Raw genomic sequence first — 228,987 nt, forward strand, 5'->3', positions numbered from 1 at the left:
GAACTCCTGCAGGTCGATGCCATGGGCGGCGGCAGCGCTGGCCTCGGCCGGCCCGCCGCGCGACTGGCCCAGCAGGTCCTGCAGGCTCGACTCACTGGCGGCCACGATCCGCCCGGGTCGGTGGCCCGCATCAAGCAAACGCTTGAGCAGACGCAGACGCTGCACCTGCTCGGGCGGGTAGACCCGTTCGCCCTGCGCGTCGCGCGAGGGCTGAGGAAACCCGTAGCGACGCTCCCAGATGCGCAAGGTATCTTTGCTGATGCCGGTGTCGCGCTCCACCGCGGCAATGCCGGGCCAAGCCGAAGGGGCCGGCGTCAAAGCAGCCGCGACCTCGTCGGGCACAGCGCCGGCATGCAAGTCGGCACTCGGCGGCGCCTCAACCATAGTGGGGCTCCAGGCTCATGCAATCACCGCAAACTTTGTATTGGACAAACATAGGACAAAAATCTCTAGATGGCCTAATATAGTGAAAGAACAAAGTTTTGACTAGGACAAACTATGGACACTCGCTCCTGCAATCGCCCACAGCACCGCCCCGGCCTGCTCGGTGCCTGTGCCTTGGTCGGCACCCTCTCCGCCGCTCTGCTGGGTGCGCCAGCCCAAGCAGCGCCAGCCCCAGCCAGCCCGACCGCATCTGCCGCCGCAGCTTGTCCTGAGCTGCTGCAGCGCGAATTCCCGCGGCTGCAAGACGAGAAGCCCCAGGCCCTGTGTCAATACAGCGGCAAGGTCCTGCTGGTGGTGAACACGGCCAGCTTCTGCGGCTTCACCTCGCAGTACAAGGCGCTGGAGACCCTGTCCAACCGTTACGCGGCACGCGGCCTCGTGGTGCTGGGCTTCCCCTCGAACGACTTCGGCGGCCAGGAACCCGGCAGCAACAAGGAAATCGCCGAGTTCTGCGAGAACACCTTCAATGTGAAGTTCCCGATGTTTTCGAAATCGGTGGTCAAGGCCGGCCAGAGCGGACTGAACCCGCTCTACGCCGATCTGGGCAAGCGCACCGGACAGACGCCGAAGTGGAATTTCCACAAATATCTGATCGCGCGGGACGGTAGCGAGATCAAAAGCTTCGGCTCCATGAGCGACCCGCTGGGCAATTCCTTCACCCAGGAGCTGGAACGCCTGCTCGCCAAACCCTGACGTTCAACTGACTATTTGCCTTTTTTGTCGCAGCGCCATGTCCCACTCTGTTGCCTACAACCCGCAAACTGTCCCTTTTTCAGGCGACAGCAATACGGGGCTTTTTACCCAAACTACAGAGCTCCTGAGTCGTTTGCCCCAGGGTGGGCGCTACGTTTGTAAAGCTTTGCAAACGGCGGTCTTGGCTTCCTCGCCGGCAAATACTTCGGTACGATGCAACCGATTCCAGTCGCAAGATCTCCCCTGTGTAGGGGCTGAAATCTCGGAGCCGTTTTCCTCCTCCTCCCTCCCTCCCTCGTTGGCTTCGAGGCATCTTGCGACTTCTTTTATTCCTGGGGCTTCCGGCACGGCCGGAAGCCCTCTTCTTTTGCGCCAAGCTACGGGCTCGGCCGACGGTCACGCCGCTGACTTGCTGCCATGGTTGCGCCAACTCGGCGCACCGCAATTCCCCGAAGCCCTACCCCCGAACGCGCGCCGCGTGGCCGTGGTCGGCTCCGGCATCGCTGGCCTCTCGGCCGCCTGGGCGCTGAGCTCGCAGGCCCGGGTTACGCTGTTCGAGGCCAATGACTACTTCGGCGGCCACACCCACACCGTCGATGTCGAACTGCAAGGCCAGCGCCACGGCGTCGACACCGGCTTCCTGGTCTTCAACGAGCGCACCTATCCGCTGCTGATCCAGCTCTTCGAGCAGCTGGGTGTGGATGTGGCCGCCAGCGATATGTCCTTCTCGGTGCAGGCGCCGGGCAGCGATCTCGAGTGGAGCGGCAGCAATCTCAACACCGTGTTTGCCCAGCGCCGCAATCTGCTGCGGCCGGACTTCTGGCGCATGCTCAGCGACCTGACCCGCTTCAACCGCCTGTGCACCGAGCTGGCCCGCAGCGGCCAGGAGCGCGCCCTGGCCCAGCCCATCGGCGACTTCCTCGACGAGCAGCGCTTCAGCGCCGCCTTCCGCGACTGGTACCTGCTGCCCATGGTCGCCTGCATCTGGTCCTGCCCCACCGCGCAGATGCTGAGCTTCCCCATCAGCACCTTGATCCGCTTCTGCCACAACCACGGCCTGCTGCAGGTGACGAACCGGCCGCAGTGGTTCACCGTGCGCGGCGGCGCCCGCCACTACGTCGACAAGCTGCTGCCCCGCATTGCCGACACGCGCCTGAACTGCCCCGTGCAAGCCGTCAGCCGCCAGGCCGACGGCAGCGTGCTGGTGCATTCCAAGGCCGGCAGCGAGCGCTTTGACGCGGTGGTGATGGCCAGCCACAGCGACCAATCGCTGCGCCTGCTGGATCAGCCCAGTGCGCTGGAACGCCAGGTGCTGGGTGCCATCGCCTACCACCGCAACCGCGCCGTGCTGCACACCGACGCCGGCCTGCTGCCGCAACGCCAGCGCGCCTGGGCGGCCTGGAACTACGAACACGGCGGCAGCCGCCCCGGCTCCGAGCAAAGCACCGTTTGCCTGCACTACCTGCTCAACCGCCTGCAGCCCCTGCCCTGGCAACAGCCGGTCGTCGTGTCGCTCAACCCGGTGCGCGAGCCCAAGGCCAGCCAGGTGCTCGGTGAATTCGACTATGCACATCCGGTGTTCGACCGCGCCGCCGTGGCCGCGCAAGGCCGCGTGGCGCAGATGCAGGGCGACGGCCAGGTCTGGTTCTGCGGCGCCTGGACGCGCTACGGCTTCCACGAAGACGGCCTGCTCTCCGGCCTGGGCGTGGCGCGGGCACTGACGCAGCGCTGGGCGGAGCAGAAGGCATGAGCGCAGGGGCTGCTGGCACCCAGGCTTGGCCGCAGCAGGCCCTGATCGGCCGTGGCGTCGTGCGCCACAGCCGCTTGCGCCCCAGCCGCCATGCTTTCGCCTACCGCAGCTATTTCCTGATGCTGCCGATGCGCCAGCTGCGCGCCGCGCCCTGCCCGGCCCTGCACCGCAATGGCTTTGGCTGGCTCAGCTTCCACGACGCCGATCACGGCGAAGGCGGCTCCGACGCGCTCGCCTGGCTGGACGAGCTGCTGGCGCGCGAGGGCGTGAGCGATGCCGACGGCGAGGTCTGGCTGCACTGCATCCCGCGCGTGCTGGGCTACGCCTTCAAGCCGGTGAGCTTCTGGTACTGCCAGCGCCACGACGGCAGCCTGGCCGCCATCGTCGTCGAGGTGAACAACACCTTTGGCGAGCGCCACTGCTATTTGCTGCAAGGCGAGGGCCTGGCCTACGGACGCGAGCTGCAGGCGCGCAAGGTTTTCCATGTCTCGCCGTTTTGCCGTGTCGCCGGCGGCTATCGCTTTCGCTTCATGCACAGCAGCCAAGGCGGCGCGCGCACCGTGGCCCGCATCGACCATGAAGATGAAACCGGGCCCTTGCTGCAGACCAGTGTCAGCGGCCAGCTGCAGCCGCTCAGCGAGGCCAGCGCCCGGGCCGCCTTCTTTGCCATGCCGGCACTGAGCCTGATGCTGGTCTGGCGCATCCACTGGCAAGCCCTGCGCCTGGCGCTCAAACGCGTGCCCTTCTTCGGCAAACCCGCCGCCCCTGAAACTCTGGTGACCCGCTGAAGGTTGCCTTGCTCACGATGAACTCAACCACGCTCCCGCAAAGAATCACCCTGCCCAGCGACGCGCCAGCCGCCGCGCGCACCGTGTTCCGCCTGCTCGGACATCTGCGCCAGGGCAGCCTCGATGTGCAATTGCCCGACGGCAGCAGCGCTCACTTCGGCGGCAGTGAAGGGCCGCGCGCGGCCCTGCGCATCCGCGACTGGGCCGTCTGCAGCGCCGCCCTGCGCTCTGGCGACATCGGCTTTGCCGAGAGCTTTGTGGCCGGCCACTGGAGCACGCCCGACCTGCGCGCCTTGCTCGAACTCTTCGTTCGCAACCGCGAAGCACTCGACGAAGTGATCTTCGGCTCTTGGTGGGGCGCCCTGCTGCACCGGGTGAAGCATCTGCTCAACCGCAACAGCCGCGCCGGCAGCCGCAAGAACATCCACGCGCACTACGACCTGGGCAATGCCTTCTACCGGCTCTGGCTGGACGAGAGCATGAATTACAGCAGCGCCTGGTTCGGCGGCGAAAGGCAGGGCAGCCTGGCCGAAGCGCAAGCCGCCAAGATGAGGCGCGCGCTGGAGGAATGCCAGGTCGGCGCCGGCAGCCGCGTGCTGGAAATCGGCTGCGGCTGGGGCGCCGTGGCCGAGACCGCCGTGCGCGACTTCGGCGCCCATTTGACCGGTGTGACCCTGTCCAGCGAACAGCTGGCCTGGGCGCAGGAACGCCTGGCCCGCGCTGGGCTCGCCGACGGTGCAGACCTGAGATTCCAGGACTACCGCGACATCACCGACCCGGCCTTCGACGCCGTGGTGTCCATCGAGATGTTCGAGGCCGTGGGTCGTGAATACTGGGACGGCTACTTCCAAACCGTGGCCGCCAAGCTCAAGCCCGGCGGCCGCGCCTGCATCCAGACCATCACCATCCGTGACGATCTGTTCGAGCGTTATGCCCGCTCGAGCGATTTCATTCAGCAGTACATCTTCCCCGGTGGCATGCTGCCCAGCCCGACTCAGTTCCGCGCCCACGCGGCCAAAGCCGGTCTGCGCGTGGTCAATGAACTGGCCTTCGGGCAGGACTACGCCCGCACCCTGCACCAGTGGCGCGAAGCCTTTTTGCGCCAGGAGGGCCCGGTCCGCGAGCTGGGTTTCGACACCCGCTTCATGCGGCTCTGGGAGTTCTACCTGGCCTACTGCGAAGCGGCCTTCGCCGCCGACAACACCGATGTGATGCAGTTCACCCTGCAGCGCGAGGGCTGAGACCATGCAGCGCCGCCACCTGCTTCTTGCGATGCCCGGGCTGCTGGTCCTGCCGGCCCAGGCCCAGCGCAAACGTCCGGCCGAAGTGCCGGAGGCGCTGCGCCTGCAAGCCGAGGCGCAGATGCGTTTCTTCGGCCTGCGCATCTACGACATCCGGCTTTGGGTGTCGGAGCACGTGAACGCGGACAACTGGGCGCGCCAGACCCTGGCGCTGGAACTGGAGTACGCCCGCAGCCTGAGTGGGCGCGAGATCGCCAAACGCTCGCTGGTGGAGATGCGGCGCCAAGCCGAGATCAGCGAGGACAAGGCCCAGCGCTGGCTGGGCGAGATGGAAGCTGCCTTCCCCGACGTCAAAGCCGGCGACCGCATCAGCGGCCTGTTCGAGCCGGTGCGCGGCGTGCAGTTCTTCATCAACAGCCAGCCGCGCCGGCAAATCGCCGACAGCGAATTCGCGCGCCTGTTCAGCGGCATCTGGCTGGCACCACAAAGCTCAGAGCCCGGCATGCGCGAGCAACTCCTGAAACGCCCGGCCGACAGCAACCAGGCGCGTGGCGAACACCGTGGCCCACGCAGCGAAGGCTGAAACCCTGAGCGCCGGCCTGGGCCGCGGCCGCGCGGCCGGCCTGCGCTACGGCGGCCTGGGTTTCCCGCTCGCCTTTGTCGCCCTGCCGCTCTACGTCAGCCTGCCGGCCCACTATGCCCAAAACTACGGCATGCCGCTGGCTTGGCTGGGCGCCCTGCTGCTGGCAGCACGCCTGCTCGATGCCTTGGTCGACCCCTGGATCGGCCGCCTCTGTGACCGCTGGCTGAACGAGCACCCGCGCCGCGTGCTGCCACTGATGGCCGGGGCCGCAGCGGCCCTGGGCGGCGGTTTCTACGCCCTGTTCTTCCCGCCGCTGCGCGAGCCGCAGGGCTTGCTGCTGTGGTGCGGCGCTTTTCTGCTGGTCTGCTACGCGGGCTACAGCCTGCTCAGCGTCATGCACCAGACCTGGGGCGCGCGCCTGGGCGGCAGCCCGGCCCAGCAAACCCGGGTGGTGGCCTGGCGTGAAGGCCTGGCTCTCGCCGGCGTGATCGCCGCCAGCCTGCTGCCCGCCTGGATCGGCCTGGCCGGCACCGCAGGCGTGCTGGCGCTCTGCCTCGCCCTGAGCCTGCTCTTGCTGCGCATCGCACCCAGGGCCAGCCCAGGCGGCCGAGCGAGCCAGGCCCGCCCTGTGCAGGTCTGGGCCTACCGTGGCTTTCGCCGCCTGCTGGCGGTGTTCCTGCTCAATGGGGTCGCGGCAGCGATTCCGGCCACGCTGCTGCTGTTCTTTGTGCGTGACCGGCTGCAAACGCCGCAAGCCGAAGGCCTGTACTTGGCCTGCTACTTTCTGGCCGCAGCCTTGTCTCTGCCGCTCTGGCTGCGCCTGGTGGCGCGCTGGGGCCAGGCGCGCAGCTGGGGTCTGGGCATGGTGTTGGCCGTGGCGGCGTTCGCCTGGGCGGCGGCGCTGGGCGCAGGCGATCAGGCCGGCTTTGTGGCGGTCTGCCTGGCCAGCGGGGCCGCCCTGGGCGCGGACCTGGCCATTCCCGGCGCCATGCTGGCCGGAGTGATCCAGCGTGCCGGTTTGCATGCACGCGCTGAGGGCAGCTTTTTCGGTTGGTGGAACGCCGCCAACAAGCTCAATCTGGCCTTGGCCGCTGGCCTGGCTCTGCCACTGCTGCAAGTACTGGGCTACACGCCCGGCGCCCGCGACGCCCAGGCACTCAACGCCTTGACTCTGTCTTACTGCCTGCTGCCCTGCCTACTCAAGCTGGCCGCTGCGGCACTGCTTTACCGCAACTGGATACGCCCGCAAGGGGAGGACATGCCATGAACACGACCCAAACCCGTCGCCGACTGCTGCTGGCCGGCGCCGCCACTGGCGCGCTGAGCTTGCTCGCTGGCTGCGCCTCGGCGCCCCAACCCGAGGACTATGCGAAAGAGACGCCAACCCTGGACCTGCGCCGTTACTTCAACGGCCCCCTGATCGCTCACGGCATCTTCACCGACCGCGCCGGCAAGGTGCAACGCCGCTTCATCGTCAAGCTGGTGGGCCGCTGGGAAGGCGACACCGGCGTGCTGGAGGAAGACTTCGAGTACAGCGACGGCAAGCGCGAGCGCCGGGTCTGGACCCTGAAGGACCTGGGCCAGGGTCGCTACACCGGCACTGCAGCCGATGTGCTGGGGCAGGCCCAAGGCCAGGCCGCCGGCAATGCGCTGCGCTGGGCTTACACGCTCAAGCTACCGGTCGACGGCACGGTCTACGAGGTGCAGTTCGACGACTGGATGTACCTGGTGGACGAGCGCACCTTGCTCAACAAGGCGAAGATGAGCAAGTTCGGCTTCGCCCTGGGCGAGGTGACCTTGTCCTTCCAGAAACTCTGAGCACCGGCCTGCGATGTCACTGAACCCCAAGATCCAGGACTGGCACGGCCTCACGGTCTGGCTGGTCGGCGCGTCCAGCGGCATCGGCCGGGCGGTGGCGGCCTCACTCCACTCCGCCGGAGCGCGCGTGATCGTCTCGGCCCGGCAGGCCGATCTGCTCAATGACTTCGCCGCGCAACATCCGGGCGCACAGCCCCTGCCGCTCGACGTGATGGATGCGCAAGCGCTGCAGCAAGCGGTGCGCCAGATCGTGCGCAACCACGGCCGCATCGACCTCTGCCTCTATTGCGCCGGCTACTACCAGCCCATGCGCGCCCAGCAGTTCTCGCTGGATGAAGCGATGCGCCACCTGGACATCAATTACGTCGGCGCGCTCAAGCTGCTGCAAGCGCTGCTGCCACAGATGCTGCTGCAGGCCCACCAAGGGCAGCCCGGCCATATCAGCCTGGTGTCCAGCGTGGCGGGTTATCGCGGCCTGCCCAAGTCCCTGGCCTACGGCCCCTCCAAGGCGGCGCTGAGCCATCTGGCCGAGGCGCTGTATCTGGACCTGTCGCCGGAGAAGATCGGTGTCTCGGTCATCAACCCAGGTTTTGTCGCCACACCGCTGACGGCTCAAAACGATTTCGCCATGCCGGCCCTGATCACGGCCGATCAGGCCGCGCAGGAAATCCTCAAAGGCTGGGCCCGCGGCGAGTTCGAGATTCATTTCCCCAAGCGCTTCACCCTCTGGCTGAAGCTCTTGCGTCATCTGGGCCACGGCCTTTACTTTCGCGCCGTTCGACGCGCGACCGGACTATGAGCATCAGGCATTCCGACCCGCGCGTGCAGGCGGTGATCGACTTCTTCGAGCAGCTGCAGCCGGCCGATGTGGCCGGCCTCGGTCGGCTTTACACCGAGCAGGCCTTCTTCAAAGACCCCTTCAACGAGGTCCGCAGCCTGGCCGGCGTGCAACAGGTGTTCGCCCATATGTTCGAAACCCTGGAGCAGCCGCGCTTTCTGGTCTTGGACGCTCTGGCTCAGGGCGATCAGTGCTTTCTGAGCTGGGACTTTGTCTTCCAGAGGCAGGCTCAGAAGGAACCCATGCGCATCCATGGCAGCAGCCATCTGCGCTTCGCCGTCGACGGCCGTGTCGCCTACCACCGCGATTACTGGGACACAGCGGAGGAACTGTATGAAAAGCTGCCCTTGCTGGGCGCCCTGATGCGCTGGATCAAGCGGCGCCTGCGCGCCAACTGATCGGTACCAGCGCCAGGATCAACGCAACCAGCCCTTGCGGCGGAAGTAGATGAAGGGCGCCGCCACCGACGCCAGCATCAGGCCAAGGGCGAAGGGATAGCCGAACTGCCAGTCGAGCTCGGGCATGAACTTGAAGTTCATGCCGTAGACGCTGGCGATCAGGGTCGGAGGCAGCAAGGCCACGCTGGCCACCGAGAAGATCTTGATGATCTTGTTCTGGTTGATGTTGATGAAACCGACCGTGGCGTCCATCAGGAAGTTGACCTTGTCGAACAAAAAGGCGGTGTGCGAATCGAGCGAATCGATGTCACGCAGAATCTGACGCGATTCCTCAAACTGCTCGGCGCTGAGCATGCGGCTGCGCATCATGAAGCTGAGCGCGCGCCGCGTATCCATGACGTTACGGCGGATGCGGCCGTTCAAGTCTTCCTCGCGGGCGATCGCGGCCAGCACTTCGCCGGCTTCGGTGTCGTTGACGTCCTTTTTCAAGACGCGTGCACTGACCTTCTCGAGGTTGTCGTAGATACCCTCCAGCACATCGGCGGAGTACTCGGCATCGGCGTCGTAGAGCTTGAGCAGCACATCCTTGGCATCCTCGATCAAGGCCGGGATGCGTCGCGCGCGCAGGCGCAGCAGGCGGAAGACGGGCAGGTCCTCGTTGTGGATCGAGAACAGCACATTGTTGTAGAGGATGAAGGCCACCCGCACATTGCGCGGCGCCTCATCGTCATCGATCAAGAAGTCGGAGCGAATATGCAACTCGCCGTTGTCTTCCTCGTAGAAACGGGCTGACTCTTCCAGATCTTCGTCAACGATGTCTTCCGGAATCACCAAGCCGAAGCGGTCACGAATCCAGCCCTTTTCGACCGCGGTGGGATCTTCCAGATCCACCCACACCGGCCGCGACAGGGCCAGATCTTCGGCGGATTCAATTTCTTCCTGAAACAGGCCGCCCTTGAGGCGCCCGTTGTCCAGCGTGAACACATTCAGCATGCAAAAAACCTCCAGCGCTCGTGCGCCGTCTCTTGTTCTTTTTCAGACAGGACGGGCACAGGGGCCGTCCGGGTGTGGGCGTTTGGGGACCCGTCTCACTCCGGACAAGCGGCGCGAACCGGCACAAAGGCAGCGGCATCGGCGCAGTTGGCGAGGGAGTGGACGGTCACCGAGGGTGGTCGCTGTCCAAGAAATGCTCCGTAGCTGGTATTCCAGGATTATCACCTCGGCGCGCCCTGCTTTTTGCCCAATCCTTCACGCTCTTTGCCAAGCCTCAAAGTCAAACGGACTATGACCCTTGTTCTGGCCGTCAAGCACTTGTCACAACTGCACTTCGGGTGCAAACTGAATTCGCCGATCCACTCAAGAAGAGCCCAAGACAGCACCCAGCGATCCGTTTTTTTCGTTCTTTTCCTGATCCCAGTACTCTCGACTTTCTTTTCGTGAAAGGCCGTTTTATGAATCTGACAATCAGTGGCCACCATTTGGAAGTAACGCCGTCTCTGCGTGAGTATGTGCTCACAAAGCTAGACCGAGTGACCCGCCATTTCGATCAAGTCGTTGACATCAATGTCTTGCTCACCGTGGAAAAGCAGAAGGAAAAGGAACGCCGGCAAAAGGCCGAGGTCACCGTGCATGTCAAGGGACGCGATATCTTCGTTGAGCAATCCAGTGAGGATCTCTACGCCGCCATTGATCAGCTGATGGACAAATTGGATCGCCAGGTGGTGCGCCACAAGGACCGTCTGCAAGACCACCACCACGCCTCGGCCAAGCGCCTGGACATGCCAGCTCCCTGAATTTCGGCTTCTGGCCACGATCAAACGCAAGGCGACCTTCGGGTCGCCTTTTTTCTTGCCCAAGATCCACTCCGCGCTTCGCACACTCTTCGGTCTGCATTCGTTGCTGCATCGCAGCAATGCGCGTATTTGTGCACTGCCACTAGACCCTGGGCCCCCCAGAAGGGGGTGAGCTTTCTATAATTCCCCAATTCGACACCGACAAGCGTCCCGCCCAAGGCCCACCCAGCCGTATGCGACGCTTAGACACCATGAACCGTCTCGCCGCCATCCTTCCCGCCGACAACGTGCTGGTGAATGTGGATGCCTCCAGCAAGAAACGCGTTTTCGAGCAGGCTGGCCTGCTGTTTGAGAACCATCACGCAATCTCCCGCGCGATGGTGGCGGACAATCTTTTTGCGCGTGAGCGCCTCGGTTCTACAGGCCTCGGCCACGGCGTGGCCATTCCGCATGGCCGCATCAAAGGACTGAAGAACCCGCTGGCCGCCGTGCTGCGCGTGCAGCAGCCGATCGGTTTCGATGCGCCGGACGACGAACCGGTCAGCCTGCTGATCTTCCTGCTGGTGCCCGAGGCCGCCACGCAGCGCCATCTGGAGATACTCTCCGAGATTGCTGAAATGCTGTCGGATCGCGACTTGCGCGAGCAACTCAAAACCGATCCCGATGCCGCCGTCCTGCACCGTCTGATCGCGGCCTGGGAGCCGCTGAAGTCGGTCGCCTGAGTTTCCGGAATCACCCTCCTTTTTCTCAACGCGCCGCCTTCCGATCAGTGAAACCCACCTCCATCAGCGCCGACCGGCTTTTCGAAGAACACCGTGAACGCCTGCGCTGGGAGTGGATTGCCGGCCATGCCCATCCGGAGCGCCGCTTCGACGAAGCCGCCGTTCGCGACGCCCAGTCCTCCGCCGACCTGGTCGGTTACCTGAATTACATCCATCCCTACCGGGTGCAAATGGTCGGGCGCCGCGAGGTGGCCTACCTGAGTCAGGCCTCGGGCGAGGTGCTGGACCGTCGCATCTCGCGCATCGTCACGCTGGAGCCGCCGGTCATCATCGTCGCCGACGACCAGCCGCCGCCCGACCGCCTGGTGGCCATGTGCGACCGCGCCGAGATTCCGCTTTTTGTGACCAAGGACTCGGCCGGCCATGTGATCGACGTGGTGCGCGCCTACCTGGCCCAGCTGTTTGCCAACCGCACCACCCGCCACGGCGTCTTCATGGACATCCTGGGCCTGGGCGTGCTGCTGACCGGCGAATCGGGCCTGGGCAAGAGCGAGCTGGGCCTGGAGCTGATTTCCCGCGGCCATGGCCTGGTGGCAGACGACGCGGTCGACCTGTTCCGCATCTCGCAAACCGCCATTGAAGGCCGTTGCCCAGAGCTGCTGCTGAATCTGCTGGAGGTGCGCGGCATCGGTCTGCTCGACATCAAGGCCATCTTTGGCGAGACGGCCGTGCGCCGCAAGATGCGCCTCAAGCTGATCGTGCATCTGGTGCGCAAGGAAACCATGGAGCGCGACTTCGAGCGCCTGCCCTACGAGCCGCTGTACGAAGACGTGCTCGGCATGCCGGTGCGCAAGGCCATCATCGCCGTGGATGCCGGCCGCAACCTGGCCGTGCTGGTCGAGGCGGCCGTGCGCAACACCGTCCTGCAGCTGCGCGGTATTGACACCTACCGGGAGTTTGTCGAGCGCCACCAGCGGGCGATCGAACAAGGGCAGCACAGCGACGACTGAGGGCCGCTGTGGGGCTGATCGCCCAGGTGGTCAGCTGCCGCGGTGCGGACAGTCGGTCTTCACACAAGCCGCGTACAAAGCCAGGGAATGGTCCTGCAGCTTGAAGCCCCGCTCGCGGGCAATGGCGTGCTGCCGTTCCTCGATCGCGGGGTCGAAGAACTCTTCCACTCGGCCGCAGGTCAGGCAGACCAGATGGTCGTGGTGATGGCCTTCGTTGAGTTCGAACACCGACTTGCCGGATTCGAAATGGTTGCGCGACAAGAGCCCGGCTTGCTCGAACTGGGTGAGGACCCGATACACCGTGGCCAAACCAATGTCGGCGTCTTCCACCAGCAAGGCTTTGTAGACGTCTTCAGCCGTCATGTGGCGCTGCGCCGTCTTCTGGAAAATCTCCAGAATCTTGATGCGCGGCAGGGTGGCTTTCAGGCCACTGTTCTTGATCTCGTCGGTGCGGTTCATGACACTGCTGGGGCCGGCGCGGCCCACCATGGGCCTGCCGCTAGAATGGGCCGATCATAGCCAGCTCCGGGCCCAGACCAGCCCAAGCCCCCACAGAATCACGCCATGCGCAGCCCCAAAACACTTGCAATCCCAGCCCGATCCGGTCTTTTGGCGCTGATCGTTGGCGCTGCCAGCGCCCTGAGTGCCTGCTCCAGCATGCCGTCCTTGGACATGCTCAATGCCTCGAATGGCGCGACGGTGCTGGAACGCATCACGCCCTACAAGCTCGAGGTCGTCCAAGGCAATGTGCTGACCAAGGAGCTGGTGGCGCGCGTCAAGCCCGGCATGCCGCGCGCCCAGGTGCGCGATCTGCTCGGCTCGCCCTTGCTGACCGACCCCTTCCATGCCGAGCGCTGGGACTATGTCTTCACCATCAAGCGTCAAGGCACGATTTACCAGCAACGCAAGGTCGTGGCGCTGTTCGACGGCGAAACCTTGAAGTCGCTGGAAGTACCGGCGGATCTGCCGAGCGAAAACGAATTCGTGGCCGCCATCAGCTCCAAGGCTGAGCGCCGCGAGCCGCCCAAGCTGGAACTCAGCGAAGCCGAGCGCAAGGCCTTGCCGGTGCCGGTCAAGCCGGCCGCCGCTGCCGCTGAAGCCATCGGGCCGGTGCGCGCCTACCCGCCGCTGGAGAACAAGTCTTGACCGGCCGGGCCGCTCCTCTGCGCATCGCCATCGCCGGCAGTTCCGGCCGCATGGGCCGCATGCTGATTGAAGCCGTGATGCAAGCGCCCGATTGCCAGCTCAGCGCCGCCCTCGACCGCCCGGGCAGCCCCGCGCTGGGCCAGGACGCCAGCGCGTTCCTGGGCCAGCCTAGTGGCGTTCTGATCAGCGATGACGTGCGCAGCGCGCTGCAGAGCAGCGATGTGCTGATCGATTTCACCCGCCCCGAGGGCACCCTGGCCCACCTGGCCATTTGCGCAGAGCTCGGCGTCAAACTGGTGATCGGCACCACCGGCTTCGATGCCCAGCAGAAAGCCCAAATCGGCGCCCTGGCCGGCCGCGTCGGCGTGATGATGGCGCCCAATATGAGTGTCGGCGTCAATGTGGTGCTGGGCTTGCTGGACCGCGCCGCGCGCGCGCTGAACGAAGGCTTTGACATCGAGATCGTCGAAGCCCACCACCGCCACAAGGTCGATGCCCCGAGCGGCACCGCCCTGGCCATGGGCGAGGCCGTGGCCCACGCCCTGGGCCGCGACCTCAAGGCCTGCGCCGTCTACGGCCGCGAAGGCGTCACCGGCGAGCGTGACCCCTCGACCATCGGCTTCGCCACCGTGCGCGGCGGCGACATCATCGGTGACCACACCGTGCTGTTCGCCGGCATCGGCGAGCGCATCGAGATCAGCCACAAGGCCAGCAGCCGCGCCACGTTTGCTCAGGGCAGCCTGCGCGCCGCGCGCTTCCTGGCCAGCCAGGGCCCGGGCCTCTACGACATGAATGATGTCCTGGGGCTCAAGGGATCATGAGCAATTTCGAAGGCTTCTGGGCTCAGGGCGATGCGGTCACGCGAGGCGTCGCCTTGCTCATGCTGCTGATGTCGGTCAGCGCCTGGGTGCTGATCCTCTGGAAAAGCTGGACGCTGCGCGGCGCACGCCGCAGCATCGCCCGTGCCGTGCCGGCCTTCTGGGACGCGGCCGACCTGGCATCGGGCCGTGCCGCCCTGCAGAACTTTGATGCCGAAGGCCTGCTCCTGCCCCTGCTGGACGCAGCCACCAGCGACACCCGCAGCGGCACCCTGGACGCCGCCGGCCATGCCCATTCGCGCTTGACCCGCCGCCTGCGCGACGCCTTGCACGGCGTGCTGCAGCGCCTGCAATTCGGCCAGGTGCTGCTCGCCTCGATCGGCAGCACCGCGCCCTTTGTCGGCCTGTTCGGCACCGTCTGGGGCATCTACCACGCCCTGGTCAGCATCTCGGCCAGCGGCAATCTGAGCATGGACCGGGTCTCCGGCCCCGTGGGCGAGGCCTTGATCATGACCGCCGCCGGTCTGGCCGTGGCGATTCCGGCCGTGCTGGCTTACAACGTCTTCGGCAAGCAGGTCGGCGCTTGCGAAGCCGAGCTGGAAGGCTTTGCGCACGACCTGCGCGAGATGTTCAGTGATGCGCCTCAAGCGTCGTGAGCGCCCGCCGGCCCCACCCTGCCGGAGCCTGAAATGAGCTTCGGCCGCCTGGAACGCCGCGACAGCCCCAAGCCCATGGGCGACATCAACATGACGCCGCTGATCGACGTCATGCTGGTGCTGCTGGTGATCTTCATGATCGCGGCACCGCTGATGAGCAACTCCCTGCGCCTGGACCTGCCCAAAAGCGAGGCCGCCACGCCGGGCGACACGCCGCAGTTCATTGCCCTGGCCGTGGCGCCCGACGGCGCGCTCTACCTGGGCGAAGAAAAGCTCGACGCCACCACCTTGCAACAACGCCTCAAGACTTTGGGCGCCAGCCGGCCCGAGCTGGAGGTGCAGCTGCGCGCCGATCAGGCCGCGCCCTACGGCGCGGTGGCCCAGCTGATCGGCTGGTGCCAGGCCGCCGGCCTGCACCGCATGGCCTTCGTCACCGACGCCGACGCCGCCACAGCGCCCACGCTCACGCCTACGCCCCTACCGAAGCAGCCCTGAGCGGCAGCCCGGCCCACGACTTTTACAATCGGCGCACTTCGCACCGAGCCCACCATGAACGAAAAGTACACCCCCTCCGAGGTCGAACAGGCCGCACGCTCCCACTGGCAAGCCCGTGACGCTTACCGCGTGGTCGAGGACCAGAGCAAGCCCAAGTTCTACGCCTGCTCCATGCTGCCCTACCCCAGCGGCAAGCTGCACATGGGCCATGTGCGCAACTACACGATCAACGACATGCTCACGCGCCAGCTGCGCATGAAGGGCTACAACGTGCTCATGCCCATGGGCTGGGACGCCTTCGGCCTGCCGGCCGAAAACGCCGCGATGAAGAACAAGGTGCCGCCTGCGCAGTGGACCTACGACAACATCGCGTACATGAAAAAGCAGATGCAGGCCATGGGCCTTGCGATCGACTGGTCGCGCGAGATCGCCACCTGCACGCCCGAGTACTACAAATGGAACCAGTGGCTGTTCCTGAAGATGCTGGAAGCCGGCATCGCCGAGCGCCGCACCCAGGTTGTGAACTGGGACCCGGTCGACCAGACCGTGCTGGCCAATGAGCAGGTGGTCGACGGCAAGGGCTGGCGCTCGGGCGCCGTGGTCGAGAAGCGCGAAATCCCCGGCTACTACCTGAACATCGTCAAGTACGCTGACGAGCTGCTCTCGGCCGTGGCCAACCCCGAAGACAAGAGCTATCTGAGCGGCTGGCCCGAGCGCGTGCGCCTGATGCAGGAGAACTGGATCGGCAAGAGCGAGGGCGTGCGCTTCGCCTTCCCGCACCAGATCGCCGGCGCCGACGGTCAGCTGATCCAGGACGGCAAGCTCTACGTCTTCACCACCCGTGCCGACACCCTCATGGGCGTGACCTTCTGCGCCGTGGCGCCGGAGCACCCGCTGGCCACGCACGCGGCCGCGTCGAACCCCGAACTGGCCGCCTTCATCGAAGAATGCAAGCGCGGCGGCACGACCGAGGCCGAACTGGCCACGCAGGAGAAGAAGGGCAAGCCCACCGGCTTGTTCGTCAGCCACCCGCTGACCGGCGCGCAGGTCGAGGTCTGGGTCGGCAACTATGTGCTGATCAGCTATGGCGACGGCGCCGTGATGGGCGTGCCGGCGCATGACGAGCGCGATTTCGAATTCGCCAACAAATACGGCCTGGCCATCAAGCAAGTCGTGGCGGTCGAGGGCGAGAGCTTCAACGACAAGGTCTGGGCCGACTGGTACGGCGACAAGCAAAAAGGCGTCTGCATCGCTTCGGGCGAACTGGATGGTCTGGGCCACAAGGCTGCTGTGACCAAGGTCGCCGAGCTGATGGCCGCCCGCGGCCTGGGCGAAAAGAAAACCACCTGGCGCCTGCGTGACTGGGGCATCAGCCGCCAGCGCTACTGGGGCACGCCGATTCCCATCATCCACTGCGATGACTGCGGCGCCGTGCCCGTGCCAACACAAGACCTGCCCGTGGTGCTGCCGGAAGAGTGCATCCCCGATGGCAGCGGCAACCCGCTCAAAAAGCACGCCGGTTTCCTGAACGTGGCCTGCCCGACATGCGGCAAGCCGGCCCAGCGTGAAACCGACACCATGGACACCTTCGTGGATTCGTCCTGGTATTTCATGCGTTATTGCGACGCCAAGAACAGCGAGGCCATGGTCGGCGAAGGCAGCCAGTACTGGATGCCCATGGACCAGTACATCGGTGGCATCGAGCACGCGATTCTGCACCTGCTCTACGCGCGCTTCTGGACCAAGGTGATGCGCGACCTGAAGCTGATCAGCTTCGACGAGCCCTTCAAGAACCTGCTGACCCAGGGCATGGTGCTCAAGGGTGCGTTCTCGCACAAGCCTGCGGACGCCGGCAAGAACTACTACTGGGAGCACGAGGTCAAGGTCCAGACCAACGAGCATGGCCAGGTCATCGGCGGCACGCTAAAGGCCGACGGCACGCCGCTCGAGTACGAGATGACGACCATGTCCAAGTCCAAGAACAATGGCGTGGACCCGCAAGAGCTGATCAACCAGTACGGTGCCGACACGGCCCGCCTGTTCGTGATGTTCGCTTCGCCGCCGGAGCAGACCCTGGAGTGGAACGACGCCGGCGTTGAAGGCGCGCACCGCTTCCTCAAGCGCGTCTGGGGCTTTGGCGCCAAGAACGAAGCTGCCATTCAGAACGGCGGCCGCGACTACGCGGCCCTGAACGGTGAAGGCAAGTCCCTGCGCCGCGATTTGCATCTGGTGCTCAAGCAGATCAGCTACGACTACGAGCGCATGCAGTACAACACCGTGGTGTCGGGCGCCATGAAGATGTTGAATGCACTGGAAGGCTTCAAGGCCCAAGGCCAGGACGCGGCCGTGCGTGAAGGCTTCTCGGTGCTGCTGCGCGTGCTCTACCCCGCCTGCCCGCACCTGACCCACGCCCTCTGGCAAGACCTGGGCTATGCCGCCGAGCTGGGTGACCTGCTCGACGCGCCCTGGCCGAGTGTGGACGAGGCCGCCCTGGTGCAGGACGAGATCGAGCTGATGCTGCAAGTCAACGGCAAGCTGCGCGGCGCCATCAAGGTGCCCGCCGCGGCCGACAAGGCGGCCATCGAGGCCCTGGCCCTGGCCAGCGAAGACTTCGCCAAGTTCAGCGAAGGCAAGGCGCCCAAGAAGGTCATCATCGTGCCGGGCCGCCTGGTCAATCTGGTCGTCTGACGATGAGCACCCTGCTGCAGCGCCGCCACCTGCTTCTGCTCGCCGCCGCCCCGCTGGCGGGCTGCGGCTTCGAGCTGCGCCGCGAGCCGGAGTTTCTGTTCCGCAGCCTGGCGCTGAGCGGCTTCAAGCCGGGCTCGCCGCTGGCGGTCGATCTGAAACGCCAGCTCTCGCGCACCGCGCTGCTGCTGGTGGAGGACGCCAACCGCGCCGAGCTCGTGCTGGAGGCGTTGCGCGATGTGCGCGAGCGCTCGGTGGTGGTGTCCACCAGCGCCGGCCAAGTGCGGGAGTGGCAGTTGCGCGTCAACTTCGACTACCTGCTGCGCACGCCCTCGGGTGAGCTGCTGCTGCCACGCACCGAGCTGCGCATGACGCGCGAAATGAACTACACCGAGAGCACGGCCCTGGCCAAAGAGCAGGAAGAAGCCCAGCTCTACCGGGCCATGCAGTCCGACGCGGTGGCGCAGATCATGCGCCGCCTCTCGGCCGTGCGCCTGCCTGCCTGACACCGTCTCTTTAGACATGCAGCTGCGCTCCGACGCCCTCAAGCCCCAGCTCGCGAAAGCGCTGCGGCCCATCTACACCGTCTACGGTGACGAGCCCCTGCTCGCCCAGGAGGCGGCCGACGCCATCCGCGCCGCGGCGCGGGCCCAAGGCTATGGCGAGCGCAAGGTCTTCACCGTCGCGGGCGCCTATTTCGACTGGGGCCCAGTGCTCGGTGCGGCGCAGGCCATGAGCCTGTTTGCCGAGCGCCAGCTGATTGAGATTCGCATCCCCAACGGCAAGCCGGGCAAGGACGGCTCCGAGGCGCTGCAGCGTTACTGCGCCCAGCTGCCCGAGGATGTGGTGACCCTGGTCACCCTGCCCAAGCTGGACAAGACGCAGATGAACAGCGCCTGGTTCCAGGCCCTGGACGGTGCCGGCGTCTGCGTGCGCGTGGACCCGATCGAGCGCCGCGCCCTGCCGCAATGGATCGCCCAGCGTCTGGTCCAGCAAGGCCAGCGCGTCGAAGACGGCGAGGCCGGTCAGCGCACCCTGGCCTTTTTTTCCGACCGGGTCGAGGGCAATCTGCTCGCCGCCCACCAGGAATTGCAGAAACTCGCCCTGCTGCATCCGCCGGGTCTGCTCAGTTTCGAGCAGATCGAGGCAGCCGTGCTCAATGTCGCACGCTACGACGTGTTCAAGCTCAGCGAAGCCGTGCTGGGCGGCCAGGTCGCCCGCGTGCTGCGCATGCTGGAAGGCCTGGAGGCCGAGGGCGAGGCTGCCGTGCTGGTGCACTGGAGCCTGGCCGAGGACATCCGCGCACTCAAGCGCGTGCGCGACGCCGTCGATGCCGGCAAGCCCCTGCCCATGGCCATGCGTGAAGCACGCGTCTGGGGGCCCAAGGAGCGCTTGTTCGAGCGCATCGTGCCGGGCCTGCACAGCAGCGATCTGAGCCGCCTGGTGGCCGCCGCGCAAATTTGCGACGGCCTGGTCAAAGGCCTGCGCCACCCCGACTGGCCGCTGGAGCCCTGGGCCGGCCTGCGCCGCCTGGCCCTGATGCTGGTGGAGACCACGGCCACACGCACGCCGCGCCTGGCCTTGCGGGGCTGAGCGGCCTACGAAGTTTCAGAACTGCGCCTGCAGCGACAGGTAGCTGCTACGCTGCGCCGTCTTGTTGGCGATCTGGCCCAGGTCCAGGTAAGCCAGCGTCAAGCTCAGGCCCGGATAGGGCCACCAGGCCAGGAAGACATCGAGGGCGCGCGTTTCAGGCGCCGCGCTGAGCAGGCTGGGCTTGGCCCGCCACTCCACACCCAGGGCCAGCGCATCATGCGGCAGCACGGCCAAGGAGACCTCGGGCTGCAGGCGCAGGCGGTCGCCACGATCGCCGCCAAAACCGAGCAGGCCCATCTGGTTGGCCCGCGTGCCGCGCAGGGTCAGATTGCCCAGGAGGTTGTAGCCGCCGGCGCCGCCCAGCCAGAGCTTGGTGGCCGAGACATAGGGCTCGGTATCGCTGCCGCGTCGGGCGCCCAGCAGCTCGGGCACGGCCAGGCCGCGGTTGCGCTTGTGCTGCAGGCCCAGCGCGATCTGGGGCCAGGGGCGGTCGGCGTCGTAGACGGCGTCGCCGAACACCCGCCATTTGAGGCCGAACACCTCCAGCCTCAGGCTCTGCCCCGGCACCGTGTCCGAGAGGCCAAAGCGCCAACGCGCGGCCGACAGCTCCACCGTGTCGTACAGACCCAGGGCCGCTCCCGCCGCCTCCAGCACATAGCCGCCGCGGGTCTGCACCCGGGTGGCGAAGGCGGAGGCGCCGATCTCGTCGCGGCTGCCGCCACCGGCGATCAAGGCCCAGGGGCTGAGGCCACCACCGGCCGCGCCTTCGACCTGGCTGACGCCGGACGTGGCCGGCAGGCGACTGCCCGCGCAGACCGGGTGGGCCGCCGCGGTGCCGACCAAAAACAGCGCCAGATGCGCGATCCAAATGGAGGGTGATTTTTTCTTCATGAGCAGGCCTGCAATGTTTCAAGTCGGGCCGGGCGGGAGCCGATACAGTCTTTGAGCCGCGAGATCGCAGGCTCGGCCCTGCGCCGACGCAGTGAGTTCTGCTTGTAGACCCAATCGAGAAACCCGGACGCATGAAAACAAGGCTGTTGCGTGGAGTTTTTCTCCTCGCCCTGAGTGCCGCGGGGCTCACAGCCTGTGCGCCCATGGCCCCCAGCAGCAGCTTGTTCGAGCGCCTGGGCGGCACGGCCGGCATCGCCACCGTGGTGGACCGCACCCTGGAGCGCAGCGCCAGCGACCCGCGCACTCGGCGCAGCTTTGCCGGCATCAAGCTGGCCACCATCAAGACCAGCCTGGCCCAGCAGCTCTGCGCGCTCAGCGGCGGAGGCTGCGTCTACGAAGGCGAAACCATGGCCCGCTCGCACCAGGACGCGCGCATCCAAGCCTCAGAATTCGATGTGCTGGTGCAAATCCTGCGTGAAGAGCTGGACCGTGCCGGCGTTTCGGCCGGCGCCAAGAACGAATTGCTGCGCCTGCTGGCGCCGATGAAGCGTGACATCGTCAGCCACGCCGCTCCGACCGCCGCGCCCGGCAACACCCAGGACCGCCCCCGATGAACCCACGCTTCAGTCCGGCCGCTCGGCCCCTCTCCCTCATTCTTTCGGCCCTGAGCGCCCTGTTGTGCGCCACAGCGGCCCAGGCTGCGAGCTGGACCCTCCGGGTGCAGAACGCAGCCGGCCAGCCCCTGGCCGATGCGGTGATCGCCGTCGAAGTGAAAGGGCAGACGGGTCAGGCGCCCGCAGGCACCCTGGCCCAGATGGAGCAACGCTCGCGACAGTTCTCACCCCCGATCCTGATCGTGCAGACCGGAACAGCCGTCAACTTCCCGAACTTCGACACGGTGCGTCACCATGTCTACTCCTTCTCCGCGACCAAGAAGTTCGACCTCAAGCTCTACACCGGCACCCCGACCGCGCCGGTGCTGTTCGACAAAGCCGGCGTGGCCGCCTTGGGCTGCAATATCCACGACGATATGAGCGCCCACATCATCGTGGTCGACACGCCGCATTTCGCCAAGTCCGACGCCCAAGGCCTGCTGCGCCTGGAGCTGCCGGCCGGCGAGCATGTGCTCAAGGCCTGGCACCCCAGGCTGGGCAGTCCGCTGCTGAGCAGCTTCGCCCTGCGCCTGGTGGCCGGCAGCGAGCCGGCGCCGGTGCAGTTGCCGCTGCGCTGAACCCTCATCATGAAACGACCCGCCTTTCTCAATCTGCGTCGGCTCGAGGGCCGCATCGTTGCGCTCTTTCTGGCCTTGCTGGTGCTGGTGCAGCTGACCAGCTGGCTGATCACCTACGCCAATATCCGCCGCAGCACCGAGGTGGCGGTGGAGGCCGAGTTGAAGACCGGCCAGCGCATGCTCGCGCACCTGCTCGCCCAGGGCGCTCTGCAGCAAGTGGCCGTGCTGCGCCAGCTGGAGAACAACCACGGCATTCGCAGCGTGCTGGCCGAGGCTTCCGGCATGGCGCCGACCGAATTTGCCGAGACTTTGTTCAGCGCCCTCGACTCCAAGAACAAGCACCTGGTCGACGCCAGCGTGATCGCCTACGTGGCGGCCGATTTCCACCTCGTCACCGCCACCCGGCCCCAGGCAGAGGCCTTTGCCGCCCTGCTGCCGGCGCTGATTCAGGCCAAGGAGGACGAAGACGCCGGCAATATCGCTAGCGGCCGCGCCAGCCTGGTTTTGGTCGGTGGGCGGGCCTATCAACTGGTCTTCGTGCCGGTGAAGGCGGCCGGCCTGGGCGGTTGGCTGCTGATGGCCGTGGACCTGCAGGCCGAGCCGCTGCACGAACTGCAGACCCTGTCCGGCCTGAGCAGCACCTTCCTGCTACGCCAGGGCCAACAAGCCTGGACACCGCTGGGCAGCGTGCTGGACCAGAACACCGCTGCCGCCGTGGCTGGCCAGGTGCAGGTCGGCACGCCGGCCTTTACCCTGCAGCTGGGCGAGGAAGAAATGCGCGGGCTCTATGTACCGCTGCTGCACTCGGGCGAGCAGCAACTGTCGGTGCTGTTGCTGCGCTCCTTCGATCAAGCCTTTGAGTCCTACCGCACCCTGCGCCAGACCCAAGGCTCGCTGACCGTGCTGGGCATCCTGGTCTTTGCCCTGGGCAGCGTGCTGACGGCGCGCCGCATCAGCCGGCCCATCAAGACCCTGGCCGACTCGGCCGAGCGCCTGGGCGCCGGTGACTACGACACGCCGGTGGCGCAAGACGGCAACGCCGACGAAGTAGGCGATCTGGCACGTGCCTTCGAAGCCATGCGCCAAGGCATCCAGGAGCGCGACGCCAGTCTCAATGAACTCGCCTTCAAGGATCAGCTGACCGGCCTGCCCAACCGCGCCGGCTTTGTGCAGCAGCTGGAGCGCTGGCTCAGCGGCCATGCCGAGCAGCCCTGTGCGGTGCTGACCCTGGGCCTGGACCGTTTCAAGCATGTCAACGACGTGCAAGGCCATGACTTCGGCGACCTGCTGCTGCACAAGGTGGCCCTGCGCCTGCAGGAGCTGCTGCCCTCGACCGAGGACATCCTGGCCCGCTTGAGTGGCGACGAGTTTGCCGTGCTGCTCAGTGACGCCGACGAGACTTCGGCCCTGGCCCTGGCCGACGCCATCCACCGCGATTTCGAGCGCCCCCTGCGCCTCAAGGACCAGACTGTGGACCTGAGCGCCGGCATCGGCATGGCGCTCTCGCCCGCCCATGGTCAAGACGCCAAGCTGCTGCTGAGCCGCGCCTCCCTGGCCATGTTCGAGGCCAAGAAGCGGCAAAGCGGCAGCGTGCTCTACAGCGCCAGCCTGGACGCCGGCAGCCAGGAATCGCTGTCCCTGCTGAGTGAGCTGCGCCACGCCGTGGAGGCCGGCGAGCTGCGCCTCTTCCTGCAGCCCAAGGTCGACCTGCAAAGCGGCCGCATCATCAGCGCCGAAGCCCTGGTGCGCTGGCAGCACCCGCAGCGCGGCCTGGTGCCGCCCATGCTCTTCATCCCCTTCGCCGAGCAGACCGGCTTCATCCGCACGCTGACGCGCTGGGTCATCGAGGCCTCTGCCGCCGCCTGGGCGCAAGCGCATGCACAAGGCCTGGCCTTGCGCATCAGCGTCAACCTGTCGACCCGCGACCTGCTCGACCAGGACCTGCCCGCCAAGATCCAGACCTTGCTCGACGCCCATGGCGCGCGCAGCGACGCCCTGTGCCTGGAGATCACCGAGAGCGCCATCATGGACGACCCGCAGCGCGCTCTGCACACCCTGGAGCAGTTGCACGCCCGCGGCTTCAAGCTGTCCATCGATGACTTCGGCACCGGCTACTCCTCGCTGGCCTACCTGAAGCGCCTGCCGGTGCATGAGCTGAAGATCGACAAGAGCTTCGTCATGGCCATGGAGACCGATCTGGGTGACGCCAAGATCGTGCGCTCAACCGTCGAGCTGGCCCACAACCTGGGCCTCAGCGTGGTGGCCGAAGGCGTCGAGACGGCCAAGGCCTGGCGACTGCTGAGCGCACTCGGCTGCGATGAAGGTCAGGGTTACTTCATTGCCAAGCCCATGCCGCATGAGCAGTTCATCGCCTGGCTGCAGGCCTGGCGGGCGCCCGACTTGAGCGACAGCGACGCCGACACCATGCTGGACCAGCTCGGCTGAAGGGCAGTGCCGATCAAGGCGCCCGGCGCGGCAGCTCCATCAGGAAACGACTGCCTTGGCCGGGCGTGCTGCTGACGCTGATGCGGCCGCCCAGCAGGGTGCTGACGATGTTGTGGGCAATGCTCAAGCCCAGGCCGCTGCCGCCCCGGCCGAACTTGGTGGTGAAGAAGGGCTCGAAGATGCGCGCGCAGACCTCGGCCACCATGCCCGTGCCATTGTCCTGAACCCAAAGCTGGACGCGCTCCCCATCCAAAGCCTGGCCGCCGATCTCGATCTGGCCGCCCTCGCGGCCCTCGAAGGCATGGGCCATGGCGTTGTTGAGGAGGATGATCAGCACCTGCCCGAGCGGGCCGGGGAAGCTGTCGATGCTCAACTCGGGCGTCAGTGTCAGGCGGGCCTCCAGACCGGCCTGACGCAGCTGCAGGGCCAGGGTCTGCAGGCATTGTTCGCCCAGCTCGCGCAGGCTGAACTCGCGCCGCTGCTCCGAGCTGCGGTCCACCGCCACCTGCTTGAAGCTGCTGACCAGCGAAGCCGCCGTCTGCATGCTGCGGTTGATGACCTCCAGGCCGTCACGCGTGCGGTCGGCGTACTGCACCCAGTCCGAACGCTTGAGCGCACGCTGCTCCACCTGCTGTGAAAACTCCTCGGTGGCGCCGAGCAAGGTGCTGGCGATCAAGAGGCTGTTGCCGATCGGCGTGTTCAGCTCGTGGGCCACACCGGCCACCATGGCACCCAGCGCGGCCAACTTCTCCTGGGCCATCAGCTGGCGCTGCAACTCGCTGACGCGCAGATAAGCGCCGGCGTTGTCCAAGGCGATGGCGATGTAAGAGCACAGGGTGCGGAAGATCACCTGCTGGCGCTCGCCATAGGCCTCGGCGCGCGGCGACTGGATGGTCATCACGCCGATCGCCCGCTCGCCCACGACCAAGGGCGCGAACAAGAGGCTCTTCAGCTCACTGGTGCCGGGCACCTGCTCGCCCAGGCCCTCGGCGGATGGCTCGCTCAACAGGTACTCACGCCGCTCCTTCAGGCAACGCACGGTCAGGGAACGCTCCGAGCTCATGGCGATCGGCGGGTCGATGAAGGGCTGAGCGTCCTCCATGCCGAAAGCACAGTAAAGCTGAGTGCCCCCGTCATCGAGCAGATAGACCGACATGCAGGGCGCATCCAGCAAGGCATGGATGTGCCGTTCCATGACATGGAAGACGCGGTCGGCTTCCAGCTCGTTGGTGATCTCCTGGCCGATCAGACCCAGATGCTGCAGCACCTCGTGCGAATCACGCAGCAACTGGAAGCGAGCCGCCTCGGACTCGGCCAGGCGGCGCAGATGCTCGCTCTCGGCGCGCGCCCGCTCGATCTGGTGGTGCACCTGCAAGGCGCTGGAACGGCGCGAGGTCTCTTCGCTGAAGCTGCGCTGGCGCAGCTCATTGGCGCGCTGCGCCCAGTGGTAGGCCTGCTCGAAACTGCCCTGGGTCGCGGCCGCCTTCGCGGCGGCATCGAGCAGGCGCACCTGGGGCGTGTAAGCCTCCAGCCCATCGGCGCGCTGCAGGGCTCGCTCGTACCAGGCCAAAGCCGTGCAGGCCGCAGGCGGTCGTTGCAGAAGCTGGTCTTCGGCCTGATGAATCTCGGCCAGGGCCCAGAGCAGGTCGACCTCCTTGTCCGGTTCATGCTGCTGCTCCGCCATGGCCAAGCCCTGCTCGGCCTGCTGACGCGCCAGCGGCAGCTCGCCTTGCAGGAGGGCGGCGCGGGCCAGGCCAATATTGGCATCCGTCAGCAGGTCGCCCGAACCCGAGCTTTCAGCCAGCGGCCGCAGTTGGGCAAACGCAGCCAGTGCGGCGGCACCCTGTTTGGAATCCAGCTCGGTACGCCCCAGATAGGACAAGGCCAGGGCACGGGTGCGCGACTCGGGCGGCAAGGCCTGCAGCTGCAAGCATTCCTGCAGCAGCTCGCGCGCATCGCCAAGCTGACCCAGGCGCCGCAATGCCTCACCGGTGTGGGCCAGGCAGAGCGCGATCAAATTGGGCCAGCGCGAGGCCCGCGCCAGATCCAGACCGCGACGCAGCCACTCCATGGCCGTCTGGAAGTCACTCATCTTGGTGTAGGTGTGCCCAAGATTGGTGGCCAGGGTGATGGCGCGGCGGATCTGGCCGGTACGCAGGGCCAGCTCAAAGGCTTTGGAGTGGGCCTGGATGGAGGCCAGGTAGTGCCCGCTCATGGCCGCCAACAGGCCGCGGAAATCCTCCAGCGCGGCGCCTTCCATGCTGGGCATGTCGGCACTGTTGCGCGGCAGGCGCTCCCCCCAGTCGCGCTCGGCCTGCACGGGGTCGCCAAAGACATCGGCGCGGGCCAGATTGGCCTCCAGCAAGGCCAGGCGGTGCGGGTCACGCACCTGGCGCGCGCAAGCGATGGCGCGCTTGAGCTCATCCTTGAGCCCGGCAGCATCGCCACGGTCGGCCGCCAGGTAATGGCGCAGCCAATGCAGATCGGCCAGGCCGCTGCCATCGGCCAGGCCGGCAAAGACCTGGCCGGCTTGATTCATGTGCAGCTGTGCCTCGTCCATCTCGGCGAACAGCAAATGGGCCTCGGCGCGCAGCAGACTGAGCCGGCCGCGCACCGCCATGCGCTGCGGCTCGCGCCAGTCACTGGCGCTGATCAGACCTTCGACATCCTGGGCCAACTCGAGCGCGCGCAAGGTGTCGCGCTGGCGCAGAGCCCAGGCCAAGAGCAAGCGCTCGGGCAGGGTTTCGAGGACCGCGCCCTGCGCCAAGCTCTGCTCCAGGGCAGACACACTGGCATCGGTGGCGAAGAACTCCATGATGGCCCGCGCCTCGCCTCAGTAGCCCTGGCCGCGATCGACGCGGTGCATCAGTGGCTGACCGGCCCGCAGCGCCGCCAGATTGGCCCGCACCTGGGGCACGGCCGTGCGCGGGTCGGTCTGCGCCGCGCAATGCGGCAGCACCGTCACGCGCGGATGGCGCCAGAACCCATGCTCGGGCGGCAGCGGTTCCTGCTGGAACACATCGAGCACCGCATGGCGCAGCTGGCCGCGGTCCAGGGCCGCCAGCAGTGCCGCCTCGTCGACATGGGCGCCGCGCGCCAGATTCACCAGGCAGGCCCCGGGCCGCATCTGCGCCAGGCGGGGCGCGTCGAAAAATCCGCGTGTTTGCGGCGTCAGCGGCAGGAGGTTGATGACGATATCGGCCGCGGCCAGGGCCGGCGCCAGCTCGGCCGCCCCTTGCCAGCGCTGCACGCCGGCCAGCTCGCTCGGCCGCCGGCTCCAGCCATGCACGGCGAAGCCCAGGCCGGCCAGGGTCTGGGCCGTGCGCCCGCCCAACTCGCCCAGGCCCAAGACCAGCACCGCGCATTCGGCCGCACGGCGCTGCGGCGGTGCCTGCCAGAGCGCCTCGCGCTGATGCGCCTGCAGCTCGAAAAACTGCCGGTGCAGAGACAGCACCGCCCACAGCGCCGTGTGCACCATGGCCTCGTTCATGGCCGGGTCCACCATGCGCGCCACGGGCACATCGGCCGGCAGGGTGGGGTCTTGCAGCAGGCGATCGACGCCGGCCCAGAGCGACTGGATCAGGCGCAGATTCGGCAGCCCGCTCAAGGCGCCCGGCTCGGGGTTGGCCACCACGGCCACCTCGACCGCGGCCGCCTCCGCCGCATCGCGCGGCGGCTGCAGCAGCCACTGCTCCTCGGGCATGGCCTCGTGCAAGAGCCGCGCCCAGCGCTCGCCCTCGGCGGCCGACCAGCGCCCGCTCAGCAGCACGGTCATTGATCCTTGTCCTCCAGCGCCTCGCACAAGGCCATCAGGCCGGCGCGCAAGGTGGCAATGCGCACGGCATGACGGTCACCTGCGAAATGCTCGCGCCAGACGCGGGTGACGCTGCGGCCATGAACCAAGGCCAGCCAGACCGTGCCGACCGGCTTGTCGGTGCTGCCGCCGGTGGGGCCGGCGATGCCGGTCACGGCCAGGGCCCAGTCGATCGGCGCATGGGCCAGCAGGCCATGCGCCATGTGCAGGGCCACCTCGCCGCTGACCGAGCCATGCAGGCCGATCAAGGCCGCCGGCACGCCGAGCAGCTCGGTCTTCGATTCATTGCTGTAGCTGACCACGCCGCGCTCGAACCACTGGCTGGAGCCCGACAGGCTGGTGCAGGCGGCGGCGATCAAGCCGCCGGTGCAGGACTCGGCCGTGCCCAGGCGCTCACGGCGCTGGATCAGGGCGACGGCAATGCGGTCGATCAGCTCTTGCTCTTCGGGAAACAGCATGGGGGACCTCCGACAGGTTCAAGCCAGACTCAGGCCGAACTCAGGCCATGAGCGCGCGCCACAGCGCAATCACCACAAGCGTACATCCGGCGGCGACGAAATCATCAAACAAGATGCCGAAACCCTGGGCCCAGCTGACAGCTTTGCCACGCTCGCCCTTGAAGAGCTGGTCGGCCCAGCGCACCGGCCCCGGCTTGGCTGCGTCGAAGTAGCGGAACAGCGCAAAAGCCACGGCCTGGCCCCAGAAGCCGGCCGGCGTCACCAGCCAGAGGATGAGCCAGAAGGCCAGCACCTCGTCCCAGACGATGGCGCCGGGGTCAGGTGTTGCCAGGTGGCGCGCGGTCATCGTGCAGGCCCACCAGCCGACCAGGGTGCCGCCGGCCAGCAGCCAGGCCCAGCTGCGGTCCGTCATCCAGGGGTTGAGGGCCAGAAAAGACACCCAGGCCCAGAGCGTGCCGACCGTGCCAGGCGCCTTGGGCGAGAGGCCGCTGCCGAAACCCAGGGCGATCCAATGCGCCGGATGAGGGAACATGAAGCGGGCCGTGGCGCGGCGCGGCACCAAGGGCGCCGTGGTGGGGGGTGAGGCGTCGCTCATGGAGATTTGAAATGGTCAAAACTGTTGAACTGCAGGGCCAGCGCCTGACCGGCGCCGTCATACAGACGCAGGCCCGACTCGGCCTCGATGCTGCCGATGCGCTGCACCGGTGTGCCGCTGGCCGCCGCGGCAGCCGCGACCGCCGCGCGCCCGGCCGCATCGCCCGGCGCGCTGAAGACCAGCTCGTAGTCGTCGCCCCCGGCCAGGCCGCATTCGCGCTGCAGGGTCAGGTCTTGCGCTGCCAGCACCGCGCTGCGCGGCAGGGCATCGACATCGAGCCGTGCGCCGACACCCGAGGCCTTGAGGACGTGGCCCAGGTCACCGAGCAAGCCGTCCGAAACATCGATGGCACTGTGCGCCAAGCCGCGCAAGGCCAGGCCCAGCTGAACACGAGGCTGCGGGCATTCCATGGCCCGGCGCACTTGCTCGAAATCCTGGCCGCTGGCCAGGCGCGCTGTGCCGCGAAAGACCTCGAGCGCCAGGCGCGCATCGCCCAGGGTCTGGCCCGTGACATAGATGTCGTCGCCGACCCGCGCGCCACTGCGCAGCAAGGCCTGACCCCGTGGCACTTCGCCCATCACCGTGATGCAAATATTCAGAGGCCCGGCGGTCGTGTCACCGCCGACCAGGGCGATGCCATGGGCTTGCGCCAGCGCGAACAAGCCCTGGGCGAAACCGCTCAGAAAGGTTTCGTCCACGCGCGGCAGGCTCAGCGCCAGCGTGAAGGCGCGCGGCGTGGCGCCGCAAGCGGCCAGATCGCTGAGGTTGACCGCCAAGGCCTTGTGCCCCAGGCGTTCCGGCGCCACCGTGGAGAGGAAATGCCGGCCCTCGACCAGCATGTCGGAGGACACCAACCACTGCATGCCCGGCGTCGGGTTGATGACGGCGCAGTCATCGCCAATGCCCACGGGTACGGCTTCGGCCGCGGGGTGGCTTTGGCTCTTGAAATAGCGCTGGATCAGATCGAATTCGCCCATGGGGGGAGATTGTGTCAGTGCGCCAGACCGCCGGCACTGCAGGCGCGCGATTCCTAGCGCGCAGCGTGCCCGAGACTCAAGCCCATGGCCGCTCGGACGATAAGATCTTCAGGAGTCGGGTTGATGGGCGTCCCGCCCCAAGCTGTCCCTTTCGTTGGACTCCCTTTGATGCGCGCAATCGAGACCGAAACGCGTGGAAGCCCAGACGCGATGGCTGTGACCGAGGCCGGCGCTGGCCCCGCCGCCCACCTGCCGCTGCAACTACTGCTGCGCTTTGCCGATGCCGCCTTCGAACAGCGCTTCATCCAGCACTACGTCGCCTTCTACTTTCGTTATGCCCAGATGAGCCTGCTGCTGGGGGCGCTGCTGATCACGGGCGACTACCTGGTCGACCGCTTCGCCCACATCCACGGGCCGGCCAATCTGCTGCGCCTGACGCTGGCCGTGCCGGTGCTGCTGCTGGGCCTGGGTTTTTCGCTGCTGCCCAAGGCGCGCCAGCATTGGCAGCCGGTGATGGCCAGCTTCATCGTCACGGTGGCCCTGTGCCTGATGCTGATTCTGCTGCGCATCGATCAGGAGGGCGGTGCCGGGCTGAAGAGCTGGGTCGGCGTGCTGAACTTCACCTTTCTGGAGTTCTACTGCTTTGTGATCCTGGGCGTGCAGTTCCGCCATGCCCTGGCTTCGGGCGCGCTGATCATGGCGGCCTTTCTCTACGCGCTGGGGTGGCATGCAGGCCTGCTCGCCCAGGAGGCCGGCTACTGGTCCTATCACGTGCTCACGGTCTTCATCCTCGCGGCCGGCATCGGCTGGTGGCGCGAGTACCTGCTGCGCAAGGAGTTCATGGCGCGCTCCGCCCTGGACGACTCGCTGCGCGCAGCCGAACAGCGGGCCCTGCGTCTGGCCCACTATGACGAGGTCACGGGCTTGCCCAACCGCCGGCTGTTCGCCGAGCTGGCCGCGCCGGCGCTGGAACGCGCGCGGCACAGCGCCGGCGGCTGCGCCGTGCTGCATGTCGAGATCGACCGCTTCGGCGGCGTCCATGAGCTCTACGGCCATGGCCAGGGCGAGCTGGTGTTAGCCACCATCGCCCGGCGCTTGCGCGCCTGCCTGCGCGGCGGCAGCGACCTGGCGGCTGTCCCGGTGATGGACCAGGAACCCAGCCTGTTGGCGCGGCTGGGCGACCAGGCTTTCGCCATCCTGATCCCTGAACTCACGGGTCAGGAGCGCGCCTCGGCGGTCGCGCAGAGATTGCTCGCGGCGGTCGCCAAGCCGGTGGCGGTCGACGGCCAGCCGCTGCGCTTGTCGGCCAGCATCGGCATCGCGATGTTTCCCGGCGACGCCACGGACCTGCTCCATCTGAGCCGCTGCTCGGAACAGACTGCACGTGTCGCCGCGGAGGCCGGCGGCGCCCGGCACAAGTTCTTCGACGAGGCGCTCAACGCCCGCGCCAGGAAGCGCGTGCTGCTGGAAGCTGAGTTGCGAGAAGCCCTGCAGGCCGGGCAACTGCGTCTGCACTACCAGCCCAAGGTGGACGCGCGCAGCGCCGGCCTGGTCGGCGCCGAGGCCTTGCTGCGCTGGCAACACCCGGAGCGCGGCCTGCTGCCGCCCGGCGATTTCATCGCCCTGGCCGAAGAAAGCGGCCTGATCACGCCGCTGACCGACTGGGTGCTACACACGGCCTGCCAGAGCCTGCGTCGCTGGTCGGACCAGGGGCTGCCGGCCTTGCCGCTGTCGGTGAACCTGCCGGCTTCGAGCCTGGCCGATGCCGGCCTGCCTGAGCAACTCGAGGGCTTGGTGCGGCAGTACCAGCTCCATCCTGCCAGCCTGATGCTCGAACTGACCGAGACCATGGTCTTGCGCGATGTAGCCACCGCGGTCGGCGTGCTGGACCGTCTGCGCGCCCTGGGCTTTGGCCTGTCGCTGGACGACTTCGGGACCGGCTACTCCTCGCTGAGCCACCTCAAGCGCCTGCCCATGAGCGAACTGAAGATCGACCGCGCCTTCATCACCGACGTGGCCCGTGGCGGCCGCGACGCGGCCCTGGCCGCGGCCATCATCACCTTAGGAAACGAGCTCGGCCTGCAAGTGGTGGCCGAGGGGGTGGAGACCGCGGAACAGTCGCAGTTCCTGATCGGCCGAGGCTGCCCGCTGCAGCAAGGCTATCTCTTCTCCAGGCCCGTGCCAGGGGCGGATTTCGAACGCATGCTGCAGTCGGGAACGACCCGACGCTAGCGCCATCAGGGACACTCCTCCAGCGCCACCCCAGTTCACCCGTTCACCCGTTCACCCGTTCACCGTTCACCTATTCACCCCCACCACCACCCACCCATGCGCCGCCTCCTGCTCCCCCTGCTGCTCGCCAGCGCCTTCACCGCCAGCGCCCGCGACAACCCCCTGCTCCAGCCCTCGACCCTGCCCTTGGGCTACCCGCATTTCGACCAAATCCAGGATAGCGACTTCGCCCCCGCCCTGGAGGCCGGCATGGCCCTGCATTGGCGCGAGGTCGATGCCATCTTGCGCAACCCGGCCGCGCCGAGCTTTGCCAACACGGTGGAAGCGCTGGAGCGGGCCGGACGCCTGCTGAGCCGCACGCAGAACTTGCTCGGCAGCCTCAGCGGCACCGACAACAACCCGGCGCGCCAGGCTTTGCAACAGCGCTTTGCGACGGAGATGGCAGCGCACCGCGACCGCATCGCGCTGGACCCACGCCTGTTCGCGCGCCTGGACGCGCTGCTGGCGGCCAAGCCCAAGCTGGCCCCGGACCAGCAACGCCTGCTGGAACGCATGCACCGCAATCTGCGCCGCGCCGGCGCCGAGCTGCCGGCCGACAAGCAGCAGCGCCTGCGTGCCATCAACAGCGAGCTCGCGCAGATGGGCGCCGAGTTCAACCGCAAGGTGCTGGCGGGCGTGAACGAGGCCGCGCTGTTCGTCAGCGAACGCGTCGAGCTCAAGGGCCTGCCTGAGAGCGAGATCGATGCGCTGAAGCAGCCAAGTGACGGGCGCTACAAGATCGCGTTGCTGAACACCACCGGCCAGCCCCTGCTTGAGCGCTTGCAACACCGCCCCTTGCGTGAGCGGCTCTACAAAGCCTCGATCGCGCGTGGCAGCCTCGGCGACGCCAACGACACCACCGCCTTGGTCAGCCGCTTTGCCGGCCTGCGCGCCGAGCGCGCGGCCTTGCTGGGCTTTGCCACCTATGCCGACTTCGAGTTGCAGGAGCAGACCGCCCGTGAGGTCAAGACGGTCAATGCGCTGCTGCGCCAGCTCGCCCCGGCTGCGCTGGCCTCGGCGCGCAAGGAGCAGGCGGCACTGCAAAGCCTGGCCGACCGCGAGCAGGACGCCGCCGGTCAGCCACGCTTCGCCTTGCAGGCCTGGGACTGGGCCTTCTACAGCGAGCGCCTGCGCGCGGTCCAGCACGGCTACGACGGCGAACAGCTGCGCCCCTACCTGGAGCTGCAGAACGTGCTCGAGCGCGGCGTCTTCCACGCCGCCCACGAGCTCTTCGGACTGAGCTTCAAGCGCCGCCACGACCTGCCGGTCTACCACCCCGATGTGCAGGTCTGGGAGGTCTTGGCGCCGAACGGCAAGACGCAAGCCCTGCTGCTGCTCGACCTCTATGCCCGCCCCAGCAAGCGCGGTGGCGCCTGGGCTAACGCTTATGTGCGACAGAGCCAGCTGTTCGGCGAGAAACCGGTGGTCGGCAACCATCTGAACATCGCCAAGCCGGCGGCCGGCCAGCCGACGCTGCTGAGCTGGGACGAGGCCAACACCTTGTTCCATGAGTTTGGCCACAATCTGCACAGCATGCTCAGCGACATCCGCTACCCCGGCCTGGGCGGCACCCCGCGCGACTATGTCGAGTTCCCTTCGCAGGTCAACGAGATGTGGTTGACCTGGCCCTCGGTGTTCAAGAACTACGCCCGCCATCACCAGACCGGCGCGCCCATGCCCGAGGCCTTGCTCAACAAGGTGCTCGGTGCCAAGACCTTCAACCAGGGCTTTGCGACCACCGAATACCTGGGCGCCACCCTGCTCGACCAGCGCTGGCACCAGCTCAGTGCCGCCGAGGTGCCCGCGCCTGAGCAGGTGATGGCCTTCGAGGCCCGCGTGCTGCAGCAAGAAGGCTTTGGCCCCGAGCAGACCCTGGTCGCGCCGCGCTACCGCACGCCTTACTTCAGCCATATGGTCGGCGGCTACTCGGCCGGCTACTACAGCTATTTGTGGAGCGAGCTGCTCGACGCCACCACAGCCGAGTGGATCGAAAACCAGGGCGGCCTGAACCGCAAGACCGGTGAGCGGCTCAAGCGCCATGTCTTTGCCATTGGCGGCAGCAAGGACATCATGGCCGAGTTCGAGCAGATGGTCGGCTCCAAGCCCAAGCTCGAGCCCTATCTGAAACGACGAGGGCTGACGCTGAACCGCTGAATCGGCACAGGCCGGCCTGGGCACGGCGAGAAGCTGAACCCAGGCCCTATTTCGCCGAGTCTCCTGCCCGCAGCACCAGGCGCGTGTCCGCGAGGTCCCAAACGCTCAAATCCCTCGGTACCGATTTGGGCGCCAGATCCCGGGCCTCGACCGCGCCGACATAGCCATCGCGCCCTCGGTCCTTGGCGGCATACAGGGCCGAGTCGGCCAAGGCCAGCGTGGCCGGCCAGTCCCAGGCGCGCGGGCGTCGGGGGTCGAGCGGGAAAGCGGCAAAGCCGATCGACACGGTGACGGCCACGCTCTGACCAAAGCCGATGTCAAAAGGCAGATCGCGCACGGCGGCGCAGGCACGGGCGGCCAGTTCGGCGGCGTCTTCGCGCTGGGTTGCGCGCACCAGCACCAGCACCTCTTCGCCGCCCCAGCGCACCAGCGAATCGGTGGCGCGGAAGACATGGCGCAGGCGCTCGGCCAGGGTCACCAGCACGGCATCACCGGCGGCATGACCGTGGACATCATTGACTCGCTTGAAATGGTCGAGATCCAGCAGCATCAGGACCAGATCGCTGTCCGGGCCGGGCAGCACATGGCCGGCATCGGCACCGGCCTCGAAACGACGCAGGCACAGAGGCAGGTCGTCCTGCAGACGCAGTTCCAGATAGCGCCGGTTGCGCAGCCCTGTCAGCGCATCGGTGAGGCTGGCTTCGCGCAGCTCGGCCGTTCGTTCGTTGACCAGGGCTTGCAACTCGGCCTCGCGGCGGCGCAGCACGCGGGTGCGCCAGCGCACAAAACCCCAGAGCGCCAGCAGCAGCAAGGCCGCGCCGGCCAGCCGCGCCCAGACGGTCTGCCACCAGACAGGCAGCAGCTCGACCGGCAGCTCCAGCTGGGCCGGGCCCCAAAGCGTCGGGTGAGCGCTGACGCGCACCTGCAGGGCATAAGGCCCCGGCTGCAGCGGACCGAAGCTGGGGCTGCGCGCGCCGGGGTCGACGCTGGTCCAGTCGCTGTCCAGGCCGAGCAGTCGGTACTGGTAACGCAGGCGGCTGGGGTCGGCATAGTCCAAGCCGGCAAACTCGACGCTGAAGGTGCGCGTGCCGGCCGGCAGGCGCAGGCGCATGGGCAGGTCGGGGCGCTCGGCCTGCGCCGCAGACTCAGGACGGTAGGGCTGGCCGTTGACGCGCAGGGCACTGATGACCAGGGGCAGCGCGCCTGCGCTGGGCTCGAACAGCTCGGGCTGCACCCGCAGAAGGCCGCGGCTGCCGCCAAACAACAGCGCGCCACCCGGCAGCTCGGCGCTGGCGAAGAACCAGAAGCTGCCGAAGGCCGCGCCCTCGGCCAAGCCGAAGCCGTCGAGGCGGTCGGTCTTGGGGTCGTAGACGTAGAGCTGGCTCCAGATGCGGCCGCGGCCGTCCTCGTGCAGATTGCCGCCGAACACGCCTTCGGTGCCATGGCGCTCGCCGATGCGGTCGTAGCGGGCCCGCCCCTCGGCATCCCAGCCGCGCAGGCGATGCAGGCCGGCGACCGGCGTGTCCAGCCAGAGCGTGCCGTCACGCGCCAGCAGCAGGCCCATCACCACCGGGCTGCCCAGGGTCTCACCCGGCGCCTGAGGCACGGCTTCCAGACGACCCGGCTCCTGCTGGCCACCCGGGCTCTCACGGAACAGGCCTTGTTGGCCGCCGGCCCAGAGCCGGCCTGAGCCTGGGGCGCCAGACGGCACCTCGATCAGCGCATGGATGGCGCCGTGCAAGGGCGCACCGTCGGCGCGCAGCACCCGTTGCAGGGCGGGCGCCGCCGGGCCGGCGAGGCGGTACAAGCCCTCCTGCATGCCGAGCCAGACCTCACCGTTGGCGCGCAGCAGCAAGCGCTGCGCGCGCCCGCCGTCCAGCGCCCAGTCGCGCAGGAGGCGGCCCTGGGCCGAGCGGTGCTCCAGACGGCCGGCAGCGGCCATCCACAGACTGCCATCGGGCGCCTCAGCCAGCGACTCGACCACGCTGTTGCGCTCCCGCGGCCACAGGCCCAGCGTGGCCAGGTCCTGCCCGGGCCGGCCGTCCAGACGGACCAGCCGGCCGCTCTGCGTGGGGGCCAGCACTTCGCCGCTGCGCAAGCGCAGCAAGGCGCGCACATCGGCATCGGCCAAGGGGGCGGCCGGATCGGGGTCGGGGCCACGCACGGCCAGCGCGGGATGCTGCTGGTGGCGCTGCAAGCCCAGACCATAGCCGCTAACCCACATGGCGCCGCTGGCGTCACGCAGAAGGCCGCTGATGTCGTTGCCGGCCAGGCCGCTGAGGCGGCGTGGGTCGTGGCGCAGCCGCGCTTCGATCTCACCATTGAGCGGGTTGACCCAGAGCAGGCCTACCTTGCTGCCCACCCAGAGGCGCCCGTCGCTGGCCAAGGCCAGGGCTTGCAGCGGGGTGTGCAGCTCCTGCACCCAGCGCACCCGGCCCTGCTCGACCACGCCCAGCCGGCCGTCCTGCGTGCCCAGCCAGATGCGGCCGGCCCGGTCTTCCGCCAGCGCCATCACCGGCGAGCCCGATTCAATGCCTGGCAGGGCCAGGGATTCCCAGACCCCGTTGGCCCGCCGGCGCGACAGGCCACGCCAATGGCCGGCCCAGACCGTGCCGTCGCGGGAGATCTGCAAGGCCAGCACACGCGCCTCTGGCGCGCCCTGCCAGCGCAAGTCCTGCGCCTCGAAGCGGCGGGTCGCCGGCGTGTAGCGCCACAGACCTTGGCCCAGGGTGCCGACCCAGACCTCGCCTTGCGCGTCTTCCGCCAGCGCCCGGATCGGTGCATGGGGGCCGGCAGCGCCGCGGGCGCTGCCCAGCGATTCGATGCGATCCTGTGCGGGGTCAAAGGCCATCAGGCCCAGAAATTCGGTGCCGATCCACATGCGGCCGTCGCGGCCGGGGCTCAAGGCGCGGACCCAACCCAGATTGCGCTGGGCACTGGTCGGGCCCGCCTGTTCAATGGGGCGAAGCCGGTAACCGTCGTAGCGGGTCAGGCCCTTGCTGGTGGCCACCCAGATGAAGCCGGCGCGGTCTTGCGCGATGGCCGGCACCGTGCTCTGCGGCACCGTCACGCTGCGGAACTGCACCTCCATGGCGCTGCCACCCGGGCCGGCATGGGCAGGGCGCCAAAGAAGGGGAAGCAGCGCCAGCAGAAGCAGCAGACAGCGCAGGCCTGGCAGGCTGTCGAAGGGAGAGCGCATGGATGAAATTGTAAGCAGCGGCGCCAGCCCAGCCCGGCCGGAACGGCCACCGCCGCCTCACTGATAGCCCACACCCATGACATAGTTGCGCAAGAGCTGCTCTTCCTGATCGCCGGCGGCCAGCAAAGCGCGCAGGCCATCGCGCAGAGTCAACACACCGAGCGGCTTGCGACCGGCGCCGATCAAGAAGGCATGGATCAGGCCGCGCTCATGCATGCGGTTCAAGACCTCACGCAGCAGGTCATCGGGGGCGCAGGAGGTGAACTCGCGCTGCATGACATCGGCAGCGCGGGTGGCGAAGAAGTCGGCGTGCCCCAGGCCCAGCTGCCGGATCAACAGGGTCTCGGTGATGATGCCCTGGGCCACGCCGACGGCGTCGCAAACCACCACGGCGCTAATCTGGGCACTCGACAGCAGAGCCGCCACTTCGACCAGCAAGGCATCACCGCTCACGATGCGCAAGCGCGACGTGGCCACATCGGACATGCTGCCCAGGCGCAGCTGCTCGGCGCTGGCGGGCTGCTCGGCGGCGGCGACCAAGGGGGTTTCGACGGCGGGGCTCATGTCGGCGCCTGCGTCAGCGTGGCCTGCAGGCTGATCTCGACCACGCTGGCCAGGGCCTTGGACAAGGGACACTCGCGCTTGGCGGTCTCGGCCAGGGCCTGGAAGCGGGCGTCGTCGAGGCCGGGCACCTCGGCGTGCAGCTGCAGGGCGATGCGGTCGATCACAAAGCCCTCGCCGGCGGCGCTCAGGCGCACGCTCGCCCGGGTGTCGACCGTGCGGGTGGCAAAACCGGCCTTCTCGCAGGCAAAGGAAAAGGCCATGGTGAAACAGGCGGCATGGGCCGCGCCCAGCAGCTCCTCGGGGTTGGAGCCGCGCCGCTCGTCACCGAAACGGCTGGCGAAGCCATAGGGGTGGTCCTGCAAAGCGCCGGACTCGGTGCTGATCTGGCCCAGGCCCTGCTTGCCGGCGCCGTTCCATAGAACACTGGCGGTCTTTTCGCTCATGGTGAATCCTTTCGTGGGTGCTGCAGGCAGCGAAGCTTCGATGGCCGCACGGGCTCGCGCGGAGGCGAGACTGGTGCGGAGGGGTTATTTCGGGCGCGGCGGCTGGACCGGCGGGCCGCTCGGCTGCAGCCGCCCAGCGCGCAGGTCCTGAACGGCCTGCAGCAGGGCACGGGCGACATTGCGCACCTCTTCCTGCACTGCGCTGTCCGCGTCCAGCGCCTCATGGCTGTCGCAGTAGGGCTGGTAGTAGCCGATATAGCGGTCGAGCTTGGCCGCCGCGCCGGCGTCAAGCAGGCCCATCCATTCGAGCCAATCGCAGAGGCCACGCCGGTGCACCTCGACGCCAGCCACATCGCCATGGACGACCACGCCAAACACCCGGCCGGCCAGATGCTTGGGATAGTCCCAGCCCTGGGCTTCGAGTTGCTTGGCCTCGACCAGATGCTTGCCATGGGTGGAACTGGGGTCGGGGTTGCCGCCATCGGCGGCGACCAGGCGGTCCATCATCAGCTTGAGCGGGCTGGGCGACTGGTACCAATAGGTCGGCGCCAGAATGATGACCCCATGCGCAGCGACCCAGCGCTCGTAGATCTCGGCCATCCAGTCGTCGGCCTGAGCCAGCGCGTGGTTGGGGTAGCAGCTGCAGGGCCAATGGCACAGCGGCATGGCGCTGGACACGCAGCCCTTGCAAGGGTGGATGGTGCGGCCGTATTCGGAGGTCACCCGACTCAGATCCAGCAAGTCGACCTGCAGGCCGGCGGCCTCCAGCACCTCGCGGGCCAGGCCGCTCAGGCGCCAGGTCTTGGAAATCTCGCCAGGGCAGGTCCCGTCATTGCGCGCGCTGCCGCAGACCAAGAGCACGCGTGAGGGCGTGGCGGCTTCAGCCCAGTGCTGCTGCGCCGCCAGCAGGCGCTCGCGGGTCTCCAACCACTGCACCGAGATCTCGTAGGCCGGGTCAGCAAAGCCGGGGCCACCGGGCCGGGTCAGCGGCGCTTTGCGGCCCTGCTCCAGGGCTTCCCAGGCGATGGCCTCCAGGCGATCGATGGCGGCCTGCTCGCTGCGGTAGGCCGGGTCATAGAAGCGCAGCTGAAAGCGCTGCTGGAACTCGGCTCGCGTCAAGGGTGCGGCGGCCTGTCCGGTGCGGGGAATGCTCATCACATGCGTCCTGGCCAGCAAAAGAGATGCCGCATCGTCCAGCGCCGCCGCCCGCGCGTCTGTTCGCTGTCAAACAATCGGGGCTTGGCGAGGTCTTGGCCACGAACCGCCCCGAGGCAACGACACTAGCGTTCTTTCCCCGCCATTCGCCGCCCCCTTGAAGCCACACGCCTCGCCCCGCTCCGCCACCCAAGTCAGCCAACTCGCCAACGGCCTGCGCACCGTCGCCATCCCCATGCCCTGGCGCGAGACGATCAGCCTGAGCGTCTTCATCCGCACCGGCAGCCTCCATGAAAGCGCGCGATTGAATGGCATCAGCCATGTGGTCGAACACATGGCCTTCAAGGGCACGGCCAGCCGCGACTGCCAGCGCATCAATCTCGACGCCGAGGCCCTGGGCGCCGAACTCAATGCCCACACCGACAAGGACCACACGGCCTTTCACATCGAAGGCCTGCCGAGTGACCTGCCGGCCTTCATCGAGCTGCTGGCCGACATCGTGCTGAACAGCAGCTTCCCGGCCGAGGAGCTGGAGCGCGAGCGCGGCGTCATCGTGCAGGAATTCAGCGAGTTCGAGGACGACCCGACCAGCGCCGCCTTCCAGTTGCTCGACCGCGCCTGCTACGGCGCCGCCCACGCGGCCGGCCGGCCCATCATCGGTACACGCGCCAACATCCTGCGCTTCAGCCGCGAGGACCTGCTGGCCTATGTGCGGTCGCAGTACAGCGCCAGCAATGTGGTGGTGGCGGTGGCCGGACCGATTGACGGCGCCGCCTTCGAGCGAGCGGTGGCCGCGGCCTTTGGCGCCATGCCAGCCGGCAGCCCCCACACCCTGAGCGCACCGAGCTGGCAGGGCGGGCTGAAGACGCGGCGCATGGCCGGCAGCGGCCAATGCCAGATCCTGCTCGGCTTCCCGGCGCCCAGCCTGGGCGATGTGCACAGCAATCAGCACCTGCCCCATGTGCTGGCCGCGGCCCTGCTGGGCGAGGGCATGAGCTCGCCCTTGTTGGATGAGATCCGCGAGCGCCGCGGCCTGGCCTACCACGTGGCATGTTCGGCCGACATCCTGCCGCTCTATGGCCAGTTCGTGATCGAGGGCGCCACCGCACCGGCCCAAGCCGAGGAGTTCTTGCAGGCGGTGCATGAGCTGCTGCACCACCAAGCCCAGGGCCCCTTGGACCCGGTGGCCTTGGCGCGCGCCCGCAAGCAGCTGCAGATGCGCGGCCTGCGTGCGCTGGAACAGCCGGCGCGGCGCATGGAAAGCGCGGCCCAGGAGCTGTTCAGCTTCGGCCGCCTGCGCGATGCGCATGAGGCGATGGCGCAGCTGCAGGCGGTCACGGCCGCGCAGGTTCAGGCGGTGTTTGAAACCCTGTTGCAGCCCGGGCAGCGGCCTGCGGTGGCGCTCGCTGGCAGCGTGCCGCAGCGGGTGCGGGCTCGGGCGGCCGACTTGTTCGCCTGAGTCAAAGACTCAGCCGGCCTCGCTCTTGCGCAGCAGATTGCTGAGTTCGACCGCCGACTTGACGCTCATCTTCTCGAACACCCGCGCGCGGTGCACCTCGACCGTGCGCACGCTGATGTGCAGCTGGTCGGCGATCAGCTTGTTGGGCAGGGCCTGGATGACCAGCTGCATGACCTCGCGCTCGCGCTCGGTGAGCTCGGCCACACGCTGGGCCATCTGGCCGCGCTGCTGTCGCGCCTCGATCGCCTGGCCGCTCAGGGCCAGGGCTTGTTCGATGCGGTCGACCAGGCCGTTGTCAGAGAACGGCTTCTCCACAAAGTCGAATGCCCCGCGCTTGACGGCGGCCACGGCGGTGGGCACATCACCATGGCCGGTCAGAAAGATCACCGGCAGCAGCGGCGGCTGCACCACGCCCTGATCCAGGCCACCACAGAGGCCGCGCTGCAGCAAGCGCTCGAACAAGGCCAGGCCGCTCATGCCGGGCATGCGCACATCGAGCAGCAGGCAGGACGGCGCGTCGGGCCAGTCGCGCGCCTGCCCGGGCCGCGCGTCCAGCATGGCTTCGAAGGCCTCGGCGCTGGCAAAGCCCTCGGACAGCAGTCGGCGCGAGCGCAGCAGCCAGCCCAGGGCGTCGCGCACCACGTCTTCGTCATCGACCAGGTAGACCACCGGCAGTTTGCGGCTGTTGTTCATCTCAGGACTCCGGACCGGCACTGGCGGCCGGCAAGGTGAAGCGGAACTCGGTGCCGCCAGGGGCGGCTTCGCGTTTGAAATAGTCCATGGCACCGCCGTGTTGCTCCACCACGGTGCGGCACAGGCTCAGGCCCAGGCCCATGCCCTCGGCCCGCGTGGTGAAGAAGGGGGTGTAAAGCTGACGGCCGACCTCAGGCGGAATGCCGGGGCCACAGAGATGCTGACCCAGCGGCTGTCGACCACGGCGGCGCGCAGGGTCAGCAGGCGCTGCGGCGCGGCTGTGTGCTCCTCCATGGCCTGGATGGCATTGCGCGTCAGGTTCAGCAGCACCTGCTCCACCATGGTGCGGTCACAGCGCACGCGCGGGCTGGGCTCGGGCAACTCCAGGGCGATGCGGGTGCCGCTTTTGCGCGCCTGCAAACGCACCAGCGGCAGCACGGCCTCGAACAGCTGGTCCACAGCGATCGTTTCGCGCGATTGCTCGCGCCGGCGCACAAAGCCATGCACGCTCTTGATCACGCGCCCGGCCCGCTCGGCCTGCTCGGCGATGCGCAGCGCGGCTTGGCGCACCAGGTCAGGTGTCTGCGGGTCGTCCGGCTCATTGGCGAGCAGATTGACCGAGGCGGTGGCATAGCTGGCGATGGCCGCCAGCGGCTGGTTCAGCTCATGGCTGAGCAGGGACGCCATTTCACCCATGGTGGCCAGGCGGGCCGTGGCCTGCAGACGCTCCTGCTGCTGGCGCGAGAGCTCTTCCATGCGACGCTGGTCGGAGACATCCAGCACGGCGCTCATCCAGCCGGTCTGTTGGCCCTGCGCATCGAGCAGGGGCGCTTCGAAGATCAGCACCGGAAAGCGCTCGCCATTGCGGCGCATGAAAACGGTCTCAAAACCCTGGCGCGGGTCCTGACCGCCGGGTCGGTTGTCGGCGGCCCAGCGAGCGCTGCGGTCGGCGTGCCTGCGCCGGTATTCTTCGACGAACTCGGGTGGCCAGTACGGCGGCGTGTCGTGGGGTCGGTCGGGCCGGGCCCCGTGGCCCAGCAGCTCCTCGGCCTTGAAGCCGACCATGGCGCAGAAGGCCGGGTTCACGTAGCTGATGCTGCCGGCCATGGTGCGAGCGCGCAGTCCGGTGATCAAGGAGTTCTCCATGGCATGGCGGAAGGCCAGCGATTCGGCCAGGGCCGACTCGGCGAGCGCCCGGCGCCGCCCATCGCGCGCCAGCAGGATCACCAGGGCGAACAAGCTCAGCGACAGGCCCAGCACCAGGGCGGTGGCCAGGTTGGGAATCAGCTGGGGCCGGCCGGCCGTGGCGTCGACCTTGAGTTGCAAGGTCAGCCCCGGCAGGTCAACCAGGCGCTCGGCGAGGTAAACACCGGCGCCACGCGACACGCCGGTGCGCGCCAGCCGGGTGCCGTCGCCCTCCACAAAGCTGAGCTCGTGGCCACGCACGAGGTCCTGCGTAACGGCTTCCTCCAAGAGATGGCGCAGGCTCAGCGTGGCGACCAGATACGAGTCCACCGCCTTGGCGTTCAGCAGCGGCAGGCACAGGTCCACCACTTCCAGGCCCTCGCCGCCGGGCAAGGGGATGAAGTAGCTGCGCGAATAGAGCTGGGTGCCTTGGCGCTGCGCGGCAGAACAGGCCAGCTCCGTCTCCACTTGCATCTGGCCACGCGGCAGCTGCTTGAACAGGGGCGACACATAAGGCGACTCGGCCACGTCCAGCACCTGCAGATGGGCATTACGGAATTCGATGCGCATCACGGCACGCAAGCGGCGCAGCAGCTCGGCCTCATCACCCATGCGGCGCGGTCGAGTCCGGTCCTGCCAGAGCAAGCCCTGCAGTGCTTGCAGGTCCTGCCCCGCCAATTGCCTGACGCGTGCCGCCACCTCGGTGGCCACCTGGTCCACATGCTCTTGCGCACGTGCGTCCTCATAGCTGAGCGTCAACGCGACCAACAGCGACTGCGCCACCACCAGCAGGCCCAACAAGGCGCCCCATAGCAAGGCGCGCCGCCAATTCCATGGGCGGGCAGCTTCGGCACGCGGGGTCGGGAACGGGGCGAAATTCAAATGCAACAGTCCTTCTGGCCTGAGAGGAGTATCGGGCTGAGGGTGGGGCCGGAAGATGCGCAGTTTCGCGTATCGCAGGGGCAAGTTTTCACGCCACACTCGATGCAGATCCCGCTCCTACAATCGCCGTCCCTTTGGCCGCAGCATGTGGCCAGCCCCGGCGGACTCCTCGCGAATTCCAAAGAGAGACAGCACCATGCCCAATTCCGAACAGAAAACTGCGCAGCTGCGCCAAGCGGCGCTGGAATATCACGAGTTCCCGACGCCGGGCAAGATTGCCATCGCCGCGACCAAGCAGTTGGTCAACCAACGCGATCTGGCCCTGGCCTACTCGCCCGGTGTGGCCTTTGCCTGCGAAGAAATCGTCGCCGACCCGGCCAATGCCTTCCGCTACACCTCGCGCGGCAACTTGGTCGCCGTGGTCACCAACGGCACCGCCGTGCTGGGCCTGGGCAATATCGGCCCGCTGGCCTCCAAGCCGGTGATGGAAGGCAAGGGCGTGCTATTCAAGAAGTTCGCCGGCATCGACGTCTTCGACCTGGAAATCCAGGAGAACGACCTCGACAAGCTGGTCGACGTGATCGCCGCATTGGAGCCCACCTTCGGCGGCATCAACCTGGAAGACATCAAGGCGCCCGATTGCTTCTACGTCGAACGCAAGCTGCGCGAACGCATGAAGATCCCCGTCTTCCACGACGACCAGCACGGCACGGCCATCGTGGTGGGCGCCGCCTTCCTGAACGGTCTCAAGGTGCTGGGCAAGGACATCAAGCAGGTCAAGCTGGTGACTTCGGGCGCCGGCGCGGCGGCCCTGGCCTGTCTGGGCTTGCTGGTCAAGCTGGGCCTGCCCAAGGAAAACATCTGGGTGACCGACCTGGCCGGCCTGGTCTATGAAGGCCGCACCGAGCTGATGGACCCGGACAAGGCCGGTTTTGCGCAGAAGACCGAGGCCCGCAGCCTCAGCGAAGCCATCGAAGGCGCGGACATCTTCCTGGGCCTGTCGGCCGGCGGTGTGCTCAAGCCGGCCATGGTCGCCAAGATGGCGGCACGGCCGATGATCTTCGCGCTCGCCAACCCGACGCCGGAAATCCTGCCCGAGGAGGTCAAGGCGGTGCGCGACGACGCCATCATGGCCACTGGCCGCACCGACTACCCGAACCAGGTCAACAACGTCCTGTGCTTCCCCTACATCTTCCGCGGCGCCCTGGACTGCGGCGCCGTCACCATCAATGACGAGATGGAAATCGCCGCGGTGCGCGCGATTGCCGAACTGGCCCAGGCCGAGCAGAGTGAGGTGGTGGCCGCGGCCTATGCCGGCGCCAACCTCAGCTTTGGCCCCGAGTACCTGATCCCCAAGCCCTTTGACCCGCGCCTGATGATGAAGATCGCGCCGGCCGTGGCGCTGGCGGCGCAAGAGTCAGGTGTGGCCTCGCGCCCCATCGCCGACATGGACGCCTACCGCGAGAAGCTGCAGAGCTTTGTCTACGCCTCGGGCACCACCATGAAGCCCATCTTCAATGTGGCCAAGCGGGCGGCGAACAAACGCGTGGCCTATGCCGAGGGCGAAGAAGAGCGCATTCTGCGCGCCGTGCAAGTGGTGGTGGACGAGGGCCTAGCCCGACCGACCCTGATCGGCCGCCCAGCCGTGATTGCCGAACGTTGCGAGCGCTTCGGCCTGCGCCTGCAGGAGGGCCGCGACTACGACGTCGTCAACGTCGAAAACGACCACCGCTACCGGGACTTCTGGCAGACCTACCACCAGATGACCGAGCGCAAGGGCGTGACGGTGCAGGTGGCCAAGATCGAAATGCGCCGCCGCCTGACCCTGATCGGCGCCATGCTGCTGCACAAAGGCGAGGTCGATGGCATGCTCTGCGGCACTTGGGGCACCACCGCCAACCACCTGCACTACATCGATCAGGTGATCGGCAAACACGAAGGCGGCTGCCCGCGCACCCCGCAGGACGTGCCCGTCTATGCCTGCATGAACGGCCTGATGCTGCCCGGCCGCCAGGTGTTTTTGGTCGACACCCACGTCAACTACGACCCCTCGGCTGAGCAACTGGCCGAGATCACCGTGATGGCCGCCGAGGAAATGGTGCGATTCGGCATCCAGCCCAAGGTGGCCCTGCTCTCGCATTCCAACTTCGGCACCAGTGACCACCCCAGCGCGCTGAAGATGCGCCAGACCCTGGCCCTGCTGCGCGAGCAAGCGCCCTGGCTGGAGGTGGATGGCGAAATGCACGGTGATGCGGCGCTGGATCCAGCCAGCCGCGCGGTGACCATGCCGCGCTGCACGCTCAGCGGCGAAGCCAATCTGCTGGTGTTGCCCAATATCGACGCCGCCAACATCAGCTACAACCTGCTCAAGACGGCGGCCGGCGGCGGCATCGCCATCGGCCCGGTCTTGCTGGGCGCGGCCAAACCGGTCCATGTGCTGACACCCTCGGCCACCGTGCGGCGCATCGTCAACATGACGGCGCTGACCGTGGCGGACGCCAACGCTGCACGCTGAAACCGGCCTGCCAGCGGCTGGCTCACACACGGAAGTTCGCCTTGGCCGAAGGCCAAGGCGGGCCGCTGGAGCGCGGAAATCGGCTCGGTATGCGCCCGCAAGAGCGACTATTTACAAAAGTTTGTAGGAACTCACCCGTAGATTTCAGGACGATGAAACAGCGTAATTGCGTGGAATTTTGAGACTGTGTGCGCACACTCACAAATCAATACCACGCACTGATCCGAGGGGTGGCCGCTTGAGGTTTTCGAGCGGTTTCGGTACCATCATGCTTTCAGGAACAGGGTAAACCCGTGTCTTTGCTCTCTTGGCCGCCTCGGTGGCCCACTTGGCGCAAGTCAGGCTTTGCAGCGATTTTGCTCGCTGCTGCGTCGATCGGCGCGCAAGTGCAGGCCAAAGAATCGGTAACCTCGCCGAATCCGTCACTGGATTCTGTGGCCTTGACGGCCTTGCCGCGCGAAGCCCAAACCACGCATCGTCTGATCCTCGCCGGGGGCCCTTTCCCCTACCGAAAAGACGGCACCGTGTTTGGCAATCGTGAGCGCATCTTGCCGCGCCAGGCCCGAGGCTACTACCACGAGTACACCGTCCGCACGCCCGGAGCCCGCAATCGCGGCGCCAGGCGTTTGGTCTGTGGCGGTTTGCCCCCGACTCGCCCTGATGTTTGCTACTACACCGACGACCACTACAGCAGTTTCAAGCGCGTCCAGCCTTGAAGCCCTGCAGCGAGTCGGCGGCGATAAAAAGTTCTGTGACTATATAGGAGGATCGCGACCATGCTTTTGCAGACCGTCCGTCCCAATATCGTGCAGGCCATAAGGGCCTACCGCGTAGAGGACTTGATGCACGCCGCACAGGATGCTGGCCAGCATTTTCTGTACGCCAATCTGAGCGAGGCACAGTCCAAGCAGGATGTGCTGGAAGCCATCGCCCAGGCCTTCCTGTTCCCCGCCCACTTCGGCAAGAACCTGGACGCCCTGCATGACTGCATGACCGATCTGGTTCACAAGTCTGGCGCTCAGCCCGGCTTTGTCGTGGTACTGGAACAGCTGCCCGACAACAGCAAGTTTGACCGCGAAGCGCGCGAGCAACTGCTCGATGTCTTCCGAGAAGCCGCTGACTACTGGGGCGACCGAAAAGTCCAGTTCAGGTGCTTCTATTCTTTTCAGTAGCCCGCTCCCAAGAAAACGGGTCATGGGAGCGGGCTGCTGAAGAGACCACCAGCGTTGCAGCGAAGCCAGCAGCAAAGAATTCCAAGGCGGCAGCCAATGCCAACTTCGGAACGAATATGCCGATGATGAGCAGCGCCTTCGATACCGCCATGTGGCTGAGCGCCGCCTGAGCCGGTAACGAAAACCAGCCAGCAAGATCAAAAAAGGGGCCGTGAGGCCCCTTTTGCATGTCCGCTTGAAGGACACCACGCCATGCGGTGCCTCAGGCGGCCTGTGTGCTCAGCTGCTGGGCCAGAGCCACATACTCGGCCACGGGCACTTCCTCAGCCCGGCGCTGCAGGTCGAACTGACCGGAGAAACCGCGCGCCGTTAGCCAGACACCCAGGCTGTGACGCAACAGCTTGCGCCGCTGCGAGAAAGCAGCCGCGACCATCTCGCTGAACAAGACCTTGTCCAGCTGCGGCGGCTGCGCATAGGGTTGCATGCGCACGATCGCCGACATCACGCGCGGCGGCGGGTCGAAAGCCTCGGGCGGCACATCGAACACCGATTCGATCGCATAGCGCCACTGCAGCATCACGGTCAGGCGGCCATAGTCCTTGCAGCAGGGAGAAGCCGCCATGCGGTCCACGACCTCTTTCTGCAACATGAAGTGCTGGTCGACCACATGGTCCACCGCGCCCAGCAGATGAAAGAGGATGGGCGTGGAGATGTTGTAGGGCAGATTCCCGACGACACGCAGCTTCTGGCCCTTGGCCGCAGCCAGAGCGGCAAAGTCGACCTTGAGCACATCGGACTCGATCACCTCGAGGCCGGGACGCTGGCGCAGGCGTGCGGCCAGATCACGGTCCAGCTCGATCACGCTGAAGGCCGGGATGCGGTTGAGCAAGGGCAGTGTCATGGCGCCCAAACCGGGGCCGATCTCGACCAAGGCTTCGCCGGATTGAGGGGCTATCGCATCACAAATGGACTCGATGATGTGGACATCGGTCAGGAAATGTTGACCGAAGCGCTTGCGGGCGATGTGTTGAGCCATTGTGTTCGCGACTCAGTCCAGCCACTCGCGGACTTCAACGTAGGCGCGTGCCCGCAATTCCTTGATCCACTCCTGGTAAGCCTCTTCGTACTTGCTCTCACGCAAAGCCGCCTTGGCCTGCTCGCGCAACTGCTTGGGCTCGATCTCGACCGTGCGGCGCTCCTGAACCTGGATCAGATGCAGGCCGAAACGGGACTGCACCGGCTCGGACAAGCCACCCAGCGGCAAGGCATTCATGGCCTGCTCAAACTCGGGCACCAGCACGCCGGGCGCCATCCAACCGAGATCACCGCCTTCGGCGGCGCTGCCGTCTTCCGAGTTGTCCTTCGCGACCTGTTCAAAGGTGGCCCGGCCCGACTCGATGGCGCGCTTGAACTCCGCCAAGCGGCGCGCGGCCACCTCGGGGGTCAGCTGGGCCGAGGGGCGCAGCAGCACATGGCGCACACGGGTCTGGACAATCGAGCTCAGCGACTCAGCGCCCTGGCGCTCCACGACCTTGAGCAGATGGAAGCCGGCGCCACTGCGCAGCAGACTGTCGGCCACCTGGCCCGTCTTCAAACCCTTGACCTGCTGCACGAAGACATCGGGCAGGCGGTCGGCCGGACGCAGGCCGATCTCACCACCGAGCTGCTTGTTGCCGTCCTCAGACACTTCCTTGGCCACCTTGGCGAAATCCTCGCCGGCCTTGATGCGGGCAGCGGCAGCTTCGGCGCGCGCCAGGCGCTCGGCCACGATGGCCTCCGAGGCGCCTTCTGGCACCGACACCAAAATCTGGGCCAGATTGAGCTGGCCCGAATTGGTCAGTTGCTCACGGCGCTTGTCCAAATAGTTGTCGATGTCGCCATCGGTGATGCGGATGCGCGCTGGCACCTCGCGCTCGCGGGCGCGCTCGGTCATCATCTGGTCGCGCAGGCCTTCGCGGAAGGTGCGGAAGTCGAGGCCGTCGGTCTTCAGCCGCTCCAGCAGCTGGGGCATGGTCAGCTTGTTCTGCGCCGCCACATTGGCCACCACCCGGTCCAGTTCGGCCTCGTCGACCTTGGCGCCGGTTTCACGGGCGAAGGTGACCAGCACACGGTCTTCGATCATGGCCTCAAGCGCCTGCTTGTGCAGCGCCTCCAGGTCGGGCATACGGTCCCCTCGCTGGCGCGCCTCTTCGCGCAGACGTGCCTTGCGCTGGATGACCTCGCTGGCCGCCACCACATCCTGGTTCACCACCACGGCAATGTAGTCACCGGGCTTGAGGTCCGCAGCACGCGTCTGCGCCACGGCAAAACCGCTCGTCGACAGCAGGGCCAGCGCAAGAGAGAGGGTACGAATCGACATATCAGTCATAAGGGGCTTCAAGGCTTGCTGAGCGCTCGGAGCTCAGCTGTCGGTAACCAGGGATATTGTCCCTCAAGACCTTGAGCGCATTGGAGCCCAGCTGGGACAAACCCACCAACTCCATTTGCAGCATCAAGCGCGTGTTCGTTTCGGCGCGTCCGGTGGACAAACGCTCGGCGCCGACCCGCAAAACCCAACAGCCGGCGTCATATTCAAAGCCCAGCACCGAGTCGGTCAGGCGCCGGTCGCGCAGGCTGTACTGCACCCGGCCGGCGCTGTACCAGGCACCGGAACAGCCACCGCCGCCTCGCGCGCTCTTGCCGAACAGCGGCCATTGCCAGGCCAGCTCCACCTGCTCGCTCTGCTGGCGCGCCAGGCGGTAGGCCACGCTGACGGTCTGGAAAGTGCCCGGCGAGTAGCGGGCGCGCAGCACGGCGCGCTCGGAGCGGCCGCTGTCGGAGTTGAACTGCAGAGCGCCGTCCAGCCACCAACGGGTGTCTAGATGCGCGGCGCCCAGCAGGAGCAGGTCAGAGAAACGCTGCTTGACCGGCACGTTGTCTGCAGTGATGCGCTGATCGCGGAACTGGAATCGCTGCACCAGACCCAAGCGCAGCACTTCGTCGCCATCATTGGCGTTGACCCAGCGGCTGGTGGCGCCGGCGGTCAGCTGGTGGGCATCCGACACGCGGTCGATGCCCGAAAACTGGTTGGCCGTGTAGATCGAGTCGAAATTGAAATCCTTGGCCGCCGAATCGAAGCGTGGCAGGTTCTCCTGCGCGCGATAGGGCGTGTTGACGTAGAGCAAGCGGGGCTCCAGGGTCTGGGTCAGGGCGCGGCCGAACAAGCGGGTGTCGCGCTCGAAGATCCAGCCATGGTCGAGGCTGAAGGTCGGCACCGTCCGCCCTTTGGAGCGCAGGCCGTCCGTGCCGGCCTGGTCGAGCACGTAATGGGCGACATTGACCTCGAAGCGCGGAATCAACCACCAGGCCGCCCCGCCCAAGGGGGCGCTCAGATGGGCCAGCATATGGGTGCGCTGCCCACCGGCCCGGACCTGACTGGCCGGCGCCGAGTCGGGCAGATTGAAACGGTTGTACTCCAGCTCGATCGCCCCCTCCAGGCGGGCCTTGCGGCCCCAGGGCCGGAAGCCGTCCAAGACCGAATCGTCGGCCGAGGTATTCAAGCGCAGGCCGATCTGCGGAGAGCGCTGATAAGGCGAGTCAAATCGGGCCAGCGCATCCTGGCCCTGCAGGGTCTGCCAGCGCTGCAGGCGCGCATAGGCGTGGCCCTCGCCCCAGGCCCATTCGCGCCGGCGATTCAGCTGCAGATCGGCCATCAAGAGGCGTTGCGCCTGGCTCTTGACCCGCTCGGGCAGGTCCTTCCAGTAGTCGTCGTCCGACACCCGCTCGGCGCGCACGTGGTAGCGCCAGTCCATGCCCAGTTCGCCGTCCTGCAGAACATTCAGGGCCCAACGCGTGCGCCGTGCGACACGATCCGAGGGCAGCAAGGCCAGATTCAGCTCGCCGGCATGCTGGGGCTCCAGATAGCGAAACTCGCTGTCCAGGCCAGGGCCGCGGCGCGTCATCAGGAAGGGCGTCAGCGTGGCATCGCGCTGGGGCGCCAGATTCCAGTAATAAGGCAGGCCGAACTCGACGCCGCTGCGTTTGTCCAGCCGGATATTGGGCGGCAACCAGCCCGACTTGCGCTGCCCCGCGAGGGGAAAGCTCAGATTGGGCGCCGGCAGGATGGGAACGCCATAGAAACGCAGAACCGCGCCCTTGGCCACGCCCTCATTGGCGTCGAAATCCATGCTCAGGCTTTGCGCGCTGATCTCCCAGGCGGGCTGCGGCTGGTTCTCGTCGACCGGACAACTGCTGTAGGTGCCGCCCTCGGCCAGCATGCGCTTGGCGTCGATGAAGCGCAGACGCGTGGCCTTGCCGCTGCCGCCGGTTTGCGAAAAGAAATAGCTGGGATTGAGGAACTCGCCTTCGAATCGGTTGACATAGAGGCTCAGCTCCGGGCCGCGGAAGACACTGCCGGCTCGGCTGATCTCGACCCCGCCGGTGGCGCGGGCCAAGTCATCGACCTGCTGGTAGCTCAGGCGCTGGGCGCGCAACAGCAGTTCGCCATAGCGCAATTCGGCATCACCTTCCGCCAGCGACTCCTGGTCGATGCGCGTCACTACGCTGCGAGCGCTCAGCACCAGGGCCGGCTTGTTCGACTCCTCGGCGCTCAGCTCGCTGCCCGTGACTCGCTTGCTCAGCACCATGGTCGGTCGCAAGCGCGTGCCCACAAGCGCAGCCGGCGCCGCGGCCGAGGCTGCCGCGGCGGACGGCGCAACTGCTGGCGTTCCGGTCGACAGAGTCTGCGCATGAGCCGACGTAGCAACACAGAGCCACACACAGCAGGGCCAGCAGCGGACAAGCGCCAGGAGGGAAGGTGTCAGGGTCAAGGGGCGCGGCACAGCGTCGGCAGGCGTCGTTAGGTGAGGCAGGATTGAGTGCTGCGGCCGGCGCGGCGCGGCGGCTTGCAAGCTCGGCACCGAGCCAGGGCTCGCGGTTTGTAAAATCCATTATCCATGAGGCTGCGCCAAGCGCGGGCGCGACTCTCGCCCGCTCCGCGCGGCCACGAGCCGGCAAACCCTGTCCTAGAGCCCCGGCCCGCTCCGATCCCCCACACCCAAGAAGCGCTTGACGCTGCACTCCATGACCTCCATCGCCTGGCCGAATCCGCAGCGTCAACACGCCTTTCAGACCTGGCTGCAAAGCCTGCAGCCGAGCTTCGGCCTGCTCGCCGAAACCCTGCGCGAAGCCAATGCCGATGCCAGTTCGCGCCGCTATCTGCGCGTTGCCGATGGCAACGGCCGCAGCTATATCGTCATGGACGCACCGCCCGAATCGAACGATGTGCGCCCCTTCCTGAAAGTGGGTGCTTTGATGGCCGGCTGCGGCCTGCATGTGCCGCAAGTGTTCGCGGCCGATGCCGAGCAGGGCTTCCTGCTCCTGGCCGACCTGGGAAATGAGCCGTACCTCCAGGCGCTGCTGGCAGCACAGCAAAATGACCCCAAAAAAGCGGAGCCGCTGATGCGTGCGGCCCTGCAAGCCCTGCTTCAGTGGCAGAGCCAGATCGATGCCAGCCAGTTGCCGATCTATGACGAGGCCTTTGTGCGCCGAGAGCTGCAGATCTTCGTCGACTGGTGCGTGCAGCGCGAGTTCGGCAAGAGCTGGGACGAGACCCAGCAAAAGTGGTGGGAGCACAGCTGCCAGGTGCTGGTGCGCAATATGGTCGAGCAGCCACAAGTCGCCATGCACCGAGATTTCATGGTGCGCAATCTCATGGTCTGCCCCGAGGGCCCGGTCGGCATCCTGGACTTCCAGGACGCGGTGCGCGGTCCCATCGCCTACGACCTGGCTTCGCTGCTGCGCGACGCCTTCATTTCCTGGGACGAAGAGCAGGAGCTGGACTGGGCGGTTCGCTATTGGGAGCAAGCGCGCAAGGCCGGCCTGCCGGTGGATGAGGATTTCGGCGAGTTCTGGCGCCAGGTCGAGTGGAGTGGTCTGCAGCGCCACCTGAAGATCCTGGGCTTGTTCTGCCGCCTCAAGCACCGCGACGGCAAGCCGCGCTATGCCGAGGACCTGCCGCGCCTGTTCGCTTATGCCATCAAGGTCAGCACCCGCTATGTGCAGCTGTCACCGCTGACCCATCTGTTGCAGGACCTGCAGGGGGGGATGGTGGATACGGGGTTTACGTTGCGGTGAATCGTGAATCGTGAGTCGTGAGTCGTGAGTCGTGAGTCGTGAGTCGTGATGGTGTCAACACCGCCAGCTCACGATTCACCAATCACCCATCACGATTCACTCTCCACTCACGGATGCGCCGCCATCACCTGCGCCACCGCGGCCGTCAGGCGCTTGCCATAGGGCACATGCAGGAATTCGTTCGGGCCATGGGCATTGCTCTTGGGGCCGAGCACGCCGCAGACCACCATCTGGGCAGCCGGAAAGCCTTTCTGCAACATGCTCATCAGGGGAATGGTGCCGCCCTGGCCGATGTAGCCGACCGGCGCGCCGAAGTGGCTTTCGCTGGCCTCGTTGAGGGCGCGGCTGAGCCAAGGCGTGAGGTCAGGCGTGTTCCAGCCGGTGGCGCCATAAGCGCCGGCGCGGCCATCGGGCACGAAGGTGACCTTGGCGTTGTAAGGCGCGTTGTCTTCCAGCAGCGCCTTGAGGCGTAGCGCCGCCTCATTGCCGTCGATCAGCGGCGGCAGGCGCAAAGAGAGCTTGAAGGCGGTGTAGGGACGCAGCACATTGCCGGCGCTCTTCATTTCGGGGAAGCCGTCGACACCGGTCACCGACAGGGTCGGGCGCCAGGTGCGGTTGAGCAGCACCTCGACCGGCTCGGCCGTCATTGGCAGCACTGGGCCGCCATCGGCACCGCAAGCCCAGGGCATGCGCTTGTAAACCTCGTCCTTGAGGATGGCGGCCGTGGCCTGGGCCTGTTCGACGCGGTCGGTCGGGATGTCGCAGTGGAAGCTCTCGGGCAGCAGACGGCCGGTCTTGGAGTCTTCCAGGCGGTCCAGCACCTGACGCAGGATGCGGAACGATGAGGGCACCACGCCCGAGGCATCGCCCGAGTGGATGCCCTCGCTGAGCACCTCGACCTTGAGCACGCCGCTGACCATGCCGCGCAGCGAGGTGGTCAGCCAGAGCTGGTTGTAGTCGCCGGCGCCGGAGTCCAGGCAGACGACCAGGGAGACATTGCCCAGGCGTTCCTTGAGCACGTCGAGGTAAGCCGGCAGGTCGTAGGAGCCCGACTCTTCGCAGGTCTCGATGATGCCGACGCAGCGCGGGCGCGGGATGCCCTGCTTGTCCAGCGCCATGATGGCGGTCAGCGAGGCATAGACGGCATAGCCATCGTCGGCGCCGCCGCGGCCGTAGAGCTTGCCATCCTCGTACTTGGGCGTCCAGGGGCCGAGGTCGTTGCGCCAGCCATTGAACTCGGGCTGCTTGTCCAGGTGGCCATAAAGGACGATGGTGTCCTGGCAGTCCGTCTTGGTGGCGGGCACCTCGAAGAAGATCACCGGTGTGCGGCCTTCCAGGCGGATCACCTCCAGCTTGAGGCCGGCCACTTTCTTGCTCTCCACCCAGCTGGCGGCATCACGCAGCACCTTTTCGATGTAACCGTTGGCGGCCCAGTCGGCGTCGAACATCGGGCTCTTGGCCGGGATGGCGATGTACTGGGTCAGCGCCGGGACGATCTCTTCATCCCAGACGCGCGAGGCGAACTCGCCCAGGGCGCTGGCCTGATCGGGCTGCAGGGGCAAGGAGGGGTCGCGAGCGTTCATGGTGGTTTCCTGCTGCTTGTGGCGGAGAAGCTTGCAAGTTTAGGCCAAGGCCTGCCCGGGCTGCTGCCACTTGGCGCGCCCTGCGCCCCAAAAAAGAAATGCGCCCGAAGGCGCATTGACTGGGCGAGCGAACCAAACTCAGGCGGGCTGACGACGGCGCCAAGCCACCAGTCCGGCCAGACCAGCGGCCAGCATCAGATAGGTCGAGGGCTCCGGCACGGCAGCGACGGTGTCCAGGGTGCGGCCGTTGAGCTGCACGGTGATGTCACCCAGGTTCGAATTCAGGAACAGGGCATCCGCAAACGACAAGGCACTGCTGCCGACGCTGTTGACGGAGAAGTTGATCCGGGCCAGCACACCGCTGCCGTTGGCGCCGGCGACATTGCCGATCAAGGTGTTGTTGAGGAAGCTGATCTGACCCGCGGCGTTGTCGATCACGCCGGCGTCGGCAAAGGTATTGCCCGCCGTACCCAAGAAGGCGCCTTCGCTGACGCCGGTGACTTGCAGGATGGCCGGATTGAAGTTCAGGCTGAACTGGTAGGCGTAAAGATCGCTGATGCCCGAAATCAGGACATCCAGGCTCAGGTTCGTGCCGACCACAGCCGGGTCCGGCTGCGCCACCAGGGTCACCGCAGGGTCAGCCCAGGCTTGCGACGCCAGAGCGCCCAAGAGCAGCGCGGCGGCAATGTTTTTCTTCTTCAACATCATGACGATTTCTCCTCTGCCCTGAAGGCAATACATCCAAGCACGTGGTCTTGCGGCACCTGGCTCAGCAAACCCCGCATGGACCTGAATCTGGCTCACAGATCGTGACGTATTTCGTGATCAGCAGTCTTTCATCAGCCACGATGCGGCGATACGGGGGGATTCCCCAGCTCTTGGCCACCCTCCCCCTGTTTCAAGGCTCAGGGTTGAAGCGCAGCCGGGCTTGCAAGTCCGCCACGGCCGCGTCCAGGACCGCCAGCGCCTCCGGGCCGCAACCCCCTCGACGGAACACCTGCTTGACCTCGCCGTCGCGCTCGACCTGCCAATTGACCCAGGCGCCATCGCGCATCTCGGGGTCGTCATAGCTCTCGGCCATGGCAAAGAAGCCTTGCGCCTGCAGCAAGGCGGCCAGGGCCTCGAAGTCCGGCAGTGCCAATCTGGCACGCGAACGCTGATCCTGCGTGCCATGCCGGGCCTTGCCGCTCAGAGTCAGGAAGGCTGTGCCATTGCGGTGCAGGCTCAGGCGGCTGCTGTTCGCACAACCAAAACAATCGCGCTCCACGGTGACCACCTGAATGAGGGGGGTCGACCCGGCCGACCGGGGCTCGCCTGCCTGCGCCGAGCCACCCGCACTGAAGCCGCAAGACAGGGCCAACAGCCAAGCACGCCAGGGCTTACCCGGCTTGTCTATGGCGGTACTCATGAGGATTGACCCTCTATACAGGGTAAAGATTTGTCATCTATCTTCGTGCACTTGTTCACAGGCAGTCGCATGTCTGGTCCTCGGAAATCCAGCGTTACTGATTTTCAAGGCCGCCCGCTGTGACGCAGCGCCTCAAAGAACCCCAGCCAGTTTGCCCCGGAAAAGGACACTTCATGAAACAGCATTCGTCTGCCCAAGGCCGCGCCACTTCCAAAACCGCAGTGCGCGACCTGCAGCGCCACGCCAGCAGCCTGCTTGTGCTGAGCATGGCCCTGGCTGGCACCATTGCCTTGCCGGCCGCCCACGCCGCGACCCTCAACGCCACGGCCGCCGCTCAGCCGACCGGAGCTTTCTGGCAAGACACCAAGGCCACCAAGGCCAGTGTCTCCGCCAAGGGTGCCATCGCCGCCGTTCAGCCGCGCAAGTACCGAGCCACCACCCTGGACCGCCTGGGCCTGAGCGCCTTTGCCGCCAACGCTCCCCTGGAGCGTACGGCCGCTGCCCAACTGAGCCCGTTGACCATCTCCCTGCCCCATCCCGATGGCGGCTACCAGCGTTTCGCCATGGTCGAGTCGCCGGTGATGGAGCAGGCCCTGGCCGACAAGCACCCCGAAATCAAGACCTATGCCGGCAAGGGCATCGACGACCCCAATGCCAGCGTGCGCATGGACATCACGCCGCAGGGCTTCCACGCCTCGGTGCGCTCACCCAAGGGTGCTTGGTACATCGACCCCTACTTCCACCTCGATGACAGCCTCTACGCCAGCTACCACGGCCGTGACCTGCCCAACCAGCATGGCACGCTGCGCGAACCGCTGCTGAATGAAGCCCACATCGACCTGACACGCGGCTTCTACCACGCCGCCGATGCTGTGGAAGTGCGCGGCTTCGGCTTCGTGCCGGGCGCCACCGTGACCATCACCGTACGCAACCCCGAAACCGACAGCAGCGCCCGCCAGACCGTGACCACGGTGGCCGACCAGGACGGCACCGTGAGCACCTCGGTGCAAGCCGATCCTTCGCGCAACCTCGGCGCCTACGAAGTCAGCGCCAGCGACGGAAACACCACCGCCACCGCCGCCTACCACGTGGTGGATGATTCGCAAAGCCCCACGGCCGCCTCGGGCACCCAGCTGCGCACCTACCGCCTGGCCTTGCTGTCCGACCCCGGTTATGCCAACTTCCACGGCGCGGCCAATGTGACGGCGGCCAAGGTCACGCTGATCAACCGCGTCACGCAAGTTTACGAAGACGAGACAGCGATCCGTCTGGTGCTGGTCGCCAACAACGATGCGCTGAACCTGAACACCGCAGCGCAGTTCTCCGGAGCCAACGGCCCCTGCGGCGGCACGGCCTGCTTCCCTACTGCCAGCGTCAGCTGCAGCTCGGCCACCTTGACTCGCACCCGGCAGGTCATCGGTCTGCTCGTGGGCGCCAGCAACTTTGACATCGGCCACATCGGCGTCGGCGCCGGTGGTGGTGGCATCGCCAGCCTCGGCGTGGTCGGCGGCAGCGCCAAGGCCCAGGGTTGCACGGGTCTGCCCACGCCCGTGGGCGACCTGTTCGCCGTGGACTATGTGGCTCACGAAATGGGCCACCAGTTCGCCGGCAATCACACCTTCAACGGCGTGAGCGGCAGCTGCACCGGCGGCAACCGCAACCCAGGCACCTCGGTGGAGCCGGGCTCCGGTTCGTCCATCATGGCCTATGCCGGCATCTGCAGCACCGACGATCTGCAGCCGCACAGCGACGCTTACTGGTCGCAGCGCAGCTTCGATGAAATCATGGCCTACACAACAGGCGCAGAAACCTTGATCAACGAAGTGCAGATGGGCGTGCTCAAGGGCTTCAACACCAACGGCCAGCAGTTCCAGCTGAGCTACGCCGGCAGTGACTCGGCACCGATCGTGCGTGGCACCAACTTCACCACGGCCGGCATCAAGGCCGCGCTGGAAGCTCTGCCCAGCTGGACCGCGGGCGGCACCGTCACCGTCAGCGCCCTGACCGACACCGCCTTCACCCTGACCTTCAGCGGCACCCTTGCCGGCACCAACCTTGACAAGGTGCAACTGGTCAATGCGTCCGCCGGTGTCGAGGGTTATATCGGCGAAATCGCCGCTGGCGGCTCGACCACCCGCCGCGGCAGCACCTTCAGCGCCACCGGCAACACCGCACCGACCGTGACCGCCCCCACCGGCTACACCATCCCGGTACGCACGCCCTTCGCCCTGACCGGCAGCGCCATCGATGCCGAAGGCGACACCCTGACCTATATGTGGGAGCAAAACGACCGCGGCGCCGCCACCGGCACCGGCCTGCTGACCAATGGCAAGACCAACGGTCCGCTGTTCCGACAATTCGGCCTGCGCGCCGTGGTCAGCGAAGCCGACACGGTCAAGTACAACTCGCCCGGCGAGAACATCGTGTCGAACAACCCGACCCGCGTGCTCCCGGACCTGGCGCAGATCCTGGCCAACAACACCAATGCCGAGACCGGCGCTTGCCCGACGGTGTCCGGCACCGCCACGGCCGAACAGATCGACTGCTACTCGGAGTACCTGCCGACCGCAGCCTACGTCGGCTTTGCAGGCACCAACGCCAGCCCGGCCTCGTTGAACTTCCGCCTGACGGCACGTGATGGCCGCGGCGGTGTCAACAGCGCCAACACGCAGCTGGTGCTGGCCCCGAACGCCGGCCCCTTCCTGGTGACCTGGCCCAACAGCGCCCTGGTGCTGAACAGCGGCACGGCCTACACCGTGACCTGGAATGTCGCCAACACCAATACGGCACCGGTCAACACCAGCCAGGTGAAGCTCAGCCTGTCCACCGATGGCGGCAACACCTTCCCCCACGTCCTGGCCGCCAGCGTACCCAACAACGGCAGCGCCTCTGTGACCCTGCCGGTGCTGGCCGCCGACAAGGCCCGCATCAAGGTGGAAGCGGTCGACAACATCTTCTTTGACGTCTCGAATGCCGACTTCAGCATCAAGCTCTACGGCGACGTCAACGGCGATGGCAGCATCAGCTGCGCCGATCTGTCCATCGTGCGCGCCTCCCTGGGCAAGCGCGCCGGCCAGCCGGGCTTTGACCCACGCGCCGATGTCAACGGCGACGGCGTGGTCGATATCCGCGACATGGCCGCCGTGTCCAAGAACGTGCCGGCCGCGAACACCTGCAACAAGTAAGACGATCCGCGCAAGGCGCCACGAACGCAAGCTCGTGGCGCCAAGGGCCTGTTCACACTGCGGATGCCTGTGCGAGAGGGGCAGAAAGGGCCCCAAGCTAGGCGGACGACGAAGCCCAGGCTCGCCGCCTGGGCGAGGAGTTCAACGACGAATGGGGCCCTTTCTGCCCCTATCCCGAAGGGTTGCCACACAAATCACCGTGCACGTTGTTGCAAAGCCTCGCCGGGGCGTGACCCCGGCTTCGTTTTGCGCCTAGTGCACGGTGATTTGTGAGGCAGCGCAGCTGGTATCCGCAGTGTGAGCAGGCCCTATCAAAAAGCCCCGCCTGGCAACAGGACGGGGCTTTTTCTATGGGCGCGCAGCAAGCGGGCTAAAACCGGGACGCCAGCCAGCTTTGCAGCGCGGCAAACACTTGCTCGCGCTCGGGCTCATTGAAGATCTCATGGAAGAGCGGGCCGAAGCACTGCGCGCGCAGCACGGCCGGCGGCGCCTCGGCTGCAAACTCGGCGCTGCCGGCGGGCGCGACACAGCGGTCGCTGCCGGCCCACATGAGCAAGGTCGGCACCACCCAGTCGGCGGCATGCTGACGCACCATTTCACCGGCATCGACAATCATGCGCGCCAGGGTCGGCGTCAGGCGATCGTGCACCATGGGGTCATCGATATAGGCTTGCACGACGGAGCGCTGACGCGAGATCCAGGCCGTCTTCAAGCCATTGCCGACCGCCAGATGCGGCGCCAAGGCCACGCCCAAGCCCAGTTGCAGGCGCTGCCAGGCCGACAGGCCCGGGTCCAGCGCCGGCGAGGACAGAACCAGGGCATCGACGGGCCGGAACCAGGCCGGCAGCTGGCCGCCGCTGATGGCCGCCAGGCCGCCTGCCACAAAGCGTGCGGCCACCAGGCCACCCATGCTGTGCCCGAGCAGCACCAAGGGACCACGGCCCAGCTGAGGGTCGGCGCGCAACTCATCAATGACCAGGGCCAGGTCTTGCAGCAAGCGCTCGGCATCGGGCACATCACCGCGTGGCCCGCCCGAGGCGCCGTGGCCGCGCTGGTCAAAGCCGGCAACATGCCAGCCCCAGCTGTTCAGCTTGCCGGCCAGGGCCTCGTAGCGACCGACATGCTCGCCCAGACCGTGCACCAACAAGACGGTGCCACGTGCCGGCTCCAGCCCCAGCTTGCTCCATTGCCGCCAGTGCAGCGGGATACCATCTTCTGTTCTCAGGGTTCGCATGCGAGCCAGTGTAGGCAGGCCCGCTGCACGGCCAACCCAGGGCTTGCCCGGGGCGGTAAAACTACCCGGGCCTCGGTCTTTCGGCACGACGAGCGAGCCGCCCGCGGCCTGTTGCCGATGAACAATGGACGGCAGGCAGATCGCACCCGATTCCTCGGCCATGAAGCCCCCCTACACTGCAAACTTTTGTTACCACTTGAGCCGAGTTCCACGATGAGAAATCTGCTTTCCTTGCTCATCTGTCTGATGCTGGCGGCCTGCGCCGGGCCCAAGTACACGGTCGATGACGGCCGCGCCGTCAACGAAACCCTGCTCGGCCACATCCGCAGCTATGGCATGGGCGAGCAGGCGATCCGCCCCGCAATTGCACGCAGCGCGGACCTCAAGGACCCCGAATGTGACAAACAGTGGGAGCTGCCCTTTGCCCTGGCCACCAGCAGCGGCTGGTCCGAGACCGACCGGGTCGCCTGGGTGCGCGCCCTGCAGGTGGATGAGCGTCTGACCGTGGTGGCCACGGCACCGGGCTCGCCGCTGCAACTCGGCGACAAGGTGGCCGTGCTGGCAGGGCTGAAAACCGAAGACACCGAGCAAATGCTCAACGGCCTGGCCGAAATCCGCGACCGCGGCCGCCCTTTTTCTATCGTGCTGTCAACCGGCAAGCAGCATGTCATCACGCCCTTCGAGGTCTGCCGTGGCTACACCCGCCTGGCCCCGCCGAGCACGCCCGAGGTGCAGGACTACCACTGGCTGCTCAGCATGCATTCCCTGGAGGTACCCAAGGTCGGGCTCAGCGATGACGAGGCACTCTGGGTGGTGCTTTGGACCCAGGGCCTGTCGGAAGAAGGCGGCGCCCGCATGAAGACCTTCCACTACGGCAGCAAGATCGTCGGCACGCTCTACAACCTCGTCACCCTGGCCACCGGCCTCAAGGGTGCGGCGCTGGCGGCGGAAGCGGCCGTCACGGCTGCCAAAAGCGCGGCTCAGAGCGTGGTGACCGAAGTGCTCAAGCAGCAGCTGATCGAGCAAGGCAAGAGCCTGGCCATCCAGCGCATCCGCGAGGGCATCACCGACGCGGCCGAAAAGCTGACCCGCCAGCAAGTGGTCAACGCCCTGCAGGCGGCAGCCGCCAACCGCGGCTCACTGTCCGGCGTGGCCCGAGTCGGGGCCACGGTCTTCGACCGCGCCGACAGCTGGGCGTTCGAACGCGTGGCCAAGCTCGGTGGCAACCCGCTGGCCGGCTTTCGATTGCATCAAAAATTGATCGAACGCAGCTTCACTGGCAACGCTTTCGCCTTTGATGCCGAACGACTGGATGCGCTGAGCAAATTGGCCGAAACCAAGGGGCTGGGCTACGAGGTGCAAGCCATCTTGAACGGTTTCAAACCGGAAGAGCTGCTGTTCGAAATCGGCGCCATGCCCCTGGCCTCGGCGCCGGCGGCCTTTTCCTTCTCTGGCCCCGAGGACCCAGGCCAGGGTCGCTTCGCACGCGGCCTGATTGATGCCATGCTGGACATGCCCATGGCCTCTGGCCCGGCCAAAAAATAACGATGAAAACGAAGGTCTTCTCGATGCGCTTGTCGATCGTTTGCCTGGCTCTGACCCTGTCGCTCGGCCTCGCCCCGCGTGCCGCGTGTGCACAAAGCACCTCAGCCCCACCCACCGGTGCACCTGTGCCCGCAGCGGCCCCTGCGGCTTCGGCCGCGGCCAGCCTGCCGGCGGACGCCGCCTCTGCCCCAGACGGAGCTGCATCCGCGCCGGCCGCCCCTCCGCCGCCCCCGCCACCAAGCTGTTCTTCGCTGACCGCCAAGGCCATGAGCAGCGACCTGCGCGCCGCCACCGCTCAAGCCCAGAACAAGCCCCTGGAAGAGCTGGCCCGAGCCTATGAGGAGGCTGTCTCCCTCTGGACCCAGGCCACGGGCGGCTGCACCGGCCGCGCTCAGGAACGCGCCCAGCGCGCTCTCGGTGACAACGAGCGCCAGCGGGCCGCCGTGGCCGAGCGCATGGCGGCTGGCTCGCAGTGCGAGCTTTCGCACCGCGATGCGGCCTCTCTGCAGGAACTGGCTGCCAAGGCTTTTGGCGAGCGCCGCTTTGGCGATGCGGCCTCGCTCTACAGCAAGGCCGAAACCATGTGGGATCTGGCCGCCGAGCATTGCACCGGCAGCCAACAACAGATCGCCTTGCGGCGCCGCGAGCAGACCGAGATCGACGCCCACAACGCCGAGTTCTGCGCCCCTATCTTCGAAAAGGCGCGCGAGTTCGCGCAGAAGTTTCGCACCGCCGCACCGGGCCTCAATCCGACCGAGCGCCAGGCTCAGTCCATGATTGCCGAGACCGCCTGGCGGCGCGCCGCCACACTGTGCAAGGACGCCGCCCTCGAGAACGCCAACAGCTTCATTCAGACCCTGGCACGCGAGCGCGGCACCCCCTGGACCGCCGTGCCTTTGCCGGAAAGCTTTCAGGCGGTTATGCCCAAGCCGCCGGCGCCACGGCCCACCGCGGCCGCCAGCGCGCCCGGCGCGACGGCCAAAACGGCAGGCGCAACAACGGGAGCGGCGGGAGCAAGCGTGGCAGCAGCAGCAGCAACAACGGCTGCTGCGGCAGGTGCGACGGCCGGCGCGAAAGCCACCGGCGATACCGCGGCGAGTGGTCTGGGCGCGCTCGTCAGCGGCGCCATCGGTGCAGTGAAGAGCGCCACGCAGACCACCGGCAACGAAGCCGCGGCGGCACGCAACAACAGCCAATCGCGAACGACGGCCGAGGAAGCACCCAAGGAGCCGCCCAAGGAGATGGACATTCGCGCCGGCGACACCCGCTACAAAGGCCAGTTCGTGCGCGAGGAGGGTCAGGTCGTGAGCGGCACCGGGCGGGTCGAATGGTCGAACGGCGATGTCTACATCGGCAGCCTGGTGCGCAGCGTGCGCCAGGGCAAGGGCGAATTCATCTGGGCCAATGGCCAGCGCTATGAAGGCGACTGGGTTGAGAACAAAGCAACTGGCCAGGGCAAGCTCAGCTTTGCCAATGGCAACCAGTACGAAGGCTCGCTGATCGACGGAAGCCCCGAAGGCAGCGGACAGCTCAGCTTCGCCAGCGGCGACGTCTACAAGGGCCAGGTCAGCCAGGGCATGCCCCACGGCAAGGGCTTGTACCGCTGGGCCAATGGTCAACAGTACGAGGGCGACTATGTCCGCTCGGCACCACAAGGCCGAGGCATCCTGCGCTATGCCAACGGCAACCGCTTTGAGGGCAGCATCCAAGCGGGGCAACCCCATGGACAAGGCCGTATGGAGATGGCCTCGGGCGACCGCTACGAAGGCGACTTCCAACTTGGCAAGCCACATGGCCAGGGCAGCTATTTCTGGAAGAGCGGCGAGCGTTATGTCGGTGCTTGGGCGGGAGGCCTCAAGCACGGCGAAGGTGTGTTTCACTGGCCCAACGGCGACCGCTGGGAAGGTTTGTTCAAGGCCGACGAGCGCACTGAGGAAGGTGTGATACACCGAAAGGATTGAGTAGGTGAATGCACGGATGAGTCATCGGGGTTTGGGTGGAGCTAGCTTGTATGAACGGACACATGGCTGTTGAACTGAGCCCGCCGGACATCGGCATTTACCGGGAGGGTGGCAGCGGCGTGGACTATGTTCATGTGCTGGACTCCGGCCGCCCCGGGCCCACCGTCATGGTGCAAGCCCTGACCCATGGCAATGAGCTCTGCGGCGCCATTGCCCTCGACTGGCTGTTCCAGCAAGGCATGGGGCGATCACTGCAGCCGCTGCAAGGGCGCTTGATCCTGAGCTTTGCAAATGTCGAGGCCTACACGCGCTTCGACCCGGCCGACCCGAATGCCTCGCGCTGTGTCGATGAAGACTTGAACCGGGTCTGGAGCGACGCGCAGCTGTTTGGCTCGCGTGACTCGCTGGAGCTGCGTCGCGCTCGCGCCCTGCGCCCCTTCGTCGACAGCGCTGATTTCCTCTTTGACATCCACTCGATGCAAGACGCCTGTCGGCCCTTGATGGTCTGCGGCCTGCTGGACAAGGGCGCCGCCTTTGCGCGAGAGCTGGGCATGCCCGGTGACTTGCTGATCGACACCGGCCACCCCTCGGGCCTGCGCATGCGCGACCGCGGTGGCTTTGGCGACCCAGCCAGCCCAAAGAACGCCTTGCTGATCGAATGCGGTCAGCACTGGGAGCAGCGCTCGGCCGAGGTGGCCATCGATGGCTTGGTGCGATTCCTACGCCTGACCGGCATGGTCAGCGCCGACTGGGCCGAAGCCCGCCTGCGCTTGCCCCTGCCGGAGCGTCAACGCACCATCCGGGTCGACGAAGCCATCACCGCCTTGAGCAGCGACTTCCACTTCACCCTGCCGGCGCCCGTACGCGGCCTCGATGTCATCCCCGAAGCGGGCACTGTGTTCGCAGCCGATGGCGACTCCGTCTTCAAGACACGTTATGCCAACACGGTGCTGGTCATGCCCAGCCTCAAGCATGGGCTGCCGGGGAACACGATGGTGAGGCTGGGGCGGTTTGAGGACTGAGGGCTGGCTCTGGGCTGTCGTTCAGGCCGCCTTCACACAAAAAGCATTGAGCTTGTTGCCATCCAGATCGCGGAAGTAGGCCGCATAGAAGCCGCCGCCTCGCGGGCCCGGCGCGCCCTCGTCCTGGGCGCCCAGAGCCAAGGCCTTGGCATGCAGGGCCTGGACTTTCTCTTCGCTGTCCAGGGCCAGGGCGACCATGGTGCCGTTGCCGGCCGTGGCGGGCTGCTCGTCGTAAGGCTTCATGACGGCAAAGCCGGGCTTGTCCATGCCGGTGCCCCAGGCATAGCCGCGGCCGAAGTCCATCATCCGTTTGATACCGAGGACGGCGAACAGCTCGTCATAGAAAGCTGCCGCGCGCGGCAGATCGTTGGTGCCCAGGGTGGTGTAGCCGATCATGGGTTTCGCTCCTCGGGTTGGGGTGTTCGGAGTATCGGCCAGGCCCTTGATACCAGTGCGAGTTCAGGTCGCTGGCTCTGGAAATTTGTGCGATGCTGGCCCCCACACCGCCCCATCGCCCACCGCAGTACCATGGACGAGCCCCATGCCAACAGTCTGTACAGCGAACAGCTGAAACGGGGTTTGGGCCGCCTGAATTTCTTGCCGCCGCTGGAGCTGGAATACCGACGCTACTGTGCCCAGGGCATACGTTGGCGCTTCATCAGTACCGCCTTGCTGGCCCTGCTGATTTGGGCCGTTTTCTGGTGGACGGATGGCTGGCGCCTGCAGGCGCTCACCGAACCGGCGCAGTTCCAGCCCCTGATCGACCAGCTGCAGCAGCTGCGCCTCGGCGTGATGCTGGTGCTGCTGCTGGCCCTGGCCGTGTTGGCCCTGGTTCGCGACACCGAGCGGGCACTGTGGGCCGTGTTCCTGATGGCGCTGGCCACGGCCGACGGCGCCACGCTGGCCTTGATGTGCTATCAGCGCATGGGCCTGCCGACCGAGAGCAGCGTGCTGGTGCTGGCCATGGTGACCCATTTCATGCCCATCGGCGCGCGCTTCCGATGGCATCTGGCCCTGGCGATCAGCTTTTTGGCCTCGGTGTTGATCATCGCCTTCCTGACGCCCGAACAGGCCCTGCGCGACGCGCTGCTGCGCATCTGTCTGGTGTTGCTGCTGACCTTGCTGACCTGTGCTTTTGGCGCCTATTGGCGCGAGTACCTGCGGCGCGAGCAGTTCCTGCACCGCGGCCTGGCCCAATGGCTGGCCCTGCATGACGAGCTCACCGGCCTGAGCAACCGCCGCCTGTTCAAGCAGCATCTGCAAATCGCCATGGCTCAGGCCAGCCGCGACGGCCGCGCCCTGGCCCTGCTGCTGATCGACGTCGACCATTTCAAGCGCTACAACGACCGCTACGGCCACGACGCCGGCGACCACGCCCTGCAGCGCGTGGCCGCCGTGCTGGCGCGCCTGGCCCAACGCCCCATGGACCTGGCCGCGCGCATGGGCGGCGAAGAAATGGCACTGCTGCTCTACGACATCCGGCCCGAGCATCTGGGCGAACACGCGAACGCGGTGGTCGCCGCCATGGCCGCGGAAGGCTTGCCGCATGAGGACTCCCCGACAGCGCCGGTGCTGACCCTCAGCCTGGGCGCCGCGCTGATGCGGCCGGGCGAGGGCCCGGAGCGCTTGTACCAACGTGCTGATGCCCTTCTGTACCAGGCCAAGAACGCGGGGCGGAACTGTGCATGCTTGGAGGGCGGCCCACGGGGCGGATGAGCCCAGCCGGAAAGGCCTGGCCTGCGGTCGAACCGTCGCCGCTTCTGTCGATCCGTCGCCCAGGCCCGGCAGCGCCGCTCCGCCTTGGCGAGACTGCATCCATCAACTCCCCCCACTGATGGAGCCACCCATGCCAAGCACCCTGAACCGAGTCACCCTGGCCTTGAGTCTGAGCCTCGCCGCTTCGCTCGCGGCCGCCTACCAACTTGCAGCCGCGCCGGCAGCCGCGGTTCTGGAAGGCGAAGCCCAGACCCTGTCACTCAGCGGCGCCAAGCCGGGCGAGCGAATCACCCTGCGCCTGAACCGTCGCGCCGATCTGCCTGGCATGGGCCCCTCGCTGCTGCGCGCCGAAGCCATCTTCCAGGCCGATGCGCAAGGCCGCATTGACACCAGCCGCCAAGCGCCGCTTTCGGGCAGCTACGGCGGCATCGATGCCAGCGGCCTGTTCTGGTCGGCGCTGCCGGTGCGCGGCGGACCAGCGCCCGCCGCCGCGACCGATGCCGATGGCACTCGCTTGCAATTGGAAGCCTGGGGCCAAGACGCAGCCGGTGCGCCCAAGTCCCTGGCCGAACAAACGCTGCACTGGCTGCCGGCCCAGGCGCGGATCGAAAGCCGCACCGCCGAGCCCCTGCCCGGCGCACAGCTCCTGCTGCCGCGGGTACATGCGGCCAAGCTACCGGTGGTGATCGTCTTGGGCGGATCGGAAGGCGGATCCCTCATGTCCCGCCGCCTGGCCGAGGCCCTGGCGGCGCGCGGCTTCGCCGCCCTGGCCCTGCCCTACTACTCACCGCCGCGCTGGGGCGCTCAAGGCCCGATGGCGCCGGAACTGCCCGCTTTGCCGGCCAGCTTTGCACGGATCGAACTGGGCCAGCTGGAAACGGCACGCGACTGGCTGCGTCAACAGCCCGAGGTGGACGCCAGCCGCATCGCGCTCTGGGGCGCCTCCAAGGGCGCGGAATTCGTGCTGGCCGGCGCCAGCCGCATCGCCGGCTTCAAGGGCGTGGTCGCGGTGGTGCCCAGCGATGTGATCTGGGAAGGCTTCGACATGATGCAAGGCGCCATGGCCCAGCCCTCTTTCAGCTGGCATGGCGAAGCCCTGGCTTTCGTGCCCTACAAGGGCTACCAGGAAGAGGTGGCCGGCTTCATGAGCGGCCAGCCCGTGCGCCTGCGCCGCCCGCACGACGCCGGCCGCGCAGCGCAGCCAGAACGTGCCAGCGCGGCACGCATCGAGGTCGAGAAGATCGCCGCGCCGCTGCTGCTGATTGCTGGCAGTGACGACCAAGTCTGGGATTCCGGCGGCATGGCCCGTGCCATCGCGTCCCGCCGTGCTGCCGCTGAACTGCCCACCGAGTTGCTGGTCTTCGAAGGCGCCGGCCACGGCATCATTGGCCTGGGCACCCTGCCCACCACACTGAACAATGCCGGCCCGATGAAGATGGGCGGCCAAGCCGCCGCCGATGCCAAGGCCCAGCAGCAAGGCTGGGTGCGCACTTTGATTTTTTTGCGTGAGGTATTGAGGTGAGGGTGGGTGAATCGTGAATCGTGAATCGTGAATCGTGAATTTTGAGTCGTGAATCGTGACGGCCGCCCTTGCTCGCGACATTTACCTGTTCACCCAACCATTCACGACTCACCAATCACGATTCACCCTCCCCTCACCCCCGATCGAACTTGAACACCGCCATGCTCGCCAGCAGATTCGGAAAAGTCCGCACGGTCTGGCCGTTCTGGATGCCAAAGCTGTCCAGCACGCGCAGGCGGTTCTTGCGCGCCAGTACCTCAAAGTCAGCGTAGGTGCCGACGCGGATATTGGGCGTGTCGTACCACTCATAAGGCAGCACGCGCGTCACCGGCATGCGGCCCATCAGCACCTGGGCGCGGTTGGCCCAGTGGGCGAAGTTGGGGAAGCTGACGATGCCCATGCGGCCGACACGCGCGGTCTCGCGCAGCATGGCCTCGGTATTGCGCAGATGCTGCAGCGTTTCCAGTTGCAGCACCACGTCAAAGCTCTGGTCCTCGAAGATGGACAAGCCTTCTTCCAGATTGAGCTGAATGACGTTGACGCCACGCTGGGCGCAGGCCAGCAGATTGGCGTCGTCGAGCTCGACGCCGTAGCCGCTGCAGCCTTTGTGGCGGATCAGGTGATCGAGCAAGGCGCCGGTGCCGCAACCGAGGTCGAGCACGCGCGAGCCTTCGGGCACCAGGGCGGCAATCTGTTGCAGGACCGAGCTCATTGCAGTTCTCCGGCGATGCGTTGGAAGTAGGCGCGCAGCACGCCGTGGTAGCGCGGGTCTTCGAGCAGAAAGGCGTCGTGGCCGTGGGGCGCGTCGATCTCGGCATACGAGACATCGCGCTTGTTGTCGAGCAAGGCCTTGACGATCTCGCGCGAGCGCGCCGGCGAGAAGCGCCAGTCGGTGCTGAAGCTGGCCAGCAGGTATTTGCAGCGGGCGCTGGCGAAAGCGCGGCTGAGGTTGCCGCCATGCTCCCGCGCCGGGTCGAAGTAATCGAGCGCGCGCGTGATCAGCAAGTAGGTGTTGGCGTCGAAGTAGTCGCTGAACTTATCGCCCTGGTGGCGCAGATAGCTTTCGATCTGGAACTCGATGTCCTGGGTGCTGTAGCCCAGTTCGGCGGCGCGCAGCTCGCGGCCGAACTTCTGCTCCATCGCATCGTCGGACAGATAGGTGATGTGGCCGATCATGCGCGCCACACGCAGGCCGCGCTTGGGCACCACGCCGTGCTCGTAGAAATGGCCGCCATGGAAATCGGGGTCGGTGATGATGGCGCGGCGTGCCACTTCGTTGAAGGCAATGTTCTGTGCCGACAGGGCCGGTGCCGTGGCGATCGCGATGCAGTGGCGCATGCGCTCGGGGTAGCGCAGCGACCAGTCCAGGGCCTGCATGCCGCCCAGCGATCCGCCCAGCACCGCGGCCAGCTGCTGCACGCCCAGCGCATCGAGCACGCGCGCCTGGGCATCGACCCAGTCCTGCACCGTCACCACCGGGAAGTCGGCACCGTAGACCTTGCCCGTGGCCGGGTTGATGTGCATGGGACCGGTGGAGCCGAAGCAGGAACCGAGGTTGTTGATGCCGACGACGAAGAACTTGTCGGTGTCCAGCGGCTTGCCGGGGCCGATCAGGTTGTCCCACCAGCCTTCGCTCTTGTCTTGGCCTTCGTAGGTGCCGGCCACGTGGTGGCTGGCGTTCAGGGCGTGGCAGACCAGCACGGCGTTGTTGCGCTCGGCATTGAGCGTGCCGTAGGTCTCGTAGACCATTTCGTAGTCACGCAGCTCGGCGCCGCTGCGCAAGCGCAAGGGCTGGGCGAACGCCATGCGCTGGGGGGTGACATGGCCTAGCTGTCCTGCATGGGGCATGGAGAGACTCCTGAAAAAACAAAACCGGCGCCGCTGTAAGGAAAGCGGACGCCGGCTGCGCGGAGTCCCTCTTTAGCGGCATTTTTTGAGCGCCCGCAATTCGGAACAAATCGGCGCTGAGCTGCAATTATAGGGAAGCGCCGAGCGGCGCCCCCTTCACATCGCCATCTTCAGGGCGCCGTGCACAAGCAATGAACAAAGGTGCTGAAGGGCCGGCCGCCCTCGGCGCGTTCGCTGACAAAGGCCAGATCGCGCTGCAAGTCCAGCGCCGCCTTGGGCAGCAAGGCCGCGCCCTCGCCCAGGCCCAGCTCGGCACGCACGGCGGCGGCGATCGATGGCGCGACGATCTGGTCCAGGCTGGACAGCAGGCGTTCGACACGACCCATCTCGCGCTCGACATAGATCAGCTTGGGCGCGCCCTCGAGCTTGGCCAGGCGCGCGGCCGCGCGCACGGCGTCGTCGAAGCTGCCCAGGCGGTCGATCAGGCCGCGCTGCTTGGCTTGCGCACCGGTCCAGACGCGGCCCTGCGCCACAGCGTCGATCTCGGCCACGCTCTTCTTGCGCGCGGCCGCCGTCTTGGCCGTGAACTCGGCGTAAATGTGGTTGATGCCTTGCTGCACCGTCGCCGCCATGCGTGGGTCCAGGGGCCGGCGCGGGTCGAAGCCGCCGGCCGTCCAGTTCGTGGTGTAACCGCCGGTGTGGATGGACAGCTTGTCCAGCAGCTTGTCGCCGGTGGGCAGCATGCCGAAGACGCCGATGGAGCCGGTGATGGTGGCCGGGTCGGCAATCACCTGGTCCGAGGACATGGACACCCAGTAGCCGCCCGAGGCCGCCACATCGCCCATGGAGATGACCACGGGCTTGCCGGCCTTCTGCGTCAGCTCCAGCTCGCGGCGGATGATCTCGGACGCGAAGGCGCTGCCGCCGGGCGAATTGACGCGCAGCACCACGGCCTTGACCTTGTCGTCCTCGCGCGCCTGGCGGATCAGGCGTGCGGTCGAGTCACCACCGATGCGGCCGGCCGAGGCGTCGCCATCGACGATCTCGCCCTCGGCCACGACCACGCCCACCGAGTCACCCTGCGGGCTCTTGGGCTTGATATAGGCCTGGTAGTCGGACATGGACACCTGACGGAAGCTCTTGCCCTTCTCGTCCTTGGCGCCGCGCTCCATCAGCAGCTCGCGCATCTCGTCGCGGGTCTTGAGGCCATCGACCAGCTTGGCCTGCAAAGCCAGCTGCGCCGTGTCGCCCTTGAGCGCGGTGAGGGTCTCGGGCAGGGTATCAATGCCTTTGGCGAGGCTGCCCTTGGGCAGCTTGCGCGCCGTTTCGACCGCGCCGGTGTAACGCTCCCAAAGGTCGCCGTAGAGGTACGCCTCCGCCTCCAGCGCTTCCTTGGACGGGCCGTTGGCGAAGTAAGGTTCGGCGGCGTTCTTGAAGGCGCCCACACGCAGCACATTGGCGCTGACGCCCAAACGGTCGAGCGCGTCCTTGTAATAGGTCCGGTAACGACCGAAGCCTTCGATCATCACCATGCCCATGGGGTGCAGATAGACCTCGTTGGCATGCGCGGCCAGGTAGTAGCCACGCTGGTTGTAGCCGTCGCCATAGGCCAGCACCGGCTTGCCCTTGGCCTTGAAGCGATCGAGAGCCGCCGCCACTTCGCCAAGTCCGGCCAGGCCGGCGCCCGAGAACTCATCCAGCTGCAGCAGCACGCTGCCGATCTGCGGGTCGAGCGCGGCCGCTTCCAGGGTGGCCAGCACATCGCGCAAACGGGTCTGTTGCTGGTGCTTGCCCTGCAGCTGGGCCATGGCCTGGTCGCGCGCCGAGCCCGAGAACTGCTCGACCAAGGGGCCTTGCAGGTTCAGCACCAGCGTGGTCTTGTCCTTCAGCGGCGCTGGGCCACGCGAAAACAAGCCCACCAGGAGCAGCACGACCAGCAAGAGCAAGAACAGGTTGAGCAAGGCGCGCCGGCTGGCATCGAGCAGCCACCAGAATTTGCCCACCACCCACCACAGGCCCGAAAACACTTGCTTGACTGCCATGCCGGCTCTCTCTTTCGAAGGACGCGCAGTGCCCTCACTGCCATGCAGTTGATTGTGCAGCAGGCCCTTAGCCCGCGCCGGAAGCCACGGCAGGCGCAGTTCAGCTCAGCTCTTCTGCCTCGCGCCAGACGGGCAGCTTCACCATCACCGCCTCGAACAGCGGCGTGGCCAGCAAGCGCTGCAGCCAGGCCTGAACAGCAGGCAAGGGCGCCGCCGCAAAAGCCAGCGGGTCCACCGCCGCAAACTGGCGCACAAAAGGCAGCAGCGCCATATCGGCCAGGCCACAACGCGGCCCGCAGAGAAAAGCCTGCGCTTGCAAGGCCTGCTCCATGGGACGCAGCTGCAGGGCCAGGGCGGCCTCGAACATGGCCGCCGGCTGGTCGGGCGGATCCTGGCGCTGCGGGTATTTGTAGCGGTCCAGCAGGCGCTTGAATGGCCCATCGTTGCGCTCGACCCAGGCCAGCTGCTGCTCACTGGGCGCTGCGCTCAGCCAGGCGTCCGGGTCGGCCTGCCCCAATGCCCAACGCATGATGTCCAGGCTTTGCTCCAACACCTGGCCGTCCGGCAGGACCAGTACCGGTACCGTGCCCTTGGGCGAGGCCTGCAGCATGGCAGCGGGCTTGGCGCGCAGCTCGATCTCGCGCGCCTGCACAGCAACCCCGGCCTGATGCAGGGCCAGGCGAGCCCGGATGGCGTAAGGGCAGCGCCGGAAGGTGTAGAGCACAGGCAGGGGCACGGGCAATGTCTGGGGCTGGGTCATGGTGGCGGCCGATTGTGCGGCAAGTGCATCAATCGACTGCGCGAGGCCGCCAGATGGGTTTCAACACCCCGGATCGCGGGATTGCTGCCCCGGGAGGGCACTGCACAATGCAGCGCTTGCCCCCTGCCCATGCCCATGTCCTCCGTCTTCCTGCTGCGCCGCGCTGCCAAAACCCTCGAGACTTCGCGCGCTTCCCTGTTGGCAGATGGCCGCTGGGAGCTTGCCGGTAGCAGCGAACGGGCGACCGATTGCATGGCCGCGCTGCGCAACAGCGATGCACAGTACCTGGCCTGTGACCTGCGTCTGGCCGACGGCCATGTGCGCCGCCTGCTGCAGCAACTGCGCCGCTTGCCGCAAGCCCCCAAGGTGCTGCTGCTCAGTTCCTGTGCCCACGACACCATGCTCTTCGACACCCTGGCCGATGGCGCGCATGGCTATATGGTCGAGTGCGAGCGCGGCAGCAGCCTGCCTCAGGCCTTGAGCCAGCTGCAAGCCGGCCAAGCCCTGATGTCCCCCGAACTGGCCCGCCAGACCCTGCACAGCATGGGGCTGAGCCGCATCAGCCTGGAGCGCGCCCAGGCCCTGTCTGCCGCGCAAGACCTGAGCCCCGCAATCGGCTCTGCCTGCGAGCCTGAGCAGGCCTTCAACGAACTGACCCGGGCCGAACAACATCTGCTGAGCCTGATCGCCCTGGGCCGCCTGCCCGGCGAAGTCGCGCAGCTCTGGCGCCTCGCCAGTGAAGACGTGGGCCGCCGCATCAGCGCCATCTACGGCAAGCTGCACCGCTGGCAATCGGCTCGCAACCTGGATCTGGCATTGGCCTGATGAGAGGCGGCTGACGGCACAAAGCTGTCGCTCAGATTGGGCGGCGATCGGGCCGACTGGGCACTCTGCTCCGTTCATGTCCCCCGGCGCCAGCCTTCGGCTGGCGCCTCCTCCTTTACTTCACTTCGCAGAGCACCCAGCCGTCCCGATCCAGCAAGGCGTGACCGCTTCGACGAAGGCGCCGACCGTTTGAACTGACAAGGGGTGTCGGGTGAGTGCTGAAGCGAAGTTAAGGAGGAGGTCCGCGCGCAGCGCGGGCCGGGGGACATGAGCGGAAGCACTCGCCCGGCGCCCCTTGGCACCAGCCCTAGAGTCAAGGTCTGCTATGTGCCAGAAGCGTCCTTCAACCTTCAAAGCCCAAACGAAAAAGGCCTTGCATCTGCAAGGCCTGTTTTGCTGCGACCTAACGATCAGGCTGCAGGTGGTGCGGTGTCGACGAAGCTGGCGCGGGTGCTCAGTTTCTCAAAGTGGCGGGCCAGATTGGCATGTTCGTTGCGCCAGTCCAGTTGAGGAAAGCGGAAGTCGAGGTAGCCGAGGGCGCAACCGACCGCGATATCGGCCAACGAGAAATGCGTGCCCGAGCACCAGGCGCGCTCGCCCAGGCCCTGGTTCATGGCGACCAAGGCAGCCCCAACCTTGTCCATCTGGCGCTGCACCCAGGCCGCGCTGCGTTGCTCGGGCGTGCGGCCGGCCCAGTGCTCTTCCAGGCGCGCAGCCACGCAGGCATCGAGCACACCGTCGGCCAAGGCTTCCCAGGTGCGCACCTCGGTACGCTCACGGCCGCGCTCGGGGATCAGGCGACCGACCGGCGACAGGGTGTCGACGTACTCGACGATCACCCGCGAGTCGAACACCGCGCCGGTGATGGAGTCCTGGCCTTCCATCACCAGGCAGGGCACCTTGCCCAAAGGATTCATCTTCAGGATGGCATCACTGGCCCAGACGTCTTCCAGCACGAACTGGTAGTCGAGCTTTTTCTCGGCCATCACGATGCGCACTTTGCGAACGTAAGGACTGCTGAGTGAACCGATCAATTTCATAGCGTTTACATCCCTCTCGGATTCATTCTAGCCATGGGACTGTTGCTCCCCAGCCTGTACAAACGCCCCGGACTCGGGCAGGCAAGGCTTTCATGCGCGCGACACAGAAAGAAAGAAGCACAGCATCGCCGCCACCGGCTCGCGAGCAGCGCAAGAAGTAGCGGTAAAAATGCCGCCACTCACAAAAAGCTGGAGGGATTGCCATGACACAGCCGGACGCCGCACAGACGAGCCAGCAAGCCCTGCAGAGCAGCTTCAGCAGCGAAGCGGGCGGCGTGGCCGCCGTCTTCTCCGGCAAGGCGGCCGACTACCAGGCTGCCCGGCCCGACTACCCCCTGGCCCTGCTGCAGCACTTGCGCCAAGGCCTGCCAGCCGCGGCCCATGTGGTGGACCTGGGCGCGGGCACCGGCCTGCTGAGTGCCGGCCTGCTGCAGCAAGGCCTGCGCGTGACGGCCGTGGAACCCAGCGCCGCGATGCGCAGCGCGGCCGAGCAGGCACTGGGCCAAGAACCCGGTTTTGCCAGCAGCGCTGGCAGCGCCGAGGCCACCGGCCTCGCCCAGGGTTGTGCTGATCTGATCACCGCGGCCCAGTCCTTCCACTGGTTTGACATCGAGGCTGCACGGCGCGAATGCCTGCGCCTGCTCAAGCCCGGCGCTCAGGTGGCCCTGATCTGGAACGACCGCGTGCGCGAAGACCCGCTGCAACGAGAACTCGACGCGCTCTTCGATGCCTTCGGCGGCGCACGCCGTGCCGCCCAGAAACATCATATGGGCCAGGGCGACGAGGCCGAACGCGCCGGCCTGCCCCAGTTCTTCGGCGGCGCCGTACCGGCCAGCCTGCATTGGCCTCACACGCATTGGCTGGACGAGGCGGGCCTGGCCAGCCTGGCCTTCTCGCGTTCCTACATTCCGGCCCGCGCCAGCGACGAGGGTCAGATCTTGCTCGGGCAACTGAAGCAGTTGTTCGCCCGCTTTGCGAACGGCCCGAAGCTGGCGATGCGCTACCGCACACTGGCCGTGATCGGTCGGCCGGCCGAATGAGGCGACAAGGGACGAGGCTTGGTCCCAGCGCCCCGGTCCCTCGCCCCATGACCTTCGTGCCAGCGCCCGCCCCGGGGCCAGAATCGCCCACCCTCAACCTCACCCCGGCTGCCGCGCCCCTGCCCCACATGAACACCGCCACCGCACCCCTGAGCCGCACCACCGTCACCCTGCACTGGCTGATGGCGCTGGCCATGATCGGCCTCACATCCGTCGGCCTCTATATGGCCGAGTTCGAAGTCTGGGCCCTCTACCCCATCCACAAATCGGTCGGCATTCTGGTGCTGCTGCTGGCCGTGCTGCGCGCGGCATGGCGGCTCAAGGAAGGCTGGCCGACCCCCACCGGCCAGGCCTCGGCCCTGCAGCAGACCCTCGCCAAGGCGGTGCACTGGCTGCTGCTGCTCAGCACCCTGGCCATGCCCATCAGCGGCATGATCTTTTCAGGGGCCAGCGGACATGGCTTCGGCATCTTCGGCCTGACCTTGATGGAGCACCGGCTCGACCCGAACAAGCCCGGCGAGGTGCTGCCCCTGAACGCCGGACTGAGCGAGCTGGCCCACAGCCTGCACAGCATCATCGGCTATGTGCTGATCGCCGCCGTACTGCTCCATGTGGCCGGGGCACTCAAGCACCACGTGCTCGACCGCGACGCCAGCCTGCGCCGCATGCTGGGCCGGTCCACGCCCTGAGCCCCGGCATCCTCCCTGCCGGACGCCTTGGAGCCAAGCAGAATAGAGGCTTCATGCTCCCGTCCTGCCCGAGGCCCACTTGCTGTCCCACGCCGCCACCTCTTCTCGCCCTGCCGCGCACTCTGCCTGGCGCCAACACAGCGCACTCGTGCTGCTGAGCCTGATCGCCAGCACCGCCCTCGCCAAATCGCCTGAAGCGCCGCTGCAGCTGCCCGTCAATGCCCGCCATGCCCTGGTGTTGGAGAACGGCAGCGGCAAGGTGCTGATGGCCAAGGATGCCGACACCCAGGTGCCGATCGCCTCGCTGACCAAGCTGATGACGGCCATGGTGGTGCTCGATACCAAGGCCGACCTGAAGGCGCGCATCCGCATCCAGCGGGAGGACGTAGACACCCTCAAGCACAGCCCCTCGCGCGTGCCCGTGGGCGCCCAGATGACGCGCGGCGCGGCCCTGCACCTGGCCCTGATGTCCTCGGACAACCGCGCTGCCGCCGCCCTGGCCCGCACACTGCCGGGTGGCCTGCCGGCCTTCGATCAGGCGGTGCACGCCAAGATTCGCGCGCTCGGCCTGACGCGCACCGAGATCGCCGAACCCACCGGCTTGTCCTCACGCAACCGCTCCACCGCAGCCGAGATGGCCAAGATCATCGCCGCCGCCGCGCGCTACCCGCAGATCAGCAAGATCAGCAGCGACGCCAAGGAGAAGGTGCTGATCAGCGGCCGGCCGGTCGAGTTCCGCAACACCAACCGCCTGGTCGGCCGCAAGGGCTGGGACATCCGCCTGTCCAAGACCGGCTACACCGAGGAAGCCGGCCGCTGCCTGGCCCTGCGTCTGAAAGACAAGACCGGCCAGGACCTGACCGTGGTGCTGCTCGACAGCGACGGCTCGGCCGAACGCCTGGCCGACGCGGCCAAGATCCGCAAATCCCTGGAACGCCACCGCAAGCACAGCTGAACTGACTCACCGGAAGCGAGATTGCCGCATGAACCCGACACCGTCCTCGAACCCCATCACTTCCACGCCGCGCGTGCTGCTGCGCCCGGTCAACGAGGACGACCTGCCGCGCATTGCCGCACAGGCCGCCGACCTGAGCGAACGCAATGAGTTCGAAGGTTCGATGATGCGCGGCCCGCAGTTCTTCAAGAAGCGCTTTGCCGAAGATGGCTTCTCCAGCAACGAGGCCGAGCGTCTGGTCGTCTGCGAGGCTGACAGCGGTGAGCCGATCGGCTCCGCCTCACATTTCCTGGCCCACCGTTACTCCAGCGCCCGCGAGCTGGGCTGGAAGATCGACGACCCAGCCCGCCGCGGCCAGGGCTGGGGCACGGCCGCTGCGCGCGCCCTGATCGACCATGTGTTTCATAACTTCGAAGTCCACCGTGTCTGCGCGGCCCTGGCGCCGGGCAATCTGGCCTCGCGCCGGGTGGCCGAGAAAGCCGGCCTGCAGTTCGAGGGCCGGCTGCGCGGCGTGATCTTCATCAACGGCCTCTACCTCGACAGCGAGGTCTTCGGCCTGCTGCGGCCGGAGTGGCAGGCCCGCCGCGCGGCCACTCTCGGCCGCGACTGAGCGCGCTGACAGCCCCGCGCCAAGGTCAGGGCTGAGCCGGCTGCGGCCGGTGAGCCGCGTCCGGCTGGGCAATCCAGGCTCGCAGCGCATCGGCCCGGCCATGCTTGGGCGAGAGCGCAACAAAGGCCGCATAGGCTTTCAGCGCGCCGGACTCGTCGCCGGCCAGCAGGCGCGCGTCGCCGAGATTGAGCCAGGCCAGCGCACGGCTGCCGTCCATCTCCAGCGCCTTCTCGTACCAGCGCGCGGCCTCTTGCGGGCGCGAGCGCTTGTAGAAAATGAAACCCAGATTGTTGGCCGCCAGGGCGAAACGCGGCTGCAGGCGCAGCGCTTCGGCGAAGGCGGCTTCGGCCTCCTCGTAGCGGCGCTCCTTGTAGAGCTGCAGGCCCCGGTCATTGGCACGCTGGGCGGCGATGCGGGCACCGGGGTCGACGCGGGCACTCGGCGGCGCCAGCGCCACGTCCCGGCCGTCCAGGCCCTTGACCAGCACGGAGGCCACGGCCGGGCCGCTGGCCGAGCTGGCCTGAGGCTGGGCCACACCAGCCTCGTCAATGCGCTTGGCCAGGCGGCTGGCCGCGGCGTCCAACTGCGCACTGTCGCTGCTCAGGCTTTGCTCATTGGCGGCCAGCTCGAACACGAACTCGCCGCCCTCGGAGCCGGGCAGGCTGCCGAAAGCCGGCGTCTGCCGCGCGATCGACGCCACCGCCGGCGCCACATAGGCGGCCAGCTCGGTGCCGGTGATCAGGCCGTCTCCATTCAGATCAGCCTTGCCGGTCAAGGCTTGCAGCAGGGTCCAGGTGAAGACCGAATGGCCGCCCGGGCCGTCATCGGCCACCTGCTGGTCGGCACCGCCGGCCGTCATCATTTGCCGGCCCATGCGGCGGGCGTTGTCGCGTATGAAGTTGGCGCTGCCGCCGGCCGCGCCAGCGCGGGTCAGACCCAGGCCGGAGTAGCAGGCATCGATGATGAACAGCGCATGCTTGGCGGCCAGGGCCTCGCCGACCTCCTGCAGCTGCGGCATGGCGATGGCATCGGTCTGCAGATCATCGAGACCGGCATCGACCGGGATCACATAGCCGATCTCCCGCCCGCTGGGCAGGCGGCGCGTGCTGCCATGGCCGGCGAAAAAGACGAAGACCCGGTCGTCACGGCGCACCCGCCGGCCTTCGCCCTGGCGGGCATTGACCAGGCCGTTCAGCGCCCGCAGGATGTTGGCGCGCGTGGCCTCGCCGTCCAGCAGCAGGCTGATGTTCTCGGCGGGAAAGCCGAAGTTCTTCTGCAGCGTGTCGCGCATCACCCGGGCGTCGCGGCCGGCATGGGCCAGGCGTGGCCAGCGCTGGTACTGGTCGATGCCGATGATCAGCGCATGGCTGTCGCGGTAAAGATTGGTGCCACTGAGCGGCGCCTCGGCAGCACCATCGGCGGACGCCGTGGCCGGCCGGGCTTCGGGGCTGAGGATGCGGCCGTCCTCGCTCCAGCGGGCGAACTGGTAGCCCTCGGCGTGCAGCTGATCCAGGATCAGCGGCAGGGCTTGCACCGTGCGGGCATGGATGTCATGGAAGAGCACGATGCCGCGCTGGCGCCGTTCCAGCTCGCCCAGCACGCGGGCGGCAATGGACTTGGGGATGGGGTCAGACCAATCCAGCGAATCGACAGTCCACATCATCGAGCGAAGCTTGAGCGCCTCAATGGTGCTCAGCGCCGCCTCGTTGCGGGCGCCGTAGGGAAAGCGGAACAAGGGCGCGCCGCTGCGACCGGCGCCGTCCAGCAAAGCCTCGGTATCGGCCGCCTCGCTGCGCACCTTGCCCGGCTCAAACTTGGACATCAGGCCATGGCTGTAACTGTGGTTGGCCAGCACATGGCCGGCCGCCAGCACCCGCCGCGCGACCTGGCTGCCGGCCCCAGGCAAGACCTGACCCTTGGCGTCGACACGGCCCAGGTTCTGCCCCAGCTGGAAAAACACCGCCCGCGCCTCGTAGCGCTTCAGGATGGCCAGGATCTCGTCGGTGTAGCGGCCATGCGGGCCGTCGTCGAAGGTCAGCAGCACCGTCTTGGCGGGCAGTCCCAGGCCGAAGAGCTCGCGGCCGTCTTCTTTTGTGTCCTTGCCGGGCTTGCTGGCCTTGCCACGCAGTCCGCTGGCCGCGGGATCGGCGGGCTCGGCCGCAGCTTCTGGTGGCGCCCCAGCCGGCGGCAGGGCCAGCGCCTCGGCCGAGGGGCCGCCCTGATGCGCCTTCATGATCTGCTCACGGCTGTAGAGCCGGCCCAGCTTGGCCAGGTAGTCGCGCCACTTCTCGCGCTTCAGCTCGATGCCGCGCTTGGCGAAGCGGCCGAAGCTGTCCTTCAGCTCTTGCTCATAGGCTTGCTCGACCTCGGCCAACACGAGTAGATCCTCCTGCGCGCGCTTGGCCAGCTTCAGGCCGGCCAAGCTTTGCGAGGCGGCGTGATGGGGCTGCAGCTGGGCCAGGAATTCGCGGAAAGCCAGACGGTCGGCGTCGAACCAATCGGGCTCGCTCTCGATACGGTCCAGCAGCTCGCCCACGGCTGCGACCAGGGCCGGTTCATGGCTCGCGGTGGTTCGGGCCACCAGGGCCTGGTTGCGCTGCTGCAGCTCGTGGAACATCATCTGGCCGACCGCTGCCACCGCCCGGCGCTGCTCGGCCGGCAGCGCCGCCTCGCCGTCCATCAGCACGATGATCTGCCGGTGCAGGGCCAGCAGCGCTTCGGCGTCCTGCTGCAGGGCCGTTGCGGACACCGCAGTGCTCGTCGAGTGGGTCGAGTCGGGGGCAACTGGGGTGCCGGCACCCTCCGTGGCCGGGCGGCAGGCCGCCAACAGCAGGCTCAGCAGCAGGCACAGCGCCATGCCCAGGCCGGCCTCACTCCGTCGCAATGTCCTCAGCTGCACAACTCATCCCCTGCTCGGCACCCCTGATCGGGAGCCGCATTGTGGCGGACCTGACGCCCCCTTCGGAGGATCGGTGCCCGCCGCTCTTGCCGATCAGGGCAGACCCTCTCCCCCTGAGGTAGGAGTGCGTTGCCAGGCTCGTCGAGGCTGGGGCACACTGCGCGCCCGTGGCGGCTGCCGATCGCTGCCGCTGCATAACAACGACGAATGCCTCCGTTCGAGAGGCGCCAAGGGAGAGGACCCCCAACATGCAAGAACTGCCCGACGCTGGCTGCTACGCCGCGCCTGCGCGCACGCAACAGACACTCGCGATCCGTTTCACCGGCTCCGGCAGCGAGTACTTTCGCATCTGGATCGTCAATCTGCTGCTGACCCTGCTGACGCTCAGCCTCTACCTGCCCTTCGCCAAGGTGCGTCGCCTGCGCTACTTCTACGCCAACACCCGCGTCGGCGACCAAGCCCTCAGCTTTCACGGCCGGCCCTGGCCGATGTTTCGCGGCTACTTGCTGCTGCTGACGCTGGCGGGCGCCTACGGCCTGGCCGGTCATTTTTCGCCCTTGGCCGGTCTGATTGCCTACCTCTTGCTGTGCGCGATCTGGCCGGCACTCTGGCGCGCGGGCATGCAGTTCCGCATGGGCAACACCCGCTGGCGCGGTCTGCGCCTGCGTTTCGATGGCGACCTGATCGGCGCCTATCTAGCGGTCGCGCCCATCTATCTGCCAGGCATTCTGGTGATGGTCGGCGCCTTCATCTCTGGCCCGGACCATGCAAGCGAGGACCTGGGGGTCGGCGGCACCGTGCTGTTTGCCGGCATGGGCCTGATGGTGCTGCTGGCGCCCTATTTCATGGCCAGCATCAAGCGCTATCAGCATGGCGGCTATGGCTATGCCGACCAGCGCGCCACGCTGGACGTCGGCGTCGGCCGTTTCTACATGCTGGTGCTCAAGGGTCTGCTGGTGTCCTTGCTGCCCATGATCGTGGCGGGTGCGCTGGCCGCCGGGGTGGTCGCCTTGGTTCAGCCGAGCAAACAACTGATGCCTGTGGCCATTGGCTTCGGCGTGCTGCTGGGCTACCTGCTGTACTTCATGATGATCGGCCCCTACTTCGCAGCTCGCCTGCAGAACCTGGTCTGGAATGGCACGCGCAGCGAACGCTTGCAGTTCACCAGCCAGCTGAAGTTCCGCAGCCTGCTGATTTTGACGGTTTGCAACTGGCTGTTGACCGCCTTGACGCTCAGCCTTTACCGCCCCTTCGCCGCCATCAAAACGGCGCGCCTGCGCTTGGAGGCCGTGCATCTGGTGGTCGGCGGCGATGTCGAGGCCTGGCAGGCCCAATTGAGCGCCGAGGCGAACGACGCCAGCGGCGACGCGGCCGGCGACTTCTTTGGTTTGGACATGGGCTTGTGAACACTGGACTGCAGACCCCGACCTGGTTGGGCGAGCCTCGCCTGAGAGCGCGGCTCTTCGATGGCCGCAGCGCCCGCGCGCAAGCGGTCTGGGCCTGGCTGGATCGGACCCAGCTGCACATTCAGGCCTGCGATATGGAGGGCGAGCCGCCCTCCACGCAGACCAGGATGCTGCGCCAGCACGCGCTGCGAGAGGTGGTCTGGCCCGAACGCCTGCGCCATGGTGAGCGCCAGGCCTTGTTGCCCGACGGCGCCGTGCTCTGCGAAGACCTGACACCCTGCGCTCGTCAACAATGGGATGCGTGGGCGCAGGCCTCGGGTCTGCACGACAGCCTGACCGTCCGCTTCATGCGCAGCTGGCGTCTGGTCGGCCTGAGCGCACTCCTGAGCGCCGGTCTGCTCGGCGTGGCCTGGCATTGGGGCATTCCGTGGACGGCCGAGCGCGGCGCGGCGCTGATCCCAGCGGCGGCCGAGCAGCAGATCGCAGAGCAAGCTCTGGACTATATGGACAGGCAGTGGCTCAAGCCCAGCACGCTGAGCGCGGCACGGCAGGAGGAAATCACCCGGCGCGTGGCCGCGGCCGTGCGCCGCGACGAAATCCTGCGCGCCGGGCTGGAGCCGCAGGCCGCGCCGCTGCCGGCCTACCGCCTGCACTTCCGTGCCGGCCCCAAGGCCCTGGGGCCCAATGCCTTTGCCCTGCCCGGCGGCGACATCGTGCTGACCGATGCCCTGGTCGAGCTGGCCGAGGGCGAACCCGACATCATCACCGGTGTGCTGGCCCATGAGCTCGGCCATGTACGCCATCGCCACGGCATGCGTCTGGCCTTGCAGGCCGGCATGGTGGCCGGTGTGAGCGGGCTGCTGGTCGGTGATTTCTCGGCCCTGCTGGCCGGCCTGCCGGCCTGGCTGGCGCAGGCCGACTACTCGCGCGAATTCGAGCGCGAGGCCGATCTGCACGCGCGCCAAATGCTGCAGGCAGCCGGCATCTCGCCGCGCGTAATGGTGCGTTTCTTCGAACGCCTCACGGCCTATCAACAACAACGCGGCCAGGACAAGTCACCCATGCCCATGGCCTTTGCCAGCCACCCGGCGCATGCCGAGCGCATTGCCTTTTTCAACGCGGCGCCTTGAGCGACCGACGCCGCGCTGAAAGGTCGCTCAGGGCCGCACAAACACCACCGCCGTGCGCGCCGGCAGACTCAGCACACCGCTGGCCGCATCAAAGCTGGCCTGCCGGGCGCGGGCATCGGCGGCGCCGGCCGCGCGGTGCACCGGGTGCAGCTGCAAGGCATGGCCGAGCAGACCCGGCACCGTCAGCTGTTTGGCCTGCTTGTCCACATTGATGGCATAGACCAGCTCCTGGAAGCCGGCGCCGGCATAGCCCTGGCCGTCAATCTGGGCGATCAGCACCGTGGCTTCCTGGGCGGAGCCGGTGTTGTGGAACTTGAGCCGGGCCTTGATGTCCTCGGCCGTGCGCAGGCGCAAGAGGCTGCTGCTCTTGCGAATGGCAAGCAGGTCGCGGAAGACATCGCGGGTCCAGGCGATGTCCGCCGCGGCAGGCTTGATCAGCGGGTCGGCCAGCAGCGGGCGCAGGAGCGACCAGTTGTCGCCGTTGTCGCGCTGCGGCGGCAGGCCGACGCCGAAGTTGTTGTCGGCATAGCTCCAGTCCAGGCGGTTGAACCAGTCGCCTGAGTCATAGCTGTTGCGATCCATGGACTTGCTGCGCAAGGTGTCCACGCCAGCATGGAAGTAGGCCACGCCCTGGCTGAAGGCATTGATGGCCATGCCCAGCGCCTGCACGCGGGCGCGGTCCTCGCGGCTGGTGCCAGCAGGCAGCTTGAAGACGTTGTTGTCGAACAGGCTGGTGTTGTCGTGGTTCTCCACGTAATTGACCACCTCGCCGGGCTCCAGCACATAGCCGGCGGGCAGGCCACCAACATTGATCTGCTCCAGGCGCAGGTTCGCATCCCAGCTGGTCTGCAGCTCGTAGCTGCGGATGGAGCCGGCCAGCGAGGCCTTGATCTGGTCGCCATGCCACATCAGGTCGCCCCGGGTCTTGCCGCCGCCGAAGGCATTGGCGTCATAGAACAGGCCATTGATGAAGCCCTGGTTGGCGAACTGGTTGTTGCCGTTGTCGAAGGAGCTGCCGCCGCGCACGGCGTCGCGGATGAAGGGGTTGAAGCTGCCGATGCCGGTGCCGTTCAGTCCCAACATATCGGCCTGCACAAAGCGCGCGCCATTGGCCACTTCGCCAAAGTTCCAGCCCTCGCCGAGGATCTGCACCGGGCGGCCGCTGGCGCGTTCGACGGCGGCCTTGAGGTCTACCATCACCGAGCGCGGGTGGTGGCCCATGATGTCGAAGCGCAGCGAGCTGATGTGATAGTCGCGCACCCAGACGATGGCCGAGTCGATCATCAGCTTGGCCATCATGCGGTTCTCGGCCGCGGTGTTCTCGCAGCAGGTGGAGCGCTCGATGCCGCCCGTGGCGTTCAGGCGGTGGTAGTAGCCGGGCACCACCTTGTCCAGCACCGAGGCGCTGTTCAGGCCGGAGGCGCTGGTGTGGTTGTAGACCATGTCCATGCCCACGCGCAGGCCGGCGGCGTTGAGCGCCTGCACCATGCGGCGGAATTCGATGACGCGCGCGGCCGGGTCGGCCACGCTGCTTGCGTAGCTGCCTTCCGGCGCAGTGAAGTGGTAAGGGTCATAACCCCAGTTGAAGCAGTCGCTGCCGGCTGTGGCGCTGACCAGGGCTTGCTGGGCCTCGCCGTCGGCGCTGCCGCTGGGATTGGGCGTCACGCAGCCTTTCTCGGGCACGCTGGCGATGTCGAAGACCGGCAACAGATGCACATCCGTGAGCCCGCTCTGGGCCAGGGTGCGCAGATGCTTCATGCCGTTCGAGTTGTTCTCGGCAAAAGCCAGGTACTTGCCACGCTTGTCGGCCGGCACGGTCGGGTCGTTGACCGAGAAGTCACGCACATGCAGCTCGTAGATGCTCATGTCCGGCGTGGCCTGCACGGTGGCAGGCGGCTGGCTGCCGTCCCAGCCGGCCGGCTTGAAGGCGGCGCTTTGCAGATCGGCCACCACGCTTTGCTGGCTGCCCAGGGTCAGGGCCAGGGAATAGGGATCGGTGACCAGGCTGCGCACCAGGCCGACGCCGCGCACAAACACCGTCACGGCATAGCGGTAGCTGCGGCCGTTCAGCTCACCGGCCAGGCTGCTGCTCCAGGCGCCGGTGGCCGGGTCACGCTGCAGGTTCACGGTCTGGCTGCGGCTGAGGAAGGGGTTGCTGCTCGGTGCGGTCACGATCACTTGCACGGCCTGGGCCGTGGGCGCCCAGAGCTTGAACTGGGTGCGGCCGTTCTTGACCGTGGCGCCGTAATCGTTCACCTCGGCGGCGGCGCTGTAGAGATCATCGAGCGCCCCGGCGATCTGCGCGGTGCTGGCGTTCTGCACCTGGCCGGCCGCGTTTTCCTGCACCAGCACCAGCTGCTGGGTGTGCAGCTGCGGCAGGCGTGGCAGGTCGGCCTCGCGCACCTGGAACACGCCGCCTGCGGCCACGTACTTGAAACGCAAGGCCTCGGCCGCCGGCACATTGCCGCTGAAGGCATCGAGGGTGATGGCGCCATCGGCGCCGCTGACAGGCGCGTCCTTGGCCACCACGATCTGTCCGGTGGCCGAGTGGTAGAGCTTGACCACCGTGCCAGCCGGTGCCGCAGCCGCGAACACGCGCGGCCATTGCAGCAGGCGCTGGTTGAGCCAGACGGCGCGGGCGTCGCTGCTGGAGACCGAGCGCAGATCGGGCGGCGCGGTGTAAACGGTGGCGTCCTGTTGCACCAACCAGATCTCACCGACCTGGTTCTGGATCTTCAAGCCGGCGTAGTCGACGCGGATGTTGTTGTCGCGACCGTCCTTGTCGTTCTGGTTCGGCGCCATGCCGTGGATGATGAACTCCAGGGCCTTGCGGCCGGCATCGTCACGCGGATTGAGCACGGGGATGTCGAAGACGATCTCGCCCGCGCCGGCTGCATGGCCGGGCATGGCGTTGAAAGCCACGGGCGCACCCCATTGTTCGATCGGCAGGCCGGCCGGCAGCGCGGCCACATTCAGGCCGCTGCCGTTCCACAGATGCAGGCCCCAGTTGCTGTAGCCACCGTCGAAGCGCTGGTAGTGCACGCGCACGGTGTGCAGATTGGGCACGGGCAGGCCCAAGGGGTTGCTGGTGTAGGTGACGTTGTCGCCCTCGACCCGCCAGATCTCATTGGCGCCGGGCTTGAGCTCATAGCTTTGGTCGGCGCCGCCCCAGTCCTTCCGGTCGCCCTTGTGCAGCAGGTAGCCGACGGTGCCGCTGTCGGCAGCCAGGGGCACGTCATAGATGGCGCCGAAATCGTCGCTGCCGCTGGCGTTCCAGCCGCCGTTCCAGGCCGGGCTTTGCGCCGCGCCCCAGCTGTGCAGCTGCCAGCCGCTGGTGTCGCCATCGGCGCGACGGTAGTGCACGCGCAGCGAGCTGCCCGCGGCCGTGGCCACGCGGGCGGCGGCGGCCTTGGCACGGGGGGTGTCGGGCACCGGGACGGCGGGCACGGGCACCAGCACCGTGGTGTTGGCGTCGATCACGCGCGGCCCGGCCACGCTGGCATCCGCCGCTGCCGCCGTGGCCTGGCTCATGGACGCCGCCCCGGGCTGCTCCGTCTGGCCGCCGCCGCAGGCGCTCAGGACCAGCAAGGCCAAGCCCGCCAATGCCCTGCGTACCTGACCACTCCAGCCCCGTGCGGGCGCCGTCTCGATGTGCGTGTTCATGTGCATCCTTGCTTGGTTTCTTCCAGCTGAAGCAGCGCCCGGGCACCCGTCCGCATGCCGCGGTGGGTTCAGGCGAGGCGATGCTAGTGGAGTAAAACTACATTCGATAGCTGGTGGTTTCCCGGTAATTTTTCACGATCATTTGCGGATTTGTAGTCAAAGTACCAATCGAAGTGGATTGAAATCCAAGGCGATAGCGCTCCGATTCGAGCGCCCACCGGTGCTTTTCATCGCCCTGTCATCAGCGGCTAAAATCTGCGGGTTTTTCCCGAGCCGAGGGCCGCTGCGAGAGCAGGGCCAGCCTGGCGGCCCGGGCAATCGCACCTCCCCCTCATCAGCCCTGGCGGCCCGCAGCCGCCCACTGCCATGACCACCCAGTCCACCGCCTCGCTTTCCTCGATCAGCGCCCTCTCGCCCCTGGATGGCCGCTACGCCGCACGCGTGGCGCCGCTGCGCCCGCTGCTGTCCGAGTTCGGCCTGATGCACCGCCGCGTGCAGGTCGAGGTGGAATGGTTCATCGCACTGTCTGACGCTGGCTTCAGCGAGTTCAAGCCCCTGAGCGAAGCCGCGCGCGGCCTGCTGCGCAGCCTGGTGGCACGCTTCTCGGAAGCCGATGCCCAGGCGATCAAGGACATCGAAAAGACCACCAACCATGACGTCAAGGCCGTCGAGTACTGGCTCAAGGCCCGCTTCGACGCCAGCACCGAGCTGAAGGCAGCCGGCGAGTTCGTGCACTTCGCCTGCACCAGCGAAGACATCAACAACACCAGCCACGGCCTGATGCTCAAGGCCGCACGCCAGGACGTGTTGCTGCCCACCATCGACCGCATCATTGCCAAGCTCGGCGCCATGGCCCACGCCACCGCGGCCACGCCCATGCTGAGCCGCACCCACGGCCAGACCGCCAGCCCGACCACCGTGGGCAAGGAAATCGCCAACGTCGTGGCCCGCCTGCGCACGGCACGCACCCGCATCGCCGAGGTCAAGCTGCTGGCCAAGATGAACGGTGCCGTCGGCAACTACAACGCCCACCTGAGCGCCTGGCCCGAGTTCGACTGGGAAGGCTTCAGCCAGCGCGTCATCGAAGGCCAGCTGGGCCTGACCTTCAACCCCTACACCATCCAGATCGAGCCGCATGACTACATGGCCGAGCTGTTCGACGCGACCACGCGCCTGAACACCATCCTGATCGACTGGTCACGCGATGTCTGGGGTTATGTCTCGCTGGGCTATTTCAAGCAGCGCACGGTGGCCGGCGAGATCGGTTCTTCGACCATGCCGCACAAGGTCAACCCGATCGACTTCGAAAACGCCGAGGGCAATTTCGGCCTGGCCAATGCCTTGCTGACGCATCTGAGCCAGAAGCTACCGATCAGCCGCTGGCAACGTGACCTGACCGACTCCACCGTGCTGCGCAATATGGGCGTGGCCATCGGCTACGCCGTGCTGGGTTATGAGTCCCTGCTCAAGGGCTTGGACAAGCTGGAGATCAACGAAGCCTCGCTGGCGCAAGACCTGGACAGCGCCTGGGAAGTGCTGGCCGAGCCCATCCAGACCGTGATGCGTCGCTACGCCTTGCCCAACCCCTACGAGCGCCTGAAGGAGCTGACCCGCGGCAAGGCCATCACGGCCGAGTCGATCCGCGAGTTCATCAACGGCCTGGAGCTGCCCGAAGCCGAGAAGACCCGCTTGCTGGCCATGACGCCAGGCAGCTACACCGGCAAGGCCGAGGAACTGGCGCGCCGCATCTGAGGCTGAATCACCCGTTCAGTGCAGAGCCCGACACCCGGGCTTTCACCGATCACCAGCGCCCTACGGGGCGCTTTTTTCTTGGTGTCTTTCCGGGGGGCGATCGCCCTGCTTGCTGCCATGATGCAGCCTCTGCTCCAGCGCCACCCTGGGAGGTATCGCCATGTTTCAGCTGCGCCAATGCCTGAGCCTGACCGCCCTGCTGCTGTGCAGCACCGGGCTTTGGGCCCAGAGCTTCAGCAACCTCGACTTTGAGGCCGCGAACCCGGGCGTCGGACCAGGTCCGGTCCCCGGCCTGCTGAGCTGGGCTGCCGCAGCACCGGGCTGGAGCCACGGCGGAATCGGCGGAAGCGGCGGTAATGGCGACATCGACTTCGTCTACCAGGACCTGCCCCATGTCGGGATCAGCCCCTGGTACGCCTTGCTCGATCGCGAGGCGGGCTCGAGCGTGCTGCAGGGGCGCTACAGCCTGTCTTTTGCCAGCGGCCATGCCTCGAGCCTGGACCCGGGCTCCGCCTGGGTGCCTGCCTACCTGAGCCAGACCGCCCTGATTCCGCTGGATACGCGCTCTGTGCAATGGCTGGGCACGGGTCCGCTGCAGCTGTTGGTGAACGGGCAAGCCCTCACGGGCGTAGCCGCATCGCCGAACGCTTGGGCCGCCGACCTCTCGGCCTATGCCGGACAGATCGCAGAGCTTCGCTTCCAGAACATGGCCCTGAGTCCGCAAATGCCGGTGACCCTGGACGGCATCGCCTTCTCGACGGCGGCCGTGGTGCCCGAACCCGCTTCGGTGTGGCTGCTGCTGGGCGGATTGGCCGGGCTGATGGGCATCCAGCGACGCCGCCGTGCTGGGCTTTGAGTCAGAGTCTGGGCAGGCTGGCGCAAGGCCTGGACAGCGCCTGAAGGAACTGGCATGGCGGATCCGAATGCAGATCTTCCGCTGACCTCAAAATTCAGCGGATGGGTCGAGAAGGAGGTCGGCGCTCCTGCGTGAGGCCCTGCAGTCTGGGCCGCCGCAGCGAGAATGCGCGACACGATCTGTCGGCATGAACGATCCAAGGTTCCGGCAGCCCAAAACAAGACCGCTCCCGAGGAGCCTGCATGGAAGTACTTGTTCAACCCTATGACGCCGAATGGCCACGCCAATTCGAAGCGGAAGCCCAAGGCCTGCGCCAGACCTTGGGCAGCCAGGTGCTGGCCTTGCACCACATCGGCAGCACCGCCATCGTCGGCATCCATGCCAAGCCGGTCATCGACATGCTGCTGGTGGTGGCCGAGCTGAGCGAACTCGACGGCCCCGCCTGCGCACAAATCCATGCGCTGGGTTACGAGGTCATGGGCGAGTTCGGCATCGCCGGCCGGCGCTATTTCCGCAAGACCCGAGCGGACGGCCGGCGCAGCCATCAGCTGCACAGCTTCGCGCTCGGCAGCCCGCACATCGATCGCCATCTCGCGTTTCGGGACTATATGAACGCACATGGCGACGCGGCCCAGGCCTACAGCGCCTTGAAGCAGCGCCTGGCGGCCGCCCACCCGGACGATATGGCGGCCTATATGGACGGCAAGGACGGTTTCATCCAGGAGCAGCAGCGCCTGGCATTGAGCTGGCGCCAGCGCCAGCTCGCACCTGAAGCCTGAGACACTGCGCGCACCGGGCGCTCGCCCCTTTGTTGCACTACCTTCCATGCCGTTTTCTCAAAACCTCCAACTTCGCTACGAACACGACAGCGACGGCTGCGGCGAGCTGTTTGCCGAAGCCCAGTGCGGTGCGTTTTCGGGGGCCGGGTCGGCCTGGTTCAAGCAGGCCGAATTGCTGGCCTTTGGCGAGAGCCTCTACCGCAGCTTCCCCATTCCCGCCGGGACCGAAATCCGCCTCGAGGGCGGCGAGTGGAAGCACGACGGAGATCACTATCGCCTGGCCGATGTCTGGCTGGGCCTGCGGGTCTACCCGCTCGGCCTGACCGGCACGGTCGCCATTCGCGTCGAGCTGGCCGATATCGACAGCCGAGAGCAAGCCCGCGAAGACAGTCAAAGCCGGGCGCGCTTTGAGATCTGCACGGGCTATGAGGAGATTCGCCGCTTCGGGGGCGAACTCTTGCAGATGATGCGCACATCGACTGGCACAGCCGCCCTCTACCGCGACGCGCCATGAGCCACAGCGCAGCGCTTGGCCACCCGGGCTGCTGCCACCACGCTGGCAGTAGCCACGGGCTAACATTCAAGACACACAGACTCACCTGAAGCGCGCCATGGCTGCAAAATCGATTGAACGCTGGCTCGAAGACATCCGCCTGCTCAACGAAGAGGGCCACAGCCTGGCCGTGGCGCTGCGCGCCTTGCTGCAGCGCCAGTTCCAGCCCCTGGAGGAAGAGATCAAGTACGGCGGCCTGTTGTTCGCAAGCGGCCCGCAGTTCTGCGGCGTGTTTGTCTACCGCCAGCATGTCTCGCTGGAGTTCGGCCATGGCGCGGCCATCGCCGATGCGCTCGGGCTGCTTGAAGGCAGCGGCAAGCTGCGCCGCCATCTGAAGCTGCGCAGCTTGGACGACATCACGAGCAAGCAGGTGGCGCACTACCTGACTCTGGGCTTGGCGGCAGCTCAGAGCGTCGAGGGTCCGCCATGAGGGGGCCACGGCCGCGGCGCGTCCGCTTGCTGTGGCTCGCCCTCTTGCCCTGGCTGCTGGCACTGGGTGCCTGTGCCAGCTCGGACCTGGACGCCCGCCTGGCCTATTGGCAGCAGGAGACCGCCCGCGGCCTGCCTCTGGGCAGCAGCCTGAGCGAGGCGCAGGCCTTCTTCAGCGCCCGCGGCGCGACCTTGCTGTGCTGCGTTCGCATGCCGCCCCAGGCCGAGCGGCACTATGTGCTGGAGAGGCGCCTGGGCCAGGGATTCATGAGGGAATACGACGTGGCGGTGCTGGTCGAGTTCTCGCCTGCTGGGCGTGTCGCCTCGCTCAGCGTGCAGCGCTGGGGTGTCGGCTGGTAGGCTGGCAGACCAACGCCATCGCTGGAACCACTGCACAGGATTTGCATCTTGAAGACCCTGCACACCGAACGCCTGAACATCCGCCCCTTGCGCCTCGCCGACGCGGGCTTCATGTTGCGCTTGCTGAACGAGCCCAGCTGGCTGCGCTTCATCGGCGACCGCGGCGTGCACACGCTGGAAGACGCCGAGCGCTATCTGCAGCAAGGTGCGCTGGAAAACTACGCGCGCCTGGGCTTTGGTTTTTGTGCGCTTGATTTGCGCTCCAGCGGCGTGACCGTAGGCATGTGCGGCCTGACCCAGCGCGACTATCTGGACAGCCCCGACATCGGCTTTGCCTTCCTGCCCGAACATGCCGGCCAGGGCCTGGCCTTCGAGGCCGCCAGCGCGGTGATGCAGGACGCACGCGAGGCCTTGGGCCTGCGCCGCATCCTGGCGACCACACGCCTGGACAACCAGGCATCGCAGAAGCTGCTGCTCAAACTCGGCCTGCAGTTCGAACGCATCATTCGCAGCCCCGACGGCAGCCGCGATCTGCAGCTCTACGCCTGGCAGGCGAGCGGCTCCTGATGGCGCAGCCCGCCCTCATCAGCCTGCGCCCGGCCGAGCTGGCTCGCGACCGCGCGGCCTTGCTGCAGCTGAACACCGAGTACATGAGCTGGGTGATGGAGCACTTGCAGCTGCATCTGGGCGTGTCCACCGAGCAAGCCCTGGGCATGCCCTTGGCGGACTATGTGGCGAAACATCTCGATGAGATCTGCCAGCCCCCAGGCGGCCGCTTCTACCTGGCCTACCTGGGCGGCGAGCTGGCCGGCATGGGCGGCTTGCGCGCCTTGACGCCTGGGCTGGGCGACCTCAAACGCATCTACCTGCGCCCGGCCAGCCGCGGCCAGGGCCTGGGCGAAGCCTTGGTGAAGCAGTTGATCGGCGATGCCCGCAACCTGGGCCTGCAGCAGCTCTACCTCGATTCCGCGCCTTTCATGGCGGCGGCGCATCGCCTGTACCGGGCCCAAGGATTTCGCGACGCTGGGCCTTACCCCGGCGCCGAAGTGCCCGAGCATCTGCACCCCGGCTGGTGCTTCATGACGCTGGATTTGAGCGGACCGCAAGAAGCGGGCTGACGGCGCCGCCGTTCGCGGGAAGACTGGCAACTCCACATCGGCGCAGCCCGCGCCAGGAGCCACACGCCATGCACCGCACGATCGAACCCGCCATCCACTACTGGGGCACGCCCGTCGTCCTGATCAGCAGCCTGAACGAAGACGGCAGCGCCAACTTGGCACCCATGTCCTCGGCCTGGTGGCTGGGCTGGAGCTGCATGCTGGGCCTGGATGGCAGCTCGCAGACCCTGCTCAATCTGAAACGCCAGGGCGAGTGCGTGCTGAACCTGGCCAGCGAGGCCAATGCCGAGGCCGTCAACCGCCTGGCCTTGTGCACCGGCACGCCCCAGCTGCCCCTGCACAAGCAATGGCTGGGCTACCGCCATGTGGCGGACAAGTTCGGCGAGGCCGGCCTGAGCGCCCAGCCCTCGGAGCAGGTGGCGCCGCCGCGGGTGCGCGAATGCCAGGTGCAGCTGGAAGCCCAGGTGGTGGACATCCGCCCCTTCGGCACGCAGGACCCCCGCCTGCCCATTGCCAGCTGCATGGTCGAGCTGCGCCTGCTGAGCGCCCATGTGGACGAGGCCATCCTGCAGGGCGCGCAATCGGAGCGCATCGATGCCGAGGCCTGGCAGCCGCTGATGATGAAGTTCCGCCAGCTGCACAGCGGCGGGGGCCAGGTCTTGCCTTCCCGCCTGGCGCAGGGGCCGGAGGAACGCTATGCGCCCTGGAAGCGACGCGTCTGATCGATCATCGATTCGCGCGAGTCTTGAATCGCATGGGGTTCAAGCCGCCTTCCGGCATCGGCGCAGCCCGGCCACAGCCAACAAACCAAGGCTCAGCATTGCGTAGGTCGAAGGCTCAGGCACTGCTGCTGCGATGCTGACCACAAAACCCACCGACGCAGGCGATCCACTGAGATTGCCAAAACCTACGAAGGTTTTGCCGTCAGACGACATCGCCAGCGGCGTACTGAAGTTGAAGGTGTTTCCAACATCAATTCCGAAACTGGCTAGATACGCATCAAAGCTCTGCATTCCCGCTTCTGCGGTCCAGATGAAGCCCAACCCTTGGTAGGGAAGTCCGGCCTGCGGCCGCTCATAGCCAAGAACAATGGTGCCGTCTTCGCTGACCGCCGAGGCTGATCCGTTGTAGCCCAAATTCAGAGTACCGAGGTTGACCGTGCCGGTCGCAGCACTCCAACGCCAAGCTTGCTTCGCATTGCCAGTGCTGCCGATTCCGACTACCCAAGCTCCGTCGGAAGACATGTCCGTCGCCTCACTCAAGGCGCCGCCCGAAGACGAAGTGATTTCGCTACGAATATAGTTGCCATCACCCGCTTCATCGCGCCACAGCATGGGCCGGCGACCATTGCCCCAGCCCACCACGGTCTTGCCATCATCACTGACCGCAGCAGCACGGGTCGAGTTGTTGCCGGAGGACAAGCCAGAATCGCCGAGATTGATCAGGCTATTGGTGCCTTCGCTCCAGACTGTTGCGCGACCTCGACCGGAGGCTGTTCCAGGAGCCCATGCAGCACCAGCGACATGCTGGCCGTTGTTACTGATAGCCCACCCAGCGGACACCTCCACTGGGCTTGTGCCATTGCTGCCGCCGATACCGCCCAACAAAGTCCATTGGCCCGTATCCATTGAGCGGAAGGCCATCTCGTAGCTGTTGTTTGCAGCATTGAATGCCGTACCGCTGACGCGACTGCCGTCAGCTGAAATTCTGGCGCTGCCGCCGATGCCACTGCCAGCAACTCGCCCACCTATGGGCTCTAAGCCTGCGCCGGAAGTCCACATGAAGTACTGCGAGTTGCTTGCATTGGCACCGACGACGATTCGTCCGTCGGCACTGACATCCGAAGGGATAGCCCCCCCAGGCAATTGAGTGAACGAAGCGGCTTGGACCAAGCCACCAGCCAGCAGCATGGCGGAAAAAAACAACGTGCACTTTTGAGGCATGAACATGTTCGATCTCCAGTCGGGTTCTTAGCTCAGAGGGCGGCCAAGCTGTGTCGACGCTTGCTGACGCGTCGCATCAGCACAGGCAGCGCCACCGCGAAGAGCAACCAAGCAGCCGGCTCAGGAACAGGCGTTGTGTGCAGAATGAAGCTAGAGCTGGTGCCGGTCACCTTGTCGAAATAGAGGCCGCTGATGGCCGAGCCGTCGGCGGCCATCGAAGTCAGACTCCAGACATGCTTGTCCGGGCCTAAACCCAGCCCCAAGTCGACCAGGTAGTTGTCAAAAGACTTGGTGACGCCGCTGTTGTGGTCATAGATCCAGGTATCGGCTGTGAGGATGCTGGCATTCGTGCCGGCGAAGAAGAGCGAGAAGCTGCCGATCACCAGACCGTTGTCGGAGACTCCGGTAACCACCGCCTTGTTGTTCCGAAACAGATCTACCGCTGCTGGATTGCTGTAGTCGGGCACCGCATCAAAGGGGATCAAAGTGCCCGAATTGCTGGCGACATCCCAGAACGTGGCTTGGCTGTACGTCATGGTGTAGCCTGCGCCAGGTGGGGCGTAGTTGGTGGCCAGGCCGTTCATGGACCCTCCGGCGCCGTATTTGCCGTTGGCGCTCAGGGCCGCCACTTGAATGTTGACGGCGGTGCCGCTGGCATTGTTGATGGTGGGTGTGCTGACAACATAGCCGTTGCTCGCAGCGCTCCAACGCCACAAGCGATCTTGACCCGCTGAGCCGACTCTCAAACTACCCGCAACAACGCTCCCCTCGTCGCTCACGGCAAAGGCCCTCGCGACACCGGAAGTGCCAGTTGGGGTCAGGTCAATCACGCCGCCGTTTTTGAACACCACAGCATGTGCCACAGAACTCGGCGTACCGGCGGCGGAATAGAAGGCTTGTCCGACAACGGTGCTGGCGTCAGCGGACATTGCATAGGCCATGCTCTGCTGCTTCAAGCTCGAACCGGATACGGCTGAGTTCGAATAGACCCCCAGGCTGCCCAGCGTTGTCCAGGTTTGTGTGGCGATGTTGAAGGTGGCCGCCTGGCTGAAGCCATTGGCCGCCGTGGCGTTGCCGCTCAATGTGCCGCCATTGGCGCTGATGCCGCCAACGCCACCAAAATTCTGCGCCGCAGAGTTCCCGCCAACGCTCAACAGGGCACCGCTGGCGGAGTCGTAGTACAGATGGCCGGTGGAATCGCCTGACACTGCTGCCCCCCCATTGGAGGCAAGGCCAGACCAGCTGTAATTGGCCGGCGGGGCGAACACCTTCAACTCATAGCCGGCATGCGCCGCCATGGCAGCGCTGATCAGTGCGGCGTGGACAAAAGCTTTGGGCAGAGCGCGGGGCATGGCTTGGACCTTTCAGAAGATAGGTCCAAATTCTGGGAGCCCGCACAGATGGCGTCACTCGGGTCTAACTCGCTTCGCCCCCCCCCGCCCACCCCCCCGCCAAAGCGGCTCAGAGTCGGACACCCCCCTCAGTCACGGGGACGACAGCATTCAGGCTCCTGTGAGGAGCCCCAGGGTATGGGCCCGCATCACCGCCTCTCGACGCGATTTCACCGAGAGCTTCTTGTACAGGCCCTTCAAATGCCATTTGATGGTCTCATCGCTGACGCCAAGTGCCTGCGCGATGTCCCGATTGGAGTAGTGGCGCGCCAGGAGCTGCAAGACCGCCCGTTCCTTAGGCGTTGGCAAGGTCGAGTCGATATCGCTGCGGTCATGCGTGAACTCAATCGGAGGCAAGGCAAGCCCGGCTTCGCTCGCCACATCTTTGCCGGTGGCATAACCCAATAGTTGCAGCACCGCACGAGGATTCTTGAGGCTCAAGACCTTGTCCTGCGCGCCAGCCAGCCCGGCCATTCGCAGATATGCATAGGCCTGGGCCATGTGATCGGCCTCGGCCCATGCATCCGCCAGAAAGGCCAGCAAGGCCGAAGGAGGCTGCCAGCCCGGAATGCTCATGCCGCGGTCAAGCGCCGTCTGTGCAAAATGAACCGTGGCTGTTGGCGCAGTCATACCCGCCGGAGCGGGCAGTTTGCGATGCCGATGCACCTCCGCCAAAGCCTCGCTCACATCGATAGCAACCGCCGCATAGCCATAGCGCTTGATCAGGACTTGCGCCTCATCGATAGCAGCCATAGCCTCGTCAATGCGCCCGAGCCCGGCCAAAGTGCGGGCCTGGCGTGCGAGGAGCTTGGCCAGATTGACGGTCGACTTGGCCTCGCGATGCAAGCGGATGGCTTCTGCCATCACATCCAGCCCCTCCTGCGATCGATCCAGACCTGCCAGGGTCAAAGCCATCTCGCTGCAAGCAAAGGCTGTGACTCCGCCCGGCGGAGCCAAGCGCAGAAGCGTCATGGCATCACTCAGCACAGCGCGGCTCTCTTCGTATCGGCCCAGGTGGCGAAGTACCCGCCCGATTTGAATCTGACTGGTCCCCACCAAGACCGGCCATCGAGTCCGACGAGCCATTTCGGTAGAAGCTTCAAAGCAAGTGGCAGCCTGACTCAGGTCGCCCAGTTCCAGCCAGGCATTGCCTTCATTCATCGCCAGAATGCAAGCCAGCCGCAGCATGCCCATTTCGTGGGCCAGCCGGCCTGCACGCGCAAACAGGTCAGCCGCTCCAGCCGGCTCGCGCAAGCTCAGCGGCAAGGCCTGAGCAAACAGCGCCAGCGCCTGGCAGGCTGCGTCCTCCGGCAATGCCACAGAAGCAGGAGCAAGCCCCTCCCTTGTGGGCATGGCATCCAGGGTGCTGACGCTGGCTTCACAGCGTAGCAATCCTGCCGCGATACCGCTGCGCTGGGGGTCACTCGCATCGGCAAAGCAATTTATTCCTTGCTGCAGCGCATGCAGTTCACGGTCTCGCTGTCCGCCAGCCTTGGCAAGGCTGGCCTCGATCAGAAACGCATCGCCCTCAGAGATCGGGTCATATTGAACGCTGAAATGTGCACGCGCCCGGGCCAGCAGAGCTTCGGCCTCGTCAAGGCGAGAAAACAAGGCCGAGATCTCGCTTGCGGCCAAAGACAGGCGCACGATAAGGGAGCGAGTTTGCTCGGGCTCTAAGGGATGAGACGCCAAGCGACGCTCAGCTTCTGCGATCAAGGCCATGGCCCGCAGGCTGTCGCGTTGCCGCAGGTGCCAGACCAACTCCACCATGGCCTGCACGCGAGCCCCCCGCGTAGCAGACTCCAAAGTCTGCTCAAGAAGTGCCAGTTCTTCCTCGGCGATCGCGAACTTCATGCCGCGATCTTAGGGGCTCGGTGGGGCTGAGCCGTTCGGAGCACCCCTCATGGCGCGCCCAGACCTGGCGTCAAGTGCCGCCGGGCCTGATTGAAGGCACGCATGGCTGGGCCATACATGCGTTCTCCCGCTGGGCTGATCCACCGAGAGTCCGGAAGCCCTAGCCCGGCAATACTTGCCAAATGCGCAAGGATGCGATCAATGCGCAGAATCGCCTCGCGGCCCCAGGGGGTACGCGGACAGACAGCCACCACAACGTCCGGGGCTTCACTGCCTTGGATGGGGAGAATCATCAAGTCCTCGTACTTGTGCCCTTCCAGCTTCTGGCGATGCAAGACCAGGAAGTCGTAGTCGATGGTGTAGTCAGCACGGTCCAGCCGCAGCATCTCAAAGAAATTGCCGCCCATACTGGCGCCGCCCAGCATCGCCACATTGGCGCCGGCCGGGCGCTGACTCAAAACAGAGTCCAGTGCAGCCCCGTAACTGCGCTTGCGGACGAACACACCGCGCACACCCGGCAGAGCCAGCAGCTCGGGCAAACGCACTCGCCCGGCCTCATCGAGAGGCAACTGGTCGCGCACGCGCTTGTGGGCGATCAACTGGACCGGGCGTACCAAGCGGACATCGCTGAGCCAATAGCGCTGCTCGCGCTCGGGCGTCCTCAAACCCCCTACAAAGCAGATCGGCTCACCGGCGTCGAGCATGGCATAGATGCGCGCGGCACTGGCCACCAGATAGCGATGCTCCATGCCAGGCATCTCGCGCACGACGGCCTTCAGCGTTTCGTCGATGATGCCGAACCCGGGCTTGCCATCGATGGGAACCGAGACGGGCGCAAAATCCTGCATGGCCCAAGTCATCGTCGCCTGAGCAGAGCAAAGGCTGGCTGAGAAGGAGAGCATCAAGGTCAGCAAACAAGATCGAAAGACGTGTTGCATCCCTTAATGCTAACCAATGTTGTTCGTTCGCGAGCACTCCCTAACGGCACCGTTGCCAGCCCACTGTCGACGCCTACAAAACGGTGCCTTACATGATTCAAATGCCTTTGCATACGCACACACCCATAGAAACGCTGCCGTCGACCCAGCCCACTGCCTCGCCCCGAGTCCTGGCCTTGTGCGGCAGCCTGCGCCAACACTCGCGGTGCAAGGCCTTGCTGGAGGCGAGCCGGCTGCGCGCCGGGCCGGATCTGCGCTTCAGCCACTTTGAGGGTCTGGGCGCGCTGCCGCTGTTCAACCCCGACCTGCTCGAGGCCCAGGCGCCGCCAGCCGTTCAAGCCTTCTGGAGCGCGGTGGACGCGGCCGATGTACTCCTGATCGCCAGCCCAGAATATGCGCACGGCGTCACGTCCGTCATCAAGAACGCGCTCGATTGGCTGGTCGGCCACATCCCCTTCACCGACAAACCGGTGGCGGTGTTCAACCCCTCGTGCCGCGCCAGCCATGCCGATGCGGCTCTGAAGGAAACCCTCCGCACCATGTCGGCTCGCTTGATCGAGGGCGCCTGCCAGCAGCTGGATGCCACGCGCAGCCGCTTGAGCGCCCAGGACATGGCGGCCAGCCCCGACTTTGCGCCCACGCTCGATGCCGCCCTGCAGGCCATGCGCAGCTTCGCGACCCAACACATCCACACCGACACGCAAGCCTCATGCTGATCCCCACCCTGCACACCGAGCGCCTGAGCCTGGAACCGCTGAGCGCCGATTGCGCCGCGCTGTACGAACGCTTTTACAGCGATGCCCAGGCCTCGGCCTTCTACAACGGCCCGCTGAGCCCGGCCGCCGCCTGGGCGCGCCTGGCGTCCGATCTGGGCAGCTGGCATCTGCAAGGCTTCGGGGTCTGGGCCATCCGGTTGCGGCAGCCCGACGGCCCGGGCGAATGGATCGGAGTCTGCGGCTACTGGCAAGGTCACGGCTGGCCGCGCGAGCTAACCTGGTGGCTGCTGCCCGAGTTTCGCGGCTGCGGTCTGGCGCAGGAGGCCTCGGTGGCGGCCATCGCCCATGCCTACGAGCAGTTTGGCTGGGAGCAGGTGCAGACCTACACCAAGGATGACAACCACGCAGCGCGCCAGCTGGTGCAGCGGCTCGGGGCTCAGGTCTTGCGTCGCGAGGCCTTTCCCGACGGGGTGGAGCGCAATCTCTATCTGCTGCCCCGGCCCGTGCCTGCCGATCCCTGTGCGCCCGCAAACCTGCAGCTGCTGCTCAGCGAACAGGCCGACGAAGCGCTGCGCCAGGCCATCGTCCAGCCACTGGTGGCCTACAACCAGAGTCACGCCGCGCCCAGCCAAAGCCGGCCGCTGGTGATCAGCGTTCGCGATCCGCGCAGCGGCGCCGTGCTGGGCGGACTCTGGGGCTACACCTCCTATGGCTGGCTGTTCACCCAGCTGCTGGTGGTGCCGGAAGCGGCGCGCGGCCAGGGCCTGGGCCGGCGCCTGCTGCAGATGGCCGAGGCCGAGGCGCAAGCGCGCGGCTGCCACGGCGCCTGGCTGGACACCTTCGAGTTCCAGGCCCGGGGCTTCTACGAGAAGCAGGGCTACCGCTGCTTCGGCGAGCTGCCGGACTACCCGCAGGGCGGCTCGCGCTTCTTCATGCAAAAGGCATTGCCGCCCGCCCTCTGAAGCGCGGCAAGCCTTCTCCTTTTCCTTTTACTTCTTCGCCAGCAACGTCTCCAGCTGGTCGATCGCCCGATTCATGCGGCGCAGCAGCGCGCGGTAAGGCTCGGGCGTGGCCAGGTCCAGGCCGGCGGCGCGGGTCAGGGCGTAGGCATCGGCCGAACTGCCCGACTTCAGCAAGGTGAAGTAACGCTCACGCAGCGCGGTGTCGCCCTGGCCAATGCCCTCGGCGAAGAAGGCCGCGGCGCTGACGCAGGTGGCGTACTGGTAGACGTAGAAGTCGCGGTAGAAGTGCGGGATGTAAGCCCACTCGATGCCATAGAGCGGGTCGATCTTGACCACGTTCTGCGCGTCGCCGTGGTAGCGCTTGAGCAGATCCAGGTAGATCTGGCTCAAGCTTTCGCCGGTGACGGCCTCGCCTTTTTCCACCGCCTCATGCGAGGCCAGCTCGAACTCCGCAAACATGGCCTGGCGGAAGAAGGTGCTGCGGATGTTCTCCAGCTGCTGGCTCAGGGCGAAGATCTTTTCCTCGCGCGTCTTGGCGTTGGCGATCATGTAGTCGGCCAGCAGCAGCTCATTGGCAGTGGACGGGATCTCGGCGATGAAGGTTGAGTAGTCGGCCGTCTCGAAGGGCTGATTGGCGTTCGAGTAGACCGAGTGCATTGCATGGCCCCACTCATGGGCCAGGGTGGACATGCCCAGGTAGTCGCCGTTGTAGCTCATCAGCAGGAAGGGGTGGACGTCATAGGCCGCGCCGTTCATGTAGGCGCCCGAAACCTTGCCGCGCTGCGGCACCGAGTGCATCCAGTTCTGCTTGAAGGCCGCGGCCAGCTTGCCCGTGTACTCGGCGCCCAGCGGCTGCAGGGCAGCCAGGGTCAAACGTTCGGCTTCGGCCTGGCTATATTCGCCCGAGGGCTTGGCAAGGGGCACATACATGTCCTGGTAGCCAGCCTTCTTCAGGCCCAGCACCTGGCTGCGCAGCTTCAGATAGCGGTGCAGCGTTGGCAGGCCGGCATTGGCCTCTTGCACCAGGCTGCGGTACACGGCCTCGGGGATGTTGTCGCTGCCCTGGGCCATGGCCACGCTGCTGGGGTATTTGCGCGCCCGGGCCATGAAGACGGTGCCACGCAGATTGGCCGCATAGACCGCGCCGAGCGTGCGCTCATACGCTTTGTAGACCGGCCAGAAGGCCTTGAACACCTGCTCGCGCACTTTCGGGTCGGCGTCCGAGCGGTAGGCGGTGTACTGCTCCTGGTCCAGCACCACCTCCTTGCCGCGGATCTTGATCTTGGGCCAGGGCAGATCGGCATTGGTCAAGAGGCCGTAGATGGCGCCGGGCTGCTGCAGGGGATCGGCGGCGCCGGCCAGCAAGGCCTCTTCCTTGGGGCTGAGCGTGTGCTCGGCCAGGCGCAGCATGGTGCGCAAGCCCTGGCCATGCTTGGCCAGGCCGGCTTCCGCGGCCAGGAAGCCCTCGACCTTGGGCGCCCCCAGGGCGCCGACCTCGGCGCTGACGAAGGACGCGGCCTCGCCGAACTGGTTGCCCACGGCATCGGCCAGCTGGCGGCGCGCCTGGGCCTCGCTGTTCTGGGTGTTCTCGTCGGCCTTCTGGAAGGCATAGGACTGCAGGCGATTCAGGCGCAAGCGCAGGGCCGAGATCTGGTCCAGGCCCGCGCGCAGGCTTTGCGCGCTCTGGCCCAGCGTGCCCTGCAAGGCCTTGACCTTGGGCAACTCGGCCAGCAAGGCCAGGCGCTCGGCGTCCCAGGCGGCGTCGCTGGCGTAGAGCTGGCTCAGGTCCCAGACCTGGGTGCCGGCCGGGCTGGCCTGTGCCTGCTTGGCAGCAGGCCTGGCGGCGGCCTGGGCCGGCTCGGTGGATTGCAGCAGCAACAAGGCAGCGGCGAAAGCAAGAGCGGTACGTTGCATGGCGATGAGTTCCCAGAAAGGCGGAGCTGAGGAATTTGCGGAGGCCCGCATTGTGCGCGGGCGTGAGCCGCTCAGCCGCTGGTCACGGACGGGTATTCCCTGGGCTGCGGCAGACCGCCGCCGTGGCTGGCTCAGGGTGCGCCCAGGCCCGGCGTCGGCACGCGACGCGTCAGGTTGAAAGCGCGCATGGCCGGGCCGTAGAGGCGATCGACTTCCGGCGTGGTCCAGCGCGGGTCGGGCAAGCCAAGGCCGGCCGTGCGGGCCAAGCCAGCGAGCACATGGTCAATGCGCTGGATCGCCGCCAGACCCCAAGGCGTGCGCGGGCAGGCCGCCACCACCCTCACCGGCAGGTCATTGCCCTGAATGGGCAGGATCACCAAGTCCTCGTGCTTGTGGCCGTCCAGGCGCTGGCGATGCAGCAGCATGAAGTCGTAATCCAAGGTGTAGTCCGCGCGGTCCAGACGCAGCATGTCGTAGAAATTGCTGCCCATGCTGCCGCTGCCCAGCATCGAGACCGTAGCGCCCGCCGGGCGCTGGGCCAGCTGCGCATCGAGAGCCACGCCATAGCTGCGCTTGCTGACGAGCACGCCACGCAGGCCCGGCCGGGCCAAGAGCTCGGGCAGACGCACACGGCCGGCGCCATCGAGCGGCAGCTGCTTGAGCACGCGCCGATGGGCGATCAGCTGCAGCGGTGGCGCCAACTTCACATCACTGAGCCAGTAAAGCTGCTCCCGCTCAGGGGTACGCAGGCCACCGACAAAGCAGATCGGCTCACCTGCGTCGAGCAGGGCATAGATGCGGGCGGCGCTGGCCACCACATAGCGGTGCTCCATGCCCGGCATTTCACGCACGATGTCCTTGAGCAAGGCGTCGTTGATGCCATCGCCCGGTTTGCCGTCCACAGGCATGTAGATGGGCGCGAAATCCTGCAAGGCCCAGCTCATGACCGGCTGGGCGCGGACCACGCCTGGGGCCAAGGCCAACAAGGCGAGCAAGGCAAGCCAGAGCCAACTTCGGTGTACACGCATGATGGACCCATGCTAACCCGTCCAATTCGGGCGCCCAAGCGCGACCGGGCTCAGGAACAGTTCCCTGCGGCGGGCAGCGCACGGGCTTTCCCGCAAAGACAAGCCGCCAGAAGCGCCCCATCGGCCCGACATAATCTCCACCCAACACAGCGCGCCGGCACCGGGCCGACGCAGGCACACGCCAGGGAGGCGCAAGTCCATTCATGCGGCAGCAGACCACACAAGGTTTTCACATTTCATTTGTTCCCACGGCACTCCAGCGGGCCATCACCCGCTTGGGCACATATGCCCTGGCACTGCTGACCATCGCCAGCGGCGCACTGGCCCAGCCTGCGGTGCCGGCCAAAGCCAACGGCGGGGTAGCCTACAGCGCCAGCCCAGCGGCCGGCAGCAAAAGCAAGAAGCCAACGGCCACAGCGACCAGCAAAGACAGCAGCGACGGCTTCAGCCTCAGCCCCGTGCCGTCCTGGGTGCAGCCTTTGCAAGCCGAGGCGCCGGCAGGTCTGCCCAGCGCCCCGCTGCAGGTCCTGCTGATCGACCGCCAGACTCGCATCGAGCCCGCCGGCACCTGGCGATACCAACATGTGCTGCGCCAGATCAACGAGGCCTCGGGCCTGCAGAAGGGCGCGCAAATCGAGTTGGACTTTGACCCCAGCTTCCAGAAGCTGCAATTCCATCGCCTCGAGGTCTGGCGTGATGGCAAGCGCCTGGACCGACTGGACCGCAAGCGCATCAAGTTGCTGCACCGCGAGCCGCAGTTGGAGCGCCAGATCATCGACGGCCGTATGACCGCCTCCATCGTGCTGGAAGACTTGCGCGTGGGCGACCGCGTCGAGTGGGCCGCCTCCCTGGTCGGCGACAACCCGGTGTTCGGCGGCAAGTTCGTCGATCAGGAATGGACCAGCTCCAGCAGCGGCCCGGTCGGCTTGGTGCAGCTGCGCCTGCTGAGCCCGGCCGAACGCAACATCCAGCACCGCGTGGCCGAGCCCAGCGTCGAAGTCAGCAGCCGCGTCGACGGCGCCTGGCGCGAAACCCTGTTCAAGCGCCGGCTGGTGCCGCAGTTCCATTACGAGGAAACCTTGCCGATCGGCGTCATGGTCAAAGACCAGGTGCAGTTCAGCGAGTTCGCCAATTGGGCCGAGGTGGCCAGCTGGGCCGAGCAGCTGTTTGCCAAGGCCATGCTGCCAGCCGAAGCACTGGATGCCCGCGCCCGCGAGATCGAAGCCCAGGCCCAAACGACCGAAGAGCGCCTGCGCCTGGCCCTGGACTTTGTGCAAAAAGAAATCCGCTATTTCGGCACCGAGATCGGCGCCAACTCGCATCAGCCCGCCCCCACCGAGCAGGTACTGCGCCAGCGCTTCGGCGACTGCAAGGACAAGGCCGCCCTGCTGGTGACCCTGCTCAAGAAGCTGGGCATCGAGGCCACGCCCGCCCTGGTGGCCGCCAGCCTGCGCAGCGATGCCGCCCAGCGCCTGCCTAGCCCCCTGGCCTTTGACCACGCCATTGCTGCCGTGCAGCTGGGCGAGCAAACGCTCTGGCTCGACGCCACCCGCAGCCAGCAACGCGGCGCCCCGGCCGAGCGCCAATCGGTGGGCCTGGGCGTGGGCCTGGTGGCCAAGGCTGGCAGCAGTGAGTTGAGCCGCCTGCCGGCCGCCCGCGAAGCCCTACGCCTAGAAACCGTTGACACCTTCAGCTTCCCCCGCCTGGACCAGCCCGGCACGCTGCGCAGCGTCAGCACCTACCACGGCGATATGGCCGAGTGGATCCGCGAGGCCCGCGCCGCCCTGCCGGCCACGGACTTCCGCAACCTGCTGGCGGCCGAGACGCTACGCTTCTACCCCGGCCTGGCCGTGGACGGAGAGCCCGAGCTCAGCGAGCTCGATGGCCGCAATGCCTTGCGCGTGGAGCTCAAGTACCGCAGCGGCGAGTTCTGGACTTTCCCCGAAAAGCGCTGGCTGGCTGGCCCCATCGCCTTGCCCAGCCTGGTCGCCCAGCTGCGCCTCCCTGACCAGACCCCACGAACCCAGCCCATGCGCCTGGCGATGAACGGCCGCTACCTGCACACCGTGCGCTACGAGTTTGCCGAGCCGCTCTACAGCCAGCCCAGCGACAGCCGATTCGAGGAACGTAACGAGCATTTTGAGCTGCGCCTGCGCTACCGCGGCGAGCCCAAGATGCAGCAGATCGAGGGCGAGCTGCGCCTGCAGGCCGAACAGGTGGCTGCCGGCAAGTGGAGCGCCTACCGCGACCAGCTCAACAAAGTGGCGCCGCGCCTGGCCAACACCATCACCGTGCCGGTGCTCGGCGCCGACGACCTGGCCGGCCTGCGCCGTGACATGACGGCCCTGACCGACCGCATGCGCAATGGCTCGCTCAAGGTGCTGACAGAAACCCAAGGCAGCGCCCATGCCCGCCTGCTGATGATGGACCGCATCCTCGCCGCCGACCGCCTGCCGCCCAAGCTACGCGCCGCCGCCCTGGTGGAGCGCGCCATTCAGCTCGACCACCTGGGCCAGTCCGACCGGGCCCAGACCGCGCTCTACGACGCCGCCCAGCTGCACGAGGAGTCGCCCGAGGTGCACGCGGCCCTGGCCGTCAACGCCCTGATGCAGCGCAAGGACGAGCAAGCCGTCAGCCACGCCGAGCGCGCTCTGGCTCTTGCGCCCAACGACACCGGCGTGCGCTACACCCGGGTTTACGCTCGCTACTTCGGCGGCCAGCTGCAGGAAGCACAGAAGGAGCTGCAGGAGATCCTGCAATCGGGCAGCGAGGTTGAGCGCGGCTACGGCAGCATCTGGCTCTATCTGAGCAGCCGCAAGCTGGGCCAGGACGGCCTGGCCGCCATCCGCGAGCTGCGCCCCAGCGGCGACAAGCCAGCCTGGCCCTACCCGGTGCTGCAGATGCTGCAGGGCAGCCTGGACCTGGACGGCGCCCTGGCCCTGGCCCGCGAAGGTAAGCCCGAAGCGCAAGCCGACCGCGGCCGCGACTGCGAGCTGTACTTCTACGCCGCACAAAAAGCCCTGCTCGACCAGGACCTGCCCAAGGCCCGGAACTACTTGAAGAAGAGCCTGGCCACCGGCGTGGTCGAATTCAACGAGTACAGCATGGCCCAGCGTGAGCTTGATCGCATCGGCGTGCGCTGACTCTCACCGGCCGGAGCCCACGATGACGCCCTTGTTCAAGAAACTCAACCTGGGCCAGCAGCGCCAGCTCACCGTGCTGAACGCCCCGGCCAGCTTCGAACCCGAGCTGAGCGCGCTGCTGACGCAAGACCCGGGTTTGAAGCTGCAGCGCCAGGCCCATGGCCCGGTTCGCTTTGCCCTTTCCTTTGCCATCACCGAGGCCGAGCTGGATGCGGCCTGCCGCGCCCTGCTGCCTCTGGCTGAGGGCGACGCGCTGATCTGGATCGCCTACCCCAAGCAAAGCTCGAAACGCCTGCGCGGCGAGTTCCACCGCGACAGCGACTGGGCCCTGCTGCGTGCCGCCGGCTTCGACACCGTGCGCCAGGTCGCCATCGACGAAGACTGGTCCGCGCTGCGCTTTCGCCGCCAGCAATACATCGGCTGAGCCGGAGGAACTGAAAGCGATGTTCTCCCACATTACCGTCGGCGTCAGCGACTTCGACCGAGCCCTGGCCTTCTACCGCCCGCTGATGGCGGCCTTGGGCCAAACCGAACGCTTTTGCGACCCCGCGCGCCCCTGGGCCGGTTGGCAATCCAGCCCCGGCCCGCGGCCCCTGTTCGTGATCACCCGGCCCTTCGACGGCCAGCCGGCCCAAGCCGGCAACGGCGCCATGACGGCCTTCCTGGCTGCCGACCGGGCCACGGTTCGCCGCGCCTACGCAATCGCCCTGGCCCAAGGCGGGCAATGTGAGGGCGCACCCGGCCTGCGCCCGAACTATCACCCGCACTACTACGGCGCCTACTTCCGCGACCCGGATGGGAACAAGCTGTGTGTGGCTTGCCATGAGGAGGAGGCGCAGGACTGAAGCGCGCAAGCTCGCCCAGCACCGTGGCCGTCGCGAGCCCTAGAGCTGTGCCTCACCCCGCCCACATCCACCGGTCCCGCCCCGCCGCCTTGGCTTGGTACAGGGCTTCGTCGGCGCGGTGGCAGAGCTCGGCGATGGTGTCGCCGGAGCGGGCCAGGGTCAGGCCGGCCGAAGCGGTATAGCGCATGGCCGCTTGCTCGGGCGCCAGAGGCGCGGCCTGGCGCGTGCGTTCGAGCAGGCGTTCGATCACGGCCTGGGCCTGCTCGGCGCTGACGTCAACCAAGAGCAGCGCGAACTCCTCGCCGCCCATGCGGCCACAGGCGTCAACGCGGCGGCTGCAGGCTTGCAGCTGGCGGGCGAAATCGCAGATGACGGCGTCGCCGGCCGCATGGCCGAGGCTGTCGTTGATGCGCTTGAAATGGTCCAGGTCCAACAGCGCCACGGCCATCTGGCCGGCGCCAATCTGCACACGGCTGAGCTGCTCTTGCATCTGCTGCAGCACATGGGCGCGGTTGCTGATGCCGGTCATGGCGTCGGTCTGGGCGGCACGCAGGGCACGGTCGCGCTCTTGGCGCAGGGTGCGGCCGTCGATCTTGAGCGCCGTGATGTCGCTGGCGCTGCAAAACATCCAGCCATCCGGCTGTGTGGTTTCGGTCATCCAGATCCAGCGGCCATCGATCAAATCGGCCTCGAAGGCGCGAAAGGGCTGCTTGCCGCGCCGTGAGGCGGCACCGGCCAGCCAGGCCTCGGCATCGGCCGCGCTCATCACATTGCCACGGCCGCTGGCGAGGTTGCGCCGCATCATGTCCAGCCAGCGAGTCTGGCCATCGGGCCGCACATCAAAGGTCTGGCAAAACGCTTCGTTGGCGAAACGCAGCACGTCCTGGTCGTCAAACAGGGCCAGCAGTTGCGGGCTGGCTTGGTGCAGGGCCAGGAGCTGTCGCGCCAGCAAGGTCTGCTCGGCATCGGCCTGGCTGAAAGGGGCGGCGTCCATGCTTAGGGTGGGCTATGTGGCACAGCAACTGCAGAGCGCACATCTTCGCCGCAAATGGGCGGCCTTGTGGCGACATTGGGAAGCAGCCGTCGCGTTCCAGCACAGAGAATGTGAGCCTTGCTCGCGACGGGACGCTGCCCCATGACCGAAGAACTCGCCCCGCTGATCCTGCGCCTCGAAACGCAGCGCACCCAGGCCCTGGTCGCCAAGGACCTGGCCACGGCCGAGCGCTTGCATGCACCGGACTACCAGCTCATCACGCCCGGAGGCGGAAGCTACGACAAGGCCGGCTATCTGCAAGCTGTGGCCAGCGGCGAGCTCAACTATCTGGGCTGGCAGATCGAGTCGCCGCAGCTGCGGCTGGCGCCCACCATGGCCTTGATCCGCTACCGTGCCGCCCTGGAATTTGCCAGCGGCACGGTGCGCTGCTGGCACACCGATGCCTATGAATTGCGCGACGGCCAATGGCAGGCTGTTTGGTCGCAGGCCACCGCCATCAAGTAGCGGCCGACGCTTCTTCTCGTTGTTCTTCCGCTTCCACCTGATCGGCCAAGCTGTGCGCGCAAGCGGCTAGACGCAGCAGTGCCGAGTGCGGCAGCACGGTCTGCAAATGCTGGCAGACCCGCAGGGCATAGCGGGGCCGGGTCAACACGGCCAGGCGCTCCAGCACCTGGTCCAGTGCCTCCATCAATTCCTCTTCTGTGCCGCTGGTGTGCACCAGGGCGGCAAGCGCCTGAGCCTCGGGGCCGCGGATCATCTGCAGGACATCGACGATGTACATCTTGGCGGCGGCCGAGGAGCGCCGCTCGGCCTGGGCGCTGACCTGAGCCGGTGCGACGGCGGCCGCCGTTGGAGGCGTCGGGTTGGGCGACGGTCTGGGCGGCGGACTGAGGGCCGGAGCGGCAGGCCGGGTCAGAGTCAGGAAGCCCAGGCCAGCCAGGCGCTCCATGGCGGCTGCGCCACCCACACCCACCATGCCAGCCAGCTCCTGCAAGGCCCGCTCGCCATTGGCCAGCACCAGGATCTGGCGGTCACGGGCATTCAGGGCGGGGTCACGCAAGCGCAAGGCCTCGCGCCCGGCCTCGGTCTTGGCGGGGTATTTCATGGCGGCAGCTCCGCAGGAGAGGAATCAGCGCGGCTCAGCCGCTGGAGTCACTTTGTAGCGCCACCCAATGACGCCCATGTGAAGCCCCTCACCCACCCTCGATTCACGATTCACGATTCACCTGTTCACCCGTTCACCCCCAACACCGCCAACATATCCTGCCCTTCCGCATCCAAGCCCTCTTCGACAAAGCCATGGCGGGCATAGAGCCGGCGCGAGCCTTCGTTGTCCAGGTGGTAGCAGATCTCCACTTCACGCACCACCGGGTCGGCGGCGATCTCGCGGATGGCGGCCTGCAAAGCCAGGCTGCCCAGGCCGCGGCCCTGATGCGGCAGCGCAATCATGAAGCGCCAAATGGACACGCGCTGCGCCGACTGCGGCACCCACATCATGAAACCGACCAGCTCCGTATCGGCATGGATGGCACGCACCTGGTAGCCCGGGTTGTAGGCCGCCTCCAGCAAGGACCAGGTGTTGCTGGCCAGCATGTCTTTTTGCGGATCGCTCAGGGGCAGTTCGCAGATGGCCTCGTAGTTGTCGCTTGTGACAGGCTGCAGGGTGACTTGGGGTGTTGGGGTGTGCATCAATTTCAGAAGTAGTTGTCAGGGATGCCCTGCACGCCTGTGCCGCGCCGGGCCATGCGCAGCAAGGGCTTGCTGAGGCAGGCATCGGCCAAGCATGCCAAGGCCGACAGGGAGAAGATCAAAGTCACGGTCAAGCCGACAGCCCATGGCACCCAGTTCAGGGGCAGCAGGGCCAGCAAAGCCATCAAGCACCAAAGATTACGCAAGTAACCCAGCGTGCGCCGCAAGGTGGGTGTCCTGCGCCGCCACCATGAGCGCAAGCTCCCAGGCTTGGCAGTTTGCGATCCCAAAGCACGACGACACGCTTGAACGACACAGAAACTGGCCGCCATCACGAGAGCGGCACTGGCGGCAAGCAAGAGGGTCCAGCTGTGCAACTCGGAGGTCCATTGAACAAGACAACTGAACACGCCAGGTTCGGCCTGCTGCCAGGCCTTTTGACCCCACGGCAGCAAGGCATCCGTCACCCACATCCGCCAGCCATCACGGCTGAAGCCGAACAGCAGCGCCAGCAGGGCAAGGCCCAGAATCGACCGACGCCAGCCTGTGCCTCCGACGGCCAGCAGGCGCAGAAAGCGATGCTGGCCGGCATGCAGCAAGCGTTCGCGGCGGCGCATGGCAGCCGCGTCGCGAAATGGCGGCTCATACGGCGCCGCGGCACCGTAGCGCCAACCCATGTGTTCCGACAGGGGTGAGCCAGGCTCGCGCAGAGGCGCCAAGTTCTCTTCGGCCTGCAAATAGCCCTGGCGGATCAGCGCCTCGGCTTCAAGGTCGCTGAAGGCGTCGAGATCGGTGCGCAGGCGCGCCAGCAGGCGGCGCTCGCGCCAGTCGGCCTGAGTCAAGGTCCGGGCCGGCTCCGGCAGACGCTCGCACGGCGCCTGCTCCTCCAGCATCTGCCGCCCGCGCAAGAGGGGCACTCCGGAATCGATGCGGAAGTTGATCAGGACCTTGAGCGCTCGCAGACTCAGAAACTCTTTCGCGGATGCCCCCAAGGGCTCACCCGCGAGCCGCTCCGTCAGACGTGCTCTCTCGCGCAACTCATGGCGAAACAGATTCAGGGGCAGTTCGGACAGGATGGCGGTCAAACGCGTCGTCAAGCCCAAACGGCCCACCGAGGCCTTCAGCTGCTCGGTCTCGAAAATACCGCCAGGGTCACTGGCGATGATGAGATTGCACTGCTCGTCCAGCAGCGCCATCGTGCCCATATTGTCGAAAACACCGCCGTCGGTCAGGCCCAGGGTGCGCACGCGCCGGTCATCATAGAAGTCAGCCAACAAGTAGGGCGGAAAAACCGGTGGGAAGGCCGCCGAGGCCGTGACGGCCTGGGCCAGCGGCATGGCGTCCCACTCGACGCTGGCTCGGGGCGAAATCATCCAGGCGGCGCGCAGCTTGTAGACCTCCAGGATCAGCCGACACAACTGCGCCAAGGCCGGTGCCTGCAGGGGACGCTGGCTGAACTCCGGGCCAGGCGCCACCAAGGCAAAGCGCACAAGCGCACCCACACCCCGTTTCTCGTCAAGCCCCACCAGCGCTTCCCACAATCGCTCAAGATGCTGCTCGCGTGACAAGCCATCATCAACTGGCGGCTTGTGCTTCGGCCCCTCGATCAAGAACCAGGCCGCCGTCTTGAGCAGGCGAAGACGCCCCGCCTCGGCATCTGTGAGGGCTTGCACCAAGGCCTGGGCTTGAACACAGGCATCGTGCCCAAGCCCTTGCAGACACCAGCACAAAGCGGGTAGCAGACGCTTGAGCGGGGCGACCTCGCCCTGCCCCCAAAAGGCCAGCACCGCATCGGCCCAGGCCCGGTCGCCCCGCGCCAAGGTCGAAGGCGTCAATTCCGTGTCGTCCGGGTACAGCAGACGCTTGCGCGGCAAGAGCTCAGTCTCGATCTCTCCGTAACGCAAATGTCCGAAATACCACTCACCCAGTTCCGCATGTGAAAACCAGAAGCGCGCGCCGGAATTGAGCGAGGTGGCATTGATGATCCAGCGGGTCAGGGCCGAGCCCGGGGCCAGCCACGGAGACGGCGCCCACAAGGCCTGATGGTTGTAGTTTTCCGACCCACCTGCATCACTTGACGCTGGCGCACGCAAACGCAAGGCTCGAAGGGAAATGCCCCCATCCCAAGGTCTTGGAGCTTTTCCAGCGGCACGCATGAGTGCAGCTCGCAGCAGATGCCAACGGCTCCGAAACCGCGAGTGCGCCTGCATCCACAGGCGCCGCCACGCTTGGTGCACATCCGGCAACACCGGATCCTGGTAGCCCGTGGCTCGAACCCGCTTCACCGCCTCGGCCAAGAGTTCGCGCTCATAGACTTTGGCCATGGCGGTCGCCAGGGATGAGGGCCCGAAGAGTACCGACGCCAGCTTGAGCGGGTTCATCAACAAACGGTTGCGCAGATTGCGCTGCGCCGCGCGGCGCATGTCCTGCTCCACGCGCAGCACCACTTCCTTGTACTGCTCGTGGTTCAAGCCGGCCTGTCGAGGCGACAGCTGAGCCAGCATCGGCTGCTCCAGCTCCGCCTTCAGATGCATCAAGTACAGCGCCCCCACCACCGAGCCCCCGGAGACGGTAGACAGCACCTCGACATAACGTAGCAGGTCCAGCTCTGCCAAGCGGCGCAGCACGCCGACATGGAACAGCGAGGCACGAAAGCCTCCGCCGGCCAGGGCCAGGCCGAGCTTGTGGCGCGGTGGGCTGTGCGAAGACAGATCAGTCATGGCTGGATGGCTCTCATGCAAAGACTCCTCGGGCCGCGACTGTAAGGCCTGCAGCGCGACACGGCAGCCTTCGAAAACTCACTGAGGGAAATCACGGTTAGCCCCGGCTGGGCCTGTGCCCCGGCGCCGCTGCCTGCCACACTGTGGCAGGTCGCCCTCGTGCAGACACCAAGCGGGCCCGCAGGCCTGCGCTATATTGCGCCGCACCCCGCCGCCACTTTTCTCTCGGATTCGCCCTCCCCGCCCCTGCCCATGGATGCCGCCTGGATCGCACTGGCCCTGTCGCTCAAAGTGGCGGGCTGGGCCACGGCCGTGAATCTGCTGCTGGGCACGGCGGCCGGCTACGGCCTGGCGCGCTGGCGGCGCTTTCCCGGGCGCGAGCTGCTGGACGCGCTGCTGACTCTGCCCATGGTGCTGCCGCCCACCGTGCTGGGCTACTACCTGCTGGTGCTGCTGGGCCGGCGCGGGCCCATCGGCCACTGGCTGGACACGAATCTGGGCATCCAGCTGGTCTTCACCTGGCAGGGCGCGGTGATCGCTGCGGCCCTGGTGTCCTTCCCGCTGGTGATGAAGTCGGCGCGGGCCGGCTTCGAAGGCGTGGACGCGCAGCTGGAGCAAGCCGGCCGGGTGCTGGGCCTGGGGCCCTGGGCCCTGTTCTTTCGCGTCAGCCTGCCGCTGGCCCGGCGCAGCCTGATGGCCGGCCTGCTGCTGGCGTTTGCGCGGGCGCTGGGCGAGTTTGGCGCCACGCTGATGTTGGCCGGCAGCATTCCGGGCCAAACCCAAACCCTGTCGATCGCCATCTACGAGGCGGTGCAAGCCGGCCAGGACGAGAGCGCCAACTTCCTGGTGGCCCTGAGCTCCATCGTTTGCGTGGCGGTGCTGCTGGCGGCCGGTCGCCTGATGCCGGCACGGAGCCCGACATGACGCGGGAGCCTTTCTTCGAAGTGCAGATCGAGCAGCAGCTGCACAGCCGCCGCGGCGGCACTGCCTTCCGGCTGGAGCTGGCTTTTGAGAGCCAGCAGGCGCGCACCGTGCTCTGCGGCCCCTCGGGCGCCGGCAAGAGCCTGACCCTGCAAGCGATTGCCGGCCTGAACCGGCCCGACCGGGGCCGCATCCGCTGCCGGGGTCAGGTCTTGTTCGACAGCGTGCGCGGCATCGACCTGCCCGCAGCGCAGCGCGGTTTCGGCTATCTGTTCCAGGACTACGCCCTGTTCCCGCAGCTCGATGTGCGGCAGAACATCGCCTTCGGCCTGAGCAAGGGTTGGCTCAACCCATCACGGCGCGCACGCGACCCGCGCGTCGAGCACTGGCTGCAGGTGTTCGAGCTGGAGCACGTGGCCGGCCAACGGCCCGAGCAGCTTTCGGGCGGCCAGCGCCAACGCACGGCCCTGGCGCGCGCCCTGGTTGGCGAGCCGCAGGCCCTGCTGCTGGACGAGCCGTTTTCGGCCCTGGACCCGGCCTTGCGCGGCCGCCTGCGTGAGGAGCTGGATGCCCTGCTGCAGCGCCTGCAGATCCCCATGCTGATGATCACCCACGACCCCGAAGACCTAGCCTTCTTTGGTGGCCTGGCCCTGCAGCTGCAGGGCGGCCGCCTGGTGGGCCGCCCGGTGGACCAAGAGGCGCAGCCATGAACCTGTTCGTCTCGCTCAAATACCTGGTCGCGCTGGACGACCACAAGCATTTCGGCCGCGCCGCCCTGGCCTGCCATGTCACCCAACCGGCGCTGTCCAATGCCTTGAGGGCGCTGGAGGAAAGCTATGGCACGGCCATCGTCAAACGCGGCCGCAGCTTCGCCGGCTTCACCGAAGAAGGCGAGCGCGTACTGGCCAGCGCGCGCCGCACGCTGCGCGAGCAAGAGCTGCTGCAACAGGAGCTGGACAGCCGCAGCGGCGCGCCCAGCGGCCACCTGCTGATCGGCTCCGTGCCCACGGCCATGCCCATCGCTGCCCGCTTCGTGGCGCGGCTGCAGGCGCGCCACCCGGGCATCCGGCCGACGCTGCGTTCGATGAGCTCGGTCGAGCTGGAGGCGGGCCTGGAAAACCTGGCCCTGGACCTGGCCCTGGGCTACACCGAGCGCATGGAACAAAGCCGCGCCCAGCTGCGCGTGCTGCCCCAGTACACCGAGCACTACTTTCTGCTGCAACAGGCCCCGGCAGAGCCAAGCACTGCTGGCCTGCAGATCGGCGCTGAGATGCGCTGGCAGGATGCCGCCGCCCAGCCGCTGTGCCTGCTCAGCGCCGAGATGCACAACCGCCGCATCGTCGACCGCGCTTTTGCCGAAGCCGGCGTGACGAAGGTGCAAGCGGCGATCGAATCCAACTCCACCGGCGCCTTGGTTGCTTGCGTGGTCGCCGGCCAGGTCAGCAGCGTTCTGCCCGGCGCCCTGCTCGGCGAACTCCAAGCCTACGGCCCCGCCCGCTGCGGCCTGCAAGCGAGGCCCCTGGTGGCGCCCCAGGTGGCCGTGCCCATCGCCCTGATGCTGCACCAGGGCAGCCGCCCCTCACGCACGCTGGAAGCGGCCTTGGCGCTGGCCGAGGACCCGGCCTGGTTGGCGGAGGCGGCACAACACAGCGGCTTGTTGCAGGGGCGGTGAAGCCTTCAGTTTGGGGCGGTCGGCCGGAGCATCTCGCGGTGCAAGCCCCAATGTTCGACTGCGGCGACGAGCACGGTCGATTCGCCCTCGTCGACATGGGCGTCGGCCTCTGCAAGTGCAACGCAAATGCGCAACAAGGTCAGCCGCAACGCGGGGTCCTGGATCTCGCCCATCAGGTCGGCCAGCGTTCGTTCGTCCACCGGGCAGGCGCCGGCCCATTGCAACTGGCCGCTTGAAAGCAAGTCTTCGCAGAAGGTGTCCATCAGTGCGTGCAACTCATGCCGCTCCAGGCCCAGTTGCTCATGCACGGCCAGACGGTCCAGCCACTCGATTTCGGCGGCGCCAATGTCGCCGTCGGCCACCACCGTCAGGGCGACGATTCGAGCGGCGGCTTGTGGGCTGTTCGCGGGATAAATGCGCATGATGGTTCTCCCTTGGGTGCTGTCGGTCGCGGGTCAGTCGAAGATATTGCTCAGCCAGGATTTATTCCGGCCGCCCTGCGGGCTTCGGCCATGCTCGTAGTCGGAATCCTGGAACTGGGGCTGTGATCGGGCCGCACTGCCGCCGGACGGCGACGACGCTGCTGCCGTGGCCGCGGTCGAGCGCTCGATCAGCTTGTCGAGTTCGCCTCGGTCCAGCCAGACCCCGCGGCATTGCGGGCAGTAGTCGATCTCGACGCCCTGGCGATCGCTCATCACGAGTGCGGTGTCAGTACAGCTGGGGCATTTCATGGTGTGCTCCTGGTGAAGGTTATTCGTCTGAGCCGCCGAAGCCGAACAGGCTCAACAGGCTCGTGAACAGGTTGAAGATCGAGACGTACAGCCCGACGGTGGCCAGCACATAGTTGCTTTCGCCGCCGGTGACGATGCGACTGGTCTCGAACAGGATCAAGCCCGCCGACAGCAATGCCACCATCGCGGCGACGGCCAGGCCCAGCGCCGGAATCTGCAGGAACACCGCAGCCAAGCCGGCAATCAACGCGATGACCATGCCGGCGAACAGGAAGCCGCCCATGAAGCTGAAGTCGCGCCGGGTCGACAAGACCCAGGCCGACAAGGCCAGGAAGGTGGCGCCCGTAGCCGCCAGAGCCAGGGTCACGACTTGTGCTCCGCCGGGCAGCGCCAGCGATTGGGTCAACACCGGCCCGAGCGAATAGCCCATGAAGCCCGTCAGCGCAAACACCGCCGGCAGGGCCCAGCCGCTGTTTTTGAACTTGTAGACGGCAAAGAGCAAGCCGAAGTAGCCGCCCAGGGTGAGCAGGAGGCCCGGCGCCGGCAACTGGAACGCCACGCTGGCAGCGGCGACGGCCGCGCTGAACAGCAAGGTCATCGACAGCAAGGCATAGGTGTTGCGCAGCACACGGCTCGCAGCGGCGACATCCGTGGGTGTCGCGCTGCCTGCGGCGATTGGCGCCATATGCCTAGCCTGCTGGGCCTGCGAGGCTTGCGCGGGAACGGTCGAGGGGATGGGTAGTTTGGTGTTCATGGTTGTGAGTCCTGAGGTCGTTCGAGTTCAGCGTTCGTACTTGAAGAGCACTTACATCGCAAATCTCCACCGCTTGAAGGACAGACCGAATATGGGGCGCCAGGGGGTTCTGAAAAAGCAGGCTTTCAAGGACGCGAACATCGGATAAACCTGAACACAGACGAGCGCTTCGGTCGCACACTCCGGGGTTCGGCGGCTCGCTCCAGCGCGCTTGACAGCTCGCGAGCCTTCTGACCCGTCAACCTTTGAGAAGCACCCGATGCCCAACGCTCGAACCGCCAATGCCGTCCGTCTGGAGTTCGCTCCTGAATCCCTGGTTCAATCCAATCTGTCCGGCGCGGCCTTCACCGGCGACTGGCTCTGGGTGGCGGGCGACGAAGCCTGCGGCCTGGACCGCCTTCGCCGGCTCGACCCCGTGGGGCGCGAAGCCTTGCGCTTCGGCGAGGTGCGCGACTTCCCGCTCGCCGAACTGTTGGACCTGCCCGGCGCGCCCGAGGAAGAGGCCGACCTGGAAGGCATGGCTGTAGCTGACGGCTACCTCTGGGTGGTCGGCTCGCACGGCCTGAAGCGAAAGAACGCCAAAGCGGAGCGGGACCATGCCGACAACGCCAAGCGACTGGCAAAACTGGCGCTTGACGGCAATCGTCGCCTGCTGGCCTGCCTGCCTATCGAGTTCGACGCCAAGGGCGAGCCCTGCCTGGTGCGGCAGGCCCAGGACGGACGTCGGGCGCTGCGACTGAAGGGCGATGCGCAAAGCAACCTGCTCACGCGTGCGCTCGCCGATGACCCTCACTTCGGCCCGTATATGGCCATCCCGGGCAAGGACAACGGCTTCGACATCGAAGGCCTGGCGGTGGACGGCCGCCGGCTGCTGCTCGGCCTGCGCGGCCCGGTGCTGCGGGGCTGGTCGGCGCTGCTGGAGATCGCGGTCGAGACCCGCGGTGAGCAACTGCGCCTGGCGCCCCTGGACGAGAGCGGCACCCTGATCCGCAAACACTTCCTGCAACTCGACGGCCTGGGTGTGCGGGACCTGCACTTCTCAGGCGACGACCTCTACATCCTGGCCGGCCCGACCATGGTGCTGAACGGCGACATTCGCGTCTTCAAATGGCCTGGCGCCCGGCCCTTGCTGGCTGCCAACCGAGAGCCGGTGCGCTTCGAGTCGGCATTGACCGAGTCGGTGCCGCTGCCACACGCACGCGGAACCAACCGCGCCGAGGCCATCTGCCAACTGCCGGCTGAACTGTCCGGCAGCAGCAAGGCAAGCTGGCTCGTCCTGTACGACGCACCCGGCGCCGATCGCAAGGAAGGCGATCACACCGTCTTCGGTGACCTGCTGCGCCAGGTTTGAGATCGACCGCCCCGGTCTTACTCAGCATGTCCCTCTGACGATCTGGATCGAGCAGCCACAGAAGCTGCGGTCAGATCGTCGCTTGAATTCAATGTCAGCTCTATTTAAAAGTTAACAACAATGGAAAAGCTACTCTCAGGGGTTGGTTCGATGCTCTACGGCATGCGATTCACCATGCTGTTCTTCTATGTGGGTCTGGTGGCGATCATCTTCGGCATCCTGGGCAAATTCCTGCTGGAGACCTACAAGCTGATGAGCACCTTGCTCTTTGGCGACCTTGAGAAGATCGACCTGATCATCAAGGTGCTTGAGCTGGTGGACATGACGATGGTGGCGCAGCTGGTGTGGGTGGTGGCGCTTGCTGGTGTGTCGCTGTTCGTGACCACGGGGCACTTCGACAAAAAGGACATGAAGAAGCCCGACTGGCTGGACCACGTCAACACCTACAACCTCAAGTTGAAGCTGGCCTTCGCCATCATCTCGATCTCAGGCGTGCATGCCTTGAAGACCTATCTGAGTGGCGACTTGAGCTTGGAGAATGTCCAGGTCATCACGATGGTGGCCGTCATCCACTTCACCTTTGTGCTCTCTGCCATCGGCATTTCCTTTGCAGAACGTTTGACGCGGGAGAAGACCTGAACGCTTCAAAGGCCATGGCCGTGCTCCCCGAGATCGACCTCGCGTCGCCGCTGCAGTTCGTCATCAATGCGGCAGCGGGCAGCAGCGATGCGCGGGCGAAGCGCGACGTCGTCGAGGCCGCGCTGCTGGCAGGCGGACGGCGAGGTGACTTGCTGTTCTGCAGCCCTGCCGAGTTGAGCTGCGTGTCGCACGAGGCGGCGGCGAGGGCGATCGCCACCCGCACAGCCGTGGTCGCCATCGGTGGCGACGGCACACTCAACACCGTGGCGCAGGCCGCACACGCCGCAGGCTGCGCCATGGGCGTGGTGCCACAGGGCACGTTCAACTACTTTGCCCGCACGCACGGCATAGCCGAGAACCCGGCCGATGCCGTCCGCCAGCTGCTGTGTTCGGTGCCAACGCCGGTTCAAGTGGCCGGCATCAACGAACGGGTGTTTCTTGTCAACACCAGCCTCGGGCTCTATCCCGACCTTCTGCAAGACCGGGAAGCCTTCAAGGCCCGCTTCGGTCGCAGCCGCTGGGTCGCTTTCTTGGCAGCCTGTGCGACTTTGCTGCGTGCGCAGCGCCGTTTGCGACTGCACATCGAGATGGGTGGCCAGGCGCGCGAGGTGCAAACCCTGACGCTCTTCGTGGGCAACAACCGCCTGCAGCTGCAGCAGTTCGGCGCGGAGCCCGATGACACCCTGGCGGGCACACCAGGCGAGGGCAGCATGGCCGCGCTCGTGCTGCGGCCTATCGGGACACTGTCGATGCTCGGCCTGATGTTGCATGGCGCCATGGGCAGGCTGGGTGAAGCCGCAGGCGTGGAGCGCTTCGAGTTCGAGCACTTGGTGGTACGGCCGACGCTGCCGCAAGGCCGCCGCGGGGTGAAGGTGGCCTTCGATGGCGAGGTGACGATGATGCGCGCGCCGCTCGACATCAGGGTGCTCACCAAGCCCCTCTATCTGCTGAAGCCAGCGCGCGACGCGGCCCTCATCATCGACGCACGGGCCTGTGCCGAAGGGGCTGCGCCTTGAGCGTTCTGCTGCAGATTTCCGACACGCACTTTGGCACCGAGCAGGGCGCAGTCGTAGATGCCCTGGGCACGCTGGCCCAGCGGCAGCGTCCTGATGTTCTTGTGCTGTCGGGGGACATCACGCAGCGCGCTCGTCCGGCCCAGTTCCGCGCGGCACGTGCGTTCGTGGACCGCCTGGGGGCGCCGGTGCTGGCCGTACCAGGCAACCACGACATCCCGCTCTTCGATCTGTGGGCGCGGCTGCGCAAACCCTATGGACGGTACAGCGCCGCCTTCGGCACCGATCTCGAGCCGGTGCATCGCTCTGCGGAACTCTTGGTCGTGGGCGTCAACACCACGCGACCCTGGCGACACAAAGACGGTGAGCTGTCTGCGCTGCAGATCGACCGTGTGGCCCGACTTCTGAAACAGGCCGACCCTGGCCAGCTGCGCGTGGTCGTGGTGCATCAGCCTATCGCCGTCACGCGCGCCGAGGATGAGCCCAACAGACTGCGCGGGCATGCGGCCGCTCTGCAGCATTGGGCTGAAGCCGGCGCCGACCTCGTCATGGGCGGGCACATCCACCTCCCCTACGTCATGCCACTGCCAGGCCTGGTGCGTCCGCTGTGGGTTGTGCAGGCGGGCACCGCCGTGTCGTCCCGGGTGCGTGATGGCTCACCCAACTCGGTGAACCTTCTGCGCTGGGGTGCGGATGCGGCGCCGGGATGCTGCCGGATCGAGCAGTGGGACTACGAGGCCGACGACCAGGCCTTCCGGCTCACCAAGATCAGCGAGGTCCGGCCAGACCGGTCATGAGTGCGGCCTTGCGCCCGTCGCATCATGTTTCGGCGAGTTCGTATTTTCCTGAGTTGGAATCTCAAAAATATCGGTTCTTCAGAACTTTGATTGGATGCATATTCCAGCCTTTGATCACTTCCGAGCCCATCACCATGAAGCCTTCTCTGCGTTTTTCGTCCCTCATGCTTGCCCGGATCAGGCAGAGCCTTCACTTGCTGAAGGAGGAACTCAGGCAGTGGGCGCCTCAGCCGGCGCCGGTGCTCGTGCCCATCCCGATCCAGGCCGCGCGTCGTACACGTCAGTTTGACCGGCGGCATCCCGCCCGAGGCGACTGAGCCCAGAACACAGAACACAGCTTGTCAGCCCAAGCTTGGGTTCTTCAAGGGAGAGCCATCGTGCGTAGCTACCCCCGCAACAGCCCGGAAGCTGCCGCGCGCATCGTCGCCTTGGTGCTCATCTCCGACGGTCAGGTGTGCAGTTCCGAGTTCGAGATCCTCAAGCAGTTGGGCGCGGAGCGCGAACTCGGGCTGGATCCGCAGCTGCTGCCTCACATCGTTTACACCTTGCGTGAAGAGCTGCGGGCGGGTGGCTACGAGACAGACTCGCTCATCGGTCAGGTCGATAGCAGCGAGATGACGTCATTGATGGCCGAGATCTCCGATCCGGTGCTGCAAAGGACAGTGTTGCGTCTATCCCTGGCGGCGGCGCGAGCCGATGGCCACCTGGCCGATGGCGAAGCCAAGGTCGTGGAGGCCGCACGGCACCATTGGAAGCTGATCGATGGAGAGGAGCCGCTCTCCAAGAAGGCGGCCCGTGGCAACGCTCGCTGATGGGGGGCGAGCTGTACGCGCTCAAGGGTGCGTTCAAGGGCGAGCCGCAGCCAGCACCAGCATCACCAGGGGGTGGTGCTGACCGCGACCTGCGCGGATGGCGTGGATCACCTCCATCACACCATCGCTGCTGCCCAGCTGAAGGTCTACACGCCATGTCCAGCTTTTCGGCGATGCCGAGGCAGCCCACCCTCCTGGGTGAGGACCCAGAAGTCATTGAGAAGACGGCCGTTCAGCTTCTGGATTTCAGTGCTGAAAAACCGAAGTTGAATTGCGCATCAGCTTGGTTTATTCGAAACGTGTAGATCCCCACACTCCGACTCACCCGAACGCTACAGCGAGCCCGATCATGTTCTACGCCCTCAGCGGCCTCCTCCTTGTGCCCCGGCCCGCGCTGTGGTGCCGCTATGGCGGTGGCAGATCCGAGGCCAAGGCGAGCCTGTCGCTTGCCGCCGTTGCCGCAATCCCTTGAGGTGAATCATGGACTTCCTGCATCCCTTCCTCACAGCCGACTTCATGGGCACGCCCACCTGGGTCTGGCTTACCTTCGCCGGCATCGTCATCGCGCTGCTGGCCTTTGATCTGGGCGTTCTGCACAAGGACGACAAGGAGATCGGCGTTCGCGAGAGTCTGCTGCTGTCGGCCGGCTACATCAGCGTGGCGCTGCTGTTCGGTGCCTGGGTCTGGTGGTATCTGGGCGCACAAAGCGGCATGGACTACTACACCGGCTTCATGATCGAGAAGTCGCTGTCGATGGACAACGTCTTCGTCATCGCTCTGATCTTCAGCTTCTTCGCCATCCCGCGGCAGTACCAGCACAGGGTGCTGTTCTGGGGCATTCTGGGCGTGATCTTGCTGCGCGCACTCATGATCGGCCTGGGGGCAACACTGGTGAGCCAGTTCAGCTGGGTGCTCTACCTGTTCGGTGCCTTCCTGATCTTCACCGGCATCAAGATGTGGATCATTGCCGACCACATGCCCGACATCGCCAAGAACCCACTGCTGAAGTTCCTCAAGCGCCATGTGCGCGTGACTGAGGGCTTGCGCGGCAATGCCTTCTGGGTGCGCGAGACCGACACCCGGACGGGCAAGCTGGAACGCTTCGCGACACCGCTGTTCCTGGCGCTTTTGCTGGTGGAGTTCGTCGATCTGATCTTCGCGGTTGATTCGGTGCCGGCCATCTTCGCGATCACCACCGACCCCTTCATCGTCTACACCAGCAATATCTTCGCGATCCTGGGCCTGCGCGCGCTCTACTTCGCGCTGGCAGCAATGATCCACCGCTTCAAGTACCTGAAGTACGCGCTGGCCCTGGTGCTGGTGTTCATCGGCAGCAAGATTTTCCTGGTAGGCATCATCGGCAAGATCCCGGCGGTGATCTCGCTCAGCGTGACCTTCGGCCTGATTGCCGGGGGGGTCCTGGTGTCGCTGTGGAAGACGCGCGGGCAGCCCGCGGTCGCCGAGTCCACATGACGCTGCCGAACGTGCAGCAGCCTCGCGACGCAGCCGCTGCCATCCATGAGGAACGGGGTCGATGCAGGCGATGGCGCAAGCCCACGGCACTGAGGCGCACGACCTTGCAACTGCTGGCCATGCCCCTGCCTGCCACAAGGGGTGGCCAAGCTCGAATTGCTGCGCCACTGGGCCCTGCCGGTGCGGGTCGGCTTGGCTTCTGCCTACACTCTGGCCGGGCGCCACGCCCGGGCCCGACCGAGCCATCTCGCCAAGTCCGGCCCAGGGTGGGCGACGGCGCTCGCGCTTGGGCTGATGGCCGTCATCGTCGCGATGCCGATTCCCTCGGCAAGCTGTTTGCGGCCGGGGCGCTGATGTTCATCGAGCGGGGGCCGGTGTTTCGCGATGGGCTTGGCAGTGGCGGCCACGAAGGGCCTGCTGCCGCTGGCATGGGTCTGGGGTGGCGAGTGGCTTCTGGACTGGGTTTGAACTTGAATGGAACTGATCGATGATTTACGCGACTCTCAAGACTTTGCACGTGCTGTCCATCATCGTTTGGATCGGTGGCATGGTGTTTGCACACTTCTTCCTACGACCGGCGGTCGCTCAACTGGAAGCACCGCTGCGGCTGCGGCTGATGCACGATGTGCTCGGGCGCTTCTTCCAAGCGGTGCTTGTGGCCTCGCTGCTGACTCTGGCCAGCGGCGTGTGGATGCTGGGTCGTGTGGCCAAGCAAGTGGTGCAGTCGGGGGGCAACTTCGAGATGCCGCTGGCCTGGACCGTCATGGCGGTGCTGGGCGTCGTCATGGTGGCGATCTTCATGCACATCCGTTTCGCGCTTTACAAGAGGTTCAGCCGGGCTGTAGCAGTGTCTGAGTGGGCCGCGGCTGGCGCGGCCCTGGCGCAAATTCGCACCTGGGTGTCGGTCAACCTCGGCCTGGGTGTCCTGGTGGTGCTCGTGACGCTGATGCGCTGGTCGACGTGAGTCCGGAGCCGGCAGATCATTGGCCACATACTGGCGCATAACTGTTGCGGACAAGTACGAGAGTAGGTTTTTGATTCGAATCGAGGATTTGAATGGGTGGTCCACATTTGACTCGGCACCGTTGGAGCAGCAGTTGCTGCTCCAGAGCCGGGGTGGCCTGGGCAAGGAAAGCTGCATGGTGCAGGGCTGCAGCCAACTCGTCGTCCTGAGTTCTGCGTTCTGCCTTGCGCACACCTATGAACGAGGTGTCCGAAAATGAGCTTTAACCTATCAGTCAAGCGCGGACCGCCTGCGGCGTCCGATTACTCTGGACGTTTTTCGGTGCCACACACACCACCCGCTCAAGCATGCCTTTAAGCACATACCTCGGCGCTCAGCCATCTCTTGCAGCAGGCGTATACGTCCATAGCTCAGCCCAAGTGATAGGTGACGTGAAAGTCGGTCGCGACAGCTCTATTTGGTGTAACACCGTGCTGCGGGGGGACGTCAATCACATCGTCATTGGAGATTGCAGCAACATCCAAGACTTCGCCATGGGACATGTGTCCCACAAAAGCACGGCGAAGCCGGCCGGCTCGCCACTCCTCATCGGAAACTACGTCACCGTCGGGCACTCGGCGATCCTTCATGGATGCACGATCGGCGACGAGTGCCTCATTGGGATGGGCTCGATCATCATGGACGACGTCGTCATCCAAGCCCAAGTCATGGTGGGTGCAGGCAGCCTTGTGACGCCGGGAAAGGTGCTTGAAAGTGGCTACCTGTGTGCAGGCCGGCCGGCAGTACGAGTGCGGGCACTCACCGTGGAAGAGATGGGGTATCTCAAATACTCGGCCGAGCACTATGTACGCGTCAAAGACAAGTACGCGGCCGAAACAAGCGGCGGATAGAACAGCCCTCTGGAGTACTGCTGTAATAGTAGGTTAGTCAACACCAGATCAACCCGTGGGAATCATGGCCGGCTTCATTGTTGCAACGCCCGCCAGGGCATCACGGTACGCCAAGCGGATCTACGAACCCGATGTGGGACAGGAAATCACGGGCCTGCTCAGACCATTTGAGCACAAGGGAATCACCGATCTTGAGATCGGATTGCTGCGGGCAAATCCTGACCTCTTGCATGACAAGACGGCAGCCGGTGAGCTCCAAATGCATCAAGACCCGAGGGCGTGATGACAAGAATCCGCCAGCACGTGGCAATCAAGTCCGTCGTTTCTTGCCCGAGCGGCTCGACCGCAGCTGCCCGAATGAATGCATGCGCCACGCCATCGATTCACCGCGTTGCAGGCAGCTGAACAGCCAGCGCATCTGAGCGGTAGAGCCGGTGTTCGATAACGCAGTCCACAGGCGGCACAATCGCGCTCAGGCGCCGGAAAGGCGGCTCACAGGTCCCGATCCTCAGATGAATCCAAAAATTCGCCTTCGCCGACATTCACGCGCCCAGAGTGGTGCGGGAGGTTGGGGATTTCGGGTTATTGGACAACCTCGTTAGACAGCACATGAACCGAATCGCCCAAGCGGCTCGATCTGTCGCCAAGTTCAAGTTCAGGATTCTTCGGCGAGCCACCATAAGGAACATTCCTAGCTCACGCTTTGAGCCTATCCTATCAACACTCATCGCAGAAGGATGGCGCGCCAAGTCAACATATTCCGGCTTCGACGAAGGCGTCGACTACAGCCGCCTCTCTTTGCGCCGCGGCTTCACGTTCCTGAAGTGCGAGTGGGACAACTGGACCGAGTGGAGCATTGAAGGTTCCAGGCTGGTCATCGAGAGTTTGGCCGCACGGAATGGACTCCATGTGTGCTATCAATGGCGCTGGAGTGACCATAACGAGTAGTCAAATGAGGCTGTCTCGCTGTTTAACCCTGCGCTTGATCCGGCCCGCAACGGCTCGCGGCGCAATTTGAGCGTTATGCACCATCGATGCGCAACTATCCAATCTACTTTCTTGCCTGCATTCAGGCCATCTCTCCGGCTGGCCTCAGAGCCGATGAGTTGCCGTGTCCACGGAAGACGACGAGGATCGTTGAGCTTCAGGACTCGATCAAGCAGCCGTGCCTGGCTGTGATTGGCGATCGCGCAACGGTCGTCCTTGATCTGAACCTGGTTCAAGGGTACGCCGCCAACACCATTCACAGCCATCCGAACGAATCGCATCTGTCGAATTTGTTCGCCAATCGCGCCAAGCAGCTACTCTCTATCGCTGAAGCACCCAGCGACGGCAATTGCGCCACAGTGAGTCAACGAAGTCTCTCGGATGCCCTGCATTTCCTTGGATTCCTACTTGAACGCGGCGCTGCCGTGGTGATTCCTAGCGGCTCAGACCAGCAGGTCCAGTCCATATTGGTGCGAGACAACATTGGATCCTGCGGAAAACACTTCGGCGGAGTCTCAACCCGGTTCTTTGGAATGCCCAACGGGCATTGGTTTCTCACTTTCCCCACCGCAATTTCATAGGCTTACGTCATGCTTTAGCAGTTCTTAGGGGAGAAGGCGTCAAGCCGGACTACAAGACCTTCCCTCCGTTTCAAGCTCCTATAGCAAGACTTGACCCTTCGGGGTCTTTTCTCATTTTTCGACCTGTGTACAGAATAGCGGCAACGCAAGAAGGAGCCGCCTGAGCATCTACAAAGGGCATCGCAGGTCGCGGCTCGCTTCTCCGCTCGGCCCGTGCAAACCCTGATTCCCCAAACTGATCGCCCCATTTCCGGAATGAATTGGACAAGTCGCTCCGTCTGAGCGACCCTCCCTCCGCCAGCTTTTTCCCGCCTGAACAGCCCCTACCCATGAACGAACTCTCCGTGTCCGAACTGCTGGCCGAGCACCCGGCCCGAGACGGCGCCCTGCTGCCCCTGCTGCATGCCGTGCAGGAAGCCCTGGGCCATGTGCCGCCGGCCGCCGTGCCCCTGATTGCCGAGCACCTTAGCCTGTCCCGGGCCGAGGTCCATGGGGTGATCAGTTATTACCATTTCTTCCGCAGCACAGCGCCGGGCAAGCAGGTGCTGCAAGTCTGCCGTGCTGAAGCTTGCCAGGCGCGCGGCGCCGAAGCGCTGCTGGCCCATGCCGAGGCGCGCCTGGGCTGCGCCTCGCACCACACGCGCGCCGATGGCGCGGTGATGCTGGAGCCGGTCTACTGCCTGGGTCTGTGCGCCTCGGCCCCGGCCCTGCAGATCAACGAGCGCCTGCACGCCCGCATGACGCCAGCCAAGCTCGACGCCCTGCTGGCCAAGGAGGGTCTGTGATGACAAGCGCTATCGTGACGAGAGTGTTTGTGCCGCGCGATTCCGCCGCGCTGGCGGTGGGAGCAGACGAGGTGGCCGAGGCCTTGCGCCATGAATGCCAGTGCCGTGGCCTGACCGTCGAGCTGGTGCGCAATGGCTCGCGCGGCCTGTTCTGGCTGGAGACTCTGGTCGAGGTGCAGACGCCGCAAGGCCGCATCGCCTACGGCCCGGTCGAGGCCGCCGATGTGCCGGGCCTGCTCGATGCCGGCCTGCTGCAGGGCGGCGAGCACCCGCTGCGCCAAGGCGTGACCGAGCAGATCCCCTTCCTGGCCCTGCAAGAGCGATTGACCTTCCGCCGAGTCGGCATCATCGACCCGCTCTCGCTGGCCGACTACGAAGCCCACGAGGGCTGGGCCGGCCTGCGCCGCGCGCTCAGCCTGGACGGCAGCGCCATCATCCAGGAGATGCTGCACTCGGGCCTGCGCGGCCGCGGCGGCGCGGCCTTCCCGGCCGGCATCAAGTGGAAGACGGTGCGTGAAGCCAAGGCCGACCAAAAGTACATCGTTTGCAACGCCGACGAAGGCGACTCGGGCACCTACTCCGACCGCATGACCATGGAGGGCGATCCCTTCATGCTGATCGAAGGCATGACCATCGCCGCGCTGGCGGTGGGCGCCACCGACGGCTACATCTACATCCGCTCCGAGTACCCGCATGCGATCGCCACGATGAACGAGGCGATTGCCCGCGCCACGGCCGCCGGCTTCCTCGGCGACAGCGTCTGCGGCAGCGGCCACGCCTTCCATCTGGAGGTGCGCAAGGCGGCGGGCAGCTATGTGTGCGGCGAAGAGACCGCCATGCTGGAGAGCATCGAAGGCAAGCGCGGCGTGGTGCGCGCCAAGCCGCCGCTGCCTGCGCTCTCAGGCCTGTTCGGCCAACCGACGGTCATCAACAACGTTATCACCTTTGCCAGCGCGCCCATCATCATGGCGCGCGGCGCTCAGGCCTACCGCGACTTTGGCGTGGGCCGCTCGCACGGCACCCTGCCCTTCCAGCTGGCCGGCAATATCAAGCATGGTGGCCTGGTCGAGAAAGCCTTCGGCCTGACGCTGCGCGAGCTGCTCTACGGCTTTGGCGGCGGCACGGCCAGCGGCCGGCCGATCAAGGCGGTGCAGGTCGGCGGCCCGCTGGGCGCCTACGTGCCCGAGTCGCAATGGGATGTGCCGCTGGACTACGAGGCCTACGCGGCCATGGGCGCCGTGGTCGGCCACGGCGGCATCGTCGTGCATGACGACACGGCCGACCTGTCCCAGCTGGCCCGCTACGCCATGGAGTTCTGCGCCATCGAGTCCTGCGGCAAGTGCACGCCCTGCCGCATCGGCTCAACCCGCGGCGTGGAAGTGATCGACCGCATCCGCAGCAACCAGAACCGCGCCGAGCAGGTGATCCTGCTGCGCGACCTCTGCGACACCATGACCCACGGTTCGCTCTGTGCCATGGGCGGCATGACGCCGTTCCCGGTGCTCTCGGCGCTGAACCACTACCCGCAGGACTTCGGTCTTGCCGCGCCCGACCAGGCCGCGGCCTGAGCCCAGGAGCAAATCACCATGTTGGATCATCTCAAGCAAGACATCGATCACGGCACCCCGCGCCGGGAATCGACCGAAGAAGTGACGCTGGAAATCGACGGCTTCCCGGTCACCGTGCCCAAGGGCACCTCGCTGATGCGCGCCGCCGTAGACGCCGGCATCAAGGTGCCCAAGCTCTGCGCCACCGACAGCCTGGAGCCCTTCGGTTCCTGCCGGCTCTGCCTGGTGGAGGTGGAGGGCCGCAAGGGCTTCCCGGCCAGCTGCACCACGCCGGCCGAGGCCGGCATGAAGGTCAAGACCCAGACGCCTAAGCTGCAGGATCTGCGCAAGGGCGTGATGGAGCTCTACATCTCCGACCACCCGCTGGACTGCCTGACCTGCTCGGCCAATGGCAATTGCGAGCTGCAGGACATGGCCGGCGTGACGGGGCTGCGCAATGTGCGCTACGGCGTGGGGGCCGCGGCCGGCGCCCACCATTGCGACTCGAAGAAGGACGAGTCCAACCCCTACTTCACCTACGACCCGAGCAAGTGCATCGTCTGCAACCGCTGCGTGCGCGCCTGCGAAGAGACGCAAGGCACCTTTGCGCTGACGATCTCGGGCCGCGGTTTTGAGTCGCGCGTGTCGCCGGGCCAGGACCAGCCCTTCATGGAATCGGAATGCGTGAGCTGCGGCGCCTGCGTCGAAGCCTGCCCCACGGCCACGCTGCAGGAAAAGTCCGTCATCTGGCTGGGCCAGCCCGAGCACAGCGTCATCACCACCTGCGCCTACTGCGGCGTGGGCTGCGGCTTCAAGGCCGAGATGAAGGGCACGCAAGTCGTGCGCATGGTGCCCTGGAAGGACGGCAAGGCCAACGAAGGCCACAGCTGCGTCAAGGGCCGCTTCGCCTGGGGCTATGCCACCCACCAGGACCGCATCACCAAGCCCATGATCCGCGCCAGCATCCAGGACCCCTGGCAAGAGGTCAGCTGGGAGGTGGCGCTGAACCACGCGGCCAGCGAGTTCCGCCGCATCCAGGCCAAGCATGGCAAGGATTCGATCGGAGGCATCACCTCCTCGCGCTGCACCAACGAGGAAACCTACCTGGTGCAGAAGCTGATCCGCGCGGCTTTCGGCAACAACAACGTCGACACCTGCGCTCGCGTCTGCCACTCGCCCACCGGCTACGGCCTGGGCCAAACCCTGGGCACCTCGGCCGGCACGCAGACCTTCAAGTCGGTGGAGAAGGCCGATGTGATCATGGTCATCGGTGCCAACCCCAGCGAGGCGCACCCGGTGTTCGCCTCGCGCATGAAGCGCCGTTTGCGCGAGGGTGCCAAGCTCATCGTCGTGGACCCGCGCCGCATCGACCTGGTCAAGTCGCCCCACATCCAGGCGGCCCACCATCTGCAGCTCAAGCCCGGCACCAATGTGGCGGTGATCACCGCCCTGGCCCATGTCATCGTCACCGAAGGGTTGGTGAATGAAGCCTATGTGGCCGAGCGCTGCGACCCCAAGAGCTTCAATCAGTGGCGTGAGTTCGTGGCCCGGCCCGAGAACTCGCCCGAGGCGCTGGAGGCCGCCAGCGGCGTGCCGGCGGCCGAGCTGCGCGGCGCGGCACGCTTGTACGCCACGGGTGGCAATGCAGCCATCTACTACGGCCTGGGCGTGACCGAGCACAGCCAGGGTTCGACCATGGTGATGGGCATTGCCAACCTGGCCATGGCCACCGGCAATGTCGGCCGCGAAGGCGTGGGCGTGAACCCCTTGCGCGGCCAGAACAATGTGCAGGGCAGCTGCGATATGGGCAGCTTCCCGCATGAGCTGCCGGGCTACCGCCATGTGTCGGACAGCACCGTGCGCGCGCAGTTCGAAGCGGCCTGGGGCGTGAGCATCAACCCCGAGCCGGGCCTGCGCATCCCGAATATGTTCGACGCGGCACTCTCGGGTAGCTTCAAGGGCCTGTACTGCGAGGGCGAGGACATCGTGCAGTCCGACCCCAATACAAAGCACGTGGCCGCGGCCATGATGGCCATGGAATGCGTGGTGGTGCAGGACATCTTCCTGAACGAAACCGCCAAGTACGCCCATGTCTTCCTGCCCGGATCAAGCTTCCTGGAAAAGGACGGCACCTTCACCAATGCCGAACGCCGCATCAGCCGCGTGCGCAAGGTCATGCCGCCGCTGGCCGGCTATGCCGATTGGGAGGTGACGCAGAAGCTGGCCCAGGCCCTGGGCTACCCGATGGATTACAAGAATCCCGAGGAGATCATGGCCGAGATCGCCGCGCTGACCCCGACCTTCGCCGGTGTCAGCTACGAGAAGATCGAACGCCTGGGCAGCGTGCAATGGCCTTGCAACGAGCACACCGAAGAGGCCGGCACGCCCATCATGCACGTGGACAAGTTCGTGCGCGGCAAGGGCCGTTTCATCATCACCCAGTACGTGCCCACCGATGAGAAAGTGACGCGCAAGTTCCCGCTGCTGCTGACCACCGGCCGCATCCTGAGCCAGTACAACGTGGGCGCGCAAACCCGGCGCACGCCCAACAACCAGTGGCACAGCGAGGACCGGCTGGAGATCCACCCGCATGACGCCGAAGAACGCGGCATCAAGGACGACGACTGGGTGGGTATCGTCAGCCGCGCCGGCGACACCGTGCTGCGCGCCACCGTCACCGAGCGGGTGCAGCCGGGCGTGGTCTACACCACCTTCCACTTCCCGGAGTCCGGCGCCAACGTCATCACCACCGACAACTCCGACTGGGCCACCAACTGCCCCGAGTACAAGGTGACCGCCGTGCAGGTGATGCCGGTGCAGCAGCCGTCCGACTGGCAGCGCGAGTACAGCCGCTTCAACCTGGCCCAGCAAGACGCGCTGCAACAGGCCCGCCAGCCCGAGGGCGCCCATGGCAAGTGAGCGCAGCGGCAAACCGGCAGCCCCGGCCCCGGCCCTAAGCGCCGGGGCGGGCGCGGCACGGCCCACATTCTGCGAGGGCGCACGCGTGCTGCCCGTGCAGGGCGTGCGCGCGGGCGCGGCCTTTGCGGTGGACGACTGGGTGGCCGAAGAAGTGCCGGTGGCCCTGGAGTACAACGGCATCTCGCATGCAGTGATGCTGGCCACGCCGCTGGACCTGGAAGAGTTCGCGCTCGGCTTTTCGCTCAGCGAAGGCATCCTCAGTGCACCGCATGAGCTGTTCAGCGTCGAGGAAGAAAGCAGCGAGCAAGGCATCACCTTGCACCTGCGCATCGCCGGCGAGGCCTTCGCCCGACTGAAAGACCGCCGCCGCTCCATGACCGGCCGCACCGGCTGCGGGCTCTGCGGCACCGAGAGCCTGGCCCAGGTGGCGCGTCATCTGCCGGAACTGGCCACGCCAGGCCAGGGCCGGCTGTTCAGCCGCGCGGCGATTGCCCGGGCCATGGGTCAGTTCGTCGAGCACCAGACCTTGCAGCAGGCCACCGGTGCCGTGCATGCGGCCGCCTGGTGCTCGGCCGAGGGCGAGGTGAAATGGCTGCGCGAAGACGTCGGCCGCCATAACGCGCTGGACAAGCTGATCGGCGCCCTGGCGCGGCATGAGGTGAAAGCCGGTGAAGGCTTCATCGCCGTCACCAGCCGCGCCAGCTTCGAAATGGTGCAGAAGACCTCCAGCGCCGGCGTGCCCCTGCTCGCGGCCGTGTCCGCCCCCACCTCCTTCGCCGTGGCCACCGCCGCGCGCGCCAATATGACCCTGGTCGGCTTCGCCCGCCGCCAGGACCTGGTCGTCTACTGCCACCCCGAGCGGCTCGACCTCCACGACTCCGAACCTCAGCTTCTGCACCCTCCCCATGGACATTGAAAAACTCGTCCGCATGGCCAACCAGATCGGCACCTTCTTCCAAGCCATGCCCGACCACGCCGAAGCCCTGGACGGCATCGCCACCCACATTCAAAAGTTCTGGGAGCCGCGCATGCGGCGGGAACTGTTGGCGGCAATGGAGGGCACGGGCGCAGCCAGCGAGCTCCTGCCTATCGTCAGAGAGGCGATTGAGTTGCGCCGGGCCAGCTTGGCCTGATCGAGAAGCGCGGTCAACCGGCTTTCATCTGCAACGTTCATGAATCACCTGCTCCATGTTCTTGAGCCGGCAGTTCGAAGCAACGATTGAAAGAAAGCCAAAGCACCATGACCACGCTGACCCTCACCTTCAATGGCGCACCGCTTCAGGCTCGCCAGGCCTTGGGTGAACTGCTCTTGCGTTTCAAGAGCGCCTACTTCGTCGAGCGCAGCAACACCGAGTTTCTGGTCACCGCCGATGAAGCCACAGCCTCGGAACTGGCCCGGCAGAAGCAATGGTCGAGCGAGGTTTCCCACAGCGAAGCAGGCACGAGCCCGAGCATGGGCACAGTGGCTCGCAAGCGCACGCACTAAGTGAGTGAGTGAGGGGGCGCCGGCAGCGGCTAAGCTGAGCGCCTGGACACCTGACCTGCCGCCATGCCCCAAGCACCCCTCTCCGGTCTCACCATCCCCAGCTTCGAGTCCGAGCGCCTGCGGCTTCGGCCTTTTGCCGAGGCGGATTTCGAAGGCATGGCCCGCTTCTTCGCCGACCCGGTGTCGGCCACCTACGGCGGGCCCTGCGGGCGCGATGAGGCCTGGCGCAAGTTCGCGGCTTACTTCGGCCACTGGGCCTTGCGCGGCTACGGGCCTTGGGCGCTGGAGCGCAAAGCCGACGGTTTGTTTCTGGGCCTGTCAGGACTCTGGTTCCCGGAAGGCTGGCTGGAGCCCGAGATCACCTGGGCCTTGCTCCCCGAAGCCCAGGGCCAGGGCTATGCCACCGAGGCCGCCCGCGCCGCACTGCGTGCGGCATACAGCGACTTTGGCTGGCGCAGCGCGGTCAGCGTGATCGCATCGGGCAACCAAACCTCGGTCCAGGTCGCTGAGCGCCTCGGCGCCACGCTGGAGCGCATCATCCCCTTCCGTGGCGGCGAAGGGCTGGTGTACCGGCATCTGGGGCCTGAGGCGCTTGAGGCCTCGCACCCGCACTGAAGGCCAGCGCCGTCACATTCAGTCAAAGTCGCTGCACACAAGGGCCACGGACAAATCCGGCTCAGTTTTTGACAATGCGTCTCCCCTTCCCAGAAGCCCGCTTCTTTCTGTCTATTTCAAGGACGAAGCACGCAGAGACAACGCATGAAGATCCTGAGCGCCAACCACAAACACCTCGACTTTTCTTGGGTGAAGCTAAGCGCTTCCGCTCGCAGCACACTGACGCTGATCGCAGCGGTGGTGGCTTTGTCGAGCGTGTCGACACTCTTCGCCCTCTTGCTCTTCACCAAGGCTGCCGCCGCCTCGGAACCGGGCGCCGCCAACACAGCCCTGGCTGCAGAAGAGTCGCTCTGAACGCGAACTCAGGCCTCGGTGCGAGGCTTGGGCAGTGCCAATGACATGTGCACCTTGCCCTTGAGGCCAGCGTCGGTGCGAATCGCCTCCGCCTGAATGCCCCAGGTGACGAAGCCCACCGAGCGATACAACCGAAGTGCGGGTTCATTGCCTTCGGTCAGAGTCAGGTTCAAAGACAGGATGTTCGGTCGCGAAGACGCGGCCGCCAATGCCGCCTTCATGAGCGCCAGGCCTACGCCCTGGCCACGTTGCGAGGCTTGGACATACATGCCCAGCACCAGCGCTGCATGGCGGGTCTTGGGTTTGGCCGAGTACTCCAGTGCCACCGTGCCGACCATTTGCCCCTCTCGCCACGCGCCGAAACTCGTGGCCAGACCATGGGCGCTGCCAATCCGCTTGACCCACCAGGAGTCGGGTTCCGCGCTGCGCTCCGCCGCGGTCGTGGTGAAAGCATCCGGCGCTTGCTCGTAGGCTTCGAGCATGAGGCTGCGGTAGGCGGCAGCGTCAGCGGCGCTGAGGATGCGGATCGGAGACATGCCGGGCTCGATGAAATGCATGGCTGAGACGGGGAACCCACGGAGCCCCCCAGCGCACTTGGGATCTGTGCAGAGGCCTAGGAAATCCGGATCCGAAACTCGGACTCGATCTCTTGATCGCCCTCAGCGGGCAGACACTCGTAGCGGCGAATCGCAGTCGCAATGGCGCGCCGAAAGCTCTCCGGGCCATTGCCATCGACCGTGATCTGCTCGATGACACCATCCGACCGTAGCAGGAAGCGCGCTGTGAGCAAAAAGTCGCCGTTAGGCAATTTACCAGGAGCAAGCTGCGGCGGCGGCCTGACCGGGCAGCGTGCAGGATCAAGCTTGAGCGGCGCGGCGACTGCGCCGAAGCAAAGCATGGACGCCGCGGCAAGGGCGAGAAATCGGAAATTCATCCCAGGGCTCCCTGAAGTTAGGATTTTTTCTCTCGAAGCTCGGCAGTATCGCCCTTGTCTTTCAGCTTCCCGCTCATGGCTTTCACTTCCTATCTGGGCCCCGAGGTGGCAAGTGGCGCAGTCTCGCGCGTTCGTCTGCGTTCCGCATGCAGCTCGCACCGAGCTCGCCGCATGGCAAGATCCCATCGCCCTGGCGTACAGCCCCAGCAAGGATCCCCATGAAGCTCTCCGCACTACTTTTCGCCCTCAGCAGCTTGGCCGGCGCAGCTGGCGCCGCCCCTGCAAGCACACCGCGTTTCATCTTGCTCGGTGAAGTGCACGACAACGCCGAGCAACACCGCTTGCGCGCGGCCTGGATGGCCGAATTGCTGAAGGACGGGCGGCGCAGCACCGTGGTGTTCGAGCAGATCCCGGCAAAGAACACGGCTGCCTTGGCAGCGCTGCCGGCCGAGGCGCGCATGGACGCCGAGGCCCTGGTGGAACTCGCCCAACTGGACAAGAAGAACTGGCGCTGGCCGCTGCACAAGCCCCTGTTCGAAGCCAGCCTGCAGGCCGGCGCCGCCGTGGCCGGCGGCAACCTCAGCCGCGAAGAACTGCGCCCGCTGATGAAGGACGTGTCGGCCGAGACCTGGCCGGCCGATCTGCGCCGTCTGCTGGAGCAGACCCCTTGGGGCGAGGCCCAACAGAGCGCCATGATCCGCGCCATCGACGAAGGCCATTGCGGCGCCTTGCCTGCGGCCATGCAAGCACCCATGGCCTTGGCCCAGCGTGCGCGCGATGCCGCCATGGCCCGCGCCATGCTGGCGGCCCGCGAGGGCGGAGCTGTGCGCGTGATCCTGATCGCCGGCAATGGCCATGTCGACCGCGACCTGGGCGTGCCCCGCTATCTGGAAGCGGCCGGTGTGCCGGCCAGCGAGATCCAGGCCATCGGCTATCTGGAACAAGGCCAGGAAGGTCCAGGGCGCTTTGACAGCCGCGTGCTCACCGCCCCGGCCGAGCGCGAAGACCCTTGCAAGTCGCTGCGGCGCTGAGGCGCTGAAGTCGGGCGCCGTCACAGACGGTCAAACTCGGCGTACGCGAGTGCCACAGACATTCAGGGCGAGGTTTTTGACAATGCTGTTCATCGACACAACAGCTTCAACGGAGACCTCAACATGCACGCACTGGCCACCACCCTCAGCCCCTTCCAGCGCAAATTCAGCAGCCGCATCGCCCGCCCCCAAGCCCGGCCCCTGCAGAGCCTGCCCGTGTTGGCGGAACAGGCCATCGCCGACCGCAGCAAGGCCCAGAACATCGCCGCCAGCGCCCTGGCACTGGCTTTGAGCGCGGTCTTGTTTGCCGGCCTGCCGGCCGAAGTGCGGGCGCAAACCCTGGCCCCACAGGCCAGCAGCGGCAATGGCAGCAGCATGATGGTGCGCGTGATCTCGTCCACCCCGAATCTGGAGCGCATCACCGAAACGCGCCAGCAATGCAGCTATGAGACCCAGCAGGTGGTGCAGCCGCCCGTGGCCAGCCAAGCCGGCATGAGCGGCACCGGCGGCGCCTTGCTCGGCGCCCTGGCCGGCGGCCTGCTGGCCAGCCAGGTCGGCAAGGGCAATGGCAAGCATGTGGCGATCGCCGCCGGCAGCGCCACCGGCGCCCTGATCGGCAAGAACATGGCCGAACAGTCAGGCTCGACGGCGAGCTACCCCAGCTACAGCCAGCAGCAGGTGCAGGTCTGCCGCCCGGTCAGCGTGCAGCGCGAGCAGGTGCGCGACTACACGGTGCGTTATGAGCACCAGGGTCAGGAGTATCAGGTGCTGTTGCCCCAACAGCCGGGTCAATGGTTGAAGCTGAACATCAGCCACACCGTCCAACCCGTCTGAGGCTGACGCCCGGGGCTCACCAGCCCGGCGGCAGCTTCTTCAGCAGCACCATGCGCCGGCCCTGGCGCTCGATATAGCCACCCTTGACCAGTTGCTGCAGGATGCGGCTGATCATTTCGCGCGAGGCACCAACGCGTTCGGCCAGGTCTTGCTGGGTCAGCTTGTGCGGAACCACCAGGCGGCCGCTGGCATCGGGCTCGGCCATTTCCTGCAGCAGCTTGGCCAGGCGCGAATAGACATCATCCAGAGCCAGGCTCTTGACGCTGTCGGTCGCGCGGCGCAACAGGCCGATCAGGTGGCGGATCAGGTGCAGGGCGAAATCCGGGTGCTGCGCCAGAAACGCGCGCATCTCGGCGCCGCGCACCAGCACGCAGTGGACCGGCTCCAGGCTCTGCACCGAGGCTGAGCGGGGCGATCCGTCGAGACTCAGCTCGCCGAAATACTCGCCCGGGCCCAGGGTGTTGTAGACCACCTCACGGCCCTTGGCGTCGGTGCCGAACACCTTCACCCGACCCGAGAGCAGGATGTAGAAAGCGTCGGTGGTGTCGCCTTCGCGCAGCAAGGTGCTCAAGGCCGGAAAGGCGCGTACATCGCCGCGCCGGGCAATCTCGCGCAGCATTTCATCCTGCAACACGTCGGTGTATGGGCTCAACATCATGGTTGGGTCAGTTGTGGATTCCGGGCTGGGTTCGGTTGGCCGTTCAGGCATTTGCGCAAACGGACCGGCGCTATTCTCTGTCAGGCCAGCGCATCAACAGGCGAGCGCCGGCCAATTCGGGCGCTTTCTGCATCAAGGCCTGGCCGCCATGGGCTTCGGCAACCCGCCGCACGATCGCCAGACCGAGGCCGAAGCCGCGGCTGCCGCGCTCCTTGGGGCCGTCCAAGCGCTTGAAGGGCGTGAACACAGCCTCGCGCTGCGACTCGGGCACGCCCTCGCCGTCATCGTCCACGGCCAGGCAAATCTGACCGCGCTCGTCCAACCAGGCCGACAAACGGATCCGCTCGCGCGCATGGCGGGCCGCATTGCGCAACCCGTTGCGCAAGGCATAGGGCAGAAGGCGAGCATCGAAACGCAAGGGCTGCAGCCCGAGGCGGATGTCGGTGCTGAGTTGCTTGCCGTCCAACAGAGGTGCCAGGCTGGCCGCTTCCTGCGCCAGCAAACTGCCCAGGTCGCCGGGAGCGCAGGCCACTTCGAGCGCCCCCATGTCCAGGCGGGCCAACATCAGGCTGGCGTCGATCAAGGCATCGAGTTCGTCGATGTCGCGCTCGCAGGCCTGCACCGCCAGCTCGCGGCGGCCGGCATCGTCTTCGTCGACCAGGGCGTCAATGGCGAAACGCAGCCGAGCCAGCGGCGTGCGCAACTCATGCGAGACCGCGCCGGTCAGCTCGCGCTGGGTGGCCAGGGCCATGGCCAGACGCTCCAGCGTGGCGCGGGCGCCGGCGGCCAAGGGGGCAAACAAGCGGCTCTCGGGCTCGCGGATGGTGATGTCGAAACGACCGGCTGTCATGCCCTCGGCCGCCTGCTGCAGGGCTCGCATATCGCGCCAGACCGGGCGCAACAGCCAGGCCGCCAGCCCAAACACCGCCAGACCCAGCAGCAGCGATGCCGCGAGCTGCAGCCAGAGCTCGCGCGGCACCTGCAGATGACCGGCCGGGTGGCCGTCGGCATTCAGCGGCCCGAGCAGCAAGACCTGACCCTCGGCTTCGTTCAGCCCGGGCAGGGAGGCATAGATGCGCCGGTTGAAGCCTTGCACCACCAGCTCACCACGGCTCAAGGTCACCAGGTCTTCAGGCCGCAGCCCAGCCGCAGGCACCAGGGTGACCGGGTAGGCGAACAACTGGTCCAGCACCTGTACACGGATGGCGCGCTGTTCGGGATCCAGCGGTGCCAGCTCGTGCTGCAGCATGTCCACCGTGCCACGCATGAAGCGGCGCACATAGTCATCGGTCACGCCGTCCACGGCCAGCATCAGCAGGCCCTGGACCAGCAGCACCAAGGCCAGCACCGACACGCCGAGGCCCAGGGCGACCCGGGTCATGGGGGAACGGATGCTCAGGGCGGGCATGGTGGGGCGGCGTGCGGGGTCAGCCGGTCCGTTGATTGATCCATCGATCCATCAATCACGCGCGAACAGATAACCCTGGCCACGCACGGTCTTGATGCGCTCGGCGGCCTGGGCGTCGTCGCCAATCTTCTTGCGCAGGCGCGAGACGCGGGCGTCGATGGCGCGGTCCAGGCCGTCGAATTCCAGGCCGCGCAAGCCTTGCATGATGTCGTCGCGGCTGACCACCTGGCCGGCTCGCTCGGCCAGAAAGAGCAGCAGCTCGTACTCGGCCGTGGTCAGCTCGACCCGCTCGCCACCGCGCAACACATCGCGTGCCGCGGGGCGGATCAGCAGCTCGCCGAAGCGCAGATCGGCGTCTTCGTCCGCCTCGCCGGCCGCGGCCACTTCTCGGCGCAGCAAGGCCTTGAGGCGGGCCAGCAGCACGCGTGGCGCCACCGGTTTGGTGATGTAGTCGTCGGCGCCGCCCTCCAGGCCCAGGACCTGGTCGATGTCGTCGTCGCGCGCGGTCAGCATCACGATGCGGCCATGGAACACCGGCCGCACATCGCGCAGCACGTCGAAACCGTCCTTGCCGGGCAGGTGGCCGTCCAGCAGCACCACATCGAAAGACTGTTCGCGCATCAGGCGCTCGCCCTCGGGGCCAGTGGCGGCGAGGCTGACCTCGTAGCCAGCCTTGCGCAATGCCTCGGCCACCAGTTCGGCCAGGCGTTCATCGTCTTCCACGAGCAGGATGGAGGAGGCCATAGTTCAGAGGGTCATGTCTTGACAGCCCGCAGTGTAGCCAGCCCCCTGCGGCGCAACCCCGCTTTCAAAGCTTGAGATTTTTTGTAGCGAGCGGCTGTCAGGCTAGGCTGAGCCCGGACAGAAGCAGTCCTGAGGCCTGCTTCTGCCTGGCGAAGGCCGAGGCCTCTGGCCGAGGCGGACGGAGCGCAGGAACCGGAACGTACTTCCTGTACGTGAGGATTCCGACAACGAAGTTGCGGCGCGACTCATATTCGCAGAGCGAATGTGATGTTGGAGCCAACACCGGACCAACGACGCATGACAGTCGCGCAGTAGAAAATTCACAAGCCCTCAAGCTTGATCTTGCCAGGCCATGGCGGCGATCTTCCAGCGCCGCCCAGGCTTGACCAACTGCACGGTCTTCTCGCCCGCGCCCTCGAAGGGCTCGCCGTCGAGGATGCCGCTCTTGCGGTAGCGCAGCCAGACTTGCGCGACCCGGCCGCTGATCTGCACCTGCTGCTCGGTCACCCATTCGGAAAACTCCTGCAGGCGGCCGCCTTCGGCGAGCATGCGAGCGCGCGGCTCGACGAAGTCGCGCACGCTCATGCGTTCCACGCCGGCCGGCTCGCCGGGCGCGTTGGCGCGGCTGATCACGGCCTCGGGCAGTAAAAAGAAAGGCAGGGCCGCCAGCGGCGCCAGGCGGCCGACCCGGTTGTCGAAGACGGCGAAGAAGCGCGCCAGCAGGTCGCGCACCTGGCCCTCATCGCTCAGCCGCCCGGCCTCGCCCGCGCCGTAGAGATGGCTGGGCTCGGGGCTTTCGCCCAGAGGCCCAGTGGACAGCAGGTGCATGCCGATGTCCTTCAACACCGCGCCCGAATCCTCGTTGAAGGTGGCCGTGGTGCCGAACAGCAGGGGCTCGCCCAGCACCTCATGGGCATAAGCGCGGCAAGCACGGGCCGCCTCGCGGGCATATCCGGCGCCCTCGTAGCGCGGCAGCAGGGCGTAGCCGATGTCGGGCGCCTGCAGGTGCTCGCGCTGCAAGAGGCCGCACATGCCGACCACCACACCGTCACTGAGCCGCTCCATCGCCCAGAGGCCCAGGCCCTGCGGCCAGTACCAGTTGTAGAGCTTGGCCGCCATCCAGTCATGGGCGGCGGCCAGATCGCTGACGCCGGGATCGCTGATATTGCGCTTCCAGCCGGCCTCGTTGATCTGCTCCAGCACATAGGGCGCATCGGCGGGCTCGAACCAGCGCAAGCTCAGTCTCTCGGTCTTCAACACCTGCATGATGGCGCTCCCGGATTGAAAAATTGGACAATATGCCACCCAGCCCTGCCACCACCTCAAGGTCATAGCCCCCATGAACTTCATCCAGCAACTGCACGCCGCACAAACCCTGAACGACTCGCTGCTGTGTGTGGGCCTGGACCCGGAACCGAACAAGTTCCCAGGCGCCTGGAAGGGCGATGCCTCGCGCATCTATGACTTCTGCTCGGCCATCGTCGACGCGACCAAGGACCTGGTGATCGCCTTCAAGCCGCAGATCGCCTACTTCGCCGCCCACCGCGCCGAGGACCAACTGGAGCAGCTGATGGCCCACATCAAGCGCGTGGCGCCGGGCGTGCCCGTCATCCTGGACGCCAAGCGCGGCGACATCGGTTCCACCGCCGAGCAGTACGCCCGCGAGGCCTTCGAGCGCTACCAAGCCGATGCCGTCACGCTCTCGCCCTTCATGGGTTTTGACTCCATCGAGCCCTATCTGCGCTACCCGGACAAGGGCGCCATCCTGCTCTGCCGCACCTCCAACCCCGGTGGCAGCGACTGGCAAAACCAGCGCCTGGCCGATGTGGCAGGCCAGCCACGCCTGTACGAGCATCTGGCCCGTTTGGCTCAGACCGACTGGAACCAGAACGGTCAGCTGGGCCTGGTGGTGGGCGCCACCTACCCGGCCGAGATCGCCCGGGTGCGCGAGTTGGCGCCGACCCTGCCCCTCTTGATCCCCGGCGTGGGCGCCCAGGGCGGCGACGCCGAGGCCACGGTCAAGGCCGGCTGGCGCGCCGGCGCCGGCGGCCGCGAGGGCCAGGGCGGCCCCATCATCGTCAGCAGCTCGCGCGCCGTGCTCTACGCCAGCGCCGGCGAAGACTTTGCCGCTGCCGCTCGGCGGGTCGCTGTTGCGACACGCGAGACCTTGAACCGCGCCCGCTGAAGCACCGCCTGCCACTTCCTGCACGCTTTGCGCCCGGCCGTGCGTCGGCGACGAAATAGCGTGGTTTTACCCGTGCAGTCCCGATGTTCAGACGCCCCGGAGTCGGGGAGACTGCGTTGTTCGTCGGGGGCAGGCCCCGGCGTGAGCGGCAGCATTCATGATTGCCGCCAAGCCAGGGCGCAGATGTGAGCAGCAGCGGTACCGATTCCCTCGATGATTTGAGCAGCCTGGTCGGCCAGGACCTGAGCCCGGCCGAACAACAGGCCGCCATAGAGCGCAAGGTGCGCTGGCATGCCGTGCGCCTGTTCCTGATGACTTGCGGCGTGATCATGCTCTTCGGAGCCCTGGTGCTGCTGCTGAGCCGCCCGGGCAACGAGCCACTGGACGGCCTGCTGCCGCCGGCCGCCTGCGCCTTGCTCGGCGGCCTGAGCTTTCTGTGCCTGTGGAAGCTGCCGCGCCAGCATGGCGGGGCCGTGGTGGCCAGCTTGCTGGCCCTGGTGATCGGCGTCGCCACCCTGATCGCAGTCTCGCGCGGGGTCGGCCTCTACTCGATCGCCTTGGCCGTGGGCGGGCTGATCGCCGCGTTCGCGACCGGCATGCTGGGCCTGCGCATTGGCCTGGCCCTGGCCGGCCTGGGCCTGGCCGCCATCCTGGGCTTGGGCTGGGCCGAATATCAGGGCTGGGCGACCAGCGTCACGGCCCTGCAGCCCCTGGGCACCCGCATCGCCATCCACACCCTGCTGCTGTGCGCCGGCGTGTTGGTCGGCGTGGCCACGGAGCGCATGGTCAAGCGCTCGACCAAGGCCGCCAGCGACCGCAGCGCCCGTTTCCGCGGCCTGCTGAGCATGGCGGCCGACTGGTACTGGGAGATGAACCGCGACTACCGCTTCACCCATCTGGCCGAGGACAAAGCCGGCAGCTCGGGCCTGGACCTGCAGGCCCGCCTGGGCAAGACGCCCTGGGAGGTGGAGCAGATCGGACTGAACGACGAGGACATGGACGCACACCGCGCCGACCTCGAATCGCACCGCCCCTTCAACGGCCTGGTGGCGCGCCGCCGCGCCCTGGACGGCAGCGTGCGCTATGTCTCCATCAGCGGCGAGCCGCGTTTCGACACGGCCGGCAATTTCCGCGGTTACTGGGGCGTGGGCCGCGATGTCACCAGCGAGGTACAGGCCGAACAGGCCATCCACGCCACCGAAACCCGCTACCGCGAGCTGTTCCGCCGCTCGCCCAGCCCCCTGGTGCTGCACCGTTGGGGCCGGGTGCTGGACGCCAACCCGGCCGCCATGGCCATGTTCGGCTACACCCAGCGCTCGAGCATGATCGGCCAGGACCTGTTCTCCCACTACGAGCCCGGCGACGACGAGCGCGCCCGCCAGCGCGCCGCCAAGATCGAGGCCATGCCGGTCGGCGGCATGCTGCCCATGGCCGAGTTCCGCTTGCGCACCCTGTCGCGCCGCCACCGCCTGGTGCAGGCGACCAGCGTGCGTGTGGACGCCGCCAGCGGCCCGGCCACCCTGTCTTTCTTCATCGACCAGACCGAGCAGTCGCGTGCCCAGGACGCCCTGCGCCGCAGCGAGGGCCTGCTCTCGCATCTGGTGGCCACCAGCCCCGATGTCATCACCCTGACCGAGATCGCTTCCGGCCGCTACGCCATGGTCAACAAGACCTTCGAGCGCCTCAGCGGCTACAGCAGCGAAGAGGTGCTGGGGCGCAGCTCGGAGGAGCTGGGCATCTGGAAGAACCGCGCCGAACGCGAGCACATGCTGGATCTGATCCGCACCCAAGGCCGGGTGTCCGAACTGCCGGTGACCTTTGTCTGCAAGAACGGCGAGGCCATTTCCATGCTGATGTCGGCGGCGCCGTTTGCGCTCGATGGCCAGCAATACCTGGTCATCAACGCGCGCGATGTGACCGAGACCGAGCGCACGCGCCTGGTGCACCAGGCGATTCTCGAGAACGCCTCGATCGGCATCACGCTGACGCGCGAGCAGCATTTCGTGCAGGCCAACCGCCTGGTCGAGACCATGTTCGGCTGGCCCCCGGGCGGCCTGGTCGGTCAGCATGGCAGCGTGGTCTGGCCCAATGCCGAGGACTACGCGGCCGTCGGCCGTGAACTGGGCCCGCGCCTGGCCCTGGGCGAGCAGGTCGAGACCGAGCGGCCCATGCGCCGGCGTGATGGCACAACCTTCCTCTGCCGCCTGCTGGCGCGCGCCGTGGACCTGAACCACCCGAGCCGCGGCGGCACCATCTGGATCATGGAAGACGTGACCGAGCGCCGCCGCGTCGAAGCCGCCCTGGCCCAGGCCAAGGACGAAGCGCAGGCCGCCAACCGGGCCAAGAGTGCCTTCCTGGCCAACACCAGCCACGAGATTCGCACGCCGCTGAACGGCCTGCTGGGCCTGGCCCGCATGCTGCAGCAACCCGACCTGCCCGAGGCCACGCGGCGCGAGTACCTGGACCAAATGCTGGACAGCGCCGAGAGCCTCTCGGGCCTGATCTCCGACATCCTCGACCTGTCCAAGATCGAGGCCGGCCGCCTGACCCTGGAGGCCGCGCCCTTCGCCCTGCGCGACATGCTGGCCACCATGCGCATGGCCTACCTGACCCTGGCCCATGCCCATGGCCTGGCCTTCAAGATCGATGTGGCGCCCGAGATCCCGGCCTGGGTGGTCGGCGACCAGGTGCGCATCCGCCAGATCCTCAGCAACTATCTATCAAATGCATTGAAGTTCACCGAGTCGGGCTCGGTGGCCGTGCACGTGATGGCGCTGGCCGGCGAGCGCGTGCGCATCGAGGTCAGCGACACCGGCCCCGGCATTGCGCCCGAGCTCCATGAGCGCCTGTTCGAGGCCTTCACGCAAGCCGACGAATCAACCACCCGCCGCTACGGTGGAACCGGCCTGGGCCTGTCGATCTGCCGCGAGCTGGCCACCCTGATGGGCGGCGAAGTCGGTGTGCAGAGCGCACCGGGCCAGGGCTCCACCTTCTGGGCCGAGCTGCCCCTTCCGGCCGCGGCCACGCCCATCAGCAGCCAGCCGCGCGAAGCGCGCGACAACCAGGACCTGCAAGGCCTGCGCGTGCTGATGGTGGAGGACCATCCGGTGAACATGATGATTGCCGTGGCCCAGCTGCAGCAATGGGGGCTGGAGGTCTCGCAGGCCAACGACGGCAGCCAGGCGGTCGAAGCCATCTTTGCTGCCGCCAGCATGGGCCGGCCTTTCGACGCGGTGCTGATGGATGTGCAGATGCCGGTGATGAGCGGCCACGAGGCCACCCGCCAGGTGCGCCAGCGCTTCGATGCCGAAGAGCTGCCCATCGTCGCCCTGACCGCCGCCGCGCTCGTCTCCGAGCGCGACGAGGCCCTGGCGGCCGGCATGAACGAGTTCCTGACCAAGCCCATCGACGCGCCCAAGCTGCGCGCCACCCTGGTCCGCCTGATCGGCCACAAAGACAACGACCAGACGCGTTCCTGAGCGCCGCTTGGGCCTAGCCCGGATGTTTCACGAGGTCGGCCGTGGCCGGTCCACAGCACCGATGAGCACGATGATCTCTCGCTTCGACCTTCGATCCATTTTGGACACTGGGCCTACGCGGGCTTGCGCGGCCCAGACCTTGCCCCTGACGCCTCAAGCCATGCAGGCCGCACCAAGCCCGAGGCTTGGCACTTCGTCAGTCATGGACAGGCCACTTGGCCTGTCCATGTCCGGACTCAGCCTCGCCGATGCCACTGGGCATCGGCTGCGGCCGTCTCGGCGCCACCGGCTTCGGCCTCGACGCACGCAATTCCCGCGTCCCTCGTGAAATAGCTAGAACAGAACACAACACCGCCCGTCTAAAGCGCGGAAATGCGCCTCCGAAACGGCCGCTTCGATGCAGCGGGCTCAGGCCACAAGAAGGAAGATGGCTCAGCGATGGGTGCCAGGCCGGTGCACAGCGATTGGGAGCTGCGGATATTCAATGCCGTGTGCGGTTCCCTGCTGGCACCGAAAGGCTTAGGATGAAACGAGCCGAAGGGGCAGGTCTGCAAGGCTCGCCCTGAAGCGGAGCTCTCGGCCAAGCGCCGGGGCCTCTGGCCTGGCCCTCCGTCGTTCACCCTCAATCAGGAGCAACCGATGACATTCTTCAGCGCACTCAAAAAAGTTCTGCACTTGATGCTGGCCAGCCTGGCCAGCCTCGCCTTGGCGGGCGCTGCGCATGCGGTCGAGAACGGCACGGCAGCGGAGGCTGAAGCCATGGTCAAAAAGGCGATCAGCTACATCAAAGCCCAGGGGCCAGAGAAGGCCTACGAAGAGTTCACCAATGGCAAGTCCTTCAAGGACCGGGACCTGTACATCATCGTCTACGACCTGAACGGCAAGAACCTGGCCCAAGGTGCCAACCCCAAGCTGGTGGGCAAGGACCTGATCGGCCTCAAGGACCCGGATGGCAAGCCGCTGATCCAGATGTTTGTGGACCTGGCCAAGACCAAAGGCAAGGGCTGGGTCGAAGGCTATAAATTCCTCAACCCGGTGTCCCAGAAGATCGAGGGCAAGGCCATGTATCTGGAACGCGTCGGTGACACCCTGGTCGGCTGCGGCATCTACAAGAACTGAAGCCGGCCCAGCCTGCGCACTGTTGCAACGCCCATCTGCCACCCTTGAAGGCTGGCAGGTTTTTGAACGGCCCTCCGGAGCATGCGGATGAACTTACGCGATATGAAAATCGGCCCGCGCCTGGGCCTCGGCTTTGGCGCCATTCTGCTGGCCGCCATCGTGCTGCTGCTGGGGGCGCTGCTGAGCAATCGCTCCAGCAGAGCCACACTGCTGGAAACCCTGCAGCGCTCGGTCGCCCGCGAAGAGCTGGCATTCGAGATGCGCAACTCCCTGCTCAGCAGTGCTGTTGCGGTGCGCAATATGGGTCTGCAGACCGAAGTCAGTGGGGTACAGAAGGACGAGGCGGAAGCGAAAAAGCAACGTGCCGCCTACCTCGCCGCCAAGAGCAAGTTGGAGTCGGCCGAGCTTGTGGCCGAAGAGAAAGCCATCTTCGCCCGCCTGGCCGACATCGATCAGCAGATGGATGTGCAGTTCAAGGAAGCCGTTGATCTGGCGGCACAGTTCAACACCGAACAGGCGGCCAAGGTCATCACCAGCAAAATCGATCCCTTGCTCAACAAAGCGGTGGTCGAGCTGCTGGCCTTCATCGACCTGCAAAAGCAGCGTGGCAGCGAGGCGACCGCCCAAGCCAATGAGCGCAACGCAACCACCGTCGGTGTGATCAGCGTGGCCGGTGTGCTGGTCCTGGCCATGTCGGCCCTGATGGCCTGGCGCCTGACGGTCAGCATCACCCAACCGCTGCAAATAGCCCTGGGCGCCACCGCCCGCGTGGCCAACGGCGACCTGGTCAGCGAGATCGAGATCAGCGGCAAGGACGAGGCCGCGCAGTTGCTCGGTGGCCTGCGAGACATGCGCAACGGCCTGGCCCGTATGGTCAGCGAGGTCCGCAGCGGCGCCGAGAACATCTCCACCGGCGCCAGCGAAATCGCCAGCGGCAACTCCGATCTGTCTCAGCGCACCGAAAGCCAGGCCAGCAACCTAGAACAGACGGCCGCCTCGGTCGAGCAGCTCAGTGCCACGGTGAGAAATAACGCTGAAACTGCCCGCCAAGCCAATGCGATGGCCAGCTCAGCCAGCACGGCCGCGGTCAAGGGCGGCGAGGTGGTCGGTCAAGTCGTGGCAACGATGCAAGACATCAGCACCTCGTCGAAGAAGATCTCCGACATCATTGGTGTCATCGATGGCATCGCCTTCCAGACCAATATCCTGGCGCTCAATGCCGCGGTCGAAGCGGCACGGGCCGGCGAACAAGGGCGCGGCTTTGCTGTGGTCGCCAGCGAAGTGCGCAGCTTGGCCGGGCGCTCGGCCGAGGCCGCGCGTGAGATCAAGACCCTGATCGGCGCCAGCGTCGAACGCGTCGAAGTCGGCAGCCGACTGGTGGGCGCGGCCGGCGAATCGATGGGCGATATCGTCGACCAGGTCAAGCAAGTCGCCAGCCTCATCAACGAGATCAGCAGCTCCGCTCAGGAACAGACCAGCGGCATTGGCCAGATCAACCAGGCGATCACTCAGCTGGATCAGGTGACCCAACAGAACGCCGCCCTGGTCGAGGAAGCAGCGGCCGCCGCCGAAAGCCTGAACGGCCAAGCGGCGCGCATGGTGGAAGTGGTCAGCGTCTTCAAGCTTCGCTGAGTCGGAAGGGGCGGGGTCGGCAGGGGCGGGCTTTCAAGCCCAGCGACAATCCATGCCATGAGTACCCCCCAACGCTCCCAAGCCCTCGCCCTGCTGCCCGACAAAGGCCTGCCCGAGCTGCTGTTTCTGTTGCTGCACGGTGCCGGCGCCGACGCCGCGCAGATGCGGCCGCTGGCGCAGGCCCTGCGCGCCCAGTACCCGCAGGCGGCCGTGGTGTCCATCAACGGCCCCGAGGCCTTCGACCAGCCCTCCGGCAGCGCTCAATCTAGCAAGGGCCAGCAGTGGTACTCGCTGCAAGGCGCCAGCGATGACGACCACCCCGAGCGTGTGGCTGCCGCCCTGCCCGGCTTCGTCGCCACCGTGCGCGCCTGGGCTGAGCAGTTCGACATGGCCTGGGAACGCGTGGCCCTGGCCGGCTTTTCACAAGGCGCGGTAATGGCTCTGGAAGCAGTGCAAGCCGAGCCACAGCTGGCCGGCCGCGTGCTGGCCTTCTCGGGCGCCTATGCCCGCCCGCCCGCCCACGCGCCAGATCAGGTCAGCCTGCACATCCTGCACGGCCAACGCGACCCCGTGCTGCCCTACCAGGACCAGGTGACGGCCGCGCGCCGCCTGGTGCAGCTGGGCGCCGATGTCACCGCCGATGTGCTGCCTGACCTCGGCCACGAGTTGCACGCCGAGCTGATCGACCGCGCCATGGAACAGCTGCGCACCTTCGTGCCGGCACGGGTGTGGAAGGCGGCGATGGAGGCGGCCAAGGAACAAAAGCTGGACTAGCCAAAGCCAAGCACCACCGCGCGGCCATGCCGTTATGGCACACTCGAGGCCACAGCGCCTGCCGGGGCGCTGCTGGATCCGCAGGCAGGGCTGAGCCCACCCGGCAGGACGCGCGTGCTCAAAGACACGCCGCGTCCACAGCGCCACCAGCCATCCCCTGCCTTTGTGCGGCCTGAACACGCGGATCTCGGGCACTCATTCGCATGGAGGTGTCCCTTGATGACCCGTCACAACGGGGCTGCGCCGCAGCCCGTTCAACTTTCTCTTCCCGAAGCCGCCGATCTGCAGCAGCTGAAGCGCCGCGCGCGCGAACTGCTGCGCGCCTGGCGGGCCGGCGAGGCCGAAAGCCTGGCGCGCGCCGCGCCTCACCACCGGGCGGACCCGGCTACTCCGCCGCGCCTGAGCATGGCGCAGTTGGTGATCGCACGTGAAATGGGCTTCCCCAGCTGGCCAGCCCTGCAGCGTGCCGTCCATGCGCAGCTGGAGGCGCGCCAGCTCGACCAGACTGCCCTGCTCACACGCGCCCTGACCCTGGCCATCGGCCGCGGCTGGGACAGCCCGCAAGCGGAACGCGCACTGGCGCTCATGCAGCAGAAGCGGCCGATGAGCAGCGCCTGCCCGCCCGGTCTGCGCGCCGCGAGGGCCCTGGTTCAGGGCGATCTGGACGCAGTGGTCGCCCTGCCCGATGCCATGCAGCTGCTGCCGCCCTTCGCCGCGCCGGCCTTGGCGTACGTGTGCTTCTCCAGCCTGCATCGTCTCGGCGAACCTTGGGCCTCGGGCCTGCTGCGCTGTGCTCAGACCTTGCTCGCCCGCTGCCCCAGCGGCGCCTTGAGCGCCATGCACATGCCGGACCTGGAAGCCGGTGCTGCCGAGCCGACGCCGATTCGCCTGCCCCTGCTCTACGGCGCCATCAGCTGCGCGCGCAGCCCCGCGCTGGCCGCCGCCTTGCTGGCCGCGGGGGCGGAGCCCAACGATGGCGAGTCGCTGTACCACGCCTGCGAGGACCCCGACCGCGGCCGTGCGGCCGTGCAGATCCGCCAGTTGTGCGCCCACGGTGCGCGTTGGCAGGGCACGAATGCCTTGCTGCGCATGCTCGACTTCGAGGACCCGAGCGGCCTGGCCTTGGCACTGAGCCTGGGCGCTGATGTGAACGAGGCGGGGCCGCAGGGCGGCGCTGCCTTGCACCATGCGTTGCGCCGGGGTCGCTCCTTGGAATGCCTGCGCCTGTTGACATCTCAGGGGGCCGATCTCGCGGCCCGCGACGCCGAGGGCCGCACGCCTGCCACCCTGGCGGCCCTTCTGGGCGAGACCGAGGCACTCGCGCTGCTGGCGGCGCGAGGCGCGCAGCCAGAACTGCCCACGACAGGCGAGCGCTTCCTCGCCGCCTGCGCGGCCGCAGATGCGCGCACGGCTCGTGCCTTGCTCGATGACCAGCCCGAGCTGCTGCAAAGCTTGAGCGCGCAAGAGCTGCGCCTGCTGCCCGACCAGGCGCAACGCCGCGCCCGAGCCTCGGTGGCGCTGATGCTGTCGCTGGGCTGGCCGGTCGCAGTGCCCGGGGATTGGGATGCCAGCGCCCTGAACCAGGCCGCCTTCAACGGCGACGCGGCCCTGGTGCAGTTGCTGCTGGACCAAGGCGCGAGCTGGGAAGAAGTCAACGGCTTCGGTGGCGATGTGATGGGCAGTTGGCAGCATGCCGCCACGCATCTGCCGCAGCCTGGTGGCGACTACCTGGCCTCGCTGCAAGCCCTCTTGGCCGCCGGCGCGCCTCGGCCGAGCCCGGAGGAGCGCGAGGACTTGCCTGATGCGCTGCAGGTCTGGCTGGACGAAACCGACCCCGACGAGGCCTAGCCCGAAAGTTCAGCCTTCAGCCGCGCCGCCCCAGCCGCTCCATGGCCACCTCGGAGCGGCTGAAGCCGATCTGTTCGTAAAAGCCCGCGACGCCCTCGCGGCCGGCGCGCAGCACCCAGGTCATTTCCGGGCGATCGCCCATGGCTTGCTGAACCAGAGCGCGACCCACACCCCGCCCGCGCTGCGCTTCATCGACCACCAGCATGGAGATATAGCCATTGAAGATGCCGTCCGTGAGTGCGCGCAAAAAGCCGATCACGCGATCACCGTCTTCGCCGCGCTCCACCGCCACCAAGGCCAGCTGCGACTGGTTCAGCAAGCGAGCGAACAGCGCGGGGTCGGCCACGCGAGAGGCCCAGCCATTGGCGGACAAGAGGGCACGGGCGGCCTCGTGCTCGGCGGGCAGGATGGGACGGATGTGCAGGGTCGTACTCAAGTCAGCAGCCTTTGCCGCTGCAGGCGATTCGAGTCCTCGATACGGGCCAGCACCGCCTTGAACCGGGGCAATTCACGCAGGCTTTGCAGTGCCGGGTCTTGGGCCAACCACCAGCCCCGTCGCCAGCCCAGGCGCACCGCATCTTCCAGGGCAGCCAGCGCCGCATCAGGCTGGCTGCGCAGGGCAGCGATGCGGGCGCGGTGGTAGCCGGCGGCATGCCAGACGTTGCCTTGCTTGACATAACGATCGATGTAGGCGGCAGCCTGCGCGATGAAAGGCTCGGCCTTCTCGCCTTGGCCCGCGGCGCTGTAGATGGTGGCCACATCGAGCAGGATGTGCTGACCCTGGAAGCTCAACCAGTTGTTGTAGAGCGGCACGGGGTCGGCTTGCACCAGACCGATGACAGACTCCAGTGCCTTCAGGGCCAGGTCTTTCTGACCCAGCAGCAGGCGCAACAGGGCGGCATCGATGACAGCATCGCGCTCGCTGGCCGCTTCTGCGCTCGTGAGCCGCAGCGCTTGCTCCAGCGCCGCGCGATCACCAGCCTGCACAAACCGATAAGCGGCGGTCACTCGCGCTGAGGCCGGCGTGGCGCTCAAGGCTTGAGATTGGGCGAAGGCCTTGTGTGCGTCATCCGCCAGGCCGAGATCCAGATACAACCAGGCCAACTGCTGCCAGAGCGGCTCACGCTTGGCATCCAGCAGCAAAGCCTTGCGATAGCCGAGCACCGCATCGGCGAGTCGGCCACGCGCGAAACCGAGAATGCCCAAGCCCCAGTGCCCGTTGGCATGCTGTGGCGCCATGGCGATGGCGCGCCGATAGGCCTGCTCCGCAGCCTCATACTGCCCGGCATGGATGGCAGCCAGGCCGGCGCGATGCTGAATCTGCACCGCCAAAGGGCTCAGCTGCGCGGCCTTGCTGAAAAAGGGCTGGGCGCGGGCCGGCCAGCCGTCGTCACTCTCATTGCTGCCTGACCAGTTCAGCAGACTGGCGTCACTCGGTGCCTTTTCCAGGGCCTGACTCAACCAGCGCCGAGCTTCCTCGTGTTGGCTCAGATTGGCCTTGAGATGACCTTGCAGGCCCAGGGCCAGAGCTTGCTCGGGGTCCAGCTGCAAGGCGCGGTCGATCAAGGGCTGGGCGCGCGCATCCATGGTGCGAAAACCCAGGCCGCTACCGTAATGGAACTCGGCGATCCAAGTGGCAGCCTGGCCCACATAGGCCAAGGCGAAGCCGGGGTCAGCGTCGATGGCACGCTGGAAATAGGCGCGGGCCTTCAAGACGCCCTCGATCTGCGCGCTACGCTGGTGGTGCAAACCCAGCAGATACAGCTCATAGGCATCGGCCAGTGGCATGGGTGCCGCACTGACCGGCAGCGGAGCTACGCCCAGAGCCTGCAAGGCGGCATTGGCGGCGCTGAAGGCCAGACTGCCCAAGGCGGCGGCCTGGGATTCCAACACATGGTGCCAAAGCAGCTCGCTGTCAGCCGCCCGGTGCAGGCTGAGCTTGAGCTGCAGGCCCTGCTGCCAGCGCCGCAGCTCACCCCAGAGCACATGGGTCACGGCCAGTTGCTTGGCCTGCGGCGCCAGAGCCTGGGCGCTGCGGAACTGGAAGGAGGTGGAGCGCGCCGTCACCCGGATCTGCTGATGGCGAGACAGTGCGCCGATCACGCTTTCGGCCAGGCCGTCGGCCAGGGGCTGCTCCAGGTCCTTGGGCGAGACATCATCAAAAGGAAGGACGGCCAGGGTGATGTCACCGGCCGGCATGCGCGCAGCACGCTGCCAAGCCCACCATCCGCCTGCGCCGAGCAAGGCCGCCGCAGCGGCCGAGCCGCCGAGCAAAAGACGCCGGCTTGGGACGGATGGCGAGGTAGGGGCGGGGGAGGCAGGAGGGGTGGGCAGCACCAGCGGCGCCACAGCTTGATCGGTCGCGCGTCGCTTTGGTTCAGGCTCAGGCTGCAAGGGCGCTGATGTCGCCCCCGCAGCCGGGGCAGGAGTGGCAACAGCCACCACTTCGCTGACAGAGGCCACCAAGCGGTAACCCTTGCGCGGCACGGTGACGATATACCTCGGCTGACTCGCCTCATCGCCGAGCACGCTGCGCAGCTGTGAGATCGACTGGTACACCGAACTAGGGGTTACCACCAGGTCAGCCCAGACCTCGTCGAGCAGCTGATCCAGCGTCACTAGCTGCTGCGGCCGGCGCGCCAGCGCCATCAGCAAGCGCATCTTGCGCGGCTCCAGCTTGAGCACCTGCTCGCCCCGGCGCAGCTCGTCCAAGACCGGATCGGCCTGCCATTCGCCGATCTGCAGGGTCCGCTCAGCCAAGGAATCGACCTCTGCGCCCGGCGTTAAAGACTCGGCCCCGCTCATGAGAAGTTCCCGTAAACCATTGATTTCATTGAAAAATAAAACCTTGAGAGAAGCGCAAGAGTTCCATCAGGACTTATCGGGTGTGGCCGCCGACCATGGCGCCAAATTGACATCACACCAGGGAGCCCCGATGCGCAGCCAGCCGTCTCAGCCAGAGTTTCAAAGCCACACGCACGACCAGGGCGCCGCGCCGAGCGATTGTGCTGGAGGGCAGCACGAGGCTTGGGGCCCTCGCCCCCCTAACTTGAAGGTAGGCGGAGTCAGTCATTCTCGACCTTGCGTCCTCACTGGAGATCTCTCAAGACGGAGGCAAGCCGCTGCCACGACCCCAGCAAGGCAAGCCCAGGGCGCGAAGGCTGCGAAACCCAGGCTGACCCAAATCGCCCTTGCCTTGCTGCCCTTGCTGTACGTCGGCCACGCTCACACCGCCACCGTCACCTGGGTCGGCGGCTCCGAAGGGAGGTGGAATCTCCCATCCAACTGGAGCGGGAATGCCCTGCCCACGTCATTTGACGACGTGCGCCTTGGGTCGAGCAGCGTCATCATCGAAGGGCCGCAGGCAGCAGCCAGTCTGATCGGTACCGGCAGAGTGCGTATCAACCAATCCAGCGCCAGCTTGACGCTCGCCGGCCCGGCAGAGCTCGGCAGCTTGGAACTGGAACTGGGCAGTTTCAACAGCCAAGGCAGCACACGGATCAGCGGGCGCTTGCTGTGGGAGGAAGGCGTTTTGTCAGGCGCTGGCAGCACGCTCGTGCTGGGGCCATCCCAATTGGGGAGCGGCCTATTTGAGCGGCGCAGCCTCACTGGCGGACACACGCTGACCCTGGCGGGCAACACCGTTCAAGGCGGCAACCATGGCCAGGACATCAGCGGCGGCAGCCGCATCGTCAACCAAGCCACCTGGACAGATCAGGCGTCAGGCAACATCGATTTCGGATCCTTGCAGTCCAGCACAGGCCCGAGCAATCACTTCGACAACCAGGGCAGCTTCATCAAGTCAGCCGGTTTCACGACCACATTCATTGACGGTGTTGCGTTCAACAACAGCGGCCGAGTGGACGTGAACGCCGGCACCCTGCGCATCCTCGGCGGTGGCAGCAGCACCGGCAGCCTCAATGTGGCCGAAGGCGCCACCTTGGCCTTTGGCAACGGCAGCACCTTCGCCCTGGGCCCAGCCGTCACCAATGCCGGCGCCATGACGATCGAGGCCAATGTCCGCGCTGCGCAAGGGCTGCAACTGGCCGGCAACGTCGCCGTGAACTCGGGCGAGCTGAGCCTCGGTGCGGCCAGCAGTTTCGTCAATGTGAGCCTGAATCGCCTCGGCGCCATCACCTCGTCTGCGCCCCTGCTCGTGACTGGCAACTTGGACTTGACGGGCGGCTTCCTGAGCGGGTCTGGCACGACACGTTCGACCGGAGAGTTGCGGATTTCGGGCAGCGACAGCAAATTCCTCAACCTGTCCAACCTGGTCGCGGCCGGCAGCACCCGGCAGACGGGGACGGGGCGTGTGGCGATCGGTAGTCGCATTGAGAACTTGGGGACTTGGTCGGAGCAGGCGACGGGCAACAACCTGATCGACGGCATCGGCGGCAGCAGCAGCTTTGAAAACTCAGGCATCTTCAACAAAGACTCCGCCTTCATCACCACCCTGGGTGGCAATGGCCTGGTGTTCAACAACACCGGCACGGTGAATGTGAATGCCGGCACCTTGCGCATTGCCGGAGATGGCAGCAGCAGCGGCAGCTTCCATGTGGCTCAGGGCGCCAGCCTGGTCTTTGGCCCCGGGGCACCCGTGCTCAGCCAGATGTCCAACTACAGCCTGGGGCCGGCTCTGAGCAATGCCGGCACCGTGAAGATCGAATATGACGGCGTGGTGACCGCGGCCCAGGGCCTGCAACTCAGCGGCAGGACCGAGGTGGAGGGGCGCCTTCGCCTGGATGGCATCAGCAGTTTTGTCGACCTGAGCTTGGGCAGCTTTGGCAGCATCAACCAATCGGCCGCACAGCTCGTCACGGGCACCTTGAACTGGTCGGGCGGCGGCCTGAACGGCCCTGGCAGCACCCGCTCCACCGGCGTGCTCCAACTGGGCGCCAACTTCAAGCAGATGACTGGCGGCCATCTGCTGATCGCAGCCGGCACAACCCAGCAGACGGAGCGCGGCGCGATCCGCATGTTTGACACCTCGCGCATCCTGAACCTGGGCACATGGACGGACCAGGCCATTGCCGACACCTTCATCTCCGGCGGTCGCTTCGACAACGAAGGCGTCTTCAACAAAACCACGAACACCCACACCGTGCTGGGTGGCAACGACGGGGTGTTCAACAACAGCGGCAGCGTCAACGTCAACGCCGGCACCCTGCGCATCTTCGGCGGCGGCAGCAGCACCGGCAGCATCCAGGTGGCTGAAGGCGCCACCTTGGCCTTTGGCAACAGCCCCGCCTTCGCCCTGGGCCCAGCCTTCACCAATGCCGGCGCCGTGACGATCGACGGCAATGTCGGCGCTGCGCAAGGGCTGCAGCTGGCCGGAAACGTCGCCGTGAACTCGGGCGAGCTGAGCCTCGGTGCGGCCAGCAGCTTCGTCAATTTGAGCCTGAATGGCTTGGGCGCTGTCAGCTCGTCTGCGCCCCTGCTCGTGACCGGCCACTTGGATTTGACCGGCGGCTTTTTGAACGGCTCCGGCACGACACGTTCGACCGGAGAGTTGCGGATTTCGGGCAGCGACAGCAAATTCCTCAACCTGTCCAATCTGGTCGTGGCCGGCAGCACCCGGCAGACGGGCACGGGGCGTGTGGCGATCGGGGGCGCTGTTCAGAACTTGGGGACTTGGTCGGAGCAGGCGACGGGCAACAACCTGATCGACGGCATCGGCGGCAGCAGCAGCTTTGAAAACTCAGGCATCTTCAACAAAGACTCCGCCTTCATCACCACCCTGGGTGGCAATGGCCTGGTGTTCAACAACACCGGCACGGTGAATGTGAATGCCGGCACCTTGCGCATTGCCGGAGATGGCAGCAGCAGCGGCAGCTTCCATGTGGCTCAGGGCGCCAGCCTGGTCTTTGGCCCCGGGGCACCCGTGCTCAGCCAGATGTCCAACTACAGCCTGGGGCCGGCTCTGAGCAATGCCGGCACCGTGAAGATCGAATATGACGGCGTGGTGACCGCGGCCCAGGGCCTGCAACTCAGCGGCAGGACCGAGGTGGAGGGGCGCCTTCGCCTGGATGGCATCAGCAGTTTTGTCGACCTGAGCTTGGGCAGCTTTGGCAGCATCAACCAATCGGCCGCACAGCTCGTCACGGGCACCTTGAACTGGTCGGGCGGCGGCCTGAACGGCCCTGGCAGCACCCGCTCCACCGGCGTGCTCCAACTGGGCGCCAACTTCAAGCAGATGACTGGCGGCCATCTGCTGATCGCAGCCGGCACAACCCAGCAGACGGAGCGCGGCGCGATCCGCATGTTTGACACCTCGCGCATCCTGAACCTGGGCACATGGACGGACCAGGCCATTGCCGACACCTTCATCTCCGGCGGTCGCTTCGACAACGAAGGCGTCTTCAACAAAACCACGAACACCCGCACCGTGCTGGGTGGCAACGACGGGGTGTTCAACAACAGCGGCACCATCCATATTCAAGCCGGCAAGCTGCACCTGTTCAACGGTTTCAACAACCAGGGCCTGATCCAGATCGCCAGCGGCGCCACGCTGCACGGCGAGCACGCCAGCTTTGCCAATGCCGGCACCCTGGCCGGCTCGGGCACCGTGCGCGCTTTGGACACCCTCTCCAACACCGGCATCCTGGCCCCCGGCGGGGTCGGCCAAATCGGCCAGTTGCAGGTGGCGGGCAACTTGGCGACCCGCGGCAGCTTGCAGGTCGAGCTGGGCCGCAGCAGCGCCGACGTTCTGGCGATCAGTGGCAATGCGGACTTGGGCGGCACGCTGAATTTCTCCGTGCTCAGTGGCCAGCGCCTCGCGCGGGGCAGCAGCTTCACCGTCGTGAGCTGGGGCCAGCGCAGCGCCGGTAGCGAGTTCGCCAGCCTGGACTTCTCCCAGGCTTCGGGCTACCGCTTTGCCACGGCCTACGGCGCGACCGGCCTGGACGTGACCGTCACGGCCGTGCCCTTCAACTGGACCGGCCCGGCCAGCGGCGGCTTCTGGGACGTGACACAAAACTGGAACGACGGCATCGATGGCCGGCCCCAGGCAGGCGACACGGTACTGCTGGGCAGCGCCAACACCGTGATCCGCTCCGTCCAGCCCATGCAGGCCGCCACGGTCACGGGCACGGGTCTGCTGACCATCAATTCAGGCGGCACTCTCGATCTGAGCGACAGCGCCAGCCTGGGCCGCCTGAACCTCAGCGGCAGCTTGAACAACGCCGGTCGCGTGGTCGTCGTTGGGGGCAGCACCCTGAGCGGCGCCATCCTCAGCGGTGCCGGCACCACGCGCTATGAAGGCGCGCTCAACATCTCGGGCAACCGGTCGCTCCTGGGCAGCGGACACACCCTCGAACTGGCGGGCACTACCACCGTGCAGGGGAACACCATCACTGGCCTGTCCGTTGGCTCCGGTGGGCGCATCGTCAACCAAGGATCATGGGTGGAGGCCGCCAGCGGCAACACCAGTTGGAGCGGCAACGGCGGCGCCAGCGTCTTTGACAACCAGGGCAGCTTCACCAAGACCAGCAACACCACCACGACCATCGGCAGCTTTGGCCTGACCTTCAACAACAGCGGTAGCGTCAACGTCGATGCCGGCACCTTGAGCCTGGTCGGCGGCGGCGCCAGCACCGGGCAGATTGACATCGCCAGCGGCGCCACGCTGGACTTCGCCGGCAGCGCCACTTACAACCTGAACCGCGCTGTGAACAACGCCGGCACCTTCCAGGTCCGTGGCGGCATCGTCAACGCGCAGGACGGCCTGGCGCTGGGCGGCAGCACCGTCATCAGCGGCGGCCAGCTCAATCTGAGCGGCAGCAGCCAGTTCGACAGCTTCAACTTCGCCGGCGGCACGCTCAACAACAATGGCACGCTGGTGGTGAGCGGCCCCACGATCTGGGGCGGCAGCACGCTCACTGGCAGTGGCAACACCCGACTGGAAGGCCCGCTGAGCCTGGAAAGCTCCCGTATCACAGTCTCCGCCGGCACCCTGGTGCTGGCCGGCACCACCAGCCAAACCGGCACCGGGGGCATCAACACCAACGGCGCCGGCGCTCGCATCATCAATGAAGGCAGCTGGATTGAGCAGGCGAATGGCGCGCTGAGCATGGGCGGGGCTGGGGCCACCCACTTCGACAACCCCGGCAGCTTCAGCAAAACCAGCGCCTTCACCACCACCATCGGCAGCTCCGGGCTGGCCTTCAACAACACCGGCACGGTCAAGGTCGATGCCGGCACGCTGGCCCTGGTGGGCGGCGGCAACAGCCCCGGCCAGTTCAAGGTGGCCGCTGGCAGTACGCTGCAGTTCGGTGGCGGCACGATGGCGCTGGGCAAGGCGGTCAGCAATGCCGGCACCGTGCGGGTCAGCAACGGCATCGTCAACGCGGCCGATGGTCTGGTGTTGGGGGGCAGCACGGTCATCAGCGGTGGCACGCTGAATCTGGGCGGCAGCAGCCAGTTCGAACGCTTCGATTTCGTCGGCGGCGGCAGTCTCAACAACAGCGGCAGCCTCGTCGTCACCGGGCCGACCACCTGGGGCGGAAGCGTGTTCAGCGGCACAGGCAGCACAAGGCTGCAAGGGCCCCTGAGCCTGGTTGGTGCGTCCAGCAACACGATCACCAGCGGCACCCTGGTGCTGGCCGGCACCACCACCCAAACCGGCACCGGCAATGTCAACACTTCCGGCGGGCGCCTTGTCAACGAAGGCGTCTGGCTGGAGCAGGCGACGGGCAACACCAGCCTCGGTGGCGGCGGCGCTGCCAGCTTCGAGAACACCGGGCGCTTCAGCAAGACCAGCGCTTTCACCACGGCCATCGGCAGCTTTGGCACCGCGTTCAAGAACACCGGCACAGTGGACGTGCAGGCCGGCAAGCTGCAAGTGTTTTCGGGCTTCAACAACCAAGGCCTGTTGACGATCGCTGCGGGCGCGGAGCTGCACGGCACCAGCAGCGCCTTCACCAACGCCGGTACCCTGGCCGGCGCTGGCACGGTGCGCGCGGCCGACCGCCTCAGCAACACCGGCACCCTGGCCCCCGGTGGTGTCGGCCAAGTGGGCCAGCTGCAAGTCCTGGGCAATCTGACCACCAGCGGCAGCTTGCAGGTCGAGCTGGGCCGCAGCAGCGCCGACGTTCTGGCGATCAGTGGCAATGCGGACTTGGGCGGCACCTTGAATTTCTCCGTGCTCAGCGGCCAGCGCCTCGCGCGGGGCAGCAGCTTCACCGTCGTGAGCTGGGGCCAGCGCAGCGCCGGCAGCGAGTTCGCCAGCCTGGACTTCTCCCAGGCTTCGGGCTACCGCTTTGCCACGGCCTACGGCGCGACCGGCCTGGACGTGACCGTCACGGCCGTGCCCTTCAACTGGACCGGCCCGGCCAGCGGCGGCTTCTGGGACGTGACACAAAACTGGAACGACGGCATCGATGGCAGGCCGCAAGCGGGCGACACGGTGCTGCTGGGCGGTGCCGACACGCGCCTGCGCACGACCCAGGCGGTGGGCGAGATCACCGGCACCGGCACGCTGAGCCTGGACGGCGGCAGCCACCTGATCCTGAGCGGCAGCAGCAGTGGCCGTGTTGGCGGCCTGGCGCTGCTGCAGGGCGAACTGAGCAACCAAGGCCGCTTGGTGGCCAGCGGCGACAGCAGCTGGGTCGGCACCCTCTTGCGCGGCAGCGGCGGCGTCACCCGCGTGGAAGGCAACCTGGCCATCGCGGGCCCCAACTTTGATGGCACGCCGACCCTGCTCGACAAGCACACGCTGGAGATGGCAGGCACCACCACCTTCACCGGCCGGCGCGGCCTCTCCATCGGCCAGGGCTCAAGCCTGGTGAACGAGGGCACTTGGTTGGACAAGGCCAGCGCCAACGTCAACTTCGGTAACTTCAACGGCGGTGCGAACGGTGTCTTCCTCAACCAGGGCACCTACATCAAGGCCTCGGCCTTCACCACCGAGATCGGCAACGGCCTGAATCTGCATAACACCGGCACGGTCAAGGTCGAAAGTGGCCTGCTGCGGATCAGCGGCGCCGACAGCAGATCCACCGGGCATCTCGACATCGCTGCGGGCGCTGAGCTCAGCCTGGTGAGCAATGACGCCACGCTGGGCGGCAGCGTGTTGAACGAAGGCACGCTGAGCCTGGACGGCGGCGTGCTCGCCATCGCAAGCGACCTGCTCGTGCAGGGCAGCGGCCTGACGCGAGTGAAAAGCATCGTCAACAACGACAACGCCTTGCGCATCGCCGGCAGCGTCGACTGGCATGAGTCGACCTTGCGCGGCAGCGGCAGCACCCGCATGGACGGCACTGTCATGCTGGTCGGCGACCGCAGCCGTGGCGTGCTCGGCGGGCAGACCGTGGAGCTGGCGGGCACCACCCGGCAGGTCGGAACGGGCGGCTTCAGCATTGGCCAAGGCGCGCGAGTGCGCAATCTGGGCACCTGGTTGGACGAGGCCCCGGGCAATGTGAGCATCGGCAACTTCAACGGCGGCGCGGCCGGCAGCTTCGACAACGTCGGCACCTTCACCAAGAACTCGGCCTTCGTCACCAACATCGGCAATGGCCTGGTGCTGAACAACACCGGCGCGATCAACATCAACGCCGGCACCTTGCGCATCAGCGGCGACGCCAGCCTCACGGCCGGGCAAATCCAGATCGCCAGTGGCGCCATGCTCGACCTGGCCAGCGGCAGCATCGCACTCAAGGGCACGGTTCAGAACGCGGGCAGCTTGGCCCTGAATGGCGCCACGGTGTTGGTCGCGGACAGTGCCACCGTGCAAGGCGGCCTGACAACGCTCAACAGCAGCACGGTCCACAACACCGGCCGACTCGTGCTGAGCGGCAACACCGACTGGCTCATCGCCAACCTGGCCGGCAGTGGCAGCACGCGGATGGAGGGCGCCGTCACGCTGTCGGGCAGCAACGGCCGCGGCTTGACCGGCGGCCATACGCTGGAGTTGGCCGGCAGCACCACGCAGACGGGCACCGGCAGCCTCAACACCGGGGGCGGAGCGCGCGTGCTCAACCTCGGCAGCTGGATCGAGGCGGCGAACGGCAACGTCAGCTTGGGCAACTTCGCCGGCGGTGCGCTCAGTCGTTTCGACAACGTCGGCAGCTTCACCAAGACCTCGGCCTTCATCACCGACATCGGCAACGGCCTGGTGTTGAACAACACCGGCAACATCAAGGTCAACGCCGGCACGCTGCGCATCAGCCAGACCTTCAACAACCAAGGCCAGCTGAACGTGGCGGCCGGCGCGGAAGTTGCCAGCGCCGTCGTGGACTTTGCCAACGCCGGCACCCTGGCCGGCGACGGCACGGTGCGCATGGTCAACGCGTTCTCCAGCCTGAGCAACACCGGCATCTTGGCGGCTGGCGGCCTGAACGACGCGGGCACGCTGAGCCTCGTGGGCGGCCTGACGCAGGAAACCAGCGGCATCTTTCTGGTCGACCTGGGCAGCACGGCGGCCGGCGGCTTTGATGTGCTGACCGTCAGCGGCGCGGCCTCGCTGACCGGCACTCTCGCCGTCAATCTGCTGGACGGCGCGCACTTCAATGTGGGCGACAGCTTCACCGTGATGACCTGGAACCAGCGCCTGAACAACAGCCAATTCGCCAGCCTGGACCTGACGCAGGCCGGCGGCTACGACTTCGCGACCGAGTACGGCGCCAACAGCCTGACGCTGCGGGTGACAACGGCCGTGCCCGAGCCGGGCAGCTGGGCGCTGATGGCGCTGGGCCTGCTGGGGCTGGGTGCATGGCAGCGCCGTCGTCGCGCCGCGCCTTGAACGAGCCCGCGCGCTGCCCGCCTTCGCGACACCAACCCGCACCCCCATGACCTTGACTTCACTGCGCAACATGCCACACCCACTGATGCACCGAAACCTGATCCGCCTTGCCTTCGCCGCCTTGACGCTCGGAGGCTACAGCCTTCAGGCTGCGCCCGTTATCTACACCGTGCAGGGACACTTCACCGGCACCAGCACAGACGACCCGGCACTGATCGCCGCCCTCTCGCCGCTGCTCGGTGCGGGCCAGGCGATCAGTCTCACGGTGAGTATCGAAACCACAACCGCAGCCTCGGGCCGAGATGGGCTTGGCGCCACCATCTACCCGGCCGTCACGGCCACCAGTGCGCGCTTTGCCGGCTTCGACGATGCCATCAGCGAGTTGGGCTGCGCCCGCCCCTCCGACCTCATCTGCAGCCTCCACGTGCGCGATGGTGCGGGCGGCTTTTTGGACCCAGATCAGGTGTCGCTCTTCCCGGCCTTCCTGACCAGCCGGGCTTTGGAGAGGGCCAGCGGCTTCGGGCGAGGCTTCAGCCTGCAGCTGATGATGTTCTTCAACGATTTTTCGGGCAACGCGTTCACCAGCGATACGCCGAGCCTTGACCTCAGCACGCTCAGCCCGAGCGGCTGGAGGGGCGAGTTCGGGGTGTTCTCGATCAAGCCCGAGGGCGGCTTTGATCGCGCGAGCTTCAGATTCAACGTCGACAGCATCCGGCAAGGCATGCCGGACAACGGGCATCAGCTGCCTGAACCCGGCCCGTTGGCCTTGCTGGCCATCGCGGCCGCAGGCGCAGCCCTGGCCTCGCGCCGGCGCACACCGGCGCGCCGACCCAACTGACGCGCGCGGCATTGCACGGAGCCCGCCATGTCCAAAGCCCTCGACGATTTGTTGACCCAGCTGCCGCAATGGCTGGGCAAGTTCACGCAATGCCTGACCCACCCCAGCCAGGTGCTGAACGAACACCTGACCATGGCCACCGCGCCCCAGGGGGAAGGCAAGCCCGAGGCCAAGCCGGTGCCAGACGGGGTGAGCTTTCTCATCCTGTCCTTCGCAGTGGCGGCGGGCGTGAGCATCGCGTTTCCGGTGCCCAGCATGGCGCCGCTGGCGGCAGGCCAGGCCGAGGGCGCATTGACGCAAAGCGCGGCGGTGCTGCGCAATCTGTTCGTCTTCCTGGGCGCCGCCGCCCTGCTACATGGCGGCAGCAAGCTGTTGGGCAACCGGCAGGCCTTTGCCGGCTTCTTCGGCGCGGTGGCGCGCTTCGGCGGCGCCACGCTGGTGCTGCTGGCCCTGGCCGGCGCCTTGACCAATGTCGGCATGGCCGACCCGGTGGTGGCACGCAACTGGCAGCAACTGCGCCAGGTGGCCGAGCCGATGGGCCCGGGGGCCAAAGCCTTGCTGTGCATGGTCGACCCCAAGACCGGCCAACTGCCAGCAGGGATGCCCGCCAACAGCATCCCGCTGCCCAAGCCCGAGGAATTGGCCCAAGCCCAGGCCCTGTTCCTCGACACCATGACCCGGCCGATGTTCCTGATCGCCGCCGGCCTGGAAACCGCCGGCCTGTTCGCCTTGAGCCTGTGGCTGGGCTGGGTGTGGTGGCGCTATCTGCGCGTCAGCGGCCTCAGCCAGGCCCGTGCCCTGGCCGCCAGCGCCGTCGGCAGCGCCGGGCTGGGCGGCGGCTACCTGCTGCTAACGCTGATCGACAGCGGTCAGATGAGCTCACAGCTGATGCAGACCTGCACATGAACACCCCCCCGACTCGAACACCCCTTTTGGAGACTCCATGAAAGCGTTCACCCTCAAACACACCGCCCTTGCCTTGGCGCTCGCGCTGGCCAGCGCCCAGGGTGCTTGGGCCGGCACCAGCACAGTGGCGCTCACCGGCAGCGCCGCGCCTGGTACGGGCAACGGGGTGAGCTTCGCCAGCCTCAGCACGCCGCAGCTCAACGCCGCCGGCCAGGTGGCGTTCTTGGCCACGCTCAGCGGGGCTGGCGTCAGCGGCAGCAACGATGGCGGCATTTGGCGCGACGGGACCCTGCTCGTGCGTAAGGGCAGCGCAGCCCCCGGCGCGGGCAGCGGGGTGAGCTTGTCCACCTTGAGTTCGATGCAGCTCAACGCAGCCGGCCAGGTCACGTACTCGGCTCTTCTCAGCGGCACGAACATCACGCCGGATAAGAACGACAGCAGCCTCTGGCTCGGCAGCAAGCTGATCGCCCAGACCGGCAGAGCGGCTCCCGGCACAGGCAGCGGCGTGAGCTTCGCTTTCCTGGGCGGCGGGATGCTTAACTCGGCGGGTCAAGTGGCCTACCGGGCTCAGCTCAGCGGCACTGGCGTCAACACGAGCAATGATTTCGGCATATGGCGTGACAACAGCATGATCGTGCGCGAAGGCAGCGCAGCACCAGGCACAGGCAGCGGTGTGAACTTCGCCGTCGCGATCCTTTCAGATTTCAACGCGGCGGGTCAGGTGGCCTACCAGGCTAACCTCACTGGCAGCTCGCTGAACGATTCCAGCATCTGGCGAGACAGTGACTTGATCGCCCGCGAAGGCAACGCGGCCCCCGGCACCGTCGCCGGCGTGAGCTTTGGCAACCTAACGTCGACTCGGCTTAACGCGGCCGGCCAAGTGGCCTTCCGGGCTGGACTCACCGGCACAGGTGTGAACTCCTTCAACAATGACAGCATCTGGCGTGGCAGCAGCTTGATCGCTCGAACAGGAGACGCCGCCCCCGGCACGGGCACCGGAGTGAGCTTCGCGGAATTTGCCGGCATCAGCGACCCACTGAAATTGAATGCAGCGGGCCAAGTGGCATTCATGGCGACTCTGAGAGGCGATGGCGTTTCCGAGAGCAACGAGCGCGGCATTTGGCGCGACGACAAGCTGATCGCCCGCACAGGCGACGCTGCACCAGGCACCGCCACCTTCAAGTCCTTGTCGGCGCACCAGCTCAATGCCGGTGGCCAGGTGGCCTTCAGAGCCACCCTTGACGGGGTAGGCAGCACCGGCCATTACCTGGGAGACGGCCAGGAGATCATTCAGGTCGCTCGCACGGGCGACGCGCTCGCGGGCTCCACCATCAGCTCACTGGCACCCTTCGGCGTGAGCTTCAACGACAAAGCCCAACTCGCTTACCAGGCCACCCTGGCCGACGGGCGCAGCGGCGTGTTCTTGTTCACCCCCACGCTGCACTGGCGCAGCAGCACCGGCGGCAGCTGGGACGACGCCGCCAAATGGACACTGGGCCTGAACCCGGGCGATGTGTATGACGTGGCCCTTGATGCAGCCAACAGCCTGCGCATCACCGGCCCCACCGGCGCGGTGATGCTGAAGTCCCTGCAAGTCGGCACCGGCGCCGGCCTGGTGACGCTGCAGATGGCCGGCGGCTCCTTCGACGCGGCGGACCCCGTGGTGATCGGCCCGCGCGGCGTCCTGACCGGCACAGGCAGCTTCTCGCGCCTGGTGATCAACCAGGGCACGGTGCAGGCCGAGCGTCTGGTGATGAGCGAGAGCCTGAGCAACGCCGGCCTGCTGCGCGGCGTGGCCGGTGGCCCGCGCCAAGGCGCAGGCCTGGAGGCCGACCTGCTCAACCAAGCCAGCGGCCGCGTGCTGGTGCAGCCCGGCGAAACCCTGCAGCTGCGCGGCGCCAGCCACCGCAATCTGGGCGTGTTCGAGATCAACCAGGGCCGGCTGGAAATGGCGGGCAGCCTGCTCAACGGCAGCGGCGGCCTGATCGACCTGAACGGCGCCACCGCCCTGGCCAGCGGCGCCTGGAGCAATGCCGCCGGCGCGCGCATCCTTCTGGGCAACGCCCGGCTGACGGTCAGCGGCGGGCTCAGCAATTCAGGCCAGCTGCTGGTCACTTCGGGCGATAGCGATGTGTTCGGCGACCTGAGCAACGAGAAGGGCGGGCAGATCATCTTGTCGGGCCAGGGCAGCACCACCTTCTACGACGCCGTGGAGCTGCAGGCGAACAGCGAGCTGCGCACTTCGGCCGGCGCCACCGCCGTGTTCTTCGGCGCCGTGGCGCAGCGCAGCGGCGCCTTGCTCAGCGGCACAGGGCACAAATACTTCGAAGGCGGCTTCAGCGTCGGCAACTCACCCGGCCTGGGCGAGGACGGCGGCGATGTCAGCTTTGGCGCCGCCAACGTCTATCTCGCCGAGATCGGTGGCACCGAGCTGGGAAGCAGTTATGACCACTACCGCGTGGCCGGCACGCTGACCCTGGGCGGCACGCTCAAGCTCGCCTCCTTCGCCGGCTTCAGCGGCCAGGCGGGGCAGAGCTTCGACCTGTTCGACTGGGGCAGCTTGCAGGGCCAGTTCAGCAATATCGACAGCAGCGGCCTGCTGCTGGCCGAAGGCACGCAGCTCGATTTGTCGCGCCTCTACCTCGACGGCGTGATCGGCGTGACGGCCGTGCCCGAGCCCTCGCAATGGGCTTTGATGCTGCTGGGCGGCGTGAGCTTGCTGTCCTGGCGCCGGCGCCCGTTGCGCTGAGCCAAGCCGCCGCCAGCCAAGCGGCCGACTTGGCGGTGAACGATGTCAGTCGAGCACGACTTCCGTGCGCACCGTGCCCGCCCGATCGGCGCTGGCGGTAAGCGCCAGCCGCGTGCCCTTGGGCGCGCGCACCACCCACTCGCCGATGGCGCGGTCGGCGGTCAGCTCGCGGCTGGCCAGGAAGGCGAGCTGCGAGCTCTTGGGCGCATGGCCTTCCAGCTGCGGGCCTTCCATGCGCTCCTTGCCACTGACCAGGCTGACCGTGGCATCGCCGGGCGGCAGGTGGATCTCGAACATCACGCCGCGCACCACTTTGCGCTCCAAGGCGCGTTGGGTCACATAAGCCGGCAGATAGCCGCTGTTGGCTACTGCCAGGCGGATGCGCCAGCTGTCGGGGCCGAGCGCGCGCACTTCGGTGCGCAGCAGCTCCAGCTTGGGCAGGCTGAGCGCGATCTGGTTCATCCAGGCCGGGAAGCGCGCGGCCTCGCGCTCGCGCAGGGCGGGCGGCGGGTTGCGCCAGTAGTTCATCTTGTCCCAGCCGCCGATCTCGACCTGGCCCAGCTGCGGGTGCAGAAAGGGCTTCCAGTCCACATGGGCCAGGCCACCGCATTGCTCGTCGCTCCATTTGAGCAGTTTGAGGTCGTCCTCCACGGGGTGGTCGCGGTACCAGTCGATCCACTTGTAGCCCTCAATGCCGGCTTCCTTGTTGGGCGACCAGAGCTCAACCACCCAGAACAAGGCGCCCAGGTGTTCGTAGACCCAGTCCTGCGTGCCGGTGATGACATCCTTGGGGTGGTACTTGAAGTCGTGCCAGATGCTGACGGCGGGGTAGCCGCTGAGCTTTTCGCCCAGAGCCGAGAAGCGTTTGTAGCTCCACAGGTCCTCGGGGATCATGTCCTCGTCGCTCTGCGAACCCATGGGCCGCAGGATCACGCCGCTGTGGGTGTGGAAGCTGATGGCCGCGCCGATGTTCGGGTGGCTGCTGATGAACTCCACCATGGCCCGCACCTCGGGTTCGCTGGTCGGGAAGGGGCCGGCGCCCAGCTGCTTGTACTCCTGCCGCCATTCGCTGGGGAAGTTGCGGTTCAGGTCCAGGCCTTCGCGGTCCTTGTTGACGGTGACGGTCAGGCCGTCGTGGTTCTTGATGAAACCCTCGGGGATCAGGCGGTAGTAGTCGCCGCCGAACTCGCCGGGCTCGCGCGCCACCATCAGGCGCGGCTCGGTCGGGTGTTTTTTGTAGGTGCCATGCGGGTCGGGCACGCGCATGCTGAGGATGCGGCCGTCGCCGTCCACGTCTTCGGGCGTCAGGCCGTCGACCGGGTGCTCGTCATAGGGATAGGGCCGGGTGCTGGAGCGGATGTGGCGGGGCCGGTCGGCCAGGGCCAGCTCGGCGCCGTCGGGATTCAGGCGCGGCACCATATAGATGACCCGGCTGTCGAGCAGGTAGGTGATCTGCGGGTCAACCGCAAAACCGCTGAGCAGCTGGTGCAGGTAGTACAGGCAGGTGGTCGAGGCGGTCAGCTCGGCGGCGTGGATGTTGCCGTCCAGCCAGAAGGCGGGCTTGTCGATGTCGGCGCCGCTGGCGGTGTTGGTCAGCACCAGCACCCAGATGTCGCGGCCTTCATGGCTGCGGCCGATGGAGCGCACCGAGACCAGATTGGGCCGCGCTTCGGCGTAGGCGAACAGCAGCTCGGTGAGGGCGTCGTAGCGGTAGAACTGGTCGAATCGGGGGGTGGGCAAGGCGGCCATGGCTGATCGTGGGTGTGCGGGTGCGGCTCATTGTGCCGAAAGCGCGCGACCCATGCCCCCAGGGCTGACCCTGCCACAGCATTCCGCTTCGCCCGGTGCCTCACTGCCCCTTGAACAAACCCTGAAACTGGCGCGACACCGGCAGCTTTTCCTCGCGGCCCTTGAGCGTGATGTGCATGGAGTTTTCATCCACGCGCACGGCGCTGGCGATGTGGCGGCTGTTGACCAGCACGCTGCGGTGCACCTGCCAGAACAGTTCCGTGTCCAAGGTGGTCAGCAGTTCCTTGAGCGGGGTGCGGATCAAGGCCTCGCCGCCGTCGAAGACGACCCGGGTGTAGCGGTTGTCGCTCTCGAAATAGACCACGTCCTCGGGCGCGATCAGCTTGATCTCGCGGCCCAGCGAGGCCTGGATGGGCTTGGGCTTGGGTGCCGCTACGGCCGGCAGCAGCTGCCGGAGCAAGGCGTTCAGGTCAGGGCCGCTGCCACCCTCTTTCTGCAGCCGGGTCTTGAGCCGCTCAATCGCCTGGCCCAGGCGGGTGTCGTCCACCGGCTTCATCACATAGTCGACCGCGCCGGCATCAAAAGCCGACAGCGCATGGTCGCCAAAGGCGGTGACGAAGACCACCTGCGGCGGGCTGGCGGTGGCGGCCATGCGGCGGGCCACTTCGATGCCGGTCAGGCCCGGCATGCGGATGTCCAGAAAGCAGACTTGCGGCTCATGGGCCAGGAAATCATCCCAGGCATCGACGCCATGCTCGCTGGCGGCGACGATCTGCAGCTCGGGCCAGAGCCGCTGCAGGGCGGCGCGCAGCTGCTCGCGCGGGCCTTCTTCGTCGTCAGCGATCAGGGCGGTGATGGGCTTGAGGGTGTTCATGGGCATTCCTTGCTCGGCAATGTATCTTTGAGATTCTCAGGACTTGGCGGCCTGCACCCAGACCTGGGCGCGGCAGCCGCCCTCCAGACGGTGGCTCAGACTCAAACTGGCCGCAGGTCCGAAGGCCTGGAACAGGCGCAAGCGGGTGTTCTGCAAGCCCAGGCTGGCCTCAGCGTCGCGCAGCATGGCGAAGGGTTCCAGGGGCGGCAGCTGCAGCAGGGCCTCGCTCGGGCCGGAGCCATCATCGAGCACCTCGACGCAGAGGCTGCCATCGTCTTGCATGCGCGCCAGGAGCTGCACCTCGCCACCGCTGAGCTGGGGCTGCACGCCATGCTCCACGGCATTCTCCACCAGGGTCAGCAGCACGCCGGGCGGCAGCTGGGCGGCGGCCGCATCAGGCGCGATGTCGAGCACAAAGCGCAGACGCCCCCCCAGGCGGGCCTGCATCACCTCCAGGTAGCGGCGCACGGCCTCAGCCTCTTCGCCAACCGCCAGCAGGGGCCGATCAAACAAGGGCAAGGTGGCGCGCAAGTAGGACGTTAGCGATTGCAGCAAAGGCGCGGCGCGATCGTCCTTGACGGCCACCCAATGCTGCAGCGAAGCCAGGGAATTGAACAGAAAGTGCGGCTGGATCTGGGCGCTGCTGAGACGCTGGGCCAGCTCCAACTTTTGCTCGCGCAGGGCTTCGTCGTGCAGCCAGTCGGCCATGAACTCGTTGCGCCACATGGCCACGGCCCAGGTGGCCATCGAGTAGAAAAAACCGATGGCGCAGCCGCGGATCAGCAGCTCATGGTTCCAGGGGTCTTGCATCCACTGCTGAGGCTTGGAGGCCATCATGAAGCCGAACACCGCGCCAAGCGGGAAGGCGCTGAAGCCATAAGCCCGGTACAGGCGCTTCTGAGTCGGGTGACGCCAGAGATCGGCGCCAATCCACAACGTCAGCAAGCCCACCAGCAGCGCCGAGGCGAACACCAGGCGCGCGGTGGCCTGAGGCAGCTCCAGCGACGCGATCCAGGCGAGGGCCAACACATTGACCACGGCCGCCACTTTGATGGTGGGCGAGATACCGGGCAGACGGTCCAGGCGCTGCCATTGCTCGGGCGTGAAGCTGTGACGCGGGCCCATCAGAAAGACCAGGCGCCAATCCACTTCGCGGAAGAAGCCGCGCAGCTTCGCAAACGAGTTTTTCATGATGGCGCACCCGTTTCCAAGGACCAGGGCAGCAGCAACTCCGCCACGCAGCCGCCCTGCTCGCCGTTGTGCAAGCTCAGCCGGGCAGCCTCGCCGTAGGTCTGCGCCAAGCGCAGGCGGGAATTGCTCAGGCCAACTCCGCGGCCGGCGCCGGCGGGTGGCAGCGGCTCGGAGAGGCCCGGGCCGTCATCGATGACTTGCAGGCGCAAGACCTGGCCCTCTCCGGCCTCGGCATCGCCCTCGCGCCGCGCTTCGATGCGCAGCAGTGCCGCGCCCAGCTTGGGCACCACGCCATGCTCGATGGCGTTCTCGACCAGGGTCAGCAGCAGGGCTGGCGGCAGCTGGAAAGCGCGCAGCGCCTCGGGCACCTCGATCTCCACCTGCAGGCGTGCACCCAGCCGCGCCTGCATCACCGCCAGGTACTGGCGCACCGCCTCCAGCTCCTCGCCCAGGCTGAGCTGGCGGCGATTGAACAGCGGCAGGGTGGCGCGCAAATAAGCAGTTAGCGCATCCAGCAAAGGTGCGGCGCGGGCATCGCCCTGGTGCACCCAGTGCTGCAGCGAAGCCAGCGAGTTGAAAAGAAAGTGGGGCTGAATCTGGGCTTGCGCCAGCTGGGCCTGGGCGGCCAGCGCCAGCTCGCGCTCGGCCAGTTCGCGTTGGCGGGCGCTGATCTGGTGGCGGCGGTACATGGACAGAAAGCTGATGCCACCCAGCACCATCAAGCCCAGACCGAGAAACATCAGGCGCAGCCATTCGCTTTCGCCGCCCTCGGTGCCATGCTTGATCAGCAGCGCGAACAGCACCATGGCGATGGCGCAGCCCAGGGAGCTGCGGACGATGCGCTCGGAGCTGGGCCGCGCCCAGACCCAGCGCGCCAACCAGGCAAAGCCCGCGGCCGATGAGCCCAGCATCAGCAGCAACAGGCCGCGCGCGGACGCGCTCTGCACCGGCCAGATCGACATCAAGGTCAGCAAGGTTGAGGTGAAACCCAGAGGCCACCACAGGGCCAGTCCACCCAGGGGCTGCAGGCCCAGCCGACGCATGCTGGCCTCGTCGGGCAGGCGATCGCTGGCGCTGTCGCAAGGCATCAGGCGGCGCCGCGTGGCGCGCCAGAGCGAGGCCACGGCGGCCAGTCTCATGCCGACGCTCCCGCGGCAGGCCAAGGAATCTGCACCTGGGCCAAGGCGCCCGGCGCACGCGGCAGCAGGCGCAGGCTGGCTTGGTCGCCGTGCAGCTGGCGCAGGCGGTCGCGCGAGTTGCTCAGGCCAAGGCGTTCGACCGGCTCGGCACTGCTCAGGCCCATGCCGTCGTCTTCCACCTCCAGCACCACCTGCTGATCCTGGCGCCAGGCGCGCACGACCACGCGGCCGCCGCGCAGGGCTGGCTCGATGCCATGCCCGATGGCGTTCTCCGCCAGGGTCAGCAACAGGCCCGGCGGTACGGTCACGGCCTCCAGGCCCGGTTCGATTTCCAGCTCCCATCGCAGGCGCTCGCCCAGGCGGGCCTGCATCACCTCCAGATAGCTGCGCACGATTTGCAGCTCCTCGGCCAGGTTCAGGCTCTCGCGCTCGAACATGGGCAGGGTGGCGCGCAGGTACTGGGTGAAGGCGCGCAAGGTGCCACCGGCGCGCGGGTCTTGGGTGTCCACCCAGTGCTGGACCGAAGCCAAGGTGTTGAACAGGAAATGCGGCTGCATCTGCGCCGTGGCCAGGCGGCGGGCCAGCTTGAGGGCATGAGCTTGCTCGTCGAGCTCACGCAGGCGGGCCTCGATCTGCTGCACGCGGATGACAGTCAGGAACAGAAAGGAGGTGTAGACGACGAGAAAGACCGACAGCCCGAACACGGCGAAGAACTTCACGACGCGGCCATACTGGGCGGCCTGCTCGGCAAGTAGGGGCCGGCCAAGCAACGCCACCACCAGGGCCACGGAAAAGGCCATGCCGTAGCTGATCAGGTTCAGCCTGCGCCGGCTCGGGTGGCGCCAGAGGATGCGCGCCAGGCCCAGCACGCCCAGGGTCAAGGCCATGGCCGCGATGCAGATCAGCAAGACCCAATGGCGCGACATCTCCCGGTAATTGATGGCCAGCAGCACCAGCACATTGCTGAGCACGTAGTAGTCGATCGAAACCGGCCAAGGCTGTTGGCCGGCGCGCGCCAGCTCGTCTTCGCTGAAGACGCGGCGCGGGCCGGGCCAGACCCACTGGGTCCAGTCCAGCACCAGGTGGGTGGGATGATCCTTGGAAGACGGCAGGTGCGGCATGGCCGGCAGTCTAGGTCAGCGCGAAGGGCGCGGCCGGGCGCAGGCGGCGAATGGCAGCATGCTGCGGCGAATGGCGGGCCACGCCTCGCGCCAGCTCAGCCGAACAGCTCGCCACCCACAAAGACCTTGAGCTCCCCGGGCTGGAAGGCCACCCAGGGCTCGTCGCGCGTCAGCGGCTGGGTGGCCACCATGGCCACGCGGTCCTGCGCGGTGGTGTCTGGCGCGAAATCGACGCTGAGGTCTTCGTCCTGCAGGTGCACGCGGCCGAAGGGGTGGCGGCGCAGCAGGTAGTGCAGATGGGTGGAGCCATGGGCCCAGAGCGCCTGGCCATTGGACAGCAGCATATTGAAGGTGCCGTAGGCATTCAGCTGGGGCATCAGCTCGGCCAGGGTCAGGCTCAGCTCGGCGATGCTGGGCACGGTGCAATGCGCTTTGGCCAGCTCCTGCATCAGCCAGCAAAAGGCCAGCTCGCTGTCGGTCTGGCCCACCGGCCGGAAGGCGGCATGCAAGCGCGGCTGGAAATCCTTGAGGTTGCCATTGTGGGCAAACACCCAGTAACGACCCCAGAGCTCGCGCACAAAAGGATGGGTGTTCTCCAGCGAGACCTGACCCTGGGTGGCCTTGCGGATGTGGGCAATGACGTTGTCGCTGCGGATCGGGTAGCGCTGCACCAGCTCGGCCAGGGGCGAGACCCGGGCGCTGTGGTGGTCGACGAAATGCCGCAGGCCGCGGCCCTCGAAGAAGGCGATGCCGAAGCCGTCCTTGTGCTCATCGGCGCGATTGGCCAGACCGGTGAAGCTGAACATCACATCGGTGGGCGTGTTGGCATTCATGCCGAGGAGTTGACACATGGGGCGGGGGTGAATCGTGAATCGTGAATCGTGAGTCGTGAGTGGTGAGGTGCTCGAAGAATTGGCGTATTGCGATTCACCATTCACGATTCACCATTCACCAAACTCACTCCAAAAACAGCCGCCTGAAGCCCTTCAGGCTGATCAGATTGCCCGGATTGCTGGTTTCATTCAAGACCCCGCTCATGCGCTGCACCAAGCGCGGGCTGCGCCGAGCGCGCCAGATCAGCAGGTCGACCAACCAGGGGTGGGCGTTGACACGGTTGGCGCGCTCGTACAAGTCGAACTTGGGCTTGAGCGCGCGCAGGCTTTCCTCGTAGGCGGCGCGCACCTGGGCGTCCTGCCAGCTGCGGCTGCGGCCCAGCAGCAAGGCATCGGCCGCCAACATGCCGGTTTCCATGGCCTTGCCTATGCCTTCGCCGGTGAAGGAGTAGGTGCTCCCGGCGGCTTCGCCGGTGACCAGCAGGCCCGGGCGGCTCCAGCGCGCGCCGTTCAAGGTGCAGCGCAGCGGCGCACCTTTGAGCTCGCCGACCAGCTGGCCTTCTCGCATCAGCTCGGCCGCGGGTGGGTAGTTGGCGACGAAGGCATCAAAGATGGCGCGCAGATTGAGCTCCTTCTTCTCGCCTTTGCCTCCGACCGCTTTATGGCTGTCGGTCACACCGACGCCGATATTGAAGCAACCATCGGGGGCCGGAAAGATCCAGCCGTAGCCCGGACGCACCGATTCATGCCAGACCACGTCCATGGCCTTGATGCGACCCACCATCGAGGGCGCACGCACATAACCTCGCAGGGCCACGCCACTGGGCGTGTGGCGCTCGCACAGGCCCGCGGCCGTCAGCGCCTTGGGCACGGCACCGGTGGCCAGAATCACCCAATCGGCGTGAACCTCGTGCTGCTGATCACCGATCTTGAGCCGCGCACCGCAGACCCGGCCTTGCGCATCCTCCAGCGGCGCTTCAAAACGAGCGGGGGCCAGGAAACGCGCACCGGCATCCTGCGCCGCCTGGCACAGCATCTCGTCCAGTTCCCGGCGCGGCAGCACCGCCAGCGTGCCCGGCACCTCGATGCGCCCGCCCCGCGGGCCGACGCAGGCCACATGCTGGACCGACTGCGCGCGCGCCATCACCTGCTCCAACACGCCCAGGCGGGCCAGGGCGGCATGGCTGTCCGGGATCAGGCCATCACCGCAGATCTTGTCCCTGCCCTGAGGCTGCTGGTCGACCAGCAGCACATCCAGCCCGGCTTGAGCCAACACGCGTGCACATGCGCTGCCGGCCGGGCCGGCGCCGATGATGAGGACGGAGCAGTTGGTCGGCAAGCATTTCTCACTGGCAAGAAGTTGATCGGTGGTACCGGAACTGTCTTGGCAATCTGCGTGGGGATGGGTCATCGCAATGTCTTCAAAGAAGGACCGGCATTCTATGCAGGGCAGCAAGAAGGAACAGTCTGCCCACCACCATGAAAAAGGCCCGCCACCTTTCGATCGCGGGCCTTGCTTTCGATCCTGAACAGAGCCCTGGAGGGCCCTGCCTACACTCTGAATCGAATCAGAACTTCTTGTTGTAAACGGCGCTGAACTGCACACGGCGCGGAGCCGTCGTGCTGATTGTGCGGCCATAGTCAGGGCTGACCACGGACTTGTCGGCGCCGTTGTAAACCTCGATCACGTTCTGTGTGACCTGTTGGTTGGTCACATTGAACACGTCCACAGAAAGCTCCAGACCCTTCATCACTTCAGGCTTGTGCGTCACGCGGAGGTCCAAGCGCTGGGTCCAAGGCAGGCGACCCACAGTACCACGGGGAGACGGTTGGCCCGCGCAATAGTGGTGCGCAGAGCCGTACCCGACCGGATTGGTCTCAGCGGCGCCATACAAGCCCAAGCAATTGACGGGGCGACCCGACTGAATCGAGGCGGAGCCGCCGATGTCCCACTGCGAGTTCAATTGCACATAGCCATTGGCGCGGAGCATGTGACGACGGTCACCGGGCAAGAAGCCATTGGCGTATTCCATCAACTCATAGTGGTCCCATGCCTGCGTCGCGGCAATGTCGGTCTGCGCCACGTCAGACAAAGTTTGTCCTTCCGTGTTGCCCTTATTCTTGGCCCAGGTGTAGGTCACCTTGCCATACCAGCCATTGCGGAACGGGTGCTCCAAGGTGAAGTCCAAGGCGGTGTAGGTTCGCTTGGCCTTTTCCAGATTGAAATCAGCGCCAGTCAAGGTAACTTCGGTATAAGTCTTGCCTGCATTCGGCCCTGCATTCTTGAAATCGATCAAGAACTTATTGGTCAGACCTGGGTTGAAGCTGGCACAGCCGAAACCATCCCACTCAGAGGTGTCAACCTTGTTGTCCGCAGCCCATTTGTCAAATGGAGCGGCGTCGCAGGTGTCATCGATCGTGCTCTTCAAAACGCGATGTGTGAACTTCACGCCTGCACGGTAGTCCTGGAACAGCGCCTTTTCAAAGCCCAATGTCAGCTCATCCTGGAATGAGGGCTTCATGTCAATGGCAGCCACAACTTTGGCATCTTTAGCCTGACCATACTCATTGTTGGCCGAGTAGGGCTTGGCGATGTTGACGCGGCCGGTCGGCTGTCCATTCGCATCGACGCCGGTGTAGATGAACATTTCACGCGTGAATGTGGAGCGGCTTGCGCCGCGCACAGCAATCGCGGTAGGAATCTGAATCGAATACCGGCCGGCGCTACCATAAACCTTGGTGGTGGAATCACCTTGGGGATCCCAGACAGCCGCAAAACGCGGGTTGTACTGGTTCTTCATTTCAAGGAAAACTTCCTTGTCACCATTCATGTTCTGGTAGGTTTCACGGCGCAGACCTGCTGTCAAAGCAAGGCCCTTGAACGGCTGGTACTTGTCTTCGATGTACTGTGCCGTTTGATCCGAATAGGCGCTGGTCGTGGTGGTGAAAATGGTTTCACGACCGTAAAAACCTTGAGCTGCCAAAGGACCGTTCGCTGGATTGGCCAACCAGATCTTGTCACTCGAGCCACCCAAAGGCCTGAAATTGGGATTGGCCGCATTGGCTGCGCTGGTCTTCAGGTAGGTGATAGTCGAACCAGCAGCCAAGATAGAACCAGCATTGGCCGACGCCAACTTGTTGTTGTCCAAGCCCGCGCGAATCGTGTGCTTACCAAGGCGGTACTCAAGATCGAGTCGGAAACTGGTGACAGTATCCTTGGATCCCGGAGCCAGCAGATTGGCGCCGGTAATCGGGTTCTTGACGGGAATAGCGATACCGGGAGGCGTTGCAGTAGCCGTGCTGGGGCTGAAATTCACGCCCTTGATGGCCGGGTCATAGCCCAGGAAATCATTCAAATGCTCAGTCTTGCTCTTGCCGTAGAGCGCGGTGACCGTCAAGTCTTCAGTCAATTCACCCGAGTAGCGCAGAATTCCGACATCGGCACCAACTGCCGTCTGATTGGGCACATTAGTATAAAACTCCGCCGAGTTTTTCACCGAACCAACATTGCCGGTTGCATAGTCGTAACTGTAGTACGAACGTTCGATTTCCGGCTTATCGCGAATCAAAGTCAAATCGACTCGATGTTGATCAGTGATATTGAAATCGAGCTTACCCAAGGCACGCAGCGTCGAGCTACGGTCTTTGCGCCAACCAGCCGAAGCCATCGTCGACGCAGCTTGGCCGGTGATTTGGTTGACTTGGTCCGATTTCACTTCACGCTTTTCAACAGCAGTGAAGAGGAAAAGCTTGTCTTTGATGATTGGACCACCCACGTAAGCGCCGTAGGTGTACTCAGTGCGGTCTGTATCCGAGCGACGCAGGCGCAGAGTATTGTCGGTGGTCGGATTTTTACCGGTATTTGCGTAGTAGAGATCAACCGGCTTGTTACGGAAACTGTTCGGAGTAATCAGATACTGAGCACCCGCTTCCCATTCGTTTGTGCCCGATTTTGTAATGACGTTCAAAACGCCGCCCACCGAGCGCCCATATTCAGCACCAAAACCGCCGTTCAGAACCTGAGCTTCAGCAATTGCGCCGAAAGGCAGTTCTGCCGAACCCAACTGGTTCAACGGGTTTGTGACAGGGAAGCCGTTGATGTAATAAGCATTTTCCGAGGGACCACCACCGGCAATGCTGATACCACCCGAGTAACGGGAGTCGGCTTCAGTAGTGCCAGGAGCCAACAAAATGATCGCATTCAGGTTGCGCGCCACCGGCAAGGCAGCCAGTTGCTGCGCACTGAAGGTCGAACCCACATCAGCCGAGGATGTGTCGATCACCTTGCGGGAACCGGTCACCGTCACGGTCTCCATGCGGGTACCAAACTCAAGAGCGGTACCTTGACCAATACGAACTTCCACACTGGAAAGAACGCTCACCACCTTACCGTCTTGCAAGAGACTTGCCTTGTAGACGCCAGGAGGCAAATTGCCGGCCACGATACGACCATCGGCGCCTGGAGCAATCGTGCGCTTGAAGCCGGTGGCTGTGTTCTCCAGCAGCACAGACGCGCCTTGGGTCTGGGCCAGAACTCCATAGACCTGGCCGGTCGCGTTGGACTGGGCCTGAACCAGGCCCGTGCCCAAGGCCATGCTGGCGGCGATGGCAATGAGGCTGAGGCGCCCCACTGAACGGATTTGAGATTTCGACATGGTGATCCCTCTTTCAATCAATGGCTCGGAACGATTAAGGCACTCGACTTTTGATCCAGTGCTGAAAGTCACGCTCTAAAGGGCGTAGGGGCGAATTTTGAGCGTATCGAGAGTGCGCTCGCATTCGTGACTACCCCCGCTGCGCTGGAGCAACAAGAAAGGGTAAGCACCAAGCAAACTGACAATTAGTTTCAAAAATTTCCGTCGTTGGGCAGTCTGTTCAAAGACGAATCCACATTCACTACACTGCCCGCCCATGAAACCCCAGGATCCGGCTCGCTTGCTGCATCAGTCCGTCCAGGCCCATCAACAAGGGCGCCTGGATATCGCCGAGGCCGGCTATCGCCAGGTCTTGCAGCAGTTGGCGAACCAGCCCGATGCTTGGCGCCTGCTGGGCCAGTTGCAGCTGGCACAAGCCCGCTGGGCCGAGGCAGCCACCAGCTTGAGCCAGTCCATCCGGGCACGCCCGCAACAGGCCGAGGCCTGGCATGCGCTCGGCGAAGCCCAAGAGGAGCTGCAGCAACTGGCCGAAGCCGAGGCCAGCTACCGACGAGCCGGCGAGTTACGCCCAGGCTGGCCCGAAGCCCATTACAACCAAGCCCGATTGCTGCGCATGCTCGAGCAAACCGAGCCGGCACGCCTGGCCCTGAAGCGAAGCCTCGACCTGAACCCCAGCGCCGTGGCAGCCTGGCAGCTGCGCGCCCTGCTGGAGCAGGACGCGGGGGAACTGTTGACGGCACTGAAGAGCCTGGATCAGGCCTTGCACCTGGCGCCCGAGCGGGCCGCTTTGCACCACAACCGCGCCGTGCTGCTGCAGCGCTTGCATCGCCATGCCGAGGCCTTGGCGGCTCACGAACGAGCGCTCGGCCTCGGCCTGCAGGTCGCCGACGCGCATTACAACCATGGCAACACCTTGCAGAGCCTGGGCCGCAACGCCGCGGCAGCCGCCGCCTATCGGCAGGCGCTGAAGCTGGACGGCCAGCATGGCCTGGCGCTCTATGACCTGGCGCGCTTGCGCTACAGCCAGGGTGAGCCGGACTTTCTGGACGAGCTCGATGCGGCCGAAACCGCGGCGCCGCAGTCAGCGCTGGCGCCAGGGCTGAAAGCTCAGCTCCTGCTCAAGGCCGAACGCCCGAGTGAAGCCGCCGATGCCTACGCACGGGCCTGCCGCTTGGCGCCGCAGAGCTGCGCCTACTTTGACGGCCTCGGTCAGGCGCTCAGCCGCCTGGGCCGGCATGAAGAAGCCCTGCAGGCGCAACAGCATGCCCTGCAACTGAACCCGAGCGATGCCAACACGCGCAGCAATCTGGCGCGCAGCTTGCTGGCGGCAGGCCGCGCTGCGGAGGCTGCAGCCACGGCAGAACAAGCGCTGAGGCATAGGCCCGATGACCAATTGGCGGTCGCCCTGCTCGGCCTGGCCTGGCGCCTCCTGGGCGACCCACGCGAGGCCTGGCTCAATGACTATGGAAGCCTGGTCCAGGTTTTTGATCTGCCGGCGCCGCCGGGCTGGGCCGGGATGACGGAATTCAACCAAGCCCTCGCCACCGAACTGAACGCCTTGCACACCGACCGCGAAGCGCCGGTCGACCAAACTTTGCGCCATGGCACGCAGACGCACGACAACTTGCTCGACCAGGCCTGGCCACGGGTGGCCGAACTCAAGCCCGTGCTGAGCGCAGCCATCCAGCGCTACATCGCCGGCCTGCCCAAGGACAGTTCCCACCCGTTCTTGCAAGAGCGCCGCGCCGGCTGGCGCTTCACCGATTCCTGGTCCTCACGCCTGCGCAGCAGCGGCTTTCACACCAACCATGTGCATGGCCATGGCTGGATCAGCGCCTGCTACTACGTTGCCCTGCCCGAGGCGACCGTGGATGCCGAGGCACAAGCGGGCTGGATCAAATTCGGCCAGCCCGATCTGGACCTGGGCCTGGCCCCACAACGGCTGGAGCAGCCCCGAGTGGGCCGGTTGGTGCTCTTCCCCTCGTGTTTCTGGCATGGCACCACGCCCTTTGTCGACGAGCAGCCGCGGCTGACTATCGCCTTCGACATCAAGCCCGACTGAAGGCAATGACCGCACGCAGCCACCTTGTCAACTGCAAGGTCTTGCGGTTTTTGTCTCAAAACGACAACGTTTGACAGTGCGCTAACCCCCTGACTGCAGGGGCGTTTCATAGGGGAACGGCACCGCCCAGGGGGTGTGCATCGTCATCCCCCCCCACTATTAGGGACAACCCCAGAAAGCGCCGGGGGTGCCCATCGTCACACTGCGCCTGCGGAATCTTCGCCCCCAGTCAGGCGGCTGCAAGCATCCGATGTTTATCCGCCTCACCGAGCTTTCAATCAAAACGCCCTCACGAAGGAGTTTTCATGTTCAAACGTAGTGCTATCAGCGCCGCCGCGCTGGTGACGATTGGCGCCATCACCGCCGCCCCCGCCTTTGCCCAAGAAGTCGTCCAGGAAAAGCTGGAACGCGTGGAAGTCACGGGTTCGCGCCTGAAGACCATCGGCAACACGTCCAGCAGCCCCATCACCTCGGTGGGCAAGGAAGACATCAACACCACCCAGCCGGTGGCCGTTGAAGAACTGGTGCGCGGCCTGCCTTCGTCCTACCCGGCCATCGGCCCGGCCATGAACAACGGCTCCACCGGCATTGCCTCGATCGACCTGCGTGGTCTGGGTTCGAACCGCACCCTGGTGCTGTTCAACGGCAAGCGCTTCGTGCCCGCCAATCTGGGCGGTGTGGTTGACACCAACAACGTGCCGGTCTCGCTGCTGGAGCGCGTCGACCTGGTGACCGGCGGCGCCTCCGCCGTGTACGGTGCTGACGCCGTGTCCGGCGTGGTCAACTTCGTGACCAAGCGCAACTTCACTGGCATTGAAGCCACCACCCTGTACAGCATTTCCGAACAAGGTGATGCCGGTCGTCGCAAGAACGACATCACCATGGGTGCCAACCTGGCCGATGGCCGCGGCAATGTGGCCCTGCACATCGGCACCACCAAGACCGACCCCCTGCGCCTGGCCGACCGCGACTACTCGCAAATCGTGATCAGCTCGGCCACCGGCAACCCCGGCGGCTTCTCGGGCACGGCTGCACCGGCTCAGTTCTCCGGCATGCCGGCACCGATCGCCGGCGGCCGCGTCATCGACGCGACCACCGGTCTGCTGCGCGCAGTCGGCGGCACCGAAGATGCTTACAACACCAACCCGCCGAACTACTTCGAAACCCCGCTGACCCGCACGCAAGCGACGGCGCTGGGCCACTTCCGCATCAATGACAACGCGGAAGCCTATGCCGAGCTGTTCCACACGCGCAGCAATGTGACGCTGAACCTGGCGCCCTCGGGCACCTTCGGCGCCGCCTTCAATGTGCCTATCGGCAACCCCTTCATCACCGACAAGGTGCGCACCCAGCTGTGCGCGGCCTACGCCATCGCCGCAGCCGACTGCGTGGCCGGCGGCACGAAGGAAGTGCGCATGAATATCGCCCGCCGCTTCGTCGAAGCCGGCCCGCGTATTTACAGCTACGACAACACCACAACCCAGTACACCGTCGGCCTGCGTGGCGACATCCCGATGCTGGACAGCTGGAGCTACGACACCTACTACCAGTCGGGCCGTTCGGACCAGACCCAGCGTACCGGCAATGGCTTCTCGGCCACCAAGACCCAGCAAGCCCTGCGCGCCACCAACGCCAACGGCTGCACGGTCACCACCGGCGGCTGCGTGCCCTTGAACGTGTTCGGCGCCGCCGGCAGCATCACGCCGGCCATGCTGGCCTTCATCTCGACGCCGACCTTCCAAACCACCCGTGTGGAGCAGCAGGTCACCTCGCTGGCCGCCAACGGTGAAGTGGCTTTCGCCAAGAGCCCTTGGGCGCGCGCACCGCTGGGCCTGGCGCTCGGTATGGAAAAGCGCACTGTGTTCGGCGCCAATGCCTCTGACGCCGTGGTGCAGACCCAGGGCGAACTGCTGGGCAGCGGCGCTCCGACCCCGGACCGCAGCGGCAAGCTGAACTTCACCGAAACCTATATGGAAGCGAACCTGCCCCTGCTGCAGAACCTGCCGCTGGTGCAATCGCTGAACCTGGGTGCCGGCTACCGCGAAACCAAGCTGTCCACCTCGACCGGCGAAAGCCAGAGCTATGGCAGCTGGAAGGGTGGCCTGGACTGGACCCCGATGAAGGGCCTGCGTTTCCGTGGCGAGCGCCAGCGCGCCACACGCGCACCCAACATCAATGAGCTCTACGCTCCGGTGACCACGGGCCTGGCCACGCTGGCCAAGGATCCCTGCCAAGGCAAGGAAATCAACGCAGCCGACGCAGGCAAGGCCGGCACCCTGACCAATGTGTGCCAGCTGACCGGCGTGCCAGTGGCCCAGATCGGCAATGTGGCCGCACCGTCGTCCAGCCAGATCAACAACACCGGCGGCGGCAACCCCAGCCTGGGCCCGGAAAAGGCCAACACCACCACCCTGGGCGTGGTCTGGGAGCCGGCGTTCATCGACAACCTGTCCCTGAACCTGGACTACTGGCGCATCAAGATCAGCGAAGGCGTTTCCAGCGCCACCGCCGGTCAAGTGATCAATGGCTGCTACGACATCAAGCTGAACCCCGGTCTGACCAACAACGTCTTCTGCCAGGCCATCCAGCGCGACCCGCTGAACGGCGGTCTGAATGGCACGGGCAGCAAGGGCGTGGTCACACAGTCCTCCAATCTGGGTGCTTATGACTTCTCTGGCGTGGACATCGGCGGCTCTTACCGCCTGAACCTGAAGAGCCTGGGTGCACCCAAGATGGGCCGCATCGACTTCACGCTGCAGCTGAGCCTGCTGAACAAGGCCGACTTCAAGTCCCTGCCTTCGGTGGCGACCCTGGAGCAAGCCGGCTACTACGGCACGGACGTGGGTACGCCTTACGCCAAGACCCGTTTCAGCCAGCGCGCCACCTGGACCTTCGGCGACTACTCGCTGGGCTACAACTGGCGCTATATCGGCGAGTCGGAGATCCAGCAGGACAAGGTCGCGGCCAACAAGGCTGAGTACACCAAGCTCAAGGCTGTCAGCTACATCGACCTGAATGGCTCATGGCAAGCGATGAAGAACGTCAAGCTTTCGCTGACGGTCAACAATCTCTTCGACAAGCAGCCCCCGTTCACCGCCACCGGTGTGGGCCCTGGTGCCTCCAACTATGGCAACACCTTCCCGGGTGTGTACGACGTGATCGGTCGTCGCTTCACCTTCAGCGCGCAAGCTACTTTCTGATCCGGCGGGTCCGCCCCAGCGGGGCGGCGAACCATGCAAAAGGCGGGCCCTCGGGCCCGCCTTTTTTGTGGGTGCAACAGTTCTGCAGGGGACTCAGACTTGGCCGGCCTTGACGCGCAAACGCCAGGCATGCAACAGCGGCTCGGTGTAGCCGCTCGGTTGCTCCAAGCCCTTGAACACCAGATCCAGGGCCGCACGGTAGGCGGCCGAACTCTCGAAGTGGCCGGCCATGGGCTGGTAGGCCGGGTCGCCCGCGTTCTGGCCGTCCACCACCGCCGCCATGCGCTGGAAGGTTTCGTGCACCTGGGCGGCATGGGTCACGCCGTGATGCAGCCAGTTGGCAATGTGCTGGCTGGAGATGCGCAAGGTGGCGCGGTCTTCCATCAGGCCGATGTTGTGGATGTCGGGCACCTTGGAGCAGCCCACGCCCTGGTCAACCCAGCGCACCACATAACCCAGAATGCCCTGGGCGTTGTTGTCCAGCTCCTGCTGCACCTCGGCAGCGCTCCAGTTCGCCTGCGCGACCACCGGGATCTGCAAGAGTCGGTCGAGGATGGCGCCGCGTTCGGCGTCGGCATCGATGGCCTCCAACTCCTTCTGCACTGCCTGCACATTCACCTGGTGGTAATGCAGGGCATGCAGGGTGGCGGCCGTCGGCGAAGGCACCCAGGCGGTGTTGGCGCCGGCCTTGGGGTGGGCGATCTTCTGTTCAAGCATGGCGGCCATCAGGTCCGGCATGGCCCACATGCCCTTGCCGATCTGGGCCCGGCCGCGCAAGCCGCAGCTCAGGCCGGTCAACACATTGCTGCGCTCATAGGCCTGGATCCAGGCGCTGGTCTTCATATCACCCTTGCGGAACATGGGGCCGGCTTGCATGGCGGTGTGCATCTCGTCGCCGGTGCGGTCGAGGAAGCCGGTGTTGATGAAAGCCACGCGGCTGCCGGCCGCAGCAATGCAGGCCTTGAGGTTGACGCTGGTGCGGCGCTCCTCGTCCATGATGCCCAGCTTGACCGTGCTGTCCGGCAAGCCCAGCATCTGCTCGACGCGGGCGAACAGCTCAGCCGCAAAAGCGACCTCGGCGGGGCCGTGCATCTTGGGCTTGACGATGTAGATGGAGCCGGCGCGCGAATTGCGGATGGCCCGGCCGGCCTCGCTCTGCAGATCATGCAGGGCGATGGTGGTCGTGATGACGGCATCCATGATGCCTTCGGGGATCTCCTGGCCCTCGCCATACAGAATGGCCGGGTTGCTCATCAAGTGGCCGACATTGCGCACGAACATCAACGAACGGCCATGCAGGCTCAAGCTGCCACCGTCTGGCGCCGTGTAGACCCGGTCCGGGTTGAGGCGGCGGGTGATGGTCTTGCCGTTCTTGCTCAGCTCCTCGCTCAGCGTGCCTTGCAAGATGCCCAGCCAGTTGCCATAGGCCAGCACCTTGTCTTCTGCGTCGACCACGGCCACCGAATCTTCCAGGTCGAGGATGGTGGACAGGGCCGCTTCCAGCACCAGATCGCTGATGCCGGCCGCGTCGCTGGCGCCGATGGCGGTTCTGCGGTCGATCTGGAGGTCCAGATGCAGGCCGTTGTGACGCAGCAGCACCGAACGCGGCGCCGCTGCATCGCCCTGATAGCCAACGAACTGCGCGGGGTCGACCAGGCCGGTGCTGGAACCGTCGATCAAGCCGACGAGCAGGCGGCCACCGTCCACTTGGTAGCTCTTGGCCTGGGTGTGCGAAGCACCGGCCAAGGGCGCGGCCTGGTCCAGCACCTGGCGTGCATAGGCAATCACCTGGGCGCCGCGCACCGGGTTGTAGGCGCCGGCACGCTCGGCGCCGCCGCTTTCGGAAATCGCATCGGAGCCGTAGAGGGCGTCATACAGCGAGCCCCAGCGCGCATTGGCGGCATTGAGGGCATAACGTGCATTGAGGATGGGCACGACCAGCTGAGGGCCGGCCTGCAGCGCCAGCTCCGCATCGACATGAGCGGTACTCACCTGCACTGCACCGGGCGGCGGGACCAGGTAGCCGATCTGTTCCAGGAACGCCCGGTAGGCCGGCATGTCCTGGATCGGCCCCGGATGGGCGCGGTGCCAGTCATCAAGCGCCACTTGCAGGCGCTCACGTTCGGCCAGCAAGGCCAGGTTTTTGGGTGCCAGATCCCGGACGATGGCGTCAAAGCCGGCCCAGAAGCGTTCGCTGCTGATGCCGGTACCGGGCAGCACCCGGTCTTCGACAAAACGGAACAGCTCGGTGGCGACCTGGAGGCCGTGGATGGAGTTGCGAGAGCTGGCTTTCATGAGAAACCCTTCCGGATGCAAGTTGGGGAGATGGGGGAATTTCGATACGGTACGCAGGCAAGGGGCCATACCTGCAGCAATTGCTTGCCAATTTAGAGCAAAACCAAGACCTGATTCCCTACCTCGCTCAGATGGAATACCTGCAGAATTTGCACGAATAGACTGGCTCCGTTTGTTTTTAACGGCACCAAATAGCAGAATCGAGTCCATGGACCGCCTCAAGCAAATTGAATCCTTCGTTTCCGTGGCCAGCAAAGGCAGCTTGACCGCGGCGGCGCAGCTGGAAGGTGTGGCGCCGGCGGTGATGGGGCGGCGCATCGACGCGCTCGAGGCCAGGCTGGGCGTGAAACTGCTGCTGCGCACCACCCGGCGTATCAGCTTGACCCATGAAGGCAGTGCCTTTTTGGAAGACTGCCAGCGTCTGCTGACCGAGTTCAACAGCGCGGAAGCCAGCGTCAGCGCCGGCGGCGTCAAGGCCAGCGGCCATTTGCGCATCACCGCGCCGGCCGGCTTCGGCCGCCGCCACGTGGCGCCCTTGCTGCCCGAGTTCCTGGCCGGCCACCCCGACGTCAGCGTTTCACTCAATCTGAGCGACCGGGTGGTGGACATCGGCGCCGAAGGCTTCGACTGCGCGGTGCGCGTCGGCGACCTGCCCGATTCCAGCCTGATCAGCGTGCGCCTGGCCGACAACCGCCGCCTGTGCGTGGCCACGCCGGCCTACCTCAAGCGCGCCGGCATTCCCCAGCACCCTTCCGAACTCGCCCGGCATGCCTGCCTGACCCTGAGCTCGGACGCCAGCCAGACGCGCGGCTGGGCCTTTGTCATCGACGGCGCCGTCCAGCATCTGCGCCCCAATGGCCGGCTCGACTGCAGCGACGGCCAGGTCTTGCACGACTGGTGCCTGGCCGGCCTGGGCTTGGCCTGGCGCAGCACCTGGGAGGTCGAGGGCGATATCGCGGCCGGGCGCCTGCTCAGCGTGCTCGACACTTTTGCCGCGCCGCCCAACGGCATTTACGCCCTGTTCCCACAGGCCAAGCACCTGCCCTTGCGTGTGCGCCTGTGGGTGGACTTCCTGAAGCTGCGCTATGCCGACCCAGGCTTCTGGCGCGCGGCCGGCCCAGGGGCGGCGGGCTGAAACCTCATCCGGCTGGCTGCGCGGCCGCCAGCCAGCTGGCATCGGGGCGCCAGTCAGCCATCCAGACCGGCAAGGCAGCGGCCGGCATGGGCCTGGCAATGCCATAGCCCTGGGCCAGATGACAGCCGAGCTGAACCAGCACGGCGCCATGCGCCACGGTCTCCACACCCTCGGCGATCACCTCGCAACCGAAAGCGCGGGCCATGCCAATCACACCCTGCAGGATCGAGATGTCGACCGGGTTGTCCAACATATCGCGCACAAAACTCTGGTCGATCTTGAGCTGGGCCACCGGCAGGCGCTTGAGGTAGGTCAGCGAGGAATAGCCGGTACCAAAGTCGTCGAGGGCGAAACGCACGCCCAGGGCCTTGCATTCGGCGATCAGGCGGGTGACGTGGGTGATGTCTTCGATGGCGCTGGTTTCCAGCACCTCCAGCTCCAGCAGGCCTGGCGCTACCTCGGCGTGGCGAGTCAACAAGCGCTGCAGCCGCTCGACAAAATCGGCCTGCTGCAACTGCCGGGCACCGATATTGACGCTGACCGGCAAGGCCAGCCCCTCGCTTTGCCAGGCGGCGACCTGCCGCAAAGCCTGGTCGATCACCCATTCACCGAGCTCGATCGCCAGCGCATGGTCCTCGATCACTGGCAGGAACACCGCCGGTGGCAGCAGGCCGCGCTCTGGGTGCTGCCAGCGGATCAAGGCTTCGGCGCCCACCACATGGCCGGCCACCATGTCCACCTTGGGCTGGAAGTACAGAACGAATTCGCCGGCCGCGAGCGCCTGCGCGATGCGCTGCACGCTTTCGTGGTGGCCGCGCACGCTGCGGTCATGCTGGGCATCGAAGAGATGCATGCGGTTCTTGCCGGCCAGCTTGGCCTGGTACATGGCCTGGTCGGCTTGGCGCAGCAGTTGGTCGGCGTCCATCTCTTCATCCTGAGGGAAGAAGGTCACGCCCAGGCTGGCTGATACCTGCAAGGTCTGCCCGGCAACGCTCAGCGGCAGCGCACTGGCCTCCAGTAACTGCTGCAGCAAGGGCTGGGCCTCGGCCACCGTGGCCAAATCGCCCAGCACGGCCACGAACTCATCACCCCCGAGGCGCGCCAAGGTGTCGCCTTCGCGCAGGGTCAGTTTCATGGCTTCGGCCACGGCGATCAGCATCTGGTCGCCGACCTCGTGCCCATGGCTGTCATTCACCGCCTTGAAACCATCGAGATCGAGAAACACCACCGCCAGCAAACGCCCCTGAAGCTGAGCCTGCGCCATGGCTTGCTGCAGACGCTCGGCCAGCAAGAGGCGGTTGGGCAGCTGGGTCAAGGGGTCATAGTGGGTCAGGCGCTGCAGCTTGACTTCCTGCTCCTGCAGATGGGTGATGTCGGAGAACAGACCCACATAGTTCTGGATGGCGCCGCCCGAGCCTCGCACCGCGCTGATGGTCTGCGTCACCGCATACATACTGCCCGACTTGTGGCGGTTCCACATCTCCAACTGCACGGAGCCATCGCGCTGCAGCTGCGACCACATATGGGCAAAGAAGTCCGGGCCATGGCGCCCGCTGCTCAGGAGGCGAGGATTGCGGCCCAGCACCTCGGCGGCTTCGTAGCCGGAGATGCGGGTGAAGGCCTGGTTGACGGCCACGATCTCGCCCTGGGCCGAGGTGACCAAGATGCCTTCGCCGGCATGGTCGAACATGCTGGCGGCCAGCACGCGGTCGGCTTCGGCCCGCTTGCGCTGGTCAATGTCCATCAAAGCCAGGCGCAGCTGCGGCTGGCCGCGAGCGTCGAGCATGGCCACGGCCTGCAGCTGAACCCAGCGCATGGAGCCATGCTCCAGGCGCAGACGCAGCTCACAGGCAGGCTCGGCCTCGGACCGCCCCAATTGGAGTCGGTAGCGGTGATAGGTGTCCTGGTCGCCGTCGCAGATGAACTGCTCCAGCTTCTGCCCGCACAAGCTGGCACTGCTGCGCCCAAGCAAGTGGCCCAGACCCATATTGGCTTCAAAGATCGAGCCATGCTCGTCCGTGCTGCACAAACCCATGGGCGCCAGGTCATAGAGATCGAAGTAACGGGCCCGCGCCTCGCTCAAGTCCTGCTGGGTGCGGAGCAACTCCTCGTTCTGCAGCTCCAGCTCGATCTGGTGAACCTGCAACTCATGCAAGACGGCCTCGGCGCCTTGCAGCTGCAGGGCTCGGGCAGGTGAGTCAAGCACTGGAAGCGCCCCTGCCGCAGCATGCACAGCGGCCTCGGCACGTTGCCGCAAGGCCATTGAACCCGGTTCCGTGCCCGACGCGGGCACAAGCCTTGCCGCTTGTCCGTTCATGAAGCAGACCCTGCCGGGCGATCACTGCGATGTCGCAGCATAGAGCCTAAGGCCGCTTTCAGAGCGGACGCGGCAAAAAACTGACGCCCCAGGCGGCCGAAAGCTGGCGGCCCAGCCCGCGGCCCGGCCGCCACTGAGTCGTCTTACTTGCCGGCCGCGTCCGCCACGCACTTCTTGGTGAAGCTGTTCTTGGCCGCACCGGCCAGCTTCTTCTCGGCCGCCTTGGCGGCACAGGCCGCTTGTGCATCGCTGGGCGCTGCCGCTTCAGCCGCGCCACTGTCGGCATTGCACTTCTTCAGGAAACTGTTCTTGGCGGCACCGGCCAGCTTTTTCTCAGCGGCAGCGGCATCACAGGACGCATTGCCCGCGGCAGACGCTGCAGCTGCCGGCATGTCGGCATTGCACTTCTTCAGGAAGCTGGTTTTGGCCGCGCCGGCCAACTTCTTCTCGCTGGCCTGGGCATCGCAGGAGGGCATCGTCATCGCCGCTTGGGCCAGGCCAGCAAAGGTCATCAGGCCCAGGGCCAGGAGGTGAATCAGCTTCGTCTTCATGTGAGGGAATCCTTCAAGGGCTAAGGGGAAATGGCGAGCGCCGCCGCCGCGCTTGATTCCAGCACGACCATGCGACAGGCTCAAGACGGGTTTACATGATGCGGCGCGGATGCGCCATGGACTCATGCGCGGCATGGAGGCGCCGCACCAGCACCTGGATGAAGGCGCGGTCGAAGCGATGCTGGCATTCCGGGCTCAACAAACCCAGGGACTCCGGCGTGAAGGAGATGGTGATGCAGACCTCGCTGACCCGCACATCGGCGCTGTGGCGCCGAAGATCGGGGTTAGGCGCCAGATAGGCCATCTCGCCGACCGAGGTGCCCTGGCCGAGGCTGGCGACCTTGTTGCCGTCGCGGTACACATCGACCGCACCCTGGGCCAGGATGTGGAAGGTGTTGCCCTCCTGGCCGCGCTTGTAGAGCGCATGGTCGAGCGGAAAGCGCCGCCAGCGCGCGCGGTGCACCACTTCCCAGAGTTCCACATCGCCGAAATCGGCGAAGAACTCGAGTTCGCGCAGCATATTGAAGCGCTCGGAATCCTTGACCTCGTAGAGCCGCGCCAGCGGCACCAGCTGCTTGGACACCAGCTCGGACAAGGCCTTGCCGAAGGCTTCCCAGTCGGCATAACGCTCCTGGGGGTGCTTGGCCAGGGCCTTCAGGATGACAGCCTCCAGCTCCGGCGTCACGCCGCCACGCAAGCCCTGCAAGGGCGGCGGCGCCTGGTGGTAAATCTGGTGCATCAACGCCATCTGGCTGGGCGCATCAAAGGGCGCACGGCCGGCCACCAGGTGGTAGAGCACGGCACCGAGGGCGTAGATGTCGGCACGGCAATCGACATCGCCGCCCTCGATCTGCTCGGGCGGCATATAGGCCAGGGAGCCGACCCGGTGCACCTGGGTCGAGTCGGAGCGCAAATTCAGGGCGCTGCCGAAATCGCTGACCTTCACATCGGTGACCTGGCCTTGGGCATCGAGCACGGCCAGCAGATTGGCCGGTTTGACATCGCGGTGGATCAGCCCCTGGCGGAACACATAGGACAGCGCCATGGCGCATTTGAAGCCCAGCTCGACGATTTGATCCAGGGGCAGCAGGCGGTCGCTGCGGCAGAAATGCTTGAGCGTGACGCCAGGCACGTACTCCATGACCAGATAGGGCGAGTCTTCCTCAGGCACGGCGTCAAGGATCTGCACCACATTCGGGTGCTGCAGCCGCCCGGCCAGCGCCGCCTCAGCGGCATAGAAGCGCAGGCCGAAGTCGCTGCCATGGCCAGCGCGGCTGACCGCGGCCCAGGCGCGCATGCGTTTGATGGCCACCTCGTTGCGATGGAACTCGTCCACCGCGAGAAAGACATCGCTGGTGGCACCCTCGCCGAGCCGACGCAGCACCTTGTACTTGCCGATATGGGCAGGCAGATCGGCAGCGCTCTCGAAGGCGAGGTCTGAATCCAAAGACATGCCGAACATCATAAGTTGCCCCAGCCCGCCCCAATTGCAAGCAAATGCACGCACCCAAGCCCCAAGCCCGACGATTCACGATTCACGATTCACGATTCACGATTCACGATTCACCCGTTCACCCGTTCACCCGTTCACCCGTTCACCCGTTCACCTGTTCACCCCCACACCCCTTGCCCCGCCCCCGCCCGTAGAATTCCCCCCATGATCCAAGCCAAGCAAGAATTGCTCGCCGCCCTGGCCGAAGCCATTCAAGAACTCAGCCCCGGCACCGACCTGGTTGCCGCCTTCGAATCCCCCAAGCAAGCCGCCCATGGCGATTTCGCTTGCACGGCCGCCATGCAGCTGGCGCGACCGCTGAAAAAGAACCCGCGCGAGCTCGCCCAGGCCTTGATCGAGGCCTTGCAGCGCCGCCCGGCCTTCGCTCGCTGGGTCACCGGCCTGGAAATTGCCGGCCCCGGCTTCATCAACATCCGCCTGAGTGCCGCGGCCAAGCAGGCCGTGGTCAGCGAAGTGCTGTCGGCCACCGCAGCCTTCGGCCAGCAGCCGGCCACGGCACAACATGTGATGGTCGAGTTCGTCTCGGCCAACCCGACCGGCCCGCTCCATGTCGGCCATGCCCGCCAGGCCGCGCTCGGCGACGCCTTGTGCAGCCTGTTCAAGACCCAGGGCGCGCAAGTCACGCGCGAGTTCTATTACAACGACGCCGGCGTGCAGATCGCCACCCTCGCGAACTCGACCCAATGCCGCCTGAAAGGGCTCAAGCCCGGTGACGCCGGCTGGCCGGAAAGCGCCTACAACGGCGACTACATCCAGGACATCGCCGACGCCTTCCTGGCCAAGCAGACCGTGGTGGCCGATGACCGCCAGTTCACGGCCTCGGGCGATATCGAAGACCTGGACAGCATCCGCCAGTTCGCCGTCGCCTACCTGCGCCACGAACAAGACCTGGACCTGCAGGCCTTCGGCCTGAAGTTCGACAGCTACTTCCTGGAATCCAGCCTCTACAGCAGCGGCCGGGTCGAGGACACCGTGGCCAAGCTGATCGCCAAGGGCAAGACCTTCGAAGAGGGCGGCGCGCTCTGGCTGCGCACGACCGACTACGGCGACGACAAAGACCGCGTGATGCGCAAGAGCGAAGGGGGCTACACCTACTTCGTGCCCGATGTGGCCTATCACATCGACAAGTTCCAGCGCGGCTACAGCAAGTGCATCAATGTCCAGGGCAGCGACCACCACGGCACCATTGCCCGCGTGCGCGGTGGCCTGCAGGCGGCCGATGTCGGCATCCCGCAGGGCTTCCCCGATTACATCCTGCACAAGATGGTCACCGTGATGAAGGGCGGCGAGGAGGTCAAGATCTCCAAGCGCGCCGGCTCCTACGTGACCCTGCGTGACCTGATCGACTGGACCAGCCGCGACGCCGTGCGCTTCTTCCTGATTGGCCGCAAGGCCGACACGGAATTCATCTTCGACGTCGACCTGGCCCTGAAGCAAAACGACGAGAACCCGGTGTTCTACGTCCAGTATGCGCACGCCCGCATTTGCTCGGTGATCCGCAACTGGGTGGCCCGCGGCGGTGACGAGACGGCCCTGGCCAGCGCCGACCTGAGCCTGCTGAGCGCCCCGACCGAAGCCGCCCTGATGCTCAAGCTGGCCGAGTACCCGGCCATGCTGTCTGGCGCCGCAGCCGGCCTGGCCCCGCATGACGTGGCCTTCTACCTGCGCGACTTGGCGGCCAGCTATCACAGCTACTATGCGGCTGAGCGCGTGTTGGACCAGGCGCCCGAGCTGAGTGCGGCGCGGGTGGCCTTGCTGGCCGCCACGCGCCAGGTGTTGCGCAATGCCCTGGCCGTTCTGGGCGTCAGCGCACCCGAGGTGATGTCCCGCGAAGCAATTCCTGAAGCGACGGAGAAGGCATGAGCACGGCTCAATCTGGCAGCAGCAACAAAAACAAAAGCAAACAACAACGGGGTGGCTTTGTCCTCGGCTTGATCGTCGGCTTGCTGCTGGGTCTGGCCGTGGCGCTGGGCGTGGCGCTCTACATCGCCAAGGTGCCCATCCCCTTCATCGACAAGGTGCCGCAGCGCACGGCCGAGCAGGACGCGGCCGAAGCCCAGCGCAACAAGAACTGGGACCCCAACGCTCCCCTGGCCGGCAAGGCCGGCGTGAAGGCCAGCGGTGTGGTCAGCGGCGCGCCGGCACCGGCCGCACCTGCGCAGGTCGCCGCACCGGCAAGCACGGCGCCGGCGGTGGCCCCTCCAGCGCCAAGCGCCTCGGCAGCCGCTCCCAAGGCTGCGGACAAGGCCCCCGAGAAAGCCGCTGACAAAGCGGCCGACAAGAAGGCCGAAGCCAAGGCTGCCGCCGCCAGTGCTGCTGCGGCCGCCGCCGACCCCAATCTCTACTTCGTGCAGGCCGGCGCCTATGTGAAGAACGAGGACGCCGAGCAGCAGCGCGCTCGTCTGGCCTTGCTGGGCTTCAGCGCCAAGGTCATGGAGAAAGAACAATCGGGCCGCACGGTCTTCCGTGTGCGCATCGGCCCCATCGACAGCCGCGATGAAGCCGAAGGCCTGCAGCGCAAGATCGAAGCGGCCGGCATCGAAGCCAATCTGGTCGGCGTTAAACGCTGAGTTTTCGCCCCAATACTCGGGGCTGCGGCCCCTTTTTGTCCACCGAGATGAACGAGAAGAAGATGATGAAACGTCGCGAGTTTTCTGCCCTGTTGTCGACTCCTCTGGCTTTGGGCGGCCTGAGCCTGGCCCCGCAGCTGGCCTTGGCACAAACCGACCCCTTTGCCGGCAAGTTCCAGACCCTGGCCCAGGCCCTGCCCGTGGCCGTGCCGGGCAAGATCGAGGTGGTGGAGTTCTTCTGGTACGGCTGCCCGCATTGCTTTGCTTTCGAGCCGGTGCTGGCGCCCTGGATCAAGCAGCTGCCGGCCGATGTCGCCTTTCGCCGCGTCCATGTCGGCTTCAACGCCATGATCAAGCTGCACCAGCGCCTGTTCTACGCCCTGGAAGCCCTGGGCAAGGCCGCCGAGCTGCAGGACAAGATTTTCAATGCCTTCCACGTTGAGCGCCTCGAGCTCAACGACGAGAAAAGCCTCACCGAGCTGGTGGTGCGCATGGGCGTGGACGGTGCCAAGTTCAAGGATGCTTTCAACGCTTTCGGCGTGGTCACCAAGGCCGGCCAGGGAGCCAAGCTGTCCGAGGCTTACCGCATCGACGGCGTGCCGGCGCTGGGCATTGGCGGCCGCTACCTGACCTCGCCTTCGATCGCCGGCGTCCGTGGCGAAGCCGAAGTGGCCAACGGGCGCCGAGCCCTGGCCGTGGCCGATCACTTGATCCAGCTGGCCCGCGCCGCCAAGGCCTGAGGGCTGGACGCCCGGACGCCCGATCTCAACACCTGCCCCCTGCGAAGCGATGAAACCGATCTCCCGCCGTGACTTCTCCGTTTGCCTGGCCGCCACCGGCCTGCCGGCCCTGAGCCAGGCTCAAGGCGCTGCGCCGGTCGAAGGCAAGCAGTACCTGCGCCTGGCACAGCCCTTGCCGGCCACGCCGGGCAAGATCGAGGTGTATGAGTTCTTCCTCTACACCTGCCCGCACTGCTTCGCCTTCGACCCGCTGGTGTCAGCCTGGGCCAAACAGTTGCCGGCCGATGTCAGCTTCCGTCGGGTCCATGTCGGCGTGGGCGCCATGCACAAGTTGCACCAGCGCTTGATGTTTGCCCTGGAGACCCTGGGCCGAATCGGGGACTTTCACGAGTCCGTGTTCAAGGCCATCCATGTCCAACATCTGGACCTCAGCGACGAAAAAGCCATCACCAAGTTTGCCGTCAGCCTGGGCCTGGACGAGGCCAAGTTCACGGCTGCCTTCAATTCCTTCAGCGCCCAGGGCCGCCCGGCCCAATCAGCAAAGCTGGCGGCGTCCTACCGCGCCGACACCGTGCCGGCGATCGGTATTGGCGGCCGCTTCCTGACCAGCCCCAGCATGGCCGCCCCAGGGCAGAACCCGCAAGTGGGCGGGCAAGCGGCCCTGGCTTTGACGAACCAGCTGATCCAGCAACTGCGCAGCGGCAAGGCCTGAGGGCCGTTCCTCGCGCGCAGCGACTCTACGAGCCCGGCATAGCGGGGCGCGTACTAGAATGGTCTGCAAGATTTGTGCCGCCACCCGTCGGCGTCCACGCCCTTGCCTGACCGAACCCCTGTGCCCATGAAGCTGTCCTCGCGTTCCACCGCCCTGCCCGGCCTGCTGGCGACCCTGGTCCTGGGCCTGGCCGCCGGCGCAGCCCAGGCCGAGAAGGCCGACCGCGGCAAGCCGCTCAATATTTCCTCCAAGAACGGCGGCAGCGTCGAGATCGCCAAGCAGCGCACCGAGTTCAACGGTGATGTGGTGCTGAGCAAGGGCAGCTTGGTGCTGCGCGCCGAGAAGCTCGATGTGCGCGAGACCGGCGACGGCTACCACCAGGTCTATGCCAATGGCCAGACCGGCAAGCAGGTCAGCTTCCGCCAGGCGCGCGACATCCCGGGCGAGGCCATCGAAGGCCTGGCCGACCAGCTCGAATACGACACCCGCAGCGACACCGTGCGCTTCATCGGCAACGCCGTGGTGCGGCGCCTGCAAGGCACGACCGTGGCCGACGAGGTGACCGGCGCGGTCATCCTGTTCGACAACCGCAGCGAGGTGTTCACCTTGGAAGGCGGCCAGAGTTCGCCCCACCCGAGCGGCCGTGTGCGCGTGGTGATGATGCCGCGCGGCGCGGCCTCGGAGCCCGCCGCCACGCCGGCCTCGGGCATCCAGCTCAAGCCGAGCACCAGCCTCAGCCCGCGCAAGACGCCATGAGCGCCGGCCCCCACAACGCGCCGGTGTCGGCGCTGGAATCCGGCGTGCGCAGCCGCCTCGAGGCGGAAGGACTGGCCAAAAGCTATGGCGTGCGGCGCGTGGTCAAGAACGTGCACCTGGGCGTCAACAGCGGCGAGGTGGTCGGCCTGCTCGGCCCCAACGGCGCCGGCAAGACCACCAGCTTCTACATGATCGTTGGCCTGGTGCGCGCCGATGCCGGCGAGATCCGCATCGACGGCCAGTCGGTCGAGCACCTGCCCATCCACCAGCGCGCCCGCCTGGGGCTGAGCTATCTGCCGCAGGAAGCCTCGATCTTCCGCAAGCTGACAGTGGAACAAAACATCCGTGCGGTGCTGGAACTGCAGCGCGACGAGCAGGGCCGCGCGCTGAAAGAGCCGCGCATCAAGGAACTGCTGGAAGCCCTTCTGCACGACCTGAGCATCGAGAAGCTGCGCGACAGCCCGGCACCGGCGCTCTCGGGCGGTGAACGCCGCCGCGTCGAGATTGCCCGCGCCCTGGCCACCCAGCCGCGCTTCATCCTGTTGGACGAACCCTTTGCCGGCGTGGACCCGATCGCGGTGCTGGAGATCCAGCGCATCATCGGTTTCCTGAAGGCGCGCCAGATCGGCGTGCTGATCACCGACCACAATGTGCGCGAGACCCTGGGCATCTGCGACCGCGCCTACATCATCAGCGAGGGTTCGGTGCTGGCCGAGGGCACGCCGGACGAGATCGTCGCCAACGCCGATGTGCGCAAGGTCTATCTCGGCGAACATTTCCGCATGTGATGTGATGGCGAGCCTCCTGACAGCGCCGGGCCTGCGGCCATGAAGCAATCGCTCCAGGTTCGCCTGAGTCAGCATCTGGCGCTGACGCCGCAGCTGCAGCAGTCGATCCGTCTGCTGCAACTGTCCACCCTGGAACTGAACCAGGAAGTCGAGCAGATGCTGGCGCAGAACCCGCTGCTCGAAACCGAGGACGACTTCTCCGTCGCCACGCCCGAGCTGCCCGAGCTGCGCCCGGCCAGTGCCGCCGAAGACAGCGGCGCGGAACGCGAGCTGGGCGGCGGCGCCGACGCCGAGGCCACGCCCGAGCTCAAGGCCGAGGACTTCGGCAACAGCGAACGCGAGGACTGGGAGAACGGCACCGAAGGTGACGATTTCGACGGCATCCGCGAGCTGCCCAGCAACAGCGGCAGCGGCTCGGGCAGCAACGACGAAGACGGCGAGCGCAGCGAGCAGGAGTCGGCCGAGATCTCCCTGCAAGAACATCTGCAGCAGCAGATGGCAGGCATGAGCTTGAGCGAATCGGACCAGCTGGCCCTGCGCCTGCTGATCGATTCCCTGAACGAGGACGGCCTGCTGGAAGACAGCCTGGCGTCGATTGCCGAGGCCTTGATCCCCGACGCCGGCGAGGACAGCGCGGCCGAACGCGAGGACCTGCTCGACCACCTGCGCATCGCCCTGAAGTGGCTGCACCATATGGACCCGGCCGGCGTCGGCGCCCGCGATCTGCCCGAGTGCCTGGAGCTGCAGCTGCGCCAGCTGCCACGCAGCGCGCCGCAGGTGATCGCCATCATGATCTGCAAAAAGCATCTGGACCTGCTGGCCAAGCGCGACAGCCGCCGCCTGATGCTGCTGACCGGCGCCGACGAGCCCTTGCTGCGCGAGGCCCAGGCCCTGATCGTGGCGCTTGAGCCCAAGCCGGGCCGGCGCTTTGCCCGCGGCCAGGCGCCGGCGGTGATTCCCGATGTGATCGTGCGCAAGGTCGGGCGCGAGCTGCGCGTCATCATCAACCCCGAGGTCGCGCCCAAGCTGCGCATCAACGAGCTCTATGCCAATGCCCTGCGTCAGACGCGCGGCGGCATCAGCAACAGCGCCCTGGGCGGCGCGCTGCAGGAGGCGCGCTGGTTCATCAAGAACATCCAGCAGCGCTTCGACACCATCCTGCGCGTCTCCACCGCCATCGTCGAGCGCCAGAAAGGTTTCTTCAGCCACGGCGCCGTGGCGATGAAGCCGCTGGTGCTGCGCGAGATCGCCGACGAGCTGGGCCTGCATGAGTCGACCATCTCGCGCGTGACCACGGCCAAGTACATGGCCACGCCCTTTGGCACCTACGAGCTCAAGTACTTCTTCGGCTCGGGCCTGTCCACCGAGGCCGGCGGCGAAGCATCCAGCACGGCCGTGCGCGAGCTGATCAAGCAATTCATCGCCGCCGAGAACCCGGCCAAGCCCCTGTCCGACAGCGCCCTGGCCAATATGTTGGAAGAACAAGGCATCCAGGTCGCCCGCCGCACCGTCGCCAAGTACCGCGAAGGCATGCATATTGGGACAACGACGATGCGGCGGGCGGGCTGAGGGTGGAAGTGAACTGGTGAACTGGTGAACTGGTGAACTGGTGAACAGGTGAACGAGTGAACAACACCCCCACGATTCACGATTCACGATTCACCTGTTCACCTGTTCACCTGTTCACCCCACCCCAGCCCCAAACGTGCACACGCACGCGAATTTCGAGTGATTCCCAGGCCACGGCATGCCATCATGCCGCCGACTTGGCTTGTTACTTGAAAGGACTGCCGTGAACGCTACTTCTGCCTCCCGACGCCGCTGGCACAGCGTCTCCTCCTCCGCCCTGATGATGACGGCCGGTCTGGCGCTGAGCGTTGCCGCGCAAGCGCAGGCCGTCAGCTCGAGCAGCACCCCCGCTTACAGCCGCATCGTCGCCTTCGGCGACAGCCTCTCGGACAAGGGCAATTTCTATCAAGCCACGGGCGGCACCGTGCCGCAGCCCGGCAACTACTACCAGGGCCGCTTCTCCAACGGGCCGGTCGCCATCGAGCATCTGGCCCAAGGCCTGGGCGTGACCCTGCAGGACTACGCCTGGGGCGGCGCCCAGACCGGCTTGCTCAACGGCGCCGCCGTGGCCGCCGGCGCACCGGCCGCCCTGCAGAACACCGGCATGCTGTCCCAGGTCGGGGCCTTCCAGGCCGGCTTGGGTGGTGGCGCAGCCGACAGCCAGGCCCTGTACTTCCTCTGGGGTGGCGCCAATGACTTCCAGTACCAGGGCTACTCTCAGGCGACCGCACAGACGGCCATCCAGAACCTCAGCAACGCCGTTCAGACGCTGTACGGCCTGGGCGCGCGCCACTTCCTGATGCCAGGCCTGCCCGACCTGGGCCAGACCCCGGGCGGCCTCAGTTCCGGCGCCGCCGGTCAACTGCACCTGCTTTCGCTCGGCTTCAACCAGGGTTTGAACGGTGCACTTGGCCAGTTGCGCGCGCTGCCCGGCATCGACATCCGCTATTTCGACACCCTGGGCGCGCAGCAAAACCTGATCGACAACGCCGCCCAGTACGGTCTCAGCAATGTCACCGAGGCTTGCTTCACCGGCTATGTCGGCCAGCCCAATGGCAGCACCTGCAGCAACCCTGACGGTTATATGTTCTGGGACCGCGTCCATCCAACCGCAGTCACCCACAGCGTGCTCGGCCAAGGCATGCTGGCCGCCGTTCCGGAGCCGGAAACCTGGCTGCTGATGGGCCTGGGCCTGCTGGCCGTGCTGGGCTTGAGCCGCCGTCGCCGCGCCTGAGTCCGGCCGAGGCGGCCATTCCTGGGACAATCGGGGGATGGCCGCCAAAGAATCCCCCAAAGACCTGCACCACCTCTTCGTCTCCTGCCCCTCGGGCGTGGAGCGCCTGCTCGACGAAGAGGTGCGGGCCATCCTGCCCAAGACGCATATCGAGGTGCTGCGCGGCGGCATCGCGCTGAAGAGCGATCTTGAAGGCGTGATGAAGCTCAACCTCGAGTGCCGGCTGGCCCAGCGCGTGCTGATCGAGTTGATCTCGGGCGGCTACCGCCACGAAGACGACATCTACGCCCTGGCTCGCCGCATCGATTGGTGCGACTGGATCACACCGGCCGAGACCATCCGCGTCGACACCGTGGCCCAGCGCTCGCCCCTACGCAGCCTCAACTTCGCCACCTTGCGTGTGAAGGACGCGATCTGCGATGTGCTGCGCGATGCCACCGGCGAGCGGCCCAGCGTCGACACCCGCTTCCCCGACCTGCCGGTGATGCTGCACCTCAGCGAAACCGATGCCACCCTCTACATCGATACCTCGGGCGAACCGCTCTTCAAGCGCGGCTGGCGCGAGGACAAGGGCGATGCGCCGCTGAAGGAAACCCTGGCCGCCGCCATGCTGGCCGCCGCAGGCTGGAAGGGCACGCCAGAGACCGGCGGCGCCCTGCACGACCCCTGCTGCGGCTCGGGCACCATCGCCGTTGAAGCCGCACAGATCGCCTGCGGCATGGCCGCCGGCATGCAGCGCCGCTTCGCCTTCGAGCGCCAACTGCCCTTCGTGACCCTGCGTGGCCGCTGGCAGGCCATCAAGCAGGCCGCCAAGGACCGCGAGCATGCGCCCGCCGTGCCCATCTTCTGCAGCGATGTGGCCTTCCGCATGGTCGACTTCGCACGCCGCAATGCCGAGCGCGCCGGCGTGGCCCAGTACATCCAGTTCAACGGCGGTGATGCGCTCGAACGCCCGGCACCCGAGCTGCCCGAGGGCATGCCAGGCACCATCTTGATGAACCCGCCCTACGGCGAGCGCATCGAGGTGCGCGGCAAGGCCGGCAATGTGCAGATGAGCCGCGATGCCGGCGGCTCCGAAGCGCGCGATGCCGGCGACGACTTCTTCCCCCGCCTGGCTGCGCACTGGAAGCGCGCCTACACCCAGAACGCCGCCGGCTGGACTGCCTGGCTGCTCTGCCCTGACATGAAGCTGCCCAGCAAGATGCGCCTGAAGGAATCGCGCAAGTTCCCGATGTGGAACGGCCCGATCGAGTGCCGCTTGTTCCGCTTCGACATGGTCAAGGGCTCGGCGCGCAAACCGCGCGGTGGCGAAGAGCAGGACTCGGCGCAAGTCGACTGATCGCGGCCTTGCGGAAGCTAGGCTCGCGGCCTCGCCACCCCGCCCTTCAACTTCCATGCTCCATCTCAGGACCGGCCTTTTGCAAGTCGCCAGCGCCTTGAGCCGCTTCGGGGGCCTGCGTCAAGGCGTTGTCGCCCTGCTGCTGGGCAGCGCCCTCATGGACGCACAGGCCTGCAGCTGCAACATCAGCAACAATGACGAACAAGCGTTCCTCCATGCCAGCCTGGTGTTACGTGCCCGCCTGCTCAGCAGCCGCGAACTCAGCACAGCCGAGCAGCAGACCAGCGCCGGCTGGGCCCGCGACCGCACGCTGCGAGGCCGCTACCTGATGGTCGAATCCTTCAAGGGGCCGGCCACAGAACGCGTCATCGAGGTGGATTCGCCGGCTGGCGGCAGCGCGGCCTGCGGTTTCGACGACGCGCCCGGCAGCGAAAGGCTGATGGTCGCCCTGGGACAGTCCGGCAGCGGCTATTGGAGCGATCTGTGCGTCATGCGGCCGAGCCCGGAATTGCTGCAGGCGCACCGGGCCCAACGCAACGATTTCCAAGCGCGCATCCAGGCCCAGCCTGACGATAGAGCCCTGCATCTGGCCTATGGCAAGTTCCTGCTGCAAGCGCAGTCCTTGGAGCCGGCGCGACAGGTGTTCGAGAACTTGCTGCAGCGCTGGCCAGCCGAGCTCGAAGCCCGGCTGGGCCTGGCGCAAGCCCGATTGGCCCTGGGCCAGCAGGGCCAAGCTCTGGCGGACTTCGAGGCCGTGCTGGCCGAGCAGGCCGACAGCGCCGCGGCCCGGCGTGGCCGCCGTGAAGCCCTGATGCGCCTGGGCCGCCATGCCGAGCTGGCCCGAGAGGCGGGGCTGGATCTCCAGGGCTACCGGGCCGAACCGGGCGAAGCCGGCAGTTTCTCCGGCAAGGACCTGCGTGGAGCCCGCTTCCAATCGGCGCGCTTGCGCGGTTTCAATTTCAGCGCTGCCGATCTGCGCGACAGCGATTTTCGCGGCGCCGAACTCGACAACTGCAGCTTTGTCGGCGCCAAGCTCGAGGGCGCCCGCTTCGATGCTGCGGCGGCTCCGAGCGAGCGCTTCCCGCCAGCGGGCAGCGTGACCACGATGTCAGGCGTCGACTTCAGCCACAGCGAGCTGCGAAAGCTGAATCTGTCAGGCCTGCGCCTGAACCAAGCTCGTTTCACGCAGGCAAAGCTTCAAGCGGTGAATCTGCACCAAGCTCAGCTCAGTAACAGCAACTGGCAAGACAGTCAGGTCGACGCGGTCGACCTGAGCGGCGCGCAGCTCGATGGCGCTGATCTGCGCGGCGCCCGCTTCAGCCACAGCGATTTGCGCGGCGCCACCTTCGCCGGTTTCAGCAGCGACTTCTTCGCCATGGCCGATTTGCGGGGCACCGACCTGTCGACGGCGCGGCTGGACGAGATCCGCTGGCTGCCGACCCTGATCGATTGCAAGACCCGCTTCCCCGCCGGGCTCGATCTGCAAGCCCTGCCATTGCTGCCAATGTGGCAGGGCTGCGAGGGCACGGCGCCGCTGACCGGCCTCAGCGATGGCTTCCCCTATGCGCCCCGGCAGCGCCACAGCTATCCGGCCTATGCCAGCCGTCCCGGCATCAATTTCCGCCACTTCGCCGGCCGAGGCATGCCGATGCAGGGCCGCAAGCTGGCCGGCTACAACGTCTCGGACAGCGACTTCAGCGACAGCGATTTCTCGCACGCCGACCTGCGCGATCTGGCAATCGACCACAGCAACTTCGAGGGCAGCGACTTCCGCCAGGCGAATCTGCAACAGGCGCGCTTCTGGAAGGTCAGCTTGCGCGGCAGCGACTGGCGCGGAGCCGATCTGCGCGGCGCACTCTTGCTGGACCTGGACTTGCGCGCAAGCCGGCTCGAAGGCGCGCGCTTCGAGGGCGCTTGCTACAACGCCAACACCCTGTGGCCGGACGGTTTCCAGATTCGCCGCAGCGGGCTGAAACGCTGCGAGACCGAGCCATGAGGGGCGGGCGATTCCTGGGCCGTTTGCTCCTGCTCGGGCTCGCCGGTTTGGCGCCGCTGATCGCGACGGCCTGCGAGTGCCCAGTGCCGCCGCTGGACCCGAAGGAAGAGCTGGCGTCGGCCGACCTGATCTTCGAAGGGCGGCCGATCAGCAGCCGTGTGCAGTTCAATGGCATGGGCTCCGAACGCGTGCGCACCCGCTGGCTCGTGCTGCGCGTGATCCAGGGCCCGGCCTTGCGCTCGGTGGAGATCGACTCGCCGACCGGAGGCAGCGCCAGCTGCGGCATCGAGCTGCGCCTCGGACAGACCCAGCAGCTCACCGCCCGAGGTTCGCTGCAAAAAGGCTTCTTCACCGACCTGTGCACCCAGAGCCTGGGAAGCCGAGCTTTGAGCTCATCGCCCTGAGCTCAGCGTCGCACGGAGCGGCCGATCAGGCCGGCTGAAGCCGCGGCTGGCGGGCCAGCCAGATCAAGGCCAGGGCGGTCAGCGCCAAAGGCACCAGGGAGGCCCAGTTCATCCAGGACCAGCCCCCCGTCATCACCAGGGCGCCGCTGGAAAACGAGGTCAGGGTCATGACGCTGTAAATGCAGAAGTCCATGGCCCCTTGGGCCTGGGTCTTTTCCTCGGGTCGGTAGGCCTCGGTGAACAGGGTCGTGCCACCGATGAAGAGGAAGTTCCAGCCCACGCCCAGGGTCAGCAGCGCGCCCAGGAAATGCATCAGATCCAGGCCGGACAGTGCAAACAAGATGCAGGCCAGGTTGAGCAGCACACCGACCGCCATCACCGGCAGCGCTCCGAAGCGCTTGATCAGGGCGCCGGTGAAGAAACTGGGCACGAACATGCCCAGCACATGCCATTCCAGCACCAGGGCGGTCTTGTCGAAAGGCAGCCCGCATTGCGCCATGGCGATGGGTGTGGCGGCCATCAACAGGTTCATCACCCCATAACCGAGCGCACAAGCGGCCACGGCCACCACGAACACGGGTTGGCGTGCCAGCTCGCGCAGGCTGCGCCCCTGCGGCGCGCCCGGCGCGGGCACTGGCAATGCGGGGAAGCGGATCAGACTCAGCACCGCCAGGGCCAGCAGACCCACGGCCACCAGAACCAGATAGGCACCGGCAAAAGGCTGGTCCAGCAGCTGCTTGCTGGCATTGGCCAGATTGGGGCCCGTCACCGCGCCCAGGATGCCACCGGCCAGCACCCAGGAGATGGCTTTCTCCTTGTGCGAGGGCGGCACCAGTTCCGTGGCAGCGAATCGGTACAGCGAGGCCGTGGCGTTGTAATAGCCGGCCACCACCGTCGCCACCAGCACCCAGGCAAAGGCCTGATGCGCCACGGCCCAGGCAGCCAGCGCGCAACTCAGAATGCCAACCACCTGACCGGCCTGAAAAGCGCGCTTGCGGCCCCAGGCGCGTTGATTGCGGGCCACCAGGGGCGCGAACAGGGCACCGCCCGCCACATAGGCACAGACCGGCAAGGTGGCCATCCAGGCTTGCGGCGCCAGGGCCAGCCCGACCAGGCCGTTGATGGCGATGAAGGTGACGTTGTTGGTCAGGAACAAGCCCTGGCACAAGGTCAGCAAGAGCAACTGGAGATTCATGACGCGCCCAGGAAATGAGCTCGCCAGCATAGGCTCTGGCGGCCCTGGCGCGCGGCGAGCCGGAACGCGATTCGCACCTGGGCTCTGCCAGGGCTCAGCCGATTTGCAAGGCCAGCCAGCCCAGCACCGCCAGCGGCGCCGTGTCGGCGCGCAGGATGCGCGGGCCCAATTGCACGGCCGCAAAACCCTGGGCACGGGCGGCATCTTCCTCGGCCGGGCTGAGGCCGCCTTCCGGGCCGCTGAGCACCAGGGTGTGGCTGGCCTCGGCTTGCGCTGCCGCCAGGGCTTGCAGGGGCTGGGCGGCCGTGGGGCTGAGCAGCCAACGGCGCTGCGTGGCCGGCTGTGGGCCTAGGCTGGCCAACCATGAAGCCAGGGACTGCACCGCGCCGATCTCAGGAATGCGGGTGCGGCCGCATTGCTCGGCGGCGGCGATGACCACACCGCGCCAATGCGCCTGCTTTTTCTCGGCGCGCTCGCCGCTCAGGCGCAGCACCGAGCGCTCGCTCATCAAGGGCTGGACGCCACCTGCACCCAGCTCAGTGGCCTTCTCGACGACGCCGTCCATGCGGTCATTGGCCGGCATGGCCAGGGCCAGGGTGATGTGCTGGCGCAGTTCGCGCTGCACCAGTTGGCGGGCCTGCAGATGCACACGCACCTCGCTGCGGCCCATGGCCAGCACTTCCGCCTGCCACTCGGCACCGCTGCCGTCGAACAGGGTCAGCGGGCTGCCCGGTTGCAGACGCAGCACCTGCACATGGCGGGCCGCGCTGGGCGGCAGGCTGAGCTCGCTGGGCTCACTGGACGAAGGGCCCAGAGGCTGGTCGACATAGAAACGCGGCGGCATGGCAGGAAAAAAGACGAAAGAGAAGCCGCCAGTGTGCCAGCCTTCCGGTCTGCTCTTTCAGTCCAGCCGCCCGGCCGCCGCCAGCGCGAACACACGCGCACAGCGCATCCACACCAGGGCCAGTACCAACAACTGGCCCAAGGCCAAGGCCAGCAATTGGCTGCCCGCGCCCACAGGAGCCAGTTGCGCACGCAAGAGCCCGATCAGCACCGCCGCCAGCAGGCCCAGGGCTGTGATCAGCAGATAGCCCAGCAAGCGGCGCGGCTGGCGCCACAGATCGCGCGTGGCCAGGCGCCAGGCCTTGAGCACCGAGCGGCGCTGCGGCTCCAGAGCCAGACGGGCCCGTGCGGCATCCAGGCTGGCATGAACGAGCAGGAACAGCAGGCCGGTGAACAGCAGCACCGCACGGCTCCAACGGTCGGCCTCGGACTCCAGTTGCATCAGCGCAGTCTTTTCGCCCAGCCAGTGCATCAAGCCGCCACCCATGGCCGCCACGGCACCGAGCAGGCACAGCGCCCAGAGCCAGAGCCGGCTCATGCGGCCGTACTCGCGCAGCCCGCCTTGCAGCAAGGCTTGGAAGCCCAGCGGCAGGGGTGCGCGCACCACAGCGATCAGGCTGCCGCTGAGCCAGGGCAGCAGCAAGGCCAGCAGCAGCACACTGCTGAACAGGGCCGAAGCGCCAAAACCGTTCTGGCCCAGGCCCATCAACGCTTCGGCCAAGACCGGCAACTCGAAGCGCTCCACCAGCACTCGCGCGGCCAGCGATTGATCCAGCTGGGCCGCCAGGGCGCGCCAGAGTGGCAGCAGGGCGAGCAGCCAGGGCAAGGCCAAGGCCAGCAGCCAGAGCAACAACAAACGCCACTGCGAGGCCAGGCGGGCGCCGCTGCGCAGCTGGCCGCGCAGATCGGAAACGGGGGGCAAAAGGGCCGGCATATTCATAGCGTGGCCACCAGGGCGAGAAGGGTTTGCAAAAGGCTGCCGGCATCGCTGGCGATGCGGCGGGCGGCCCGGCCATCGCTCTTGAGCGTGCGGCTGTTGTCGAGCTGATTCAGGTCCAGGTAGTGCTGGCGCTCGGGGTCCAACTCGGCGGACACGGCCTTGGCCGGCTTGACCCAGCTGAAGCGGGCCCAGGACTGTTGGTCGTCCCAGCGCACCGTCTCCACGCTGCCATCGGCAAAGCGCACGCGCAGGGTCTGCGGCACGGCCACACCGCGCCGGCGCAGCACCACGGTCGTGCGGTAGGGGAAGGGGCCGGGCTCGGCCAAAGTCTCGCCCGTCTGCGGGTCCTTCTTTTTCGCGGCCTGGGCAGACGCTGGATGGTCCTTCTTCCACTGCGCGCGCAGCATGTCGACCTGCTTTGCGCGGGCGTCTTTGTCCAGCTCGCTGCGCCGGCCATCAGGCCCGAGCTGCAAGCCGAGCAGAGGCAGCTCCTCCACGCTCTTGAAGCTCTCGACCCGGTCATCGACCGAGCGGCTGGCGTAGATGTGCTGCTCGAACAGGCGCTGCACCAGGGCCGGCTCGCCGCTGACCTCGGCCAGCACCTCGCGCAGGTCGGCCGTGCTCGGGTGACGGAACTTCCAGCGCTGGTAATAGGTCTTGAAAGCCAGCTCGAGCTTCTCGCTGCCGATCTGCGCCTCCAGGTCGCGCAGGACGGTGGCGGTGCGCGAGTAGACGCTGCCGTAGCTGCCGCTGGAATGGCGGTGCCAGCTGTTCTGGCCCAGGCCATCCGGCGGATCCTTGAGGCCGGCGCCCAGGCGTTCGGCCTCAAACACATCGACGGTCGTACCCACGCCCAGACGCTTGAGCGCGGCCGTGGCGACCGGCGCGCGCTGGCCGCGGGCGTGGATCATGCGCTGATCCCAGAACTCGTTCAGGCCCTCGTCGAGAAAGGGCTCCTCGAATTCATTGGAAGCCAGGATGCCGTAGAAATAGCCATGGCCGAACTCATGGATGGTGACGAACTCCTGGCCGAAATGGGACAAGGTGCCGGGGGTCTGGTCGGCATAGCTGTCGGCGGTGAAAAAGGTCGGGTACTCCATGCCGCCCGCCTCCTTGGCATTGAAGGGCGGCACCACGGCCGTGACCGTGCGATAGGGGTAAGGGCCCAAGGTCTTGGAGAACCAGGCCAGCGCGTCCAGCGTGGCCTTGAGCACCACCGGCGCGTTGTGGGCGTACTCGGGCGGGTACAGCACCTGAACCTGAACCTTGGGGCTGCCTTCGCCCTCGTAGATCGCCTTCAGCGGCGGGGCAAAGCGCTTGTCGGCCGTCCAGGCGAAGTCATGCACATCGCCTTGCACGTAGTGGTGGACAACACGCCCACCCTGCTTCTTCGGCTCGCCCTGCAGCTCGCCGGTGGCGCCCACCGTGTAGCCCTCGGGCACATCGATGCGAACGTCATAACTTCCAAAGTCGGCGTAAAACTCGCTGTGCAGATGGAACTCATGCGCGTTCCAGCGCGGTACCAAAGCGCCCCGCTCGCCGGGCAGTTCCAGCACGGCGATCTTGGGGAACCACTGGCCCACCAGATGGAAGCTGCCGAAGTAGCCGGTGCGGGCCAGCACGCGCGGCAATTGGTCGAAGAAATCAATGTCCAGCGTGGTGCTGCCACCGGGCGCTACCGCCTGCGGCAGGTCCAGGCGCACCACGGTGCGGTCGGTGGCCGGTCCGCCATCGGGCTGCACAAAATGCCAGGGCACGGCCACACCAGCCTGCTGCACCTTCTTCAGCTCGATGAAGCCCCAGTCGCCCTTCTTGACCGGCACTTCGCTGCGGAAGGAGAACCCGAGCCGGCGCTGCTCACTCATGAAGGTGCTGCCCTCGCCCTCGAATGCGTTCAAGTACAGATGCAGATAGACGGAGCGCACGGGCACGGCGCTGCGGTTGCGCCAGCTCAGGCGCTGTTTGCCCTCGATGGTGTGGGCCTCGGGGTCGAGCTTGGCCTCGATCTGGTAGTCCACCACGCGGTCGGACAGGGTGGTCTCACGGCCGCTGCGCGCACCGCCCCAGGCCTGCGGGCTGCTGGGCTGGCGCACGGCAGACGCGTCGGGCGCCGCCAGGGCGATGCCGTCCAGCGAAGGGGGTAGGCGTTCGACTGCCGCAGCCGTAGAGGCTGCAGCGGACGCAGAAGCTGCCGATGGCAAGGCTGTACGCCCGGGCTGCTCACCCGGATGACAGGCAGACAGTCCCAAGGCCATGAGCAAAAGCACAGGCAGAGCCAGAGAGAGGCCCAGACGACGCGAGGAGCAGCATGGAAGCATCTCAGGCTCTCGGGAGTGGCGAACGCGCGATGGTAGGCCTCGCTACCGCCGCTGCCATCCCGTGAATTCACCGAGCCCCGGGCGCAGAGCGCCCATCTCTCGCCTCAGGCCGACAAGCCGAGCGCTCGGCCCACCTCGCCAGCAGCCTCCTCACCTTGCGACTGGCGCACTTCCTCGACAAAGCGCAAGGCCAGTTGCTGCATGGCCGCCAGATCGCCACAGCGCTCGACATCCAGCACCCAGCGATAGCCTTTGATCAAGCCCAGACGCTGGCGAGCCGCGCTGGTGAGGAAGGCGTAGAGCGCTTGCTGGTCCAGACTGGGCAAGGCGGGCAGCGCAACTGGTCGCACGGGTGCTGCGACCGACAGACCCGCAGGAGCGATCAATCCTTGCTGAATCAGCAAGGCCAGATCTTCGGCCGTGGCGCCCTGAACCAAATCCAACCACTGCCCTGCGCTTTTGCTGCCATCGATGAGCAAGAGCAGATTGCGCACGCTGCGCGACAGAGGCTGGGCGCGAGCCTTGATCTCTGCGCGGCCTTGCTCGGTTTTGACATAGGCCTGTTCAAGCATCACGAGTCCCCCCAGACAGGCCTGACTCTAGGGGACTTGCACGCCACCCGGGCAGAAACCACAGTGACAACAAGCTCAGTTCTTGTCGCGTAGTTCACGCCGAAGGATCTTGCCGACCGGAGTCTTGGGCAGTTCGTTGCGGAACTCGATGATCTTGGGACGCTTGTAGCCGGTCAGATTGGCTTCGCAGTAAGCCCGGACATCGGCTTCGCTGACTTCCTTGCTGGCGCCTGGCTTGCGCACGATGGCCACCTTGACCGCCTCGCCCGCTTTCGCATCGGCGATGCCGACCGCCGCGCATTCGAGCACGCCGTCCATCATGGTGATCACGTCTTCCACCTCGTTGGGGTAGACGTTGAAGCCGCTGACCAGAATCATGTCCTTCTTGCGGTCGACGACGCGGAAATAACCTTGTTCGTCCACGGTGCCGATATCACCGGTGCGGAAGAAGCCGTCGGCGGTCATGACCTGGGCCGTTTCATCGGGGCGCTGCCAGTAGCCGGCCATGACTTGCGGGCCACGGATGGCGATCTCGCCGGTGGCCCCGGGCGCGGCTAACTGCCCGGCGTCGTCCAGCAGGCACAACTCGGTGCTGGGCAGGGGCAGGCCGATGGAGCCGGTGTAGCGGGTGAGGTTGGTCGGGTTGCAGCTGGCCACCGGCGAGGTTTCGCTCAAGCCATAACCTTCACAGATGGAGCAGCCGGTCTTTTCCAGCCAGAGCTTGGCCGTGGCCTGCTGCACCGCCATGCCGCCGCCCACCGAGATGACCAGATGGCTCCAGTCCACGGTGTTGAAGTCCTTGTGGTTGGCCATGGCCATGAACAAGGTGTTGACGGCCGGGAAGCAGTGGAAGCGGTGCTTGGCCAGCTCCTTGAACATGCCGGGCAGGTCACGCGGATTGGGGATCAGCACATTGCAGCCGCCCATATGCATGGCCAGCATCATGTTCGTGGTGAACCCGAAGATGTGATAGAGCGGCAGGGCGGCAACGCCGACCACTTGCTCGCCGGCCGGCACCTTGCTGAGCGCCGGCATGTACCAGGCCTCGGCTTGCATCACATTGGCGACCAGATTGCGCTGCAAGAGCACGGCACCCTTGGACACGCCCGTGGTGCCGCCCGTGTACTGCAGGACCGCGATGTCGTTGGGGCCGACCTTGGGCACCTTGTAGCTCAGGCTGCGTCCGCGCGCGACCGCGTCGCTGAAGGCCACGGCGCCGGGCAGCTCGAAGGCCGGCACCATCTTCTTCACGCGGCGCACCACGTAATTGACGATCAGGCTCTTGGGGAAGCCCAGCATCTCGCCCATGGACGCAAGAATCACATGCTGGGTCGGCACCTGCTTGATCACATGCTGCAGTGTGGCGGCGAAATTCTCCAGAATGACGATGGCCTTGGCGCCGGCGTCCTTGAGTTGATGCTCGAGCTCGCGCGGCGTGTAAAGCGGGTTGACGTTCACCACCACATAGCCGGCCCGCAGAATGGCGGCCACCGCCACCGGGTACTGCAGCACATTGGGCATCATGACGGCGACGCGGTCGCCCTTTTCCAGGCCCAGGCTCTGCAGATAAGCGGCCAGGGCGCGCGAAACCTCATCGATCTGGGCGAACTTGAGCGTGCGCCCCATCATGGTGTAGGCCGGCAGCTCTGGGTACTTGCGGAAGGCCGAATCCATCAGGTCCACCAGGGACGGGTACTGCTCGGCATGGATCTCGGCAGGAACTCCCTCAGGGTAGCTCTTGAGCCAGGTCTTCTCCATTGTTTATGTCTCCATTCGATGCCCGGATTCTGACCGATGGAGCAGCGCCGACTCATCAGGGGATTCGATACAAGACTCTAAGGTGGGTGCCGAGCGATGAGCTTTCCCGTGCGCCCATCCTGCGTTCCTAGGCAAGAGCAGGTGCATCCCGGTACTGGCTCGAACTCGAAGATCGTCTGCAAGGAAAGGAATCCCCATGCGCCTGCTCACCTTCTCGGCCACTCTGCTGGCCTGCACCGCCATCTGCCAGCCGGCCCGGGCGGAACTGATCCCGCGCGGCGGCGGGCTCATTTACGACAACAGTCTCAACATCACCTGGCTGGCCAATGCCCTGCCAGGCCTGGGCAGCTGGCAGGACGGCGCCGACGGCCAAGCCTGGGGTGATATGAGCTGGGAGCTGGCGCTTGATTTCGCCGCTGGCTACACCCTGAGCGACGACGTTCGCGGCACGCTCTGGAGCGACTGGCGCCTGCCCAAAGCGCAGCTGGGCTGCTCGGGCTACCGCTGCAGCCAGGGCGAGCTGGGCCATCTCTTCTATGAAGACTTCCGCGCCACGCCGGGCTGGAGCTGGACCTCCCCCTTTGCGCCCGGCATACGCCTGGACCAGGTAGCCCTGTTCAGCAATCTGCAAAACGCGCCCTACTGGACCCAGGACGCCGTCACGCCCGACCCGGTCCACAACCTGGCCTGGGCCTTCATGTCAGACGGGCGGCAGTACGCCAATACACGGATCAGCCCCAGCTATGTGCTGCTGGTCCGTGACGGCGATGTGGCCGCAGTTCCGGAACCCCAGCCGGCCCTGCTGCTGCTGGCCGGCTTGGCATTGCTGGCCGCGCTCAAGAACCGGCGGCGCACGCAGGCCTGAGCCCCGGGCGAGGGCCAGCCCGCCTGCTCACTCGATCGCCTTGACCATGTCCTCCACCACCTTCTTGGCGTCACCGAACACCATCATGGTCTTGTCCATATAGAAGAGCTCGTTGTCCAGGCCGGCGTAACCGGCCGCCATCGAGCGCTTGTTGACGATGATGGTCTTGGCCTTGTAGGCCTCGAGGATGGGCATGCCGTAAATCGGGCTGCCCTTGGTCAGCGCGGCCGGGTTCACCACATCGTTGGCGCCCAGCACGATGGCGACATCGACCTGGCCGAACTCGCCGTTGATGTCCTCCATCTCGAAGACTTGGTCGTAAGGCACTTCGGCCTCGGCCAGCAGCACATTCATATGGCCGGGCATGCGGCCGGCCACCGGGTGGATGGCGTACTTGACCGTGATGCCCTTGTGCGTGAGCTTCTCGGCCAGCTCCTTGACCGCATGCTGGGCGCGCGCCACCGCCAGACCATAGCCGGGCACGATCACCACCGTCTCGGCATTGCCAAGAATGAAGGCAGCATCATCGGCGCTGCCGCTCTTGACCGAGCGCTGCACGGCGGCCCCGGCCGCTGCACTGGAGGTGTCACCACCAAAACCACCCAGGATCACGTTGAAGAAGCTGCGGTTCATGGCCTTGCACATGATGTAGCTCAGGATCGCCCCCGAGCTGCCCACCAGCGAACCGGCAATGATCAGCATGCTGTTGTTCAGGCTGAAGCCGATGCCGGCCGCCGCCCAGCCCGAGTAGCTGTTCAGCATGGACACCACCACCGGCATGTCGGCGCCGCCGATCGGGATGATCAGCAGCACGCCCAGCGCAAAGCCCAGGGCCAGGATCAGGCCGAAGTCCAGCCAGCTCTGCGAATGCCAGAAGCCGAAGCAGAAGAACAGCGCCGCCAGGCCCAGGGCCAGGTTGAGCTTGTGCTGACCGGGGAAGGACACCGGCGCGCCCTGGAAGAGGCGGAACTTGTACTTGCCTGAGAGCTTGCCGAAAGCGATCACCGAACCACTGAAGGTGATGGCGCCGATGAAGGCGCCTAGCGCCAGCTCGATGCGGTTGCCGCCCGGGATCGGATCGCCCTTGGCCGTGATGGCAAAGGCCCAGGGCTCCAGCACGGCGGTCGCGGCGATAAAGACCGCGGCCAGGCCGATCATGCTGTGCATGAAGGCGACCAGCTCGGGCATCTTGGTCATCTCGACCTTCTGCGCCATGTAAGCGCCGATGCCGCCGCCTACCACCAGGCCGGCCAGCACATAGGCCAGCCCCAGGCTCTGACCACCGGCCAGCTTGAGGATCAGGGCCACCGTGGTCAGGGCGGCAATGGCCATGCCGACCATGCCGAATAGGTTGCCGCGGATCGAGCTGGTCGGGTGCGACAAGCCCTTGAGCGCCTGGATGAAGCAGACGCTGGCGATCAGATAAAGCAGTGTGACGAGGTTCAGACTCATGACCGGCCCTCCGCGGCCTTGGTGTTCTTGTCGGCGGGCTTGGGTGCCTTCTTCTTGAACATCTCCAGCATCCGGCGCGTGACCAGGAAGCCGCCGAAGACATTGACCGCCGCCAGGGCCACGGCCAGGGTGCCCATGAGCTTGCCGAGATCGGTTTCGGTCAAGGCCGCCGCCAGCATGGCACCGACGATGACGATGGCCGAGATGGCATTGGTGACCGCCATCAGCGGCGTGTGCAAGGCCGGCGTGACCGTCCAAACGACGTGGTAGCCGACATAGATGGCCAGCACGAAGATGATCAGATTGGTGAGGGTGGGACTGACGAGTTCCATGGCAATCTCGGGTTAGCTGCGCTTGACCTCGCCGCCCTGGCTGACCAGGCAGGCGGCGACGATGTCGTCATCGAGGGGCACGCTGAGCGTGCCGTCCTTGGCGAGGACGAGCTTGAGGAAGTCCAGCACATTGCGGGCATAGAGGGCCGAGGCATCGGCCGCCACCAGGGCGGGCAGATTGGTCTCTCCGACCAGGGTGACGCCATGCTTGACGACCGTGCGTCCGGCCTCGGTCAGCGGGCAGTTACCGCCGATGCCATCGGCGCCGCGGCCGGCGGCCAGGTCGACGATGACCGAACCCGGCTTCATGCTGCGCACCATGTCCTCGCTGATCAGCTGCGGCGCGGCGCGGCCCGGGATCAGGGCGGTGCTGATCACCACATCGGCCTGCGCCACGCGTTTGGCCACCTCGGCGCGCTGACGGTCCAGCCAGCTCGGCGGCATGGGCCGGGCATAACCGCCCACGCCCTCGGCAGCTTCACGCTCCTCTTGGGTTTCGTAAGGCACATCGATGAACTTGGCGCCGAGCGACTCGACCTGCTCCTTGACCGCCGGCCGCACATCCGAGGCCTCGATCACTGCACCCAGGCGCTTGGCCGTGGCAATCGCCTGCAAGCCGGCCACGCCGACGCCCAGGATGACGACGCGCGCCGCCTTGACCGTGCCAGCCGCCGTCATCAGCATGGGAAAGAAGCGCTGATAGCGCTCGGCCGCCATCATCACCGCCTTGTAGCCGGCAATATTGGCCTGGCTGGAAAGCACATCCATGCTCTGGGCGCGCGAGGTGCGCGGCGCGGCTTCCAGGGCAAAACTGGTCAGGCCGACCGCGGCCAGGGCCTGCAGGCCGGCGCGGTCGAAGGGGTCCAGCATGCCTACGAGCGTGGCGCCCGACTTCATCAGGCCCAGCTCCTCGGCCTCGGGCCGGCGCACCTTGAGCACCAGGTCGGCACCCAGGGCAGCGGCTTGCTCGACGATGTCAGCGCCGGCCGCAAGGTAGGCCTCGTCGGTGATGCTGGCGGCGAGGCCGGCCTCACGCTCGACCTGCACGCTATGGCCTTGCGCTTTCAGCTTCTTGACCGTCTCCGGGGTGGCTGCCACCCGCGTCTCTCCGGCCGCGCGCTCGCGCGGAACACCTATCTGCATGAGTCCCTCCTCGGGTCAATCAATGGATCAGTTCATTCGCCTTGCGGGAAGCTTACACAATCAAGGTGACACTCCACCCCCGTAGACACCCCTGTAAGCGCGGAGCAAACGACAGATGACAAATCACGAACGCTGGAAGCCTTCGGTCACGGTAGCGGCCGTGGTCGAACGAGACGGCCGCTATCTGCTGGTCGAGGAGGAAACGCCAGAGGGTCTGATGCTGAACAACCCGGCCGGCCACCTTGACCCAGGCGAGACGCCGCTGCAGGCGGTGGTGCGCGAGGCGCTGGAAGAAACGGCGCGCGCATTCACGCCCGAGTTCTTCCTCGGCTGCTATCTGGCGCGCTTCCAGCGGCTGGCCCGCCAAGAGGATGTCACCTACCTGCGTCTGGCTTTTGGCGGTACGGTCGGAGAAGAAATCGCGGGCCGAATGCTGGACCAGGGCATCGTACGCACGCTCTGGCTCAGCCTGGACGAGTTGCGCGCCACTGCTGCGCGCCACCGAAGCCCGCTGGTGCTGCGCTGCTGCGAGGACCATGCGGCCGGCCGGCGCCTGCCTCTGGACGCGGTTCAAGCCGATGCCACGCTGTTCGCGCCTCAAGTCAAGGACTGAGGACCCTACACTGTGCGCCGAACTCCAGGGATCCAAGCGGTTATGACGAAACGAATTCCGCAGCACAGGGCAGGCCAGCTGCTGGCCCGCGGCCTGCTGAGCTTGTGCCTCAGCCTGGGCGCCGCCATGGCTCTCGCGCAGAGTCCTGGCTTTGAAGCCGCGCCCCAGCCCCTGGTCATTGGCGACAGCTTGCTGCTGCGCTCCAGCGTGCTCAAGGAAACGCGCCGCATCAATGTCTACCTGCCCGAAGGGTACGCCCAGGCGTCGCAGCAGGCCGCCCAGCGCTGGCCGGTGCTCTACATGCCGGACGGCGGCTTGGCCGAGGACTTCCTACACATCGCCGGCCTGCTGCAGGTGTCAGTGGCCAATGGCACGATGCGGCCGTTCATCCTGGTCGGCATCGAGAACACCGAGCGCCGCCGCGACCTGACCGGCCCCAGCGTGGACCCGCGCGACCTCAAGATTGCTCCGCGCGTGGGCGGCTCGGCGGCCTTCCGGCAGTTCATCCGCGAAGAGCTGAAGCCGGCCATCCAGGCTCGCTACCGGACCACGACCGAGAGCGCGGTGATCGGCGAATCGCTGGCCGGGCTGTTCGTGGTCGAAACCTGGGTGCTGGAACCGACGCTGTTCGAGCGCTACATCGCCATCGACCCCAGCCTGTGGTGGAACCATGAAGGTCTGAAGACTCAGGCTGCCGAAACCTTGAAGGCCGGCAAGAGCGGCACGCCAGGTCAGACGCCGCCGGCCTTTCTGTTCATGGCGGCCAGCCGCGAGCCCTCGATCCAACCCACGGTGACCCGCTTTGCCGAGCTTTTGCGCAGTCTGCCGGCCGAGCGCACGGGCCCCTGGCAACAGCTGGACATGCCGCAGGAAACCCACGCTTCGATCTACCACCCGGCGGCTCTGCTGGCTTTGCGCCAGATGTTCAAACCGACCCCGCCTTGAGGTCGACTTACCAGGCCTTCGCCGCGCTCAGAGTGGGCTGAAGGTCTGCACCACGGCCAGGTCGCCGACCCAGACCGCCAGTTGCAGCTGCAGGCCGACATACATGGCGTCCAGCATGGCGAATTTGCGCTTGACTTCGGTGCGCTTGCGCGAAGGCACCTCCTCCAGCACCGGCTGCGGCGCTTCGTCGCAGCGCAGCTCGAAATTGCCGCAGTCGCTGGGCCGCGCGCCAATCTCGGACCAAAGCGCGTCGTAGTTGGAGCTGATCTTGCGGCGGCGCCAGGGGTTGAGGGCCACACGTTCGCGGTTGCTGATCAGGATCAGGCGCTCGCAACCGAGCGAAGCGCCGATCTGACGCACCGCCTGCACCAGCACCACGCCGGGCCGGCAGCCATAGAAGTCCTTGGTGGCTCGCCGCACCAGCTCGCGCGAACCTTCGCTGCGCCCACCCTGCAGACGGCCGATGGCCACACAGGGCCTGCCCTGGCGGCGCATGAAGACGAAGGAGGCGCTGAACACCATCTCGCCATCGAGCATGAGGCGCAGGCAGAGATCCCCTTCGCGGTGACCTTCGTGGACGGCCGAGAGCTCAACCTGGAAGGTGGCGCCCGATTTGCCCTGCAGCTGGCAGAGCACCAGGTTCTCGCGCGCCGCCCGCGCCAGCACCGGCTCCAATCCCTGCTCAAGCAGGAAACCGTAGTGGTCCATCAGCAGCTCCACCCGGCGAGCGCAACCGAGGCGGCGCGAGAAGTAGGGGCGGTAGATCTTGCTCAGCAACTTGGGGTGCTCGCGCACCGCCCCCATCAGCACCGGATGGGCACTGACAAAGTTCATCCAGCGCCGGGTCTGGGTCGGGTGCAGCAGGGCGCCCAGGTAGATCTTGAAGCGATCTTTGGCGCTGATGCGTTCGCAGTGAGGGGTGATTCGAAAGGGATTCAGATTCATGGCCGGCGCTCGCGGGGCGCAAAACGCCGCCGATTCAAGGAAAAACAGGGGACCAACAGGACAGCGCCGATTGTAAAGATCTGTTAATGACGACTTGCCCCGCATTTGCGGGTGTCAAGCACCGCCCCAAGGCGGTGCGAAAGCTGCCACCCGGGCGGGTAGCGCGCCCCTTGCGGGACAATCACGGCCATGAACTCCAAGCAACGCATCGTCGTCGGCCTGTCCGGCGGCGTCGATTCCGCCGTCACCGCCTACCTGTTGAAGAAGGCCGGCCACGAAGTCGTGGGCATCTTCATGAAGAACTGGGAGGACGATGACGACAGCGAGTACTGCTCGTCCAATATCGACTTCGTCGACGCGGCCGCCGTGGCCGATGTGATCGGCATCGAGATCGAGCATGTCAACTTCGCCGCCGACTACAAAGACCGCGTCTTCGCCGCCTTTCTGCGCGAATACCAGGCCGGCCGCACGCCCAACCCCGATGTGCTGTGCAATGCCGAGATCAAGTTCAAGGCCTTCCTCGACCACGCCATGCGCCTGGGCGCCGAGAAGATCGCCACCGGCCATTACGCTCGCGTGCGGCAGCGCGAGGGCCGGACGGAACTGCTCAAGGGCGTAGACAACAGCAAGGACCAGAGCTATTTCCTGCACCGCCTGAACCAGGCCCAGCTGGCCAAGACCCTGTTCCCGGTCGGCGAGCTGCACAAGACCGAGGTGCGCCGCATCGCCGAAGAGATCGGCCTGCCGAACGCCAAGAAGAAGGATTCGACCGGCATCTGCTTCATCGGCGAGCGGCCCTTCCGTGAATTCCTGAACCGCTACCTGGCGCACCAGCCCGGCCCGATCAAAGACGAGCGCGGCCGCAAACTGGGCGAGCATGTCGGCCTGTCCTTCTACACACTGGGCCAACGCCAGGGCCTGGGCATCGGCGGCGTCAAGGAAAAGGGCGCACCGCGCGGCGGCGGCGAACACGAGCCCTGGTTTGTCGCCCGCAAGGACATGGAAAAGAACACTCTGTATGTGGTGCAGGGCCACGAGCACCCCTGGCTGCTGAGCCAGGCCCTGGTCGCCGATGACCTGTCCTGGACCGACACCCAGCGCGCCTTTGGCGGCTTTGGCGCCAAGACGCGCTACCGCCAGGCCGATGCCGCCTGCGCCTTCCACCCCGACACGCCGGCGCTCGGCCGCTGCCGCGTGGACTTTGCACAGCCGCAATGGGCCGTCACGCCGGGCCAGAGTCTGGTGCTCTACGACGGCGAGGTCTGCCTGGGGGGCGGCGTGATCGCCGAAGCCATCGCACAGCGCTGATCCCCCCGAGATCGGGGCTGTCTGCATGACCAAACACACATGCCAGAAGCGACCCCGCTGTGGCACCCTGCCGCACAGGCGCCTCGCTGAACAAAGTCTCCCTTGCTGAATCTGCTGAATTCCCCACCGCTGCGCCTGCTCGACCGACAGCTGGACCGCGTGCTGGCCCGTGTGGCGCAGCCCAATGTGGTGTTGCGCGTGGCCGCCCTGTCGATCTGCCTGCTGGAGCTGGCGGCCGCCATCGCCGGCCTGCTGGGCTACCGCACCGACGCGTATGACGGCGCGGTGCCCGCCCTCTACCTGCGCTGGGGCGGCAACAGCAACGACCCCATCCTGCTGATCACCTGTTTCAGCCTGGTGCTGCTGTTCGCCTGGGGCTATTGGCGTCTCGCCCGCGAGGGCCGCGCCGACCAGCCGCCGCCGCGCGCCCTGCTGCGCCTGGTGATGATCGACCTGCTGGCCATCGCCGTCACGCCGGGCCTGCCTTTTCTTGTCACGGCCCTGGCTGCCGTGCTGCTGCGCGCGCGCACGGCTTTTCTTTTCGCCCTGACCCAAATCGCCATCAACCTGGCCATGAACTGGCTGCTGCCCCTGGCCGAGGTGGTGACACCGGGCAGCAGCGGCGTGCCCAACTGGCTGGACAATATGGGCCTGCTGATGGCCATGGTGGCCTTGCATGGCATGGCCTTCGGCCTGGGCCGCATGGCCGCCGCCGAATCCGAGAAGCGCCGCTGGTTGCAAGCCATGCTGGCCGAACGCCTGAGCGCCGAGCAGCTGCAAGCCGAGCAACTGCGCTACAACGAGCGCACCCTGATGGCGCGCGAACTGCACGATGTGGTCGGCCACCATTTGACTGCCTTGAACCTGCAGCTGCAGCTGAGCAGTGCCCTGCTGCAGCGCGCCGATGGCGAAGGCGCCGCCTTGGCCGTCGACAAGGCGCGGCAGAGCGCGGCCAACTTGCTGGCCGATGTGCGCCAGGCCGTCAGCCAGCAGCGCAGCTCGCAGCGCATCGACCTCAGCACCGCCTTGCAAGCCCTGGTCGACGGCATTGCCAGCACCCAGATCGAGCTGAGCATCGCCCCCAGCGCCCGCGACCTCAGCCCGCGGGTGGCCCATGCCCTGCTGCGCTGTGTGCAGGAGGCGGTGACCAACAGCGTTCGCCATGCCCGCGCCTCGCGGGTGAGCATCGAAGTGGCCATCGAGGATCACGATATGAGCCTGGGCATGGACTGCTTGCCACAAGGCGAAGTCCGCGTCAGCATTGACGACAACGGCCTGGGTGCCAGCCACCTGAAACCAGGCAATGGCCTGCAAGGCATGGCCGAACGCATGAGCGAGCTGGGCGGACGCATGGATGTGCGGCGCAGCCAGCCCGGATTCCGAATTGAACTGCGGTGCCCAAGGACAGCATGAACACCAACAGCAACAACCTCCCCCACCTCAAGCCCGCCGGCGCCGCAGACGCCTCGGCCAAAGGCAGCATCCGCCTGCTGCTGGTGGAAGACCAGCAGCTGGTGCGCGATGGCCTCAAGGGCCTGCTGGCCCTGCACGAGGACATCCAGATCGTCGGCGAGGCCAGCGACGGCGCCGACGCGCTGGAGCAGATCACCCGCCTGGGCGGCGAGCCGCCGGACCTGATCCTCTCCGACATGCGCATGCCTCGCCTGGACGGCCTGGGCCTGATCCGCGCCCTGGCAGCCCGCGCGCTGAGCATCCCGGTGGTGCTGCTGACCACATTTGACGATGCCGCCGTGTTCGACGAGGCCGTGCGTGCCGGCGCCCGCGGCTTCCTGCTCAAGGCCATCAGCACCGACACCCTGGTGCAGGCCTTGCGCGATGTAGCCGAGGGCGGCACCGCCCTGCGCCCCTCGCTGACCACGCGTATGGAGCGCCCGGCCAGCACGGCCGAACGCGCCTTCCTGGCCACCGAACAGCCCGACCCACTGTCACCCAAGGAGCTGCAGGTGCTGCGCCTGGTGGCCAGCGGCCGCAGCAACACCGAGATCGCCGCCCTGTTGGGTAACAGCGAGGGCGTGATCAAGAACCACTGCTCGGCCATCTTCTCCAAGATGGGTGTGCGTGATCGCACCCAGGCGGTGTTGCGCGCGATTGACTTGGGTTGGATCTGAACCACCGACCAGTCCCCGCTTTGGCTTGAGCGTTTTCGTCGCGAGCGGCTGTCAGGCTAGGCGGACGGAGCACAGGAACCGGAACGTACTTCCTGTACGTGAGGATTCCGAGCACCGGACCAACGACGCATGGCGGCCGCGCAGTAGAAAACGCTCAAGCCTTCAGGGCTCGACCGGGCGGCCCAGGTGCAGCACCCAATAACGGTCATAACGCCCCGGGCCGACGACACAGGCCAGGCCCACGTCGACAAACTCAGCCTGCATCAGGTTCTCGCAATGCTGGGCGCTCAGGGTCCAGGTGGCGAGCACCTCGTCCAGGCTTTCCTGACCCGCTGCCAGGTTCTCGCCGGCGCGCCTCATGACGTAGCCACTCAGGCGAAAGCGCTCGCGCAAGCTGCTGCCCTTGAGGCCGACATGGCTGAGCTGGTCGCCTTGCGCCAATTCAGCAGCAAAAGCCTGGGCTGAGGCCTCCAGGCGGCCTTCCCAGCGCAAGGGCGGTGCGGCGGGCAAGAGCTTGCGACCGCAAGCCTGTGCCTGGGTCCGAAAGGCGTTCAGGCGCAGCAGTTCGGCATGGATCTCCGCCGGGCTGGGGCAGGACTTGGCCGCGCCGGCCTCGGCCACCTGGGCGCCGGCCAGCCCGAGCGCACCGAGGCCACCGAGCTGCAACAGCAGGACGGCACGGCAGAGCTGACGGGACAGTCGGCGATCTGAAAGCGAAGTCGAATACATGAGCGAACGCATCCTACCCAATGGCGGACCGCCGCCGGGCGACTAAGCTACGCGAAAGCCACTGGAGCGCCCATGCCCGCATCTGCTTCTTGCCCAACCTGGGCCGCCCTGCTCGGCCTGGGTCTGCCCCTGGTTCTGCTGGCCGGGGCCTGCAGCAGCGCTCCAACCAAGGCGCCAGGGCTCGCTGCGGCGCCGCTCAGCCAGCGTTTGCTGCAGGAGCTGGAGGTGGAGATCGGTGAGGCGCGCTGCAACAGCGATGCCCAGTGCCACAGCCTCGCGGTCGGCGCCAAGCCCTGTGGCGGCCCCGAGGGCTACCGCGCCTGGTCCAGCCAGGGCAGTGATGGCGCCAAGCTCAAGGCGATCGCCGAGCGCCAGGCCGCCGCTCGCCGGGCCGAGAACGAGGCCAGCGGCCTGATGTCCAACTGCGCCGTCGAGCCCGACCCCGGTGCCAGTTGTCAGACCGGGCGCTGCAGCCTGCGCCCGCGCACGTCCAGCCCAGTCAAGTCCGCGGTCTGAGCGAGACACCGGCACACGCAATCAAGGCGTGCCGGACGTTTGGCTGTCAGACATGGGGGCGCTGGCCGAGGGAGAGGATGCGGTGGCACCTTCCGGTCGTCCCTGGAACACCCAGTCGCTGGCCTTGGCCAGGGGCTGACCATCGGGCCGGCTTTGGCGCAGCAAAGGCCGTTCGGAACGGCTGTGCACCGCACTGAAAGCCTTGGGCTGGCTGGGCTCGGGCACCAGCACCCAATCGGCCTGGCCGGTGAAGGGGTCGACGTAGGCGCGACGCAGGTGGTGGCGGGCCTTGCCGGCACGCTCATCGACCAGCAGATCCTTCAGGCTGCGCGGGTACTGCGGCTGGGCACCGCCCACCGCCTTGGCATAGCTCTGGATGGCCCGGGCCAGCTCTTCGCCGCGAAACTCCAGCTCGCGCTCCCGCTCGCGCTGCGCGGCCGTGCTCCAGCTCTGCCCCAGCGCCGCCAAGGCCGCCGCCGTCAGCGCGACGAAGAACAGCAGGCCGAGGTAGGTGAAGCCGCTGGCGGCAGATGGGGCGCGGGGCATGGGGGCGAGAGTGAGTGATTTGGTGAACAGGTGAACGAGTGAACAGGTGAGGAGTTCAGCGAAGGCTTCGGCGGACGGAAACAAGCAAACATTCACCCGTTCACTTATTCACCTGTTCACCTCCCCGCCCTCACCAATCCGCAAACAGCCGCCCGTCACTGGCGCGGCCGGCGGCACCGCTGCGGACATCGTAGACCTGGCCATTGGCCTGCATATCGCCGGGCGGCGGCAAACTGACCCAGGCATCGCGGCTGCCATTGAGCGGGTCTTCCGGGATCTCGCGGATGTAGCGCGCCGTGGCCAGCTCTTCCAGGGAATCGGGATAACGACCTTTGTCAGCGGCGAACTGGTCGATGGCATCGCGCATGACATTCAGCGAGCTGCGCAGCGCGGTCTCGCGCGACTTCTGCAAGCTGTTGAAGTAGCGCGGCGCCGCGATCGAGGCCAGCAGGGCGACGATGGCCATGACCACGATCAGCTCGATCAAGGTGAAGCCTCGGCGGGCGCGCTGGCGTGAGGAAGACGGGTTTTTCATATCGGCGCCTCACCAGTCGCGCAAGCGCGTGCCGTCGAGCGCACGGCGCTCGGAGCGGGAATAGACATCGAACACATCCTTGCCCGAACGCGGCTCGTCGGGCGGGCTGTCGGCCGCGCGCAAGCCCCAGGTGTCGGCGGCCGGCAGGGCCGGGTCGGCAAAGGGGTCGCGCGGCAGGCGGCGCAAGAAATAGAGCTTGCGGCCATCGGGCGTTTTGATGTCCACCACACCCGCGGCCAGCAGCTGCAAATTGGGCGGGTAGCCGCTGTCCTCGGGGCTGGTCTGGATCTGCCCGGCCTCGACCGCCTTTTTGTAGGCATCGAGCGCACCGCGCAACTGCCGCAGGCCGCTGCGCAACTCATGCTCGCGGGCCCGCTGCACCGACATCTCGAGCAGCGGCCGTGCCGACGTGGCCAGCAAGGCCAATATGGCCAGCACTACCAGCATCTCGATCAGCGTGAAGCCGCCTCGCTTTTTCATCGCCATGCGCTCGAACTTGCAGCTGCCGCGCGCTCAGCGCGCCGCCTCCACGCTGACCAGGCCCGAACCCTCCAGGCGTACGCCGGCGCTCTCGCCATTGGGGCCGGTGGCCTGGATGCTGCCCAGGTCGATGCTGGTGGACTTGCCGATGGCGGCCGGCAAGGCCCGCAACACCAGCACCTTCTCGCCGCGCGCCGGCAGGTCCACAGCGATGCGGCCATTGCCGGTGCTGCCCTGCAGGGCCTGCAAGAGGCTGGCGTCGAACTCGACTTCGCCGCGGACATTGAAACCCGATTCATTGCGCAGAGTCACCGACACCGTGCCGCCCGGCGTGACCTGCGGCGTCACCTCCAGGCGCACGGTGGCTTCGCTGGGCGCAGGCGCGGCCGCCGGGGCTGCCGGTGCGGTATCTCGCGGCGCCGCCAGGGCGGGCTGGGCAAAGCTGCCACCTGCACCACTGCTGCTGGGGCCGACACCGACCTTGGCGTTCGGCTTGAGCAGGCCGCTGAATGCGCCCGGCGAGGCATCGGTGCCGCTGGCGGTGCGCGTCAGGCTGGCCTCGGGCAGGGCCAGGTTGCGAACGATGCGCGGCGTGATCAGCAAGACCACCTCAGTCTTGGCTCGGGTGTCGCTGCGCACGCCGAACAAGCTGCCCAGCACCGGAATTCCGGACAGGCCCGGAATGCCGCTGGCGGTACGCCGGTCCTCGTCATTGATCAGACCGGCCAGCACCTGGGTCTCGCCATCGTTCAGGCGCAGGGTGGTCGAGGTGGTGCGCTGGCCGATCTCGTAGGCCGTGGTGCCACCCGGGCCGGTGACTTGGCGGATCAGATTGCTGACTTCCAGGCCGACCTTGATCACCACGTCGTTGTCCAACTGAATGGTCGGTTCGACATCAAGCTTGAGGCCAATGTCCAGATAGGAGACCGAAGCCGCCACCGAGGTCTGGCCGGAGAAGTTGGTGGTGGTGGTGAAGACCGGCAGCTTCTGTCCGATGTGGACCTTGGCCTTCTCGCGGTTGCGCACGCGGATCTTGGGGTTGGCCAACAGATTGACATTGCCGCTGCTGCCGCGCAGGGTGGCGACGACGCCGGGGTTGGCGACAAAGCCGCGGAACTCATCGCGTTGACCCAGGGGCACCTGGCCGGTGGCCAGGCCGCCGTTGACGCCGGGCAAACCGAAACTGAGTTGGTCTGGCCATTTGAGGCCCAGATCGTCGACCCGGTCGGTCGCCAGCTCCATCACTTCGACATCGAGCATGACCTCGGGCTCGGGCAGGTCGACCGAAGCGATCAGGCGTTCGACCAGGCGCAGCACCTCGGGGGTGTCGCGCACCACCATCAGGTTCAGGCGCTCGTCGACATGGATATCCCGCACCTTGGCAATGGTGCGCACCATGGCCTGCACCTGCTTGACGTCGGCGTTAGCCAGATAGAGCGTGCGGGTGATCAGCTCCTGATGCTCACGCTGCTTGGCGCTGGTGTTGGGGAAGATCAGCACCGAGCTGTCATTGAGCAGCTTGCGGTCCAGCTGCTGGGTGCTCAGCACCACACGCATGGCCTCATCCAGCGTGACATTGCGCAGGAAGATGGTGATGCGGGTATCGGAGCGCACGTCCTTGTCGAACACGAAATTGATGTTCGAGCTACGCGCCAAGGCCTCGAAAACCTGGCGTAGCGGAGCGTCACGGAACTCCAGCGTCACCGGCTTCTGGAAGGCAGGGCCCAACTCATTGCTGCCCTGCTGTTCCAGCGGCCGCGCCTGCGCCACCTGACTCAGCAGCTGGCGAGCACCCGGATGCTGGGGCGACTCGGCCAGGATCTCGCGCGCCAAAGCCTCCACCCGTTCCAGGCGGCCTTCGCGCAGCAGGCTGCGTGCCGTCAGCAGCGTGGCTTCCTGCTTCTGGCCGCGCTGCAGCTCGGTCTCGAAATAGGCCAGACGCGGATGCTTGGGGTCGACCTCGCGCAGGCTTTGCATGGCGGCCTGGGCCTCGGCCCAGCGGCTGCTGGCACGCGCGCCTTCGATCTGCATCAGCAGGCGGTTGCTGAGTTGGGTACGAAGACGGATCTGGGCGGCACGCAAGGCATGGTCCTGCGGCTCCTTCTGCGCCGCGGCGTCCAGCACGGCATAGGCCTGCGTCAGCTGATTGGCACGGCTCAAGTCATCGGCCTGGCGCAGCGCCGGATGGGAGCAGCCCGCCAGCAAGAGCAGCACGGCCAGGGTCATGACCGCGGGCTGGGGCGCGGCGCAGCGCATGAACAGGGAGGGGGCTTGCAGCTTCATGGGGTTGCGGCTCGGAAGTTGACGCTCTGGGTGAGCTTGGCGGGCAACCAGGTCAGGTCGAGCCCGCGTTCATGGATCTGGTCGACTCGCCACTGGCCGTCGATCACCTCGCCGGGCTTGACGGCCAAGGTCTTGCTGGCACTGGACAAGAGCGCGACGCTGCCGCTGCCCTCGACCAAACGGCCGATCAGTTGGTAGGGAAATGGCGGCGCCACCGGCGCTGCGGGTGGCGCCGGTGGAGACGGTGGCGGTGCGGGCGGCGGTGGCGGTGGCGCGGGCGGCGCCCAGGCGGCGAACTGCCCCGCGCTGGCCGGCGCCCAAGCGCCACGTTCCGCGGGTGCCCAGTCGGTCGGCGCGGCGCTAGCGGCGGCGGCAATAGGTGCAAGGCGAGCGGCACTGCCGGTCGGCACGCCTGGCGCCGGGCTGCGCCGTGTGGCGGCCACCGGCTGGGCCAGATCGGCATCCTCGCCCTCGCTCCGGGCCACCCACAGGCTCGCGGCCACGCTCACGGCCAGGCCCGCGGCCAAAACGATCTGACGCGGACCCACGGTGTTTGCTTTGGGCTCGCTCATCGCATTTCGCTCCCGCCGGCCGGCTCGGCACGACCATGCAAGGACCATTGCAGCTCCGCCTCCAGCTCGGCGGTCTGCGGCGAAGCGCGACGCAGCTTGAGGCCATCGAGGCTCAAGCCGGGGTCGTGGCGCAGGGCGGCCTCGATGTACTGGCGCAACTGCTCATAGCCGCCACTCAGCGGCATGGTCACGCGCAAACGCTCCAGGCCGGTGGCAGCGTCGACGCTCAAGCGGTGCTCGCTGCGGCTGCTCTGCAGGCCCAGGCGCAAACCCATTTCCAGCAGGTCGGCCAAGCGCTGCTGGCGGGCGCTGGCGGGCGGCAGGGCCTGCCACCACTGGGCCGCCGTGGCGGGCGCGGTCTCGCTGCTGGCGGGTCCGACGGCGCGCTGCAATCGCAGCTGGGCCCGCAGGCGGTCCGCCTGGGCGGCGTTCGCCGCAGCTTCGCGCTCCCAGCCCTGCCCCAGCCAGGCCAATGCGGCGGCCAGCAGCAGGCCCAGCAAGGCGAGCACGCCGGGCAGGCCCAGGCTGCGCAGGAATCGTTGAACAGCAAGCGCCTTCATGGCCGGGCCTCCGCCATCGTTCCGCCCGTCGGGCGCAACAGCTCGGGCTGAAGCTTGGCGTTCAGCTCGAAGCGCTGGCCACTCAAGCCCTGCTCGGCGTTCTGCAGCCGGCTCAAGAGGACGCTTCGGAAGCCGCCTTGTGCGGCCAGCCGGTCGACCAGCTGCAAGGGCGCCAGCTTGTCGGCGGCCAGGCCCTCCAGGCGCAGTTCCTGCCTGGCGCTGTTCAAGTCCAAGGCCAACCAGGCCAGCGGCGCCGGCTGCTTGGCCGCACCGGCCTGCTCGACCTGCACCAGCAGCGACTCCCAGGGCTGGCGCAGCAAGGCCTGCACTTCGGCGGCTGCCCGCAATCGCTCGGCCTCGAGCTTGCGGGCGCTGTCCTTTCCGCCGGCCTGAGCGGCCAGCGCGGGCAAGGCGGCCGGTGCACGCGCGGGCGCCGGCTTGGCGCGCAAGCGCGCCTGCAAGTCCGCCAGCTGCTGCTGGCCCTGCGCGCGCTCCTGCTGGGCTTCCCAGGCGGTCCAGCCGGCCGTGGCCAGCACCAGCAGGCTGGTGGCCGCCAGAGGCCAGGCCAAGGGCGAACGCAAGCGAGGCGCGCCCAAGAAGTCGGGCCGAGGTAGACCAGACATGGGCTTGGCCGATACGGGCTCCAGCGCTGCGAGATCGGGCTCGGGCGCATCGAGGCGGCCGTGCACATGGATGGCAGGGCCCAGCTTCACGGGCGCAGGCGCCGCCAGCAAACCATAGCC

Annotated in this window: 197 protein-coding genes and 1 pseudogene (2 of these 198 running past the window's edge); 115 read left to right on the plus strand and 83 right to left on the minus strand. The window is 66.4% G+C overall.

Annotated features, from left to right (window positions below; genetic code table 11):
• Positions 1–384: the start of a MerR family transcriptional regulator gene (locus tag LNV28_RS03705; RefSeq protein WP_263516440.1), read on the minus strand. It extends 636 nt beyond the left edge of the window; only the first 384 of its 1,020 coding nucleotides appear in the window; it begins with the start codon at positions 382–384; its stop codon lies beyond the left edge, outside the window.
• Positions 385–498: 114 nt separating this feature from the next.
• Between LNV28_RS03705 and LNV28_RS03710 the strand changes: the two genes are divergently transcribed.
• The 9 genes from LNV28_RS03710 to LNV28_RS03750 all read left to right on the plus strand — a co-directional run bounded on the left by LNV28_RS03710 (position 499) and on the right by LNV28_RS03750 (position 8,553).
• Positions 499–1,137 carry a glutathione peroxidase gene (locus LNV28_RS03710; protein ID WP_263516439.1) on the plus strand — a complete coding sequence of 213 codons (639 nt, stop codon included), beginning with the start codon at positions 499–501 and terminating at the stop codon, positions 1,135–1,137.
• A gap of 421 nt (positions 1,138–1,558) precedes the next feature.
• On the plus strand, positions 1,559–2,887 hold the full coding sequence (locus LNV28_RS03715) for an NAD(P)/FAD-dependent oxidoreductase (RefSeq protein WP_263517139.1): 1,329 nt from the start codon (positions 1,559–1,561) through the stop codon (positions 2,885–2,887).
• Positions 2,884–3,675, plus strand: a complete 792-nt coding sequence (locus LNV28_RS03720; protein ID WP_263516438.1) for a DUF1365 domain-containing protein — start codon at positions 2,884–2,886, stop codon at positions 3,673–3,675. Before LNV28_RS03715 ends, LNV28_RS03720 begins: the two co-directional genes overlap by 4 nt.
• A gap of 17 nt (positions 3,676–3,692) precedes the next feature.
• Positions 3,693–4,916, plus strand: coding sequence for an SAM-dependent methyltransferase (locus LNV28_RS03725; RefSeq protein ID WP_263516437.1), 1,224 nt, complete (start codon positions 3,693–3,695; stop codon positions 4,914–4,916).
• A gap of 4 nt (positions 4,917–4,920) precedes the next feature.
• On the plus strand, positions 4,921–5,499 hold the full coding sequence (locus LNV28_RS03730) for a chalcone isomerase family protein (protein ID WP_263516436.1): 579 nt from the start codon (positions 4,921–4,923) through the stop codon (positions 5,497–5,499).
• Positions 5,477–6,766: an MFS transporter gene (locus LNV28_RS03735; RefSeq protein WP_263516435.1), complete on the plus strand. Its 1,290-nt coding sequence runs from the start codon at positions 5,477–5,479 to the stop codon at positions 6,764–6,766. The genes LNV28_RS03730 and LNV28_RS03735 overlap by 23 nt, the downstream gene beginning before the upstream one ends.
• A complete protein-coding gene (locus tag LNV28_RS03740) occupies positions 6,763–7,317 on the plus strand; it encodes a DUF3833 family protein (protein ID WP_263516434.1) in 555 nt (184 codons plus the stop codon). Before LNV28_RS03735 ends, LNV28_RS03740 begins: the two co-directional genes overlap by 4 nt.
• Positions 7,318–7,330: 13 nt before the next feature.
• On the plus strand, positions 7,331–8,116 hold the full coding sequence (locus LNV28_RS03745; RefSeq protein WP_263516433.1) for an SDR family NAD(P)-dependent oxidoreductase: 786 nt from the start codon (positions 7,331–7,333) through the stop codon (positions 8,114–8,116).
• A complete protein-coding gene (locus LNV28_RS03750; protein WP_263516432.1) occupies positions 8,113–8,553 on the plus strand; it encodes a nuclear transport factor 2 family protein in 441 nt (146 codons plus the stop codon). The genes LNV28_RS03745 and LNV28_RS03750 overlap by 4 nt, the downstream gene beginning before the upstream one ends.
• Before the next feature lie 18 nt (positions 8,554–8,571).
• On the opposite strand, the gene corA is transcribed toward LNV28_RS03750, so the two are convergent.
• On the minus strand, positions 8,572–9,546 hold the full coding sequence (corA, locus tag LNV28_RS03755) for a magnesium/cobalt transporter CorA (protein ID WP_263516431.1): 975 nt from the start codon (positions 9,544–9,546) through the stop codon (positions 8,572–8,574).
• Positions 9,547–10,004: 458 nt separating this feature from the next.
• On the opposite strand from corA, the gene hpf reads away from it, so the two are divergent.
• The 3 genes from hpf (at position 10,005) to hprK (ending at position 12,078) form a co-directional block, all read left to right on the plus strand.
• On the plus strand, positions 10,005–10,346 hold the full coding sequence (gene hpf, locus LNV28_RS03760) for a ribosome hibernation-promoting factor, HPF/YfiA family (RefSeq protein ID WP_263516430.1): 342 nt from the start codon (positions 10,005–10,007) through the stop codon (positions 10,344–10,346).
• Positions 10,347–10,597: 251 nt separating this feature from the next.
• Positions 10,598–11,068, plus strand: coding sequence for a PTS IIA-like nitrogen regulatory protein PtsN (ptsN, locus tag LNV28_RS03765; RefSeq protein ID WP_263516429.1), 471 nt, complete (start codon positions 10,598–10,600; stop codon positions 11,066–11,068).
• Between the two features lie 47 nt (positions 11,069–11,115).
• Positions 11,116–12,078 carry an HPr(Ser) kinase/phosphatase gene (hprK, locus tag LNV28_RS03770; protein WP_263516428.1) on the plus strand — a complete coding sequence of 321 codons (963 nt, stop codon included), beginning with the start codon at positions 11,116–11,118 and terminating at the stop codon, positions 12,076–12,078.
• Between the two features lie 30 nt (positions 12,079–12,108).
• Here the strand turns inward: hprK and fur are convergent, their stop codons facing one another.
• Entirely contained in the window at positions 12,109–12,537 is a 429-nt protein-coding gene (gene fur / locus LNV28_RS03775; protein WP_263516427.1) for a ferric iron uptake transcriptional regulator, read from the minus strand.
• Positions 12,538–12,687: 150 nt separating this feature from the next.
• On the opposite strand from fur, the gene LNV28_RS03780 reads away from it, so the two are divergent.
• Genes LNV28_RS03780 through holA form a run of 7 tightly spaced genes read left to right on the plus strand, consistent with a single transcriptional unit; the run spans position 12,688 to position 19,471 of the window.
• The gene (locus LNV28_RS03780) at positions 12,688–13,224 is read left to right on the plus strand and encodes an outer membrane protein assembly factor BamE (protein ID WP_263568736.1); all 537 of its coding nucleotides are present in this window, start codon (positions 12,688–12,690) and stop codon (positions 13,222–13,224) included.
• Positions 13,221–14,045, plus strand: a complete 825-nt coding sequence (dapB, locus tag LNV28_RS03785; protein WP_263516425.1) for a 4-hydroxy-tetrahydrodipicolinate reductase — start codon at positions 13,221–13,223, stop codon at positions 14,043–14,045. The genes LNV28_RS03780 and dapB overlap by 4 nt, the downstream gene beginning before the upstream one ends.
• Positions 14,042–14,698, plus strand: coding sequence for a MotA/TolQ/ExbB proton channel family protein (locus tag LNV28_RS03790; RefSeq protein ID WP_263516424.1), 657 nt, complete (start codon positions 14,042–14,044; stop codon positions 14,696–14,698). Before dapB ends, LNV28_RS03790 begins: the two co-directional genes overlap by 4 nt.
• A 33-nt stretch (positions 14,699–14,731) precedes the next feature.
• Positions 14,732–15,193 carry an ExbD/TolR family protein gene (locus LNV28_RS03795; RefSeq protein ID WP_263516423.1) on the plus strand — a complete coding sequence of 154 codons (462 nt, stop codon included), beginning with the start codon at positions 14,732–14,734 and terminating at the stop codon, positions 15,191–15,193.
• Positions 15,194–15,247: 54 nt separating this feature from the next.
• Positions 15,248–17,881: a leucine--tRNA ligase gene (gene leuS / locus LNV28_RS03800; RefSeq protein ID WP_263516422.1), complete on the plus strand. Its 2,634-nt coding sequence runs from the start codon at positions 15,248–15,250 to the stop codon at positions 17,879–17,881.
• A gap of 2 nt (positions 17,882–17,883) precedes the next feature.
• Positions 17,884–18,384 carry an LPS-assembly lipoprotein LptE gene (locus tag LNV28_RS03805; protein ID WP_263516421.1) on the plus strand — a complete coding sequence of 167 codons (501 nt, stop codon included), beginning with the start codon at positions 17,884–17,886 and terminating at the stop codon, positions 18,382–18,384.
• A 16-nt stretch (positions 18,385–18,400) separates the two neighbouring features.
• Entirely contained in the window at positions 18,401–19,471 is a 1,071-nt protein-coding gene (gene holA / locus LNV28_RS03810; protein ID WP_263516420.1) for a DNA polymerase III subunit delta, read from the plus strand.
• 15 nt (positions 19,472–19,486) lie between these two features.
• Here the strand turns inward: holA and LNV28_RS03815 are convergent, their stop codons facing one another.
• Complete coding sequence (locus LNV28_RS03815; RefSeq protein ID WP_263516419.1) at positions 19,487–20,362, minus strand: DUF3034 family protein; 876 nt, start codon at positions 20,360–20,362, stop codon at positions 19,487–19,489.
• A gap of 203 nt (positions 20,363–20,565) precedes the next feature.
• Between LNV28_RS03815 and LNV28_RS03820 the strand changes: the two genes are divergently transcribed.
• Genes LNV28_RS03820 through LNV28_RS03830 form a run of 3 tightly spaced genes read left to right on the plus strand, consistent with a single transcriptional unit; the run spans position 20,566 to position 24,038 of the window.
• Positions 20,566–20,976, plus strand: a complete 411-nt coding sequence (locus LNV28_RS03820) for a group I truncated hemoglobin (protein WP_263516418.1) — start codon at positions 20,566–20,568, stop codon at positions 20,974–20,976.
• Positions 20,973–21,593 (plus strand): methylamine utilization protein, encoded by a 621-nt coding sequence (locus tag LNV28_RS03825; RefSeq protein ID WP_263516417.1) that lies wholly within the window; start codon positions 20,973–20,975, stop codon positions 21,591–21,593. The genes LNV28_RS03820 and LNV28_RS03825 overlap by 4 nt, the downstream gene beginning before the upstream one ends.
• A gap of 9 nt (positions 21,594–21,602) precedes the next feature.
• Positions 21,603–24,038, plus strand: coding sequence for a putative bifunctional diguanylate cyclase/phosphodiesterase (locus tag LNV28_RS03830; RefSeq protein ID WP_263516416.1), 2,436 nt, complete (start codon positions 21,603–21,605; stop codon positions 24,036–24,038).
• A gap of 13 nt (positions 24,039–24,051) precedes the next feature.
• Here LNV28_RS03830 and LNV28_RS03835 read toward each other — a convergent pair whose 3' ends face one another.
• The 5 genes from LNV28_RS03835 to thiL are packed head-to-tail and all read right to left on the minus strand — an operon-like array spanning position 24,052 to position 29,882.
• A complete protein-coding gene (locus tag LNV28_RS03835; protein ID WP_263516415.1) occupies positions 24,052–26,853 on the minus strand; it encodes an ATP-binding protein in 2,802 nt (933 codons plus the stop codon).
• Positions 26,854–26,871: 18 nt separating this feature from the next.
• Complete coding sequence (locus LNV28_RS03840; protein ID WP_263516414.1) at positions 26,872–27,813, minus strand: 2-hydroxyacid dehydrogenase; 942 nt, start codon at positions 27,811–27,813, stop codon at positions 26,872–26,874.
• On the minus strand, positions 27,810–28,310 hold the full coding sequence (locus LNV28_RS03845) for a CinA family protein (RefSeq protein ID WP_263516413.1): 501 nt from the start codon (positions 28,308–28,310) through the stop codon (positions 27,810–27,812). The genes LNV28_RS03840 and LNV28_RS03845 overlap by 4 nt, the downstream gene beginning before the upstream one ends.
• Positions 28,311–28,350: 40 nt before the next feature.
• On the minus strand, positions 28,351–28,905 hold the full coding sequence (locus tag LNV28_RS03850) for a phosphatidylglycerophosphatase A family protein (protein ID WP_263516412.1): 555 nt from the start codon (positions 28,903–28,905) through the stop codon (positions 28,351–28,353).
• A complete protein-coding gene (thiL, locus tag LNV28_RS03855; protein ID WP_263516411.1) occupies positions 28,902–29,882 on the minus strand; it encodes a thiamine-phosphate kinase in 981 nt (326 codons plus the stop codon). The genes LNV28_RS03850 and thiL overlap by 4 nt, the downstream gene beginning before the upstream one ends.
• A gap of 210 nt (positions 29,883–30,092) precedes the next feature.
• Here thiL and LNV28_RS03860 point away from each other — a divergent pair, with 210 nt between their 5' ends.
• A complete protein-coding gene (locus LNV28_RS03860) occupies positions 30,093–32,114 on the plus strand; it encodes a putative bifunctional diguanylate cyclase/phosphodiesterase (RefSeq protein ID WP_263516410.1) in 2,022 nt (673 codons plus the stop codon).
• Positions 32,115–32,210: 96 nt separating this feature from the next.
• Positions 32,211–34,307 (plus strand): M3 family metallopeptidase, encoded by a 2,097-nt coding sequence (locus LNV28_RS03865; protein WP_263516409.1) that lies wholly within the window; start codon positions 32,211–32,213, stop codon positions 34,305–34,307.
• Between the two features lie 46 nt (positions 34,308–34,353).
• Here LNV28_RS03865 and LNV28_RS03870 read toward each other — a convergent pair whose 3' ends face one another.
• The 4 genes from LNV28_RS03870 to LNV28_RS03885 form a co-directional block, all read right to left on the minus strand.
• Entirely contained in the window at positions 34,354–37,506 is a 3,153-nt protein-coding gene (locus LNV28_RS03870; RefSeq protein WP_263516408.1) for a ligand-binding sensor domain-containing diguanylate cyclase, read from the minus strand.
• A 57-nt stretch (positions 37,507–37,563) separates the two neighbouring features.
• Positions 37,564–38,070: a CBS domain-containing protein gene (locus tag LNV28_RS03875; RefSeq protein ID WP_263516407.1), complete on the minus strand. Its 507-nt coding sequence runs from the start codon at positions 38,068–38,070 to the stop codon at positions 37,564–37,566.
• On the minus strand, positions 38,067–38,513 hold the full coding sequence (locus tag LNV28_RS03880) for an OsmC family protein (RefSeq protein WP_263516406.1): 447 nt from the start codon (positions 38,511–38,513) through the stop codon (positions 38,067–38,069). Before LNV28_RS03880 ends, LNV28_RS03875 begins: the two co-directional genes overlap by 4 nt.
• An 84-nt stretch (positions 38,514–38,597) precedes the next feature.
• A complete protein-coding gene (locus tag LNV28_RS03885) occupies positions 38,598–39,668 on the minus strand; it encodes a flavodoxin family protein (protein ID WP_263516405.1) in 1,071 nt (356 codons plus the stop codon).
• 157 nt (positions 39,669–39,825) lie between these two features.
• Here LNV28_RS03885 and LNV28_RS03890 point away from each other — a divergent pair, with 157 nt between their 5' ends.
• On the plus strand, positions 39,826–41,127 hold the full coding sequence (locus LNV28_RS03890) for a M16 family metallopeptidase (RefSeq protein WP_263516404.1): 1,302 nt from the start codon (positions 39,826–39,828) through the stop codon (positions 41,125–41,127).
• Positions 41,128–41,136: 9 nt separating this feature from the next.
• Here LNV28_RS03890 and LNV28_RS03895 read toward each other — a convergent pair whose 3' ends face one another.
• The 3 genes from LNV28_RS03895 to LNV28_RS03900 are packed head-to-tail and all read right to left on the minus strand — an operon-like array spanning position 41,137 to position 43,887.
• On the minus strand, positions 41,137–41,820 hold the full coding sequence (locus tag LNV28_RS03895; protein ID WP_263516403.1) for a response regulator transcription factor: 684 nt from the start codon (positions 41,818–41,820) through the stop codon (positions 41,137–41,139).
• Position 41,821: 1 nt separating this feature from the next.
• On the minus strand, positions 41,822–42,049 hold the full coding sequence (locus LNV28_RS25055; RefSeq protein ID WP_318013831.1) for an ATP-binding protein: 228 nt from the start codon (positions 42,047–42,049) through the stop codon (positions 41,822–41,824).
• Positions 41,947–43,887 carry a sensor histidine kinase gene (locus LNV28_RS03900; protein WP_318013822.1) on the minus strand — a complete coding sequence of 647 codons (1,941 nt, stop codon included), beginning with the start codon at positions 43,885–43,887 and terminating at the stop codon, positions 41,947–41,949. The genes LNV28_RS25055 and LNV28_RS03900 overlap by 103 nt, the downstream gene beginning before the upstream one ends.
• Before the next feature lie 196 nt (positions 43,888–44,083).
• On the opposite strand from LNV28_RS03900, the gene LNV28_RS03905 reads away from it, so the two are divergent.
• From LNV28_RS03905 to LNV28_RS03915, 3 genes are all read left to right on the plus strand, one after another.
• Entirely contained in the window at positions 44,084–46,402 is a 2,319-nt protein-coding gene (locus tag LNV28_RS03905; protein ID WP_263516401.1) for an NADP-dependent malic enzyme, read from the plus strand.
• A gap of 386 nt (positions 46,403–46,788) precedes the next feature.
• Positions 46,789–47,118, plus strand: a complete 330-nt coding sequence (locus LNV28_RS03910; RefSeq protein ID WP_411969920.1) for a guanyl-specific ribonuclease — start codon at positions 46,789–46,791, stop codon at positions 47,116–47,118.
• Between the two features lie 60 nt (positions 47,119–47,178).
• The gene (locus LNV28_RS03915) at positions 47,179–47,574 is read left to right on the plus strand and encodes a barstar family protein (RefSeq protein ID WP_102768452.1); all 396 of its coding nucleotides are present in this window, start codon (positions 47,179–47,181) and stop codon (positions 47,572–47,574) included.
• On the opposite strand, the gene LNV28_RS03920 is transcribed toward LNV28_RS03915, so the two are convergent.
• From LNV28_RS03920 to LNV28_RS03935, 4 genes are read right to left on the minus strand one after another with little or no spacing between them, the layout of a single operon-like run.
• Complete coding sequence (locus tag LNV28_RS03920; RefSeq protein ID WP_263516400.1) at positions 47,549–47,803, minus strand: hypothetical protein; 255 nt, start codon at positions 47,801–47,803, stop codon at positions 47,549–47,551. The genes LNV28_RS03915 and LNV28_RS03920 overlap by 26 nt on opposite strands.
• Positions 47,804–47,836: 33 nt before the next feature.
• A complete protein-coding gene (gene rsmA, locus LNV28_RS03925) occupies positions 47,837–48,610 on the minus strand; it encodes a 16S rRNA (adenine(1518)-N(6)/adenine(1519)-N(6))-dimethyltransferase RsmA (RefSeq protein ID WP_263516399.1) in 774 nt (257 codons plus the stop codon).
• A 12-nt stretch (positions 48,611–48,622) separates the two neighbouring features.
• Positions 48,623–49,933 carry a peptidylprolyl isomerase gene (locus LNV28_RS03930; RefSeq protein ID WP_263516398.1) on the minus strand — a complete coding sequence of 437 codons (1,311 nt, stop codon included), beginning with the start codon at positions 49,931–49,933 and terminating at the stop codon, positions 48,623–48,625.
• 1 nt (position 49,934) lies between these two features.
• Positions 49,935–52,199: an LPS-assembly protein LptD gene (locus tag LNV28_RS03935; protein ID WP_263516397.1), complete on the minus strand. Its 2,265-nt coding sequence runs from the start codon at positions 52,197–52,199 to the stop codon at positions 49,935–49,937.
• Between the two features lie 427 nt (positions 52,200–52,626).
• Here LNV28_RS03935 and LNV28_RS03940 point away from each other — a divergent pair, with 427 nt between their 5' ends.
• Entirely contained in the window at positions 52,627–53,688 is a 1,062-nt protein-coding gene (locus LNV28_RS03940) for an aminoglycoside phosphotransferase family protein (protein WP_411969921.1), read from the plus strand.
• Positions 53,689–53,795: 107 nt separating this feature from the next.
• Here LNV28_RS03940 and LNV28_RS03945 read toward each other — a convergent pair whose 3' ends face one another.
• The 3 genes from LNV28_RS03945 to LNV28_RS03955 form a co-directional block, all read right to left on the minus strand.
• Complete coding sequence (locus LNV28_RS03945) at positions 53,796–55,271, minus strand: M20 family metallopeptidase (RefSeq protein ID WP_263516395.1); 1,476 nt, start codon at positions 55,269–55,271, stop codon at positions 53,796–53,798.
• A 138-nt stretch (positions 55,272–55,409) separates the two neighbouring features.
• Complete coding sequence (locus LNV28_RS03950; RefSeq protein ID WP_263516394.1) at positions 55,410–55,979, minus strand: cohesin domain-containing protein; 570 nt, start codon at positions 55,977–55,979, stop codon at positions 55,410–55,412.
• A 190-nt stretch (positions 55,980–56,169) separates the two neighbouring features.
• Entirely contained in the window at positions 56,170–56,679 is a 510-nt protein-coding gene (locus LNV28_RS03955; RefSeq protein WP_263516393.1) for a hypothetical protein, read from the minus strand.
• 173 nt (positions 56,680–56,852) lie between these two features.
• On the opposite strand from LNV28_RS03955, the gene LNV28_RS03960 reads away from it, so the two are divergent.
• Positions 56,853–59,864: a reprolysin-like metallopeptidase gene (locus tag LNV28_RS03960; RefSeq protein WP_263516392.1), complete on the plus strand. Its 3,012-nt coding sequence runs from the start codon at positions 56,853–56,855 to the stop codon at positions 59,862–59,864.
• A 370-nt stretch (positions 59,865–60,234) separates the two neighbouring features.
• Here LNV28_RS03960 and LNV28_RS03965 read toward each other — a convergent pair whose 3' ends face one another.
• Complete coding sequence (locus LNV28_RS03965) at positions 60,235–61,098, minus strand: alpha/beta hydrolase (RefSeq protein WP_263516391.1); 864 nt, start codon at positions 61,096–61,098, stop codon at positions 60,235–60,237.
• Between the two features lie 213 nt (positions 61,099–61,311).
• On the opposite strand from LNV28_RS03965, the gene LNV28_RS03970 reads away from it, so the two are divergent.
• The 3 genes from LNV28_RS03970 (at position 61,312) to LNV28_RS03980 (ending at position 65,626) form a co-directional block, all read left to right on the plus strand.
• Positions 61,312–62,643 (plus strand): hypothetical protein, encoded by a 1,332-nt coding sequence (locus LNV28_RS03970; protein ID WP_263516390.1) that lies wholly within the window; start codon positions 61,312–61,314, stop codon positions 62,641–62,643.
• Between the two features lie 266 nt (positions 62,644–62,909).
• The gene (locus LNV28_RS03975; protein WP_263516389.1) at positions 62,910–64,604 is read left to right on the plus strand and encodes an MORN repeat-containing protein; all 1,695 of its coding nucleotides are present in this window, start codon (positions 62,910–62,912) and stop codon (positions 64,602–64,604) included.
• 62 nt (positions 64,605–64,666) lie between these two features.
• The gene (locus tag LNV28_RS03980; protein ID WP_263516388.1) at positions 64,667–65,626 is read left to right on the plus strand and encodes a M14 family metallopeptidase; all 960 of its coding nucleotides are present in this window, start codon (positions 64,667–64,669) and stop codon (positions 65,624–65,626) included.
• A gap of 21 nt (positions 65,627–65,647) precedes the next feature.
• Here the strand turns inward: LNV28_RS03980 and LNV28_RS03985 are convergent, their stop codons facing one another.
• Positions 65,648–66,022 carry a VOC family protein gene (locus LNV28_RS03985; RefSeq protein ID WP_263516387.1) on the minus strand — a complete coding sequence of 125 codons (375 nt, stop codon included), beginning with the start codon at positions 66,020–66,022 and terminating at the stop codon, positions 65,648–65,650.
• A 132-nt stretch (positions 66,023–66,154) separates the two neighbouring features.
• On the opposite strand from LNV28_RS03985, the gene LNV28_RS03990 reads away from it, so the two are divergent.
• Positions 66,155–67,342, plus strand: a complete 1,188-nt coding sequence (locus tag LNV28_RS03990) for a GGDEF domain-containing protein (protein WP_263516386.1) — start codon at positions 66,155–66,157, stop codon at positions 67,340–67,342.
• Positions 67,343–67,472: 130 nt separating this feature from the next.
• Complete coding sequence (locus LNV28_RS03995; RefSeq protein ID WP_263516385.1) at positions 67,473–68,864, plus strand: acyl-CoA thioester hydrolase/BAAT C-terminal domain-containing protein; 1,392 nt, start codon at positions 67,473–67,475, stop codon at positions 68,862–68,864.
• A gap of 133 nt (positions 68,865–68,997) precedes the next feature.
• Here the strand turns inward: LNV28_RS03995 and metW are convergent, their stop codons facing one another.
• The 4 genes from metW to LNV28_RS04015 form a co-directional block, all read right to left on the minus strand.
• Entirely contained in the window at positions 68,998–69,576 is a 579-nt protein-coding gene (metW, locus tag LNV28_RS04000) for a methionine biosynthesis protein MetW (protein ID WP_263516384.1), read from the minus strand.
• Positions 69,573–70,712, minus strand: coding sequence for a homoserine O-succinyltransferase MetX (gene metX / locus LNV28_RS04005; protein ID WP_263516383.1), 1,140 nt, complete (start codon positions 70,710–70,712; stop codon positions 69,573–69,575). The genes metW and metX overlap by 4 nt, the downstream gene beginning before the upstream one ends.
• Positions 70,713–70,882: 170 nt before the next feature.
• Complete coding sequence (sppA, locus tag LNV28_RS04010) at positions 70,883–72,754, minus strand: signal peptide peptidase SppA (RefSeq protein WP_263516382.1); 1,872 nt, start codon at positions 72,752–72,754, stop codon at positions 70,883–70,885.
• Between the two features lie 100 nt (positions 72,755–72,854).
• A complete protein-coding gene (locus LNV28_RS04015) occupies positions 72,855–73,514 on the minus strand; it encodes a glutathione S-transferase N-terminal domain-containing protein (protein ID WP_263516381.1) in 660 nt (219 codons plus the stop codon).
• Between the two features lie 135 nt (positions 73,515–73,649).
• On the opposite strand from LNV28_RS04015, the gene LNV28_RS04020 reads away from it, so the two are divergent.
• Complete coding sequence (locus LNV28_RS04020) at positions 73,650–74,339, plus strand: hypothetical protein (protein WP_263516380.1); 690 nt, start codon at positions 73,650–73,652, stop codon at positions 74,337–74,339.
• 410 nt (positions 74,340–74,749) lie between these two features.
• Here LNV28_RS04020 and LNV28_RS04025 read toward each other — a convergent pair whose 3' ends face one another.
• Complete coding sequence (locus LNV28_RS04025; protein WP_263516379.1) at positions 74,750–75,379, minus strand: glutathione S-transferase family protein; 630 nt, start codon at positions 75,377–75,379, stop codon at positions 74,750–74,752.
• A 203-nt stretch (positions 75,380–75,582) separates the two neighbouring features.
• On the opposite strand from LNV28_RS04025, the gene LNV28_RS04030 reads away from it, so the two are divergent.
• The 4 genes from LNV28_RS04030 (at position 75,583) to LNV28_RS04045 (ending at position 78,673) form a co-directional block, all read left to right on the plus strand.
• Entirely contained in the window at positions 75,583–76,419 is an 837-nt protein-coding gene (locus LNV28_RS04030) for a class I SAM-dependent methyltransferase (protein WP_263516378.1), read from the plus strand.
• A 128-nt stretch (positions 76,420–76,547) separates the two neighbouring features.
• The gene (locus tag LNV28_RS04035; RefSeq protein ID WP_263516377.1) at positions 76,548–77,108 is read left to right on the plus strand and encodes a cytochrome b; all 561 of its coding nucleotides are present in this window, start codon (positions 76,548–76,550) and stop codon (positions 77,106–77,108) included.
• 148 nt (positions 77,109–77,256) lie between these two features.
• Positions 77,257–78,063 carry a serine hydrolase gene (locus LNV28_RS04040; protein WP_263516376.1) on the plus strand — a complete coding sequence of 269 codons (807 nt, stop codon included), beginning with the start codon at positions 77,257–77,259 and terminating at the stop codon, positions 78,061–78,063.
• Between the two features lie 28 nt (positions 78,064–78,091).
• The gene (locus tag LNV28_RS04045; protein ID WP_263516375.1) at positions 78,092–78,673 is read left to right on the plus strand and encodes a GNAT family N-acetyltransferase; all 582 of its coding nucleotides are present in this window, start codon (positions 78,092–78,094) and stop codon (positions 78,671–78,673) included.
• A gap of 25 nt (positions 78,674–78,698) precedes the next feature.
• On the opposite strand, the gene LNV28_RS04050 is transcribed toward LNV28_RS04045, so the two are convergent.
• Positions 78,699–81,530 (minus strand): polysaccharide deacetylase family protein, encoded by a 2,832-nt coding sequence (locus tag LNV28_RS04050; protein ID WP_263516374.1) that lies wholly within the window; start codon positions 81,528–81,530, stop codon positions 78,699–78,701.
• Between the two features lie 290 nt (positions 81,531–81,820).
• On the opposite strand from LNV28_RS04050, the gene LNV28_RS04055 reads away from it, so the two are divergent.
• Both LNV28_RS04055 and LNV28_RS04060 read left to right on the plus strand, forming a co-directional pair.
• Positions 81,821–82,978 (plus strand): YjgN family protein, encoded by a 1,158-nt coding sequence (locus tag LNV28_RS04055; protein WP_263516373.1) that lies wholly within the window; start codon positions 81,821–81,823, stop codon positions 82,976–82,978.
• Entirely contained in the window at positions 82,975–84,108 is a 1,134-nt protein-coding gene (locus LNV28_RS04060; RefSeq protein ID WP_263516372.1) for a M48 family metallopeptidase, read from the plus strand. Before LNV28_RS04055 ends, LNV28_RS04060 begins: the two co-directional genes overlap by 4 nt.
• Positions 84,109–84,135: 27 nt before the next feature.
• On the opposite strand, the gene LNV28_RS04065 is transcribed toward LNV28_RS04060, so the two are convergent.
• Entirely contained in the window at positions 84,136–87,771 is a 3,636-nt protein-coding gene (locus LNV28_RS04065; protein ID WP_263516371.1) for an alpha-1,6-glucosidase domain-containing protein, read from the minus strand.
• A 366-nt stretch (positions 87,772–88,137) separates the two neighbouring features.
• Between LNV28_RS04065 and purB the strand changes: the two genes are divergently transcribed.
• From purB to LNV28_RS04110, 9 genes are all read left to right on the plus strand, one after another.
• Positions 88,138–89,523 carry an adenylosuccinate lyase gene (gene purB, locus LNV28_RS04070; RefSeq protein WP_263516370.1) on the plus strand — a complete coding sequence of 462 codons (1,386 nt, stop codon included), beginning with the start codon at positions 88,138–88,140 and terminating at the stop codon, positions 89,521–89,523.
• A gap of 160 nt (positions 89,524–89,683) precedes the next feature.
• The gene (locus LNV28_RS04075; protein WP_263516369.1) at positions 89,684–90,379 is read left to right on the plus strand and encodes a VPLPA-CTERM sorting domain-containing protein; all 696 of its coding nucleotides are present in this window, start codon (positions 89,684–89,686) and stop codon (positions 90,377–90,379) included.
• Between the two features lie 242 nt (positions 90,380–90,621).
• Entirely contained in the window at positions 90,622–91,158 is a 537-nt protein-coding gene (locus LNV28_RS04080; protein WP_263516368.1) for a GrpB family protein, read from the plus strand.
• A gap of 46 nt (positions 91,159–91,204) precedes the next feature.
• Positions 91,205–91,672, plus strand: coding sequence for a hypothetical protein (locus LNV28_RS04085; protein WP_263516367.1), 468 nt, complete (start codon positions 91,205–91,207; stop codon positions 91,670–91,672).
• A 97-nt stretch (positions 91,673–91,769) separates the two neighbouring features.
• A complete protein-coding gene (locus LNV28_RS04090) occupies positions 91,770–92,141 on the plus strand; it encodes a DUF1801 domain-containing protein (protein WP_263516366.1) in 372 nt (123 codons plus the stop codon).
• 26 nt (positions 92,142–92,167) lie between these two features.
• Positions 92,168–92,500 carry a hypothetical protein gene (locus tag LNV28_RS04095; RefSeq protein WP_263516365.1) on the plus strand — a complete coding sequence of 111 codons (333 nt, stop codon included), beginning with the start codon at positions 92,168–92,170 and terminating at the stop codon, positions 92,498–92,500.
• A gap of 48 nt (positions 92,501–92,548) precedes the next feature.
• Positions 92,549–93,067 carry a GNAT family N-acetyltransferase gene (locus tag LNV28_RS04100; RefSeq protein WP_263516364.1) on the plus strand — a complete coding sequence of 173 codons (519 nt, stop codon included), beginning with the start codon at positions 92,549–92,551 and terminating at the stop codon, positions 93,065–93,067.
• On the plus strand, positions 93,067–93,618 hold the full coding sequence (locus LNV28_RS04105; protein WP_263516363.1) for a GNAT family N-acetyltransferase: 552 nt from the start codon (positions 93,067–93,069) through the stop codon (positions 93,616–93,618). The genes LNV28_RS04100 and LNV28_RS04105 overlap by 1 nt, the downstream gene beginning before the upstream one ends.
• A 68-nt stretch (positions 93,619–93,686) precedes the next feature.
• Positions 93,687–94,340 carry a flavin reductase family protein gene (locus LNV28_RS04110; protein WP_263516362.1) on the plus strand — a complete coding sequence of 218 codons (654 nt, stop codon included), beginning with the start codon at positions 93,687–93,689 and terminating at the stop codon, positions 94,338–94,340.
• Between the two features lie 39 nt (positions 94,341–94,379).
• Here the strand turns inward: LNV28_RS04110 and LNV28_RS04115 are convergent, their stop codons facing one another.
• The 4 genes from LNV28_RS04115 to LNV28_RS04130 all read right to left on the minus strand — a co-directional run bounded on the left by LNV28_RS04115 (position 94,380) and on the right by LNV28_RS04130 (position 99,744).
• Positions 94,380–95,567, minus strand: a complete 1,188-nt coding sequence (locus LNV28_RS04115; protein WP_263516361.1) for a PEP-CTERM sorting domain-containing protein — start codon at positions 95,565–95,567, stop codon at positions 94,380–94,382.
• Between the two features lie 26 nt (positions 95,568–95,593).
• The gene (locus LNV28_RS04120; protein ID WP_263516360.1) at positions 95,594–96,859 is read right to left on the minus strand and encodes a hypothetical protein; all 1,266 of its coding nucleotides are present in this window, start codon (positions 96,857–96,859) and stop codon (positions 95,594–95,596) included.
• Positions 96,860–97,063: 204 nt separating this feature from the next.
• A complete protein-coding gene (locus tag LNV28_RS04125) occupies positions 97,064–98,806 on the minus strand; it encodes a LuxR family transcriptional regulator (protein ID WP_263516359.1) in 1,743 nt (580 codons plus the stop codon).
• Positions 98,807–98,853: 47 nt separating this feature from the next.
• Positions 98,854–99,744 (minus strand): TIGR02285 family protein, encoded by an 891-nt coding sequence (locus tag LNV28_RS04130; protein ID WP_318013823.1) that lies wholly within the window; start codon positions 99,742–99,744, stop codon positions 98,854–98,856.
• A 101-nt stretch (positions 99,745–99,845) separates the two neighbouring features.
• Between LNV28_RS04130 and LNV28_RS04135 the strand changes: the two genes are divergently transcribed.
• The 3 genes and pseudogenes from LNV28_RS04135 to LNV28_RS04145 all read left to right on the plus strand — a co-directional run bounded on the left by LNV28_RS04135 (position 99,846) and on the right by LNV28_RS04145 (position 101,422).
• A complete protein-coding gene (locus LNV28_RS04135; RefSeq protein WP_263516357.1) occupies positions 99,846–100,460 on the plus strand; it encodes an NADPH-dependent FMN reductase in 615 nt (204 codons plus the stop codon).
• A pseudogene (locus tag LNV28_RS04140) lies at positions 100,454–100,888 on the plus strand (GNAT family N-acetyltransferase); the annotation flags it as partial. The gene LNV28_RS04135 and the pseudogene LNV28_RS04140, both read left to right, overlap by 7 nt.
• 105 nt (positions 100,889–100,993) lie before the next feature.
• The gene (locus LNV28_RS04145; protein WP_263517137.1) at positions 100,994–101,422 is read left to right on the plus strand and encodes a GNAT family N-acetyltransferase; all 429 of its coding nucleotides are present in this window, start codon (positions 100,994–100,996) and stop codon (positions 101,420–101,422) included.
• 27 nt (positions 101,423–101,449) lie between these two features.
• On the opposite strand, the gene pepF is transcribed toward LNV28_RS04145, so the two are convergent.
• Positions 101,450–103,336 (minus strand): oligoendopeptidase F, encoded by a 1,887-nt coding sequence (gene pepF / locus LNV28_RS04150; protein WP_263516356.1) that lies wholly within the window; start codon positions 103,334–103,336, stop codon positions 101,450–101,452.
• 131 nt (positions 103,337–103,467) lie between these two features.
• Positions 103,468–104,364, minus strand: coding sequence for a TIGR02285 family protein (locus LNV28_RS04155; RefSeq protein ID WP_263516355.1), 897 nt, complete (start codon positions 104,362–104,364; stop codon positions 103,468–103,470).
• 275 nt (positions 104,365–104,639) lie between these two features.
• Between LNV28_RS04155 and LNV28_RS04160 the strand changes: the two genes are divergently transcribed.
• Genes LNV28_RS04160 through LNV28_RS04170 form a run of 3 tightly spaced genes read left to right on the plus strand, consistent with a single transcriptional unit; the run spans position 104,640 to position 108,352 of the window.
• Positions 104,640–107,507 (plus strand): DUF3857 domain-containing protein, encoded by a 2,868-nt coding sequence (locus LNV28_RS04160; RefSeq protein ID WP_263516354.1) that lies wholly within the window; start codon positions 104,640–104,642, stop codon positions 107,505–107,507.
• A gap of 22 nt (positions 107,508–107,529) precedes the next feature.
• A complete protein-coding gene (locus tag LNV28_RS04165) occupies positions 107,530–107,931 on the plus strand; it encodes a hypothetical protein (protein WP_263516353.1) in 402 nt (133 codons plus the stop codon).
• 19 nt (positions 107,932–107,950) lie between these two features.
• Positions 107,951–108,352 carry a VOC family protein gene (locus tag LNV28_RS04170; protein ID WP_263516352.1) on the plus strand — a complete coding sequence of 134 codons (402 nt, stop codon included), beginning with the start codon at positions 107,951–107,953 and terminating at the stop codon, positions 108,350–108,352.
• Between the two features lie 52 nt (positions 108,353–108,404).
• Here the strand turns inward: LNV28_RS04170 and LNV28_RS04175 are convergent, their stop codons facing one another.
• The gene (locus tag LNV28_RS04175) at positions 108,405–109,346 is read right to left on the minus strand and encodes a sensor domain-containing diguanylate cyclase (RefSeq protein ID WP_263516351.1); all 942 of its coding nucleotides are present in this window, start codon (positions 109,344–109,346) and stop codon (positions 108,405–108,407) included.
• Between the two features lie 141 nt (positions 109,347–109,487).
• Between LNV28_RS04175 and LNV28_RS04180 the strand changes: the two genes are divergently transcribed.
• The gene (locus tag LNV28_RS04180; protein ID WP_263516350.1) at positions 109,488–109,850 is read left to right on the plus strand and encodes a nuclear transport factor 2 family protein; all 363 of its coding nucleotides are present in this window, start codon (positions 109,488–109,490) and stop codon (positions 109,848–109,850) included.
• On the opposite strand, the gene LNV28_RS04185 is transcribed toward LNV28_RS04180, so the two are convergent.
• The 3 genes from LNV28_RS04185 to LNV28_RS04195 form a co-directional block, all read right to left on the minus strand.
• On the minus strand, positions 109,843–110,451 hold the full coding sequence (locus LNV28_RS04185; RefSeq protein WP_263516349.1) for a hypothetical protein: 609 nt from the start codon (positions 110,449–110,451) through the stop codon (positions 109,843–109,845). The genes LNV28_RS04180 and LNV28_RS04185 overlap by 8 nt on opposite strands.
• A 125-nt stretch (positions 110,452–110,576) precedes the next feature.
• Positions 110,577–111,035 (minus strand): GNAT family N-acetyltransferase, encoded by a 459-nt coding sequence (locus LNV28_RS04190; RefSeq protein WP_263516348.1) that lies wholly within the window; start codon positions 111,033–111,035, stop codon positions 110,577–110,579.
• Positions 111,036–111,040: 5 nt separating this feature from the next.
• Positions 111,041–113,755, minus strand: coding sequence for a patatin-like phospholipase family protein (locus LNV28_RS04195; protein WP_263516347.1), 2,715 nt, complete (start codon positions 113,753–113,755; stop codon positions 111,041–111,043).
• Positions 113,756–114,007: 252 nt separating this feature from the next.
• On the opposite strand from LNV28_RS04195, the gene modB reads away from it, so the two are divergent.
• The 3 genes from modB to LNV28_RS04210 are packed head-to-tail and all read left to right on the plus strand — an operon-like array spanning position 114,008 to position 116,348.
• On the plus strand, positions 114,008–114,679 hold the full coding sequence (gene modB, locus LNV28_RS04200) for a molybdate ABC transporter permease subunit (RefSeq protein ID WP_263516346.1): 672 nt from the start codon (positions 114,008–114,010) through the stop codon (positions 114,677–114,679).
• Entirely contained in the window at positions 114,676–115,386 is a 711-nt protein-coding gene (locus tag LNV28_RS04205; protein WP_263516345.1) for an ABC transporter ATP-binding protein, read from the plus strand. Before modB ends, LNV28_RS04205 begins: the two co-directional genes overlap by 4 nt.
• On the plus strand, positions 115,383–116,348 hold the full coding sequence (locus LNV28_RS04210; RefSeq protein ID WP_263516344.1) for a LysR substrate-binding domain-containing protein: 966 nt from the start codon (positions 115,383–115,385) through the stop codon (positions 116,346–116,348). Before LNV28_RS04205 ends, LNV28_RS04210 begins: the two co-directional genes overlap by 4 nt.
• Before the next feature lie 5 nt (positions 116,349–116,353).
• Here LNV28_RS04210 and LNV28_RS04215 read toward each other — a convergent pair whose 3' ends face one another.
• From LNV28_RS04215 to LNV28_RS04225, 3 genes are read right to left on the minus strand one after another with little or no spacing between them, the layout of a single operon-like run.
• Positions 116,354–116,770 carry a TerB family tellurite resistance protein gene (locus LNV28_RS04215; RefSeq protein ID WP_263516343.1) on the minus strand — a complete coding sequence of 139 codons (417 nt, stop codon included), beginning with the start codon at positions 116,768–116,770 and terminating at the stop codon, positions 116,354–116,356.
• Between the two features lie 33 nt (positions 116,771–116,803).
• Positions 116,804–117,079, minus strand: coding sequence for a TFIIB-type zinc ribbon-containing protein (locus LNV28_RS04220; protein WP_263516342.1), 276 nt, complete (start codon positions 117,077–117,079; stop codon positions 116,804–116,806).
• Between the two features lie 19 nt (positions 117,080–117,098).
• Positions 117,099–117,833: a Bax inhibitor-1/YccA family protein gene (locus LNV28_RS04225; protein ID WP_263516341.1), complete on the minus strand. Its 735-nt coding sequence runs from the start codon at positions 117,831–117,833 to the stop codon at positions 117,099–117,101.
• Between the two features lie 259 nt (positions 117,834–118,092).
• On the opposite strand from LNV28_RS04225, the gene LNV28_RS04230 reads away from it, so the two are divergent.
• From LNV28_RS04230 to LNV28_RS04335, 21 genes are all read left to right on the plus strand, one after another.
• Positions 118,093–119,184 carry a DUF3616 domain-containing protein gene (locus LNV28_RS04230; RefSeq protein ID WP_263516340.1) on the plus strand — a complete coding sequence of 364 codons (1,092 nt, stop codon included), beginning with the start codon at positions 118,093–118,095 and terminating at the stop codon, positions 119,182–119,184.
• 120 nt (positions 119,185–119,304) lie between these two features.
• Positions 119,305–119,823: a YqhA family protein gene (locus LNV28_RS04235; protein WP_263568737.1), complete on the plus strand. Its 519-nt coding sequence runs from the start codon at positions 119,305–119,307 to the stop codon at positions 119,821–119,823.
• A 14-nt stretch (positions 119,824–119,837) separates the two neighbouring features.
• A complete protein-coding gene (locus tag LNV28_RS04240; protein ID WP_263516338.1) occupies positions 119,838–120,839 on the plus strand; it encodes a diacylglycerol/lipid kinase family protein in 1,002 nt (333 codons plus the stop codon).
• On the plus strand, positions 120,836–121,633 hold the full coding sequence (locus LNV28_RS04245; protein ID WP_263516337.1) for a metallophosphoesterase family protein: 798 nt from the start codon (positions 120,836–120,838) through the stop codon (positions 121,631–121,633). Before LNV28_RS04240 ends, LNV28_RS04245 begins: the two co-directional genes overlap by 4 nt.
• A 134-nt stretch (positions 121,634–121,767) precedes the next feature.
• Positions 121,768–121,950, plus strand: a complete 183-nt coding sequence (locus LNV28_RS04250; protein ID WP_263516336.1) for a hypothetical protein — start codon at positions 121,768–121,770, stop codon at positions 121,948–121,950.
• A gap of 60 nt (positions 121,951–122,010) precedes the next feature.
• Positions 122,011–122,445: a tellurite resistance TerB family protein gene (locus tag LNV28_RS04255; protein WP_263516335.1), complete on the plus strand. Its 435-nt coding sequence runs from the start codon at positions 122,011–122,013 to the stop codon at positions 122,443–122,445.
• Between the two features lie 349 nt (positions 122,446–122,794).
• The gene (locus tag LNV28_RS04265; RefSeq protein ID WP_263516334.1) at positions 122,795–122,917 is read left to right on the plus strand and encodes a hypothetical protein; all 123 of its coding nucleotides are present in this window, start codon (positions 122,795–122,797) and stop codon (positions 122,915–122,917) included.
• An 8-nt stretch (positions 122,918–122,925) separates the two neighbouring features.
• Positions 122,926–123,918 carry a TerC family protein gene (locus tag LNV28_RS04270; RefSeq protein ID WP_263516333.1) on the plus strand — a complete coding sequence of 331 codons (993 nt, stop codon included), beginning with the start codon at positions 122,926–122,928 and terminating at the stop codon, positions 123,916–123,918.
• A 141-nt stretch (positions 123,919–124,059) separates the two neighbouring features.
• Positions 124,060–124,272 carry a hypothetical protein gene (locus LNV28_RS04275; RefSeq protein ID WP_263516332.1) on the plus strand — a complete coding sequence of 71 codons (213 nt, stop codon included), beginning with the start codon at positions 124,060–124,062 and terminating at the stop codon, positions 124,270–124,272.
• A gap of 133 nt (positions 124,273–124,405) precedes the next feature.
• Positions 124,406–124,882 carry a CopD family protein gene (locus tag LNV28_RS04280; protein ID WP_263516331.1) on the plus strand — a complete coding sequence of 159 codons (477 nt, stop codon included), beginning with the start codon at positions 124,406–124,408 and terminating at the stop codon, positions 124,880–124,882.
• A gap of 347 nt (positions 124,883–125,229) precedes the next feature.
• Positions 125,230–125,772, plus strand: a complete 543-nt coding sequence (locus LNV28_RS04285) for a gamma carbonic anhydrase family protein (RefSeq protein ID WP_263516330.1) — start codon at positions 125,230–125,232, stop codon at positions 125,770–125,772.
• Between the two features lie 64 nt (positions 125,773–125,836).
• Positions 125,837–126,055, plus strand: a complete 219-nt coding sequence (locus LNV28_RS04290; RefSeq protein ID WP_263516329.1) for a hypothetical protein — start codon at positions 125,837–125,839, stop codon at positions 126,053–126,055.
• A 751-nt stretch (positions 126,056–126,806) separates the two neighbouring features.
• A complete protein-coding gene (locus LNV28_RS04295; protein ID WP_263516328.1) occupies positions 126,807–127,340 on the plus strand; it encodes a hypothetical protein in 534 nt (177 codons plus the stop codon).
• A gap of 329 nt (positions 127,341–127,669) precedes the next feature.
• Complete coding sequence (locus LNV28_RS04300; protein WP_263516327.1) at positions 127,670–128,125, plus strand: formate dehydrogenase subunit gamma; 456 nt, start codon at positions 127,670–127,672, stop codon at positions 128,123–128,125.
• Positions 128,125–129,693 carry a formate dehydrogenase beta subunit gene (locus tag LNV28_RS04305; protein ID WP_263516326.1) on the plus strand — a complete coding sequence of 523 codons (1,569 nt, stop codon included), beginning with the start codon at positions 128,125–128,127 and terminating at the stop codon, positions 129,691–129,693. Before LNV28_RS04300 ends, LNV28_RS04305 begins: the two co-directional genes overlap by 1 nt.
• 18 nt (positions 129,694–129,711) lie before the next feature.
• Positions 129,712–132,591, plus strand: a complete 2,880-nt coding sequence (fdhF, locus tag LNV28_RS04310; protein ID WP_263516325.1) for a formate dehydrogenase subunit alpha — start codon at positions 129,712–129,714, stop codon at positions 132,589–132,591.
• Positions 132,581–133,507, plus strand: coding sequence for a formate dehydrogenase accessory sulfurtransferase FdhD (gene fdhD / locus LNV28_RS04315; protein WP_263516324.1), 927 nt, complete (start codon positions 132,581–132,583; stop codon positions 133,505–133,507). Before fdhF ends, fdhD begins: the two co-directional genes overlap by 11 nt.
• On the plus strand, positions 133,497–133,724 hold the full coding sequence (locus tag LNV28_RS04320) for a formate dehydrogenase subunit delta (protein WP_171827186.1): 228 nt from the start codon (positions 133,497–133,499) through the stop codon (positions 133,722–133,724). The genes fdhD and LNV28_RS04320 overlap by 11 nt, the downstream gene beginning before the upstream one ends.
• Before the next feature lie 107 nt (positions 133,725–133,831).
• Positions 133,832–134,077, plus strand: coding sequence for a hypothetical protein (locus tag LNV28_RS04325; protein WP_263516323.1), 246 nt, complete (start codon positions 133,832–133,834; stop codon positions 134,075–134,077).
• A gap of 63 nt (positions 134,078–134,140) precedes the next feature.
• A complete protein-coding gene (locus LNV28_RS04330) occupies positions 134,141–134,692 on the plus strand; it encodes a GNAT family N-acetyltransferase (RefSeq protein ID WP_263516322.1) in 552 nt (183 codons plus the stop codon).
• Between the two features lie 144 nt (positions 134,693–134,836).
• Positions 134,837–135,046 (plus strand): hypothetical protein, encoded by a 210-nt coding sequence (locus LNV28_RS04335; protein ID WP_263516321.1) that lies wholly within the window; start codon positions 134,837–134,839, stop codon positions 135,044–135,046.
• Between the two features lie 8 nt (positions 135,047–135,054).
• On the opposite strand, the gene LNV28_RS04340 is transcribed toward LNV28_RS04335, so the two are convergent.
• Both LNV28_RS04340 and LNV28_RS04345 read right to left on the minus strand, forming a co-directional pair.
• Positions 135,055–135,582 carry a GNAT family N-acetyltransferase gene (locus LNV28_RS04340; protein WP_263516320.1) on the minus strand — a complete coding sequence of 176 codons (528 nt, stop codon included), beginning with the start codon at positions 135,580–135,582 and terminating at the stop codon, positions 135,055–135,057.
• Between the two features lie 77 nt (positions 135,583–135,659).
• Positions 135,660–135,980, minus strand: a complete 321-nt coding sequence (locus LNV28_RS04345; RefSeq protein ID WP_263516319.1) for a hypothetical protein — start codon at positions 135,978–135,980, stop codon at positions 135,660–135,662.
• A 218-nt stretch (positions 135,981–136,198) separates the two neighbouring features.
• Between LNV28_RS04345 and LNV28_RS04350 the strand changes: the two genes are divergently transcribed.
• Complete coding sequence (locus tag LNV28_RS04350; protein ID WP_263516318.1) at positions 136,199–137,011, plus strand: ChaN family lipoprotein; 813 nt, start codon at positions 136,199–136,201, stop codon at positions 137,009–137,011.
• 123 nt (positions 137,012–137,134) lie between these two features.
• Complete coding sequence (locus LNV28_RS04355) at positions 137,135–137,845, plus strand: glycine zipper 2TM domain-containing protein (protein WP_263516317.1); 711 nt, start codon at positions 137,135–137,137, stop codon at positions 137,843–137,845.
• Between the two features lie 16 nt (positions 137,846–137,861).
• Here the strand turns inward: LNV28_RS04355 and LNV28_RS04360 are convergent, their stop codons facing one another.
• From LNV28_RS04360 to LNV28_RS04375, 4 genes are all read right to left on the minus strand, one after another.
• Positions 137,862–138,503, minus strand: coding sequence for a Crp/Fnr family transcriptional regulator (locus LNV28_RS04360; RefSeq protein WP_263516316.1), 642 nt, complete (start codon positions 138,501–138,503; stop codon positions 137,862–137,864).
• Positions 138,504–138,573: 70 nt separating this feature from the next.
• Positions 138,574–139,911 (minus strand): ATP-binding protein, encoded by a 1,338-nt coding sequence (locus tag LNV28_RS04365; protein ID WP_263516315.1) that lies wholly within the window; start codon positions 139,909–139,911, stop codon positions 138,574–138,576.
• Between the two features lie 51 nt (positions 139,912–139,962).
• On the minus strand, positions 139,963–140,655 hold the full coding sequence (locus LNV28_RS04370) for a response regulator (protein ID WP_263516314.1): 693 nt from the start codon (positions 140,653–140,655) through the stop codon (positions 139,963–139,965).
• A gap of 330 nt (positions 140,656–140,985) precedes the next feature.
• The gene (locus LNV28_RS04375) at positions 140,986–141,921 is read right to left on the minus strand and encodes a GNAT family N-acetyltransferase (protein WP_263516313.1); all 936 of its coding nucleotides are present in this window, start codon (positions 141,919–141,921) and stop codon (positions 140,986–140,988) included.
• Positions 141,922–141,994: 73 nt separating this feature from the next.
• Here LNV28_RS04375 and pyrF point away from each other — a divergent pair, with 73 nt between their 5' ends.
• The 6 genes from pyrF to LNV28_RS04410 all read left to right on the plus strand — a co-directional run bounded on the left by pyrF (position 141,995) and on the right by LNV28_RS04410 (position 151,692).
• Positions 141,995–142,840, plus strand: coding sequence for an orotidine-5'-phosphate decarboxylase (gene pyrF / locus LNV28_RS04380; RefSeq protein ID WP_263516312.1), 846 nt, complete (start codon positions 141,995–141,997; stop codon positions 142,838–142,840).
• A gap of 185 nt (positions 142,841–143,025) precedes the next feature.
• Positions 143,026–146,319: a PAS domain-containing hybrid sensor histidine kinase/response regulator gene (locus tag LNV28_RS04385; protein WP_263516311.1), complete on the plus strand. Its 3,294-nt coding sequence runs from the start codon at positions 143,026–143,028 to the stop codon at positions 146,317–146,319.
• 639 nt (positions 146,320–146,958) lie between these two features.
• Entirely contained in the window at positions 146,959–147,438 is a 480-nt protein-coding gene (locus tag LNV28_RS04390) for a cache domain-containing protein (RefSeq protein ID WP_263516310.1), read from the plus strand.
• Between the two features lie 87 nt (positions 147,439–147,525).
• Positions 147,526–149,070 carry a methyl-accepting chemotaxis protein gene (locus LNV28_RS25060; protein ID WP_318013824.1) on the plus strand — a complete coding sequence of 515 codons (1,545 nt, stop codon included), beginning with the start codon at positions 147,526–147,528 and terminating at the stop codon, positions 149,068–149,070.
• Positions 149,071–149,127: 57 nt separating this feature from the next.
• Positions 149,128–149,844 carry an esterase gene (gene ypfH / locus LNV28_RS04405; RefSeq protein WP_263516309.1) on the plus strand — a complete coding sequence of 239 codons (717 nt, stop codon included), beginning with the start codon at positions 149,128–149,130 and terminating at the stop codon, positions 149,842–149,844.
• A gap of 219 nt (positions 149,845–150,063) precedes the next feature.
• A complete protein-coding gene (locus LNV28_RS04410; RefSeq protein ID WP_263516308.1) occupies positions 150,064–151,692 on the plus strand; it encodes an ankyrin repeat domain-containing protein in 1,629 nt (542 codons plus the stop codon).
• Between the two features lie 16 nt (positions 151,693–151,708).
• On the opposite strand, the gene LNV28_RS04415 is transcribed toward LNV28_RS04410, so the two are convergent.
• Both LNV28_RS04415 and LNV28_RS04420 read right to left on the minus strand, forming a co-directional pair.
• Positions 151,709–152,128, minus strand: coding sequence for a GNAT family N-acetyltransferase (locus tag LNV28_RS04415; RefSeq protein WP_411969902.1), 420 nt, complete (start codon positions 152,126–152,128; stop codon positions 151,709–151,711).
• The gene (locus LNV28_RS04420) at positions 152,125–154,497 is read right to left on the minus strand and encodes a winged helix-turn-helix domain-containing protein (protein WP_263568738.1); all 2,373 of its coding nucleotides are present in this window, start codon (positions 154,495–154,497) and stop codon (positions 152,125–152,127) included. Before LNV28_RS04420 ends, LNV28_RS04415 begins: the two co-directional genes overlap by 4 nt.
• Positions 154,498–154,888: 391 nt before the next feature.
• On the opposite strand from LNV28_RS04420, the gene LNV28_RS04425 reads away from it, so the two are divergent.
• From LNV28_RS04425 to LNV28_RS04440, 4 genes are read left to right on the plus strand one after another with little or no spacing between them, the layout of a single operon-like run.
• Positions 154,889–163,429, plus strand: coding sequence for a PEP-CTERM sorting domain-containing protein (locus LNV28_RS04425; RefSeq protein ID WP_263516306.1), 8,541 nt, complete (start codon positions 154,889–154,891; stop codon positions 163,427–163,429).
• Positions 163,395–164,267 (plus strand): PEP-CTERM sorting domain-containing protein, encoded by an 873-nt coding sequence (locus tag LNV28_RS04430; RefSeq protein WP_263568739.1) that lies wholly within the window; start codon positions 163,395–163,397, stop codon positions 164,265–164,267. Before LNV28_RS04425 ends, LNV28_RS04430 begins: the two co-directional genes overlap by 35 nt.
• A 27-nt stretch (positions 164,268–164,294) precedes the next feature.
• On the plus strand, positions 164,295–165,173 hold the full coding sequence (locus tag LNV28_RS04435) for a hypothetical protein (protein ID WP_263516304.1): 879 nt from the start codon (positions 164,295–164,297) through the stop codon (positions 165,171–165,173).
• A 37-nt stretch (positions 165,174–165,210) separates the two neighbouring features.
• Positions 165,211–167,922 (plus strand): DUF7453 family protein, encoded by a 2,712-nt coding sequence (locus tag LNV28_RS04440; RefSeq protein WP_263516303.1) that lies wholly within the window; start codon positions 165,211–165,213, stop codon positions 167,920–167,922.
• 45 nt (positions 167,923–167,967) lie between these two features.
• Here the strand turns inward: LNV28_RS04440 and LNV28_RS04445 are convergent, their stop codons facing one another.
• The 8 genes from LNV28_RS04445 to LNV28_RS04480 all read right to left on the minus strand — a co-directional run bounded on the left by LNV28_RS04445 (position 167,968) and on the right by LNV28_RS04480 (position 179,484).
• The gene (locus LNV28_RS04445) at positions 167,968–169,671 is read right to left on the minus strand and encodes a M14 family metallopeptidase (RefSeq protein WP_263516302.1); all 1,704 of its coding nucleotides are present in this window, start codon (positions 169,669–169,671) and stop codon (positions 167,968–167,970) included.
• Between the two features lie 100 nt (positions 169,672–169,771).
• Complete coding sequence (locus tag LNV28_RS04450; protein WP_263516301.1) at positions 169,772–170,545, minus strand: LytR/AlgR family response regulator transcription factor; 774 nt, start codon at positions 170,543–170,545, stop codon at positions 169,772–169,774.
• Between the two features lie 36 nt (positions 170,546–170,581).
• The gene (locus tag LNV28_RS04455; RefSeq protein ID WP_263516300.1) at positions 170,582–171,736 is read right to left on the minus strand and encodes a sensor histidine kinase; all 1,155 of its coding nucleotides are present in this window, start codon (positions 171,734–171,736) and stop codon (positions 170,582–170,584) included.
• Entirely contained in the window at positions 171,733–172,875 is a 1,143-nt protein-coding gene (locus LNV28_RS04460) for a sensor histidine kinase (protein ID WP_263516299.1), read from the minus strand. Before LNV28_RS04460 ends, LNV28_RS04455 begins: the two co-directional genes overlap by 4 nt.
• Positions 172,872–173,996 carry a sensor histidine kinase gene (locus tag LNV28_RS04465; RefSeq protein WP_263516298.1) on the minus strand — a complete coding sequence of 375 codons (1,125 nt, stop codon included), beginning with the start codon at positions 173,994–173,996 and terminating at the stop codon, positions 172,872–172,874. Before LNV28_RS04465 ends, LNV28_RS04460 begins: the two co-directional genes overlap by 4 nt.
• Positions 173,997–174,091: 95 nt before the next feature.
• The gene (locus LNV28_RS04470; protein WP_263516297.1) at positions 174,092–174,847 is read right to left on the minus strand and encodes a class II glutamine amidotransferase; all 756 of its coding nucleotides are present in this window, start codon (positions 174,845–174,847) and stop codon (positions 174,092–174,094) included.
• Between the two features lie 106 nt (positions 174,848–174,953).
• Complete coding sequence (locus LNV28_RS04475) at positions 174,954–176,168, minus strand: NAD(P)/FAD-dependent oxidoreductase (RefSeq protein WP_263516296.1); 1,215 nt, start codon at positions 176,166–176,168, stop codon at positions 174,954–174,956.
• Between the two features lie 229 nt (positions 176,169–176,397).
• Entirely contained in the window at positions 176,398–179,484 is a 3,087-nt protein-coding gene (locus tag LNV28_RS04480; protein WP_263516295.1) for a TonB-dependent receptor, read from the minus strand.
• A 256-nt stretch (positions 179,485–179,740) separates the two neighbouring features.
• On the opposite strand from LNV28_RS04480, the gene LNV28_RS04485 reads away from it, so the two are divergent.
• Together LNV28_RS04485 and LNV28_RS04490 are read left to right on the plus strand one after the other, a co-directional pair.
• Positions 179,741–181,546, plus strand: a complete 1,806-nt coding sequence (locus LNV28_RS04485; protein ID WP_263516294.1) for a tetratricopeptide repeat protein — start codon at positions 179,741–179,743, stop codon at positions 181,544–181,546.
• Positions 181,547–181,851: 305 nt separating this feature from the next.
• Positions 181,852–184,746 carry a TonB-dependent receptor domain-containing protein gene (locus LNV28_RS04490; protein WP_263516293.1) on the plus strand — a complete coding sequence of 965 codons (2,895 nt, stop codon included), beginning with the start codon at positions 181,852–181,854 and terminating at the stop codon, positions 184,744–184,746.
• A 93-nt stretch (positions 184,747–184,839) separates the two neighbouring features.
• On the opposite strand, the gene LNV28_RS04495 is transcribed toward LNV28_RS04490, so the two are convergent.
• Complete coding sequence (locus LNV28_RS04495; protein ID WP_263516292.1) at positions 184,840–187,041, minus strand: malate synthase G; 2,202 nt, start codon at positions 187,039–187,041, stop codon at positions 184,840–184,842.
• Positions 187,042–187,249: 208 nt separating this feature from the next.
• On the opposite strand from LNV28_RS04495, the gene LNV28_RS04500 reads away from it, so the two are divergent.
• A complete protein-coding gene (locus tag LNV28_RS04500; protein ID WP_263516291.1) occupies positions 187,250–188,176 on the plus strand; it encodes a LysR family transcriptional regulator in 927 nt (308 codons plus the stop codon).
• 4 nt (positions 188,177–188,180) lie between these two features.
• Here the strand turns inward: LNV28_RS04500 and LNV28_RS04505 are convergent, their stop codons facing one another.
• The 3 genes from LNV28_RS04505 to LNV28_RS04515 form a co-directional block, all read right to left on the minus strand.
• The gene (locus LNV28_RS04505; protein WP_263516290.1) at positions 188,181–190,382 is read right to left on the minus strand and encodes a putative bifunctional diguanylate cyclase/phosphodiesterase; all 2,202 of its coding nucleotides are present in this window, start codon (positions 190,380–190,382) and stop codon (positions 188,181–188,183) included.
• A gap of 254 nt (positions 190,383–190,636) precedes the next feature.
• Complete coding sequence (locus tag LNV28_RS04510; RefSeq protein ID WP_263516289.1) at positions 190,637–191,044, minus strand: hypothetical protein; 408 nt, start codon at positions 191,042–191,044, stop codon at positions 190,637–190,639.
• Between the two features lie 91 nt (positions 191,045–191,135).
• Positions 191,136–192,497, minus strand: a complete 1,362-nt coding sequence (locus LNV28_RS04515; RefSeq protein WP_263516288.1) for a serine/threonine-protein kinase — start codon at positions 192,495–192,497, stop codon at positions 191,136–191,138.
• Positions 192,498–192,701: 204 nt separating this feature from the next.
• Here LNV28_RS04515 and argS point away from each other — a divergent pair, with 204 nt between their 5' ends.
• The 11 genes from argS to LNV28_RS04570 all read left to right on the plus strand — a co-directional run bounded on the left by argS (position 192,702) and on the right by LNV28_RS04570 (position 204,665).
• Positions 192,702–194,420, plus strand: coding sequence for an arginine--tRNA ligase (gene argS / locus LNV28_RS04520; RefSeq protein ID WP_263516287.1), 1,719 nt, complete (start codon positions 192,702–192,704; stop codon positions 194,418–194,420).
• Positions 194,417–195,127, plus strand: a complete 711-nt coding sequence (locus tag LNV28_RS04525) for an SPOR domain-containing protein (RefSeq protein ID WP_263516286.1) — start codon at positions 194,417–194,419, stop codon at positions 195,125–195,127. The genes argS and LNV28_RS04525 overlap by 4 nt, the downstream gene beginning before the upstream one ends.
• Positions 195,128–195,189: 62 nt before the next feature.
• Positions 195,190–195,867 carry a thiol:disulfide interchange protein DsbA/DsbL gene (locus LNV28_RS04530; RefSeq protein WP_263516285.1) on the plus strand — a complete coding sequence of 226 codons (678 nt, stop codon included), beginning with the start codon at positions 195,190–195,192 and terminating at the stop codon, positions 195,865–195,867.
• A gap of 49 nt (positions 195,868–195,916) precedes the next feature.
• Positions 195,917–196,579 carry a thiol:disulfide interchange protein DsbA/DsbL gene (locus LNV28_RS04535; RefSeq protein ID WP_263516284.1) on the plus strand — a complete coding sequence of 221 codons (663 nt, stop codon included), beginning with the start codon at positions 195,917–195,919 and terminating at the stop codon, positions 196,577–196,579.
• A 126-nt stretch (positions 196,580–196,705) separates the two neighbouring features.
• Positions 196,706–197,335, plus strand: a complete 630-nt coding sequence (gene lptA / locus LNV28_RS04540; RefSeq protein WP_263516283.1) for a lipopolysaccharide transport periplasmic protein LptA — start codon at positions 196,706–196,708, stop codon at positions 197,333–197,335.
• Positions 197,332–198,123 carry an LPS export ABC transporter ATP-binding protein gene (lptB, locus tag LNV28_RS04545; RefSeq protein WP_263516282.1) on the plus strand — a complete coding sequence of 264 codons (792 nt, stop codon included), beginning with the start codon at positions 197,332–197,334 and terminating at the stop codon, positions 198,121–198,123. The genes lptA and lptB overlap by 4 nt, the downstream gene beginning before the upstream one ends.
• A 39-nt stretch (positions 198,124–198,162) precedes the next feature.
• On the plus strand, positions 198,163–199,692 hold the full coding sequence (locus tag LNV28_RS04550) for an RNA polymerase factor sigma-54 (RefSeq protein ID WP_263516281.1): 1,530 nt from the start codon (positions 198,163–198,165) through the stop codon (positions 199,690–199,692).
• Positions 199,693–199,915: 223 nt separating this feature from the next.
• Positions 199,916–200,926 carry an SGNH/GDSL hydrolase family protein gene (locus LNV28_RS04555; RefSeq protein ID WP_263516280.1) on the plus strand — a complete coding sequence of 337 codons (1,011 nt, stop codon included), beginning with the start codon at positions 199,916–199,918 and terminating at the stop codon, positions 200,924–200,926.
• 37 nt (positions 200,927–200,963) lie between these two features.
• Positions 200,964–202,265, plus strand: a complete 1,302-nt coding sequence (locus LNV28_RS04560; protein ID WP_263516279.1) for a THUMP domain-containing class I SAM-dependent RNA methyltransferase — start codon at positions 200,964–200,966, stop codon at positions 202,263–202,265.
• A gap of 55 nt (positions 202,266–202,320) precedes the next feature.
• Positions 202,321–204,261 (plus strand): pentapeptide repeat-containing protein, encoded by a 1,941-nt coding sequence (locus LNV28_RS04565; protein WP_263516278.1) that lies wholly within the window; start codon positions 202,321–202,323, stop codon positions 204,259–204,261.
• Positions 204,258–204,665: a hypothetical protein gene (locus tag LNV28_RS04570; protein ID WP_263516277.1), complete on the plus strand. Its 408-nt coding sequence runs from the start codon at positions 204,258–204,260 to the stop codon at positions 204,663–204,665. Before LNV28_RS04565 ends, LNV28_RS04570 begins: the two co-directional genes overlap by 4 nt.
• Before the next feature lie 25 nt (positions 204,666–204,690).
• On the opposite strand, the gene LNV28_RS04575 is transcribed toward LNV28_RS04570, so the two are convergent.
• From LNV28_RS04575 to LNV28_RS04600, 6 genes are all read right to left on the minus strand, one after another.
• Positions 204,691–205,860, minus strand: a complete 1,170-nt coding sequence (locus LNV28_RS04575; RefSeq protein WP_263516276.1) for an MFS transporter — start codon at positions 205,858–205,860, stop codon at positions 204,691–204,693.
• A gap of 94 nt (positions 205,861–205,954) precedes the next feature.
• Positions 205,955–206,704: a 16S rRNA (uracil(1498)-N(3))-methyltransferase gene (locus tag LNV28_RS04580; RefSeq protein ID WP_263516275.1), complete on the minus strand. Its 750-nt coding sequence runs from the start codon at positions 206,702–206,704 to the stop codon at positions 205,955–205,957.
• A gap of 57 nt (positions 206,705–206,761) precedes the next feature.
• Positions 206,762–207,625 (minus strand): hypothetical protein, encoded by an 864-nt coding sequence (locus LNV28_RS04585; RefSeq protein WP_263516274.1) that lies wholly within the window; start codon positions 207,623–207,625, stop codon positions 206,762–206,764.
• A gap of 14 nt (positions 207,626–207,639) precedes the next feature.
• Complete coding sequence (locus LNV28_RS04590; protein ID WP_263516273.1) at positions 207,640–209,844, minus strand: M1 family metallopeptidase; 2,205 nt, start codon at positions 209,842–209,844, stop codon at positions 207,640–207,642.
• A gap of 221 nt (positions 209,845–210,065) precedes the next feature.
• Complete coding sequence (locus LNV28_RS04595; protein WP_263516272.1) at positions 210,066–210,533, minus strand: hypothetical protein; 468 nt, start codon at positions 210,531–210,533, stop codon at positions 210,066–210,068.
• 75 nt (positions 210,534–210,608) lie between these two features.
• On the minus strand, positions 210,609–212,291 hold the full coding sequence (locus LNV28_RS04600) for a long-chain-fatty-acid--CoA ligase (RefSeq protein WP_263516271.1): 1,683 nt from the start codon (positions 212,289–212,291) through the stop codon (positions 210,609–210,611).
• A gap of 196 nt (positions 212,292–212,487) precedes the next feature.
• On the opposite strand from LNV28_RS04600, the gene LNV28_RS04605 reads away from it, so the two are divergent.
• Positions 212,488–213,156, plus strand: a complete 669-nt coding sequence (locus LNV28_RS04605) for a PEP-CTERM sorting domain-containing protein (RefSeq protein WP_263516270.1) — start codon at positions 212,488–212,490, stop codon at positions 213,154–213,156.
• A 27-nt stretch (positions 213,157–213,183) separates the two neighbouring features.
• Here LNV28_RS04605 and LNV28_RS04610 read toward each other — a convergent pair whose 3' ends face one another.
• Genes LNV28_RS04610 through LNV28_RS04620 form a run of 3 tightly spaced genes read right to left on the minus strand, consistent with a single transcriptional unit; the run spans position 213,184 to position 216,083 of the window.
• Positions 213,184–214,608 carry an NAD(P)(+) transhydrogenase (Re/Si-specific) subunit beta gene (locus LNV28_RS04610; protein WP_263516269.1) on the minus strand — a complete coding sequence of 475 codons (1,425 nt, stop codon included), beginning with the start codon at positions 214,606–214,608 and terminating at the stop codon, positions 213,184–213,186.
• Positions 214,605–214,940, minus strand: coding sequence for an NAD(P) transhydrogenase subunit alpha part 2 (locus LNV28_RS04615; protein ID WP_263516268.1), 336 nt, complete (start codon positions 214,938–214,940; stop codon positions 214,605–214,607). The genes LNV28_RS04610 and LNV28_RS04615 overlap by 4 nt, the downstream gene beginning before the upstream one ends.
• Before the next feature lie 12 nt (positions 214,941–214,952).
• The gene (locus LNV28_RS04620; protein ID WP_263516267.1) at positions 214,953–216,083 is read right to left on the minus strand and encodes a Re/Si-specific NAD(P)(+) transhydrogenase subunit alpha; all 1,131 of its coding nucleotides are present in this window, start codon (positions 216,081–216,083) and stop codon (positions 214,953–214,955) included.
• A 115-nt stretch (positions 216,084–216,198) separates the two neighbouring features.
• On the opposite strand from LNV28_RS04620, the gene LNV28_RS04625 reads away from it, so the two are divergent.
• Together LNV28_RS04625 and LNV28_RS04630 are read left to right on the plus strand one after the other, a co-directional pair.
• The gene (locus tag LNV28_RS04625) at positions 216,199–216,696 is read left to right on the plus strand and encodes an NUDIX hydrolase (protein ID WP_263516266.1); all 498 of its coding nucleotides are present in this window, start codon (positions 216,199–216,201) and stop codon (positions 216,694–216,696) included.
• A 42-nt stretch (positions 216,697–216,738) separates the two neighbouring features.
• Entirely contained in the window at positions 216,739–217,641 is a 903-nt protein-coding gene (locus tag LNV28_RS04630; protein ID WP_263516265.1) for an alpha/beta hydrolase, read from the plus strand.
• A 27-nt stretch (positions 217,642–217,668) separates the two neighbouring features.
• Here LNV28_RS04630 and LNV28_RS04635 read toward each other — a convergent pair whose 3' ends face one another.
• Entirely contained in the window at positions 217,669–218,586 is a 918-nt protein-coding gene (locus tag LNV28_RS04635) for a DUF535 family protein (protein WP_263516264.1), read from the minus strand.
• A 189-nt stretch (positions 218,587–218,775) separates the two neighbouring features.
• Here LNV28_RS04635 and mnmA point away from each other — a divergent pair, with 189 nt between their 5' ends.
• From mnmA to LNV28_RS04650, 3 genes are all read left to right on the plus strand, one after another.
• On the plus strand, positions 218,776–219,894 hold the full coding sequence (gene mnmA / locus LNV28_RS04640) for a tRNA 2-thiouridine(34) synthase MnmA (RefSeq protein ID WP_263516263.1): 1,119 nt from the start codon (positions 218,776–218,778) through the stop codon (positions 219,892–219,894).
• A 102-nt stretch (positions 219,895–219,996) separates the two neighbouring features.
• Complete coding sequence (locus LNV28_RS04645) at positions 219,997–221,307, plus strand: sensor histidine kinase (RefSeq protein WP_263516262.1); 1,311 nt, start codon at positions 219,997–219,999, stop codon at positions 221,305–221,307.
• Positions 221,304–222,023 carry a response regulator gene (locus tag LNV28_RS04650; RefSeq protein WP_263516261.1) on the plus strand — a complete coding sequence of 240 codons (720 nt, stop codon included), beginning with the start codon at positions 221,304–221,306 and terminating at the stop codon, positions 222,021–222,023. Before LNV28_RS04645 ends, LNV28_RS04650 begins: the two co-directional genes overlap by 4 nt.
• Before the next feature lie 162 nt (positions 222,024–222,185).
• Here the strand turns inward: LNV28_RS04650 and LNV28_RS04655 are convergent, their stop codons facing one another.
• Positions 222,186–222,752 (minus strand): CAP domain-containing protein, encoded by a 567-nt coding sequence (locus LNV28_RS04655; protein ID WP_263516260.1) that lies wholly within the window; start codon positions 222,750–222,752, stop codon positions 222,186–222,188.
• A gap of 72 nt (positions 222,753–222,824) precedes the next feature.
• Between LNV28_RS04655 and LNV28_RS04660 the strand changes: the two genes are divergently transcribed.
• Positions 222,825–223,268: a hypothetical protein gene (locus tag LNV28_RS04660; protein WP_263516259.1), complete on the plus strand. Its 444-nt coding sequence runs from the start codon at positions 222,825–222,827 to the stop codon at positions 223,266–223,268.
• 21 nt (positions 223,269–223,289) lie between these two features.
• Here the strand turns inward: LNV28_RS04660 and LNV28_RS04665 are convergent, their stop codons facing one another.
• From LNV28_RS04665 to LNV28_RS04695, 7 genes are all read right to left on the minus strand, one after another.
• Positions 223,290–223,814 carry a type II secretion system protein gene (locus LNV28_RS04665; protein WP_263516258.1) on the minus strand — a complete coding sequence of 175 codons (525 nt, stop codon included), beginning with the start codon at positions 223,812–223,814 and terminating at the stop codon, positions 223,290–223,292.
• A gap of 130 nt (positions 223,815–223,944) precedes the next feature.
• Positions 223,945–224,349 (minus strand): type II secretion system protein, encoded by a 405-nt coding sequence (locus LNV28_RS04670; RefSeq protein WP_263516257.1) that lies wholly within the window; start codon positions 224,347–224,349, stop codon positions 223,945–223,947.
• Between the two features lie 9 nt (positions 224,350–224,358).
• Complete coding sequence (locus LNV28_RS04675; RefSeq protein ID WP_263517135.1) at positions 224,359–224,829, minus strand: type II secretion system protein; 471 nt, start codon at positions 224,827–224,829, stop codon at positions 224,359–224,361.
• A 33-nt stretch (positions 224,830–224,862) separates the two neighbouring features.
• Positions 224,863–227,112 (minus strand): secretin GspD/PilQ domain-containing protein, encoded by a 2,250-nt coding sequence (locus LNV28_RS04680; RefSeq protein ID WP_263516256.1) that lies wholly within the window; start codon positions 227,110–227,112, stop codon positions 224,863–224,865.
• Positions 227,109–227,684, minus strand: coding sequence for a hypothetical protein (locus tag LNV28_RS04685; RefSeq protein ID WP_263516255.1), 576 nt, complete (start codon positions 227,682–227,684; stop codon positions 227,109–227,111). Before LNV28_RS04685 ends, LNV28_RS04680 begins: the two co-directional genes overlap by 4 nt.
• Positions 227,681–228,244: a GspMb/PilO family protein gene (locus tag LNV28_RS04690; RefSeq protein WP_263516254.1), complete on the minus strand. Its 564-nt coding sequence runs from the start codon at positions 228,242–228,244 to the stop codon at positions 227,681–227,683. Before LNV28_RS04690 ends, LNV28_RS04685 begins: the two co-directional genes overlap by 4 nt.
• Positions 228,241–228,987, minus strand: the 3' portion of a protein-coding gene (locus LNV28_RS04695; protein ID WP_263516253.1) for an ATP-binding protein. 681 nt of this gene lie beyond the right edge of the window; only the last 747 of its 1,428 coding nucleotides appear in the window; its start codon lies off the right edge, out of view; it ends in the stop codon at positions 228,241–228,243. The genes LNV28_RS04690 and LNV28_RS04695 overlap by 4 nt, the downstream gene beginning before the upstream one ends.

It is taken from the genome of Paucibacter sp. DJ2R-2 (assembly GCF_025717675.1).
Classification (GTDB): Bacteria; Pseudomonadota; Gammaproteobacteria; order Burkholderiales; family Burkholderiaceae_C; genus Paucibacter_A.

Bases quoted from the DNA above. Each gene is read 5' to 3' on its own strand.
- LNV28_RS04455 (WP_263516300.1), bottom strand. From the start codon at position 171,736: ATGAAAAACTCGTTTGCGAAGCTGCGCGGCTTCTTCCGCGAAGTGGAT.
- LNV28_RS03985 (WP_263516387.1), bottom strand. From the start codon at position 66,022: ATGATCGGCTACACCACCCTGGGCACCAACGATCTGCCGCGCGCGGCA.
- LNV28_RS04570 (WP_263516277.1), top strand. From the start codon at position 204,258: ATGAGGGGCGGGCGATTCCTGGGCCGTTTGCTCCTGCTCGGGCTCGCC.
- fur (WP_263516427.1), bottom strand. From the start codon at position 12,537: ATGAACCGCACCGACGAGATCAAGAACAGTGGCCTGAAAGCCACCCTG.
- metW (WP_263516384.1), bottom strand. From the start codon at position 69,576: ATGAGCTCGGTCCTGCAACAGATTGCCGCCCTGGTGCCCGAAGGCTCG.
- LNV28_RS04450 (WP_263516301.1), bottom strand. From the start codon at position 170,545: ATGAACACCCTCAAGCCCATCACCGCCCTGATCGCTGACGACGAAGAA.
- LNV28_RS04550 (WP_263516281.1), top strand. From the start codon at position 198,163: ATGAAGCAATCGCTCCAGGTTCGCCTGAGTCAGCATCTGGCGCTGACG.
- LNV28_RS04680 (WP_263516256.1), bottom strand. From the start codon at position 227,112: ATGAAGCTGCAAGCCCCCTCCCTGTTCATGCGCTGCGCCGCGCCCCAG.
- LNV28_RS03870 (WP_263516408.1), bottom strand. From the start codon at position 37,506: ATGCGCTCTCCCTTCGACAGCCTGCCAGGCCTGCGCTGTCTGCTGCTT.
- LNV28_RS04235 (WP_263568737.1), top strand. From the start codon at position 119,305: ATGGAAAAGCTACTCTCAGGGGTTGGTTCGATGCTCTACGGCATGCGA.
- pepF (WP_263516356.1), bottom strand. From the start codon at position 103,336: ATGCAACGTACCGCTCTTGCTTTCGCCGCTGCCTTGTTGCTGCTGCAA.
- LNV28_RS04220 (WP_263516342.1), bottom strand. From the start codon at position 117,079: ATGAAATGCCCCAGCTGTACTGACACCGCACTCGTGATGAGCGATCGC.
- LNV28_RS04485 (WP_263516294.1), top strand. From the start codon at position 179,741: ATGAAACCCCAGGATCCGGCTCGCTTGCTGCATCAGTCCGTCCAGGCC.
- LNV28_RS04445 (WP_263516302.1), bottom strand. From the start codon at position 169,671: ATGGCCGCCTTGCCCACCCCCCGATTCGACCAGTTCTACCGCTACGAC.
- LNV28_RS04345 (WP_263516319.1), bottom strand. From the start codon at position 135,980: ATGAATTTCCGATTTCTCGCCCTTGCCGCGGCGTCCATGCTTTGCTTC.
- LNV28_RS04465 (WP_263516298.1), bottom strand. From the start codon at position 173,996: ATGCCGCACCTGCCGTCTTCCAAGGATCATCCCACCCACCTGGTGCTG.
- LNV28_RS03790 (WP_263516424.1), top strand. From the start codon at position 14,042: ATGAGCAATTTCGAAGGCTTCTGGGCTCAGGGCGATGCGGTCACGCGA.
- LNV28_RS04490 (WP_263516293.1), top strand. From the start codon at position 181,852: ATGTTCAAACGTAGTGCTATCAGCGCCGCCGCGCTGGTGACGATTGGC.
- LNV28_RS03970 (WP_263516390.1), top strand. From the start codon at position 61,312: ATGAGAAATCTGCTTTCCTTGCTCATCTGTCTGATGCTGGCGGCCTGC.
- LNV28_RS03995 (WP_263516385.1), top strand. From the start codon at position 67,473: ATGCCAAGCACCCTGAACCGAGTCACCCTGGCCTTGAGTCTGAGCCTC.
- LNV28_RS04525 (WP_263516286.1), top strand. From the start codon at position 194,417: ATGAGCACGGCTCAATCTGGCAGCAGCAACAAAAACAAAAGCAAACAA.
- purB (WP_263516370.1), top strand. From the start codon at position 88,138: ATGACCACCCAGTCCACCGCCTCGCTTTCCTCGATCAGCGCCCTCTCG.
- LNV28_RS04190 (WP_263516348.1), bottom strand. From the start codon at position 111,035: ATGCACACCCCAACACCCCAAGTCACCCTGCAGCCTGTCACAAGCGAC.
- LNV28_RS04650 (WP_263516261.1), top strand. From the start codon at position 221,304: ATGAACACCAACAGCAACAACCTCCCCCACCTCAAGCCCGCCGGCGCC.
- LNV28_RS04300 (WP_263516327.1), top strand. From the start codon at position 127,670: ATGAACGAACTCTCCGTGTCCGAACTGCTGGCCGAGCACCCGGCCCGA.
- LNV28_RS03805 (WP_263516421.1), top strand. From the start codon at position 17,884: ATGAGCACCCTGCTGCAGCGCCGCCACCTGCTTCTGCTCGCCGCCGCC.
- LNV28_RS04155 (WP_263516355.1), bottom strand. From the start codon at position 104,364: ATGCGTGTACACCGAAGTTGGCTCTGGCTTGCCTTGCTCGCCTTGTTG.
- LNV28_RS04295 (WP_263516328.1), top strand. From the start codon at position 126,807: ATGCGCAACTATCCAATCTACTTTCTTGCCTGCATTCAGGCCATCTCT.
- LNV28_RS03845 (WP_263516413.1), bottom strand. From the start codon at position 28,310: ATGCTGTTTCCCGAAGAGCAAGAGCTGATCGACCGCATTGCCGTCGCC.
- LNV28_RS04655 (WP_263516260.1), bottom strand. From the start codon at position 222,752: ATGTATTCGACTTCGCTTTCAGATCGCCGACTGTCCCGTCAGCTCTGC.
- LNV28_RS03865 (WP_263516409.1), top strand. From the start codon at position 32,211: ATGCGCCGCCTCCTGCTCCCCCTGCTGCTCGCCAGCGCCTTCACCGCC.
- LNV28_RS04535 (WP_263516284.1), top strand. From the start codon at position 195,917: ATGAAACCGATCTCCCGCCGTGACTTCTCCGTTTGCCTGGCCGCCACC.
- LNV28_RS04055 (WP_263516373.1), top strand. From the start codon at position 81,821: ATGCAAGAACTGCCCGACGCTGGCTGCTACGCCGCGCCTGCGCGCACG.
- LNV28_RS03740 (WP_263516434.1), top strand. From the start codon at position 6,763: ATGAACACGACCCAAACCCGTCGCCGACTGCTGCTGGCCGGCGCCGCC.
- LNV28_RS04350 (WP_263516318.1), top strand. From the start codon at position 136,199: ATGAAGCTCTCCGCACTACTTTTCGCCCTCAGCAGCTTGGCCGGCGCA.
- LNV28_RS04420 (WP_263568738.1), bottom strand. From the start codon at position 154,497: ATGAGCGGGGCCGAGTCTTTAACGCCGGGCGCAGAGGTCGATTCCTTG.
- LNV28_RS04495 (WP_263516292.1), bottom strand. From the start codon at position 187,041: ATGAAAGCCAGCTCTCGCAACTCCATCCACGGCCTCCAGGTCGCCACC.
- LNV28_RS03850 (WP_263516412.1), bottom strand. From the start codon at position 28,905: ATGAGCGACGCCTCACCCCCCACCACGGCGCCCTTGGTGCCGCGCCGC.
- LNV28_RS04500 (WP_263516291.1), top strand. From the start codon at position 187,250: ATGGACCGCCTCAAGCAAATTGAATCCTTCGTTTCCGTGGCCAGCAAA.
- LNV28_RS04020 (WP_263516380.1), top strand. From the start codon at position 73,650: ATGTCCTCCGTCTTCCTGCTGCGCCGCGCTGCCAAAACCCTCGAGACT.
- LNV28_RS04165 (WP_263516353.1), top strand. From the start codon at position 107,530: ATGACGCCCTTGTTCAAGAAACTCAACCTGGGCCAGCAGCGCCAGCTC.
- LNV28_RS03725 (WP_263516437.1), top strand. From the start codon at position 3,693: ATGAACTCAACCACGCTCCCGCAAAGAATCACCCTGCCCAGCGACGCG.
- LNV28_RS03960 (WP_263516392.1), top strand. From the start codon at position 56,853: ATGAAACAGCATTCGTCTGCCCAAGGCCGCGCCACTTCCAAAACCGCA.
- LNV28_RS04610 (WP_263516269.1), bottom strand. From the start codon at position 214,608: ATGAGTCTGAACCTCGTCACACTGCTTTATCTGATCGCCAGCGTCTGC.
- LNV28_RS04085 (WP_263516367.1), top strand. From the start codon at position 91,205: ATGCCGTTTTCTCAAAACCTCCAACTTCGCTACGAACACGACAGCGAC.
- LNV28_RS03710 (WP_263516439.1), top strand. From the start codon at position 499: ATGGACACTCGCTCCTGCAATCGCCCACAGCACCGCCCCGGCCTGCTC.
- LNV28_RS04605 (WP_263516270.1), top strand. From the start codon at position 212,488: ATGCGCCTGCTCACCTTCTCGGCCACTCTGCTGGCCTGCACCGCCATC.
- leuS (WP_263516422.1), top strand. From the start codon at position 15,248: ATGAACGAAAAGTACACCCCCTCCGAGGTCGAACAGGCCGCACGCTCC.
- lptB (WP_263516282.1), top strand. From the start codon at position 197,332: ATGAGCGCCGGCCCCCACAACGCGCCGGTGTCGGCGCTGGAATCCGGC.
- LNV28_RS04325 (WP_263516323.1), top strand. From the start codon at position 133,832: ATGACCACGCTGACCCTCACCTTCAATGGCGCACCGCTTCAGGCTCGC.
- LNV28_RS04195 (WP_263516347.1), bottom strand. From the start codon at position 113,755: ATGACTGATCTGTCTTCGCACAGCCCACCGCGCCACAAGCTCGGCCTG.
- LNV28_RS03875 (WP_263516407.1), bottom strand. From the start codon at position 38,070: ATGAGCCCCGCCGTCGAAACCCCCTTGGTCGCCGCCGCCGAGCAGCCC.
- LNV28_RS04210 (WP_263516344.1), top strand. From the start codon at position 115,383: ATGAACCTGTTCGTCTCGCTCAAATACCTGGTCGCGCTGGACGACCAC.
- LNV28_RS04125 (WP_263516359.1), bottom strand. From the start codon at position 98,806: ATGAAGTTCGCGATCGCCGAGGAAGAACTGGCACTTCTTGAGCAGACT.
- rsmA (WP_263516399.1), bottom strand. From the start codon at position 48,610: ATGGCTCAACACATCGCCCGCAAGCGCTTCGGTCAACATTTCCTGACC.
- LNV28_RS04035 (WP_263516377.1), top strand. From the start codon at position 76,548: ATGAACACCGCCACCGCACCCCTGAGCCGCACCACCGTCACCCTGCAC.
- LNV28_RS25060 (WP_318013824.1), top strand. From the start codon at position 147,526: ATGAACTTACGCGATATGAAAATCGGCCCGCGCCTGGGCCTCGGCTTT.
- LNV28_RS03980 (WP_263516388.1), top strand. From the start codon at position 64,667: ATGGCTGTTGAACTGAGCCCGCCGGACATCGGCATTTACCGGGAGGGT.
- LNV28_RS04685 (WP_263516255.1), bottom strand. From the start codon at position 227,684: ATGAGCGAGCCCAAAGCAAACACCGTGGGTCCGCGTCAGATCGTTTTG.
- thiL (WP_263516411.1), bottom strand. From the start codon at position 29,882: ATGGGCGAATTCGATCTGATCCAGCGCTATTTCAAGAGCCAAAGCCAC.
- LNV28_RS04595 (WP_263516272.1), bottom strand. From the start codon at position 210,533: ATGCTTGAACAGGCCTATGTCAAAACCGAGCAAGGCCGCGCAGAGATC.
- corA (WP_263516431.1), bottom strand. From the start codon at position 9,546: ATGCTGAATGTGTTCACGCTGGACAACGGGCGCCTCAAGGGCGGCCTG.
- holA (WP_263516420.1), top strand. From the start codon at position 18,401: ATGCAGCTGCGCTCCGACGCCCTCAAGCCCCAGCTCGCGAAAGCGCTG.
- LNV28_RS04215 (WP_263516343.1), bottom strand. From the start codon at position 116,770: ATGCGCATTTATCCCGCGAACAGCCCACAAGCCGCCGCTCGAATCGTC.
- LNV28_RS04440 (WP_263516303.1), top strand. From the start codon at position 165,211: ATGAAAGCGTTCACCCTCAAACACACCGCCCTTGCCTTGGCGCTCGCG.
- LNV28_RS04280 (WP_263516331.1), top strand. From the start codon at position 124,406: ATGATTTACGCGACTCTCAAGACTTTGCACGTGCTGTCCATCATCGTT.
- LNV28_RS04530 (WP_263516285.1), top strand. From the start codon at position 195,190: ATGATGAAACGTCGCGAGTTTTCTGCCCTGTTGTCGACTCCTCTGGCT.
- LNV28_RS04230 (WP_263516340.1), top strand. From the start codon at position 118,093: ATGCCCAACGCTCGAACCGCCAATGCCGTCCGTCTGGAGTTCGCTCCT.
- LNV28_RS03955 (WP_263516393.1), bottom strand. From the start codon at position 56,679: ATGAGTACCGCCATAGACAAGCCGGGTAAGCCCTGGCGTGCTTGGCTG.
- LNV28_RS03835 (WP_263516415.1), bottom strand. From the start codon at position 26,853: ATGGAGTTCTTCGCCACCGATGCCAGTGTGTCTGCCCTGGAGCAGAGC.
- LNV28_RS03745 (WP_263516433.1), top strand. From the start codon at position 7,331: ATGTCACTGAACCCCAAGATCCAGGACTGGCACGGCCTCACGGTCTGG.
- LNV28_RS04370 (WP_263516314.1), bottom strand. From the start codon at position 140,655: ATGGCCTCCTCCATCCTGCTCGTGGAAGACGATGAACGCCTGGCCGAA.
- LNV28_RS04600 (WP_263516271.1), bottom strand. From the start codon at position 212,291: ATGGAGAAGACCTGGCTCAAGAGCTACCCTGAGGGAGTTCCTGCCGAG.
- LNV28_RS04080 (WP_263516368.1), top strand. From the start codon at position 90,622: ATGGAAGTACTTGTTCAACCCTATGACGCCGAATGGCCACGCCAATTC.
- LNV28_RS03750 (WP_263516432.1), top strand. From the start codon at position 8,113: ATGAGCATCAGGCATTCCGACCCGCGCGTGCAGGCGGTGATCGACTTC.
- mnmA (WP_263516263.1), top strand. From the start codon at position 218,776: ATGAACTCCAAGCAACGCATCGTCGTCGGCCTGTCCGGCGGCGTCGAT.
- LNV28_RS04340 (WP_263516320.1), bottom strand. From the start codon at position 135,582: ATGTCTCCGATCCGCATCCTCAGCGCCGCTGACGCTGCCGCCTACCGC.
- LNV28_RS03795 (WP_263516423.1), top strand. From the start codon at position 14,732: ATGAGCTTCGGCCGCCTGGAACGCCGCGACAGCCCCAAGCCCATGGGC.
- LNV28_RS04290 (WP_263516329.1), top strand. From the start codon at position 125,837: ATGGCCGGCTTCATTGTTGCAACGCCCGCCAGGGCATCACGGTACGCC.
- LNV28_RS03950 (WP_263516394.1), bottom strand. From the start codon at position 55,979: ATGATGTTGAAGAAGAAAAACATTGCCGCCGCGCTGCTCTTGGGCGCT.
- LNV28_RS04335 (WP_263516321.1), top strand. From the start codon at position 134,837: ATGAAGATCCTGAGCGCCAACCACAAACACCTCGACTTTTCTTGGGTG.
- LNV28_RS04435 (WP_263516304.1), top strand. From the start codon at position 164,295: ATGTCCAAAGCCCTCGACGATTTGTTGACCCAGCTGCCGCAATGGCTG.
- LNV28_RS04580 (WP_263516275.1), bottom strand. From the start codon at position 206,704: ATGCCGCCGCGTTTCTATGTCGACCAGCCTCTGGGCCCTTCGTCCAGT.
- LNV28_RS04075 (WP_263516369.1), top strand. From the start codon at position 89,684: ATGTTTCAGCTGCGCCAATGCCTGAGCCTGACCGCCCTGCTGCTGTGC.
- LNV28_RS04240 (WP_263516338.1), top strand. From the start codon at position 119,838: ATGGCCGTGCTCCCCGAGATCGACCTCGCGTCGCCGCTGCAGTTCGTC.
- LNV28_RS04390 (WP_263516310.1), top strand. From the start codon at position 146,959: ATGACATTCTTCAGCGCACTCAAAAAAGTTCTGCACTTGATGCTGGCC.
- LNV28_RS03945 (WP_263516395.1), bottom strand. From the start codon at position 55,271: ATGAACGCTCGCGACCCCTCCTTGCCCCTGCAGCCCGATCAGGCCAGC.
- LNV28_RS04660 (WP_263516259.1), top strand. From the start codon at position 222,825: ATGCCCGCATCTGCTTCTTGCCCAACCTGGGCCGCCCTGCTCGGCCTG.
- sppA (WP_263516382.1), bottom strand. From the start codon at position 72,754: ATGGCAGTCAAGCAAGTGTTTTCGGGCCTGTGGTGGGTGGTGGGCAAA.
- LNV28_RS04375 (WP_263516313.1), bottom strand. From the start codon at position 141,921: ATGCAGGTGTTGAAGACCGAGAGACTGAGCTTGCGCTGGTTCGAGCCC.
- LNV28_RS04225 (WP_263516341.1), bottom strand. From the start codon at position 117,833: ATGAACACCAAACTACCCATCCCCTCGACCGTTCCCGCGCAAGCCTCG.
- LNV28_RS04170 (WP_263516352.1), top strand. From the start codon at position 107,951: ATGTTCTCCCACATTACCGTCGGCGTCAGCGACTTCGACCGAGCCCTG.
- hpf (WP_263516430.1), top strand. From the start codon at position 10,005: ATGAATCTGACAATCAGTGGCCACCATTTGGAAGTAACGCCGTCTCTG.
- LNV28_RS04250 (WP_263516336.1), top strand. From the start codon at position 121,768: ATGAAGCCTTCTCTGCGTTTTTCGTCCCTCATGCTTGCCCGGATCAGG.
- LNV28_RS04065 (WP_263516371.1), bottom strand. From the start codon at position 87,771: ATGAACACGCACATCGAGACGGCGCCCGCACGGGGCTGGAGTGGTCAG.
- LNV28_RS03885 (WP_263516405.1), bottom strand. From the start codon at position 39,668: ATGAGCATTCCCCGCACCGGACAGGCCGCCGCACCCTTGACGCGAGCC.
- LNV28_RS04515 (WP_263516288.1), bottom strand. From the start codon at position 192,497: ATGTCTTTGGATTCAGACCTCGCCTTCGAGAGCGCTGCCGATCTGCCT.
- LNV28_RS04320 (WP_171827186.1), top strand. From the start codon at position 133,497: ATGGACATTGAAAAACTCGTCCGCATGGCCAACCAGATCGGCACCTTC.
- LNV28_RS04480 (WP_263516295.1), bottom strand. From the start codon at position 179,484: ATGTCGAAATCTCAAATCCGTTCAGTGGGGCGCCTCAGCCTCATTGCC.
- LNV28_RS04365 (WP_263516315.1), bottom strand. From the start codon at position 139,911: ATGCCCGCCCTGAGCATCCGTTCCCCCATGACCCGGGTCGCCCTGGGC.
- pyrF (WP_263516312.1), top strand. From the start codon at position 141,995: ATGAACTTCATCCAGCAACTGCACGCCGCACAAACCCTGAACGACTCG.
- LNV28_RS04110 (WP_263516362.1), top strand. From the start codon at position 93,687: ATGCACCGCACGATCGAACCCGCCATCCACTACTGGGGCACGCCCGTC.
- lptA (WP_263516283.1), top strand. From the start codon at position 196,706: ATGAAGCTGTCCTCGCGTTCCACCGCCCTGCCCGGCCTGCTGGCGACC.
- LNV28_RS04675 (WP_263517135.1), bottom strand. From the start codon at position 224,829: ATGAAAAAGCGAGGCGGCTTCACGCTGATCGAGATGCTGGTAGTGCTG.
- ypfH (WP_263516309.1), top strand. From the start codon at position 149,128: ATGAGTACCCCCCAACGCTCCCAAGCCCTCGCCCTGCTGCCCGACAAA.
- LNV28_RS04120 (WP_263516360.1), bottom strand. From the start codon at position 96,859: ATGGCGGCGCATGCCGGCTATGAGTTGAAGGTGTTCGCCCCGCCGGCC.
- LNV28_RS04305 (WP_263516326.1), top strand. From the start codon at position 128,125: ATGACAAGCGCTATCGTGACGAGAGTGTTTGTGCCGCGCGATTCCGCC.
- ptsN (WP_263516429.1), top strand. From the start codon at position 10,598: ATGAACCGTCTCGCCGCCATCCTTCCCGCCGACAACGTGCTGGTGAAT.
- LNV28_RS04175 (WP_263516351.1), bottom strand. From the start codon at position 109,346: ATGGACGCCGCCCCTTTCAGCCAGGCCGATGCCGAGCAGACCTTGCTG.
- LNV28_RS04205 (WP_263516345.1), top strand. From the start codon at position 114,676: ATGACGCGGGAGCCTTTCTTCGAAGTGCAGATCGAGCAGCAGCTGCAC.
- LNV28_RS03930 (WP_263516398.1), bottom strand. From the start codon at position 49,933: ATGTCGATTCGTACCCTCTCTCTTGCGCTGGCCCTGCTGTCGACGAGC.
- LNV28_RS03915 (WP_102768452.1), top strand. From the start codon at position 47,179: ATGCTTTTGCAGACCGTCCGTCCCAATATCGTGCAGGCCATAAGGGCC.
- argS (WP_263516287.1), top strand. From the start codon at position 192,702: ATGATCCAAGCCAAGCAAGAATTGCTCGCCGCCCTGGCCGAAGCCATT.
- LNV28_RS04615 (WP_263516268.1), bottom strand. From the start codon at position 214,940: ATGGAACTCGTCAGTCCCACCCTCACCAATCTGATCATCTTCGTGCTG.
- LNV28_RS04015 (WP_263516381.1), bottom strand. From the start codon at position 73,514: ATGACCCAGCCCCAGACATTGCCCGTGCCCCTGCCTGTGCTCTACACC.
- LNV28_RS04665 (WP_263516258.1), bottom strand. From the start codon at position 223,814: ATGCCCCGCGCCCCATCTGCCGCCAGCGGCTTCACCTACCTCGGCCTG.
- LNV28_RS04460 (WP_263516299.1), bottom strand. From the start codon at position 172,875: ATGAGACTGGCCGCCGTGGCCTCGCTCTGGCGCGCCACGCGGCGCCGC.
- LNV28_RS04670 (WP_263516257.1), bottom strand. From the start codon at position 224,349: ATGAAAAACCCGTCTTCCTCACGCCAGCGCGCCCGCCGAGGCTTCACC.
- LNV28_RS04050 (WP_263516374.1), bottom strand. From the start codon at position 81,530: ATGGCGCTGTGCCTGCTGCTGAGCCTGCTGTTGGCGGCCTGCCGCCCG.
- LNV28_RS03825 (WP_263516417.1), top strand. From the start codon at position 20,973: ATGAACCCACGCTTCAGTCCGGCCGCTCGGCCCCTCTCCCTCATTCTT.
- LNV28_RS04470 (WP_263516297.1), bottom strand. From the start codon at position 174,847: ATGTGTCAACTCCTCGGCATGAATGCCAACACGCCCACCGATGTGATG.
- LNV28_RS03895 (WP_263516403.1), bottom strand. From the start codon at position 41,820: ATGAACAACAGCCGCAAACTGCCGGTGGTCTACCTGGTCGATGACGAA.
- modB (WP_263516346.1), top strand. From the start codon at position 114,008: ATGGATGCCGCCTGGATCGCACTGGCCCTGTCGCTCAAAGTGGCGGGC.
- LNV28_RS04105 (WP_263516363.1), top strand. From the start codon at position 93,067: ATGGCGCAGCCCGCCCTCATCAGCCTGCGCCCGGCCGAGCTGGCTCGC.
- LNV28_RS03730 (WP_263516436.1), top strand. From the start codon at position 4,921: ATGCAGCGCCGCCACCTGCTTCTTGCGATGCCCGGGCTGCTGGTCCTG.
- LNV28_RS03990 (WP_263516386.1), top strand. From the start codon at position 66,155: ATGGACGAGCCCCATGCCAACAGTCTGTACAGCGAACAGCTGAAACGG.
- LNV28_RS03840 (WP_263516414.1), bottom strand. From the start codon at position 27,813: ATGACCGTGCTGCTGAGCGGGCGCTGGTCGGCCGCCGAGGGCGAGCGC.
- LNV28_RS04090 (WP_263516366.1), top strand. From the start codon at position 91,770: ATGGCTGCAAAATCGATTGAACGCTGGCTCGAAGACATCCGCCTGCTC.
- LNV28_RS04565 (WP_263516278.1), top strand. From the start codon at position 202,321: ATGCTCCATCTCAGGACCGGCCTTTTGCAAGTCGCCAGCGCCTTGAGC.
- metX (WP_263516383.1), bottom strand. From the start codon at position 70,712: ATGCCCCATGCAGGACAGCTAGGCCATGTCACCCCCCAGCGCATGGCG.
- LNV28_RS04410 (WP_263516308.1), top strand. From the start codon at position 150,064: ATGACCCGTCACAACGGGGCTGCGCCGCAGCCCGTTCAACTTTCTCTT.
- LNV28_RS04115 (WP_263516361.1), bottom strand. From the start codon at position 95,567: ATGTTCATGCCTCAAAAGTGCACGTTGTTTTTTTCCGCCATGCTGCTG.
- LNV28_RS04045 (WP_263516375.1), top strand. From the start codon at position 78,092: ATGAACCCGACACCGTCCTCGAACCCCATCACTTCCACGCCGCGCGTG.
- LNV28_RS04330 (WP_263516322.1), top strand. From the start codon at position 134,141: ATGCCCCAAGCACCCCTCTCCGGTCTCACCATCCCCAGCTTCGAGTCC.
- LNV28_RS04510 (WP_263516289.1), bottom strand. From the start codon at position 191,044: ATGAAGACGAAGCTGATTCACCTCCTGGCCCTGGGCCTGATGACCTTT.
- LNV28_RS03860 (WP_263516410.1), top strand. From the start codon at position 30,093: ATGGCTGTGACCGAGGCCGGCGCTGGCCCCGCCGCCCACCTGCCGCTG.
- LNV28_RS04560 (WP_263516279.1), top strand. From the start codon at position 200,964: ATGGCCGCCAAAGAATCCCCCAAAGACCTGCACCACCTCTTCGTCTCC.
- LNV28_RS03965 (WP_263516391.1), bottom strand. From the start codon at position 61,098: ATGCGAACCCTGAGAACAGAAGATGGTATCCCGCTGCACTGGCGGCAA.
- fdhF (WP_263516325.1), top strand. From the start codon at position 129,712: ATGTTGGATCATCTCAAGCAAGACATCGATCACGGCACCCCGCGCCGG.
- LNV28_RS04025 (WP_263516379.1), bottom strand. From the start codon at position 75,379: ATGAAATTGATCGGTTCACTCAGCAGTCCTTACGTTCGCAAAGTGCGC.
- LNV28_RS04265 (WP_263516334.1), top strand. From the start codon at position 122,795: ATGTTCTACGCCCTCAGCGGCCTCCTCCTTGTGCCCCGGCCCGCGCTG.
- LNV28_RS03935 (WP_263516397.1), bottom strand. From the start codon at position 52,199: ATGGTGCTGAGCAAGCGAGTCACGGGCAGCGAGCTGAGCGCCGAGGAG.
- LNV28_RS04620 (WP_263516267.1), bottom strand. From the start codon at position 216,083: ATGCAGATAGGTGTTCCGCGCGAGCGCGCGGCCGGAGAGACGCGGGTG.
- LNV28_RS03830 (WP_263516416.1), top strand. From the start codon at position 21,603: ATGAAACGACCCGCCTTTCTCAATCTGCGTCGGCTCGAGGGCCGCATC.
- LNV28_RS04270 (WP_263516333.1), top strand. From the start codon at position 122,926: ATGGACTTCCTGCATCCCTTCCTCACAGCCGACTTCATGGGCACGCCC.
- LNV28_RS04635 (WP_263516264.1), bottom strand. From the start codon at position 218,586: ATGAATCTGAATCCCTTTCGAATCACCCCTCACTGCGAACGCATCAGC.
- LNV28_RS04135 (WP_263516357.1), top strand. From the start codon at position 99,846: ATGCCTTTGCATACGCACACACCCATAGAAACGCTGCCGTCGACCCAG.
- LNV28_RS04360 (WP_263516316.1), bottom strand. From the start codon at position 138,503: ATGATGTTGAGCCCATACACCGACGTGTTGCAGGATGAAATGCTGCGC.
- LNV28_RS03820 (WP_263516418.1), top strand. From the start codon at position 20,566: ATGGCCCCCAGCAGCAGCTTGTTCGAGCGCCTGGGCGGCACGGCCGGC.
- LNV28_RS04690 (WP_263516254.1), bottom strand. From the start codon at position 228,244: ATGAAGGCGCTTGCTGTTCAACGATTCCTGCGCAGCCTGGGCCTGCCC.
- fdhD (WP_263516324.1), top strand. From the start codon at position 132,581: ATGGCAAGTGAGCGCAGCGGCAAACCGGCAGCCCCGGCCCCGGCCCTA.
- LNV28_RS03880 (WP_263516406.1), bottom strand. From the start codon at position 38,513: ATGAGCGAAAAGACCGCCAGTGTTCTATGGAACGGCGCCGGCAAGCAG.
- LNV28_RS03975 (WP_263516389.1), top strand. From the start codon at position 62,910: ATGAGCAGCGACCTGCGCGCCGCCACCGCTCAAGCCCAGAACAAGCCC.
- LNV28_RS03720 (WP_263516438.1), top strand. From the start codon at position 2,884: ATGAGCGCAGGGGCTGCTGGCACCCAGGCTTGGCCGCAGCAGGCCCTG.
- LNV28_RS04180 (WP_263516350.1), top strand. From the start codon at position 109,488: ATGACCGAAGAACTCGCCCCGCTGATCCTGCGCCTCGAAACGCAGCGC.
- LNV28_RS04185 (WP_263516349.1), bottom strand. From the start codon at position 110,451: ATGAAATACCCCGCCAAGACCGAGGCCGGGCGCGAGGCCTTGCGCTTG.
- LNV28_RS04575 (WP_263516276.1), bottom strand. From the start codon at position 205,860: ATGAATCTCCAGTTGCTCTTGCTGACCTTGTGCCAGGGCTTGTTCCTG.
- LNV28_RS04285 (WP_263516330.1), top strand. From the start codon at position 125,230: ATGCCTTTAAGCACATACCTCGGCGCTCAGCCATCTCTTGCAGCAGGC.
- LNV28_RS04030 (WP_263516378.1), top strand. From the start codon at position 75,583: ATGACACAGCCGGACGCCGCACAGACGAGCCAGCAAGCCCTGCAGAGC.
- LNV28_RS04130 (WP_318013823.1), bottom strand. From the start codon at position 99,744: ATGCAACACGTCTTTCGATCTTGTTTGCTGACCTTGATGCTCTCCTTC.
- LNV28_RS04625 (WP_263516266.1), top strand. From the start codon at position 216,199: ATGACAAATCACGAACGCTGGAAGCCTTCGGTCACGGTAGCGGCCGTG.
- LNV28_RS03920 (WP_263516400.1), bottom strand. From the start codon at position 47,803: ATGCAAAAGGGGCCTCACGGCCCCTTTTTTGATCTTGCTGGCTGGTTT.
- LNV28_RS03815 (WP_263516419.1), bottom strand. From the start codon at position 20,362: ATGAAGAAAAAATCACCCTCCATTTGGATCGCGCATCTGGCGCTGTTT.
- LNV28_RS03905 (WP_263516401.1), top strand. From the start codon at position 44,084: ATGCCCAATTCCGAACAGAAAACTGCGCAGCTGCGCCAAGCGGCGCTG.
- LNV28_RS04355 (WP_263516317.1), top strand. From the start codon at position 137,135: ATGCACGCACTGGCCACCACCCTCAGCCCCTTCCAGCGCAAATTCAGC.
- LNV28_RS04630 (WP_263516265.1), top strand. From the start codon at position 216,739: ATGACGAAACGAATTCCGCAGCACAGGGCAGGCCAGCTGCTGGCCCGC.